The 200,761-nt window shown below is 71.1% G+C and carries 182 protein-coding genes, 4 tRNA genes, 7 pseudogenes and 2 riboswitches (1 of these 195 running past the window's edge); of the genes and pseudogenes, 121 read left to right on the plus strand and 72 right to left on the minus strand.

What is annotated here, in order from left to right:
• On the minus strand, positions 1 to 363 hold the 5' end (the start) of the coding sequence (locus ACIBHX_RS25505) for a hypothetical protein (protein ID WP_397069742.1). It extends 435 nt beyond the left edge of the window; 363 of the gene's 798 nt are visible here — the first part of the coding sequence; its start codon is at positions 361 to 363; its stop codon lies off the left edge, out of view.
• A 603-nt stretch (positions 364 to 966) separates the two neighbouring features.
• Here ACIBHX_RS25505 and ACIBHX_RS25510 point away from each other — a divergent pair.
• Positions 967 to 1,310 (plus strand): annotated as a pseudogene (locus ACIBHX_RS25510) (transposase family protein); the annotation flags it as partial.
• On the opposite strand, the gene ACIBHX_RS25515 reads toward ACIBHX_RS25510, so the two are convergent.
• Positions 1,259 to 1,492 (minus strand): hypothetical protein, encoded by a 234-nt coding sequence (locus ACIBHX_RS25515; RefSeq protein WP_397069933.1) that lies wholly within the window; start codon positions 1,490 to 1,492, stop codon positions 1,259 to 1,261. The pseudogene ACIBHX_RS25510 and the gene ACIBHX_RS25515 sit on opposite strands and share 52 nt — an antisense overlap.
• A gap of 317 nt (positions 1,493 to 1,809) precedes the next feature.
• Here ACIBHX_RS25515 and ACIBHX_RS25520 point away from each other — a divergent pair, with 317 nt between their 5' ends.
• The 5 genes and pseudogenes from ACIBHX_RS25520 (at position 1,810) to ACIBHX_RS25540 (ending at position 4,844) form a co-directional block, all read left to right on the plus strand.
• Complete coding sequence (locus tag ACIBHX_RS25520) at positions 1,810 to 2,310, plus strand: AAA family ATPase (RefSeq protein ID WP_397069744.1); 501 nt, start codon at positions 1,810 to 1,812, stop codon at positions 2,308 to 2,310.
• The gene (xerC, locus tag ACIBHX_RS25525) at positions 2,307 to 2,933 is read left to right on the plus strand and encodes a tyrosine recombinase XerC (RefSeq protein WP_397069746.1); all 627 of its coding nucleotides are present in this window, start codon (positions 2,307 to 2,309) and stop codon (positions 2,931 to 2,933) included. The genes ACIBHX_RS25520 and xerC overlap by 4 nt, the downstream gene beginning before the upstream one ends.
• 262 nt (positions 2,934 to 3,195) lie before the next feature.
• Positions 3,196 to 3,930 (plus strand): hypothetical protein, encoded by a 735-nt coding sequence (locus ACIBHX_RS25530; RefSeq protein WP_397069747.1) that lies wholly within the window; start codon positions 3,196 to 3,198, stop codon positions 3,928 to 3,930.
• A 336-nt stretch (positions 3,931 to 4,266) separates the two neighbouring features.
• Positions 4,267 to 4,407, plus strand: a pseudogene (locus ACIBHX_RS25535) (SAM-dependent methyltransferase); the annotation flags it as partial.
• Positions 4,408 to 4,478: 71 nt separating this feature from the next.
• Complete coding sequence (locus tag ACIBHX_RS25540) at positions 4,479 to 4,844, plus strand: SdpI family protein (RefSeq protein WP_397069925.1); 366 nt, start codon at positions 4,479 to 4,481, stop codon at positions 4,842 to 4,844.
• 246 nt (positions 4,845 to 5,090) lie between these two features.
• Here ACIBHX_RS25540 and ACIBHX_RS25545 read toward each other — a convergent pair whose 3' ends face one another.
• The 8 genes from ACIBHX_RS25545 to ACIBHX_RS25580 all read right to left on the minus strand — a co-directional run bounded on the left by ACIBHX_RS25545 (position 5,091) and on the right by ACIBHX_RS25580 (position 13,085).
• Complete coding sequence (locus ACIBHX_RS25545; protein WP_397069749.1) at positions 5,091 to 5,885, minus strand: chitosanase; 795 nt, start codon at positions 5,883 to 5,885, stop codon at positions 5,091 to 5,093.
• 95 nt (positions 5,886 to 5,980) lie between these two features.
• Positions 5,981 to 6,571 carry an FMN reductase gene (locus ACIBHX_RS25550; protein WP_397069750.1) on the minus strand — a complete coding sequence of 197 codons (591 nt, stop codon included), beginning with the start codon at positions 6,569 to 6,571 and terminating at the stop codon, positions 5,981 to 5,983.
• Entirely contained in the window at positions 6,568 to 7,641 is a 1,074-nt protein-coding gene (locus ACIBHX_RS25555; protein ID WP_397069751.1) for an LLM class flavin-dependent oxidoreductase, read from the minus strand. Before ACIBHX_RS25555 ends, ACIBHX_RS25550 begins: the two co-directional genes overlap by 4 nt.
• 111 nt (positions 7,642 to 7,752) lie before the next feature.
• A complete protein-coding gene (gene rodA / locus ACIBHX_RS25560; RefSeq protein ID WP_397069752.1) occupies positions 7,753 to 8,949 on the minus strand; it encodes a rod shape-determining protein RodA in 1,197 nt (398 codons plus the stop codon).
• Positions 8,946 to 10,685: a peptidoglycan D,D-transpeptidase FtsI family protein gene (locus tag ACIBHX_RS25565; RefSeq protein ID WP_397069753.1), complete on the minus strand. Its 1,740-nt coding sequence runs from the start codon at positions 10,683 to 10,685 to the stop codon at positions 8,946 to 8,948. Before ACIBHX_RS25565 ends, rodA begins: the two co-directional genes overlap by 4 nt.
• Positions 10,678 to 11,208, minus strand: coding sequence for a rod shape-determining protein MreD (locus ACIBHX_RS25570; RefSeq protein ID WP_397069754.1), 531 nt, complete (start codon positions 11,206 to 11,208; stop codon positions 10,678 to 10,680). The genes ACIBHX_RS25565 and ACIBHX_RS25570 overlap by 8 nt, the downstream gene beginning before the upstream one ends.
• A gap of 3 nt (positions 11,209 to 11,211) precedes the next feature.
• Positions 11,212 to 11,922, minus strand: coding sequence for a rod shape-determining protein MreC (gene mreC, locus ACIBHX_RS25575; protein WP_397069755.1), 711 nt, complete (start codon positions 11,920 to 11,922; stop codon positions 11,212 to 11,214).
• A complete protein-coding gene (locus tag ACIBHX_RS25580) occupies positions 11,919 to 13,085 on the minus strand; it encodes a rod shape-determining protein (RefSeq protein WP_397069756.1) in 1,167 nt (388 codons plus the stop codon). Before ACIBHX_RS25580 ends, mreC begins: the two co-directional genes overlap by 4 nt.
• A 143-nt stretch (positions 13,086 to 13,228) precedes the next feature.
• On the opposite strand from ACIBHX_RS25580, the gene ACIBHX_RS25585 reads away from it, so the two are divergent.
• From ACIBHX_RS25585 to ACIBHX_RS25640, 12 genes are all read left to right on the plus strand, one after another.
• The gene (locus tag ACIBHX_RS25585) at positions 13,229 to 13,843 is read left to right on the plus strand and encodes a TetR/AcrR family transcriptional regulator (protein ID WP_397069757.1); all 615 of its coding nucleotides are present in this window, start codon (positions 13,229 to 13,231) and stop codon (positions 13,841 to 13,843) included.
• Positions 13,840 to 15,153: an MFS transporter gene (locus ACIBHX_RS25590; protein WP_397069758.1), complete on the plus strand. Its 1,314-nt coding sequence runs from the start codon at positions 13,840 to 13,842 to the stop codon at positions 15,151 to 15,153. The genes ACIBHX_RS25585 and ACIBHX_RS25590 overlap by 4 nt, the downstream gene beginning before the upstream one ends.
• Entirely contained in the window at positions 15,140 to 16,546 is a 1,407-nt protein-coding gene (locus ACIBHX_RS25595) for a pyridoxal phosphate-dependent decarboxylase family protein (protein WP_397069759.1), read from the plus strand. The genes ACIBHX_RS25590 and ACIBHX_RS25595 overlap by 14 nt, the downstream gene beginning before the upstream one ends.
• Before the next feature lie 23 nt (positions 16,547 to 16,569).
• Positions 16,570 to 17,025 (plus strand): hypothetical protein, encoded by a 456-nt coding sequence (locus ACIBHX_RS25600; protein ID WP_397069760.1) that lies wholly within the window; start codon positions 16,570 to 16,572, stop codon positions 17,023 to 17,025.
• Between the two features lie 33 nt (positions 17,026 to 17,058).
• Positions 17,059 to 17,736, plus strand: a complete 678-nt coding sequence (locus ACIBHX_RS25605; protein WP_397069761.1) for an ASCH domain-containing protein — start codon at positions 17,059 to 17,061, stop codon at positions 17,734 to 17,736.
• Positions 17,737 to 17,865: 129 nt separating this feature from the next.
• On the plus strand, positions 17,866 to 19,233 hold the full coding sequence (locus ACIBHX_RS25610) for a serine hydrolase domain-containing protein (RefSeq protein ID WP_397069762.1): 1,368 nt from the start codon (positions 17,866 to 17,868) through the stop codon (positions 19,231 to 19,233).
• Between the two features lie 190 nt (positions 19,234 to 19,423).
• The gene (locus tag ACIBHX_RS25615; RefSeq protein ID WP_397069763.1) at positions 19,424 to 20,464 is read left to right on the plus strand and encodes a Glu/Leu/Phe/Val dehydrogenase dimerization domain-containing protein; all 1,041 of its coding nucleotides are present in this window, start codon (positions 19,424 to 19,426) and stop codon (positions 20,462 to 20,464) included.
• Positions 20,461 to 22,602 (plus strand): serine hydrolase, encoded by a 2,142-nt coding sequence (locus ACIBHX_RS25620; protein WP_397069764.1) that lies wholly within the window; start codon positions 20,461 to 20,463, stop codon positions 22,600 to 22,602. The genes ACIBHX_RS25615 and ACIBHX_RS25620 overlap by 4 nt, the downstream gene beginning before the upstream one ends.
• Positions 22,599 to 24,086, plus strand: coding sequence for an ABC transporter substrate-binding protein (locus tag ACIBHX_RS25625; RefSeq protein WP_397069765.1), 1,488 nt, complete (start codon positions 22,599 to 22,601; stop codon positions 24,084 to 24,086). The genes ACIBHX_RS25620 and ACIBHX_RS25625 overlap by 4 nt, the downstream gene beginning before the upstream one ends.
• 1 nt (position 24,087) lies before the next feature.
• A complete protein-coding gene (locus ACIBHX_RS25630; protein ID WP_397069766.1) occupies positions 24,088 to 25,008 on the plus strand; it encodes an ABC transporter permease in 921 nt (306 codons plus the stop codon).
• Positions 25,005 to 26,870 carry a dipeptide/oligopeptide/nickel ABC transporter permease/ATP-binding protein gene (locus ACIBHX_RS25635; RefSeq protein WP_397069767.1) on the plus strand — a complete coding sequence of 622 codons (1,866 nt, stop codon included), beginning with the start codon at positions 25,005 to 25,007 and terminating at the stop codon, positions 26,868 to 26,870. The genes ACIBHX_RS25630 and ACIBHX_RS25635 overlap by 4 nt, the downstream gene beginning before the upstream one ends.
• Entirely contained in the window at positions 26,857 to 27,780 is a 924-nt protein-coding gene (locus ACIBHX_RS25640; protein WP_397069768.1) for an ABC transporter ATP-binding protein, read from the plus strand. Before ACIBHX_RS25635 ends, ACIBHX_RS25640 begins: the two co-directional genes overlap by 14 nt.
• Here ACIBHX_RS25640 and ACIBHX_RS25645 read toward each other — a convergent pair.
• The 6 genes from ACIBHX_RS25645 to cobF form a co-directional block, all read right to left on the minus strand.
• The gene (locus ACIBHX_RS25645; protein ID WP_397069769.1) at positions 27,768 to 28,832 is read right to left on the minus strand and encodes an alanine racemase; all 1,065 of its coding nucleotides are present in this window, start codon (positions 28,830 to 28,832) and stop codon (positions 27,768 to 27,770) included. The two genes, ACIBHX_RS25640 and ACIBHX_RS25645, sit on opposite strands and share 13 nt — an antisense overlap.
• On the minus strand, positions 28,829 to 30,166 hold the full coding sequence (locus ACIBHX_RS25650) for a tryptophanase (RefSeq protein ID WP_397069770.1): 1,338 nt from the start codon (positions 30,164 to 30,166) through the stop codon (positions 28,829 to 28,831). The genes ACIBHX_RS25645 and ACIBHX_RS25650 overlap by 4 nt, the downstream gene beginning before the upstream one ends.
• A gap of 117 nt (positions 30,167 to 30,283) precedes the next feature.
• Positions 30,284 to 31,876, minus strand: a complete 1,593-nt coding sequence (locus tag ACIBHX_RS25655) for a PucR family transcriptional regulator (RefSeq protein WP_397069771.1) — start codon at positions 31,874 to 31,876, stop codon at positions 30,284 to 30,286.
• A gap of 113 nt (positions 31,877 to 31,989) precedes the next feature.
• Positions 31,990 to 32,403 carry a hypothetical protein gene (locus ACIBHX_RS25660; RefSeq protein WP_397069772.1) on the minus strand — a complete coding sequence of 138 codons (414 nt, stop codon included), beginning with the start codon at positions 32,401 to 32,403 and terminating at the stop codon, positions 31,990 to 31,992.
• A 64-nt stretch (positions 32,404 to 32,467) separates the two neighbouring features.
• The gene (locus ACIBHX_RS25665; protein ID WP_397069773.1) at positions 32,468 to 34,270 is read right to left on the minus strand and encodes a glycosyltransferase; all 1,803 of its coding nucleotides are present in this window, start codon (positions 34,268 to 34,270) and stop codon (positions 32,468 to 32,470) included.
• A gap of 63 nt (positions 34,271 to 34,333) precedes the next feature.
• Positions 34,334 to 35,092 (minus strand): precorrin-6A synthase (deacetylating), encoded by a 759-nt coding sequence (cobF, locus tag ACIBHX_RS25670; protein WP_397069774.1) that lies wholly within the window; start codon positions 35,090 to 35,092, stop codon positions 34,334 to 34,336.
• Positions 35,093 to 35,155: 63 nt separating this feature from the next.
• On the opposite strand from cobF, the gene ACIBHX_RS25675 reads away from it, so the two are divergent.
• The 4 genes from ACIBHX_RS25675 to ACIBHX_RS25690 are packed head-to-tail and all read left to right on the plus strand — an operon-like array spanning position 35,156 to position 38,218.
• Positions 35,156 to 35,542, plus strand: a complete 387-nt coding sequence (locus tag ACIBHX_RS25675) for a pyridoxamine 5'-phosphate oxidase family protein (protein WP_397069775.1) — start codon at positions 35,156 to 35,158, stop codon at positions 35,540 to 35,542.
• A complete protein-coding gene (cbiE, locus tag ACIBHX_RS25680; RefSeq protein ID WP_397069776.1) occupies positions 35,539 to 36,756 on the plus strand; it encodes a precorrin-6y C5,15-methyltransferase (decarboxylating) subunit CbiE in 1,218 nt (405 codons plus the stop codon). Before ACIBHX_RS25675 ends, cbiE begins: the two co-directional genes overlap by 4 nt.
• Complete coding sequence (cobM, locus tag ACIBHX_RS25685) at positions 36,753 to 37,508, plus strand: precorrin-4 C(11)-methyltransferase (protein WP_397069777.1); 756 nt, start codon at positions 36,753 to 36,755, stop codon at positions 37,506 to 37,508. The genes cbiE and cobM overlap by 4 nt, the downstream gene beginning before the upstream one ends.
• Entirely contained in the window at positions 37,493 to 38,218 is a 726-nt protein-coding gene (locus ACIBHX_RS25690) for a cobalt-precorrin-6A reductase (RefSeq protein WP_397069778.1), read from the plus strand. Before cobM ends, ACIBHX_RS25690 begins: the two co-directional genes overlap by 16 nt.
• Here the strand turns inward: ACIBHX_RS25690 and cobJ are convergent.
• Genes cobJ through cobG form a run of 3 tightly spaced genes read right to left on the minus strand, consistent with a single transcriptional unit; the run spans position 38,209 to position 41,434 of the window.
• Entirely contained in the window at positions 38,209 to 39,687 is a 1,479-nt protein-coding gene (gene cobJ, locus ACIBHX_RS25695; protein WP_397069927.1) for a precorrin-3B C(17)-methyltransferase, read from the minus strand. The genes ACIBHX_RS25690 and cobJ overlap by 10 nt on opposite strands.
• A 5-nt stretch (positions 39,688 to 39,692) precedes the next feature.
• Positions 39,693 to 40,313 carry a precorrin-8X methylmutase gene (locus ACIBHX_RS25700; RefSeq protein ID WP_397069779.1) on the minus strand — a complete coding sequence of 207 codons (621 nt, stop codon included), beginning with the start codon at positions 40,311 to 40,313 and terminating at the stop codon, positions 39,693 to 39,695.
• Positions 40,310 to 41,434: a precorrin-3B synthase gene (gene cobG, locus ACIBHX_RS25705; RefSeq protein WP_397069780.1), complete on the minus strand. Its 1,125-nt coding sequence runs from the start codon at positions 41,432 to 41,434 to the stop codon at positions 40,310 to 40,312. Before cobG ends, ACIBHX_RS25700 begins: the two co-directional genes overlap by 4 nt.
• 11 nt (positions 41,435 to 41,445) lie before the next feature.
• Positions 41,446 to 41,633, plus strand: a riboswitch (cobalamin riboswitch).
• Positions 41,634 to 41,667: 34 nt separating this feature from the next.
• On the opposite strand from cobG, the gene cobN reads away from it, so the two are divergent.
• Positions 41,668 to 45,366, plus strand: coding sequence for a cobaltochelatase subunit CobN (gene cobN / locus ACIBHX_RS25710; protein ID WP_397069782.1), 3,699 nt, complete (start codon positions 41,668 to 41,670; stop codon positions 45,364 to 45,366).
• Here the strand turns inward: cobN and ACIBHX_RS25715 are convergent.
• The 14 genes from ACIBHX_RS25715 to ACIBHX_RS25780 form a co-directional block, all read right to left on the minus strand.
• Positions 45,321 to 46,646 carry a cobyrinate a,c-diamide synthase gene (locus ACIBHX_RS25715; protein ID WP_397069783.1) on the minus strand — a complete coding sequence of 442 codons (1,326 nt, stop codon included), beginning with the start codon at positions 46,644 to 46,646 and terminating at the stop codon, positions 45,321 to 45,323. The genes cobN and ACIBHX_RS25715 overlap by 46 nt on opposite strands.
• Complete coding sequence (gene cobO, locus ACIBHX_RS25720; protein WP_397069784.1) at positions 46,640 to 47,242, minus strand: cob(I)yrinic acid a,c-diamide adenosyltransferase; 603 nt, start codon at positions 47,240 to 47,242, stop codon at positions 46,640 to 46,642. Before cobO ends, ACIBHX_RS25715 begins: the two co-directional genes overlap by 7 nt.
• Positions 47,243 to 47,244: 2 nt before the next feature.
• Positions 47,245 to 49,407, minus strand: a complete 2,163-nt coding sequence (locus ACIBHX_RS25725; protein ID WP_397069928.1) for a VWA domain-containing protein — start codon at positions 49,405 to 49,407, stop codon at positions 47,245 to 47,247.
• A complete protein-coding gene (locus tag ACIBHX_RS25730; RefSeq protein ID WP_397069929.1) occupies positions 49,407 to 49,949 on the minus strand; it encodes a histidine phosphatase family protein in 543 nt (180 codons plus the stop codon). Before ACIBHX_RS25730 ends, ACIBHX_RS25725 begins: the two co-directional genes overlap by 1 nt.
• A gap of 41 nt (positions 49,950 to 49,990) precedes the next feature.
• Positions 49,991 to 50,719 carry a CbtA family protein gene (locus ACIBHX_RS25735; RefSeq protein WP_397069785.1) on the minus strand — a complete coding sequence of 243 codons (729 nt, stop codon included), beginning with the start codon at positions 50,717 to 50,719 and terminating at the stop codon, positions 49,991 to 49,993.
• 8 nt (positions 50,720 to 50,727) lie between these two features.
• The gene (locus ACIBHX_RS25740; RefSeq protein WP_397069786.1) at positions 50,728 to 50,916 is read right to left on the minus strand and encodes a CbtB-domain containing protein; all 189 of its coding nucleotides are present in this window, start codon (positions 50,914 to 50,916) and stop codon (positions 50,728 to 50,730) included.
• A 33-nt stretch (positions 50,917 to 50,949) separates the two neighbouring features.
• A riboswitch (cobalamin riboswitch) is annotated at positions 50,950 to 51,096 on the minus strand.
• A gap of 10 nt (positions 51,097 to 51,106) precedes the next feature.
• Positions 51,107 to 53,587: an FtsX-like permease family protein gene (locus ACIBHX_RS25745; RefSeq protein ID WP_397069787.1), complete on the minus strand. Its 2,481-nt coding sequence runs from the start codon at positions 53,585 to 53,587 to the stop codon at positions 51,107 to 51,109.
• Positions 53,581 to 54,336, minus strand: coding sequence for an ABC transporter ATP-binding protein (locus tag ACIBHX_RS25750; RefSeq protein WP_397069788.1), 756 nt, complete (start codon positions 54,334 to 54,336; stop codon positions 53,581 to 53,583). Before ACIBHX_RS25750 ends, ACIBHX_RS25745 begins: the two co-directional genes overlap by 7 nt.
• A 173-nt stretch (positions 54,337 to 54,509) precedes the next feature.
• On the minus strand, positions 54,510 to 55,163 hold the full coding sequence (locus ACIBHX_RS25755; protein ID WP_397069790.1) for a restriction endonuclease: 654 nt from the start codon (positions 55,161 to 55,163) through the stop codon (positions 54,510 to 54,512).
• A 71-nt stretch (positions 55,164 to 55,234) separates the two neighbouring features.
• Positions 55,235 to 56,473 (minus strand): restriction endonuclease, encoded by a 1,239-nt coding sequence (locus ACIBHX_RS25760; protein ID WP_397069930.1) that lies wholly within the window; start codon positions 56,471 to 56,473, stop codon positions 55,235 to 55,237.
• 151 nt (positions 56,474 to 56,624) lie between these two features.
• A tRNA-Val gene (locus ACIBHX_RS25765) sits at positions 56,625 to 56,699 on the minus strand.
• A 3-nt stretch (positions 56,700 to 56,702) separates the two neighbouring features.
• A tRNA-Cys gene (locus tag ACIBHX_RS25770) sits at positions 56,703 to 56,773 on the minus strand.
• A 15-nt stretch (positions 56,774 to 56,788) separates the two neighbouring features.
• Positions 56,789 to 56,860, minus strand: a tRNA-Gly gene (locus ACIBHX_RS25775).
• A gap of 34 nt (positions 56,861 to 56,894) precedes the next feature.
• On the minus strand, positions 56,895 to 57,365 hold the full coding sequence (locus ACIBHX_RS25780) for a hypothetical protein (protein ID WP_397069791.1): 471 nt from the start codon (positions 57,363 to 57,365) through the stop codon (positions 56,895 to 56,897).
• A 117-nt stretch (positions 57,366 to 57,482) separates the two neighbouring features.
• Here ACIBHX_RS25780 and ACIBHX_RS25785 point away from each other — a divergent pair, with 117 nt between their 5' ends.
• Positions 57,483 to 58,187 carry a siderophore-interacting protein gene (locus ACIBHX_RS25785; RefSeq protein ID WP_397069792.1) on the plus strand — a complete coding sequence of 235 codons (705 nt, stop codon included), beginning with the start codon at positions 57,483 to 57,485 and terminating at the stop codon, positions 58,185 to 58,187.
• 439 nt (positions 58,188 to 58,626) lie between these two features.
• Here the strand turns inward: ACIBHX_RS25785 and ACIBHX_RS25790 are convergent, their stop codons facing one another.
• Positions 58,627 to 58,794, minus strand: coding sequence for a tyrosine-type recombinase/integrase (locus tag ACIBHX_RS25790; RefSeq protein WP_397069793.1), 168 nt, complete (start codon positions 58,792 to 58,794; stop codon positions 58,627 to 58,629).
• A 55-nt stretch (positions 58,795 to 58,849) separates the two neighbouring features.
• Here ACIBHX_RS25790 and ACIBHX_RS25795 point away from each other — a divergent pair, with 55 nt between their 5' ends.
• Entirely contained in the window at positions 58,850 to 59,437 is a 588-nt protein-coding gene (locus tag ACIBHX_RS25795) for a helix-turn-helix domain-containing protein (RefSeq protein WP_397069794.1), read from the plus strand.
• 20 nt (positions 59,438 to 59,457) lie between these two features.
• A complete protein-coding gene (locus tag ACIBHX_RS25800; protein WP_397069795.1) occupies positions 59,458 to 59,673 on the plus strand; it encodes a hypothetical protein in 216 nt (71 codons plus the stop codon).
• Between the two features lie 118 nt (positions 59,674 to 59,791).
• Here ACIBHX_RS25800 and ACIBHX_RS25805 read toward each other — a convergent pair whose 3' ends face one another.
• Positions 59,792 to 60,367 carry a CGNR zinc finger domain-containing protein gene (locus ACIBHX_RS25805; RefSeq protein WP_397069796.1) on the minus strand — a complete coding sequence of 192 codons (576 nt, stop codon included), beginning with the start codon at positions 60,365 to 60,367 and terminating at the stop codon, positions 59,792 to 59,794.
• 70 nt (positions 60,368 to 60,437) lie between these two features.
• Between ACIBHX_RS25805 and ACIBHX_RS25810 the strand changes: the two genes are divergently transcribed.
• From ACIBHX_RS25810 to hutH, 3 genes are all read left to right on the plus strand, one after another.
• A complete protein-coding gene (locus tag ACIBHX_RS25810) occupies positions 60,438 to 61,190 on the plus strand; it encodes a class I SAM-dependent methyltransferase (RefSeq protein ID WP_397069797.1) in 753 nt (250 codons plus the stop codon).
• An 85-nt stretch (positions 61,191 to 61,275) separates the two neighbouring features.
• Positions 61,276 to 61,989, plus strand: coding sequence for an ArsR/SmtB family transcription factor (locus ACIBHX_RS25815; protein WP_397069798.1), 714 nt, complete (start codon positions 61,276 to 61,278; stop codon positions 61,987 to 61,989).
• Between the two features lie 16 nt (positions 61,990 to 62,005).
• The gene (gene hutH / locus ACIBHX_RS25820) at positions 62,006 to 63,556 is read left to right on the plus strand and encodes a histidine ammonia-lyase (protein ID WP_397069799.1); all 1,551 of its coding nucleotides are present in this window, start codon (positions 62,006 to 62,008) and stop codon (positions 63,554 to 63,556) included.
• A 14-nt stretch (positions 63,557 to 63,570) separates the two neighbouring features.
• Here the strand turns inward: hutH and ACIBHX_RS25825 are convergent, their stop codons facing one another.
• Positions 63,571 to 63,906 (minus strand): hypothetical protein, encoded by a 336-nt coding sequence (locus ACIBHX_RS25825; RefSeq protein WP_397069800.1) that lies wholly within the window; start codon positions 63,904 to 63,906, stop codon positions 63,571 to 63,573.
• 241 nt (positions 63,907 to 64,147) lie between these two features.
• Here ACIBHX_RS25825 and ACIBHX_RS25830 point away from each other — a divergent pair, with 241 nt between their 5' ends.
• Together ACIBHX_RS25830 and ACIBHX_RS25835 are read left to right on the plus strand one after the other, a co-directional pair.
• Entirely contained in the window at positions 64,148 to 64,774 is a 627-nt protein-coding gene (locus ACIBHX_RS25830) for a GNAT family N-acetyltransferase (RefSeq protein ID WP_397069801.1), read from the plus strand.
• Positions 64,775 to 64,954: 180 nt separating this feature from the next.
• Positions 64,955 to 65,629 carry a hypothetical protein gene (locus ACIBHX_RS25835; protein ID WP_397069802.1) on the plus strand — a complete coding sequence of 225 codons (675 nt, stop codon included), beginning with the start codon at positions 64,955 to 64,957 and terminating at the stop codon, positions 65,627 to 65,629.
• A gap of 114 nt (positions 65,630 to 65,743) precedes the next feature.
• On the opposite strand, the gene ACIBHX_RS25840 is transcribed toward ACIBHX_RS25835, so the two are convergent.
• Complete coding sequence (locus ACIBHX_RS25840) at positions 65,744 to 66,901, minus strand: NAD(P)-binding domain-containing protein (RefSeq protein ID WP_397069803.1); 1,158 nt, start codon at positions 66,899 to 66,901, stop codon at positions 65,744 to 65,746.
• A 57-nt stretch (positions 66,902 to 66,958) separates the two neighbouring features.
• Between ACIBHX_RS25840 and ACIBHX_RS25845 the strand changes: the two genes are divergently transcribed.
• The 5 genes from ACIBHX_RS25845 to ACIBHX_RS25865 all read left to right on the plus strand — a co-directional run bounded on the left by ACIBHX_RS25845 (position 66,959) and on the right by ACIBHX_RS25865 (position 70,891).
• Positions 66,959 to 67,867: a LysR family transcriptional regulator gene (locus ACIBHX_RS25845; protein ID WP_397069804.1), complete on the plus strand. Its 909-nt coding sequence runs from the start codon at positions 66,959 to 66,961 to the stop codon at positions 67,865 to 67,867.
• On the plus strand, positions 67,834 to 68,838 hold the full coding sequence (locus ACIBHX_RS25850) for a chorismate-binding protein (protein WP_397069805.1): 1,005 nt from the start codon (positions 67,834 to 67,836) through the stop codon (positions 68,836 to 68,838). The genes ACIBHX_RS25845 and ACIBHX_RS25850 overlap by 34 nt, the downstream gene beginning before the upstream one ends.
• Complete coding sequence (locus ACIBHX_RS25855) at positions 68,835 to 69,665, plus strand: aminotransferase class IV (RefSeq protein ID WP_397069806.1); 831 nt, start codon at positions 68,835 to 68,837, stop codon at positions 69,663 to 69,665. Before ACIBHX_RS25850 ends, ACIBHX_RS25855 begins: the two co-directional genes overlap by 4 nt.
• A gap of 142 nt (positions 69,666 to 69,807) precedes the next feature.
• Complete coding sequence (locus tag ACIBHX_RS25860) at positions 69,808 to 70,365, plus strand: hypothetical protein (protein WP_397069807.1); 558 nt, start codon at positions 69,808 to 69,810, stop codon at positions 70,363 to 70,365.
• Positions 70,366 to 70,381: 16 nt separating this feature from the next.
• Complete coding sequence (locus ACIBHX_RS25865) at positions 70,382 to 70,891, plus strand: GNAT family N-acetyltransferase (protein WP_397069808.1); 510 nt, start codon at positions 70,382 to 70,384, stop codon at positions 70,889 to 70,891.
• A 13-nt stretch (positions 70,892 to 70,904) separates the two neighbouring features.
• On the opposite strand, the gene ACIBHX_RS25870 is transcribed toward ACIBHX_RS25865, so the two are convergent.
• Positions 70,905 to 72,257, minus strand: coding sequence for an LVIVD repeat-containing protein (locus tag ACIBHX_RS25870; RefSeq protein WP_397069809.1), 1,353 nt, complete (start codon positions 72,255 to 72,257; stop codon positions 70,905 to 70,907).
• Positions 72,258 to 72,294: 37 nt separating this feature from the next.
• Between ACIBHX_RS25870 and ACIBHX_RS25875 the strand changes: the two genes are divergently transcribed.
• Positions 72,295 to 72,924, plus strand: a complete 630-nt coding sequence (locus ACIBHX_RS25875) for a DUF305 domain-containing protein (protein ID WP_397069810.1) — start codon at positions 72,295 to 72,297, stop codon at positions 72,922 to 72,924.
• Positions 72,925 to 73,082: 158 nt separating this feature from the next.
• On the opposite strand, the gene ACIBHX_RS25880 is transcribed toward ACIBHX_RS25875, so the two are convergent.
• Positions 73,083 to 73,499: an SsgA family sporulation/cell division regulator gene (locus ACIBHX_RS25880; protein WP_020547189.1), complete on the minus strand. Its 417-nt coding sequence runs from the start codon at positions 73,497 to 73,499 to the stop codon at positions 73,083 to 73,085.
• Positions 73,500 to 73,939: 440 nt separating this feature from the next.
• On the opposite strand from ACIBHX_RS25880, the gene ACIBHX_RS25885 reads away from it, so the two are divergent.
• A tRNA-Val gene (locus ACIBHX_RS25885) sits at positions 73,940 to 74,014 on the plus strand.
• Between the two features lie 679 nt (positions 74,015 to 74,693).
• Entirely contained in the window at positions 74,694 to 75,299 is a 606-nt protein-coding gene (locus ACIBHX_RS25890; protein WP_397069811.1) for a DUF1326 domain-containing protein, read from the plus strand.
• Positions 75,300 to 75,325: 26 nt separating this feature from the next.
• Here the strand turns inward: ACIBHX_RS25890 and ACIBHX_RS25895 are convergent, their stop codons facing one another.
• The 3 genes from ACIBHX_RS25895 to ACIBHX_RS25905 form a co-directional block, all read right to left on the minus strand.
• Positions 75,326 to 75,739 (minus strand): ATP-binding protein, encoded by a 414-nt coding sequence (locus ACIBHX_RS25895; protein WP_397069812.1) that lies wholly within the window; start codon positions 75,737 to 75,739, stop codon positions 75,326 to 75,328.
• 101 nt (positions 75,740 to 75,840) lie between these two features.
• Positions 75,841 to 78,732, minus strand: coding sequence for a BTAD domain-containing putative transcriptional regulator (locus ACIBHX_RS25900; protein WP_397069813.1), 2,892 nt, complete (start codon positions 78,730 to 78,732; stop codon positions 75,841 to 75,843).
• Positions 78,733 to 78,788: 56 nt separating this feature from the next.
• Positions 78,789 to 79,898, minus strand: a complete 1,110-nt coding sequence (locus ACIBHX_RS25905) for an ROK family protein (protein ID WP_397069814.1) — start codon at positions 79,896 to 79,898, stop codon at positions 78,789 to 78,791.
• Between the two features lie 95 nt (positions 79,899 to 79,993).
• Between ACIBHX_RS25905 and ACIBHX_RS25910 the strand changes: the two genes are divergently transcribed.
• The 8 genes from ACIBHX_RS25910 to ACIBHX_RS25945 all read left to right on the plus strand — a co-directional run bounded on the left by ACIBHX_RS25910 (position 79,994) and on the right by ACIBHX_RS25945 (position 86,985).
• Positions 79,994 to 81,256, plus strand: coding sequence for an ABC transporter substrate-binding protein (locus ACIBHX_RS25910; RefSeq protein ID WP_397069815.1), 1,263 nt, complete (start codon positions 79,994 to 79,996; stop codon positions 81,254 to 81,256).
• Entirely contained in the window at positions 81,253 to 82,095 is an 843-nt protein-coding gene (locus ACIBHX_RS25915; protein ID WP_397069816.1) for a carbohydrate ABC transporter permease, read from the plus strand. The genes ACIBHX_RS25910 and ACIBHX_RS25915 overlap by 4 nt, the downstream gene beginning before the upstream one ends.
• Positions 82,085 to 82,903 (plus strand): carbohydrate ABC transporter permease, encoded by an 819-nt coding sequence (locus ACIBHX_RS25920; protein ID WP_397069817.1) that lies wholly within the window; start codon positions 82,085 to 82,087, stop codon positions 82,901 to 82,903. Before ACIBHX_RS25915 ends, ACIBHX_RS25920 begins: the two co-directional genes overlap by 11 nt.
• 9 nt (positions 82,904 to 82,912) lie before the next feature.
• On the plus strand, positions 82,913 to 84,229 hold the full coding sequence (locus tag ACIBHX_RS25925; protein ID WP_397069818.1) for an alpha-L-fucosidase: 1,317 nt from the start codon (positions 82,913 to 82,915) through the stop codon (positions 84,227 to 84,229).
• A gap of 195 nt (positions 84,230 to 84,424) precedes the next feature.
• Positions 84,425 to 84,688, plus strand: coding sequence for a hypothetical protein (locus tag ACIBHX_RS25930; RefSeq protein ID WP_397069819.1), 264 nt, complete (start codon positions 84,425 to 84,427; stop codon positions 84,686 to 84,688).
• A gap of 101 nt (positions 84,689 to 84,789) precedes the next feature.
• Entirely contained in the window at positions 84,790 to 85,959 is a 1,170-nt protein-coding gene (locus tag ACIBHX_RS25935; RefSeq protein ID WP_397069820.1) for a cytochrome P450, read from the plus strand.
• A gap of 19 nt (positions 85,960 to 85,978) precedes the next feature.
• Positions 85,979 to 86,725 (plus strand): HAD family hydrolase, encoded by a 747-nt coding sequence (locus tag ACIBHX_RS25940; protein WP_397069821.1) that lies wholly within the window; start codon positions 85,979 to 85,981, stop codon positions 86,723 to 86,725.
• The gene (locus tag ACIBHX_RS25945) at positions 86,722 to 86,985 is read left to right on the plus strand and encodes a DUF4031 domain-containing protein (protein ID WP_397069822.1); all 264 of its coding nucleotides are present in this window, start codon (positions 86,722 to 86,724) and stop codon (positions 86,983 to 86,985) included. The genes ACIBHX_RS25940 and ACIBHX_RS25945 overlap by 4 nt, the downstream gene beginning before the upstream one ends.
• Here the strand turns inward: ACIBHX_RS25945 and ACIBHX_RS25950 are convergent.
• On the minus strand, positions 86,956 to 87,570 hold the full coding sequence (locus ACIBHX_RS25950; protein WP_397069823.1) for a metal-dependent phosphohydrolase: 615 nt from the start codon (positions 87,568 to 87,570) through the stop codon (positions 86,956 to 86,958). The two genes, ACIBHX_RS25945 and ACIBHX_RS25950, sit on opposite strands and share 30 nt — an antisense overlap.
• Positions 87,571 to 87,711: 141 nt before the next feature.
• Between ACIBHX_RS25950 and ACIBHX_RS25955 the strand changes: the two genes are divergently transcribed.
• Entirely contained in the window at positions 87,712 to 88,950 is a 1,239-nt protein-coding gene (locus ACIBHX_RS25955) for a hypothetical protein (RefSeq protein ID WP_397069824.1), read from the plus strand.
• 14 nt (positions 88,951 to 88,964) lie between these two features.
• Complete coding sequence (locus tag ACIBHX_RS25960) at positions 88,965 to 89,663, plus strand: DUF2786 domain-containing protein (protein WP_397069825.1); 699 nt, start codon at positions 88,965 to 88,967, stop codon at positions 89,661 to 89,663.
• Here the strand turns inward: ACIBHX_RS25960 and ACIBHX_RS25965 are convergent.
• On the minus strand, positions 89,652 to 90,494 hold the full coding sequence (locus ACIBHX_RS25965) for an LLM class flavin-dependent oxidoreductase (protein WP_397069826.1): 843 nt from the start codon (positions 90,492 to 90,494) through the stop codon (positions 89,652 to 89,654). The two genes, ACIBHX_RS25960 and ACIBHX_RS25965, sit on opposite strands and share 12 nt — an antisense overlap.
• Before the next feature lie 92 nt (positions 90,495 to 90,586).
• Complete coding sequence (locus ACIBHX_RS25970; RefSeq protein ID WP_397069827.1) at positions 90,587 to 93,310, minus strand: BTAD domain-containing putative transcriptional regulator; 2,724 nt, start codon at positions 93,308 to 93,310, stop codon at positions 90,587 to 90,589.
• 209 nt (positions 93,311 to 93,519) lie between these two features.
• Here ACIBHX_RS25970 and ACIBHX_RS25975 point away from each other — a divergent pair, with 209 nt between their 5' ends.
• On the plus strand, positions 93,520 to 94,878 hold the full coding sequence (locus ACIBHX_RS25975; protein WP_397069828.1) for a hypothetical protein: 1,359 nt from the start codon (positions 93,520 to 93,522) through the stop codon (positions 94,876 to 94,878).
• Between the two features lie 2 nt (positions 94,879 to 94,880).
• Here the strand turns inward: ACIBHX_RS25975 and pgm are convergent, their stop codons facing one another.
• The gene (gene pgm, locus ACIBHX_RS25980; protein WP_397069829.1) at positions 94,881 to 96,491 is read right to left on the minus strand and encodes a phosphoglucomutase (alpha-D-glucose-1,6-bisphosphate-dependent); all 1,611 of its coding nucleotides are present in this window, start codon (positions 96,489 to 96,491) and stop codon (positions 94,881 to 94,883) included.
• 171 nt (positions 96,492 to 96,662) lie between these two features.
• On the opposite strand from pgm, the gene ACIBHX_RS25985 reads away from it, so the two are divergent.
• Genes ACIBHX_RS25985 through thrS form a run of 4 tightly spaced genes read left to right on the plus strand, consistent with a single transcriptional unit; the run spans position 96,663 to position 100,392 of the window.
• On the plus strand, positions 96,663 to 97,556 hold the full coding sequence (locus tag ACIBHX_RS25985; protein ID WP_397069830.1) for a TIGR03564 family F420-dependent LLM class oxidoreductase: 894 nt from the start codon (positions 96,663 to 96,665) through the stop codon (positions 97,554 to 97,556).
• The gene (locus tag ACIBHX_RS25990; RefSeq protein ID WP_397069831.1) at positions 97,553 to 97,741 is read left to right on the plus strand and encodes a hypothetical protein; all 189 of its coding nucleotides are present in this window, start codon (positions 97,553 to 97,555) and stop codon (positions 97,739 to 97,741) included. Before ACIBHX_RS25985 ends, ACIBHX_RS25990 begins: the two co-directional genes overlap by 4 nt.
• A 60-nt stretch (positions 97,742 to 97,801) precedes the next feature.
• Entirely contained in the window at positions 97,802 to 98,398 is a 597-nt protein-coding gene (locus tag ACIBHX_RS25995; protein WP_397069832.1) for a glycoside hydrolase family 25 protein, read from the plus strand.
• Between the two features lie 35 nt (positions 98,399 to 98,433).
• On the plus strand, positions 98,434 to 100,392 hold the full coding sequence (thrS, locus tag ACIBHX_RS26000; protein WP_397069833.1) for a threonine--tRNA ligase: 1,959 nt from the start codon (positions 98,434 to 98,436) through the stop codon (positions 100,390 to 100,392).
• Between the two features lie 72 nt (positions 100,393 to 100,464).
• On the opposite strand, the gene ACIBHX_RS26005 is transcribed toward thrS, so the two are convergent.
• Both ACIBHX_RS26005 and ACIBHX_RS26010 read right to left on the minus strand, forming a co-directional pair.
• Entirely contained in the window at positions 100,465 to 101,187 is a 723-nt protein-coding gene (locus ACIBHX_RS26005; RefSeq protein ID WP_397069834.1) for a PIG-L deacetylase family protein, read from the minus strand.
• Positions 101,188 to 101,647: 460 nt separating this feature from the next.
• Entirely contained in the window at positions 101,648 to 102,436 is a 789-nt protein-coding gene (locus tag ACIBHX_RS26010) for a class I SAM-dependent methyltransferase (protein WP_397069835.1), read from the minus strand.
• A 695-nt stretch (positions 102,437 to 103,131) separates the two neighbouring features.
• Between ACIBHX_RS26010 and ACIBHX_RS26015 the strand changes: the two genes are divergently transcribed.
• Positions 103,132 to 103,737 carry a YdcF family protein gene (locus ACIBHX_RS26015; protein WP_397069836.1) on the plus strand — a complete coding sequence of 202 codons (606 nt, stop codon included), beginning with the start codon at positions 103,132 to 103,134 and terminating at the stop codon, positions 103,735 to 103,737.
• A 243-nt stretch (positions 103,738 to 103,980) separates the two neighbouring features.
• The gene (locus ACIBHX_RS26020; RefSeq protein WP_397069837.1) at positions 103,981 to 104,499 is read left to right on the plus strand and encodes an HIT family protein; all 519 of its coding nucleotides are present in this window, start codon (positions 103,981 to 103,983) and stop codon (positions 104,497 to 104,499) included.
• Here the strand turns inward: ACIBHX_RS26020 and ACIBHX_RS26025 are convergent.
• Complete coding sequence (locus tag ACIBHX_RS26025; RefSeq protein ID WP_397069838.1) at positions 104,496 to 106,556, minus strand: hypothetical protein; 2,061 nt, start codon at positions 106,554 to 106,556, stop codon at positions 104,496 to 104,498. The two genes, ACIBHX_RS26020 and ACIBHX_RS26025, sit on opposite strands and share 4 nt — an antisense overlap.
• A 533-nt stretch (positions 106,557 to 107,089) precedes the next feature.
• A complete protein-coding gene (locus ACIBHX_RS26030) occupies positions 107,090 to 107,986 on the minus strand; it encodes a branched-chain amino acid transaminase (RefSeq protein ID WP_397069839.1) in 897 nt (298 codons plus the stop codon).
• A gap of 66 nt (positions 107,987 to 108,052) precedes the next feature.
• Between ACIBHX_RS26030 and ACIBHX_RS26035 the strand changes: the two genes are divergently transcribed.
• Positions 108,053 to 109,351, plus strand: a complete 1,299-nt coding sequence (locus ACIBHX_RS26035) for a PLP-dependent aminotransferase family protein (protein WP_397069840.1) — start codon at positions 108,053 to 108,055, stop codon at positions 109,349 to 109,351.
• A 135-nt stretch (positions 109,352 to 109,486) separates the two neighbouring features.
• Here the strand turns inward: ACIBHX_RS26035 and ACIBHX_RS26040 are convergent, their stop codons facing one another.
• On the minus strand, positions 109,487 to 111,046 hold the full coding sequence (locus ACIBHX_RS26040; RefSeq protein ID WP_397069841.1) for a glycoside hydrolase family 10 protein: 1,560 nt from the start codon (positions 111,044 to 111,046) through the stop codon (positions 109,487 to 109,489).
• A gap of 123 nt (positions 111,047 to 111,169) precedes the next feature.
• Positions 111,170 to 113,308: an elongation factor G-like protein EF-G2 gene (locus tag ACIBHX_RS26045; RefSeq protein WP_397069842.1), complete on the minus strand. Its 2,139-nt coding sequence runs from the start codon at positions 113,306 to 113,308 to the stop codon at positions 111,170 to 111,172.
• A gap of 227 nt (positions 113,309 to 113,535) precedes the next feature.
• On the opposite strand from ACIBHX_RS26045, the gene pgsA reads away from it, so the two are divergent.
• The 6 genes from pgsA (at position 113,536) to pdxS (ending at position 118,803) form a co-directional block, all read left to right on the plus strand.
• On the plus strand, positions 113,536 to 114,153 hold the full coding sequence (gene pgsA, locus ACIBHX_RS26050) for a phosphatidylinositol phosphate synthase (RefSeq protein ID WP_397069843.1): 618 nt from the start codon (positions 113,536 to 113,538) through the stop codon (positions 114,151 to 114,153).
• A complete protein-coding gene (locus ACIBHX_RS26055) occupies positions 114,150 to 115,055 on the plus strand; it encodes a phosphatidylinositol mannoside acyltransferase (RefSeq protein ID WP_397069844.1) in 906 nt (301 codons plus the stop codon). Before pgsA ends, ACIBHX_RS26055 begins: the two co-directional genes overlap by 4 nt.
• Complete coding sequence (locus tag ACIBHX_RS26060) at positions 115,052 to 116,161, plus strand: glycosyltransferase family 4 protein (RefSeq protein ID WP_397069845.1); 1,110 nt, start codon at positions 115,052 to 115,054, stop codon at positions 116,159 to 116,161. Before ACIBHX_RS26055 ends, ACIBHX_RS26060 begins: the two co-directional genes overlap by 4 nt.
• Entirely contained in the window at positions 116,158 to 116,700 is a 543-nt protein-coding gene (locus tag ACIBHX_RS26065) for a hypothetical protein (protein ID WP_397069846.1), read from the plus strand. The genes ACIBHX_RS26060 and ACIBHX_RS26065 overlap by 4 nt, the downstream gene beginning before the upstream one ends.
• 85 nt (positions 116,701 to 116,785) lie before the next feature.
• Positions 116,786 to 117,787 (plus strand): DUF3048 domain-containing protein, encoded by a 1,002-nt coding sequence (locus ACIBHX_RS26070; RefSeq protein WP_397069847.1) that lies wholly within the window; start codon positions 116,786 to 116,788, stop codon positions 117,785 to 117,787.
• A 101-nt stretch (positions 117,788 to 117,888) separates the two neighbouring features.
• Positions 117,889 to 118,803 carry a pyridoxal 5'-phosphate synthase lyase subunit PdxS gene (gene pdxS, locus ACIBHX_RS26075; protein ID WP_397069848.1) on the plus strand — a complete coding sequence of 305 codons (915 nt, stop codon included), beginning with the start codon at positions 117,889 to 117,891 and terminating at the stop codon, positions 118,801 to 118,803.
• A gap of 179 nt (positions 118,804 to 118,982) precedes the next feature.
• Here the strand turns inward: pdxS and ACIBHX_RS26080 are convergent.
• The 3 genes and pseudogenes from ACIBHX_RS26080 to ACIBHX_RS26090 all read right to left on the minus strand — a co-directional run.
• A pseudogene (locus ACIBHX_RS26080) lies at positions 118,983 to 119,350 on the minus strand (hypothetical protein); the annotation flags it as partial.
• Positions 119,351 to 119,894: 544 nt separating this feature from the next.
• Positions 119,895 to 120,410 (minus strand): hypothetical protein, encoded by a 516-nt coding sequence (locus ACIBHX_RS26085; RefSeq protein ID WP_397069849.1) that lies wholly within the window; start codon positions 120,408 to 120,410, stop codon positions 119,895 to 119,897.
• A gap of 18 nt (positions 120,411 to 120,428) precedes the next feature.
• Positions 120,429 to 120,971, minus strand: coding sequence for a fascin domain-containing protein (locus ACIBHX_RS26090; protein ID WP_397069850.1), 543 nt, complete (start codon positions 120,969 to 120,971; stop codon positions 120,429 to 120,431).
• Between the two features lie 225 nt (positions 120,972 to 121,196).
• On the opposite strand from ACIBHX_RS26090, the gene ACIBHX_RS26095 reads away from it, so the two are divergent.
• From ACIBHX_RS26095 to ACIBHX_RS26120, 6 genes are all read left to right on the plus strand, one after another.
• Positions 121,197 to 122,870 (plus strand): alkaline phosphatase D family protein, encoded by a 1,674-nt coding sequence (locus ACIBHX_RS26095; RefSeq protein WP_397069851.1) that lies wholly within the window; start codon positions 121,197 to 121,199, stop codon positions 122,868 to 122,870.
• Positions 122,871 to 122,955: 85 nt separating this feature from the next.
• Positions 122,956 to 123,381 carry a MarR family winged helix-turn-helix transcriptional regulator gene (locus ACIBHX_RS26100; RefSeq protein ID WP_397069852.1) on the plus strand — a complete coding sequence of 142 codons (426 nt, stop codon included), beginning with the start codon at positions 122,956 to 122,958 and terminating at the stop codon, positions 123,379 to 123,381.
• An 8-nt stretch (positions 123,382 to 123,389) separates the two neighbouring features.
• Positions 123,390 to 124,595, plus strand: a complete 1,206-nt coding sequence (locus tag ACIBHX_RS26105) for an MFS transporter (RefSeq protein ID WP_397069853.1) — start codon at positions 123,390 to 123,392, stop codon at positions 124,593 to 124,595.
• A 246-nt stretch (positions 124,596 to 124,841) separates the two neighbouring features.
• Positions 124,842 to 125,426: a pyridoxal 5'-phosphate synthase glutaminase subunit PdxT gene (gene pdxT / locus ACIBHX_RS26110; RefSeq protein WP_397069854.1), complete on the plus strand. Its 585-nt coding sequence runs from the start codon at positions 124,842 to 124,844 to the stop codon at positions 125,424 to 125,426.
• On the plus strand, positions 125,426 to 126,178 hold the full coding sequence (locus ACIBHX_RS26115) for a YebC/PmpR family DNA-binding transcriptional regulator (RefSeq protein ID WP_397069855.1): 753 nt from the start codon (positions 125,426 to 125,428) through the stop codon (positions 126,176 to 126,178). Before pdxT ends, ACIBHX_RS26115 begins: the two co-directional genes overlap by 1 nt.
• A 75-nt stretch (positions 126,179 to 126,253) precedes the next feature.
• Positions 126,254 to 128,119: a hypothetical protein gene (locus tag ACIBHX_RS26120; RefSeq protein WP_397069856.1), complete on the plus strand. Its 1,866-nt coding sequence runs from the start codon at positions 126,254 to 126,256 to the stop codon at positions 128,117 to 128,119.
• Positions 128,120 to 128,395: 276 nt separating this feature from the next.
• Here the strand turns inward: ACIBHX_RS26120 and ACIBHX_RS26125 are convergent, their stop codons facing one another.
• On the minus strand, positions 128,396 to 128,734 hold the full coding sequence (locus ACIBHX_RS26125; protein WP_397069857.1) for a hypothetical protein: 339 nt from the start codon (positions 128,732 to 128,734) through the stop codon (positions 128,396 to 128,398).
• Between the two features lie 608 nt (positions 128,735 to 129,342).
• Between ACIBHX_RS26125 and ACIBHX_RS26130 the strand changes: the two genes are divergently transcribed.
• The 10 genes and pseudogenes from ACIBHX_RS26130 to ACIBHX_RS26175 all read left to right on the plus strand — a co-directional run bounded on the left by ACIBHX_RS26130 (position 129,343) and on the right by ACIBHX_RS26175 (position 140,560).
• Positions 129,343 to 129,858 (plus strand): hypothetical protein, encoded by a 516-nt coding sequence (locus ACIBHX_RS26130; protein WP_397069858.1) that lies wholly within the window; start codon positions 129,343 to 129,345, stop codon positions 129,856 to 129,858.
• 268 nt (positions 129,859 to 130,126) lie between these two features.
• Entirely contained in the window at positions 130,127 to 131,275 is a 1,149-nt protein-coding gene (eis, locus tag ACIBHX_RS26135; protein ID WP_397069859.1) for an enhanced intracellular survival protein Eis, read from the plus strand.
• A gap of 195 nt (positions 131,276 to 131,470) precedes the next feature.
• A pseudogene (gene ruvC / locus ACIBHX_RS26140) lies at positions 131,471 to 132,004 on the plus strand (crossover junction endodeoxyribonuclease RuvC); the annotation flags it as partial.
• Positions 132,005 to 132,322: 318 nt separating this feature from the next.
• Positions 132,323 to 132,925, plus strand: coding sequence for a Holliday junction branch migration protein RuvA (gene ruvA / locus ACIBHX_RS26145; RefSeq protein ID WP_397069860.1), 603 nt, complete (start codon positions 132,323 to 132,325; stop codon positions 132,923 to 132,925).
• Between the two features lie 244 nt (positions 132,926 to 133,169).
• Positions 133,170 to 134,201 carry a Holliday junction branch migration DNA helicase RuvB gene (gene ruvB / locus ACIBHX_RS26150; RefSeq protein ID WP_397069861.1) on the plus strand — a complete coding sequence of 344 codons (1,032 nt, stop codon included), beginning with the start codon at positions 133,170 to 133,172 and terminating at the stop codon, positions 134,199 to 134,201.
• A 212-nt stretch (positions 134,202 to 134,413) separates the two neighbouring features.
• Positions 134,414 to 134,812: a preprotein translocase subunit YajC gene (gene yajC / locus ACIBHX_RS26155; RefSeq protein ID WP_397069862.1), complete on the plus strand. Its 399-nt coding sequence runs from the start codon at positions 134,414 to 134,416 to the stop codon at positions 134,810 to 134,812.
• 42 nt (positions 134,813 to 134,854) lie between these two features.
• Positions 134,855 to 136,621, plus strand: coding sequence for a protein translocase subunit SecD (gene secD, locus ACIBHX_RS26160; RefSeq protein ID WP_397069863.1), 1,767 nt, complete (start codon positions 134,855 to 134,857; stop codon positions 136,619 to 136,621).
• Position 136,622: 1 nt separating this feature from the next.
• Complete coding sequence (gene secF / locus ACIBHX_RS26165; RefSeq protein WP_397069864.1) at positions 136,623 to 137,609, plus strand: protein translocase subunit SecF; 987 nt, start codon at positions 136,623 to 136,625, stop codon at positions 137,607 to 137,609.
• A gap of 67 nt (positions 137,610 to 137,676) precedes the next feature.
• Positions 137,677 to 138,195, plus strand: a complete 519-nt coding sequence (locus ACIBHX_RS26170) for an adenine phosphoribosyltransferase (protein WP_397069865.1) — start codon at positions 137,677 to 137,679, stop codon at positions 138,193 to 138,195.
• A gap of 175 nt (positions 138,196 to 138,370) precedes the next feature.
• Entirely contained in the window at positions 138,371 to 140,560 is a 2,190-nt protein-coding gene (locus ACIBHX_RS26175; RefSeq protein ID WP_397069866.1) for a RelA/SpoT family protein, read from the plus strand.
• Between the two features lie 187 nt (positions 140,561 to 140,747).
• Here the strand turns inward: ACIBHX_RS26175 and ACIBHX_RS26180 are convergent, their stop codons facing one another.
• From ACIBHX_RS26180 to ACIBHX_RS26200, 5 genes are read right to left on the minus strand one after another with little or no spacing between them, the layout of a single operon-like run.
• On the minus strand, positions 140,748 to 140,981 hold the full coding sequence (locus ACIBHX_RS26180) for a hypothetical protein (protein ID WP_397069868.1): 234 nt from the start codon (positions 140,979 to 140,981) through the stop codon (positions 140,748 to 140,750).
• Complete coding sequence (locus ACIBHX_RS26185) at positions 140,921 to 141,124, minus strand: hypothetical protein (RefSeq protein WP_397069869.1); 204 nt, start codon at positions 141,122 to 141,124, stop codon at positions 140,921 to 140,923. The genes ACIBHX_RS26180 and ACIBHX_RS26185 overlap by 61 nt, the downstream gene beginning before the upstream one ends.
• Before the next feature lie 24 nt (positions 141,125 to 141,148).
• Positions 141,149 to 142,222: a cupin domain-containing protein gene (locus ACIBHX_RS26190; RefSeq protein ID WP_397069870.1), complete on the minus strand. Its 1,074-nt coding sequence runs from the start codon at positions 142,220 to 142,222 to the stop codon at positions 141,149 to 141,151.
• Position 142,223: 1 nt separating this feature from the next.
• Complete coding sequence (locus ACIBHX_RS26195; RefSeq protein ID WP_397069871.1) at positions 142,224 to 143,453, minus strand: DUF349 domain-containing protein; 1,230 nt, start codon at positions 143,451 to 143,453, stop codon at positions 142,224 to 142,226.
• Between the two features lie 60 nt (positions 143,454 to 143,513).
• Positions 143,514 to 144,380, minus strand: coding sequence for a peptidylprolyl isomerase (locus ACIBHX_RS26200; protein ID WP_397069872.1), 867 nt, complete (start codon positions 144,378 to 144,380; stop codon positions 143,514 to 143,516).
• A 138-nt stretch (positions 144,381 to 144,518) separates the two neighbouring features.
• On the opposite strand from ACIBHX_RS26200, the gene ACIBHX_RS26205 reads away from it, so the two are divergent.
• The 3 genes from ACIBHX_RS26205 to aspS are packed head-to-tail and all read left to right on the plus strand — an operon-like array spanning position 144,519 to position 148,219.
• Positions 144,519 to 145,190, plus strand: a complete 672-nt coding sequence (locus tag ACIBHX_RS26205; protein ID WP_397069873.1) for an MBL fold metallo-hydrolase — start codon at positions 144,519 to 144,521, stop codon at positions 145,188 to 145,190.
• 21 nt (positions 145,191 to 145,211) lie between these two features.
• Positions 145,212 to 146,477, plus strand: coding sequence for a histidine--tRNA ligase (hisS, locus tag ACIBHX_RS26210; RefSeq protein ID WP_397069874.1), 1,266 nt, complete (start codon positions 145,212 to 145,214; stop codon positions 146,475 to 146,477).
• Positions 146,474 to 148,219, plus strand: a complete 1,746-nt coding sequence (gene aspS, locus ACIBHX_RS26215; protein WP_397069875.1) for an aspartate--tRNA ligase — start codon at positions 146,474 to 146,476, stop codon at positions 148,217 to 148,219. Before hisS ends, aspS begins: the two co-directional genes overlap by 4 nt.
• A 54-nt stretch (positions 148,220 to 148,273) precedes the next feature.
• Here the strand turns inward: aspS and ACIBHX_RS26220 are convergent, their stop codons facing one another.
• Together ACIBHX_RS26220 and ACIBHX_RS26225 are read right to left on the minus strand one after the other, a co-directional pair.
• Positions 148,274 to 149,473, minus strand: coding sequence for a cytochrome P450 (locus ACIBHX_RS26220; protein WP_397069876.1), 1,200 nt, complete (start codon positions 149,471 to 149,473; stop codon positions 148,274 to 148,276).
• Between the two features lie 74 nt (positions 149,474 to 149,547).
• Positions 149,548 to 150,438: a peptidylprolyl isomerase gene (locus ACIBHX_RS26225; protein ID WP_397069877.1), complete on the minus strand. Its 891-nt coding sequence runs from the start codon at positions 150,436 to 150,438 to the stop codon at positions 149,548 to 149,550.
• Between the two features lie 172 nt (positions 150,439 to 150,610).
• Between ACIBHX_RS26225 and ACIBHX_RS26230 the strand changes: the two genes are divergently transcribed.
• The 19 genes from ACIBHX_RS26230 to ACIBHX_RS26320 all read left to right on the plus strand — a co-directional run bounded on the left by ACIBHX_RS26230 (position 150,611) and on the right by ACIBHX_RS26320 (position 170,326).
• On the plus strand, positions 150,611 to 151,090 hold the full coding sequence (locus ACIBHX_RS26230; RefSeq protein ID WP_397069878.1) for a DUF2231 domain-containing protein: 480 nt from the start codon (positions 150,611 to 150,613) through the stop codon (positions 151,088 to 151,090).
• Positions 151,091 to 151,099: 9 nt separating this feature from the next.
• A complete protein-coding gene (locus ACIBHX_RS26235; protein ID WP_397069879.1) occupies positions 151,100 to 152,404 on the plus strand; it encodes a replication-associated recombination protein A in 1,305 nt (434 codons plus the stop codon).
• Positions 152,401 to 153,078 (plus strand): hypothetical protein, encoded by a 678-nt coding sequence (locus ACIBHX_RS26240; RefSeq protein ID WP_397069880.1) that lies wholly within the window; start codon positions 152,401 to 152,403, stop codon positions 153,076 to 153,078. The genes ACIBHX_RS26235 and ACIBHX_RS26240 overlap by 4 nt, the downstream gene beginning before the upstream one ends.
• 68 nt (positions 153,079 to 153,146) lie before the next feature.
• Complete coding sequence (locus tag ACIBHX_RS26245; protein ID WP_397069881.1) at positions 153,147 to 154,964, plus strand: S41 family peptidase; 1,818 nt, start codon at positions 153,147 to 153,149, stop codon at positions 154,962 to 154,964.
• 68 nt (positions 154,965 to 155,032) lie between these two features.
• Complete coding sequence (locus ACIBHX_RS26250) at positions 155,033 to 155,407, plus strand: DUF948 domain-containing protein (protein WP_397069882.1); 375 nt, start codon at positions 155,033 to 155,035, stop codon at positions 155,405 to 155,407.
• Positions 155,404 to 155,634, plus strand: a complete 231-nt coding sequence (locus ACIBHX_RS26255; RefSeq protein WP_397069883.1) for a hypothetical protein — start codon at positions 155,404 to 155,406, stop codon at positions 155,632 to 155,634. The genes ACIBHX_RS26250 and ACIBHX_RS26255 overlap by 4 nt, the downstream gene beginning before the upstream one ends.
• A gap of 17 nt (positions 155,635 to 155,651) precedes the next feature.
• A complete protein-coding gene (gene alaS, locus ACIBHX_RS26260) occupies positions 155,652 to 158,333 on the plus strand; it encodes an alanine--tRNA ligase (protein ID WP_397069884.1) in 2,682 nt (893 codons plus the stop codon).
• Between the two features lies 1 nt (position 158,334).
• Positions 158,335 to 158,817, plus strand: coding sequence for a Holliday junction resolvase RuvX (gene ruvX / locus ACIBHX_RS26265; protein ID WP_397069885.1), 483 nt, complete (start codon positions 158,335 to 158,337; stop codon positions 158,815 to 158,817).
• Positions 158,814 to 160,088, plus strand: coding sequence for an endolytic transglycosylase MltG (mltG, locus tag ACIBHX_RS26270; RefSeq protein WP_397069886.1), 1,275 nt, complete (start codon positions 158,814 to 158,816; stop codon positions 160,086 to 160,088). Before ruvX ends, mltG (ACIBHX_RS26270) begins: the two co-directional genes overlap by 4 nt.
• 205 nt (positions 160,089 to 160,293) lie before the next feature.
• The gene (gene mltG, locus ACIBHX_RS26275) at positions 160,294 to 161,442 is read left to right on the plus strand and encodes an endolytic transglycosylase MltG (protein WP_397069887.1); all 1,149 of its coding nucleotides are present in this window, start codon (positions 160,294 to 160,296) and stop codon (positions 161,440 to 161,442) included.
• Between the two features lie 414 nt (positions 161,443 to 161,856).
• On the plus strand, positions 161,857 to 162,669 hold the full coding sequence (locus ACIBHX_RS26280) for a shikimate dehydrogenase (protein ID WP_397069888.1): 813 nt from the start codon (positions 161,857 to 161,859) through the stop codon (positions 162,667 to 162,669).
• Between the two features lie 266 nt (positions 162,670 to 162,935).
• Positions 162,936 to 163,538, plus strand: a complete 603-nt coding sequence (infC, locus tag ACIBHX_RS26285; protein WP_397069931.1) for a translation initiation factor IF-3 — start codon at positions 162,936 to 162,938, stop codon at positions 163,536 to 163,538.
• 122 nt (positions 163,539 to 163,660) lie between these two features.
• Positions 163,661 to 163,855 (plus strand): 50S ribosomal protein L35, encoded by a 195-nt coding sequence (gene rpmI / locus ACIBHX_RS26290; RefSeq protein ID WP_157253330.1) that lies wholly within the window; start codon positions 163,661 to 163,663, stop codon positions 163,853 to 163,855.
• A gap of 24 nt (positions 163,856 to 163,879) precedes the next feature.
• Entirely contained in the window at positions 163,880 to 164,263 is a 384-nt protein-coding gene (gene rplT / locus ACIBHX_RS26295; protein ID WP_397069889.1) for a 50S ribosomal protein L20, read from the plus strand.
• 109 nt (positions 164,264 to 164,372) lie between these two features.
• Positions 164,373 to 165,176, plus strand: coding sequence for a TrmH family RNA methyltransferase (locus ACIBHX_RS26300; RefSeq protein WP_397069890.1), 804 nt, complete (start codon positions 164,373 to 164,375; stop codon positions 165,174 to 165,176).
• Between the two features lie 50 nt (positions 165,177 to 165,226).
• Positions 165,227 to 166,309, plus strand: a complete 1,083-nt coding sequence (locus ACIBHX_RS26305) for an ATP-binding protein (RefSeq protein WP_397069891.1) — start codon at positions 165,227 to 165,229, stop codon at positions 166,307 to 166,309.
• Between the two features lie 113 nt (positions 166,310 to 166,422).
• Positions 166,423 to 167,484: a phenylalanine--tRNA ligase subunit alpha gene (gene pheS / locus ACIBHX_RS26310; protein ID WP_397069932.1), complete on the plus strand. Its 1,062-nt coding sequence runs from the start codon at positions 166,423 to 166,425 to the stop codon at positions 167,482 to 167,484.
• Positions 167,484 to 170,036: a phenylalanine--tRNA ligase subunit beta gene (locus ACIBHX_RS26315; RefSeq protein WP_397069892.1), complete on the plus strand. Its 2,553-nt coding sequence runs from the start codon at positions 167,484 to 167,486 to the stop codon at positions 170,034 to 170,036. Before pheS ends, ACIBHX_RS26315 begins: the two co-directional genes overlap by 1 nt.
• A gap of 65 nt (positions 170,037 to 170,101) precedes the next feature.
• A complete protein-coding gene (locus ACIBHX_RS26320; RefSeq protein WP_397069893.1) occupies positions 170,102 to 170,326 on the plus strand; it encodes a hypothetical protein in 225 nt (74 codons plus the stop codon).
• A 16-nt stretch (positions 170,327 to 170,342) separates the two neighbouring features.
• Here ACIBHX_RS26320 and ACIBHX_RS26325 read toward each other — a convergent pair whose 3' ends face one another.
• From ACIBHX_RS26325 to ACIBHX_RS26340, 4 genes are all read right to left on the minus strand, one after another.
• Positions 170,343 to 171,662: an MFS transporter gene (locus ACIBHX_RS26325; RefSeq protein ID WP_397069894.1), complete on the minus strand. Its 1,320-nt coding sequence runs from the start codon at positions 171,660 to 171,662 to the stop codon at positions 170,343 to 170,345.
• Between the two features lie 101 nt (positions 171,663 to 171,763).
• Positions 171,764 to 172,117, minus strand: coding sequence for a nuclear transport factor 2 family protein (locus tag ACIBHX_RS26330; protein ID WP_397069895.1), 354 nt, complete (start codon positions 172,115 to 172,117; stop codon positions 171,764 to 171,766).
• A gap of 57 nt (positions 172,118 to 172,174) precedes the next feature.
• A complete protein-coding gene (locus ACIBHX_RS26335; RefSeq protein ID WP_397069896.1) occupies positions 172,175 to 172,576 on the minus strand; it encodes a hypothetical protein in 402 nt (133 codons plus the stop codon).
• A 233-nt stretch (positions 172,577 to 172,809) separates the two neighbouring features.
• Positions 172,810 to 174,261: an MFS transporter gene (locus ACIBHX_RS26340; protein WP_397069897.1), complete on the minus strand. Its 1,452-nt coding sequence runs from the start codon at positions 174,259 to 174,261 to the stop codon at positions 172,810 to 172,812.
• Between the two features lie 175 nt (positions 174,262 to 174,436).
• On the opposite strand from ACIBHX_RS26340, the gene ACIBHX_RS26345 reads away from it, so the two are divergent.
• The 8 genes from ACIBHX_RS26345 to ACIBHX_RS26380 all read left to right on the plus strand — a co-directional run bounded on the left by ACIBHX_RS26345 (position 174,437) and on the right by ACIBHX_RS26380 (position 184,075).
• On the plus strand, positions 174,437 to 174,904 hold the full coding sequence (locus ACIBHX_RS26345; RefSeq protein WP_397069898.1) for an NADH-quinone oxidoreductase subunit B family protein: 468 nt from the start codon (positions 174,437 to 174,439) through the stop codon (positions 174,902 to 174,904).
• On the plus strand, positions 174,901 to 176,886 hold the full coding sequence (locus tag ACIBHX_RS26350) for a proton-conducting transporter membrane subunit (RefSeq protein WP_397069899.1): 1,986 nt from the start codon (positions 174,901 to 174,903) through the stop codon (positions 176,884 to 176,886). Before ACIBHX_RS26345 ends, ACIBHX_RS26350 begins: the two co-directional genes overlap by 4 nt.
• Positions 176,883 to 177,824, plus strand: coding sequence for a respiratory chain complex I subunit 1 family protein (locus ACIBHX_RS26355; RefSeq protein ID WP_397069900.1), 942 nt, complete (start codon positions 176,883 to 176,885; stop codon positions 177,822 to 177,824). The genes ACIBHX_RS26350 and ACIBHX_RS26355 overlap by 4 nt, the downstream gene beginning before the upstream one ends.
• A gap of 7 nt (positions 177,825 to 177,831) precedes the next feature.
• Complete coding sequence (locus tag ACIBHX_RS26360; RefSeq protein WP_397069901.1) at positions 177,832 to 178,479, plus strand: hypothetical protein; 648 nt, start codon at positions 177,832 to 177,834, stop codon at positions 178,477 to 178,479.
• Positions 178,479 to 179,969 carry a proton-conducting transporter membrane subunit gene (locus ACIBHX_RS26365; RefSeq protein WP_397069902.1) on the plus strand — a complete coding sequence of 497 codons (1,491 nt, stop codon included), beginning with the start codon at positions 178,479 to 178,481 and terminating at the stop codon, positions 179,967 to 179,969. The genes ACIBHX_RS26360 and ACIBHX_RS26365 overlap by 1 nt, the downstream gene beginning before the upstream one ends.
• Entirely contained in the window at positions 179,966 to 181,411 is a 1,446-nt protein-coding gene (locus ACIBHX_RS26370) for an NADH-quinone oxidoreductase subunit C (RefSeq protein WP_397069903.1), read from the plus strand. The genes ACIBHX_RS26365 and ACIBHX_RS26370 overlap by 4 nt, the downstream gene beginning before the upstream one ends.
• A 68-nt stretch (positions 181,412 to 181,479) precedes the next feature.
• A complete protein-coding gene (locus ACIBHX_RS26375; protein ID WP_397069904.1) occupies positions 181,480 to 182,652 on the plus strand; it encodes an MFS transporter in 1,173 nt (390 codons plus the stop codon).
• Between the two features lie 310 nt (positions 182,653 to 182,962).
• Complete coding sequence (locus tag ACIBHX_RS26380) at positions 182,963 to 184,075, plus strand: hypothetical protein (protein WP_397069905.1); 1,113 nt, start codon at positions 182,963 to 182,965, stop codon at positions 184,073 to 184,075.
• 371 nt (positions 184,076 to 184,446) lie between these two features.
• Here ACIBHX_RS26380 and ACIBHX_RS26385 read toward each other — a convergent pair.
• Both ACIBHX_RS26385 and ACIBHX_RS26390 read right to left on the minus strand, forming a co-directional pair.
• Positions 184,447 to 185,004, minus strand: a pseudogene (locus ACIBHX_RS26385) (transposase); the annotation flags it as partial.
• Positions 185,005 to 185,148: 144 nt separating this feature from the next.
• Positions 185,149 to 185,376: pseudogene (locus ACIBHX_RS26390) on the minus strand (Clp protease N-terminal domain-containing protein); the annotation flags it as partial.
• Positions 185,377 to 185,696: 320 nt separating this feature from the next.
• Between ACIBHX_RS26390 and ACIBHX_RS26395 the strand changes: the two are divergent.
• Positions 185,697 to 186,074 carry a hypothetical protein gene (locus ACIBHX_RS26395; protein ID WP_397069906.1) on the plus strand — a complete coding sequence of 126 codons (378 nt, stop codon included), beginning with the start codon at positions 185,697 to 185,699 and terminating at the stop codon, positions 186,072 to 186,074.
• A 258-nt stretch (positions 186,075 to 186,332) separates the two neighbouring features.
• On the plus strand, positions 186,333 to 186,638 hold the full coding sequence (locus tag ACIBHX_RS26400) for a hypothetical protein (protein WP_397069907.1): 306 nt from the start codon (positions 186,333 to 186,335) through the stop codon (positions 186,636 to 186,638).
• Here ACIBHX_RS26400 and ACIBHX_RS26405 read toward each other — a convergent pair.
• Together ACIBHX_RS26405 and ACIBHX_RS26410 are read right to left on the minus strand one after the other, a co-directional pair.
• Positions 186,635 to 187,614, minus strand: a pseudogene (locus tag ACIBHX_RS26405) (IS5 family transposase). The gene ACIBHX_RS26400 and the pseudogene ACIBHX_RS26405 sit on opposite strands and share 4 nt — an antisense overlap.
• A 68-nt stretch (positions 187,615 to 187,682) precedes the next feature.
• Positions 187,683 to 189,347 carry a class I adenylate-forming enzyme family protein gene (locus ACIBHX_RS26410; protein WP_397069908.1) on the minus strand — a complete coding sequence of 555 codons (1,665 nt, stop codon included), beginning with the start codon at positions 189,345 to 189,347 and terminating at the stop codon, positions 187,683 to 187,685.
• A 207-nt stretch (positions 189,348 to 189,554) separates the two neighbouring features.
• Between ACIBHX_RS26410 and argC the strand changes: the two genes are divergently transcribed.
• The 9 genes from argC to ACIBHX_RS26455 all read left to right on the plus strand — a co-directional run bounded on the left by argC (position 189,555) and on the right by ACIBHX_RS26455 (position 198,634).
• Positions 189,555 to 190,577 carry an N-acetyl-gamma-glutamyl-phosphate reductase gene (gene argC / locus ACIBHX_RS26415; protein WP_397069909.1) on the plus strand — a complete coding sequence of 341 codons (1,023 nt, stop codon included), beginning with the start codon at positions 189,555 to 189,557 and terminating at the stop codon, positions 190,575 to 190,577.
• Positions 190,574 to 191,725 carry a bifunctional glutamate N-acetyltransferase/amino-acid acetyltransferase ArgJ gene (gene argJ / locus ACIBHX_RS26420; RefSeq protein ID WP_397069910.1) on the plus strand — a complete coding sequence of 384 codons (1,152 nt, stop codon included), beginning with the start codon at positions 190,574 to 190,576 and terminating at the stop codon, positions 191,723 to 191,725. Before argC ends, argJ begins: the two co-directional genes overlap by 4 nt.
• Positions 191,722 to 192,597 (plus strand): acetylglutamate kinase, encoded by an 876-nt coding sequence (gene argB, locus ACIBHX_RS26425; RefSeq protein WP_397069911.1) that lies wholly within the window; start codon positions 191,722 to 191,724, stop codon positions 192,595 to 192,597. Before argJ ends, argB begins: the two co-directional genes overlap by 4 nt.
• Positions 192,594 to 193,754, plus strand: coding sequence for an acetylornithine transaminase (locus ACIBHX_RS26430; RefSeq protein WP_397069912.1), 1,161 nt, complete (start codon positions 192,594 to 192,596; stop codon positions 193,752 to 193,754). The genes argB and ACIBHX_RS26430 overlap by 4 nt, the downstream gene beginning before the upstream one ends.
• Positions 193,747 to 194,694, plus strand: coding sequence for an ornithine carbamoyltransferase (gene argF / locus ACIBHX_RS26435; protein WP_397069914.1), 948 nt, complete (start codon positions 193,747 to 193,749; stop codon positions 194,692 to 194,694). Before ACIBHX_RS26430 ends, argF begins: the two co-directional genes overlap by 8 nt.
• The gene (locus tag ACIBHX_RS26440) at positions 194,691 to 195,197 is read left to right on the plus strand and encodes an arginine repressor (protein WP_397069915.1); all 507 of its coding nucleotides are present in this window, start codon (positions 194,691 to 194,693) and stop codon (positions 195,195 to 195,197) included. The genes argF and ACIBHX_RS26440 overlap by 4 nt, the downstream gene beginning before the upstream one ends.
• A 62-nt stretch (positions 195,198 to 195,259) precedes the next feature.
• A complete protein-coding gene (locus tag ACIBHX_RS26445) occupies positions 195,260 to 196,459 on the plus strand; it encodes an argininosuccinate synthase (RefSeq protein ID WP_397069916.1) in 1,200 nt (399 codons plus the stop codon).
• Between the two features lie 7 nt (positions 196,460 to 196,466).
• The gene (argH, locus tag ACIBHX_RS26450; protein WP_397069917.1) at positions 196,467 to 197,924 is read left to right on the plus strand and encodes an argininosuccinate lyase; all 1,458 of its coding nucleotides are present in this window, start codon (positions 196,467 to 196,469) and stop codon (positions 197,922 to 197,924) included.
• Positions 197,906 to 198,634, plus strand: coding sequence for a DNA-3-methyladenine glycosylase (locus tag ACIBHX_RS26455; protein WP_397069918.1), 729 nt, complete (start codon positions 197,906 to 197,908; stop codon positions 198,632 to 198,634). Before argH ends, ACIBHX_RS26455 begins: the two co-directional genes overlap by 19 nt.
• Here ACIBHX_RS26455 and ACIBHX_RS26460 read toward each other — a convergent pair.
• Complete coding sequence (locus ACIBHX_RS26460) at positions 198,571 to 198,975, minus strand: PH domain-containing protein (RefSeq protein WP_397069919.1); 405 nt, start codon at positions 198,973 to 198,975, stop codon at positions 198,571 to 198,573. The two genes, ACIBHX_RS26455 and ACIBHX_RS26460, sit on opposite strands and share 64 nt — an antisense overlap.
• A gap of 86 nt (positions 198,976 to 199,061) precedes the next feature.
• Here ACIBHX_RS26460 and tyrS point away from each other — a divergent pair, with 86 nt between their 5' ends.
• A complete protein-coding gene (gene tyrS, locus ACIBHX_RS26465; RefSeq protein ID WP_397069920.1) occupies positions 199,062 to 200,330 on the plus strand; it encodes a tyrosine--tRNA ligase in 1,269 nt (422 codons plus the stop codon).
• The last annotated feature ends 431 nt before the right edge of the window (positions 200,331 to 200,761 follow it).

The raw sequence follows: 200,761 nt of genomic DNA on the forward strand, positions 1-200,761 counted from the left end.
GCTCTCCCAGGTGATGGTCGGGTGCAGGGTCTTGAGGACGGCTCCCGTGCCGTTGACCATCATCACGTGGGCGCGATGGTTCAGATCGCGGTGCAAGCGGCGCCGGATGTCCGGCCAGTCGTCGGACATGCAGGACTTGAACACGTCGCGAACGACCTGAACCATACGGCGCAGGCTGCGGCTCTGGCCGTCGAGCAACTCCTGGGCGACGCGCGGCAACGACCCGCCGGCGCCCGAGCGTGGCAGTAGCTCGGCGCGGATCCGGTCGAGCGGCGTCGCGGCGAGCAGGTCCAGCTCGTCGTCCAGGGTGGGTTCGAACCTCGGCTGCTCCGCCGGGGACGAGGGCAGCAGGAACGCGGGCACCGAGCGGCCTCCCAGGTTGACAAGCTCGACCAGCGACCGCCCGTTGGCCGGAACCGCGCGCCGGGCCGTGCTCCACCATCGCTGGCGCCGTTGCGAGCTCCGCGAACAAGGGCCGTTGTGCATCCCGTGTACCAGATGGCCGATGGGCGATATCGCGAAACGGGTGCGCGTCAGATCTTCGGCCCCATAAGGCAGCACCTGTACCATTTCAATCCACCTCTCCCTGTTCGTTCAGTGCCCGATCGTGATCGCCTTGTCCCGATCACGGGCGCGTTCGGGATCTCGTCGGCGACGAGCAGTCCGCTGGAGGTCAGCGCGTCGCTGAGCAGGAGGAGCGTTTCCTCGTTCACGCCCGGAGGAATCTTGCAGACGTGCCACTCCCGTGCGCGTATTGCGTAAGTCAAAAACGAACCTACGTTCGCATCACCTGCTGCTGCCTGGGCTGCCGTTATGTATCCGCCAGGGTCCGTCACGCCGTGCTCCCGCACGGAAGAACGGCTGCAACACTGGGGGCTGATCGAGGTCTCTGGTACGGCGGTGATCAACTAACAAATGTTGCAGCCTCTCGCGCGAAGCGCAGAAAGGCGTGCGTAGCACCGTGAACCTTTCCGGCGGGTCAAGGCCGACCGGCCTGACTTCTCCGGCGAGCATCAGGTCCCACCGCATGAACGTGCAGGTCATCGCCTCACCGGACGGAACGATCGTGTGGACCTCCGGAGCGCTGCCCGGGCAAAGCCCACCTGAGCGCGGCCTGCATCTGGGGCATCCCGCGCGCACTGGAGAACGCGGGCATCATCACCCTCGCCGACAAGGCATATCAGGGCGCCGAACGCACGGTCCTCACCCTGTACAAGGGCAAGCACAAACCCGAATCCCAAAAGCAGGCCAACCGCGCTCACGCCAAGCTTCGCGGCCCCGGCGAACGCGCGAACGCCCAATGGTCCACCCAGTTGGCATCGGCGTGGTACACCCAAGAGGCACCACAGTAGACGGCGGCCACGTCGCAACGGTTCATCGGCCAACCGTCGGCGTGCGCAGCCGGCGCGATCATCAGCAGCCCGCCGGTCGCGGTGACCGTCGCGGCCAGAGCCGCCAGCTTTCTTCTCGATCTGTTCTGCTTCATCTTCACAGTGCGGATTCCTCTCGGTGCAGGTAGGCGGTGCGGATGCTTTCGACGTACCGTTCGGCGCGGCACTCGCGGCCGGGCCGGCCGAAAGGATGCGGCTGCGTCCGCCGGGAGGGAGTCGGCCGGCGCACATCTCCCTCGGTCTCTTCGGGTCGATGGCTGCCCCGGACGCGCCCAGGGGCCATGCGCTTCAGGCCCTTCACGCGCTAACCCTCCTTCGTCACGCCCTTGTGTTCGACTGACAACGGCCCTGCCACAGACAAGGCTGCGGCAAGGGCGGCGGAAGCGGCGAGAAATCCGTACAGTTCCGTACACCGGCAATGGGTTGTCACGAGCCTGGCCCGGTGCTCTACCTGGCGTTGGAAGACACGCCGCGCCGTCTCCAGTCCGGGATGCGCAAGATCCTTGGCGGGCAGGCGGCGCCTCGTGACCTGACCCCGGCCACGAGCTGCCCCACCCTTCCACAGGGTGGGGATGAGGCCATTGCGCGTTGGCTCGAACGCCACCCCGGCGCGCGCATGGTCGTCATCGACGTGTTCGCCAAGGTGCGCGGAACGACCGCGCCCGGGCTGTCGGCCTACGACGCCGACTATGCCGCGATGGGTCGTGCCAAGCGCCTGACCGACGCCCACGGCGTGGCCGTCGTCTTGGTCCATCACGTCCGCAAGATCCACGTGATCCCGGCGCTCGGGAAGCGGAAGCTTCGCGACCTGTCGGTGGAGGACGTAGACAAGTGGCTGGCCGCCAAGGCGAAGCACCTGAGCACCTGGACGCTCAAGCTCATCCACTCCGTCCTGAACCGCTCGACCAAAACGCCATGATCCGGGACAAGGTCAAGCGCAACGTGGTGGACCTCTGCGAGATCCCGGAGGGTCGGCCCGGCCGCCCCTCACATGCCATGACCCTTGCGCAGGCGGAAGCCGTGGTGAACACCGCAGAGAAGTCACCCGTTCGGATCCGGGCGTACATCCTGCTGTCGCTGCTCACCGGGGCGCGAACGGAGGAGGTTCGCGCGCTGACCTGGCCGCACGTCGTGGCGTTCGACGAGGAACGCAAGGCGTGGCTTCGGGCTGTGAAGGCTCTGCGCCAGCTCAGGGAGGCACAGAACGAGGTCCGGGCCGACGCAGGAGACGAGTGGACTGGTGGGCTGGTCTTCTCTACCAAGAGCGGGAAGCCGCTCACGGCCCATAACGTGCGCCGGGACTTCCGCAAGGTGCTCGACAGGGCAGGCTTGGTCGGCAGGGAGTGGTCACCGCGCGAGATGCGGCACAGCTTCGTCTCGGTGCTCTCGGACCCAGGGGTTCCGATAGAGGACATCTCCCGCTTGGTCGGCCACGCCAACACGGTGGTCACGGAGACGGTCTACCGCTTCCAGCTACGACCGGTCCTCTTGGAGGGTGCCAAGGCGATGGACAGCCTTTTCCCGGACGCGGGGGAGGCTTAGTTACTCAGTTAGATACTCACCCCCGTCAGCGCACCGCTGACGGGGGTGTCTTTGTGCTGGTGGAGCCTAGGAGATTCGAACTCCTGACCCCCTGCATGCAAGGCGAACGCTCATGACGCCAGTTTGATCGCCACCAATTCCACTGATAACCCCGCACACAATGTATTCGCCGCTCAGTCGAATAGCTGGACGTGGCGATCTTCCCGGTTGACGCTGCCGATCAGCTAGCCAGCTGATAACGCCGATGAGTGGGGAGGTTCGCATGGCAGTTCAGGCGATTGACGGGTCGCGGATCACCGTCGATCTCAGCCGGGAGGAACAGGCCGCGCTGCGGGACTGGACCGCCCATATCCGCTACATCCCCAAGTACGGCCGCAGGTCGCCGACCTACGACGGCTGGGGTCTTGAGATCGCCCCGAGCAGCGCTCTGAGCGCGGTGGTCGAATCGCGCGGCTACACCAACCCGCAGCGGTTCTCGATGGGCGGCGGCGACGTCGTCATCTACGACTGCGCGACTCCCGAGGGCGCGCGCTGGGCGGCTTGGGCCGGGCCCTGGCATATGGCCCACGGCTTCTTCTACGCCCCCCGCTGGGAGGCGGCGGACGTCATCGACACGCTCACCCGCCTGCGCTGTGTCGACACGCCCGACGGCTTGCTGGGGGATCCAGGCGATCGGTTCACCCTGGAATGGGCGGCCTATATGGTCCCTGTGGTCGGTGTCGGTATCCTCCAGGTCGTGGCCAAGGCGAAGGCCCAGGCGGGGCTGCCGACGTGGCGGGGAATGGCCGCACAGGCGGGCGAGGTCTACCGCAACCCTCCTGCCACCCCCGGTTCCGGCGAGACGCTGATGCTGGTGGGGTCCAACGCCGTCGTCACCCTCGACCCCTGGGACGTGCCCGACCGCGCCGGTCGGACGTCGTTGCGGGCCGGGTCGGGGACGATGGAGGCGGGCCTGGACTTCCTCACCAGGATCAAGCGCGTGGACTGGTCGGCCTGACCATGGATCCCCTCGTCGCCGCGATGATCATCCTGGCCGCGTTCACGCTCCTCCTCGCCGCTGCGGGAGCCGGGCTCTACCGGCGCCTCCGGGAGCTGGAGCCGGCCTCCGTCTGATCGCGAGGTGACCGTGCTGACCATGATCAGGTACGGGCTCGCGCTCGTGCTGTTGTACGCCGTCGCGGCCAAGGCGCGGCGGTCGCTCCTGGTCACGCGCCGCCGTGATGCTGGCCGCCAGCCTCGTCCTCGCCGCCGGGGGGACGTAATTTCTGCGTGGAGGCGTTCGGGTTCCCGGTGGCCCTCCCGGTTCTCAAACCGATGATGCCGAGAATCTCGGATGCGGCCGTACGCGTACTGCCCGCTCGGGGAGAAGGACAACTTCGCCGCCGATCGTGAAGCGGTGGAGAAGTTGTTTCAGTTCGCGCCCGAGAACGAGGACGTGCTACGTGCCAACCGGCACTTCCTGCGGCGGGCCGTCAGGTGGTGGGTTCTGCCGTCTGCGGGCTACTCGTCCCGTACAGCGCGTGCCACACGACCTATGATCGAAAGATGGAGATCATCCTGCCCCTCGTACTCGTGCTCGGAGGGCTCGCGCTGGGTGTCGTCGGTTACCTTGGCTTGGCCGGACGGCTGCCACGCAACAACGTTGCCGGGGTGCGGACCGCCGCCACGATGCGCAGCGACACGGCCTTTCGAGTCGCCAACAAGGTAGCGGGCGTGCCCGCGCTGGCCGGTGGCGGTGTCGGGCTGGCCGGTGCGGTGACGGCGTGGCTCCTGCCGACCGACGAAGGCGTGTTCCTGGCAGTCATCGTGGCCGTCGCCGGCATGCTGGCGCTGACGGTCACCGGCGCGGTGATGGGCGTCCGTGCCGCGACGGCGGTGACCGACCAGGAGCCGGAACCACCCACCAGGTAAGAGGTCCTCCGAGCCGGCTAGGACTGTGGTGCGTGTTCGTGGTCACCGCACCGGTCGTTGGTCTTGCGCTCTACCCGCCCGGGGAGCCGTGCCCGGCGGGCGGGTGGAGGTCAGGCCGGTGGAGGGGGGTGCCCCTGGGCGCGGTGCGGGTCCAGGGGCTGCGCGTGGCGGGTGTGGAGGTGGCCGCCGAGGTGGACCGATCGGGCAAGGCCACGGTCGACGGCCTCCCGCCGGGGTTGATGGTCGCTAGTTCTTGATCGTGTAGGAGTCGCCGTAGACCTTCCACTTCAGCGGCGGGTCCAGGTCGAGGTTGCCGTTCTTGAGGAAGACGCGCTGCTCGGTGTCGACCCGGCTGGTGTCGGCGTGCGCCTCTTCCTGCTTCATCACCTTCTTGCGCGCGTCCAGGAAGGCGTTGAGGAAGGTGACCTCGTCGCCGCCCTGCGCCGGGGTCTTGGCCTTGTTCAGCGCGGCCTTCCTGATGCCGCCGAAGCTGCTGCTGTCGCTGCCCGGGCCGTGCATGACGATGGCGTCGTAGTAGATGAACTGGCCCAGCGCCCGCAGGCCGTCCTGCTTGGCCTGCTGGACCGCCGGGTTGAAGTAGACGCGGTCGCGCTCGTCGTTCTGGGCCTGCTGGAAGGCCGTGTCCTTGGCGGCCGTGGCCCAGTCCTTGGTGAAGTTCGGGTCCAGGCCCTTGTGCGAGTCGGAGCCGTTCACCTTGCGCAGCGCCGGCAGGTACTTGGCCAGCACGTTGCCCGGCTTGCGCTGGGCGTAGAGCTCGACCAGGTCCAGCATGTCGCCGGTGCCGGAGCAGAAGCCGATGATGCCCGCCGTGTAGCCGCGGCCGTCGTCGATGTCCTCGATGTACTTGTACTGTGCTTTCCAGTTGAGCGAGGAGTTCTCCGCGCTGGACACCAGCTGCATGGCGATGTCCTTCTTGTGCGGGTCTGTGAGGTCGACCGCCGCGCGGGCCGTCCCGCCCAGCGCGAGCGCGGGGGCCAGGGCCGTGACGGTGACCAGGACGGCTCGTAACGAGTTCCGCACGTGCTCTCCCGAGGGGGTTCGTTAGGAAAGATTCCTAACGAACCATACTCGCGAGAGTCAACTATTGGGGCCAATGTTGCAAAAGTTGGGCCCCCTTACGGGCGGAGCCCCGCCAGCAGGTCCTCGAACGGCGTGATCTCCTCCTCGGCCTGTACGGCCGGCCGCAGGATCCCGGCCAGCTCGCCCGCGGCCCGGTCGATGCGCTCGGACAGCCCGTCGGTGAACTCGTCACCGCCGCCGCCCCAGTCCTCCGACGCCGCGTACACCGCGGTCGGCACGACCACAGCCCGCAGGTAGCTGAACATCGGCCGCACGGCGTGATCCAGCGCCAGCGAGTGCCGCGCCGTGCCGCCCGTGGCCGCGATCAGCACGGGCTTGCCCGCCAGCGCGGCGTTGTCGATCACGTCGAAGAACGACTTGAACAACCCGCTGTAGGACCCGGTGAAGATCGGCGTGACCGCGATCAGCCCGTCGGCCGCGGAAACCGCGTCCAGCGCGACCCGCAGCCGGGTCCCCGGGAAGCCGGTGACGAAGGCGTTGGCGATGTCGACGGCCAGGTCGCGCAGCTCGACCACCTCGACCTCGAGCCCGTCCACCCGGCGGCCGACCGCCTCGGCCAGGCGGTCGCCCAGCAGCCGGGTCGACGACGGCTGGGTGAGCCCGGCGGTGACAACGACGATCTTCATGACTGTACGGCCTGCCTCACGGTGTGCGTGGGCGCGTCCGGCACCTCGGCCGGGCGCCCGATGGCGAACTCCTTGCGCAGCACGGGCACGACCTCTTCGCCGAGGATGTCCAGCTGCTCGAGCACGGTCTTCAGCGGAAGCCCGGCGTGGTCCATCAGGAACAGCTGCCGCTGGTAGTCGCCGAACGACGCGCGGAAGGCCAGCGTCCTGTCGATGACCTCCTGCGGGCTGCCCACGGCCAGCGGCGTCTCGGCCATGAACTCCTCCAGCGACGGCCCGTGCCCGTAGACCGGGGCGTTGTCGAAGTAGGGCCGGAACTCGCGGATGGCGTCCTGGGAGTTCTTGCGGATGAACACCTGACCACCCAGCCCGACGACTGCCTGCTCGGGAGTGCCGTGCCCGTAGTGGGCGTAGCGCTGCCTGTACAGGTCGATCAGGCGCTGGAAGTGCTCCTTGGGCCAGAAGATGTTGTTGGCGAAGAACCCGTCGCCGTAGTAGGCGGCCTGCTCGGCGATCTCCGGGCTGCGGATCGAGCCGTGCCACACGAACGGCGGCACGCCGTCCAGCGGCCGCGGCGTCGAGGTGAACCCCTGCAGCGGCGTGCGGAAGCGGCCCTCCCAGTCGACCACGTCCTCGCGCCACAGCCGGTGCAGCAGCGCGTAGTTCTCGATGGCCAGCGGGATCCCCTGGCGGATGTCCTGGCCGAACCACGGGTAGACAGGACCGGTGTTGCCGCGGCCCAGCACGACGTCGACCCGCCCGTCGGCCAGGTGCTGCAGCATCGCGAAGTCCTCGGCGATCTTGACCGGGTCGTTCGTCGTGATCAGCGTGGTCGCGGTCGACAGCACCAGCCGCGAGGTCTTCGCGGCGATGTAGCCGAGCATGGTCGTGGGCGACGACGGCACGAACGGCGGGTTGTGGTGCTCGCCGGTCGCGAACACGTCCAGCCCGACCTCCTCGGCCTTGAGCGCGATGGCCACCATCGCCTTGATTCGCTCGTGCTCGGTCGGTGTCCTGCCCGTGGTCGGGTCCATGGTCACGTCGCCGACGCTGAAGATCCCGAACTGCATTTCGGTCACCAATCTTGACTGTTGAAAGTTTAACCCCCTAAGCATGAGAGGCCCCGCGGTTATTCCGCGCCAGGGAAGTCAGCCGGGGAGGTGGACGGTCATGACGGGACCTTACGCCCTTCCTGTGCGGTGGATCGCCTGCAACAGCCCGACCGCCACCAGCCCGGTCACCGTCGCCGACCCGCCGTAGGAGACGAAGGGCAGCGGCACCCCGATCACCGGCACCAGCCCCACGGTCATGCCGACGTTCACGAACGTCTGGAAGGCGAGCCAGCACACCACCGCGCCCGCCACCACCGTCCCGTACGGCGAGCCGCTGCGCCGCCCGATCGCCAGCCCCCGCCACAGCAGCACGCAGATCAACGCCAGGATGGCCACCGCGCCCAGGAAGCCGAGCTCCTCGCCCGCCACGGTGAAGACGAAGTCGGTGTGCTGCTCAGGCACGAAGTGCCCGGCGGTCTGCTCGCCGTGGAACAGCCCCTTGCCCAGCAGCCCGCCCGACCCGATCGCGATGCGGGCCTGCGCGGCCGTGTAGCCCGCCCCGGCCGGGTCGGCACCCGGATCGGCCAGCACCAGCAGCCGCCGCAGCTGGTAGGGACGGACCAGCCCGAGCTGCCAGGCCGCCGCGCCCGCCGCCACTCCGGCCGCCACCAGCGCCAGTAGCCACCGCTTGGGCGCGCCCGACACCAGCAGCGCGCCCAGCACCATGGCGCAGAAGATCAGCATCGTGCCCAGGTCGGGCTGCAGCAGGATCAGCCCCATCGGTACCGCCGCCAGCACCAGCGCGAGCACCACGCCGCCGAAGCCGGGCCGCCGCTCGCCCTCGCGCAGCTCGCCGAGCGGCACGGCGAAGGCCAGCGCCAGCGCCAGCTTGGCCGGCTCGGACGGCTGCAGCCGCACCCCGGCGATCAGCGGGATCCACGAGTGCGCGCCGTTGACCCGCACGCCCAGCGGCGTCAGCACGGCCGCGAGTAGGACCACGGCGAGCACGTAGGCCACCGGCACGTAGGCGCGCAGCACCCGCAGGTCGCAGCGTGAGACCAGCCACATCAGCGCCAGCCCCACCGCCACGCTGCCGGCCTGCCGCAGCAGCAGTGACCGGTCCTGCTCCAGTCGCGTCGCCGACCACACCAGCACCAGTCCCACCCCGGACAGCGACACGGCCACCCCGGCCAGCACCCAGTCCGGCGCCCCGAGCACGGGCGTCCACGACAACCGCCGCCCCGCCTGCTGCCGGACGCTCGGCGGGCTCGCGGCCCGCCGCAGGGGTTCCGCGGACCGGGGCCAGGTGTCCGTCGTCCGCGTCATCGGGTCTCCCTGAGGCCGTCGATGCCCTCCCAGATCTGCCTGGCGGCCGGTGCCGCCCCCTGGGCGCCGCGCCCGCCCTCCGACAGCACCACGACCACGGTGTAGGCGGGATCGGGGGCGAAGGAGGCGAACCAGGAGGTGTCCCGGTGCCCGGCGGACTCCGCCGTGCCCGTCTTGCCCGCCACCGCGATCCGCCCGAAAGGGAACCCCTTGAAGGCGGCGGAAGCCGTACCCGAGCGGGGGACGTCTGACAGCGCGCCCCGGATGAAGGCGAGCGTGGCGGCCGAGGCGGGAAGGCGGCCCGTGACGGGCGGCACGATCGAGCGGACCGTCGTCCCGTCGGGCCGCACGACGCGTTCGCCGACGCGCGGCGCGTACAGCGTGCCGCCGTTGGCCAGCGCCGCGTACGCGCGCGCCAGCTGCAGCGGTGTCACCAGCACGCCGCCCTGCCCGATGGCGAAGTTGGCCGCGTCGCCCGGCCGCGCGCTCGCCGCCGGCACCGCGCCGACCGCCTCGCCCGGCAGGTCGATCCCGGTGCGCGCGCCGAACCCGAAGCCCGTCGCGGTCCTGCGCGGCACGTCCGAGCCCCGCCGCCACAGTTCGTCCGCGATCCGGTAGAAGACCGTGTCGCACGACTTCACCAGCGCCCCGCGCATCGTCATGGTGCCCAGGTCGGCCGAGCCGAAGTTGCGGAAGAGCCGGTCGCCCACGGTGTAGCCGCTCGGGCAGCCGTAGCGGGCGTCGAGCCGGTATCCGGCGTTCGCGGCCGCCGCCACGGAAGCGACCTTCCAGGTGGAGCCGGGCGCCCACTGGCCCTGCACGGCCCGCGACAGCAGCTGCAGCCCGGCGTACTGCCCGGCCGTCACTCCGCCCGTCCACACCGACGGGTCGTAACCCGGGTACCCGGCCAGCGCCGCCACCCGGCCGGTGGCCGACTCGAGCACAACGGCCGCGCCCGAGGTGCCGCCCGTGCGGGCCAGCGCCGTGGCCAGCGCCCGCTCGGCGATCACCTGGATACGCGCGTCGAGGCTGGTCACCAGGGAGTTCCCGGCGGTCGCCGGATCCTGCCCGACCACCCGGGTGACGTTTCCCGCGTTGTCCACGGCCACCACGCGGCGGCCCGGCCTTCCCGCCAGGTCGCGGTCGTAGACGGCCTCCAGCCCGTCGCGGCCCACGCCCGCCTGCAAGTACCCCAGTGTGTGCCCGGCCGCCCGGCCGTAGGGGTAGACCCGGATCGGGCGCAGCTCTGTGGTGACACCGGGGAAGTCGGCCTGCCGTTCGGTGATCTGCAGCGCGACCTGCACAGGCACCGCGTCGGCGACGGGGATCGGCTCGTACGGCGAGCCCGGCCAGCACGGGCGCGCCACCCCGGGACCGCACATCCTGATCTTCCCCGCCAGCCTCCCGTACGGCTGCCGCAGCGCCGCCGCCAGCCGCCCGAGCACGGCCCGGCCCCCGTCGGCCTGGTGCGCCAGCGCCACCCCGTCCACCGACACGACCGGCACGGTCCTGTTGGCCACCAGCGGCCTTCCCGCGGCGTCCAGGATCTGCCCGCGCAACGGAGCCAGCGCCACCGTCCGCACCGACACCCCGGCCGCCGCCCGCACGTACCGATCCCCGCTGACGACCTGCAGGAACCACAGCCGCCCGACCAGCGTGACCATCAACCCGACCACCACGACCCGCAGCACCCCCACCCCCCGCCCCGTCCGGGCGCCGCCCTCCCGCCTACGCACGGCGCGCCCCCACCGCGCGCCGGTACTCGCGCCAGGCGGTTCCCCGCGCATGCCAGGCGGGGTCGCGCCAGGCCGGGTCGCGCCAGGCCGGAGTATGGCGGCGGAGGCGGAGCGCGGCGCTCATCAGCGCGGCTCCGGCCACCGTCCAGGCCGACACCCAGGGCAGCCAGACACCGACCTCCGCCCAGGAGGCTTCACCGAGGAGCAGGGCGGCGCCCGCCTGGAGGACGAGCCCGGCGCACGCCCCCACAACAGGGACCAGCGCCGCGAAGCGTCCCGACCGTCCGGCGAGCAACCCCACGACGGCCAGCACGAGCGCGTCCCGCCCCACCGTGTGGTCCGCGGGCGGCACGAGGTCCACGGCCAGCCCGGCGACGAAACCGCCAGCGCACCCCCACAGCGCCCCGCGCGACAGCGCGACCCAGAGCACCCCGAGCAGGACCAGGTCGGGCCCACCCCACGGCAGCCCGTTGACCAGCATCACCTGGACCAGCGGCAGCACGGCCAGCACCACCAGCGCCATGGCTCACCCCACCACGGTCACCAGGTCCAGCGCCGACACCCGCGCCGCCGGACGCACCACCGCCTCGAGCACCGCCCCCGCCGGGTCCGAGGAGACCTCGACGACGCTGCCGATGAGCACCCCGGCACGGTACGGCCGGCCGCCCTCGGACCCGAGCGTCACCACCCGGTCCCCGGCCTTGACGGGCGCGTCGGGGCTGAACAGCCGCAGCCGCAGCCGCCCCTGGCCGGGCATCCCGTTCACCAGCCCAAGCTCGCCCGAGCCCGCCACCCGCGCGCCGACCGAGGAGCTGGCGTCGGTGATCAGCGCCACGGTCGCGCTCGACGGCCCGGCCCAGGTCACCTTCCCGACCAGCCCGTCGGCGTTCACCACGGTGACGTCCCGCGTGACCCCCTGGGCGGCGCCGGCGTCGATCGTCAGGCTCTGCCCCTGCCCGAATCCCACCACGTGGGCGGCGATCCCGGCGACCTTGCCGGTGGTCACGGGAGCCGAGGCGGTCAGCAGGCTCGCGCGCAGCCCGGCGTTCTCGCGCTCCAGCGCGTCCACGCGGTCGGTGCCCGTCCACAGGCGGGCCACGGAGCCGAGAGCGCGCTCGGCCGTGCCGTACACCAGGGAGCCGGCCGTGCGCAGCGGGGTGAGCGGCACCCAGTAGCGGTCCACGCCCACCAGCGCCGCCGCCAGCACCACCAGCACGAACGACAGCCAGGCCCTCATCGCCGCGACCACTCGGGCAGCAGCACGTCCTTCATCGCCTGGAAGCGCTCCACGCAGCGGCCCGCGCCCAGCGCCACCGAGTACAGCGGCCTGTCCACCACCCTGATCGGCATGCCGGTGGCCTCGCCCATCCGCTCGGCCAGCCCGCGCAGCAGCGCGCCGCCTCCGGTCAGCACGATGCCGTTGTCCAGCAGGTCACCCGCCAGCTCCGCCGGGCACTGGTCGAGCGTCGCCTGCACCGCGTCGATGATCGTCTGGACCGTGTCCTCGATGCCCTCGCTGATCTCCGCCACCGTGATCGTCGCGGTCTTCGGCAGCCCCGTCACCAGGTCGCGACCCCTGACGGACGCCGTCTCCGCGGGGTCCAGCGGCTCGGGCCGCGCGTCCCGCTTCGACTCGGCCTTCGGCCTGGCGCGGAAGGGGTTCCAGGAACGCGGGGCGGGATCGGGCTCGCACCCGTCGGCCAGGTCGACGTTCGCCGTGAGGACGATCCGGTGACGGCCGCGCGGCTCGGACTCCGATGCGGGCGCGGCCGGCTTGGCCATACCCAGGCCGATCTTGATCCGCTCCGCCGTACGCTCGCCGAGCAGCAGCGCGTGCTCCTTCTTGACGTAGGAGATGATCGCCTCGTCCAGCTCGTCGCCGCCGACCCGCAGCGACTTGGAGACCACCACGCCGCTCAGCGAGACGATCGCCACCTCGGTGGTGCCGCCGCCGATGTCGACGACCATGTTGCCGGACGCCTCGCCCACCTTCAGCCCGGCGCCGATCGCCGCCGCCATCGGCTCCTCGACGATGTGCACCCGCCGGGCGCCCGCCTCGTAGGCGGCCTCCTTGACGGCCCGCTGCTCGATCGAGGTGGTCCCGCTCGGCACCGCGACGACGATCCGCGGCTTGGCCAGGAAGCGGTGCGGGTGCGCCCGCTGGATGAAGATCCGCAGCATCCGCTCGGCCGCCTCCAGATCGGCGATCACGCCGTCCTTGAGCGGGCGGATGGTCGCGATGTGCGGGGGAGTGCGGCCCATCATCCGCTTGGCGGCCTTGCCGACGGCCACCACGTGGTTCCTGGGCAGGTTGATCGCGATCACGGAGGGCTCGTTCAGCACGATGCCCTTCCTGCGTACGTACACGAGCGTGTTCGCGGTCCCTAAGTCGACCGCCATGTCATGACCGAGGAGGAGTCCCATCGCCGCCGCCCTTCGAAGAGCCCGCCTCCGCGCTGCCCTCAGGACGCGGTCGCAAACGTACGCAGGTATTTCCCGCTAAGCCTCTTCCATCAAGCGATTGATTGGATAGCGTGTCCCGCATGACCCAGGTCGAGGTGATCCTCAAGGCCGCGACCCAGCTGTTCGCGGCGCTCGGCTACGACGGGACCTCCACCCGGCAGATCGCCGACGCCGCGGGGCTGAACATCGCGACCGTCAGCTACCACGTAGGCGGCAAGCGCGAGCTCTACCTCGCCGTGATCGAACGCGCGCACCAGGCCGAGCGGGCCGCGCTCGAGGCGTCGCTGGTCCGCTTCCCCGGTGCGGAGCCGGCCGTGGCGATCCACCGGCTGATCGACGACTACCTGGACTTCTGCGTGGAGCGCCCCGAGGTGCCCGCGCTGTGGATGCACCGGTGGCTGTCGGACGCCGGCGATCTGACCGAGCTGGAGAAGGAGTACGTCCAGCCGCTCGTGGCGGCCGTCGCGACCGCACTCGAGCCCGCGGTCGGGGCCGGGGCGTTCGACCCGGACGTGGACCTGGAGTACGCGATCTGGACCGTCATCTGGTGCGTGCACGGCTTCACCAAGGGTGGCGTGCTCGACGCCGAGGGCCGCCGCAGGGCCGGGGGAGACCGGGCGGCGCTGCGCCGCTTCCGCGCCCACCTGCACCTGACCATGCACCGCGCGCTCGGACTGCCCGGCCAGGCGCCATGAACGCCGGACGGCTGCTGGGCTACGGGATCGGTTCCGTCGGCACCGGGGTGTTCTCCGCCGTGCCCGGGCTGCTGCTGCTGTACTACCTGACCGACACGCTGGGCGTGCCCGCGGCGCTGGCGGGCGGGGTGCTGGTGGCGCCGAAGATCTGGGACGTGCTGGTCAACCCGTTGGTGGGCGCCGCCAGCGACCGCGAGGCCGTCAGGACAGGGCGGCGGACCCGGCTGCTGCTCGCCGGATCCCTGACCCTGCCCGTGGGGTTCGCGCTGATGTTCGCCGTGCCCGGTGAGGTGCCCGGGGCGGTGTGGGCCGGGGGCGCGTTCCTGGCGGCGGCGACGGCCTTCGCCTGCTTCCAGGTGCCCTATGTCGCCTTACCTGCGGAGATGTCGTCCAGCGGCGACGAGCGGACCCGGATCATGTCGTGGCGGGTCGTCTGCCTGACCGTCGGCATCCTCGTCGCGGGCGGCCTGGCGCCGTTCGTGGTGCGGTCGGCCGGCGGCGGCAGGCCCGGATACGCCGTGATGGGCGTGACGATCGGCGCTGTCATGGCCGCCGCGCTGCTGACCGCCACGCTGGCCACCCGATGGGTGCGCTCCAGCCCGGGGCCGCACCAGCTCGGGCCGGTCGCCGCCTTCCGGCTGGCGCGTGGCAACCGCCCGTTCTTCGCGCTGCTCGCCGCCTTCGTCACGCAGGCGCTCGGGGTGGCCGTCATGCTGGCCGGCGCGCCGTACATCGCCTCCTACCGGCTCGGCGACTACGGGCTGACCTCGGTGATGTTCGTCTGCCTGGTCGGGCCCAGCATGCTCGCGGTGCCCGGGTGGGCGCGCCTGGCACGCGCCTACGGCCACGTGCGCTGCTACCTGGTCGGCACCGCCGGGTTCGGGCTGGTGGCGCTCGGCCTGGTGCCCGCGATCGCGGCCGGATCCCTGGCCGCCACGCTCACGCTCACCGCGCTGGCCGGGGTCTGCTACGCCGCGCTGCAGCTGCTGCCCCTGGCCCTGCTGCCCGACACCGTGCACGCCGACACGCCGCGCACCGGCCACGCCCAGGCGGGCGCCTTCACCGGGCTGTGGACCGCGGGCGAGACGGCCGGACTGGCGCTCGGGCCAGGCCTGTTCGCGCTGGTGCTGGCCGTTTCCGGCTTCGCCTCCGCGCCGGTCGAGTCGCCCGTCGCCCAGCCGCCCTCCGCACTGACCGGCCTGCTGCTCGGCTTCACCGTCCTGCCCGCGCTGCTCATGCTGCTCAGCCTCCCGCTCATCACCTGGTACGGCAGGCTCGCCGTACGGAAGGAGACCCGTGAACCTGCCTGAGACCGGACGCAGCGTCGAGGAACTGCTGGCCGAGGTCACCCGGCTCAAGGAGCACGACCTGCCGGTACGCGGCGGCAAGGTCACCGCCTACGTCTACGACACGGGACGGGCCGCGGTGCACGAGGCGGCCGCCCGGGTCTACCTGGAGATGCTGGAGGTCAACAGCCTCGACCCGACCGCGTTCCCGAGCATCGTGGAGATGGAACGGCAGGTCGTCGGCGCCGTCGCGGATCAGCTCGGCGGCGGGCACGGCATCTTCACCAGCGGCGGCACCGAGTCGATCATGCTGGCCGTGAAGGCGGCCCGCGACCTGATGGGGCGCTCCCGGCCGAACATGGTGCTGCCGGTGACCGCCCATCCCGCCTTCCACAAGGCCGCGCACTACCTAGGCGTCGAGGTGCGGCCCGTGCCCGTGGACCTGGAGACGTTCCGCGCCACGGCCGGCGGGCTGCCGATCGACCAGGACACGGTGCTGGTCGTGGCGTCCGCGCCCTCCTACCCGCAGGGCGTGGTCGACCCGGTCGAGGAGATCGCCGCCGTGGCCGCGGCGGCGGGCGTGCCGTGCCACGTCGACGCGTGCGTGGGCGGCTGGCTGCTGCCCTGGCTGCGGGAGGCGGGCGCCAAGGTGCCCGCCTTCGACCTGTCCGTGCCCGGGGTGACCTCGATCTCGTGCGATCTGCACAAGTACGGCTACGCGCCCAAGGGGGCCTCGGTCGTGCTGTTCAAGGACCCGGCCATGCGCCGCAGGGCGTACTTCGCCTCGGCCGCGTGGCCCGGATACACGGTGATCAACACGACCGTGCAGAGCTCGCGCTCGGCCGGGCCCCTGGGCGGGGCCTGGGCGACACTTCAGGCCCTGGGCCGTGACGGGTATCTGGAGCTGGGGCGGACCACGTGGGAGGCGGTCAAGCGGCTCAGGTCCGGCATTTCCGAAATTTCGGGACTGCGGGTGCTCGGGGAGCCGGAGTCGGCTCTGGTGGCCTTCACCGGCGAGGACGTGTTCACGCTGGCCGACGAGGCGCGGGCGCGGGGCTGGTTCCTGCAGCCCCAGCTGTCCTTCGCCGGGATCCCCGCCAACCTGCACATCACGGTCACCGGGGTGACTCTGGCCGGGGTCGAGGCCATGCTCGAGGTCATCGCCGAGTCCGCGGCGGCGGCCCGGCGGCGCGGCCCCGCCGTACTGCCGGAAGGGCTGGTCGAGCTCGTGGTGGGGATGGATCTCGAGGCGCTGGACGACGCCGCGTTCGCCGAGCTGGCCGCGGCGGTCGGCGCCGACCTGCGGCCGGGAGCGGGGCAGCCCGAGCTGGCCGTGGTCAACGCCATCCTGGACGCGCTGCCCGTGGCTCACCGGGAGGCCGTGCTGGTGCGGTTCCTGTCGCTCATCTACGCGTGAGGGCGGCGTGGTTGACTGGGCGCATGGCGGCCACCCACGAACTGCTGCGCAGGCTCGATCCGCTCGTCGGCAACTGGGAGATGGTGCCGGCCGTCGACGGGGAGGCCAGCGGGCGCGGCTGGACCAGGTTCGACTGGATCGAGGACGGGGCGTTCCTGCGGCAGACCGCCGACGCCGACCTGTCGAGTGCGCCGCCCGGATGGGCGGCGAACTCGCCGTTCCCCACCATCTCGATCATCGGCGTGGACGACTCGTTCGGGAACTACCGGTTCCTGTACTCCGACGCCCGCGGCGTCTTCCGGGTGTATGACATGACCCTCGACGAGGGCGTGTGGACGCTGCGCCGCGGCGCGCCCGGCTTCTTCCAGCGCTTCACAGCCACGGTCGAGCCCACCACGATCACCGGCCGCTGGGAGCGGGCCACCGACGGCACCGACTGGGCCTACGACTTCGACATCCGCTACACCAAGATCACCTGACCCGGCGCGCCGTACTCAGGGAGAATCTTCGGCATGACCGGATATGACGTTGGGCAGCGTGCCCTGGTGGTGAACGTCCCCGATGCGGTGGTACTGCGGCGCGAGGCCGGCGGGGTGGGTGAGCTGCGCGAGACGCTCGCCGGATGGCGACCGTTCGACCTGGCGGAGGGCCGGTTGCGGGAGCTGGCCGAGGCCGTGGGCGGCGAGCTCACCGAGGCGCCGCCCACCGCGAAGTGGCTGGTGTCGGGGGTGATCCTGGCGACCTTCGACGGCGGGGGATGGCGGGCGGAGGAGTTCCTCCCGCTGGGCGAGCCGCCCGCCGCCGAGTTCGCCTTCCCGGGGCCGCTGCGCGACCAGCTGGTCGCGGCGATACTCAGCGGCGAGAAGACCACGACCACCGGGCTGCTGGCCGACTACGAGTACGCCGGCGACCCGCTCCCGGTGCCGGGCAGGTGGGGCGCGGTCGTCGACTCCGGCGAGCGCCCGGTCGCGCTGATCGAGACGGTCGAGGTGCGTGTCGTGCCGGTCAAGGAGATCGATCGGGAGTTCGCCATCGCGGAGGGCGAGGGCTACACCACGGTCGCCGAGTGGCGGGCCACCCATGAGCGCTTCTGGCACAGCCCCGAGATGATCGCCGCGCTCGGCGGCCAGGACCCCGTGATCGACGACGACACCCTGGTCGTCGCGGAACGCTTCCGCCTCCTGCGCTGAACCCGCGGCGGTAGGTCAGCGGGGACGACTCTGGCCGGCGATTCTCTCGCGACGCCACGAGGAACCGGCCGCCTCCCCGGTGGAGGCTCCTGCCATCGAAATCGATCGATGACGACGGAAGGAGCCTCCATGTCCCTCGACGAACGGTACTGGCAGGAACGGCTCGACCACCTGGCGGCCGAGCACGGCGTGCCCGGCGCCGCGCTGGCCGTGCACCACCGCGGGCAGGCGCTGTCCGTCGCGACCGGCGTCCTGCACCTGGACACCGGCGTGACGGCGACCCCCGACTCGGTCTTCCAGCTGGGCTCGGTGGGCAAGGCGTACACCGCGGCCCTCATCCTGCGGCTGGCCGACCAGGGTCTGCTCGATCTCGACGAGCCCGTGCTGTCCTACCTGCCCGGCCTCCACCTGGCCGACCCGGACGTGACCGAGCGGTTGACGCTGCGCCACCTGCTGAGCCACACCTCGGGCATCGACGGCGACCACTTCCTGGACACCGGCAGGGGCGACGAGGCGCTCGAGCGGTACGTGGCGTCCTGCGCCGGCCTGCGGCAGACCCAGCCGATGGGGGCGATCATGTCGTACTGCAACAGCGGCTACTCCATCGCCGGCCGGGTGGCGGAAGCGGTCACCGGCGCCACGTTCGACGCCGCCCTCAAGCGACTCCTGTTCGATCCGCTGGGCGTCGAGCACACGGCGAGCCTGCCGGAGGACGTGCTGCGCCACCGGGCCGCCTACGGTCACGTCCCCGGGCCGGACGGCATCGCGGTCCCCGCGCCGCGCTGGGAGCACCGGCGCTCGATGACTCCGGCAGGCGGCCTGGCCGCCAGCGCGCCGGACGTGGTCACCTTCGCCAGGATGCTGTCGGCCGACGGCATGTCGCCGCTGACGGGCGAGCGGATCCTGTCCGCGGACAGCGCGCGCCTGATGCGCACGCCCCAGGTCGCCGTGCCCGACACCTCGCTGGCCCACCACTGGGGCCTGGGGCTGATGCTGGCCGATTGGGACGGCCTGGCCGTGGCCGGCCACGACGGCAGCAACGTCGGCCAGGGCAGCATGATGCGCTTCGCCCCGGACGCCGACCTCGCCGTGGCGCTCGTGGCCAATGGCGGCCACTTCGGCAAGGTCGGCGACACCCTGCTCGCCGAGCTGTTCTCCCAGCTGGCGGGCGTCAGCGCCCCGGCGGGACCGCGGCCGTCCGGCGGTCCGCTGCCCGCCGGCGCGCACGAGTGGCTCGGCAGATACGACAGCGCCAACGTGGCCATGATCGTGGAACCCGGCGACGACCGGCGGTTCAGCCTCACCCTGGACCTGGGCAGCCTGGCCGCGGAGAACCTGGGCGGGACGACCTTCACCGGGCCCCTGCTCCACTCGGCGGGCGACGTCTACGTCGCCGACCACCTCGGCGCGGGCGACTGGCAGGCGGTCGTGTTCGTCCGGCTCGCCGACGGCAGCCGGTACCTGCACTGCAACGGGCGGGCCCTGCGCGCCGGATGACACCAGGCGCCGCAGCAGGAAGGGCCGCTCACCAGAGCTGGCTCGCGCACGGTCATGAGCAGGCAGTCTTCGCGCCCGGCCGGGAACGGCACCTCGTGCGCGCCGACGAATCCGCCCGCCGAGCTTCGTACCGCCGGGACAGGATTCGCCGCACGCCCGCCGTCCAGGCTGGCCCGCGGAGGTGAGGCCGGTGACAGCACTGGAACACGAGCGGGTGGTCGCCGCGACAGGGCCACGATCGGGCGTGACGATCATCGTGGCGGTTCACTCGACCGCGCTCGGGACGGCCGCCGGCGGGTGCAGGCTGTGGCACTACCCGGACTGGCGTGCGGGCATGGAGGACGCGCTGCGACTGTCGCGGGCGATGACCTGGAAGGCGGCGCTGGCGGGGCTCGACCTCGGCGGCGGCAAGGCCGTCATCGCCCTCACCGAGGGCCAGGAGCTCACGCCCGAGGCCCGGCGCGCGGCGCTGCTCGACCTGGGCGACGTCGTGGAGTCGCTCGGCGGCCGCTATCGGACGGGCGAGGACGCCGGGACCACGGCCGAGGACATGCTCGTGGTCAGGGAACGCACCCGCCACGTCTTCTGCCTGCCCGCCTCGCACGGCGGCAGCGGGGAACCGGCCGGACCCACGGCCGCCGGCGCGCACGCCGCCATCCGCGTGACGCTCGAAAGGCTGTACGGCACGCCTGCCCCGGCCGGCCGCCGCATCGTGATCCTGGGCCTCGGCCAGGTCGGCGGCAGGCTCGCCGACCGGCTCGCAGCCGAGGGCGCCTCCCTGGTGGTCAGCGACGTCGACCCCGCCAAACGCGAGCCGGCGCGCGATCTCGGCGCCCACTGGGCGGAACCCGGCGACGCCCTAACCACCGAGGCGGACCTCCTCGTGCCCGCCGCCGTCGGCACCCTGGTCACCAGGGACAACCTGACGTCGCTGCGGTGCGCGGCCATCGTCGGACCCGCCAACGACCAGCTCGCCGGCGACGACGTGGCCGGCCTGCTCGCCGCGCGCGGGATCGTCTGGGCGCCCGACTTCCTGGTCGGGGCGGGCGGCCTCATCCACGCGGCGATGGCGGATCTGATGGGCGCCGCACGCGATCAGGTGATGGACCGCGTCCTCGGCATCGGCGACCGGCTGCGTGAGGTCTACGCCACCGCCGACGCGCACGGCCTCACCCCGCTGGCCGCCGCACGGCAAATCGCCGGACACCGCCTCGACGGAGTGATCTCGTGACCGCCATCAGCGAACCCCAGCCCGCGCCCGGCGGGCGGATCGCCGCCTACGTCGCCGACCTCGGCGAATACCGCACGGCCATCTGGCTGATCGACACCGGGACCGGCGAGCGGCGCCCGCTCACGGCCGGACCGGACGACACCGACCCGTGCTGGTCACCCGACGGGAGCAGGGTGGCCTTCCTCCGCGAGGGCCGGCTCCACGTCGTCCCGGCCGCCGGGGGCCTGGCACAGCCGCTCGCCGCCCTCGCGGGCGACCTCGTCCCGCTGGACTGGTCGCCGGACGGCGAGTGGGTGGCCGTACTGGCGGGAGAGGACGGCACCGACGAACAGCACCTGTTCCTGATGCCCGCCTCGGGAGGTCCGGTACGCCAGCTGACCGCGGGCGGCTTCCGCGTCCACTCCGCGGCGTGGTCGCCCGGCGGCGACGAGCTGGTCTACTCGGTCGCCGGGCAGGCCTTCGCCGTGCCCGCCTCGGGAGGCCCGCCGTACGGGCGCGGCCCCGACGGCACGCTGACCCGCCGCTGGGTCTGGCACGGCAAGCGGCGGGGACCGCTCCTGGTGGACGTCCACGACGGCCCGCGCGACCCCGTCCCGCGCCCCTACCAGCGGGCGCTGCTCGCGGCGGGATGGACGGTGCTGCTCGTCGGATCCGGCGAGCCGGACGTCCGCTCCGCGGTCGACGCGCTGGTCGAGGAAGAGCCCGGGACAGTCTTCGTGCACGGCCGCGCACCCGGCTATCCGGGCGCCGCACGGTTCACCCCCGGCAAGGACGCGCCGCGCCTCGAGGAGTGGGCCAGGCGACGCGCCCGGCCGCTGCCAGGGCTGACGTCCTACCTCCGGCACCTGACAGCCCAGTACGGCGTGCCGGGCGTGAGCGTCGGCGTGCTCCACGACGACGAGATCACCACCTACGTCGCGGGGGTCGCGAACCTGGACACCGGAATCGAGGTCACCGACGACACCGTCTTCCAGATCGGCTCCAACACCAAGCTCCTCACCGCCGAGCTGATCATGCAGCTGGCCGGCGAGGGACGCCTCGAGCTCGACGAGCCCGTCACCCGCCACCTGCCGGAGTTCCGGCTGCGCGACGCGGACGCCGGCACGGTGACCATCCGGCACCTGCTGTGCCACCGGGGCGGCTTCCTCGGCGACTTCCCCGGCGAGGGCGATCTCGGCTGGGGAGAGGACAACCTCGCCCGCTACGTCGCCCAGCTCGCCGGCGTCGCGCAGCTCCACCCGGTGGGCGAGCTGTGGTCGTACTCCAACAGCGGCATGGTCGTGCTCGGCCACGTCGTCGAACACCTCACCGGCCTGCCGTACGACAGGGCCGTCAGGGAGCGGATCGCCGAGCCGATCGGCGCGGCGAGCATCCTGTTCCGCCCCGAGGAGATCATCAAGCGGCGCGCGGCCGTCGGACACGTGCCCGATCCGGACACGGGCCGGATCGGCGTCGCGCGCCACTACCTGGAGCAGCCGTGGTGCGCGCCGTCCGGCTCGATCACCGTCTCGACGGCCGAGGACGTGCTGCGGTTCGTCCGCCACCATCTCGGCGACCCGGAACGGGCCGCGCTGATGCACGAGCAGCAGGTGGCCATCCCGCCCATGGCCGGCACCCACGGCTGGGGCCTGGGCTGGGCGCTGCGCACGCTCACCGACGGCCGCGCCGCCGTCGGGCACGGCGGCGCCACGATCGGCCAGCTGTCGGCCCTGGACGTGGTGCCCGAGGCGGGCGTGGCCGTGGTGGTGCTGACCAACGCGCCCGGCGGCGCCGCGCTCGGTCAGCGCGTGACCGACCACGTGCTGCGAGAGCTGACAGGCGCCGCCGTGGCCGACCCCGTCACCAGGCCGGGGGAGCCTCCCCGCCTGGATCTGACCCGCTACGCGGGCCGCTACGACGGCGTCCTCCACACGCTGGAGGTGACCGCGGACGGCGACGGGCTGGCCGCCACGCTCCAGACAGACCTGAGCGAGGACCCGCCGCCGCCACCGCGGCCCCTGCGACTGATCCCGGTCAGCGAAAGGACGTTCACCGTGTCCGGCACCACCCAGTACGTGCACTTCCTCGAGCCAGGCCAGGACGGGCGGCCCGCCTACGCCTCGGTGCTCGGCCGCATCCTTCCCAGGAGCGCGCGATGAGGCGCCACCTGGCCGCGGTCGCGGTCGTCTCGCTGGCCGCCGCCTGCGGCACCGCGGGCGGACCCACCAGCACCAGCACCTTCACCATGGCCATCGCCGCCGACCCCGACAGCCTGCACCCGCTGGCCAGCGCCTCGGCCTACACCCACGCCATCGGCCGCTTCCTGTACGACCCGCTCGTCCACCTTCGGTCAGATGGGACGATCACCTCAGGACTGGCCACCGCGTGGAAGCAGCACCGCGACGGCGTGACGTTCACCCTCGCTCCGGGGATCACCTGCGCGGACGGGACACCGCTGAAGGCCTCCGACGCCGCCGCGAGCTTCGCCTTCGTCACCGATCCGGGCAACGGCTCCCAACTGCTCGGCGGCACCGTTCCCGCCGGGCTGAAGGCCACCGCCGACGACGCGAAGAACACCCTCACGCTCACGGTCGCCAAGCCGGACCCGTTCCTGCTCCGCAAGACCACCGACGTCCTCATCGTCTGCCCGCGCGGTCTGCGCGACCCCGCCGCGCTCAAACGCCAGGCCGACGGCACCGGCCCCTACCGGCTCACAGAAGCGGTCGCCGACGACCACTACACCCTGGTCAAACGCACCGGCTACCGCTGGGGACCCGGCGGGACGACGGGCGCCCAACCCGACATGGTCGTGCTCAAGGTCGTCAAGAACGAGACCACCGCCGCGAGCCTCCTGCTCGGCGGGCAGGTCAACGCCGCCACGGTCAGGGGCGCGGACCGTCAGCGGCTGTCCTCGGCGAAGCTGTTCACCAGGCAGGCACGAGCGGTCGTGGGCGAACTGTTCTTCAACCAGGCCGCCGGGCGGCCGGGTGCGGACGAGCGGGTCAGGCGCGCCCTGGTCGCCGCCCTCGACCTGCCCGAGCTGGCCAAGGCACTCACCGGCGGCACAGGCCTGCCCTCGCGGAGCCTGGTGACGGTGGAGCCCAAGGCGTGCTCGGGCGACAGCGTCACGGGCAACCTGCCCGCGCACGACACAGGTCCAGCCGAACAGCTCGGCCGGCCGTTGAAGCTCACCCTCGTCTACACCTCCGAGCTGGGTCCCAGGGCCACCGCGACGGCCGAGCTGATGGCGCAGCGGCTGCGGCCCTTCGGCGTCGAGCTGGCGGTGAAGCAGGTGGTGCGCGGCGAGTTCGCGCAGATCGTGTTCGGCACCGGCGAGTGGGACCTGACCCTGCTGCCGCTGGGGGCGTCGCTGCCCAGCGACCTCGTCCCGTTCGTGTCGGGGCCGACGCCGCCCAAGGGTTCCAACTTCGCGCACATCGCCAACCCCACCTACGACGCGAACGTCGCCAGGGCCGCCGCCGCAGGCTGCCCCGCCTGGCTGGCCGCCGAGAGCGCGCTCGTCAAGCGGCTCGACGTGGTGCCGTTCGCCGACGACACCATCCCGATCTTCGCCAACGGCGCCACGTTCGACGTGGTCGCCGGCGAGGTGCTCCCGCAGTCCATCCGCATGACCGGCAGGTAGCGTGACCAGACTCCTCCTCCGCTTCGCGATCTCCATGGCGATCCTCGTGACCGCCTCGTTCGCGCTCATCCACCTCGTGCCGGGCGACCCCGTGCGGGCCGCCCTGGGCACGACCGCGCCCGCCGACCTGGTGGAGGCACGCCGCGCCGCCCTCGGCCTGGACCGCCCGCCGGCCGAGCAGTTCCTGCGCTACGCGCGCGGGCTGCTCAGCGGCGACCTCGGCCGTTCCATCGGCTCCGACGTGCCCGTCTCCACCATCATCGCCGAGCGGCTTCCCGCCACGCTGCGCCTGTCGCTGCTCGCCTCGGGGGTCACCCTCGTCGTCGCCATCCCGCTCGGCCTCACGATGGCGGTCCTCACGTACGGCGGGCGGCGGCGCGCCGTGGAACTCGCCTTCACCGGCGTGACCGGCGTGTTCGCCGCGATCCCCGAGTTCCTGCTCGCCGTCGGGCTGGTCTTCGCCTTCGCCGTCTGGCTCAAGTGGCTGCCCGTCGCGGGCCGGGCGGGCCCGGACTCCTACGTCCTGCCGGTGCTCGCCCTCGCGCTCGGCCCGATCGCCGGACTGTCCAGGGTCGTGCGCGTGGACGCACTGAACGTGCTCGACCAGGACTACATGCGGACCGCCCGCGCCAAACGGCTGCCCGCCCGGCTGCTCTACCTGCGCCACGCGCTGCCGAACGTGCTCACCTCCGCGCTGACCATCGCCGGCATGCTGCTCGTCGGCCTGATCGCCGGCACCGTGCTGGTGGAGACGGTGTTCGCCTGGCCGGGCCTGGGCTCCACGATCGCGCAGTCCATCCAGCAGAAGGACTACCCGCTCGTGCAGGGCATCGTGCTCGTCTACGGCAGCGCGGCGCTGCTGGCCAACCTGCTGGTCGACACCACGCTCGCCGCGCTCGGCCGCCCGGGAGGGCTGAGATGAGAACCGTACTCGGCGCCGCCGCCGTGACCGCCGTCGCCCTGCTCGCCGCCGTGGCCGTGCTCGGCCCCGCGGTGTGGGGCGGCGTGGCCGCCCACGTCGACATGGACGCCGCGCTCCAGCCGATCGGCGCCGGCCACCTGCTCGGCACCGACGACCTGGGCAGGGACGTCCTGGCCCGCGTCGTGGTCGCCACCCGGCTCTCGGCCGGGCTGGCCCTGTCCGCCACGCTCATCAGCCTCGCGCTCGGGCTCGTCGCGGGCGGCCTGCCGTCCGTGCTCGGTGTGCGCGGCGGGCGGTTGGTCACCGCTTCCATCGATCTGGCCATGACCTTCCCCGGGCTGCTGCTGGTGCTCGCGCTGGCCGTCATCTTCGGCGCCGGGGCCACCGGCGCCGTGCTCGCCATCGGGGTGGCCGGCGCGCCCTCGTTCGCCAGGCTCACCAAGAACCTGGCCGCGACCGTCGCCACCCAGGACTACGTCTCGGCAGCCCGCCTGTTCGGCGTGGGGCGGGCGCGGCTGCTCGTGCGCCACGTGCTGCCGAACATCGCGCAACCGCTCGTCGTCAACGCCGCCATCGGCGCGGGACAGGCGCTGCTCGCCTTCGCCGGCCTGTCGTTCCTGGGGCTCGGCGTGCAGTCACCCGCCTACGACTGGGGCAGGCTGCTCGACGAGGGGCTGCCCAACATCTACGGCAACCCCGCCGCCGCGCTCGGCCCGGCCGCGGCCATCGTCCTGGCCGGCGTCGCGTTCTCGCTGGCCGGCGAGGCACTGGCCCAGACCTTCGGCGTACGGCGCAGCCGCCACCCCGGCCCATCCACGCCCGCCCCGACGCCGCCCGCCGTAGGGCCCGGCATCCCGTCGGCAGAGCTGTCTGCGGGGGAGTCCGTCGTGCGGGTGGCGGGGTTGACGGTGTCCGTGCCCGCCGAATCGGGATATGTCGCCGTTGTCGATGGTGTCTCCTTCGAGATCGAGCCAGGTGAGCGCGTCGGGCTGGTGGGGGAGTCCGGCTCCGGCAAGAGCCTGACCGCGCTCGCCCTCGCCGGCCTGACCCCGGCCGACGTGCGGGCGAGCCGCCTCCAGGTCGCCGGGACCGACCTGCTCGCCACCACGGGCCGCAGGCGGCGGCGCTCGCTCGGCGCCTCGCTGTCCATGGTGTTCCAGGACCCGATGACCTCGCTGAACCCCGCGCTGCGCGTCGGACGGCAGCTCGCGGAGGTCTCACAGGTGCACCACGGGCTGTCGCGCCCCGCCGCGCTCGCCCGCGCCGTGGACCGCCTGCGGGGCGTCCACATCCCCGCACCGCGCCACCGCGCCCGCCAGTACCCGCACGAGCTGTCCGGCGGCATGCGGCAACGCGTCATGATCGCCATGGGGCTGATGGGCGAGCCCCGGCTCGTCATCGCCGACGAGCCCACGACCGCGCTCGACGTGAGCGTCCAGCGCCGAATCCTGCGCCTGCTGCGCGACCTGAGCCGCGAATCCGGCGCCGCCCTGCTGCTCATCTCCCACGACATCGCCGTCATCGAGCGCACCTGCGCCCGCGTCCTGGTCATGTACTGCGGCACCGTGGTCGAGGACCTCCCGGTCGAACGGCTGGCCAAGGGCGCGCTGCATCCCTACACGCGCGCCCTGCTGGCCGCGGTGCCCGCCATGACGACCGACCGCGCGCTGCCCCTGGCCACCATCCCCGGCAGGCAGCCACCGCCGGGACAGCGTCCCGAGGGCTGCCCCTTCGCCGCGCGCTGCGCGCACGCCGACGAGCGGTGCCTGCGCGAGCGCCCCCCGATGACCCGCCACGACGGCTCCCACTCGGTGGCCTGCTGGCATCCGCGTATCCCGGAGGTAGCGCATGAGCACGCTTGAGTTCCGCCGCCTGTCCGTGCGCGTCGGCAGAGGACGCCACGCCTTCACCGCGGTCAGCGAGGTCGACCTGCTGGTGCCGGACGGCCAGGTCCTCGGGCTGGTCGGCGAGTCCGGCTCGGGAAAGTCCACCCTGGCGCGCGCCGCGGTCGGCCTTCTCCCCGCGGACGCGGGCGCGATCCTCATCGGCGGCGGGGGCAGGGCCCAGCTCGTCTTCCAGGATCCCTACTCCTCACTCGATCCCCGGATGACCGTCGGCGCCTCCATCGCCGAGGCCCTGCCTTCGGTCGGCCGTACCGGCAGAGCAGACCGGGCGCACCCGCCGGCCGGGCGAGTCGGCAGAGCGGAGCGGGAGCGGGAGGTGCGGCGGGTGCTGGAGCTGGTGGATCTGGAGCTGGGGCTGGCGGCGGCACGGCCAGGGGAGCTGTCCGGCGGACAGCGTCAGCGGGTCGCGCTGGCGCGGGCGCTGGCGGCGCGGCCGGACGTGCTCGTCGCCGACGAGATCACCTCCGCACTGGACGCCTCCGTGCAGGGGACGGTGCTGAACACGGTCCGCCGCCTGCAGCGGGACCTGCGGCTGAGCATGCTGTTCATCTCCCACGACCTGGCCGTCGTGCGCTACGTCAGCGACCTGGTCGCGGTCATGCACCTGGGCAGGATCGTCGAATGCGCGCCCACGGACGAGCTGATGGAACGCCCCCGGCACCCCTACACCAGGATGTTGCTCGAGTCGGGCACGGCGCTGGACGCGGACGAACCCGACGAGGTGGAACCCCCCGATCCGCGCGACCCGCCCGCCGGATGCCGCTTCCACACCCGCTGCCCTCTCGCGCGGGAGCTGTGCGGGCAGGCCGACCCGCATGAGAGCGCGCACGCACGCCCGCACCGGGTGGCCTGCCACTACGCCGGCTGACGGTGATTGACCACCGGCTCGATCCGCCCCCGGCCTCCGGCGCCGATCACGTACATGCGCTCGAACTGGGCGACGGCCGTGTCCACATGCCGGGGCACCAGCCGCAGCAGGGTGCCGACCGCGGGCGCGGGACCCTCGACCTCCAGGTGTTCCTGTGACGGCCGCCCGACGCGCAGCTCGGGGTGACCCGCCACGGCCGCATGGGGACGTCCCGCGTCGACGCCGATCGCGGTCAGGCCCGCGTCCAGGGTGAACCGGTCCGCGCTCGGCCGGCTCACCACCCGGGCGAGCACGCTGACGGCGGGCGTGAACGTGTCGCCCAGCCGCTCGACGGTCAGCAGATCGCTGTAGACGACCGTGCCGGGCCCCAGCGTCAGCAGCCGCGCCCAGCGCCCCGGCAGCGGATGCCGCAGCACCGCCTGGAACGTCGCGGTGCTGCCCGCCACCACCTCCCCTACTGGGTGCCCCGCACGCTCCAGCGCCTCGGTCAACGCGAGCAGCTCGCGCATGCCCTGCTCAACCCGGCCGTCCGGCGCGCCGGACAGATGGCCGTCGTAGGTGTGCACGCCCCGCAGCTCGATGCCGCGTCCGGCGAGGGCGCCGGCCACGCCGAGCGCCCGCGCGTGATCGCCCACCGGGACGCCGGTGCGCACCATCCCCAGGTCCACGTCAAGGAACGCGCCCAGCGGCCCGCCGGTCCACCCCTCCAGCGCCTCGACGGTGTCGACCAGGACAGAAACCCGCGCCGCCGGGTACGCCGCGGCCAGCTCGGCCGCCCGCCGCCGGGCCGGGCCCAGGGCGGGGAAGGCGAGCAGCACGTCGGGCACCCCCACGGCCAGCGCGGCGGCCACCTCGGCGGTCGTCGAGGCTTTCATCCTGGTCAGTCCGCGCTCCCGCAGCCGCGCGATCGCCCACGCCGAGCGGGCCGTCTTGACGTGCGCCCGCCACCGGCCGGGCGAGCCGATCAGCTCGATCGCGCGATCGACGTTCCGCTCCATCACGCTCTCGTCCACGACCAGCGCGGGCGTGGGGACCGCCGCCCAGCACGTCATGCCGGGACGAGCTCGGCCGTGAAGTGCCGCAGCGACTGGGGCGCCCGCGTGATCCGGTAACCGGAGATCGACCCGGCCCGGGCGGCGATGGCCGCGGCGCTGCGCACCACGTGCTCCAGGTGGCCGCGGGTGTAGACGCGGCGCGGCAGCGCCAGCCGGAGCAGCTCGTACGGCGCGGGCCCGTCCGGCCCGCCGAAGCTCAGCGTACCCACCTCGAAGCCGCGGATCCCGCCCTCCACGTACAGCTCGCAGGCCAGAGCCTGCGCGGGGAACCGCTCCGGCGGGACGTGCGGGAGCACCCGGCGCGCGTCGACGTACACCGCGTGACAGCCCGCCGGGCGCACGCACGGGAATCCGGCCGCCTCCAGCTCGGCGGCGAACCAGGCGGCGGTGTCCGCCCGGTGGCGCAGGTAGGCCGGGTCCGTCACCTCGACCAGCCCGCGGGCCAGCACCTCCAGGTCGCGGCCCGCCAGCCCGCCGTAGGTGGGGAAGCCCTCGGTCGCGATCAGCAGCTCCCTGCAGCGGTCGGCCAGTTCCTGCGACCGCAGCGTGATGAGGCCGCCGATGTTGGCGATGCCGTCCTTCTTGAGGCTGGCGACGCAGCCGTCGGCCAGCGCGAACATCTCCTCGGCGACCTGGCGGGGCGTGTGCGCGGCGTAGCCGGGCTCCCGCTGGGTGATCAGGTAGGCGTTCTCCGCGAAGCGGGCCGCGTCCAGGAAGAACGGCACGCCGTACCTGTCGCAGATCTCGCGGACCGCGCGGAGGTTGGCCATCGACACAGGCTGCCCGCCGCCGGCGTTGTTGGTGACCGTCACGATCACGCAGCCGACGTAGGCGCCGCCCGCCAGCAGCGACTCCAGCGCGGCCGCGTCGAGGTCCCCCTTGAACGGCTCCTTGCCGTCCAGGTCGGCGGCGGCCTCACAGGGCAGGTCGATCGCCCGTCCGCCGGCCAGCTCGACGTTGGCGCGCGTGGTGTCGAAATGCGTGTTGCTCACGCTGGCCTGGCCGGGGCGCAGCAGGCTGGAGAACAGGATGCGCTCGGCGGCCCGGCCCTGATGGGTGGGCAGCACGTGCGGGTGCCCGGTCAGGTCGCGCACCACCCGCTCGAAGCGGAAGAACGAGCGCGCGCCGGCGTACGACTCGTCGCCCAGCATCAGCGCCGCCCACTGCTCGGCGGACATCGCCCCGGTGCCCGAGTCGGTGAACAGGTCGATCGTCACCTGGTCCGCGCGCAGGCGGAACAGGTTGTAGTCGGCCGAACGCAGCGCCTCGGAGCGCTGCTCGCGGGTCAGCATGGGCAGCGGCTCTATCATCTTGATCTTGTACGGTTCCACACGGGCTCCTTCGAGGCGGGCGACGGGTTGGCCGGTCGCCCCGCGAGCGTAGGAATCCCTGCCGGGGCGGGGATTCGTACCCGCCGACGAAGAATGCGGCGCCCGGTCGTCCCCCGCTCACGAACGCCGCTCGTACAAGCGCAGGAACAGCATCGCGGCGAAGCGCTGGTCCGGATCGGCCAGGTCGATGCCGCCGATCTCGGTCAGCCGCCGCAGCCGGTAGCGGAACGTGTTGGGGTGGACGTGCACGGCCGCCGACGCGGCGGGAACGTCGCCGAAGCTGTCCAGCCACGACCGCAGGGTGGGCACCAGCCGGCCGCCGTGCGCGGCGTCGTAGGCCCGCAGCCGGTCCACCGGCCCGTCCAGGCGGTGCCCCCACGAGCCCAGCTGCTGCCACGACTCCGACAGCAGCACCTCGACGCACAGGTCGCCGATCCACCCCACCGGGCCTGAGCCGGGATCGGCGCGCAGCACGCCCACCACCCGGTCGGCGTCGGCACGCGAAGCAGGCAGCGCCGACCCGTCGCCGGCGAGGGAGCCGACGCCGATCACCCCGCGGCCGCGCTCGCCGATCCGTTCCAGGAACTCGGCGGCGATCCGCCTGGCCCGCAACGTGCCGTCCTCGGCGCGCGCGGGCAGGATGCCGTAGGCCACCTCGCCGATCAGCGCGCACGCCGAGCCGGGATGCACCGTGGACAGGTGCACCGCGAACGCGTCGGCGGCCCGGCGCCTGGCCGCCTCCCCGTCCGCGGCCCCGCCCGCGTCCCACCGCGATGTCAGCGCGTAGGCCATGACGACCGACGGCCGGTAACGGAGCCCGAGCCGGTCCAGGGCCCGGACCGCGTCGGGTCCGCCGTCCAGCGCGGCGGCCACCAGGTCGGATCGCAGCGCGCGCCCCGCGTCGCCGGTGGCCCTGTGGTGCAGCATGTGCAGCGCCACCAGCCTGCCCACCTCGGCGAAGGCCCGCAGCCGCGCCGAGGTCAGCGGGCCGTGCACGCTGGCCCAGATCGAGCCCAGGATCTCGTCCCCCGCCCGTACGGCGAGCGCCGCCCGCGCGAGCAGGCCGGGCACGCGCAGGTCGAAGTAGACGGGTCCGTCGCTGCCATAAAGCTCGGCGAACACGCCGCGCTCCTCCAGCAGCCGCAGGTACCGCTCGGGCATCTGCCGTCCCAGGATCGTCTCCACGCGGCTCTCGTCGGCCTCGTCCTGCCGCTCGGAGAAGGCCAGCACCCGCAGGCCGCGGTCCTCGATCGTCACCGGCGCGTCGAGCAGCGCGCTCACCGCGTTGGCCACGGCGAACAGATCGCCCGCCCGCACCCCGATCTCCTGCGCGCGCTCCGGCGGCGCGACCCGCGTCAGCACGGCGTGCGCCAGCGTGGCCAGCTGGATCCACGACACGCCGCGCGTCAGGCCGAGCAGCGACACCCCGCTCTCCTCCACCGCGGCCCGCACCTCCGGCGTCACGCGGATGGGAGCGCGCAGGACCAGTGCGCACGCTCGGGCCGGCGCCAGCCTTCTGAGCAGGTCGGCGGCCCTGCCGGGGCTGCGCACGCCGACGCCGAGCACCAGCGCGCCATGGGCGGGGACGAGGTCGTCGTGGGGATCCAGGACGGTGACGCCGGTGACCTCGCCGGCGGACGGCGGGTCGCCCGCCACCGGATCGAGCACCGTGGCCCCGAGTTCGTCGAGCATCCGATCAAGCGAGATCATGGCTGCCTCCAATGCGCGGGAGGCTATCCCCGGCCGGGCGTCCCCACGATCCCGCCAGCGGGTGACGCGGGGTACAGCCTGCTATACCTCGACCGGCCCAGGGGGTCCGCCCGTCAGCAGCCGCGCTCGACCTTCCACGCCTTCAGCATGGCCCGCGGCACCTTCTCCAGGCAGCCGCCTGTGTCGCCGCGGTAGACCCAGTGGCCCTTACCGACCTTGCGCCACACGTGGGGCCCGTCCTGGTAGCTGACCGGGTTGCCCTTGATCCCGATGCCGCCGATGGCCCAGTACACGTTGCCGAGCCGGCCGTAGCGGACCTGGGTGGGGCCGTCGACCTTGCTCCGTTTGAAGTCGGTCGAGTGGTTCCAGAACGCGTCGGCGAGCTGGTGGCGCACCGTCGGGGTGGCCTTGAGCACGACGGCCTCGGGCGTCTGCGCCGAGGCCGCCGCCCCGGTGACCGCGGCCAGGCCGGAGGCGAGTGTCACGCTGCTGATGGCCACGACTGCGGCCTTCCTCATCAAGCTCATGCACCGTGAGAGTGCGCACCCCACACGATTGTTGAGCTGCCCCGGGTGTGATCTGCATCACCATTCACGGGCCCTGGTAGTCGTCTGCGCCTACGAGGAGAGGCGCGGCCTGTATGACGGCCAGCAGCCGCTCCCACTCGGCGGCGATGGGCTCGGGGTCGTAGAGCCGCGAGGTCTGCCGCGCCCGGTCGCCCATCCGCCGCCGGAGGGCCGGGTCGTCCATCAGCGTGCCCAGCCCGGCGGCCAGCGCTTCGACGTCGCGCGGCGGGACGAGCAGCCCGTCGTGACCGTGGGTGAGGATCTCGCCGGGGCCGTAGGGGCAGTCGAACGACACCACCGGCACGCCCTTGCTCAGCGACTCCAGGATCGTCATCGGAAACCCCTCGTGCAGCGAGCTGAGCACGAAGATCGAGGCCCGGTCGAACTCGGCGCCGATGTCACGCGACGCCCCGGCCAGCGTGACCGTGTCACCGAGTCCGAGCTCGTCGATCAGCGCGGCCAGCGTGGCCCGCTGGGGGCCCGAGCCCACGATCCGCAGGCTCCACCCCTGATGCTCCGCCACGGTCCACGCCCACGCGCGCAGCAGCAGGTCGAAGCCCTTGACCTTGCTGAGCCGCCCGATCGCGACCACGGTCGGCCCGGTCAGCGGCGACGGCCCGCCGGACAGCGGCGGCGTCGCGTTGGGGATGCGTGCCAGGTGCCCGGGCGTCCGCGTTCCGAGCGCGACCTGGTAGTCCTTGAGGTCGGCCTCGGTCAGCGTCACCAGCGCGCTGAGCCTGCCGTACCTCCTGTTGATCAGCTTCTGTACGGCGCGCCGCTGCGTGCCGTAGCCGACGTGCTCCTGTGCGACCGTGAGCACGCCGGGCGGCGCGAGCAGCGCGGCGGCGAGGTTCAGTCCTGGACGAGTGGTGATCAGCACGCCGCCGCGCAGCCCGCGCAGGAACCGCACGAGTGCCACGTCGGTGCGCAGGTCGAACTTGTCGTAGGCCGCCTCGTCGGGCGGGATGAGGCGGCTGCGTCCGAGCGGCGAGCTTGCCGTCCGGTCGACGAGGTAGGAGACGCGGACGCCGGCGGGCAGCGGGAAGAAGGGCTGCGGCCTGGTCCTGAGCACGCTGACGATCTCCACGTCGTGCTCGGCGGCCAGGCCGCCCGCGAGGTTGAAGACGGTCCTGATGGTGCCGCCCATGCCGTTGGCGGACAGCAACAGGATCTTGACGTGGCGCGTGTCGGGCGGAACCCCTGCCCTGAGCCGGTTGTCCGCGCGCAGCAGGAACAGGCCGAGCGAGGGCAGGCGCAGCGCCAGGTAGATGGCGGCCGGGGTCACCAGGAGCGAGCCGACCGTGTCGGTGGGGTAGTGGGCGCCCAGGTAGACCCTGGCCAGCATCTGGGCCAGGACCAGCACGGCTCCCAGCGCCAGGATCAGGCGCCACCTGCTCCTGAGCAGCAAGGCGAGCGCGATCACCAGCGACAGGGTCAGGCAGACGTGGCCGCTGGGGAAGCTGTCCGCGCCCAGCTCCTGGACCAGCGCGTGTGTGGCGGGCGGCCGGGGGCGGGCCACGACCGTCTTGATGATCGAGCTCACGCCCCAGCCGGCCAGCACCACGACTCCCGCCAGCACCGCCCTGCCCGGCTTCCGCGCCAGAGCCAGACTCGCCACCAGGAGCACGACCAGGAACGTTCCCACGACGGTGCCGAAGCCGACGTTCAGCACCTGCGCCACCCCGGTCAGCCAGGGGGTGCGGGCCGACTCGACGGCGGCGGCGAGGTCACCGTCGATCGCGGTCCAGCCGGGCGTGCGCGCGGCCAGGCCCACGGCGACTGCCGTGACCAGGAGTGCCAGGGAGAGCCAGAACCTGCCGCGCCTCATGTGAGCACGGTAGGAAGTGCCCGGCAAACGCAGGCTGAGCAGCCGGTTAGCGCGGGTTTACCTTCAGCCGTCGCCGTCCTTGTCCGGGCGGCGTAGCAGGTAGGTGTCCATGATCCAGCCCTTGCGGGCGCGGGCCTCGGCGCGCAGTTCGCGGATGCGGTCGCCGACCTCGGCGACGGGCCCCGACACCAGGATCTCGTCCGGCGTGCCCAGGTAGGCGCCCCAGTAGATGTGGTGGCCGGGCAGCGCCGCGAACGAGCAGTGCGCGTCCAGCATCACCACCATGTCGTCCGCGGTTGCCCCTTGCTCGGCCAACCGCCGCCCGGTGGTCAGGTGGACCGGCCGCCCGACCCGGGTCAGTCCGATGCGGTGACGGGCGGTCAGCGCGGCCACGCTGCTGATCCCCGGGATGACCTCGTACTCGAAGGTGACGTTCGCGCGCCGCAGGATCTCCTCGACGATGGCCAGCGTGCTGTCGTAAACGCCCGGATCGCCCCAGACCAGGAACGCCCCGGTCTCGTCGTCGCCCAGCTTCCGGATGAGCGCCTCGCAGGCCACCGCCCGGCGCGCGCGCCAGTCCGCCACGGCCTCGGTGTAGGCGGCGGCGCTCCTGTCCCGCTCGGGGTCGCGCGCCTCGGCGATCCGGTACGGCGCGCGGCCGTGCTCGTGGATCAGGTCCTGCCGCAGCTGGACCAGCTCCTGCTTGACCTCGCCCTTGTCCACGACGAGGAACACGTCCGTGGCGGCGATCGCCTTGACCGCCTGGAGGGTGAGGTGATCGGGGTCCCCGGCGCCGATGCCGATGATGAGTAGCCGCTTCACCGAACAGAGTGTGCCAGAGTGCGCGCTATACGATATCGCTGCCCAAACCACCCAAGGAGGACCGTGAACCTGGCCGAGCTGGGCGAGGGATTCGCCGCGTTCTGGCAGGAGCGTCACCTGTGCACGCTCGCCACCGCCCGTCCCGGCCTGCCGCCGCACGTGGTGCCGGTGGGCGCGACCCTCGACCTGGACACCGCCACGGCCCGGGTGATCACGTCGGGGACGTCGGCCAAGGCGCGGCTCATCGGCGAGGCGGGCGCGCTGGTCGCGCTCAGCCAGGTGGACGGGCGCCGCTGGTCCACGCTGGAGGGCAGGGCGATCGTGCGCGCCGAGCCTGAGCAGGTCGCCGACGCCGAGCGACGCTACGCCGCCCGCTACAAGCCGCCCAGGGCCAACCCGAGGCGAGTGGTGGTGGAGATCCAGGTGACCCGTGTGCTGGGCAACGTGTGATCACGGTCGTCGGCATCGGCGCTGACGGCTGGGACGGCCTCCCTGAAGCGTCCCGCCAGGCCCTGCGCACCGCCGAGGTCGTCATGGGCGCCTCCCGGCAGCTGGACCTGCTGCCCGCCGAGGCGTACGCGCCGTCTGAGCGGGTGGTGTGGCCGTCGCCGTTGCTGCCGGAGCTGCCCGGGCTCCTCGAGCGGTATGCGGGGCGGGCGACCTGCGTGCTGGCCAGCGGGGATCCGATGTTCTACGGGATCGGCGCCACGCTGGTGCGCCTGCTGGGGGCCGAGCGGGTCCGGGTGTTGCCGCATGTGTCGTCGCTGTCGCTGGCCTGCGCCAGGCTCGGCTGGCCGGTCGAGCAGGTGGACGTGGTGAGCCTGGTGGGGCGCCCGCTGTCCGCGCTGAACGCGGCCGTGCTGCCGGGGCGGCGGCTCGTGGTGCTCGGCGCGGGCCTCGACGCGCCCGCACGAGTCGCCGGGCTGCTGGCGGAGCGCGGATACGGTCCGAGCGTCATGACCGTGCTCGGCGACCTCGGCTCGGCCACCGAGTCCGCGCTGCGGGGGACCGCGGGCGAGTGGTCCGGGCCCGCGCCCTCAGCCCTGCACGTGATCGCCGTCGAGTGCGCCGCCGCGCCGGATACCCGGCCGCGTGCCCGCGTTCCCGGCCTGCCCGACGACGCCTTCGAGCACGACGGCCAGCTCACCAAGCGGGAGGTGCGCGCGGTGAGCCTGTCACGGCTCGCGCCGCTGCCCGGCGAGCTGCTGTGGGACGTGGGCGCGGGTGCGGGCAGCATCGCCATCGAATGGATGCGCAGCCACCCGGCGTGCGCCGCCGTCGCCGTAGAGAGCCACACCGACCGTGCCGCGGCCATCCGCCGCAATGCCGACACACTCGGGGTGCCCGGGCTGCGGGTCGTCGAGGGCAGGGCACCAATCGCGCTGGACGGCCTGCCCACGCCCGACGCCGTCTTCGTCGGCGGCGGCCTGACGGCCGACGGGCTGCTCGAACGCTGCTGGTCCGCGCTGAGGCCCGGCGGCCGCCTGGTGGCCAACGCCGTGACCCTGGAGTCCGAGGCGCTCATCACCTCCTGGTACGGCAGGCTCGGCGGAGACCTGGTCCGCGTGGCCGTCCAGCGGGCCTCGCCCGTCGGCTCGTTCACCGCCTGGCGCCCCGCGATGCCGGTCACCGTATGGACCCTCACGAAGGAGACAACGCTGTGACCGTGTACTTCATCGGGGCGGGGCCCGGGGCCGCGGACCTGATCACGCTGCGCGGGCTGGAGCGGCTGCGCTCCTCGCCGGTGTGCCTGTACGCGGGCTCGCTGGTGCCGGTCGAGCTGCTGGAGTCCTGCCCGCCCGGCGCCAGGCTGGTGGACACCGCGAACCTGACGCTCGACCAGATCGTTGCGGAGCTGGCCGCCGCCTACCGTGCGGGGCTGGACGTGGCACGGCTGCACTCCGGTGACCCGTCGGTGTTCAGCGCGGTGGCCGAGCAGCTGCGCCGCCTGGACGCGCTGGGCGTGCCGTACGAGATCGTCCCGGGAGTGCCCGCCTTCGCGGCGGCGGCGGCCTCGCTGGGCAGGGAGCTGACCGTGCCGGGCGTCGGCCAGACGGTCATCCTGACGCGTACGTCGGCGCGGGCGACGCCGATGCCCGAGGGCGAGGACCTGACGACGCTGGGCGCGAGCGGGGCGACGATGGTGCTGCACCTGGCCGTGCAGCGGATCGACGCGGTGGTGGCGGAGCTGCTGCCGTCCTACGGCGCGGACTGCCCGGTGGCCGTGGTGGCCCGGGCGAGCAGGGCCGACGAGGTGATCCTGCGCGGAACCCTGGCCGGCATCGCGGCCAAGGTGCACGAGGCAGAGATCAGGCGCACCGCCGTGATCGTGGTCGGCCGGGTGCTGGCGGCCGGGGAGTTCCCCGACAGCCACCTCTACAGCGCGCACCGGGACAGGTCGTGCGGCGCGTCCTGATCCTGGGCGGCACCGCGGAGGCCAGAGCGCTGGCGGCCGAGCTGCTCGGACACTGTCACGTGGTGTCGTCGCTGGCGGGGAGGGTGACCAACCCGCGGCTGCCGGTCGGGGAGGTGCGCGAGGGCGGCTTCGGCGGCCCGGACGGCCTGGCCGCGTGGCTGGCGGCCGAGCGGATCGACGCGATGGTGGACGCCACGCACCCGTTCGCCGCCCGGATGTCCGCCTCGGCGGCCGAGGCGTCGGCGACGAACGGTGTGCCGCTGCTGACGCTGCGGCGGCCCGGCTGGCGGGAGGGGCCGGGCGACGCCTGGGAGCGGGTCGGGTCCCTGCGGGCCGCCGCGGACCTGCTCGGTCACGGCGACCGGGTGTTCCTCACCACCGGGCGGCGCAGCCTGCCGGTGTTCACCGTCCTGCCCGGGGTGTGGCTGCTGGCCAGGTCGGTCGATCCGCCCGATCCGCCCGTCCCCGGCAACGTGCACGTGCTGCTGGACCGCGGGCCGTACACCCTGGAAGGCGAGCTGGCGCTCATCCGCGAGCACCGGCTGGACGTGCTGGTCACCAAGGACAGCGGCGGCTCGATGACGACCGCCAAGCTGTTGGCGGCCCGTGAGCTGGGGCTGCGGGTGATCATGGTCGACCGGCCGCCGCCGCCCGCCGGCGTCCGGCTGGTGGAGAGCGTGGCGGAGGCGGCGGTCTGGGCTCAGGGGTAGCGGCGCGGCGTGTAGACCTGGCCGGTGCCGGTCACCCGGGTGGTCGAGGAGCCGATGATCAGCAGGCAGCGCATGTCCACCTGGGCGGGGTCGAGCTCGCCCAGGGTGGTGACGGTGAGGCTCTCCTCGGGGCCGCCCACGTCGCGGCCGACGACCACCGGTGTGTCCGGGTCGCGGTGTTCGAGCAGCAGGTCACGGGTGGCGGCCAGCTGCCAGGTGCGGCTCTTCGAGGCCGGGTTGTAGATCGCCAGCACCAGGTCGGCCCGGGCGGCGGCGGCGATCCGGTCGGCCACCACCTCCCACGGCTTGAGCAGGTCCGACAGCGACAGCACGCAGTAGTCGTGGCCGAGCGGCGCGCCGATCCTGCTCGCCACCGCCTGCGCGGCTGTCAGCCCGGGGACGATCCGCACCGGTACGTCGGGGAAGTCCGCCGCGGCCTCCAGCACCGCGCTGGCCATGGCGAACACGCCGGGGTCGCCCGACGACACCACCGCGACCCTCGCCCCCTCGCGCGCCAGCTCAAGCGCGTGCCTGGCGCGCTCGGCCTCGACCCGGTTGTCCGTACGGTGGCGGCGCTGGCGCGGGTTCGGCGCCACCCTGTCCACGTAAGGGCCGTATCCGACCAGGTCGGTGGCCGCCGCTAGCGCCTCCTGCGCCTCGGGCGTGAGCCACGGCCGCCCGGCAGGCCCCAGCCCCACCACGGCGACCTCGCCCGTGCTGCTTGAAGCCTGAGGTGACGGCACGAACGTGCGCTCTGCCGGGCTGGCCAGCAGCGCCAGCGAAAAGTACGGCACGCCCTCGGCGTCCACGTCCTTCAGCGGCGCCACCCGCTCGGCGCCCATCGTGGCCCGCTCGACGTACCAGGCGTCGTCCAGCCGGCCCGCCTCGGCCAGCGCGTCGCGCACCTTGCCGAACGTGCGGCCCAGCTTGAGCACCGCCGCCGAGTCGGTGCCGCGCAGCCGCTCGGCCAGCACCTCGCCCGGCAGCGTCCCCGGCAGTACGGTGAGCACCTCGTCCCGCTCGACCAGCGGCCGTCCCAGCACAGCCGAGGCGGCGCTGACCGACGTGACGCCGGGCACCACCTCGGTCGGATACCGGTGCGCCAGCCGCTTGTGCAGATGCATGTAGGAGCCGTAGAACAGCGGGTCGCCCTCGCTCAGCACCACCACGGTCCGCCCCGCGTCCAGGTGCGCGGCCAGCCGCTCGGCGCAGTCGGCGTAGAAGTCGTCCAGCGCCCCCTGGTAGCCGCCCGGATGGTCGGTCGTCTCCGTCGTCAGCGGGTAGAGCAGCAGCTCCTCGACCTGCCCCGCTTTCATGTACGGCAGCGCGATGGAGCGGGCGATGCTGCGCCCGTGCCTGGCGGCGTGATAGGCGATCACGTCGGCCTCGCCGATCAGCCGGGCCGTCTTCACCGTGACCAGCTCGGGATCGCCGGGGCCGAGCCCGACGCCGTACAGCCGTCCCGTCAACGCCATCACTCCGTCTCGCTGGCGATGGCGTTGACCGCCGCCGCCGTCATGGCACTGCCGCCGCGACGGCCGTGCACCACCAGATACTCCAGATCGCTGTCCGCGAGCGCCCGCTTGGACTCGGCCGCGCCGATGAAGCCCACCGGCACGCCCAGCACCGCGGCGGGCCGTCCCGCGCCCTCGGCGACCAGCTCCAGCAGCCGGAACAGCGCCGTCGGCGCGTTGCCGATCGCCACCACCGCGCCCTCCAGCCGGTCGCGCCACAGCTCGAGCGCCGCCGCGCTGCGCGTCGTCCCCAGCTGTACGGCGAGCTCGGCCACCCCGGGGTCGCCCAGCGTGCACACCACGTCGTTGTCCGCGGGCAGCCTGCGCCTGGTGACGCCGGAGGCGACCATCATGGCGTCGCACAGCACGGGCGCGCCGGCGTCCAGCGCCTGCCTGGCGCGGGCGACCACGCCCGGCGACCAGTCCAGGTCGCCGACCAGGTCGGTCATGCCGCATGCGTGGATCATCCTGACCGCGACGCGCGCCACGTCGGGCGGCATCCCGGTCAGGTCGGTCTCGGCGCGGATCGTGGCGAAGGAACGCCGGTAGATCTCGGCGCCATCGCGGATGTAGTCGGTCACCTGTATCCGTTCTCGGTGGCCACCCGCTGGGTGACCGTTCCTCGGGGAAGCCCGCAGCGCCGCTCGCACCCGGACCAGTGCAGGCGGGTCTCCTGGGCCCGCTGCTGGGTGCCCACCCATGCGCGGGCATCGGCTTGCACGTCGGCCAGCGCCTTGGCACACCCCGGCCGCCCGGTGCACGCCGTCACACCGACCCACGGGGATCCGGAGTCGGTCACCAGCCCAGCGGCTTCCAGTGCCTGCGTCACCTGCCCGACGTCGTCGAGGTCGAGCAGCATCACGGTCCGCCACGGCGTCAGCCGTACCGCGACATCGGCGGCGCCCAGCGCACGGGCCTGATCAGGGGACAGCCGCCCGAGCGGCGCCACCACCTCCAGCGCCGCCCGCCCGTCCCGCTGAGCGATGCCACCCGCACGCGGCGGCGATGCCTGAGTGTTCTCCGGGCCGGCACGCAGATCCGGCGGCCACACCGTGAGCCCCATGCGGGCGGCGACCGTGGCGGCCCCACCGGGCACCTCCGCGATCCGCCACGCATCCCCGCGCACGTCCAGAAACGCCTCAGCCGCCGCGATCATCACCGCCACCGCCCCGGCGATCGCAGCGGTGCCGCAGGTCATACCTGCCAGAAGGAGTTGTCCTGATGCGTAGGTGACGTCGGCGGTGAGGGACGTGACGTCGTTCGTGCCGTCGTCCACCGCGAACAGGAAGCGGCCCGGAAGCCCGGCCAGTCGGGGAGTCGCGCATAGGGCCCGGTCCAGCGATTCCACCAGCGGCTGCGGATCCAGCGCACCGGAGGGACCGCGGCCGCCTAACGGGGAGGCCACGATGTTGCGGACCCGCTCGTGTGAGGCCGACGGCAGCAGCCCCGCCGCGGCCATCCGTGAGGCGAACACCTCGGGGGAGCGCAGCCCGCGGACCTGGACGTTGGCCCGGGAGGTGAGCTCGATCACGCCCGAGCCGAGCTCATCCGCGCAGGTGGCCAGCTCGAGCAGTTGCCCCGCCGAGATCGCCCCGCCCGGCACGCGGACCCGGGCCATCGGCCCGTCTGCCGCCTGGTGCACCTGGAGCGCCCCCGGACAGGCGTCAGGACCTAAACGTCCGGAAAAGTCGGCTATGGACACGAAGGGGATCGTAACGCCACTTCGCTGTAGGCTCCTCCGTAGGCGATGGCAAGGGAGGAAGCCGGTGAGAAACCGGCGCGGTCCCGCCACTGTGACCGGGAAGCGAACCCCACCGCAGGCCACTGCCCGGAAACGGGCGGGAAGGCCGGGGTGAGCGTTGATCCGGGAGCCAGGAGACTCCTGCCGTCGCGACACCCGCGAACGGGGCGAGGACCCCGAGGGAGGACCCTGCCGTGCCTGGCGTGCTGCTGCTCTCCACCTCTGACACCGATCTGTTAAGCGCCCGCGCCGGCGGCGCCGACTACCGCCTGGGCAACCCCGCCAGGCTGGCCGCAGGTGATCTGCCAGAACTGCTCGAAGGCATCGACCTGGTCGTGGTCCGCCTGCTGGGCGGCAGGCGGGCCTGGGAGGAGGGGCTCGACGCGCTGCTGGCCGGGCCGCGCCCGGTGGTGGTGCTGGGTGGCGAGCAGGCGCCGGACGCCGAGCTGATGGAGCTGTCCACGGTCAGCGGGGGCGTCTGCGCCGAGGCGCACGCCTACCTGGCCCACGGCGGTCCCGCCAACCTGGCCGAGCTGCACGCCTTCCTGTCCGACACCGTCCTGCTGACCGGCCGCGGCTTCGCCCCACCCGCCCCCGCCCCCTCCTGGGGTGTGCTGCAACGCGAGCCACACCGCAAGGACCCGGTGACCGGCGAGCCGGAGGGCGAGTCGCGCAGTGAGGGCTCGCTGATCGGCGTGCTGGGGGGCGAGTCGCGCGGTGAGGGGCCGGTGGTCGGGGTGCTTTACTACCGGGCGCACCATATGGCGGGCAACACCGCCTTCGTCGAGGCGCTTTGCCGGGCGATCGAGGAGGCGGGCGGACGGGCGCTGCCGGTCTTCTGCTCCTCTCTGCGCACCGCCGAGCCGGGACTCCTCGACACCCTGCGCGCCGCGGATGCGCTCGTGGTGACCGTACTGGCGGCAGGAGGCACCCGCCCGGCGACGGCCGGAGCGGGCGGCGACGACGAGGCGTGGGACGTCGGCGCGCTGGCCGAGCTGGACGTGCCGATCCTGCAGGGACTCTGCCTGACCACCAGCAGGCAGGCCTGGGAGGCCAACGATGACGGCCTGTCGCCGCTGGACGCGGCCTCGCAGGTGGCGATCCCCGAGTTCGACGGCCGGATCATCACGGTGCCGTTCTCGTTCAAGGAGATCGACCGGGACGGGCTGACGGTCTACGTCGCCGATCCCGAGCGGGCGGCCAGGGTGGCGGGCATCGCCGTACGGCACGGCCTGCTCAGGCACACCCCGCCCGCCGAGCGGCGCCTGGTCGTGATGCTGTCGGCGTACCCGACCAAGCACTCGAGGATCGGCAACGCGGTCGGGCTGGACACCCCGGCCAGCACGGTCAGGCTCCTGGCCAGGCTCGAGGAAGCGGGCTACGACCTGGGGCCGGGGGGTGGGTCCCTCGGAGAGGGGGGCGGGAGAAACACAGTGTTCCCCGAGGACGGCGACGCGCTGATCCACGCGCTGATCGCGGCGGGCGGGCAGGACCAGGACTGGCTGACCGAGGAGCAGCTCGCGGCCAACCCGGTGCGCATCCCGGCCGCCGCCTACGAGCAGTGGTACCGCACGCTGCCCGCCGACCTGCGCGAGGGGATCGAGCGGCACTGGGGGCCGCCGCCCGGCGAGCTGTTCGTGCACGATGGCGACATCGTGCTGGCCGCGCTCCGCGCCGGGAACGTCGTGGTGATGGTGCAGCCGCCGCGCGGCTTCGGCGAGAACCCGATCGCCGTCTACCACGACCCCGACCTGCCGCCCAGCCACCACTACCTGGCCGCCTACCGCTGGCTGTCGTCGGGGGGCGGGGAAAGCACAGGTTTCGGCGCGCATGCGATGATCCACGTCGGCAAGCACGGCAACCTGGAGTGGCTGCCCGGCAAGTCCGCGGGCCTGTCGGCCTCGTGCGCCGCCGACGCCGCGATCGGGGACCTGCCGCTGGTCTACCCGTTCCTGGTCAACGACCCGGGCGAGGGCACCCAGGCCAAGCGGCGCGCGCACGCCGTGCTCGTGGACCACCTGGTGCCGCCGATGGCCAGGGCCGAGACCTACGGCGACATCGCCAGGCTCGAGCAGCTGCTGGACGAGCACGCCTCCATCGCCGCCATGGACCCGGCCAAGCTGCCGGCGATCCGGGCGCAGATCTGGACCCTCATCCAGGCCGCCCGCCTCGACCATGATCTCGGGCTGGCCGATCGGCCGCACGACGCCGAGTTCGACGAGCTCATCCTGCACGTGGACGGCTGGCTGTGCGAGGTGAAGGACGCCCAGATCCGCGACGGCCTGCACGTGCTCGGCCAGGCGCCTTCCGGCCCGGCGCGGGTCGACCTGGTGCTGGCGATGCTGCGCGCCCGTCAGATGTGGGCGGGCCGTACGGCGTTGCCGGGCCTGCGCGAGGCGCTCGGCCTCAGGGAGGACGGCGGCGCGGCGCTGAAGGACGTGGACCGGGTGGAGGCGACATCCCGCGCACTAGTGGAGGCGATGGAGGCACGAGCCTGGAACCCGGCCGCCGCCCCCGAGGTGGCGGCCATGGTCCTGGATGGTGGCCCCGAGTCGCGGGAGCTCGTGGCGGAAATCCTGAGGTTCGCCGCCACGGAGGTGGTTCCGCGGCTTGACCGGACCACCGACGAGCTCGACCACGTGCTGCACGCGCTCGACGGCGGCTACGTGCCCGCCGGCCCGAGCGGCTCGCCGCTGCGCGGCCTGGTCAACGTGCTGCCGACCGGCCGCAACTTCTACTCCGTCGACCCGCGCGCCGTACCCTCCCGGCTGGCCTGGGAGACCGGCCAGGCCATGGCCGACTCGCTGCTCGAGCGCTACCGCGCCGACCACGGCGACTGGCCCCGCTCGGTCGGCCTGTCGGTGTGGGGCACGAGCGCGATGCGCACGGCAGGCGACGACGTGGCCGAGGTGCTGGCCCTGCTGGGCATCCGTCCCGAGTGGGACGAGGCGTCGAGAAGGGTCACAGGCCTGCGCCCCATCCCGCCGGCCGAGCTGGGCCGCCCCAGGATCGACGTGACGGTCCGCATCAGCGGCTTCTTCCGCGACGCCTTCCCGCACGTGGTGGTCATGCTCGACGACGCTGTACGGCTGGCCGCCGCGCAGCCCGAGCCCGACGCGGACAACTACGTGCGCGCCCACGTCAACGAGCCGGGAGGCTCCGCGATGCGCATCTTCGGGTCGGCCCCGGGCGCGTACGGAGCCGGGCTGCTGCCGCTGATCGACAGCCGCAACTGGCGCGACGACGCGGACCTAGCCGAGGTCTACGCCGTGTGGGGCGGCTACGCCTATGGCCGCGACCTGGACGGCGTGGCCGCCCGCCCGCAGATGGAGGACGCCTACCGCAGGATCGCGGTGGCCGCCAAGAACGTCGACACCCGCGAGCACGACATCGCCGACTCCGACGACTACTTCCAGTACCACGGCGGCATGATCGCCACCGTGCGGGCGCTGACCGGCAGGTCCCCGGCCGCCTACGTGGGCGACAGCACCCGCCCCGACGCGGTAAGGACCAGGACGCTGTCGGAGGAGACCTCGCGGATCTTCCGTGCCCGGGTGGTCAACCCGCGCTGGCTGGCCGCGATGCGCAGGCACGGCTACAAGGGCGCCTTCGAGCTGGCCGCGACGGTGGACTACCTGTTCGGCTACGACGCCACTACAGGCGTCATGGCCGACTGGATGTACGACAAGCTCACCGAGGCGTACGTGCTCGACCCGGAGAACCAGGCGTTCATGGCCCAGTCGAATCCGTGGGCGCTGCACGGCATCGCCGAGCGGCTGCTCGAGGCGGCCGATCGCGGCATGTGGCAGCACCCCGATCCGGAGGTCCTGCGCGGGCTGCGGGAGGTCTACCTCAAGACGGAGGGCGACCTGGAGGACGACACCAGCCGCTGAGCCGCCCAGGGCGTGCCCGCCCAGTGCAGGTGCAGGTAGGACGCGGTGACCCGCGGGTCACCGTGCCCGTCCGATCCGCCCTCCCAGGCGAACAGCGGCTCCGCGGCGAGCCGCACCGCGGTGCGGTGGAACTCGTGGCCGCGGTAGCGCTCGCCGCGCCGGGTCAGCGGCGAGTCCTTGAGCGCCACGGCGTCCCGGTAGCCGAGCGTGAGCCGGTCCGTCATGCGCGCCCTGCCAGGCACCCTGCCGCACATCCGCCGGCCGTCCAGCTCCTGGCACAGGTAGAGCAGCCCGGCGCACTCGGCGGCGATCGAGCCGGGGAAGGCGGCGATCTCCTGGCGCAGCGGCTCGTTGGCGGCCAGCTCGGCCGCGTACACCTCGGGGAAGCCGCCGCCGATCACCAGCGCGGCGGTCCCCTCGGGGAGGCGCTCGTGCCTGAGCGGATCGAACACCGCCACGTCAGCCCCGGCGGCGCGCAGCAGCTCGACGTGCTCGGCGTACCCGAACGTGAACGCGGCCCCGCCCGCCACCGCCACCACGGTCCGGCCCTCAGCCGGCGGCCCGGGGCTCCACGGTTCGACCGGGAGCGCGGGGGCCGAGGCGGCCAGCCGTACCAGGGCGTCCAGGTCGCACGAGCGGGACACCAGCGCCGCGAGCCGGTCGACGGCCCGCACCGCCTCGGACTCGCGCTCGGCGGCGGGGACGAGCCCCAGGTGGCGAGAGGGCGTGGCGACCGCGTCGTCGCGGCGGATCGCGCCCAGCACCGGCACACCTGCCTCGGCCAGCGCCGCCCGGCACAGCTCCTCGTGCCTGTCGGAGCCCACCCGGTTGAGCACCACCCCGCCCACCGTGACGCGCGGGTCGAAGGTGGCGAAACCATGCACCACCGCCGCCACGGACCGGCTCTGCCTGGCCGCGTCCACGACCAGCACCACCGGGGCCTCGAGCAGCCTGGCCACGTGCGCGGTCGAGGCGAAGTCCGTCTCGCCCCGGCCGTCGAACAGGCCCATCACGCCCTCGACCACCGCCACGTCGCAGCCCGCCGCGCCGTACCCGAACAGCGGGGCGACCAGGTCCTCACCGACGAGCCACGGGTCCAGGTTGCGGCCGGGACGGCCGGTGGCCAGCGCGTGGTAGCCGGGATCGATGTAGTCGGGGCCCACCTTGTGCGGCGAGACCCGCAGCCCGCGCGCCCGCAGCGCGGCCATCAGGCCGGTCGCCACGGTCGTCTTGCCGCTGCCCGAGGACGGCGCGGCGATCACGAGCCGGGGTACTACCACTCGATGCCCTTCTGCCCCTTCTGCCCGGCGTCCATGGGGTGGCGTACCTTGGCCATCTCCGTCACCAAGTCGGAGGCCTCGACCAGCCGCTCGGGCGCGTCCCTGCCGGTGATCACCACGTGCTGGTTGCCCGGCCGCCCGGACAGCGTCTCAAGCACGTCGTCCAGGTCCAGCCAGCCCCACTTCAGCGGGTAGGTGAACTCGTCGAGCACGTAGAACCGGTACGTCTCGGCCGCCAGGTCCCGCTTGATCTGCTCCCAGCCCTCGCGGGCGTCGGCCGCGTGGTCCTCCTCGGTGCCGGGCCGCTGGATCCACGACCAGCCCTCGCCCATCTTGTGCCAGGTCACCGGGCCGCCCTCGCCCGTCTCGCCGAGCACCCGCAGCGCCCGCTCCTCGCCGATGCGCCACTTGGCCGACTTCACGAACTGGAACACGCCGATCGGCCAGCCCTGGTTCCACGCCCGCAGCGCCATCCCGAAGGCGGCCGTGGACTTGCCCTTGCCCGGGCCGGTGTGCACGATCAGCAGCGGCCGCGCGCGGCGCTGCCGGGTGGTGAGGCCGTCTTCCGGCACGACGGCCGGCTTGCCCTGCGGCATCCTCAGCCTGCCTTCCTGTAGTTGGGCTGGTCGGTTCTGTGGTCGCGGACGACCGAGCCGAGGTCGGTCAGCGCGTCGAGGGGGAGGAGCCTGGCGCCCATCCGGGCCGCCAGCCCGGCCGCGAGGCCGAGCCGGACCGGGCCGCTCTCGCAGTCGACGACGACGCTCGCCGTACCCGCCAGCAGCGCGGCCGCCCGCTCCGCGTCGCCGCCGTGCGTGGCCCGCCCGTCGGTCACCAGCACCACCAGCGGACGGCGAGCCGGATCCCGCAGCCGCTCCACCCGCAGCACCTGCGCAGCCCGCGTCAGCCCCGCCGCCAGCGGGGTCCGCCCGCCCGTCGGCAGCGACCGCAGCCGCGCCGCGCCCGCCTCCACCGACGACGTCGGCGGCAGCGCCACCTCCGCCGACGTGCCGCGGAACGTCACCAGCCCCACCTTGTCGCGCCGCTGGTAGGCGTCCAGCAGCAGGCTGAGCACCGCCGCCTTCACCGCCCCCATCCGCCGGCGCGCCGCCATCGAGCCGCTCGCGTCCACCACGAACAGCACGAGATTCCCCTCCCGGCCCTCGCGCCGCACCTCCCGCAGATCGCCCGCCCGCAGCTCCAGCCCTCGGCCGCCGCGCCCTCTGTCCTTCTGGTACGGCGCGGCCGCCAGCACCGTGGCCGCCACGTGCACGTCGGTGACCTTCGCCCCCGGCCGCCGCGAACCCACGGCCCGCCCTCCGGCGCCCTTCGACCGGGACCGCCGCCCCGCCGCCCCCTCGCCCACCCCGGGCACCTCCAGCAACGGCACCCGATGCGTCGCCCCGGCCACGACCACCGTCCCGGGCACGTTCATCTCCGGATCACCCTGGTCGCGGCCGGTGCCGCCATCCGCCCGCATGCCCGCTTCGGGATTCTCGCCCTGGCCGCTGCCCGGCTCCGTCCCCGCACCGCGGTCCGCCTCCCCGCCGCGCGGCTGGTCGGGCGCGGGGTCCGCCTGCCCGTCGCGCGGCGCCTGGCCGGGCCCGCGGTCCGTCACCCCTTCCTGATGCCCGTCGTCGGGGGCCTGGTCGTGGGCTCGGTCGTCTCCCGCCGAACCGGGGGAGGTATCGTCTCCCGGGCCGGGGGGCGGGGAGCCGTCCGGGCCGGGCGGCGGGTCGTCGGGGTCGTCGTCTCCTGAGGTGCGGTCGAGCAGTTCGTCGAGCAGCGCCTCGTCCAGCCCCGGCGCGTCGAACGGGTCGCGCCGCCGCCGGTGCGGCAGCGACAGCCTGGCCGCCGCCCGTACGTCCGCCACCGTGACCGCGTCCCGCCCCAGCCAGGCGGCATGCGCGATGGCGGCGTTGGCGGTCACCAGGTCCGCCCGCAGGCCGTCCACCTCGAACGCGGCGCACACCGCCGCGATCTGCCGCAGCCGCGCATCGGGCAGCCGCACGTCCGGCACCCGGACCCTGGCCTGCACGATCCTGGCCGCCAGCGCCGACTCCTCGCCCGCCCACCGGTCCGCGAATCCCTCGGGATCGGCGTCGAAGGCCAGCCGCCGCCTGACCACCTCGGCCCGCTCCCCGGGATCCCGGGACGCCCGCACCTCGACCGTCAGCCCGAACCGGTCGAGCAGCTGCGGCCGCAGCTCGCCTTCCTCCGGGTTCATGGTCCCCACCAGCAGGAACCGGGCGGCATGCCGTACCGACACCGAGTCGCGCTCGACGTAGCAGATGCCCAGGGCGGCCGCGTCGAGCAGCAGGTCGACGAGATGGTCGTGAAGCAGGTTGACCTCGTCCACGTAGAGCACCCCGCGGTGGGCGGCCGCCAGCAGCCCCGGCTCGAACGCCTTCACGCCCTCGGTCAGGGCCCGTTCCACGTCCAGCGATCCGGACAGCCGATCCTCGGTCGCCCCCACCGGTAACTCGACGAGCGCCGCCGGACGGGTCAGCCCGGCACCGCCGGGCTCGTGCGGCCCGTCGGGGCAGCGCGGATCGGGCGCCGCGGGATCACACGCGAACCGGCAGCCCGGCACCACCTCCACGGCGGGCAGCTGGGCGGCCAGTGCGCGGACGACCGTGGACTTCGCGGTCCCCTTCTCGCCCCGCACCAGGACGCCGCCCACCCGCGGCGACACGGCGTTCAGCAGCAGGGCCAGCTTCAGGTCCGCGAGCCCGACGACCGCGCTGAAGGGATAGGTGACGATCACGGGACGAGCCTCCGGTTGACATGGGCGACCCGCCAGCCGTCACGCGAGACGGCCAGCCCGGTCGTGGACAGCGGCGCGACATCGAACCGCCCGGCCCGCACCGGATCCAGCCCCAGCGCACGCCCGATCGCCGCACGGACGACTCCCGCATCACACACCACCACCCCACCACCGGAGCCCTCCACGTCGCGCACCCCGTCGAGCCAGTCCGCCACCCGCGCCGCGAGGGACCCCAGGCTCTCGCCGCCGTGCGGCGCCGCGTCCGGATCGCTCAACCACCGCGCCAGGGCCTCCGGCTCCTGCTCGGCGACCTTCGCGTACGGCAGGCCGGTCCACCGCCCGAAATCCGCCTCGCCCAGCGCGGGAACCACGCACGGCTCGAACCCCAGCGCGACCGCGGTCTGCCCGGCCGCCCGCCCGGGTCCGACCCATGCCATCCCATCCGAAGCCCCTGTCAGGGCCCCGGCCCGAGCGGCAGCACGGGCCAGGCTCGCGGGATCGGCTTCCGAGTCCGGGTCAGGGAAGCAGGCCGCCCGCATACCGGGCGTGCCGGCCTGCCGTACGAACAGCACCACCCGGCTCAGACCGGAACGGCCGCGCGACGGCGCACGGCCCGGTCGCAGAGCCAGCCGAACAGCACGCCGAAAGCCGTCCAGAACACCAGCTGCGTCCCCAGCGAGGCGACCCTGAACTGCCACAGCAGCGTCGCAGGGAAGTCCGCGGGCACCTCGTTGACCGCAGGCAGCAGCTGCCACGCGGCGATCACCGGCACCAGGAACGCCGCCACACCGGCCGCCCAGCGCGCCCACGGCCCGGCGGTGACGCGCCGGGCCGTGGCCACCGCGATCGCCGTCGCCGCCAGCCCGACCAGCACCATCACCACGTAGAGCAGCGTCCGGCCGTTGATCGTGTCCGGATCGCCGACCGCCGGGGGATTGGCCGGATACTTCACGAACGGAACAAGGATGATCGCCACGAAGGCCATCCCGGCGGCGGCGAGCGCCAGCCCGCCCTCCGAGCGGGGCCCCACCCGGCCGCGCAGACCGGCGTACACCAGGGCGAAGATCCCGCCCACCGCCAGCCCGTACAGCCCGGTGGCCAGGAACAGCCCCGCCTTCTGCCCGGGCCGGCTCACGAGCTCCTCCTCGCCGTGGTCGTGCCCGGCGGGAGCCTCGTGAGCGGCGTGCGCCTCCTCCAGGGCGATCGCGCTGTCGACGCGCGGCTCACCGAAGACGAAGGCGAACCCGCCCGCGACGAGTCCGGCCAGCAGGCCCACGAGCAGGCCCCTGACCAGCAGGGTGCGAATCATGCCCGCGCCTAGTGGCAGGGCACGCCGAGCAGGTGCCGCCCGTCGTGCATGAGCTCGTGCAGATAGGACCCGGCCTGCGAGACGGCGCCGTTGTCCATCAGGACGAGATAGGCGACCAGCAGCAGCACCGGCACGGTGAGCAGCCAGAGGCCCAGACGGGGAAGGGGAACAGCGGAAGGAGTGGACAGCCCACTCATACTTGCCTCCTCAGGGATGACGCGTCCCGACCGGTGAGGTCACGATCGCCAAGCGACCTGGCTCCCGGGATCTGCGTCCCGGATACAGTGGCGCGTCCGCACCGGCATCTCACCGGATTTCTCTTGGACGATCGTGAAATCTCCCGGAATGTATCCCGTGCCCGGTTTCACGTCAACAGAGACCCCGCCGTCACCCAAGGATCCGCTCGGCTGGTCTGCCCCGCAGAGCCAGGCGGGCGGGAAGCAGCGTCGCGGCGAACGCCAGACCGATCGTGGCGCAGGCCATCGCCGCGTAGACGGCGGGCGGCACGTAGGGGAGCGGCGACCCTGTCACGGCGGTACTGAGCGCCATCAGCGTCGGCGCCGCGATCGCCGTGCCTGTCATGACCGCGATGCCGCCGACCAGGAGCGCCTCCCAGCGGATCATGCCGAGCACCTGCCGCCGGGTGCCGCCGACGAGGCGGAGCAGGGCGAACTCCCTGACCCGCGAGCCGGTGGCCATCACCAGCGTGTTCACCACCGAGATCGCGATGAACACGATGATCAGCCCGAGCGCGAGCATGTTGCCCCAGTCGTTCAGCTCCCGCGCCGTGTCGCGGACGGTGGCGGCGTCCGAGCGGTCCAGCACCGTCAGCCCCGGCGCCAGCCCGGCCAGTCGCGCCTTCGAGCCGCCGACTACGAACAGCCGCGCGCTCATGCCAGAACCGGAGTGATCACGCACCACCTCGTACGGCAGGGCGACGTCGCCGAAGCCGAGCCCCCGCTCGTAGACGGCCACGACCGTCCGCGTAACCGGAGTGCCGTCGCCGAGCCGCAGCCGCACCCTGTCACCGACCTCGGCCCCGTAGGAGCCGGCGGCGAACGTGCTCAGCGCCACCCCGTCGCCGCGCAGCCGATCCAGCGAACCGGCGCGGACACCGAGGTCGACGCCGTGCACCGGCGCCGCGAGCCCGACGGCGCCGAGCGAGGTCAGCGTGCGCTCGCCCAGCTGCTCGTACTCGCCGACCACCCGCGTGCCGAGCGCCTCCGTCACCCCGCGCACGCCGGGCAGCGCGCGGGCGGCCCTGGCCGCCTCGGGGGGAAGGCCCGGCCACGCGGACTCCAGCACGAAGTCGGCGCGATTGCCCTCCGCGGCCTGCCGGGAGGCCGCGTGGCCCATGGTCGACTGGGCGAAGACCGTGGTCGCGGCGAACGCGATCATCAGCACGAGCGGGCTCACCACGGACGCCAGCCGCCTGGCCCCCGTCGCGGTGTTCGCCACCGCCAGGTATCCGCCCACCCGCGAGGCCCGCCGGAGCACGCCGCCCACCAGCCCGGCCGCCAGCCGGACCAGCCACGGCCCGAGCAGCGCGACGGCCGTGACCAGGAAGAGCACGATCGCGCCGGCGGTGGCGGCGACCGTCTCACCCATCGCGGACATCGACAGCCCGGCGGCGCCCAACCCGAGGGCGAGGAAGACCAGACCGGCGATCACGCGTCCCCGGCCCAGTTCGCGCCGCTCCACCGCGGCCTCGCCCAGCGCCTCGGCCGGGCGGATCCGCGTCGCCCGCCGTACCGACCCTCTGGCCGCCAGCCAGGCGGCGGCGAGCCCCACCGCGACGGCGGCGAGCACCGGGATCGGCCCCGCGATCGGTTCGAACGCCTCGGGCAGCATCCCGCGCGTGACGAGCTGCCCGAGCAGCCAGCCGCCCACCACGATCCCCAGCGGCGCGCCGGCAGCGGCCGCCACGATCCCGACCAGCAGCGACTCCCGGCCGATCATCATGCGAACCTGCCTCGGGGTGGCCCCGATCGCCCGCAGCAGCGCGATCTCCCGCTCACGCTGCCGCATGGCCGGCCCGAAGGTGCCGGCGATCACGAAGACCGCCACCATCACCACGACACCGGCCAGGCCGCCGCTGAGCGCGACGAGCATCTCCCTGCTGTCCAGCATCCGCAGGTCCTCCGCGAACCCCCGCTGGTCGCCCGCGTAGGCGGCCGCGCCGGGCAGCGCGGAAGCGATGCGCTCCTTCAGCCGCTCGGGGTCGCCCGGCCCTGACACGCCGAACGCCGACACCCGGCCCGGGCGGGCGAACAGCTCCCCGGCCCGTTCCGCGGTGAAGAAGACCGACGACTGCCCGGCCAGAGCCGTCGCGGCGATCCCGGTCACGGTGTAGTCCCGCACGCCGTCCCTGCCGAGGACGCGTGCCTTCCCGCCGACCTCGAGCCGCGCCCGCGCGGCCAGCCCGGCGTCGACGACGACCTCACCGGAGGCGGCGGGCGCCCGGCCCGCGCGCAGGGAGTACGGCGTGAGCGCGGCGGACTGCCAGGCGTGCCCGTAGGTCCGGCCACCCGCACCGGGGACGCCGGCCAGCCCGACGGGGAAGGTGAGCTCGGGGACGACCCCGGTCACCCCCGGGACCCCGCGGAGCTTCTCTGCCAGGGCCGCCGGGAGGGTGACGGGCTCGGCCAGCTGCACGTTCTCCGCGTTGTCGGTCGCGGAGATCGACTGCTTCCCCGTCACCACGACCGGGGACGCGCCGTACCGCTCCGGAGGGTTGTGCGCCCGCAGGGCGCTCTCCATGAGCAGACCGCACGAGGTGACCATGGCGACCGCGAACAGCAGCGCCAGGAACGAGCCGACCAGCGGGCCCGGCCGCCCGCGCAGCATGGCGAAGGAGAGCCTCAGCACGGCACGGCCTCCTGCCGGCCGTGCCCGCCCAGCGTGGCCATGCGGCGCTGGATCGTGTCGGCCGAGGCCGACCTGACCTCGTCGACCAGGGCGCCCCCTGCCAGGAACAGCACGCTGTCGGCGTAGGAGGCGGCCACCGGATCGTGGGTCACCATCACCACCGTCTGGCCGGTCGCGTCCACCACCTGGCGCAGCAACCCAAGCACCTCGGCCGCGGTCCGCATGTCCAGAGCGCCGGTCGGCTCGTCGGCGAAGACCACCTCGGGCCGCGTCACCAGCGCCCGCGCGATCGCCACCCGCTGCTGCTGGCCGCCGGACAGCTGGGACGGGCGATGGTGCATGCGATCCGCGAGCCCCACCCGCGTGATCACCTCGCCCAGCCAGGCACGGTCCGGGCGCGTCCCCGCCAGCCGCAGCGGCAGGGTGACGTTGTCCGCCACGGTGAGCGCCGGGATCAGGTTGAAGGCCTGGAAGATGAAGCCCACCTTCTCCCTGCGCATCTCGGTCAGCTGGGTCTCACTCATCCGTGACAGCTCCGCCTCGCCGAGGTGGACCGATCCCGAGTCCGGCGTGTCCAGCCCCGCCGCGCACTGCAGGAACGTGCTCTTCCCCGATCCCGACGGCCCCATCACCGCGGTGAGCCCGCCCCGCGGCAGGTCCACCGTGACCCCGCGCAGCGCGTGCACCGCGCCCGCCCCGCTCCCGTACCTCTTCGTCACCGCGTCCAAGCGCACCGCGTGCCTGCTCACTGGGCCCCCGTCCTATCTCCGTCTTCTTGCCCGGCAACCGTATTGACCTGGGCATTTCGGGGACCATCCGGCAAACCGCCGTCTCGGGGTACGGCTAGCGGTACCGAACCACGGCTTCGCGGCGCCTGGGGGAGGTGGCTTGCCGTACAAAACGCCGAAGGCTCGATCCTGATCTACGCGGGTTCGCCTTCGACGAGCAGATCCGGCGGGCTGGACGGCAGCAGAGTGACCGTCCCGAGCAGCCAGTCGGCGAGCTGGTCGCGTTCGATGACGATGAGCGGCTGGCGGGCGGCGAGCGCTTCGGCCTTGGCCTGCCTGGTCAGCCTGCCGGAGGTGACCAGGACGCCGGTGCATCCGACGAAGGCGTTGGCCAGCGCCCCGAGAAAGTTGCGCACCTCAGGGGCGCCGACGGTGTTGCGGTAGCGCTTGCACTGGAAGGCGTACCGGCCGTGGCCGGGGGCGAGTGCGGTGATGTCGACGCCGAGGTCGCCGCTGCCGCCGCGCTTGTTCACCTGCCGGAACCCGTCGGCGCGCAGCCGTTCGACGATCAGGCGCTCGAACTGGTCGCCGGTCAGCTGGTCGACCTTGGCCAGCTCGAGGTTGGCGGCCAGGAACCGTCGCCGTTCCGCCTCGATCATGCGGTGCCGCAGGTACAGCACGCCGCAGAGCCCGGCCAACAGCAGAGCCACGACGATCAAGATCACCACCGCATTCGTAGTGACGAACCGGATCATCGCAGGCACCGCCACCAGACCGATGGGCACCACCAGGATCCAGATCCCGCCGCTGCCCCGTCTCCGCCGCCTGCTGCGCCCTCGCCTCGCCATGTGATCCTCCCGGGTGAATGGCGTCGAGAGCGAGTGTGAACACCGTGACCGACAAAATGCCGTCGATCAGGTCACCGGCGCCGCGAGGGTGGCGGCTTGGGCAGGCTTATAAGCACGTCCAGATCAAGGTGTTCCTTGCACAGGTACTTCAGCTCTTCGCACTCAATGAGCTGAATGCGACCGTGACGGGCGGCGAAATCGCGGCTCTCCTTTCCGACCCAGGAGGTGGTAACCAAAATGCCCTTGGTCGCGTGTTTGTCCTCCATCACTCCGGCGAGGGCGCGGACGCTCTCGATCCCCACGGCCTTGCTGTAGCGCTTGGCTTGGATGATGCAGAGTCCGCCGAAGACTGGGTCCTCATTTACGGCGACCGCGTCGACACCGTCGTCCTTGGAGGATTGCGTCACCCAGGATTTCATGCCCATTGCCTCGAAGAGTTGGCGGACGAAATGCTCGAACTCCGCTGGAGTCATCTGCAGAAGGTCGCGTCGACTGTCCAACCCGGCGACGGCGTCCATCCCGTCAACGAACTTGTACTGCGACAGGAGCGCCTCGAAGTCCACGACGGGCCGGACCGGCTCAAGGTCGTATGGGTGCGGGGAGACCAGCGCGTTGAGCCGCTTGAGGCACGCCACGGGATCGAGGGCCTCGATGACGAAGGTGGAGAAGACCTCTCGGGTCGCGCTGACGCTGATCAAACAGGGACGGATCGGCTGTCCCGTTGCCTTGTCCTTGGTCGAGACATGACCGTTGAACGTGGCGATCGCCACGACCTCGCCAGGATCGCCGGCGAAGACCTCGTGCAGTGTCCGGACCGCGGTCTGCGCGGTGAGACGCGCGTATCTGTCCTTGATCTCCTTGAGTTCTTGGGTCGGGCGCTTGGCGGAAACGATCTCGTCGCGGCTTGCCACGTACTTGTACTCCCGCTCGGCAGGTACAACTGACTGCGGCGGCAACTCGAACTCGACTACCAGCTCTTTCGCCTCGGGACGGTAGAGCGCTCGTGTCTTGTGTGGGAAGCCTTCCGGGTAGCGCGAGCTGTCGAGGACAAGCGTGAAGAACTCCGCCACGGCCTCAGACGCGCCGGCCAGCACCTCCTGCTCGAATGCATCGACCTGTTGGTTGTGTCGATTGGCCTCCTCTGTCGCACGGGCCACGAGCTCGTCGTGGGCTCGGCGACGCTCATCCAACCGTCGCTGGCGTTCTGTCTCGGCGGCAGCATGCCTGGCACGAGCCGCGTCGTAGGCCTCGCGCTGCGCGGCCTCTTCTCGTTCGTAACGGGAGGTGGCGCCGAAGAGGGGCGCCACCATCGCGCTCAACTAGACCACTGCTCTCGGCTTGGACTTCCCGGGATCATCTCTGGTCTTGATCTTGTGGAGCAGTCTGCTCCCGATTTGCTCCCGAAACCATGATCCATGATCTGGGAAACAGAAAACCCCAGGCGGTGACCTGGGGTTTCTCTGGTGGACGATACTGGGATTGAACCAGTGACCTCTTCCGTGTCAGGGAAGCGCTCTCCCGCTGAGCTAATCGTCCGTGAGGTGGAGACGGGATTTGAACCCGTGTAGACGGCTTTGCAGGCCGCTGCCTCGCCTCTCGGCCACTCCACCGAGACGGAAGCTCCGAGCGGAAGACGGGATTCGAACCCGCGACCCTCACCTTGGCAAGGTGATGCTCTACCACTGAGCCACTTCCGCGTCGTCGCCGCTTGCCGCGGTGACGTAGAGAACTCTAGCGAATCCCCGCCGACTCCCCAAACCGGAGCTCGCCCACCTGCTCGGCGTACCAGGTGATTTCGGCGACGTGCTCGGCGATCTCGCGCAACGTCCAGTTGGGCGTGCGCGGCGTGTCCCACTCGTCCGGGACCGTGGAGTACCGGTCCACGTACGAGCGGCCCAGGCGGATCCAGCGCGAGCGCGCCTCGGCCAGGTCGAGCTCGGTGAAGCGGGCCCAGTCCCGCTCCAGCGTGACCGCGCGGCCGTGCCAGGGGTCGGGCACCGTCGGCGCCCCGGCGACCAGCGCCTCCACCTCGGCCAGGTGGTCGATCAGATGGTCCTCGATGCGGCGGGCGGCCTTGGCGGGGGTCCAGATGTTGTCGCCGTCCGTGACGATGGCGCGCCCGTCCCAGGCCAGCCAGGTGGCGGCCAGTGCGAGGCAGCGGTCCACGGCGTCTGCTATGAGCTGTGCGGGGTTGTCCGTCATGCGGCTCATAGTGGGCCAGGAATGTTTGGCCCGCCGTCGAAGTATGGATTCTCACGATATATCGCGCTAGGCTCGCGAGCTGTTCGATATATCGTGATGTATCTGGAGGGTATCGAGATGGCTTCCCTCGGCCGTGCGTTGCGTGACCGGCTGTTCGTGGTGGGCGAGATCGTGGAGGTCGAGCAGGTCGCGCCCCGCATGCGGCGCATCAGGATCGGCGGCCCGGCGATCGCCGGCCTGACCTGGACCCCCGGCCAGCACGTGCGCGTCCAGGTGGGCCGCGGCGTGCTGCTCAGGACGTACTCCATCTGGCACCTCGACCCCACCTGGGAGACCCTCGACCTGATCGGCTACGACCACGGCGGCGACGCGCCCGGCGCCGCCTGGGTCCGCACCGCGCGCGCCGGCAACGAGGTCGCCTTCACCCACCCTGACGGCAAGCTCGTGGTACGGCCGGCTGCCTACCACCTCTTCGCCGGGGAGGAGACGGCGTCGGTGGCCTTCGGTGCGATGCTGCGCGCCCTACGCCCCGCCGACCAGGCCTTCGGCGTGGTCGAGGCCGAGAGCCCCCACGACCACCTCGACCTCCCACGCCCCCTCAACCGCATCTCCCGCCAAGGCCCCCACACCACCCCCTCCAAACCCTTGCTCGAAGCCGTGGCCGACCTCCCCCTGCCGGGCGCCTCCGGCATCGCCTACCTGGCCGGCGAAGCCCGCACCATCCAGGCCATCCGCACCCACCTCGTCAAGGACCGCGGCTGGCCCCGCCGCTCCATCCTCACCAAGCCCTTCTGGGCCCCCGGCCGCCGCGGCCTCGACTAACTCCACCCCCACGCCCTGTACGGCGGGTGACTGGGACCTGGTACGGCGGGTCACTGGGCACGGTGAGGTGGGTCAACCGAGACCTGGTCGGGAGTGGTCTCGCGCTCGAGGCGCTTTCAGGCGCCGGGTCGGCGGGACGGCGTATGGCGAAGGTCGGCGCCTTGTGCGGCGCGACGCCGGGGCCTGGTGCGGCGGGTCAGGGGGAGCGTGTTCGTACGGCGGGCAGGCGGGGGCCGTGGTGTCTGGGCAGGGTGGGGTGTTGCGGTGGGGTGTGGGGAGCTGGAGGAGCGTCTCCCTGGACGGGGGCCGGCCGGAGTGCGGCGGTTGGCGGTGGCGGCGGCCCGCCGTATCGAGAGGTCGCGCCGTACAGAGTGAGGGCGGCGCGGACGAGCGGATGGGTGCGGTCTCACCGGTATTCGAGCATCCACTGCATCAGCGGTCACTCGGAAAGCGTCGCGACCGCGGCCTCGAGGTCGGGGTCGGTGGGCAGGGTGTACAGCCGCGTCATGTCGAGCCGCGCGTGACCCAGGACCTGGGCCACGACGACGAGGCCGACACCGCTGCGCAGCAGGTTGGTGCCGAAGGTGTGACGTATCCAGCGGTCCACAAACAAATTGCGCAAATTTATTGCGCAATTCTTTTTTCGCTTCTACCTTGGACGCATGGCCCGGAGAAACGTGCGTCGCATCAGGGACCTCGAAACGCTCAAGGCGCTGGGGCATCCGCTGCGGACGCAGCTTTACCGTGCGCTCAGGGTGGCCCACCGCGCCACCGCCTCACAGCTCGCCGACCAGGTCGACGAGGCGGTCTCGCTGGTCAGCTACCACCTGCGCAAGCTGGCAGCGCACGGACTGATCGAGGAAGCCGAGCAAGGCGGCAAGGACGGCCGCGAGCGCTGGTGGCAGATGGCGGTCGGCGGCATCAGCACCGAAGACGAGGACTTCAGAGAGACCCCGGAGAGCGAAGGCGCCTACATCGCGCTGTCACGGCTGGTGGCTCGGCAGCGCGCCGAAATGTATCAGAGCTACCTCGACACCAAGTCCGCCTGGCCGGACGACTGGCGCGACGCCTCCTTCAGCTCCGAATACCTGATGTCGCTCACCCCGGAGGAGTTCGGCCGCCTCAGGGAAGAGATGAAAGAGCTCCTCAAGAAATGGGAGGCGCACAGCGACGCCGCCCGCGAGGCAGGCGACCGCGAGGGCCGCGAGCACGTCACCGTGCACACGATCGGCTTCCCGTTCCGACCGTGACGACCATCCAGGAGACCACGATGCATCCAGACTTATATCTGTTCGTGGAACGCGTGCGAGCCAGTGAACTGCGGGAGGAGGCAGGCCGGCAGCGTAAAGCCCGCCTGATCGCCCCCGCGTCGATCATCAGCGCCTTCGGCGAGCGACTCGGCTGGGCCCTGGTGAGGACGGGCCTGCGGCTCGTGGACCGCCACGCCTGCAGGCCGCAGTGGTCGCCGTCCGTGCCGCCCCGGTGATTGACGGCCTCGACACGATTCCCAGGCAGGACCTAGCGCTCATCATGGCCTGAGGCGGGGAGTGTCACAGCGGTCCCAACGTCACAATGTCATAAGAGAATGCCGCGCCGTACAGGAGTTATGGGGTCGCGTCGCGGGTGCGGGCGCGGAAGGCGGCGGTTTTGACGCGGCCCTGGCAGGCCGTCGAGCAGAAGCGGCGCGTCCCGTTGCGGGAGACGTCCACGTAGACCCGGTCGCAGTGCGGAGCCGTGCACACCCCGAGCCGGTCGTGGAACTCCCCGCCCAGCACGATCGCCAGAGCCGTCGCGCAGGACGCCGCCCAGTCGCCGGGCATGCTGCCGGCGGGCCCGTGGAAGTGCAGGTGCCAGGGCTCCCCGTCGTGCCGGGACAGGCGCGGCCGCGCGTCGGTCTCGTCCAGGAGCCCGTTGACCTCGCCCGCGGCCCCGTCCAGGTCGCCCGCGGCCACCGCGTCGAAGACTCCGCGCAGCCGCGAGGCCAGAGAGGCCAGCGAAGCCGCCTCGCCGGGGGAGGGCTCCCGGTGCGCGGGATGGCCCGTACGCAGCCCCTCGGTGGCGGCCTCCACCAGGTCGGCGGGCGGCTCGTAGGGCCGGCCGCGCCGTTCGCCGGGCGTCAGCGCGTTGATCAGGCCCACGGTCGTGCGGACCACACCATCGGTGTGACTGTTGAAGTTCACTTGACCGGTTACACCTCTACGTTCTAGCGTGTGACTACCCAAAGCTTAAACGACGGTTACGGGAGGACTTGTGCTCACCAACGATGCCGCACTTGAGTGGATCGCGCGCTGGGATCGGCAGCAGGAGGGCTATCTGCCCGATCGTGAGGAGCGTTTCACCGCGCTGATCGACGCCGTGGAGGCCGCGGCGGGGCCCGCGCCGGTGGTCGTGGACCTGGGGTGCGGACCGGGCTCGCTGTCGGCGCGCCTGCTCGAGCGGCTGCCGGAGGCCACGGTCGTGTCCGTCGACGCCGACCCGCTGTTGATCGGCCTGGGCAAGGCCGCCTACCCGCGGCTGAACTTCGTCTCCCTCGACCTGCGAACCCCCGGCTGGAGTGCCGGGCTCCGCCTCGACCGTCAGGTCGACGTCGCCGTCAGCACCACCGCGCTGCACTGGATCTCCAGCCCCGAGCTGGAAGTCGTGTACGGCGAGCTGGCCTCGATCCTCAAGCCAGGCGGCCTGCTGCTCAACGGCGACCACCTCGACGGCGACGACACCTCGCCCGCGATCGCGCGCCTGGAGCGGGCGGTGCACGACAGGGAGACGGCCCGCCGCTTCGCCGACAGCCCGCCGGAGGACTGGCGCCAGTGGTGGGACGCCATCACCGCCGACCCCGCCCTCGCCGAGCTCAACGACGCCAGGTCCACCGCCGGCGCCGACCACAGCGGCTCGGAGTCGCACCTGCTGTCCACCCACCTCCAGGCGCTCAAAGCGGCCGGATTCACCGAGACAGGGACCCTCTGGCAGCGCGGCAACAACCGCCTGCTCTGCGCCGTCCGCTGATCCCCTCTGTACGGCAGGCCGCCCGGGCAGGGATCGGGGCACACTTCGATCGGGGTCGAAACATGGTTGGGCTAACGTCGGGACTATGGCAGTGGAACACGTGGCAGGCGACGCCGACATCGCTCCCGTCGCCGCGCTCATCGCCGACCCGACCAGGGCCGCCATCCTGACCGCGCTGCTCGGCGGCAAGGCGCTGGCCGCGGGCGAGCTGGCCAGGCTGTCCGGGGTGAGCCCGGCCACGGCCAGCGCCCACCTGGCCAAGCTCCTCGACGGCCACCTGGTGAACGTCGTCAAGCAGGGCAGGCACCGCTACTACCGGCTGTCCGGCCACGAGATCGCCGAGGTGCTGGAGGTGCTGGCCAGGATCAGCGTGCGGCCGGCCGTACAGTCGCTGCGGCAGTCGCGGCAGGCGCGGCAGCTCGAGGAGGCCCGCACCTGCTACGACCACCTGGCGGGACGGGCGGGCGTGGCGCTGCTCGACCAGCTCAGGGAGGGCGGCTACCTGGACGGGGTGGATCCCACAGAAACAGGAGAAACCCTGCTGAGAAGCCTCGGGGTCGACGTGGCAGGAGCCAGGAGGGCGCGCAGGCGGTTCGCTGCGGAATGCCTGGACTGGACCGAACGCCGCGCCCACCTGGGCGGCGCGCTCGGCGCGGCCATCACGGGCGTGCTGCTGGAGCGCGGGTGGTACGTGCGAGGCAAGATCCCGCGCGCGGTGACGCTCACCGACGAGGGCAGGCAGGGCCTCGAGGCGATGTTCTCCGGTAAGGAGCTAACATCGCATACGCCGGTTACCTAAGCGAGAGAGTTGCAATATGCGCGACAACGGAGTCGTGAACGTCGGTCCGGAGCCACTGACCTTCGACGACGTCATCCGAGTGGCCCGACACGGCGCCGCCGTACAGCTCACCGACGATGCGATCGCGGCTATCTCCGCGGCGCGGCAGCGTGTGGACGAGCTGGCCGAGAGTCCCGTGCCGGCCTATGGGGTCTCGACCGGGTTCGGCGCCCTGGCGACCCGGCACATCGACCCGGCGCTGCGCGCCCAGCTGCAGCGCTCGCTGGTGCGCTCGCACGCGGCCGGCAGCGGGCCCGAGGTGGAGACCGAGGTGGTGCGCGCGCTCATGCTGCTGCGCCTGCACACGCTGGCCACCGGCCACACCGGCATCCGCCCGACGACGGCCAAGACCCTCGGCGCGTTGATCAGCGCGGGGATCACCCCGGTCGTGCACGAGTACGGCTCGCTCGGCTGCTCCGGCGACCTGGCGCCGCTGGCTCACGTGGCCCTCACGCTCATGGGCGAGGGCGTCGTGCGGGACAGGGCGGGGAACCTCACCTCGGCCGCCGAGGCGCTCAAGCAGGCCGGCATCGAGCCCGTGGAGCTGGCCGCCAAGGAGGGCCTGGCCCTCATCAACGGCACCGATGGCATGCTGGGCATGCTCATCCTGGCCATCGACGACCTGACCGGGCTGCTCAAGACCGCCGACGTGAGCGCGGCGATGTCCGTGGAGGCCCTGCTGGGCACCGACGCGGTGTTCGCCCCCGAGCTGCAGGCCCTGCGCCCGCAGCCCGGCCAGGCACTGGCCGCCGCCAACATGCGCAAGGTATTGGCCGCCTCCGGCATCATGGCCAGCCACCGCGACCCGAACGCCTGCACCCGCGTCCAGGACGCCTACTCGCTGCGCTGCGCCCCGCAGGTGGCCGGCGCCGCCCGCGACACGGTCGCGCATGCGACCAACGTGGCCACCTGGGAGCTGGCCAGCGCCGTCGACAACCCGGCGGTGCTCGACGACGGGCGGGTGGAGTCCAACGGCAACTTCCACGGCGCGCCCGTCGCCTACGTGCTGGACTTCCTGGCGATCGTGGCCGCCGACGTCGCGTCCATGTCCGAGCGGCGCACCGACCGCTTCCTGGACGTGGCGCGCAACCACGGCCTGCCCGCGTTCCTGGCCGACGACCCGGGTGTCGACTCGGGCCACATGATCGCCCAGTACACGCAGGCCGCCATCGTGTCGGAGATGAAGCGGCTGGCCGTGCCCGCCAGCGTCGACTCCATCCCGAGCTCGGCCATGCAGGAGGACCACGTCTCGATGGGCTGGTCCGCGGCCCGCAAGCTGCGCAGGGCCGTCGACGGCCTGACCCGGGTGCTGGCCGTCGAGGTCCTCACCGCCGCCCGGGCCATCGACCTGCGCGCCCCGCTCGAGCCCGCCCCCGCCACCGGCGCCGTGGTCGCCGCGCTCAGGGAGAGCGTGCCCGGCCCCGGCTCCGACCGGTTCCTGGCGCCGGAGATCGAGAGCGTGGTCCGCCTGGTCGCCGACGGCACGGTCGTCACCGCCGCGGAAGCAGTGACAGGCCCCCTCGCCTAGCGGGGCGGAGGCGGTCAGCTGTAGAAGCGGTAGACCGCCTCCGCCACGCAAGCCGGCCTGCCGGCGCCCTCGATCTCGACCGTGAAGGCCATGGTGACCTGCGCGCCGCCCTCGACCTCGGTGACGTCGGCGACCTTGCCCGCGAGCCTGATGCGGGAGCCGACGGGCACGGGAGCGGGGAAGCGCAGCTTGTTGAGCCCGTAGTTGACCTTCATACCGATGCCGTGGACCTCGAGCAGCTCGTTGAACAGCGGGATCAGTACGGTGAACACCACCGCGCGCTTGACCTCATCGAGGTCGTCTAGCAGCCCGGTGCCGCTGGTCTCGCGGGTGACGGCGACCGCCACCACGGTCGGCAGAATTGCTTCGGCTGAAGAGAATATGCCATACATCGCGGGACCCAGGTGATGGTTCGTCACCCGCGTGGGCAGCCAGGATCGGATGCTTCTTCAAACCTGTACATCCGGATCTAGGGCGTTGACCTGGGGCTTTGTGACCTGTCGATGAGGCGACCGGCTGGTCGAAGTCTGTTGCCCACCTGATACCCGGTTGCGATGTGATGGGCGCTACCGCGCCCTACCGTGGCGGATCATGATGCGGGTCGCCTGTTCGAAAAAGCTTCATGTGATAGAGACCGACGAGGTCGTGATAAGGACGACTGGTTACTGGTCCCTGAGGGCCGCCGAGGCGGCCGGCACCGATGAAGATGCGCAGCGATGGCTAGGTTGGCCTTCCGACATGGTGCGAGGCTACGAAAGCTCGCGGGACGAGCTGCTGAACCTCGAACTGGATGATGAGCCGGACCCCGTCGGCTCTGGTTGGTTCGCGCTCATCAACAGGCGTAATCATCGGATTATGGGCACTGTAAAGATTACCTCGTCGCGATCGACCCGGCCTGAGATCGGCGGGTATCTGGCGCCGCAATACCGAGGTCAAGGGCTAGGGGCGCAACTGTTCACGCTGGGCCGTATCCTGGCACACGCACACCTCGGACTGCCGGAGATATACGCGGGTACCGAGGTTGGAAACGTAGCCTGCCGGCAATCTCTGCTGAAGGCCGGATTCACGCCGACGGACGGCACCGCTCATCACACCCTGCCGGACGGGCGGGAGGTTCGCGGCGGGTGGTTCAGGAGTGCCATGACGTGCGACGTCATTTGCGGATATCGACGATCCAGGCCACGGTGGTGGCGCCTTGGGATCGGAAAACGGTCCTAATGATGGTTGGTCATGTAAAACTCTGAGCGATCAGGCCAGTCTGGTCAGACGGCCCAGAGACGAGACCAAGAAGAAGCCAGGTTCAAGGCGGGCTGTAGGCCAGGCTGGATCCAGTGACCTGCACCAAAGCTGCACAACAGCATCACCACCTTCTTCACATCGGTACGGCAGCATCGCATCGTGCGCCTTCTGTCTAAGATCGCGATTGCGACATTACTCATCCCCACGGTTGGCTGCGGAACTGTCATCGAAGCCAACCCGCCCGAGGAGACACGCCGCATCACGATGGACGACCTTCTACTTCCGGACGAACAGCTTCCGGCGAAACCGGCCAATGGAGCATGGAAGGTATCGCACGAAGACGTAAATCCGGAGACTGATGATCTCGACCTTGCCGGCAAGCCTCAAGGCAAGTCGGCTCTGTTCTTCGGAGATCAAGAAGAGCGGCTGAGGACGCGGGATGGACTGGTTCAACGAATTCATCGGCTGGACAGCTCGTCTGCCGCCGAGGCTGAACAGAGAGACGCACCTTATGGAAGGAACATCGTTGACGCGGAGAACCCCTACGGGCCCATCGTCCCGATGCCCCTCACGGCAGCGTCGCTCCATGGCGATTCGCCAGCTCTAATGTGCGCAGGCGAGGGAAAAGATCTTGAGAGGTCATGCCCCTATTGGCAGTTTCGCGAAAGATTTGGCGCGTACCTGGTCGATGTAGATTACTCAAGTAACTACGACCCTCAGCGCCGACTGATTCCGAAGGAAGAGTTCCTCGCTGTCGTGCAGGCCGTTGACCGCCACGTCAACGAAATGCTCAAGGACCGAGTAGAACCCTCCTCGAATCCCAGCGAGAGCTAACTGGATCGGGACCGCGGACAAGCCAGTCGTCGATCTTCACGTACAGGGCGGTGAGAAGGGTGTTGAGGTCTTTCGTCACCGATCGATCTTCAACACCCTTCGTCATTCCCGCAGCTAGGGGAGGGCGACGATGAGGTCCACCTCCAGCACCACGCCCTCCATGAACAGCCGCGACACCTCCACCGTCGTGCTGGCCGGCGGCGTGCCGGTCAGGTAGCGCGTGCGCACCGCGCCCAGCTCCAGCCGCTGGTCCATGTCCGTCAGGTACGTCCGGATGAACGCGATGTCCTCGAAGCCGGCGCCCTGGTCCGCGAGGATCCTGGCGATGTTCTGGAAGACGAACTCCGCCTGGGCGGTCATGTCGCCGGGCGCCACGACCTTGCCGTCGTCGTCGAAGGCGGCCTGACCGCTGATGTAGAGCGTGTCACCCGCCCGTACGGCATGCGAGTAGTAGCCGTTGGTGGGCGGGATGCTCGTCACGTTGACCGGCACGGCCCTCGGCGTCTTGCCCTTGAGCGCGACGAACCGGGCGATGGCCGTCAGGTCACGGTCACCGAGCCCGGCGGACTCCGCCTCCTGCAGCCACTCGCGTGCCCTGGCCACCGTGGGCGCGCCCGGCCAGGCCGCCAGCCGCAGGTCCTTGGCCGCCAGCCCGAGCGCGTAACGGGTCTCGGCCGACGGGGCGGCCACCCGCTCCGCCAGCCCGCCGAGCGGTGTCCGCGACAGCACGTCGACCAGCTGGGCCCGGTCCACGCCGTGCGCCTCGCCGTACGCCAGCGTCTCGGCGAGCACCACCTGGGCGGGCACGAGCGCGCTCATCACGGCCAGCTTCATCGCCGCGCCCGCACCCAGCGGCCCGCAGGCGCGCACCGTGCCGAAGACGTCCAGCACCTCGCGCACCTCGCCGAGCTCGCCGCCGGCCAGCACGACCAGCGTGCCGTCGGCGGCCGGGCCGACGCTGCCCAGCACCGGCGCGTCCACCAGCCAGACCTCGCGCGGCAGCAGCTCCCTCAGCTCCGCGACGGCTTCCGGCCCGATCGTGGACATCTCCACCACCGTCGCGCCCGGCCGCAGCCCCGGCACCGCCGCCGTCAGCACCTCCCGCACCGCGTCGGGGTCGCTGAGCATGGTGATCACCAGGTCCGCGTCCGCGACCGCCTCGGCGACCGTCACGCCCGTGCCCCGCCGCCACGTCGTCACCTTGTGCCCGGCCTCGCTCAGCCGGCGCGCCATGGGGACGCCCATGCGTCCCTGTCCAAGAAAAGTAATCATGCGAACATTCAACCTAGATGCGAGGCATTCCACCACCGACTAGATTGCATGGCAGCCATGCTTGATGAGAATGCCTTTGACGCTGCCACGCTCCGCCTCTTCGACGAGGTCGCCACGAGCGGGTCCTTCACGGCCGCCGCCGAGCTGCTGGGCTACACCCAGTCCGCGGTCTCGCGCCGCATCGCCGCGCTCGAGCGCGCCTGCGGCGGCCCCCTGTTCGAGCGCCTGGCCAGAGGGGTACGGCTGACGCCGGCCGGAGTCGCGCTGCACCGCCACGCCGTCGCCGTCCTCGACCGGCTGGCGCGGGCCAAGGAGGAGCTGGCCGCCATCCACGCCGGCAGCGGCGGCACGCTGCGCGTCGGGGCGTTCGCCACGGCCAACGTCGACATGGTGCCCGCCACGATGAAGGCCTTCGCGGCCCGGCACCCGCGGGTCGAGCTGCGGATGGTCGAGGGGCTGAGCGCGAGGCTGCTCGAGCGGCTGCACGCCGGCAGGCTGGACGTGGCCGTCGTCAGCGACTACCCCGACGGGCTTCCCGTCGACGGGCGGCTGCTGCTGGAGGACCGGCTGCTGGTCGCGCTGCCGCGCACGCATCGGCTCGCCGTACAGGACGCCGTCGACCTGCGCGACCTGGCCGAGGAGAGGTGGATCGAGGCGGCGCCGCGCGGCCAGCCGACGCAGCTGCTGGCGGCCTGCGCCGCGGCCGGGTTCACGCCGCGCAGCGGCCTGCGGGTGGCCGAATGGACGGGAAAGTTCGGATTCGTCGCCGCCGGGCTCGGCGTGACGCTGGTGCCCGAGCTCGCGGCGCGCGCCGTACCCGCTGATCTGGTGCTGCGTCCGCTGCTCGAGCACGCCCCCACCCGCGGGGTGTACGTGGCGCTGCCGGACGAGCCGCTGCCCGCCGCGCTGGAGTTCGCCGGATTGCTGGGAGAATGGGACGTGTGCACGACGCTTTCGCCCATCTGAACGGTCTCCTGGCGACAGGGCTGCGCGACCTGACGTCCGACCTGGGCGCGCTCGACGGGTCCGGCTGGTGGGCGGTCGTGGTGGATTTCGAGGGCAAGGTGACGTGCGCCCGCTTCGACGCGGTACGGCCGGCCCCGCTGCCCCCGGCCGGGCCGTGGATCGGGCCTGTGGAGTGGCGCAGCTCCCTCGACCAGGCCGGGTACGAGCGCGGCGTCCAGGCCATCCGGGGCTACATCGCCGAGGGCGAGGTCTACCAGGCGAACCTGTGCCGGGTGCTGTCGGCGCCGCTTCCCCCGTCGGCCGATCCGCTGGCGCTGGCGGCCAGGCTCTCCTCCGGAAATCCGGCGAACTACGCGGGGGTCATCCACGTGCCCGGCTTGAGCGTGGTGACCGCCTCGCCCGAGCTGTACCTGTCGCGCGACGGCGCCGTGATCGAGTCGCGGCCGATCAAGGGCACCGGTGTGACCAGGGACGACCTGCTGGAGAAGGACTACGCCGAGAACGTCATGATCGTCGACCTGGTCCGCAACGACCTGGGGATCGTGGCCGCCGTCGGCTCGGTCAGCGTGCCCTCGCTGTGCACCGTCGAGGACTACCCGGGCTCGGTGCACCTCGTCTCCACGGTCCGCGCCCGGCTCGCGCCGGGCTTCGGCTGGCCGGAACTGTTCGCCGCCACGTTCCCGCCCGGCTCGGTGACAGGGGCGCCCAAATCATCCGCGCTGCGCATCATCAATGAACTCGAACCGGAACCCCGCGGGCCGTACTGTGGGGCGATCGGCTGGGTGGACGCCGACCGAGGCACCGCGGCGCTGGCCGTCGGGATCCGCACGTTCTGGATGACCGGCGGCGAGATCCGCTTCGGCACCGGGGCCGGCATCACCTGGGGCAGCGACCCCCGGCGAGAGTGGCAGGAAACCGAGCTCAAGGCGTCCAGGCTGATCGCACTGGCATCCTCAGGAGGCAATAGATGACCATCCCCGTCTGGGTCAACGGCGAGCTGATCGATCCCGCCCGGGCAACCGTATCCGTCTTCGACCACGGCCTGATGGTCGGCGACGGCGTGTTCGAGACCATCAAGATCGTGAACGGCAAGGCGTTCGCGCTCACCCGCCACCTCGACCGGCTCACCCTGTCCGCCCAGCGCATGGACCTGCCGGACCCCGACGTGTCGGCCATCGCCGACGGCATCGGCAAGTGCCTGGCCGAGGCCCCCGCCTGGCCGCTCGGCCGCATCCGCGTCACCTACACCAGCGGCCCGGGCCCGCTCGGCTCCGACCGCGGCGACCAGGGCACCACCTCGGTCGTCATCGTCGACGAGCAGAAGCCGTTCCCCGCCACGGCCAAGGTGGTGGTCGTCCCCTGGCCCCGCAACGAGCGCGGCGCCCTGGCGGGCGTCAAGTCCACCTCCTACGGCGACAACGCCAAGGCCCTGGCCTACGCCAAGGCCCGCGGCGGCGGCGAGGCCGTCTTCGGCAACCTGGCCGGCAACCTCTGCGAGGGCACCGGCTCCAACCTCTTCCTGGTGTACGGCGGGCGGCTCGTCACCCCCACCCTCGAGTCGGGCTGCCTCGCGGGCGTCACCCGGGCCCTCACCCTGGAGTGGTGCGGCGGTGTCGAGGAGGACGTCCCCCTCTCGGCCCTCTACGAGGCGGAGGAGGCCTTCCTCACCTCGACCACCCGCGACATCCAGCCGATCAAGCTCGTCGACGACACGGAGCTCGCGGTGGCTCCCGGCCCGGTCACGGCCGAAGCCATGAAGATCTTCGCCGACCGCTCCGCCACCGACCTCAACCCCTGACGCCCCAGGTGGGGGCGCACCCCGCCCCCACCCCGGATGCGGGCTCGCCGTACGGCATTCGCCAGGAGGGCCCGCCGACCCACTAGGGTGTCGGACACGGTCGGGGGACCAGGGGAAGCGTATCGGGGCACGGGGGTGCTGCATGTCCGATCCACGTTCACGTATATCCGCCCGCCCGCCGGGGACTCTGGGGCGCGGTACGGCACGGCAGGTGGCGGCCGTGGCCGGCAGGACGCGCCGGGGCGTCACGGTCGGACCGCTGATCACGGTGGCGGTCGTGGCGGCGCACACGGCGCTGACCGCCAACTGGTGGGCCCTGGCGGTCCTCGTGGGCGGCGCCGCCCTGCTGCCGCCGGGCGACCTGCTGCTGCGGAAGCTGACGGTGGCGAGGATGCGGGTCGGCACGGGCGAGTTCGCCGTCAGGCTCCAGCGGCAGGAGGGGATACACCAGCGGCAGGTCTCGTACACGGCCGTCCTGGCGGTCCATCCCGACCGGCTGGCGTTCGGGCGGTTCGGGTCCGAGATCCGGCTGGACGAGATCCGCGACATCGTGATCGAACGCCCTCACCTGTTCAGGCCGCGCCCGGCCGTCTACGTGGGCCTGACGGACGGCGTGGTGATCGGCTTCTCGGTCCTGGACGGCGCTGCCAGGCTCGCCACGGCCCTGCGCACCCTCGGGATCCCCGTCGAGGAGATCTGACGATACGGTTGCCCGCATGCGCCTGGAACGGCTGTCCGGGGATGAGGCCCTGGCCCGCACGCCCGCCTTCGTCGAGCTCTACCGGTCCGCCTTCGCGGAGCCGCCATGGAACGAGTACCCCGCCGAGGCCGACGCCTTCGCCAAGCGCCTGGAAACCGACGTGCGCCGTCCCGGCTTCAGTGCCGTCCTGGCCTCCGATGAGGGCCGTCCCGCGGGCTTCGGTACGGCCTGGCCGACTCAGCCCCCGTTCCCCGCTAACCGCGCCTACGGCCGCGTCCGCGCCGAACTGGGCGACCAGGTGGACACCCGCCTCGTGGGCGCCCTCGAGGTCGACGAGCTCGCCGTCAGCCCGCACGCCCGGGGCCAGGGCCTGGCCGGCCGCCTCCTCGACCTCCTGTGCGCCGACGCCCCCCGCGCCTGGCTCCTCACCTCACCTCAGGCCGCGGACGCCATCCGCCTCTACGAACGCCTCGGCTGGCACCGCCTCACGGCCCCCCAAGCCGCCATCGTGGTCTTCACCCGCTAGCCGCTCGCACTCGTCACTGCCCGCCGTACGACTTCTGGGTCTGGACGTTGAAGTCGGGCATCTTGCTCTTCTCGGCCGGGTCCGTCAGCGGGTCCGAGATGGCGATGACGTCCAGGCCCATGCGGATGTCGCTGGAGTAGATGTAGCCGTTGTAGTAGTACGCCGACCACGACCCCGCCACGCCTCCCGCGCTGTCCGGAGGGTACGGCCCGCGTTCGAAGTAGCCGATCTCCTTGGGCTGCGTCGAGTCCGTGAAGTCCCAGATCGACACGCCGCCCTGATACCAGGCCTGGACCATGATGTCCCGCCCCTTGACGGGCAGGAGCGAGCCGTTGTGCGCCACGCAGTTCTCGTCCGGCTGCTGCTCGCGCGGGATCTTGAAGTAGCCGCGCCGCTCGAGGCTGCCGCCGACGATGTCGTAGATCGCGTCCGCGCCCTTGGTACTGGGCGTGTGGCTGTCGCACGTCGGAGCCGAGCCGCCGCCCAGCTCGTCGCTGAAGACGACCTTGGTGGCGTCGTTGTTGAACGTCGCCGAGTGCCAGATCTGGAAGTTCTCCGTGTCGCGGACCTGCTGCAGCACCTTGGGGTTGACCGGGTCGGCGATGTCGAGCAGGAACCCCTCGCCGAAGCAGGCCGCCGCTGCCAGATGCTTCTCCGGGTAGGCGGTGATGTCGTGGCACCCGCTCATGGAGTCCTGCTGCCCGGGCAGGATGTTGGGCTTCGCCACGACCTGAGCCGACTTGGGGTCGTTGACGGGGATCTCCACGACCTGGATGAGCTCGTGCGGCGCCGGGCACGTCTTCGAGTTGGGCTGCGGCCCCGGCGAGGACACGTACACGAAGAGCTTGTCGCCGTCGGGGATCATCGTGTGCGTGTGCGACCCGCAGTCGGTGGCCACCGACGCGACGTACCTGGGGCTGGCCTTGTCGCTGATGTCGAAGATCCGCAGTCCCTCCCAGTTGCGGTCGTTCGTGGTGGAGGCGCACGTCTCGTCGCTGCGCGGCTCGTCCACCGACAGGATCAGCAGGTCGCCGTAGACGGAAACGTCGTTCTGCTGGGCGGGACAGGCAACCTGGCTGACGGTCCTGGGCTTGGCGGGGTCGCTGATGTCGTAGATCGCGAAGCCGCCGAAGTTGCCGACGAAGGCGTAGTCGCCCTGGAAGGCCAGGTCGGTGTTCCAGTCCATGGGCCCGTTGAGCGGCGCCGTCCGCGGCACGTTGGCCACCAGCTTGACGTTCTTGCTCGTCATCACGTCGTCCGAGGCTGCTGCACGCCGCGACGGCTCCTGAGCGGGCGCGGGTGAGCAGGCGGCGAGCAGGATCGCCACCGCGCACGCCACCACCCCTCGAAACCTGGCAGTGTGCACGCGCGCTCCCTAGATCTCGTGGTCCAGTATGGAAGCTATGTCATCTCACCGGCGCGCGCTGACCGTCACGGCTGTGACGATCCTCGCGCTGGCGGGCTGCTCCGCCGCCCCCGGCGGTCCCTCGCCCATCGGCTCGGGCGCCCCGGTGATCGTCCCCCAGGGTCCCGGTACGGCAGGCCGTACGGCAAGCCCCGGAGAGCGCCTGGGACAGACGGGCACGCCCGTGGAGGCGGACGTCCGCTTCGCGGAGTCGATGATCCCGCACCACGAGCAGGCGCTGGAGATGACGAGCCTGGTGGCGGAACGCACCACGAACCCGCAGATACGGCGCATCGCCGACCAGATCACGCTCGCGCAGGGACCGGAGATCAAGCTGCTGTCATCCTGGCTCGCCGACCAGGGACGCCCCGCTCCGGCAGGGCACGGGCACGGGCCCACGTCGTACGGCATGGCCGCAGCGTCCGAGCTGACCGCCCTGGACGCCGCCAGGGGCGCGGAGTTCGACCGGATGTTCCTGCGGCTCATGATCAGGCACCACACGGGCGCGCTGAAGATGGCGGAGGAGGAGCTGGCGCGGGGGCAGGACCAGCGGATGCGGCTGATGGCCCGCGACGTCTACGCGGGGCAGAGCATCGAGATCGCCAGGATGAAGGAAACCGCCCGGTAACGCTGGGTAGCCGTCGGGTGGCTCATCTGGCGTCGTGACGGCGAGAGGCCGATTCACCCATGCGCACCGGCCGCTGCGGGACGTGCGGGCACGTCGGCGGGTGGCGGTGGGCTCGGCTTGCCGTACAGGAGTCGTGGGGGCTGGGGGTTGGGGATTCTTTAAGAGGGCCAGAGCATGTTGGTCAGCTCGGCGTCCAGGTCCATGAAATCGGTCTCCCGGCCTGCGGGCACCTTCTCGTAGGTGCGATGCAGGAACTCGGTGAGAGGAGCCAGCGGGACTTCGAAGAGCGCCTGTCCGAACGGTGACGTCAGGCTGATGTGCAGGGTGCGTTCGCCGTCGGCACGCGCAGGCCAGACCTGCACGTCGCCGTCGCCGACGCGTCTCACGATGCCCACGGTCAGCAATTCGCGGGCGAAGATCCACTCGACCGGTTCGTCGTTCCCTACGTGGAAGGCCATGCGGATGGCATACGGATCGTCGGCTGTGTAACTCAGTCCGGCGAGCAGGGGGACGGTTGTACGGTCGGGGACCACAAGCCGAAGGCCAAGCTCGGCGGAGACGGTGGTGCTGTTCATCGTCAGCCAAACCTTTTCGTCGTAGGTCCCCTCTACGGGGCTTTCACTGCTCACACGGACTTCGTCCTGAGCTATGACGCGGAACGAAGAAACCTGTAGGAAAGATTCCGCTCCTGGGGCCTTCTGTAACGCACATCACAGCAGGACATTTAGGCATCTACCTGGCTAAACGACATCAATCGGTCCCTGTTTACAAGGGTTTTGCGTGTTGCGGAGCCTGTCCCGGCGTGCCCACCGGAACCTTTCACTGCAAAGGATCACGATCGGCACGTTACGGAACAGGACGATGGTATGCCACGAGCCCACCCCGCTGATGGCCAACCACCGCGTTTCCCCCGAATCGTCTCCCAGCGGCGTCGACGCCCCGCGCCGATGCGCCAGGAGGTCCGGGAGTGCGGTATGGTTTTCCCCGTCGGCGCCACACGGAGCCGGCACAGGGCGGGCGATTAGCTCAGCGGGAGAGCGCTTCGTTCACACCGAAGAGGTCACTGGTTCGATCCCAGTATCGCCCACCACGTCAGAGGCCACTTCCCAACGCGGGAAGTGGCCTTCTTGATCTTCCGGATACTTACGGATCCTCGGCGTCCTGGCCAGGGAAGATCCGATCCATGATCACTGTCCCCTCCCGCATCACGGGACGGATTTTCTGACGGTAGATCTTCTCCGTGACCGCTGAACCGCCGACATCTGTTCGATGGGCACACCGTCAGCGGAGAGCAGCGAGACGAAGCCGTGTCTCATCTCGCGAGGGGTCCAGTCCTTGGCGATCAATACACCCATGGCAATTCACGAACCTCCTCGGTACGGAGCCCGACGAGGTGCGAAACGAGGATGTCCGCACGCAGCCACGGTTTAGTCGTCTCGTTCGCCTCCAGAACTGCCGTGGCCTGCTCCAAGGTAAGAGCCCTGTGGCCCCCTGGCCCTGGGTGGGTGTTGTTGAGGGCTCGTGCGCGCCCCCGGTTCGTGGCTGACCGCCAAGGCGTCGAATTGCTTCAAGAGCAAGGCGCCGGGGTCGTCGAACGGCCACCGCCGTCGGCATGCCAATGGGCCGGTAGCGAATGTGACCTGTGAGAACCGGATCCCGCCTTGCGCCGAGGGTGTGGATCTTGGGATGACGGGCGATCTTGCTCGGGCGTTGACATGGGGGTTGACCTGGGGAGATGTTGATGAGAGGTGTGGTGAGGGGAGGCACTGATGCCTTGGCACCTGGAAGGAACCTATTTCGAGAACTGCAACTGCGACATGATCTGCCCGTGTTCGACTTCTGGGCTGACGGCACCGGCCGACAACGAACGGTGCCGTGTGGCGCTCGCTTTCCACATCGACTCCGGGCAGGTCGACGGGGTCGAGGTGGGAGGTCTCACGGTCGCGATCGTGGCCGACACGCCATCGCTCATGGGGCAAGGCGACTGGCGCGCGGGAGTGTACATGGACGCGGCGGCCTCGCAGGAGCAGGCGGAGGCGCTCGGAGCGATCTTCTCCGGCCAGCGGGGCGGGCCGATGGAGGCCCTCGCGCCGCTGATCGGCGAGATGCTGGGAATGGAGGTCGCCCCGATCGACTATGTCGACGACGGCCGTCTGCATCGGGTACGGATCGGGGATGCGGTGCGTATGGAGGTCGAGGACTTCGTCTCTCCACTCGATTCGACCGGGCAAGGCGTCCGCGTCAGCGGCATCGGCTTCCCTGCCGACACGCTGGCCGCCGGGCGAGCGCTGACGGCGGAGGTCAACGCCTTCGGGCTGGAATGGTCGAATGAGGGGAAGAACGCGTTCTCGGCGCCCTTCTCCTGGTCGGCTTAGGGATCAACACCAGACCCCAGCGGAGATCAGGCGGGTTTGGGGACGGGCATCAAGTGGAACGTGATGCGGACGCGGGTGCCGGCGGGCCCCGTGTCGATGGCGGTGGCGTCGCTGAGGAGGCGGACCAGCCAGAGGCCCCGGCCGCCGAAGTGATCCAGCGGGGGCATCGGCGAGTCGAGGGTGCCGTCCGGTATGCCGGGGCCGGAGTCCGAGATCTCGCAGTGCAGCTGGGCGTCGCTCCGCCAGAGGCGGAGCAGGCCACGGCCGCCGGCGTGGTCGACGACGTTGGTGACCGCCTCGTGGACCGCCAGGACGAAGTTTTCGTGGCGGGCGCCGCTCAGCCCTGATCGGCGCGCGTGATCGCCGACGGAGTGCCGCAGGTCGGTGACCTGACGCCGGGTGAAAGCGGTGGCCATGATCGGGAGCTCGTGGCCGCTCATCTCGGACCTCTCGCCGGTTGTCCCCTGCGACGGTGCGGGCGCACCCAACCGCCGACCAGGGTCTCTCGACACCGCCGCCGGGTCAACGCTCTCCTGCCAGATCACGGACGAACACCGGCACGGCTCACGGGGGTGCCGAGCGGCAGCTCGTTCAGGCTGTCGCGCAGGCGCGCCGTCCACAGCGGGATGTCCAGCCGCCGGCACAGCTCCATCGCCTCGTCCAGGCAGACGCGCGCCTCCTCCGTCGCGGACTGGGCCAGGTAGGCGCGGGCCAGCGCGTGCAGGGAGCGCACCTGCATGAGCGGGTCGCGCAGCTCCCGCGACATCTCCAGCGCCACCACGAGCCGGTCGCGGGCGGGCTCAGGCTCGCCCCTGGCCGAGTGCAGCAGCCCGCGGGCGTAGTGCACGTACGCGAACGCCGCGGTGCCGCCGATGGCGTGGGCGAACTCCTCGATCACCTCGAAGGCCCGCTCGGCCTCGGCCGGCCGGCCGAGCGCCAGGTAAGCCTCGCCCAGCCAGTAGGAGCTCTGCGTCCTGATCAGCACCGCCCCGGCCTGCTGGGCCTGCTCCACCGCCTGATGCAGGACCGCGACCGCGGTCTCGAGTGAGCCGTTCTCGACGTGCACGATGCCGATCTGGTGCAGCGCGTCGGCCGCCGCGCTGCCGTCGCCCAGCTCCTCCAGCAGGTCGTAGGCCTGGCGCGCCAGCTCGACCGAGCGGGCGGCGTTGCCGGCGATGCGCTCGTAGACGGCCAGGTGCCGCAGCACGATCGCGGTGCCGTGCCGGTCGCCGATCTCCTGGAACAGCCGCAGGGCCCGGTCGTGGGCGCCGCCCGCCTCGGCGTAGCGGCGCCGCCAGGCGTGCAGCGACCCCAGCAGGTGCCACATCGCGGCCTCGCCCCGCCGGTTGCCCGCCGCCTGGCAGGCGGCCAGCGCCCGCTGCTGCACCTGCAGCCACTCGTCGACGTAGTAGCCCTGCTGAAAGGCCGGCATCGCGCCGAGCGCCAGCTCCCAGCACAGCTCGTCCATCCCCAGCGACGCGCACTGCTCCACCGCCCGCACCAGCGCCGTCCGCTCGGCCAGCATCAGCGCGACGGGCCTGTCCGCCACCCGCAGCCCAGCGGTGGCGATCTCGGGCCGCCAGCGCGGCGTCTCGCCCACGTACACCCCGGCCCCGGCGGCCCGGTGCGCGGCGTCGGTCAGCGCCAGCCACCCGCCGAAGGCCCGCCGCAGCGCCTCCTGGTCGCCGGGCTCGTCGAGCTCGCGGGCGAAGACCCGGATCAGGTCGTGGAAGCGGTAGCGGGCCGGCCCGGTGCCGTCCAGCAGCCGCGCCTCGACCAGCTCGTCGAGCAGCTCGTCGGCCTCCTTCAGCGAGGTGTCGAGTACGGCTGCCGCCACCCAGGACGGCAGGTCAGGCGCGTCGAGCCGCCCCAGCAGCCGGAACAGCAGCCGAGCCCGGGGCGGCAGCGCGTGGTAGCCCAGCGCGAAGCTGGCCCGCACGGTCTGGTCACCGTGGCGCAGCCGGTCGAGCCGGTCGCGCTCGTCGCCGAGCTGGTCGACCAGGTCGGCCACCCGCCAGTGCGGCCTGGCCACCAGCCGGGCCCCGGCGATCCGCAGCGCCAGCGGCAGCCCCGCGCACAGCCGCAGCAACCGGGAGGCGGCGGCCCACTCGGCGCCGACGCGCCGCCGCCCGGTGATCGCCGCCAGCAGGCGCAGGCCCTCGGTGTCCGACAGGCCCTCCAGGTCGATCGAGCGCGTGCACGCCAGTCCGCCCAGCCGCGGCCGGCTGGTGACGATCACTCCGCAGGTGCCGCTGCCCGGCAGCAGCGGCCGCACCTGCCCCTCGTCGCCCACGTTGTCGAGGACGACCAGCACCCGCCGTCCGGCCAGCACGCTGCGGTAGAGCGAGGCGCGCTCGTCGCCGTCCTCGGGCACGTGGGCGTCGGCCACGCCCAGCGCCCGCAGGAACCGGCCGAGCACCTCCAGCGGGTCCGCGCGGGTGTGCAGGTCGGCGAAGAGCTGGCCGTCGGGGTAGGCGGAGGAGACGCGGTGGGCGGCGTGCACGGCGAACGTGGTCTTGCCGATGCCGCCGCGCCCCGACACGGTCACCACCGGCACCGGGGCGTCGGGGTCGCGCTCACCGCTGAGCGTCTCCCGCAGCACCGCCAGCTCCTCGGCACGCCCGGTGAAGTCGGCCAGGTCGCCTGGCAGCGTGTGCGGCCGCAAGGGGGAGCGGCCGCCCGGCAGGTCGAGCGCCGGGTCGGAGGTGAGGATGGCCCGCTGCAGCGCCTGCAGCTCGGGCCCGGGGTCGAGGCCGGTCTCCTCGGCCAGCACGCGCCTGACCTCGCTGAAGGCCTCCAGCGCCTCGGCCTTGCGCCCGCACCGGTACAGCGCGGTCATCAGCCGCGCCCACAGCCGCTCGCGCAGCGGGTTGCGGCCGGTCAGCGCCACCAGCTCGGGCACCAGCTCGGCGTGCCTGCCCAGCTGGAGGTCGGCGTCGATGCGGTGCCGCACGGCCACCACCCGCGACTCGGCCAGGCGCCTGGCCTCGGAGCGGACCAGCGGGATGTCCTGGATGTCGGCGAAGGCGTCCTCGCCCCGCCACAGCTCCAGCGCCGTGCGCAGCACGCGGGCGGCGCGCGCCGGGTCGGTCTCGGCCGCGCCCTGGGCGGCCAGCTCGGCGAAGCGGCGCTCGTCCAGCTCGCCGGGAGCGACGACGACCAGGTAGCCGGGCTCGCGCCGGACGATCCGCTCGGGATCGCCCAGCGCCCGCCGTAACGTGTGCACGTAGAGCTGGATGTTCTTGGCCGCCGATTTCGGGGGCGCCTCGCCCCACAGCTCATTGATCAGCGTCTGCACCGCGATCGGCTTGCCGGGGTCGCACAGCAGCAGCGCGAGCAGCCCGCGGGCCTTGGGCGGCCCCAGATCGATCTGCTCGCCGTCCGCCGTGACCAGGAGGGGTCCGAGGACCGCGAACTCCAGGCGAGGGATCATGATACGGCGACTTTACCAAGGATTGTCAGACCGCCACGATCTGTGAGCTTCGAGGCTCAGGACACGACGCTCGCGGCCAGCACGAGGCTGGCGGCGCCGAGGGCGTGCCCGCTGTCGTCCCAGGGGCGGACCGCGATGTCCAGGCCTGGCAGGATGCCGTCGTCGGACACGGAGTGGAAACCGGGCGCCAGGTAGGGCCACAGCACGTGGCTCTCACCGATCACCGTCATGGCGCGTACGGCCAGCACGTTGGCGACCCCGGCCACCGCCCTGCCGAGGATGGCGCCGGTCTCCGCGAGCAGGTCCCTGATGCCCGGGGCGTCCTCGGCGGCCAGCCGTACCAGGTCGGGGACCTGCGTGGAGGTCAGGCCGCGGGCGCGGGCCTCGGCGGCCAGGGCGTAGTCGGCGACGTAGGCGTCCAGGCAGCCGCGCCGCCCGCACACGCAGGTGGGACCGCCGGGCCCGATGGGGACGTGGCCGAACTCGCCGGCCACGCCGTCGGGGCCGCGGTGCACGCGGCGGCCCAGCACGATGCCCATGCCGACGCCGTCGCCGATGGCCAGCACCAGGAAGTCGTCGTGCTCGCGCCCGGCGCCGAACAGCAACTCGGCCGTGGTCGAGGCGCGCGTGTCGTTGTCGATCAGCACGGGCACCGGCAGCCGGGCGGCGAGCAGGGGCAGCAGCGGCAGGTCGGTCCAGCCGAGCCGGGGCGAGAGCCGTACGGTCCCGGCGAAGGGGTCGATGAGACCGGGGAGGGCCAGGCCGACCGCGCGCACCCGGGAGTCCTCCAGGACGGGCTCGCAGGCCGAGGCGAGCTGGTCGACCGGGTCGTCGGCGGGGGAGAACGGCAGCTTGAAGCGCCGCACCTCGCTGCCGTCGAGCCGCATCACCACCCCCACCAGGTGGTCGGGGTGGACGCGCAGGCCCAGCGTGTGGGCGGCGTCGGCGACCACCTCCAGCGGCACGCGCGGCCTGCCGGGGCCGCTGACCTGCGGCGGCAGCTCGCGCATGAAGCCCAGCTCGATCAGGCGCCGGGTGTGGTCGCTGACCGTGGCCGCGCCTAAGCCGAGCCGGGCGGCGATCTGTGAGCGGTTGAGCGGTTGCGACCCGGCCAGAGCGAGAATCTCCGCGCGGACCAGATCCTCCCGATACCGAGGCTGGGGCATGTGGTCATTCTTCCTCTCTTGACGCCCGGCTCCTACCGCGCCTAGGGTCGCCAACCATAATAAATTCGTCACCGAAAATACTAGGGGCGAGGCTCATGCGACACAGCGGCAGGGTCCTGCTGGCGACCGGATTAGTGGCGGCGCTGACCGCCGGATGCGGCGGCGGAGGATCGAGTACGGCCGGCGGCACGAAGGACTCGGCGGGCGCGGTCACGCTCGACTGGGAGATGTGGGCGGGCAGCGAGGACGAGAAGGTCCAGCTGGATCATCTCGCCCAGCTCGTCACCCAGCAGGACCCGAAGATCAAGATCAAGTTGCGCACGGCGCCGTTCAACGACTATTTCACCAAGCTGCAGACCGAGTTCGCCGCCGGCAAGCAGGCCTGCGTGGTGTCCCTGCAGAGCCTGCGGCTGGGCGCCTACGCCGACCTGATGGAGCCGCTCACGCCCGGCGACGGCTTCGCGCCCGCCGCGCTGGAGGCGCTGAAGATGGGCGGCAAGCAGCTCGCCCTGCCCTTCGACCTGGCCTCGATGCTGCTGTACTACAACGCCGACGCCTTCGCCAAGGCCGGTCTGCCCGAGCCGAAGGCCGGCTGGACGATCGCCGACTTCGAAAAGGCCGCCAAGGCGCTGTCGACCGGCGGCAAGAGCGGCTTCGGCATGTCGTTCTCCGACCTGCACACGCTGTCGCTGCTGCTGTCCTACAACGGCGCCCGCCCGGTCACCGACGACCTCAAGCTGCAGATGGATGCCCAGCCCATGGTCGACGCGCTCACCTGGTACGCCGGCCTGGCCAAGAGCAAGGCGGGTAGCGTCCCTGCCAGCTCCTCCGACGGCGGCTGGGGCGAGACCCAGTTCGTCAACGGCAACGCCATGATGGCCGTCGACGGCTCCTGGGACGTCGGCTCCACACTGAAGGACGCCAAGTTCAAGGTCGGCCTCGCGCCACTGCCCGCCGGGCCGAACGGGTCGAAGACCTACGTCGCCAACTCCGGCTTCGGCGTGGCCAAGTCGTGCCCGTACAAGGAGCAGGCGATCAAGGCGGTGTCGATCCTGGCCGGGGCCGAGGCGCAGGGGTATCTCGCCGGAGCGGGGCGTGGCTTCCCGGCCCGTACGGCGCAGCAGGCCGACTACGAGCAGTTCCTGGTCAAGGCGAATCCGGACAACGCCGAGGGCGTGCAGCAGGCGATGGCCGCGATCAAGGACGGTCTCGCCGGCGGAGTGCCGCTGTTCACGACGAAGAACTGGGACACGGTCAACAAGACCATGGCGCAGTACCTCCTGCAGGCCTACACCGGGGCGCAGAGCCCCAAGGACGCGCTGTCGGCCATCCAGCAGCAGGGCGCGCGGGGCCAGTGAGGCTCAGCCGCGCCGAGCAGTGGAGCGCGCTCGGCTTCGCCACGCCGAGCGTGCTCGGGCTCGGACTGTTCACGCTGTTCCCTGTCGGCATGGCGGTCGTCATGAGCTTCTTCCAGTGGCCCATGCTGGGCACCCAGGAGTTCATCGGGCTCGACAACTTCCGCTACCTGTTCGGTGAGGATCCCAACTTCCTCGCGGCGCTGCGCAACACGTTCGTCTTCACCGGGCTGTACGTGCCGCTGAACCTCGTGGTCGCGCTCGGGCTGGCGTTCTGGATCAGCCACTCGCGCTGGAAGAACCTGTGGCGGGTGCTGTTCTTCATCCCGGCGATCACGCCGATGGTGGCCAACGCGGTGATCTGGAAACTGCTGTTCCAGCAGATCGGCAGGGAGCCCAACCTGCTGGCCGACGGGCACACCGCGCTGCTGTCGGTGGTGGCGATGAGTGTCTGGCAGGGCTTCGGCTACAACCTGATCGTCTTCTCCGCGGCCATCAACGAGATGCCCAAGCCGGTGCTGGAGGCCGCCGCGATCGACGGGGCGACCGGCTGGCGCAGGCTCCTGCGGGTGCAGCTGCCGCTGATCTCACCGGCGCTGTTCTTCGCCACGATCATGACGGTGATCAGCGCGCTGCAGGTGTTCACCCAGCCCTACATCCTGACCGCGGGCGGCCCGGGCAACGCCACCGAGACCCTGGTCATGGACATCTACCAGGCCGGGTTCCAGGCGCGCGACCTCGGGCTTGCGGCGGCGGGCGCGTGGGTGCTGTTCGCGATCATCCTGCTGGTGACCGGCGTGCAGTTCCTCGGCCAGCAGCGGTGGGTGCACTATGAGAGCTAGAAGCGTGATCTCCCATGTGCTGCTGGCCGGGGTGGCGCTGGCGTTCCTGTATCCGCTGATCTTCGCGGTCGCCACGGCGCTGAAGCCGCCGGGGGAGACGTTCGGCTCGGCCTCGCTGGTCGGCTCCTCGCTGCGCTGGCAGAACTTCTCCGACGTCTTCGCCTACGTGCCGTTCCAGCGCTACATCCTGAACGGCGTGCTGGTCGCCGGCGCGGGGACGGTGGTCGTGCTGTGCGCCTCGGCGCTGTCGGCCTACGCCTTCGCCGCGCTGCGCTGGCGCGGCAGGGACGGGGTGTTCCTGCTGTTCCTGGCCACGCTGATGGTGCCGCAGGAGGTGCTGGTCGTGCCGATGTTCCTGCTCATGCAGGCCTTCGGCTGGGTCGACAGCTACCAGTCGCTGATCTTCCCGTGGGCCTTCACCGCGTTCGGCACGTTCCTGCTGCGGCAGTTCTTCCGCAGCGTGCCCGGCGAGCTGCGGGAGGCCGCGCGCATCGACAGCGCGGGTGAGCTGCGCATCTTCGTGCGCATCATGCTCCCGCTTGCCAGGCCCGCGCTGGGCGTTCTGGCCGTGTTCACCTTCATCACCTACTGGAACAGCTTCCTCTGGCCGCTCATCATGATCAACGACGTGACCGCGCGCGGCACCGTGCCCCTCGGACTACAGCTGTTCTTCGGCCAGAACGGCAACCAGTGGCACCTGGTCATGGCCGCCTCGATCATCTCCATCCTGCCCACCCTGCTGCTGCTCATCGCGCTGCAGAAGCACCTGGTCAAGGGCATCGCCACCGCCGGGCTCGCCGGACGCTGAAAGGACTCCATGTTCGCTTTCGATCGACGTACCGGGCCCGACCTCGGTGTGGACTACCCCTCCAGGGATGTGCCCGGGTGGTACCGGGACGCCAAGTTCGGCGTGTTCGTGCACTGGGGGCTGTACTCGGTGCCCGGCTGGGCCTATCCGGGGCCCGACGTGCCCGTCGAGCTGGACTACAGCCACCACCAGTACGCCGAGTGGTACGCCAACACCGTCCGCATCCCCGGCTCGCCGACCGCCGAACACCACGAGCGGAACTTCGGCGTCGGCACCTCCTACGAGGACCTGGCCGACCAGTGGCAGCCCAAGGCGCCTGAGGGCTGGATGGCGCTGTTCGCCGAGTGCGGCGCCCGCTACGTGATCCCGACCGCCAAGCACCACGACGGGTTCTGCCTGTGGGACACCGCCACGACCCGCTTCGGCAGCCTGCATCGCGGGCCACGCAGGGACGTGGTGGCCGAGCTGGCCGCCGCCGCCCGGGCCGAGGGGCTGCGCTTCGGCTGCTACTACTCGGGGGCGCTGGACTGGCACGTCTCGCACTTCCCGCCCATCCGCTCCTCGACCGACCTGTTCACCTTCCGCCGCAACGACGAGGCCTTCGCCCGCTACTGCTTCGACCAGGTCGCCGAGCTGATCGACCGGCACGCGCCCGACGTGCTGTGGAACGACATCGACTGGCCCGACTCGGCCAAGGCGGCCGGGCCGTACAGCCTCAAGTCCCTCTTCGAGCGCTACTACGCCGCGGTGCCCGACGGCGTGGTCAACGACCGGTGGGGCGTGCCGCACCTGGGCTTCCGCACCCGCGAGTACACCACGGAGGGGCGGACGACGCCGTGGGTGTGGGAGGCCACCCGGGGGCTGGGCCGCTCGTTCGGCTACAACAGGGCCGAGGACGACCGGCACCTGATCGGGCCCGCCCAGCTGGTGCACCTGCTGGCCGACACCGTGGCCAAGAACGGCAACCTGCTGCTCAACATCGGCCCGCGCGGCGACGGGACGCTGCCGGAGAACCAGGTGGAGCGGCTGCGGTACCTGGGGGCGTGGCTGCGCGACCACGCCGGCGCGATCTACGGCACGCGGCCGTGGCGGCGGCACGCCGAGCCGGTGGGGGTGCCGGTCCGCTACACGGTACGGCCGGACGGCACGCTCAACGTGATCGTGCTCGACCCTTCCGCGGGCCGGTTCCGCCTGCCCGACGACTTGACCGGAAATTTCATGACCTGGGGGGATGGGCCCGCCGAGGTAATAGACGGATATGTCACCATCCCAGAGCAGATGCGCGAACTACCCGCCGCCGTACTCCTGGTGCCAGGACAAGCCTGACCCACGCCCACAGGCGCGCGTTGCGGCGAGCAACCCCGTGAGCCTTCCCGGCCGGCCAGGACAGAGGCCGGCCACTTACGGCGCGTGCGCGGAAGTGCGGCGGTAGCCGTACAAGAGCAGGCGTACAAGAAGAGCATTTAGGGGTGTTGCGGCGGCGCACGAGACACGGGGCGGAAAGTCGCGCACAATGGCCGGGTGAGCAAGCGATCGCGCAGGCGCCGCGCACTCACCAGTGGCGCACCGAGCTGGAAACCAGGCTACGGCCCGGGCGAGCCGCACGGCCCGGATGACGACGACCTCCCCGGCGACCCGATGGGAGGCGACGGCGGGGTCAGGGAGCCGCGCAGGCCCAAACCCGCGCCGCCGTCGCTCTCGGCGCGGGCACCGCTGCCAGGGCCGCCGGAGGCGGAACGGATCCTGACCGGGGATGAGACGAACGCAACCCTGGTTCATCCCTGATCTGGCAGCATCCTGGCCAGATCCCGTCCTCGCGGATGGGACCATCTATGGAGGGTTTTGTCCCAACATCATCTGATGTATCCCCAGCAGGACGGATTTAGATGTCGGATAACGAGTTCCCCCTCGTCCAGTTCATGCGTGAGGGGTTCGACCCCGTGGCCGAGCTCGCGCGCATCCGGACGGAGCAGGCGGTCTTCCCCATGGAGATCCCGGGCGGCCAGATGGTGTACCTGGTCACCCGCTATGAGGACGTGCGAGCCGTGCTCGGCGACCACGAGCGCTTCAGCAATGATTTCGGCAATGTGATCGGACTGGGCTCCAACCAGGAGGACCCGGGCGGGCTCGGCTTCCGCGACCCGCCCGAGCACACCAGGCTGCGCAAGTTCCTGACGCCCGAGTTCACCATGCGCCGCCTGCGCAGGCTGGAGCCGCGGGTGGAGGACATCGTCAACGAGCACCTCGACCGCATCGAGGCCTCCGACAAGCCGGTTGACCTGGTGGAGGCCTTCGCGCTGCCGATCCCGTCGCTTGTGGTGTGCGAGCTGCTCGGTGTGCCCTACGACGAGCGGTCCGACTTCCTGAAGATCAGCAAGGACCGTTTCGACTTCACCGCCGGGCCCGAGGCGTCGCTGCAGGCGATCAACGACGCGATGACGTTCCTGACCGACCTGGTGGGGCGCGAGCGGGAGAAGCCCGGCGAGGGCCTGCTCGGCCAGCTGATCCGCGATCACGGCGACGAGCTGGACGATCGCACGCTGGCCTCGATGGCCGACGGCCTGCTGGTCGGCGGCCACGACACCAGCACCAGCATGCTGGCCTTGGGCACCCTGTGGCTGCTGGAGAACCCCGACGTGGCCGCCCGCGTCCGCGACGAGGACGGCTACGTGGTCCAGGTCGTGGAGGAACTGCTGCGCTACATGACCGTGGTGCAGGTCGCCTTCCCCCGCTTCGCCCGTGAGGACCTGGACCTGTTCGGCACGCCGATCAAGAAGGGCGAGATGGTCCTCTGCTCGCTCGCCGCCGCCAACCGCGACCCCAAGCTGGGTGAGGGCATCGAGCAGGTCCTGCCCGACCGCGAGGTGGCCGGCTCCCACCTGGCCTTCGGCCACGGCATCCACCGGTGTGTCGGCGCGCCGCTGGCCCAGATGGAGATGCGCATCGCCTATCCCGCGCTGCTGCGGCGGTTTCCGACGCTGCGCGTGGACGGCGAGGTCCCCTTCCGCAAGCTGGCGATCGTCTACGGCGTGGAGAAGCTACCCGTCTCCTGGTAAAGCGCGTACGTTCACGTATGTGGAGGGTATTGATCTGACTGCGGTCCGCGCCGTCGTCTTCGACACTGACGGCGTGGTCACCGACACCGCCCGGGTGCATGCGGCCGCCTGGAAGCACGCCTTCGACGCGTTCCTACGCGGCCGCTCCGAGCCCTTCGACATCCGCGCCGACTACCTGCGCCACGTCGACGGGCGTCCTCGGCTGGACGGCGTGCGCACGTTCCTGGCCTCGCGCGGCATCGAACTGCCCGAGGGGGCGCCGGACGACGAGCCGGGCGCGCCGACCGTGCACGGGCTCGGGCTGGCCAAGGACCGCTACTTCATGCAACAGGTGGAAAAGTACGGCGTGGCCGCCTTCCCGTCCACGGTCGCGCTGCTGCACGAGCTGCGCAGGCGCGGCGCCCGCACCGCGGCGGTCTCGGCCAGCCTGCACGGGCGCAAGATGGTGACGTCCGCGGGCGTCATGTACCTGTTCGACCTGCTGGTCGACGGCAATGACGCGGCGCTGATGAACCTGCCGGGCAAGCCCGATCCCGCGCTGTTCCTCGAGGCCGCCCGCCGTCTGGACCTGCCCGCCGCCAAGGTGGCCGTGGTCGACTCCGCCCTGCCCGGCCTGCAGGCGGGCCGCAAGGGCGGCTTCGGTCTGGTCATCGCGGTGGACCGGCTCGGCCAGGGCGCCGAGCTCGGCGAGCAGGACGCCGACCTGGTCGTCGCAGACCTCGGCGAGGTGACCGTTCAGGGCAGGGTCCTACCCTTGACCACGTGAGCGTGCTCATCGATCCCCCGATCTGGCCGGGCCCCCGCGGCCTCATGTGGTCCCATCTGGTCAGCGACAGCTCCCTGGACGAGCTGCACGACTTCGCGGTGCTGCTCGGCGTGCCCAACCGCGCCTTCGACCGCGACCACTACGACGTGCCCGAGACGGCCCACGCGCGCGCCGTCGAACTGGGCGCCGAGTTCGTCAGCTCCCAGGAGCTGCTGCGCCGCCTCATCGCCTCAGGCCTGCGCCGCCGCAAGCGCCGCTAGCTCGGCGCTCATGTTCTCCCGCGCGCGGGCCTCCCACAGCTCCCGCGCGCGCGGCGTCCGATACAGCCGCGGTACGGCCAGCAGCCTGCGCAGCACCTCGGAGCGGCCCGCGGTGAACAGCTCGTCGGGCACGTGGCGGTACTCCTGCCTGATCTGCCGGGTGTAGGCCTCGTAGCCGTCGCGCCCCAGCACCGACAGGTCGGCGTCGCACAGCACGGCCCCGTCGGCGTCGCCCTCCCGCAGGGTGTCGTGCGCGGCGGTGAGCCGGACCAGCCGGGCCACCTCGCCGATCCTGTCCGCGCCGATCCCGCAGCGCGGCAGCCGTGCCTGGGCCAGCTCGGCGCTGCGCTCCTCGTCCCAGCCCGGCCGCCCGTCGTAGACGGCGTCGTGGAACCAGGCCGCCAGCCGTACCGCGTCGACATCGGCGGCCTCGGCGGCCAGCAGGTCGACCGCCTCGAGCACCGCGCGCAGGTGATCGAGGGTGTGGTAGCGGCGATGCGGCTCGGACCAGCGCGCGATCAGCTCCGCGCCCACCGATGCCGCGGCGGGGGAGTCGCCCGCGACCGCGAGCCAGCGTTCCAGCACGGTAAAGATCTTACGCCGTGTTCCGTGAGGGAAAACTGGGGCAAATGGGGCAGTGGGCTGCGTTTGCCGTACAGGAAGCCGACATTCTGCAATGATCTCGCTGTTATACGGCCCGAGTTTGAACCTCACGGATAGTGACTGATGCCCACATTCGAGGAAATAGCTGCCTTCGTCTCGGACAAGCCCGTCGCCACCGCCGTCATCGCCGTTCTCGGCCTGGTAGGGCTGGCCCTGTTGTACTTCGCCGTCAGGATCGTCTGGCGCGGCTCCGTGTGGCTGATCGCCCGCTATGTCGCGGTGCGTCCCATCGAGGACATCCTCACGATCGTGGCCGCCTCGATCGCGACGGGCGTGTCCGCGCAGGGCATGTGGCGCTTCTCGGGCGACGTGCTGGGGCTGAACGGGCCGCTGCGGTTTCTGCTGTTCGCCTTCATCGAGGTCGCCATCATCACCAGCGCCGTGCGGGCCAGGCGCAACATGCGGGAGAACTTCTCCGCCGGTATCGACGGCATCGCCGTGTGGGCGCTGACCTGCCTGACCGCGGTGCTGTCCAGCATGGACGCGCGCAGCCTCCCCGAGGCGGTCTTCCGCCTGGCCGCGCCGCTGGTGGCGGCCTGGCTGTGGGAGCGCGGCATGGCCATCGAGCGTCACCGCATCCGCGGCACCGGCCGCATCAACTGGCGGCTCACCCCCGAGCGGCTGCTGGTCCGCGTCGGCCTGGCCGAGGTGAGCGACCGTACGGCCAGCGAGGTCGACGCCCACCGCAGGCTCACCCGCGTCGCCCTGGCCGCCAAGAAGGCCAAGGCGCTGCGCGAGGGCGGCGCGCCTGAGCGCAAGGTCCGCGCCGCGCTCGCCAGGCTCGACAAGGCCATGGACCAGGCCGTCGAGCACACCGGGCTGGCCGTCGACCAGGGGCGCCAGGAAGCGCTCCTGGCCCAGATCGCCGCGCTCTACAACACCTCCGCCCTGATCGACGCCGACCCGCGCGTGCCGTGGGAGCGCGACGCCGAGCAGGAACCGGTTCCCGCCCGCCCGGCTCTCCCTCCGGCCCTGGTCGAGCTGGTCAAGGACGAGGACGAGGACATCGAGGTCTTCGACACCACCCCGCAGGTGGTCAGCACCGCCGAGCGCGCCGCGTTGATGCGGTCGGCGCGGGTCTACTGGGACCGGCAGATCGCCAAGGGCATCGTGCCGCGGACGGTCGACATCGCCCAGGAGATCGGCGTCTCGCTGGCCTCCGCGCGCGAGTATCGTGCCCTGTGGAAGCTGGAGCCGCAGGCGCACGCCCTGATCGAGGCCCTCTACCAGCAGCACGGCATAGTCGACACCGGCGCCTTCCCCGCCATCTCCGACGACGGGCGGGTGCTGACCAAGTCCTGAAGGCGGGGAGCCGGTTGAGGGAGCGCACGCTCGATCGCGTCAGGAAGCTGCTGGCCAAGGCCGAACGGACCGACAACGAGCACGAGCGCGCCACCTTCATGGCGGCCGCCTCCGCGCTGATGGCCAAGTACGGCATCGAGTCCCTGGCTCCTGGCGAGGTCAGGAGCAGCCCCGCCGACCGGGTCGTCACCCTGCCCAACCCGTGGGCGCGCGAGAAGGCCCGCCTGGTCTCGCTCGTCGCCCAGGCCGTCCGCTGCCGTCCGCTGCTCATCGGACGCGGCGACGGCGGACACCGGGTGCACATCTTCGGCTTCGCCGCCGACCTGGAGCGCGCCGACCTGCTGGCCACCTCGCTGCTGCTGCAGATGGCCTCCGGCCTTTCCCGGGTACGGCCATCGCCCACCGTGACCGCGGTGCGCGCCTACCGGCGGTCGTGGCTGCTCGGCTTCACCGACGAGGTCTATCGGCTGCTGCGCGTGGCGGAGTCCGCCGCCGTCGCCGACGCCTCACCCGGCACGGCCCTGGTGCTGGCCGACCGGGGCGCCGAGGTGGATCGGGCAGTGGCCGAGCGGTATCCGCGCATCCGGGTCAGCATTCCGCGCACCAGCGGCACCGGCTACCGCGACGGCGTCGAGGCGGGCCGCCACGCCGACCTCGGCCGTACCGGCGTCGGGCAGGTTTTCGCGCCGGCTCTCGGTTCGTCAGGCGGGTAGCGCTTCGGCCAGCCGTTCTATCTGGTCCAGCCCCGGCGATGCCGGGTAGAGCACCACGTCCGTGGCGCCTGCCTCCTCCAGCCGCGCCAGCTCGGCTCCGAGCTCCTCGGCCGTGGTGAGCGTGTCGGCCCTGACCATCGGGAAGTAGGAGTCGCCGTAGTAGTGGCGGAGGTACGCGTCCGGGTCCTCCCCGAGGGCGAAGTACCGCCCGGTCACGATCCGCGGCTGCCCGTCCCTGCCGGCGTGCGCCCAGGCCCGCCGTACCGCCGTGACGCCCTCCTGCAGGAGCCGCAGCCCGGACAGCGGCGCCACCCACCCCTGCCCGTGCGCGGCCGCCCGCCGGAACGCCGCAGGCACCATCCCGCCGAACAGCAGGCTCGGCCGCCCCTCGGGCAGTACGGTCATCGGCCCGCCCTGGCCGCTGACCTTCCCTGACCACACCTCGCGCATCGTCCGCAACGTCGAATCCCACAGCGCGTGACGCGGGCGGGGAGCGTGGCTGACCACGAAGTCCTCCGGCCACCCGCCCAGCCCCAGCCCCGCCGTCAGCCGCCCCCCGGAGATCAGTTCCACGGACGCCAGCTGCTTGGCCAGCAGCACCGCGTTGTTCCGCCACCCGATGTTCAGCACGGTCGTGACGAGCTCGACCCGCTCGGTGCACGCCGCCGCCGCGGCCAGCGCGGTCAACGGCTCCACGTTGTCGTAGACCAGCCGATCGATCACTCCGACCGACTCGAACCCGGCCCGCTCGCTCTCGGCCGCCCACCGCCCCAGCAGGCTCATGTCGGCACCCGGCACGGCCGCCGGCAGCCCGATCCCGATCCGGCTCATACCCCGAACGCTACCTGCGGTCTTGTGCGAACCCGGGGCCGCCATGCCCGTGGGCGATCATCCACCTGCCGGAACGCTGATCGACGACAGCTTCAGTCCTTGGGGAGGAGTTTGGCGCGGATGCCGGCCGCGGCCGGGTGGTCGAGGTCGTGGAGGATGTCGAGGGCCTGGCGCCAGGCTCGGTGCGCGGCGGGCGCGTCTCCCGCCGCGTGGTGGGTGTCGCCGAGGTGGGTGAGCGTGTCGGCCTCGTTGTAGCGGTCGCCGCCTTCGCGGAAGAGGTCGAGGGCCTGCTCGTAGCAGGTGACGGCCCGCCGGTGCGCGCCGAGGTGGTGGTGGGCGTACCCCAGGCTGTCCCACGTCGTGGCCTGCCCGTGCCTGTCGCCGGTCTCCTCGTGCAGCGCGAGGGCCGCCTGGCAGTGCTCGAGGGCCTGCGCGTGGTCGCCGAGCAGGGCGTGCTGCCAGCCGACGGCGTTGAGCGCCCTGGCCTGACCCGCCGTGTGCCCGGCGGCTCGGTACAGCTCGAGCGCCGCCTGGGCCTGGCCGAGCGCCTCGCGCGGGCGGCCCTGCCGTTCCAGTACGCCCGAAAGGTTGCCGTGGGTGTGGGCCTTGCCCGTGTGGTCGCCGAGCTCGCCGTACAGCTCCAGGGCGAGCCGGAGGTGGGCGTGGGCGTCGGCGTGGCGGTCGAGCCGCGTGTAGGTCCAGCCGAGGCTGCGGTGGGTGTGCGCCTGCCCGGCCAGGTCGCCCTCCTGCAGCACGGCGGCCAGGGTGGTCTTCTGGACGGCGATCTGCTCGTGCCAGCGCCCGCGCCGGTCCAGGTACGGCGAGACCGCCCAGACCAGCTGCCAGGCGTGGGTGGCGTGCCCGGTGTCGGCCGCCTGCGTGATGGTGGCGAGCAGGACGGCGTCCTCGGCGGCGAACCAGGACAGCGCCCACCGGTGGTCGGCGGGCTCGTCCAGGGCGACGTACGGTGCAGAGGGGGCGAGCGGGAAGGGTTCCCGGTGCGGGCTCAGCAGCCTGGCGGCGGCGCAGGCCGTATGGAGGTAGTGGTCGAACAGGCGGCGGAGCGCGGCCTGGCGCTCGGCGAGCGGGTCGTGGGCGTGGACCAGTTCGGTGGCGTAGGCGCGCAGCAGATCGTGGAAGCTGTAGCGGCCGGGCACGTGCTCGAGGACGAGGTGGGCGCGCGTCAGCTCGGCCAGGAGCAGCCGGGCCTGCCGCGGCGGCACTCCGGCCAGGCCGGCCGCCGCTGTCAGGCCCAGATCGGGCCCCGGGTGCACGGCGAACAGCCGGAACAGCCGCGCGGCGCCCGCACCCAGAGCCCGATAGGACCAGGAGAACACCGCCCGCACCTGGGTGGCCACGTCCTCGCCGTCGAAGGCGTCCAGCAGGCCGGCGGTCGCGCGCAGTTCGGCCGCGAGCGCGGCCAGCGGGAGGCCGGGCCGGCCGGCGGCGCGGGCGGCGATGACCGCCAGCGCCAGCGGCAGCCGCGCGCACCTGGCGATGATCTCCTCCACCGCGTCCGGCTCGGCCTGGACGCGAGCCTGTCCCAGGCGGCGGGCGAGCAGCTCGCGGGACTCGGCGACCGGCAGCAGGTCGAGCGACAGCGGGTGCGCGCCCTGCGCCGCTACCAGTCCGGGCATCCGGTTGCGGCTGGTCACCACCGCCATGCAGCCGGGCGAGCCGGGAAGCAGCGGCCTGACCTGCTCGGCGTCGCGGGCGTTGTCGAGGACGACCAGCACCCGGCGATCGGCGAGCAGGCTGCGATACAGCGCGGTCCGCGCTTCCAGGGTGGCCGGCATCCGCTCGGCGGGCACGCCCAAGGTCTCCAGGACGCCGCGCACGGCGTCGGCCGGCGCCATGACCGAGCAGGTCGCGTCGAAGCCGCGCAGGTCCACGTACAGCTGCCCGTCGGGGAAGCGGGCCTGAGCCCGGTGCGCCCAGTGCACCGCCAGCGTGGTCTTGCCCACGCCGGCCCCGCCGTCGATCACCGCGATGACCACGGCCGAGGACTCCTGGCTCAGCCGGTCGAGCCTGGCCAGCGCCGAGTCCCTGCCGGTGATGTGACCGGCGGCGGGCGGCAGCTGCCTGGGAACCCAGGTCGCGCGCGGGCCGGAAAGCAGGCGGGCGTGCAACTCCTGGAGCTCGGGGCCGGGTTCGACGCCGAGCTCGTCGGCCAGGACGGCGCCGGCCCGGGCGTAGGCGGCCAGCGAGTCGCCCCGCCGGCCGGCCTGGTGCAGGGCGCGCATCAGCAACGCCCACAGACGCTCGCGCAGCGGATGTTCGACGACCTGGGCGCGCAGCTCGGGAAGGAGCTCGTCGTGCCCTCCCGAGGCCAGCCTGGCCTCGAACCAGTCCTCCAGTACGGCGAGGCGGCGTTCGCCGAGCCGGCCGGCCGCCGAGGTGAAGATCGGGTGAGGCGGGAGGTCCTGCAGCGGCTCGCCCCGCCACACCGCCAGCGCCTGCCCGAGCAGGCCCGGTTCCCCTTCCTGCTGTGCCCGGGCCACGAGGTCGGTGAAGACGTCGAGATCGAGTTCCCCGGGCAGGAGCTCGATCCGGTAGCCGCGCCCCGGTTGCCCGGAGATCCTCGACGACTCGGGCCCCAGCATCCGGCGTAACGCGGTCACGTGCTGGCGCAGGTTGGGCACCGCCGAGGCGGGCGGCTCCTCCCCCCAGATCGCGTCCACCAGCCGGTCGACCGTGACGAGCCGGTTGGGGGAGAGCAGCAGCGCCGCGAGCAGCGCCCGCGGCCGAGGACCGGGGATGGGCACGGCCCGGCCGTCGACGTGGACCTCGACCGGTCCGAGCACGCGGAACTCCATCTGCACCTCCAGCGAGGCAGATGTTACAGATCACCTATGCGCCCGTTATGCGGTGGTAGGGGAGCCTTGCGCGGTGTTGCGTCTCGGCCCCGACCCGGTGCGTGCGGTCGTGGATCACTCGGCTAGCCTTCACGTCGTTCGAGTGCAGCCGTAGATCGCCACCGCATGACTCGCTGCCCGACCATCAGCGTCCTTGGAGGAAGTTCTACGTGCTGACACGCCGTCGTGCCCTGTTCACGCTCACCGGATCGGTGTTCCTGCTGAGCGGGTGCCGCCTGCCCGGCCGGCTGACCGGGGGGGAGAAGACACGCGACGCCACGGACATGCAGGCCGACGTCAAGCGCTTCATCGACCGCCGCAACGCCGCGCTGCGCTCCGGTGACGAGAATGCCTGGCTGGCGGGGGTCGACACGTCCAACGCCGCGCTGGTGGCGGTCCAGAAACTGCAGTTCGCGAACCTGCGCAAGTTCCAGTGGGAGACGCTGCAGCTGTCCAGCGGCCCTTCCGACGGCCCGCTGGTCGCCAAGGCACAGCGCTACGCCAGGACGCTGCCGCAGGACGCCGACGGCTTCAAGGTGCGCCTGGTGTCCAAGCTGGCCGGCGTCGACAGGGACAGCAGCGCCAGCGACTACATCTACCTGTTCGCGATGGTGAACGGGCAGTACACGATGGTCGACGTCGGGCCCGTCACCGACGACTACGGGCTGACCTTCGACGCCCCGTGGGAGCTGACCCGGCTGACCGTCGCCAAGAAGGGCGACGTGGTGCTGGCCACCGACGGGTCGGTCCCCGACTTCGACGCCTACGCCAAGGTCGCCGCCAGGGCCAGCGCCGAGGTGCGCCGCGACTGGATGGGCAACGCGGCGCCCGCCGGCTTCGCCCTGTTCCTGACCGGCAGGCCCGCCAGCTACAAGAAGTGGTTCGGCGCGGGCACGCCCACCTGGTCGGAGGGCGTGGAGATCCCCCTGCTGGGCGCCAACGCCGACAAGGTCACCGTCACGGGCCACTACGCGGGCTCCCGCATGGTGGTCAACATGAAGTCCGCCCTCAAGTCGGACAACCCGCTGCTGGTGATGAAGCACGAGATGACTCACGCGATCTCCACGGCGGTGCAGGAGGTCGACATCGAGCTGGGCCCGGTGAACGGGGACAAGAGCAAGTCCCTGAGCCTGTCCGCGCCCCGCTGGGCCGTCGAGGGATTCGCCCGCTACATCGAGGTCCGCGGGACCCCGGCCGCCGGCGACCGGTGGGTGATCCGTGATGGCCTGGCCAAGGGCCTGCTTCGCGCGGACCTGCCCAACAACGAGCACTTCTACGATGAGAAGTACCGCTCGTTCAACTACTCGCTCGGCTGGTCGCTGTTCCAGTTCATCGCCGAGGCCAAGGGCCACGCGACCGCGGTCAAGGTCTACGTGGGCCTGGTGACGAGGCCGAGCTTCGGCAACATGCAGGGCAGCGACGCGCTCTTCGACACGCTGTACCGGCTCAAGCTGCAGCGGGAGCCGTTCGTCAGCACGAGCGGCTCCCTGTTCTGGCAGCAGTGGACCGCCTACCTGCGCAGGATGTGACGTCAGGAGAGGGCGGCGTTGACCACGGCCCTGGCCTCCTGCTGGACCTGGGCCAGATGCTCGGGCCCCTTGAAGGACTCGGCGTAGATCTTGTAGACGTCCTCCGTGCCCGAGGGGCGGGCGGCGAACCAGGCGTGAGCGGTGGAGACCTTGACGCCGCCCAGCGGGGCGCCGTTGCCGGGGGCCGAGGTCTGGACGTCGGTGATCGGGTCACCCGCCAGGGCCGACGCGGTGATCTGCGAGGCGGACAGCTTGGCCAGGACGGCCTTCTGCTCGCGGGTCGCGGGGGCGTCCACCCGGGCGTAGGCGGGGGCGCCGAAGCGGGCCGTCAGGTCCCGGTAGTGCTCGCTGGGGGACTTGCCGGTGACGGCGAGGATCTCCGAGGCCAGCAGCGCGAGAATGATGCCGTCCTTGTCCGTGGACCAGGGCGAGCCGTCGCGGCGCAGGAACGAGGCGCCGGCGCTCTCCTCGCCGCCGAAGCCGAGCGAGCCGTCAAGCAGGCCGGCCACGAACCACTTGAAGCCCACCGGCACCTCGTAGAGCTCCCGCCCGAGTGAGGCCGCGACCCGGTCGATGATGCCGCTGGAGACCATGGTCTTGCCGACCCCGGCGCCCGCCGGCCACGCGGGACGGTTGGCGTACAGGTAGGAGATCGCCACGGCCAGGTAGTGGTTCGGGTTCATCAGCCCGTCACGCGTGACGATGCCGTGCCTGTCGGCATCCGCATCGTTCCCGGTGGAGATGTCATAGACGTCCCGCTGGGCGATCACCCCGGCCATCGCGTGAGGCGACGAGCAGTCCATCCGGATCTTGCCGTCCCAGTCCAGCGTCATGAACCGCCACGTGGGGTCCACCAGGGGATTGACCACCGTGAGGTCCAGCCGGTGCCGCGTGGCGATCTCCTGCCAGTAGGCCACGCTGGCGCCGCCGAGCGGATCGGCCCCGATGCGCACCCCGGCGGACCTGATCGCGTCGACGTCGATGACCGAGGGCAGGTCGGAGACGTACGCGTCCAGGAAGTCGTACCGCCCCGCCGTACCCAGGGCCCGCGAGTACGGCACGCGCCGCACCCCCTTGAGGCCGTCGGCGAGCAGCTGGTTGGCCCGCTCCTGGATGCGCGAGGTGACGTCCGTGTCGGCGGGACCGCCGTTGGGCGGGTTGTACTTGAAGCCCCCGTCGGAGGGCGGGTTGTGCGACGGCGTGATCACCACGCCGTCCGAACCCGGGTGGGTGAGGATCGCGTGGGACACCGAAGGTGTCGGCGTGTAGCCGTCGCGCGAGTCGATCAGCACGGGCACGTCGTTGGCCGCGAAGACCTCGAGCGCCGAGACCCGGGCCGGCTCCGACAGCGCGTGCGGGTCGATGCCCAGGAAGAGCGGCCCGTCGATGCCCTGCGCGGAGCGGTACTCGCAGATGGCCTGGCTGGTGGCCACGATGTGGTCCTCGTTGAAGGCCGTGTCGAAGGACGACCCCCGATGCCCGGAGGTCCCGAAGGACACCCGCTGGGCGACCGAGCCGGGGTCCGGATGAAGCGCGTAGTACGCGGTCACCAGCCTGGCGACGTCGACCAGGTCAGACGGTTGGGCGGGCTGTCCCGCGCGCTCGTGGCTCATGAGCCAAGCTTACAAATCCGCCTGGAAGGCGGTTCTGCCGGAGATCGCCAAGCTTTATTGGCACGAGTGTAAGGGGGATGCGACCGGGAGGCGCTGAAGTAGGTCGGGATGGACTCTGCGAGCCACCGAGACCCCCATTAGACTGCGCTCATCGACCAGAATGGAGTTCGGATGCGCGTCGGTCTCTTCCTCGAGGTCCCCCCAGGGGACGATCCCATCGGCGCGCTGCGCGAGCAGCTCGCCGCCGCCGCTGCCGACGGGTTCGCCTCGGCGTGGCTGTCCAACATCTTCCACCTCGACGCCCTCACCGCGCTGGCCGCCGCGGGCACGCAGATCTCCGGCATGGAGTACGGCACGGCCGTCGTCCCCACCTACCCGCGCCACCCGGCCGCGCTCGCCCAGCAGGCGATGACCGCCAACGCCGCGCTCGGTGGGCGGCTCGCGCTCGGCATCGGCCTGTCCCACAAGATCGTCATCGAGCACATGTTCGGCTACAGCTTCGACCGCCCAGCCCGGCACATGAAGGAGTACCTGGAGATCCTGCTGCCGCTGGTACGCGGGGAGAAGGTCAAGTTCGAGGGCGAGACGCTCAAGGCCGACATCGCGCTCACCACCCCGGGAGCCGGGATGCCCGTGCTGATCGCCGCGCTCGCGCCCCGCATGCTGAAGCTGGCCGGCGCCATGGCCGACGGCACCGTGCTGTGGATGACCGGCCCCAAGACGGTCGCCGGGCACGTGGCGCCCACGATCCGCGAGGCCGCCAAGGAGGCCGGCCGCCCGGAGCCGCGCGTGGTCTGCGGGCTGCCGATCTGCCTCACCGACGACCCCGCCGCCGCGCGCGCCCGCGCCAACGAGGTCTTCCATGGGTACGGCCGGCTGCCCTCCTACCGGGCGATGCTCGACAAGGAGGGCGCCGAGGGCCCCGGCGACGTGGCCATCGTGGGCGACGAGGACTACGTGCGGGCCCAGCTGGACGAGCTGGCCGAGGCCGGCGTCACCGACTTCATCGGCTCGATCTACTCCAAGGCCGACCGGACCAGGGAATTCCTCAAGGAGCTGACGTGAGGACCGCCCTGGCGATCGTCGGCGTGGTGCTCGTGCTCGTCGGCGGTCTGTGGGTGCTGCAGGGGCTCGGCTACGTGGGCGGCAGCTTCATGAGCGGGGCACGCCAGTGGTTCTGGATCGGGCTGGGAGTCGCCGCGGTGGGCCTCGTGCTGGCCGTACTGGGCGTGAAGGGCAGAAGGGGCTGATTCGGCGCGGCGCGGGGCCGGTGGAAGGCTCCTCTCCTAAAATCCGGCAAGGTGAAGCGCGTGCTGCATGGCATTGACGTGTCCAACTGGCAGGGCACGGTCGACTGGTCGGACCATGCCGACGCCGGGGTGAGCTTCGGCTTCGCCAAGGCCACCGAGGGCGGCCACTGGACCGACAAGTACTTCCCCCGCAACTGGCAGGGCATGCGGGAGAGCTGGCTGGTCTGCGGCGCCTACCACTTCGCCAGGCCCAAGGGCGATCCGCACGAGCACGCGCGCCACTTCCTGAGCACGATCAGGTCGGCGGGCGGGCTGCGCCGCGGCGACCTAGTGGCGCTCGACCTGGAGCGCAACGACGGGCTGCCGCCCGAGCGGGTCGCCCGCTACGCCCGCCGCTGGTGCCGCCACATCGAGCGCCAGGCCGGTGTGCGGCCCTTCGTCTACACCTTCGAAGCGTTCGCCAGGGCGGGCAACTGCGCGGGACTGAGCGAGTACCCGCTGTGGATCGCCGCCCCCCACAGGCCGCGCGGCGAGCCCGTGGTGCCCACCCCGTGGCGTGACTGGACCATCCACCAGTACTCCCACAGCCCTCTCGATCGCAACATCTTCCACGGCAGCCGGGAGGACCTGACAAAGCTGGGCTTTCACCCGCGATAGCATCGGTGTCCACCGACTATTCAAGGGAGAGCACCGTGTCTGCCGAGCTACACATCACCCTCGCCGGAGCCGAGCGTGTGGTGGCGGCCGGCACGACGGCCGGCGAGGCGCTCGAGGCCGACGGGCGCACGGTCATCGCCGCCCGGGTCAACGGCGAGCCCCGCGACCTGGCCCACGTGCTGGGCGAGGGCGACGAGGTCGAGCCGATCGAGATCTCCAGCCAGGACGGGCGGGCCATCGTCCGCCACTCCACCGCCCACGTCATGGCGCAGGCGGTGCAGGAGCTGTTCCCCGAGGCCAAGCTGGGCATCGGCCCGCCCGTGGAGAACGGCTTCTACTACGACTTCGACGTCCCGCAGGCCTTTCACCCCGACGACCTCAAGCGCGTCGAGAAGCGCATGCGGGAGATCGTCAAGCAGGGCCAGCTGTTCTCCCGGCGCCCCGTCTCGGACGAGGAGGCGCGGGAGGAGCTGGCGGCCGAGCCGTACAAGCTCGAACTGATCGGGCTGAAGGGCGGCGCCGACCAGGAGGAGTCCGTCGAGGTCGGCGCCGGTCAGCTGACCATCTACGACAACCTCGACGCCAAGAGCGGCTCGGTCGAGTGGAAGGACCTGTGCCGCGGGCCGCACGTGCCCTCGACCCGGTCCATCCCCGCCTTCAAGCTGATGCGCACCGGCGGCGCCTACTGGCGGGGCAGCGAGAAGAACCCGCAGCTGCAGCGCATCTACGGCACCGCGTGGGAGTCGCGCGACAAGCAGGACGAGTACCTCCACCTGCTGGAGGAGGCCGAGAAGCGCGACCACCGCAAGCTCGGCGCCGAGCTCGACCTGTTCAGCTTCCCGCCGGAGCTGGGCAGCGGGCTGCCGGTCTTCCATCCCAAGGGCGGGATCATCCGCAAGGAGATGGAAGACTACATGCGCAGGCGGCAGGGGGAGGCGGGCTACGAGTTCGTCAACACGCCGCACCTGACCAAGTCGTCGCTGTTCGAGACCTCGGGCCACCTGCCGTGGTACGCCGACGACATGTTCCCGGCCTTCGAGCTGGACGGCATCGACTACCGCGTCAAGCCGATGAACTGCCCGATGCACAACCTGATCTTCCGGGCGCGCGGGCGCTCCTACCGTGAGCTGCCGCTGCGGATGTGCGAGTTCGGCACCGTCTACCGCTACGAGAAGTCGGGCGTCGTCCACGGGCTCACTCGCGTGCGCGGCATGACGCAGGACGACTCGCACATCTACTGCACCAAGGAGCAGATGGGCGGCGAGATCAAGTCGCTGCTGTCCTTCGTGCTCAGCGTGCTGCGCGACTTCGGGCTGTCGGAGTTCTACCTGGAGCTGTCCACCCGCGACGAGTCCGACAAGTTCATCGGCGACCCCGCTGACTGGGACGAGGCCACCGAGGCGCTGCGCCAGGCGGCCGAGGAGTCCGGGCTGCACCTGGTCGACGACCCGGGCGGCGCGGCCTTCTACGGGCCGAAGATCTCCGTCCAGGCCAAGGACGCCATCGGGCGCACCTGGCAGCTGTCGACCATCCAGCTCGACTTCAACCAGCCCAAGCGGTTCGAGCTCGAATACCAGGCGGCCGACGGCACGCGGCAGACCCCCGTCATGATCCACCGGGCGCTGTTCGGCTCGATCGAGCGCTTCCTGGGCGTGCTGGTCGAGCACTACGCCGGCGCGTTCCCCGCCTGGCTGTCGCCGGTGCAGGTGGTGGGCATTCCGATCGCCGACGCGCACGCGCCCTACCTGCAGGACGTGGCCAAGAGGCTGCGTGAGCAGGGCATCAGGGTCGAGGTCGACGCGGCCGACGACCGGATGCAGAAGAAGATCCGCAACGCGCAGAAGGCCAAGGTGCCGTACATGCTGCTCGCGGGCGACGACGACATCGCCAACGGGGCTGTGTCGTTCCGCTACCGCAACGGCGAGCAGAAGAACGGCGTGCCGATCGACGAGGCGATCTCCGAGATCGTCAACGCGGTCGAGCAGCGACTCTGAGCCGGGTACCCCGGCCGCGCCCCTGGTGGCGCGGCCGGGCCTTCACGATCTTGCCGACGTGTTCGGTGCATGTCACATGCTGAACAGGCGGAATGTCACCGCCGGGCGGCCGCCGAAACGCGGGGCGGCGCCGCCGGTGAAGCGCTCGATCAGGCCCCTCGCATAGACCTCGGGAGCCTCGTCGGTCAGCGCCTCGATGTAGGCCCTGTGCTCCACCAGGGACTGGACGCCTAAGTCCAGGCCGTCGGTGACGTCCACGGCGTGCGTCGGCTCCGAGGAACCGGCCACGGCCACCCATCGCACGCCCTGCCATGCCGGTGCCTCGGTGTCGGGGAAGATCCACCGGTTTCCCGCGTCCGCGGCGGCGTCCAGTACGGCCCGCCCTACCGCCCGGTGGTCGGGGGTGTTCCAGGACACGCCGCCCCAGGTGTCCTCCGGGTTCAGCGTGATCACCAGGTCCGGCTTGTGCCTTCGGATGACGGCGGCGATGTCCCTGCGCAGCGGCACGCCGTACTCGATCACGCCATCGGGATGATCGAGGAACTCGACCGCGGACACGCCCACCACGGCGGCGCTCGCGCGCTCCTCCTGCTCGCGCACCTGCGCGGACTTCGCGGGCTCCAGCGTGTCGATGCCGGCCTCGCCCCTGGTGGCGATCACGTAGACGACCTCGCGCCCCTGCGCCGTCCAGACGGCCACCGCTGACGCGCAGCCGTACTCCAGATCGTCGGGGTGCGCCACGATCGCCAGCGCCCGCTGCCAGTCTTCCGGCATGGGCTGCAGCTGCTCCGTCATGCGCCCCACCTTAACCCCGCCGATCACCCCCCGCGCAGCCCCAATTCCCACACTTCCCCGCCTCTCGTACGGCCGGCCCCAGCCACCGGCAGCCCCCGCCCGGCGGCCTCGCCTCCCTCGGCGCCAGGTAGCGCGATGCCGTCCAGTGCCCCATGTACGGCGGCGACACCTTCCCTGGTCCATGCGGCCGGAGCTCTTGGCGCTGGGGCGGCGGGCGTCGGCGTGCCCTTGTTGGGCGGCGACGCCTTCCCTGGCTCTTGCGGTTGGGATTCTTGGCGCTGGGGCGGTGGGGTGTTGGGCGGCGGTCGTCGGCGCCTCTGTATGGCGGCTGTACGGCTTCAGGGACGCGGAGCCCGAACCGTGCGAGCTCCACCCGGCGGCCCGGGTCACGATGAGCCGGATGGGCGGGCACAGCGAGGCGGCCCGAGAGAGGCGCATGAGCGAGCGGGACGGACGGGCGCTATGAGCGGGTGGGGCGGGCGAGGATGTAGCGGAAGACGTTCTGGTCGTGGATCGAGCCGTCCGGACGCGCCTTGGGGCCGATCACCGCGCGGAGGGTCTCGCGGGCGGCATCCTCACCGGCCACGTCGATCACCCGCTGGAACGGACCGGCCGACGAGTGCCCGATCCAGGCCGCCTCCAGGTCGGGATACGAGAGGGTGATCATCACCTCGCCGCCGCCCACCGGCTCCAACCCCGCACCCGCCAGGTACGCCTCCAACTGCCCCGCCCCACTCAGCGCCAGCGGCGCCGGCGACCCAGGCGGCAGCGGAGCCAGCGCGCGCAATGCCTGGAAGAGCACCTCGGTCTCGCACCGCGAAGGATCGCCCCAGTTCCCCACGGCGACCAGCCCATCGGGCCTGACCACCCGCGCCAGCTCCTCCACCGCCCCCTCGACGTCCTGCGCGTACTGCAGCGAATTGAAAGCCGTCACCCGGTCGAACCGATCCGCCTCGAACGGCAAGCTCTCCAGATCCCCCTCGCGCAACTCGGCCCCCGGCGCCGCCACCCTGGCCTGCTCCAGCAACCCCTCCGACGCGTCCACCCCCGAGGTCCGCGCCCCTCGCTCAGCCGCGATCGCCAGCGCAAGCCCCGCCCCACACCCGACGTCGAGCAACTCCATCCCGTCAAGGGGCTCCAGCGCGTCAAGCACCGCCTCGTACAGCGGCCGCGACTGCGCCTCCTGCCACCGAGCCCACGCACCCGGCGCCCGCCCCCACAATTCCCCCTGAACCGCCCCCGATCCCATGCCCCCCTCCTTCCCCCCACCCCTCCCCCCACCCCCACGTTGAACCAACCCTTACCCTCCCCACCGCTCTCCCGCCGCAGCGGGCCCGTGCGGTGTCTTTGATCATGGCGAGGGCGCACTCACTTCGTTCGCCTTCCAGGTGACCTCCGGTCATGCCGCCGGCCCGCACGCTCCCAACCTGATACCAATCCACGCCAAGCTCGCCTCTCAAGAGATGCGCGCGGTGGCGATGATCGGTGACGCCGGCCGTATGACACGCGCCCGGCGTCACGCCGCCCCGGCGATAACGGCGCTGCCCTCCCACACTCCAGTGACCGGCGTCTATTCCATCGCTCTCGCTGAGGATCCGCCGTACACCGCGACATCCTTGCTCCTCGTGGGCCGCTTCAAAGAAGCTGTGTCCGCCGCCAACCGCGTGATCCAAACCGTCTATCAATCAGAGACGCGCCAACGGGGCGAGCATCCGTCTGGTTACGCGCGATCCTTGCTGATTCAGGGTCTCGCCCAAGCCGGGACTGGACGCCTGGTCACGCCGCCCTGGCCGGGAGCCGTCCAGCGTCGCCCACCATGGTCCTTGCGAACAAGCTCGATCGGGTCCTGGCACAGGACTTCGCCGATGCTTGCCAACTGCGGATTACCATGTGCGCTACCTGGAAGCGACGGCTGCAACCATCTGACCCCGTTGAGGATCGTGGATGACTGACGAAGACATCAGCGCCGAGCAACTGGCTGCCATCACTGCCTTCGTAGATACCGAAGCGCCTCCACCCGACGCTCAACCGACCGCTCACATCATCTTCGGGACCAACCAGGCCCAGCCCATCGAGATCGTGGCCAAGCGATACCACCATGGACTCGCGCCACTGATCATCGCTACAGGCGGGGTCAATCGTCACAACGGCATCATCGAAGGCCGCGTGTTCCACCGCCTCCTCCTTGAGCGCGGAGTACCCGACGAAGCGATCCGCTACGAGGATCAATCCATCAATACCTGGCAGAACGTCGAACTCGCTCTGCCATTCCTTCGCGAAGCACTGGAGGCCGGACTGACCATCACGGCCGTTTGCAAGTGGTATCACCGCCGAGCGGTTCACGTCCTGAAGACCCTCATGCCCGACATCGGTCCATTGCACGTCATCACATGGGATCCCATCTATGAGGACCAGCCTGTCGCCCGAGCCGAATGGCCGCTCATTCCGGCGGGCAGACGCCGAGTAATCCGCGAGTGGGAAGAGGTAACCCGCCGCGTAGCCGAAGGCAGCTTCAGAGACACAACGCTCGCCGACGGTGCGTGGCGCTGAGCATCAGCGTGATGATCCCGTCCGCTCCCCGAGACAGGCTGGCGGACTGCCATCAGCACTGTTTCCACAGGTCAAACACAGGACAACCGCTCGACGCACAACGCCCCGATGTTTTTCCCGGGAGACGCTCCGCCAGGCGACGTACGGCTGACCGCCGCGTGGGCGGCGGCGGATCTGGGGTGTGGTGGGCGGGGATGTGAAGGTGGGGTGGTGAGGGGGTGGGGCGGCCCTATGCTGCTAGATATGCACGATCAGGCAGGGGACAACTTTCAGCGGCTGTGGACTCCGCACCGGATGGCCTACATCAAGGGCGAGAACAAGCCGACCTCCTCCGAGGCGGGCGACGGGTGCCCGTTCTGCGCGATTCCGAAGATGAGCGACGAGGAGGGCCTGATCGTCGCCAGGGGCGAGGTCGTCTACGCCGTGTTGAACCTCTACCCGTACAACTCGGGACACCTGATGGTCGTGCCGTATCGTCACGTGTCCGACTACGACGAGCTCGATGAGAACGAGCTGTCGGAGCTGGCCCACTTCACGCAGCGGTCGTTGCGGGCGCTGCGCAAGGCGAGCGGCGCCCAGGGCTTCAACGTCGGCATGAACCTCGGCGAGGTCGCCGGCGCGGGCATCGCCGCGCACCTGCACCAACACGTGGTGCCACGGTGGGGCGGCGACACGAACTTCATGCCGGTCGTGGGCCACACCAAGGTCCTGCCGCAGCTCCTGCGCGACACCCGCCAGTTGCTCGCCGACGCCTGGGGTTAGGCCCGGCTGGGTAGTGGCTCCTTGGGGTTGGGGGCCGGCTGCTCCTCCTCGCGCGGCAGCGCCGCGATGCCGACCGACAGCAGCAGTGGTACGGCCAGCGCCAGCGCCATCGACAGGATCGCCGCCCCCGAGTCGTTGACCAGCATGCCCACGACGCCGCTGACCAGCGTGCCGATCAGGCCGGCCTTCAGCGCGGGGGAGTGGCGGAACGCGGCGGGCACCGCGCCCGCCGAGGCCTGCTCGGGACGCATGATCGCGTAGACGAGGAAGGCGGTGGCGGCGATGACGACCGGCATCAGGTTCGGGCTGAGCAGGGTGTGCAGCATCGCCATCAGCTTGCGGAAGATCACGTCGAACGCCTCGCCGCTGAGCACCTGCCCGACGAACCTGCCCAGGTGCGTCTGCTCCTCCGGCGGCTTCAGGTAGTTGACGACGGCGAACCCGCTCACGATCACCGCGCCCGCCAGCCCGGCCAGGGCCAGCTTGATCAGGGAGATCCGTTTGCCGGCGATCAGCAGTGCGGTCACCGCGATCCCGGGCACGAACGCGATCACGCCGCCGAAGTCGCTGCCGACGCCTGACCCGTCCAGGAACATGGCGAACAGCCCGAGCCCGGCCACCACCGCGACGCCGACCTTGCCGGGGAAGCGGTGGGCGATGACCGTGGCGATCAGCAGCGTGCCGGTGGCCAGCAGCGCGAACGGGATGTTGCCCATCCCGTAGTAGCGGGCGCCCACCTCGGCGGTGTAGCCCATCACGCTGTTGAGCTGCAGCGTCGTGCCCGTCAGCAGGTCGCCGGCCAGCGTGAGCGCGGTCGCGCCCGCCACCACGGCCAGCGGGCCGAGCGGCCTGCGCCGCCACGGCCCGGCGAAGGCCACCGCGGTGATCACGGCCGTCCAGCCGAGCGCTCCGGCCAGCAGGCCGGTCACCGACGACCACGGCAGCAGGTTGACCAGGTAGCTGGCCACCGGGAGGGAGGCCAGGGCCACCGCGGCCAGCCGTACCCAGGAAAGGCCCTTGCGGCGGCGCAGCAGCAGGAACGCGATCAGGTAGAACAGGACCTGCAGGATGGCGACGACAGTGAAGTAGATGCCCTTGATCGAGCGGATGGCCTGCGCGGTCGCGTCGGCCCGCTGCAGCCGGTCGAACGTCGCCCCGTGGTCGCCCGCCTGCAGAGGCACGCCCACCACGGTCGCCGGCACCGCGACGCCCAGGTCGGTCAGCGCGGTCGTGGTCAGGTCCGGGATGATCGAGATGTCCTCGCGGTGCGTGGACTCGGCGCCGAGCAGCCGCCCCTGCACGCCAGGCTGGCGCATCATCGCGACCCGCAGATGCGGCACGGAACCGTGGTCGGACAGGCCCGCGAGCAGCACCGTCGTGTCGGCGGGCAGCACCGACAGCAGGGCGCCCGCCTTGGCGTCGGCCAGCCGGAGCGCGTCACGCCGCTGGGCGGCGCTGAGCCTCTCGGGCACGCGCGGCATCGTGCCGCCGGCCAGGTAGGGGCGGATCAGGTCGTCGACGTCCATCGCCACCATCGAGCAGGCGGCCACGTCCTCGGCGCGCACCTGCAGCGGCGAGGCGTGGTAGCGCGGCACGGCACCGCTCCGGTCGGCCAGCGCCACGGCGGCACCGGGGCCGATCGCGATCGAGCAGGTGCCGGCGCTCTTGAGCGCCTCGCCCAGGGTGCCCGCGCCCTTGGCCTCGGGCAGGTTCGTGTAGCCGGGGACGACGGCGCCCTCGCCCCGCTGCTCGGGGATCGGCGGGGCGCCGCAGCTGCCGCCCGAGGCGGACCTCATGCCCGCGGCCACGGTCAGCCAGCCGTCGTAGGGGCAGGTCACGCCGCCCACCGTCCGCACGGACAGCGACCCGATCGCGCTCGAGCGGGCGAGCTCCCACAGGTTCGGGGTGTCGGCCTGGGTGATGTCGTTCCAGTGGAGCCCCGGCACACCGATGAGCGCGACGCGCCCCTTGCCAGCCTCCACCCCGTCGGCCTGCGCCACCCCAGCGAGCAGCACCTGACCGATCAGGACGGCCAGCACGACCAGCGCCCGCCTCACGGCATGACCTCCCGGGCTCGACATCCGTGGCAGGCCATCGTCTCATCTCCCCAGCACCCGGCGTGCCACACTTGGCGCTCGCGCGGGGCCTTCTTTCCCGTGCTTCGTCCCGTGCGGGTGTTCTCTCCCGTACGGCGAGCCGTGCGGCTGTTCTCCCCCGTACGGCGATCCGTGCAGGAGTTATCTCCCGTACGGCGAGCCTACGTGACCGCCGCCCGCCGTCGTGGGCTTGCGTCCGCAGTTCAACGCCAGGCAGCCGGACGTGGTGACGACCATAACGTCTCGCCCGATCCCGGGCACGATGCCCCACCTCGCTCACCGCACGCCTTGCGCCGACCCTCCCCGCACCCCTGCTCGCCGCCCCGGTGCCGGGGCTGGCCGCCGCACGCGTCGCGCCTTCTCGCCGAGCGGGCTGGTGGGTGGCCCGCCGTGCGTGTTGCGCCGGGCTTGGCCGTACGTCTTCTCGCCGACGCGGCGCTTGGGGATCCGGTGCGGGCGGCGATCGGGGTTGGGCCGTACAGGTGGCGGTGAGGTCAGGCGACGTGGGTGAGCCAGTCGTTGGGGGTGGGGAGGTGGCCGGTGGTGGTGGCGGTGTAGGCGTCGGCGAGCTTGGTGGTGAGGGGGCCCGGCGTGTCCAGGGTGCGGGTGTCGATGGAGGTGACGGGGACGATGCCGGCGGCGGTGCCGCACACGAAGACCTCGTCGGCCGTGTAGAGGTCGTGGCGCTGCAGGTCACGGCGGGCCGTGGGGATGCCGAGGTCGGCGGCGAGCCGTTCGACCGTGTCCTGGGTGATGCCCTCCAGGGCGCCCGCGCTGAACGGAGGCGTGGTCAGGACGCCGCCGGAGACCATGAAGAGGTTGGCGCCGGTGCACTCGCTGACGTAGCCCTGGCCGTTGAGCAGGACCGCCTCGTCGTAGCCCGCGTCCAGCGCCTCGGCCTTGGCCAGCACCGAGTTGAGGTAGGGCCCGGTTGCCTTGGCGGCAGTGGGGACCACGTTGGGGTCGTTGCGCTTCCACGAGCTGGTCATCAGCCGGACGCCGGAGCCGAGCATCGGCTCCCACTCCCACGTCGCGATCGACACCGACGTCGGGCAGCCGCGCGCGGCGATGCCCATCTGGCCGTACCCCCAGTGGGCCAGGTGGCGGATGTAGCAGGCGCGGTGCCCGTTGGCGGCGACCGTCTCCAGGGTGGCGGCGCGCAGCTCGGCGGGGGAGTACGGCAGGCTCATCCCGATGATCTTGGCGGAACGGTAGAGCCGGTCCAGGTGGTCGTCGAGGCGGAACACGGCAGGCCCGTCGGGAGTCTCGTACACCCGGGTACCCTCGAGCACGCCCGTGCCGTAGTGCAGCCCGTGGCTGAGCACGTGAACTCGCGCCTCCGCCCAGGGCACCAGGCCGCCGTCCATCCAGATGTACGCGGACTCCCGCATCGTGAACCTCCTCAAGTGGCTACTAAACGATGACTTAATCGACCCACTTCGTCAATAATTGGTCTCATGGATGACCAGTTGGCGATCCTCGTCCGTGACCGCTACCGGCTGCGGCAGGGCAGGGAAGCGCCCAGCCGACGCCTGGCGGGAGCACTCATCGACCTGGCGCAGACCGGCGCGCTGGCGGGGCGCCTGCCGTCCGAGCGCGACCTCGCCCAGACGGTCGGGCTCAGCCGTGGCACGGTGGCGGCCGCGTTCAACCACCTGTGCGCCGGCGGCCTGGCGGAGCGCCGCCACGGCAGCGGCACCTACCTGCTGGACAAGCCGACCTTCACCGGCCTGCTGCAGGCGGGACCGGTCGTGGCCGACCTGTCGACCTCGGTGGTGCCCGACCCGTCGCACCTGGCCGTGCCCGCGCTCGACCCCGACGACCTGGTGCGCACCCCCAGCGGCCACGGCTACGACCCGCTCGGCGACCCGCGCCTGCGCGCCCTGCTCTCCGGCACGCCCGACGTGCTGGTGACCGCGGGGGCGCAACAGGCCCTCGACCTGGCGGTCCGCGTCCTGGCACGGCCGGGCGACCGGGTCGTGGTGGGGGATCCGACCTACGGCGGCATGCTGGCGATCCTGCGCAGGGCCGGCGCCCACACCGTCGCCGTGGACCTCACCGACCCCGCGGCCGTGGCGGAGTCCCTCGACCGCCACCGGCCCGCCCTCGTCTACGCGGTGAGTGTCGACAACCCGACCGGCGCGGTCCCCGGCCTGCGGCATGTCGCCGAGCTGGCCAGGTCGAGCGACGTCACCCTCGTCGAGGACAGGACCCTGGCCCGGCTCGTCCACGACGTCGCCCCGCCCGAGCCGCTCGCCGCGCTGCACCCGCACGGGACGATCACGGTCGGTTCTCTGTCCAAGGTGCTGTGGGGCGGTCTGCGCATCGGCTGGCTCGAGGCGCCCGAGCCGCTGCTGGCGCGCCTCGTCGAGGCCAAGCTCGACGCCGACCTGGCCACCAGCGCCGTCTCGCAGCGCCTGGCCACACTGCTGCTGGACACCAACCCGCTCGAACCGTGGCGGGCCGAGTTGGCCGCCCGGCGCGCCCACTTCACCGCCGCGCTGTCGGCCCACCTTCCCACGTGGACCTGGACGATGCCCGCCGGCGGCCTGTCGGTGTGGACCCGGCTGCCCGGCACCGACGCCGAACGCTTCGCCAGGATCGCCCGCGATCACGGCGTCGCCGTCGCGCCCGGAACGCTCTTCTCGCCCGACGGGCGGCACCGCGACCGGCTGCGCCTCAGCTTCGCGCTCCCACCCGCCCTCCTCGACCAGGCGATCGCCAGCCTCACCCGGGCCTGGGCCGAGGTGTCCTGACTTCTTCTCGTACGGCAGGCCGTCCCACCGCCGAACGCCGCACGGGGTTGCGGGCCTCCAGGGAGACGGCCGCTGACCGGGTGCCGGTCGGCCGCCGCTACGACGCTCAGGGACCCGGCCCTACAGGACAGGAGGTCAGACGGGGATGACCTTGATGGTGGCGGGCTTGCTCTCGTTCTGGAGGCGGTCCAGGGACGTGATGAGGTACGTGCCGGGCGCGGGCGCCGTGTAGGCGGGGGAGGTGACGACCGCCACCAGGCTCCGGGCGTCGACCGGCTGGCAGGTGGAGCCCTTCTTCGGGACCTGGTAGACGGCGTAGGAGCGGGCGCCCTGGATGGGCTTCCAGGAGATCGTCATGCCCGTGGACCTGGTCGCGGCGGGCTTGGCGGGGGCGTTGTGGTCCCGGTTCTTGAGGAGCGGGAGCAGGGCGGGCCGTGGGTACTGGTTCCTGGCCAGGCGGTCCATGACGCCCAGCGGGTTGGTCAGCAGCTGCTTGCCGCTGAAGTAGACGTCGCCGTCCACCTGCTCATAGGAGCGGTTGAACGTCAGGTGCGCGGGCAGCTCGCCCGGCTTGGTCCAGGCCTTGTCGTCCTTGGTGCCGACCCGGTAGAGCGCCTGCCCGATGTAGAGGTCGACGCCCGTGCCCTTGACCTCGTCGGCCCACCACGGCACCAGCGCCTTGTAGTCGGCCGCCTTGAAGCCGCGCGGCCAGTACAGCTGCGGCATCACGTAGTCGACCGTGCCCGCCTTGATCCACGCCCGTGCATCCGCATAAATCGAGTCATAGGCGGACATGCCGGCAGTCTTCGAGCCCGTCGGATCATCGGACTTGTTGCGCCAGATCCCGAACGGGCTGATGCCGAACTTCACGTATCGCTTGATGTCGTGGACGGCCTTGTCGACCTGTGCGACGAGCTGGTTGACGTTGGCCCGCCGCCAGTCGCCCAGCTTCCTGCCGTTACCGTACTTTGTAAAGGCGGCCGCGTCGTCGAACTTCCCGCCCCCGCCCGGATATGGGTAGAAGTAGTCGTCGAAGTGCACCCCGTCGACGTCGTAGCGCCTGACCACGTCCGTGATGACCTTGACCACGTGGTCGCGCACCGCGGGCAGCCCGGGGTTGTAGTAGAGCTTGCCGTCGTACTTGACGACCCAGTCCGGGTGCTGCCGCGCCGGATGCCCGGGGGGCAGCTGCTTCACCTTGGTGTCGTAGCCGGCCCGGTACGGGTTGAACCACGCGTGGAACTCCAGCCCCCGCTTGTGCGCCTCGTCGATCAGGAACGGCAGCGGGTCCCAGCCGGGGTCCTTGCCCGCCGTACCCGTCAGATACATCGACCAGGGCTCGTACGGCGAGCGGTAGATCGCGTCAGAGGCGGGACGGACCTGGACGAACACCGCGTTGAGCCGGCGCTTGACGGCGGCGTCGAGCAGCGTGGCGTACTCGGCCTTCTGCCGGTCGATCGACAGGCCCGTCCGCGAGGGCCAGTCGAGGTTGTGCACCGTCGCGATCCACACGCCGCGCAGCTGCCGCTTGGGAAAGCGCACGTCGGCCGTGCACGACTCGCGCACCGTCGCGGCAGTGGTGGCGGAGCCCTTGGGGGCCGGGTTCGCGTGCGATCCGGGGCCGAAGGCGTAGGCGGTGCCTGTGGTGAGGACGGCTAGGGCGGCTGCTGCGAGCAGGGGACGTCCAGGGCGCATGGTTCCTCAGTGTGACATCGCCCCCGTCGTGGTTCGGCCCAAAAAAAGAAATCGATTCGTGATGTTCGTGTGACGAAAGTAACGGTTGAGCCGGGTGGGACCCGGCTCAACCATCACGTCACGTCACTCCGTGGCCGCCACCTTGTCGGCCAGGTGCGGCGGCAGCGGCTCGTACCGCAGGAACGCGCGCTGGAAGGTGCCCGTGCCGTGCGACATCGACCGCAGGTCGATGGCGTAGCGGGTGATCTCCAGCTCGGGCACCTCCGCCTTGACCAGCGTGCGTCCGGTGCCCACGGGCTCGGTGCCGAGCACCCGCCCGCGCCGCGAGGACAGGTCGGACATCACCGAGCCCACGTGCTCGTCGGCCACCAGCACCGACAGCTCGTCGACCGGCTCGAGCAGCAGGGTCGACACCTTCGACGCGGCCTCCTTCAGTGCCAGCTGCCCGGCTATCTGGAAGGCCATGTCGGAGGAGTCGACCGAGTGCGCCTTGCCGTCGTAGAGCGTGACACGCACGTCCACCATCGGGTAGCCGGCGACCACGCCGCGCTCCATCTGGGCCCGCACGCCCTTCTCCACCGAGGGGATGAACTGCCGGGGCACGACGCCGCCCACGATCTTGTCCACGAACTCGAAACCCCCGCCGGAGGGCAGGGGCTCGACTTCCAGGTGGCAGATGGCGTACTGGCCGTGACCGCCGGTCTGCTTGACGTTCCTGCCCATGGCCTGGCACTTTCCGCCGAACGTCTCGCGCAGCGGCACCCGCAGGTCGATCCGCTCGACCTCCACGCCGTGCCGGTTGGCCAGCCGGTCGAGCAGGACGTCGGTGTGCGCCTCGCCCATGCACCACAGCACCAGCTGCCGGGTCTCGGCGTTGTTCTCCAGGCGCAGCGTCGGATCCTCGGCCACCAGCCTGCCCAGCGCCTGCGACAGCTTGTCCTCGTCGGCCTTGGACCTGGCCCTGATCGCGACCGGCAGCAGCGGGTCGGGCATCGACCAGGCCGTCATCAGCAGCGGGCGGTCCACCTCCGACAGCGTGTCGCCGGTCTCGGCCCGCGACAGCTTGGCCACGGCCACGATGTCGCCGGCCACGCCCTTGCCGATGGGGCGCTGCTGCTTGCCCAGGGGGCTGGTCAGCGTGCCGATGCGCTCGTCGACGTCGTGGTCCTCGTGCCCGCGGTCGGCCAGGCCGTGCCCGGAGACGTGCACGGTCATGTCGGGGCGCAGCGTGCCGGAGAACACACGTACCAGGCTGATCCGGCCCACGTAGGGGTCGCTGGTGGTCTTGACGACTTCGGCCACCAGGGGGCCGTCGGGGTCGCAGGCGTTGACCTTGACGGGCTTGCCGTCCAGGTCGGTGATCTCGGGAAGCGGGTGTTCGAGCGGCGAGGGGAAGCCTTGGGTGACCAGTTCGAGCAACTCCACCGAGCCCACGCCCAGGCCGGTGCAGAGCACGGGGAAGAAGCTGCCGCGGGCGACGGCCTTCTCCAGGTCCTCGATGAGGACCTTGGTGTCGATCGGCTCACCCTCCAGGTAGCGGTCCATGAGGGACTCGTCTTCGCTCTCCTGGATGATGCCCTCGATCAGGACGCCCCGGTGTTCCTCGATGCGCGCCTCGTACTCGGGTCCCGGCTCGTTCTCCGTGCGGCTGCCGGTCGCGTAGTTGAAGAACTTCTGCGACAGCAGCCCGATCAGGCCGTTGACGTGCCCGTTGGTGATCACCGGCAGGTAGAGGGGGGCGACGCCGTCGCCGAAGACGTCCTGGCAGGTGGTCAGCACCTCGTCGAAGTCGGCACGGTGATGGTCGATCTTCGTGATCACCACGGCCCTGGGCATGCCGACCTGGGCGCACTCCTCCCACAGCATCTGGGTGAGCCCGTCGATGCCTTCCGAGGCCGACACCACGAACAGCGCGGCGTCCGCGGCGCGCAAACCGGCGCGCAGGTCGCCGACGAAGTCGGCGTATCCGGGGGTGTCCAGGAGGTTGATCTTGATGCCGTTGTGCACCAGTGGCGCCAGTGCCAGGTTGACCGATCGCTGCTGGCGTACCTCGACCTCGTCGAAGTCGCTGACCGTGTTGCCGTCCTCCACGCGCCCGGCCCGCTGGATCGTGCCCGTCGCCGTCAGCAGCTGCTCTATCAGGGTCGTCTTGCCCGCTCCGGAGTGGCCGACCAGTACGACATTGCGTATCGCATCCGCCCTGTCGGCCGCTGGTGCCCTGCCCGCGGCTCCCGCGGCCCCGCCGGGGTTCCTTTCCGCCACAATTCCTCCGTCTCCATGGGGCGAGCCGGCCTCGCCTGGCACCCTGAGGTCCACGCGACGGCTACCTCTCCCTGCCGTCGGTTGAGGTCCAACACCGCGCCCGCGCGGAAGGTGATGGAAACCACATGGACGCGGTGTGTTCACCAAATACCCGTGTGGCGGATATCACAAGAGGGGTGAGGCAAAGAAAGTCGTCGGCCCCGCGATGGCCTACGATCGGGAGCGCGATGCTCAAACTCCTGCGCCCGGCCATGACCCGGATACTCACCCCGCTGGGCAGGGCTCTCGTCCGCCGCGGGATCGGCCCGAACGCCGTCACGGCGATCGGCACCCTCGGCACCGTGATCTCCGCCCTGCTGCTGTTCCCCCTGGGATACCTGACGGCGGGCGCCCTGCTGATCACGCTGTTCGTGCTGTTCGACCTGCTCGACGGCGTGGTCGCGCGGCTCGGCGGGGGAGGGGGCAGCACCTGGGGCGCCTTCCTGGACTCCACGCTCGACCGGGTCGCCGACGCGGCCGTGTTCGCCGGGCTGATCATGTACTTCATCTCCAGGAAAGACACCCTGATGGCCGCGGTGACGCTGGCCTGCCTGGTGCTCGGCGGGCTGGTCTCCTACGCCAAGGCCAGGGCCGAGGGGCTCGGGCTGACGTGTGACGTCGGCCTCGCCGAACGCCCTGAACGGCTCGTCGTGGCGCTGGTGGCGGCCTTCTTGTCCGGGCTCGGCGTGCCGTACATCCTGCCCGTGGGGATGTGGCTGCTGGCCGTGGCCAGCGCCGTCACTGTGGTGCAGCGCGTCGTGCACGTCCACAAGCAGACTGGTGGCAAGCAGCCGGGGGAGCGATGAGCGAGCCGTCCATCACCGATCGTTTCGTGGCCGCGGGCTTCGCGGCCGGGTGGAAGCTCGTCCCGTTGCTGCCCCAGCGGCCGACCGCGGCGGTGTTCGCGTTGCTGGCCGACCGGGTGTGGCGCAAGCGCGGCAAGTCGGTGAGCCGGCTGGAGACCAACCTGGCCCGCGTCACCGGGCTCGACCCCGACAGCCCGCAGCTGCGCGAGCTGAGCAGGCGCGGCATGCGGTCCTACTTCCGCTACTTCCACGAGGTCTTCCGCCTGCCGTCCATGCCGGTCGACGAGATCGTCCGCCGTACCCACGTCACCGGCGCCGAGCACGTCCACGACACCGTCGCCGCAGGGCGCGGCGTGGTGCTGGCGCTGCCGCACATGGGCAACTGGGACCAGGCCGGCGCCTGGCTGGTCGGCGTCGGGCACCCCTTCACGACCGTGGCCGAGCGGCTCAAGCCCGAGTCGCTGTTCCGCCGGTACGTGGCCTTCCGCGAGGGGCTGGGCATGGAGGTGCTGCCGCTCACCGGGGGTGACGGTCACAACTTCGGCACGCTTGCCACCCGGGTGCGGCGGGGCGGCGTGGTGTGCCTGCCCGCCGAGCGCGACCTGACCAAGAGCGGCGTGGAGGTGCGTTTCTTCGGCGCGACCACCAAGGTCCCCGCGGGTCCGCCGCTGCTGGCCGTACAGACCGGGGCGGCGCTGCTGCCGGCGATCGTGTACTTCGACGGCGACGACTGGGGGATCGACATCCACCCCGAGGTGCCCGTGCCCGAGGAGGGGACGCGGCAGGAGAAGGTCGCCGCGGTGGCGCAGGGGCTGGCCGACGTGTTCGAAAAGGGGATCGCGCAGCATCCCGAGGACTGGCACATGCTGCAGCGGTTGTGGCTGGAGGACCTGCCACGATGAAGGTCGGCATCGTCTGCCCGTATTCCTGGGACATGCCCGGCGGGGTCAAGCAGCACATCGACGACCTCGCGCAGGCGCTCATCGCGCAGGGCCACGACGTCTCGGTCATCGCGCCCACCGGCGACGACGCCGACCTGCCCGCGTACGTGACGGGGGCGGGCCGGGCGATTCCGGTGCCCTACAACGGGTCGGTGGCGCGCATGTCGTTCGGGTTCATCTCGGCGGCGCGGGTGCGGCGCTGGGTGCGCGACGGCTCCTTCGACGTGCTGCACATCCACGAGCCGCTGATCCCCTCGCTCGGGGTGCTGGCCTGCTGGGCCGCCAGGGGGCCGATCGTGGCCACCTTCCACGCCTCCTTCTCCCGCTCGCGGGCGATCGCGGTGGCCGAGCCGCTGCTGCGCAGCGCGCTGGAGAAGCTGACCGGCCGCATCGCCGTCTCCGACGCGGCCCGCAAGAGCCTGGTCGAGCAGTTCGGCGGCGACACCGTGCTGATCCCCAACGGCGTCACCGTCGCCCGCTACGCCGAGGCCGAGCCGCTCGACGACTGGGGGCCCGACGGCAGGACCCTCGGCTTCCTGGGGCGGCTCGACGAGGAGCGCAAGGGCTTCCCGATCCTGATCGAGGCCATGAAGCTGCTGCCCGCCGACGTCAAGCTCCTGGTCGCCGGGCCCGGCGAGGCGAAGATCCCCAAGTCGCTGCGCGATCGCGTGACCCTGCTCGGAATGGTCAGCGAGCAGGACAAGATCCGCGCCTACCACTCGGTCGACGTCTTCTGCGCGCCCAACACCCGCGGCGAGAGCTTCGGCATCGTGCTGGCCGAGGCCATGGCCTCCGGCGCGACCGTGCTGGCCAGCGACATCCCCGCCTTCCGCAGGGTGCTGGGGGAGGGCCAGGCGGGCGCGATGTTCGCCAACGGCGACCCCGAGTCGCTGGCCCGTGAGGCCACCGCGCTGCTCGAGGCTCCTGAACGGCGGGCCAAGCTGGCCGCCGAGGCGCTGGTGGCGGTGCGCAAGTACGACTGGTCCACGGTGGCGCGCGACGTCGTGCGCGTCTACGAGACGGTCACCGCGAGCGGCGCCGGCCGGGTGGAGGAGGACCTGCTGTGACGTCCACCCTGATCGTGCTGATCGTCGGGATCGTGGTGGTGCTGGCCGCCGTGTACGTCTCCTGGCGCGCGGGCCGGCTCGACCGGCTGCACATCCGGCTCGAGCTGGCCAAGGAGGCGCTGGATGCCGCCCTGATGCGGCGCAGGGCCGTGGTGCTCGAGCTGGCCGGTTCCCGCCTGCTGGATCCGGCCACGTCGCTGGTGCTGGCCGCGGCCGCGCACGAGGCGCGCATGGCCGGTCCCGACGAGCGCGAGCACGCCGAGAGCGACCTGTCACGGGCCCTGCGGGCCGCCGTCGACCAGGAGCGCTTCAGGGAGAAGCTGTCCGAGGCGCCCGGCGGTCAGGACCTGCTGGAGGAGCTCGACGCGGCGGTGACCAAGGTGGTCTACTCGCGCCGTTTCTACAACAACGCCGTCGGCGTCACCCGTACGGCACAGCGGCGCTGGCTGGCCAGGACGCTGCGGCTGGCGGGGCACACCGAGTTCCCGCGATTCTTCGAGATCGATGACAATCCGCCGGAAGCTATGGCAACTGAATGACCTAATTTGGGGAGCGCCGGTAAGCTTCTCCCGTTTTCTTGCCTTTTTGCTGGAGCGGAGGAGTTCACAGGTGCGGCTACCCCGGATGATCACGGTATCTCTGGCCGGAGCGGCCGTCCTGCTGCCCGTTGCGGCCTGCTCCTCGGACAAGCCGGCGCCGGGCACGGTGCCCCAGGCCGCCACGGCCGCGCCCTCCGCCTCGCCGACGGAGACGGGCGAGGGGCACCCCTTCACCGGAGAGCCCGGGCAGGACCTCAAGCCGGTGCTGGCGGTGAAGATCGAGAACACCGCCGCGGGCAAGCCGCAGATGGGGCTGAAGAGCGCGGACATCGTCTACATCGAGCAGGTCGAGGGCGGCCTGACCCGGCTGATGGCGATCTTCTCGTCGAAGATCCCGGCCAAGGTCGGCCCCGTCCGCTCCGCCCGCATCTCGGACCTGCACATCGTGCCGCAGTTCGGCAAGCCCGCCTTCGCCTACTCCGGCGTCCAGACCAAGATGCTGCCCTTCATGGCCAAGGCCTCGCTCTTCGATGTGGGCGACACCAGGAATCCCGGCGCCTACTTCCGCCAGCCGGGCCGCGTCGCGCCGTACAACCTGTTCGCCAGCACCAAGAAGCTGCTGGCCAAGGCGCCGGACGCGGACAAGGCCAAGGACATCGGCTTCACCTTCGGCGATGCGCCCGCCGCCGGCGGCGTGGACAAGAAGTCCTGGACCGTACGGTGGCCCGCGGCGCACTTCACCTTCGACTGGTCCGACGCCAAGAAGCAGTGGATGATCTCCCAGGACGGCAAGAAGGACATGGCCGCGGAGGGCGGGCAGCAGAGCGCGCCCACGGTCGTCATCCAGTACGTGCAGACGGTCCGCTCGCAGTTCCACGACTTCCACCAGAGCTACACGCCGCTGGTGAAGACCATCGGCAAGGGCAAGGCGATCGTGCTGCGCGACGGCAAGGCCTACAAGGCCAACTGGTCGCGGCCCGACGAGGAGCACGGCACGACCTACACCACCGAGGACGGCCAGCCGATGAACTTCACGCAGGGGCCGGTGTGGGTCGCGCTGGCCAGCAAGAAGCCCGTCTCGCCTTGATGTACAAAACAGCCCATAAATCCTGACAGGGTGGCCTGTCCGGGGAGGTAGGCCTCAGGACCTACCATGGGTTTGATAACTTACCGATCGCCCTTGTGAGGATGACCGTGTCCACCAGCACGCCCGAAAACACCCCTGCCACCGGAACCGCCCGCGTCAAGCGAGGCATGGCCGAGATGCTCAAGGGCGGCGTCATCATGGACGTCGTCACCTCCGAGCAGGCCAAGATCGCCGAGGACGCCGGCGCCGTCGCCGTGATGGCCCTGGAGCGCGTGCCTGCCGACATCCGCGCGCAGGGCGGTGTGTCCAGGATGAGCGACCCCGACATGATCGAGGGCATCATCTCCGCCGTGTCGATCCCCGTCATGGCCAAGGCCCGCATCGGCCACTTCGTCGAGGCGCAGGTGCTCCAGTCGCTCGGAGTCGACTACATCGACGAGTCGGAGGTGCTCACGCCCGCCGACTACGCCAACCACATCGACAAGTTCCGCTTCACCGTGCCGTTCGTGTGCGGCGCCACCAACCTCGGCGAGGCGCTGCGCCGCATCACCGAGGGCGCGGCGATGATCCGCTCCAAGGGCGAGGCGGGCACCGGTGACGTCTCCAACGCCGTCACCCACATGCGCACGATCCGGGGCGAGCTCAAGCGCCTGTCCACGCTTCCCGAGGACGAGCTGTACGTCGCGGCCAAGGAGCTGCAGGCGCCGTACGAGCTCGTCGCCGAGGTCGCCAAGGCGGGCAAGCTCCCGGTCGTCCTGTTCACCGCCGGCGGCATCGCCACCCCCGCGGACGCGGCCATGATGATGCAGCTCGGCGCCGAGGGTGTCTTCGTCGGCTCCGGCATCTTCAAGTCCGGCGACCCCGCCAAGCGGGCGGCGGCCATCGTCAAGGCCACCACCTTCTACGACGACCCGGACGTCATCGCCAAGGTCTCGCGCGGCCTCGGCGAGGCCATGGTCGGCATCAACGTCGACGAGATCCCCCAGCCCCACCGCCTCGCCGAGCGCGGCTGGTAACAACCCCCTCCCCACGGGCTGGTTTTCCGTGTGCCCCGGGACGCCTTCGGCGGCGCCCCTGGGAGCCATGGTCCTTGCCTTGGTCAGCGCTATCGCGCGAATCAGTTCTTCGTGGGGGGCCCAGCCCCCCACGAAGCCTGGCAGGGGAGCGCCCCTGCACCCGCGCCCTCCTCGCTTCGGATGACGGCCCAGTCGCAGCAGCGGTGCCCCTTGGCGCCGGCCCCGGCCGACAGGTTCTGCCAGGCCCGCTTGGGCACCCGCGCGGAACCTCCCGGCACCGGTGGTGACTTCGGCTGAGCAGGCCACCGCGAGCACGTAGCCGACCTGGCGCTCTTCCAGCGCGGACCGCAGCTTCGCGTTGCCGCCGTAGACCTCGTCCCCCGCGACCAAGCCCACACGGTGCCCGGCGTCGAGGAACCGGCCGATCATCCGCGCGGCCCGAGCCTGTGGAGATCTTCCAGATCTGCCTGCGCGTGCTGCGCGGCGCCCCTCGCAGTTCCGGCTTGGTCGCGAAGACGGTGTTCCCGTCCAAGCCCGCGGCCCGGCAGCAGCCCGAGTACCAAGTCCCGCACCCGGCGCCGAGGTTCAACCCGCGCGAACCGGCCCACTATCCGGCACATCAGAACCTCGAACGCCTCCTGCCAGCGGGCAGGACCCGCGGCCACCATAAGATCGTCAGTCAACAAACCGATGATCAGCGGTTGGCCGCAACTCCCCCGCAAGACCAGGGCCCATAACGATCTACGGCTGGTACTAGGACCGAGGCGGATCGCGCCGCGCGGACCGGCCGCGGGTGGTGGGTTCGTGCCGCTCTAGCGGGCGGCGACCCCCTCGATCTCCAGGAGCCACGACTCGTCGTAGATCCCCGCGATGACCACCGTGAGCGCCGGTGCGTGCTCGCCGAGGACCTCGCGCCGGATCGCCGAGTAGTGTCACCGGGCCCAGGGGCACGGGCACGGCCAGCAGGGCCAGTGCCAGCCCGCCCAGCGCGAGTCCCAGCGCCGCGCCCACGGCGAGGTCGCGGACGAACCCGCCGCTTGACCGGCGCGGGGCTGCTCGGACGAGGTAGCAGATCCGCGGCAGCGCCGCGATCAGCAGTCCGCCAGCAGGCGGTGGGCCAGGCCCAGCAGCTCGGTCGACTTGCCCGCGCCGGGCGCGCCGAGGATCAGCAGGCTGCGGTCCATCAGCTCCCAGGCGTGCCGGATGTCGCCGCCGCGCACCTCGACGGGTTCCGGCGGGCGCAGCAGCAGGTCCGCGGGCGGGACGACGGCGTCGGGGCGGGGTTCGAGGTCGAGCGCGATGGACGGCAGGGCGGGGGCCGCCTCCCAGCGGGCCGCCAGGAGCTCGAGCACCCGGCGCCGCTGCTGGTCCTGGTGGTAGGCGCCGTAGCTGCGGCGGGCGCCGGTCAGGACCCGGTCGAGGGCGAGCCGCCACAGCGGCACCACCACCATCGCCAGCCCGAGCAGGGCCACGGCCGGCCAGGCCAGACCCCGATAGGGCTCCAAGAGCGAGGGCAGGGTGCCGCCGGTGGCGACGTTGATCATGATGGCCAGCAGGGTCGTCAGCACGGCCTCGATGGCCACCAGTAGGGGGATGCGGCCGCGCATGGCGGCCATTATCCGGTGTCAGATGCCGCAGGTGAAGCGGAACATCTCCCACGTGCCGATCCGGGTGGCGTCGGAGTGGATCGTGTCGGTGGTGCGGCCGCCGCCGCCGACCGCCGTCAGGTAGTGGCCGTCGATCGTCTGGATCGCGTCATAGCCGTTGCCCAGCGAGACCACCGACAGCTTCTCCCAGGCCTGCAGATGGGTCGCGTCCGAGTGGATGACGTCGGTGGTACGGCCGCCGCCGCCCACGGCCGTCAGGTAGTGGCCGTTGGTGGTCAGGAAGCCGTAGTGGATGTTGGGGCTGCCGTCGCCGGAGTCGATGAGCATGAAGCGCTCCCACGAGCCGATGCGCGTGGCGTCGGTGTGGATGACGTCGGTCGTGCGCCCGCCGCCGCCTACCGCCGTGACGTAGTTGCCGGTGTTCCTGGTCTGGATGGCGCACGTGATCGGCCCGTTGATCGGCGCGCTGGCCGAGGCCGCGACCGGCAGGCCCAGCCCGAGTACCCCGACGGCGACCGCCGCCATGCCCGCCGCCTTGGTGAGCGCGTTCTTGATACGCATGAGCTGTCTCCTTGTCGATGATCTCCCGGTCCGGATGTACGGCATGCCGCATCCGGACCCTCGACGGAGAAGGCGTTCCTGGCCGTTCCGCCCCGTTCCATGTGGTGAAAATCGTCACTCAAAGTGGCAGATGTGAAGAATGTCGCCTTGTGTTCACCAAGGAGTCATGATCTTCAGTCAGGCTTCGAGGCGTTCCGAACGCTTGATCGTCCCAGGAGTGCCCCCGTGCCCCAGCTCAACCGCCGCCACTTCCTCGTCACCGGGTTAGCGGCCGCCGCCGCGATCCCCGCCGGGCCCGCGTTCGCCGACCCCGACCCCTCGGCGGAAACCGCGCAGACCCTCGCCTCGCGCGGGCTCAGGACCGACCCGTTCACGCTGGGCGTGGCCAGCGGCGATCCCGATCACAGCGGTTTCGTGCTGTGGACCCGCCTGGCGCAGCAGCCGCTGGCCGAGGACGGGATGGGCGGGATGCCGCTGCGGCCCTTCCCGGTGCTCTGGCAGGTCTACGCCGACGAGCAGTGCAAGCGTGTGGTGCGTGCGGGCGTGGCCGTGGCCGCCCCCGAGTGGGGTCACAGCGTGCACGTCGAGGTGGACGACCTCGGCTCCGACCGCGAGTACTGGTACCGCTTCCGCGTCGGCCCGTACGTCTCGCCGGTCGGCCGCGCCAAGACCGCGCCGCACCCTCTGTCGTACGGCGGGCCGCTGTCGATGGCGTTCGTCTCCTGCGCCCAGTACGAGCACGGCTACTTCACCTCGTACCGCAGGCTGGCCGAGGAGCACCCGGACCTGATCCTGCACCTGGGCGACTACCAGTACGAGTACACCAAGAACACCTACACCATCCCCGGCGGCAACGTCCGCGACCACGAGGGGCCCGAGACGGTCACGCTGGCCGGCTACCGCCAGCGGCACGCCCAGTACAAGGCCGACCAGGACCTGCAGGCGGCGCACGCCGCCGCGCCGTGGCTGGTCGTGTTCGACGACCACGAGGTCGACAACAACTGGGCCGACGAGATGCCCGAGCATCCGGAGGAGGCGCCGACCTTCCCCGAACGGCGGGCGGCGGCCTTCCGCGCCTACTACGAGAACATGCCGCTGCGCCGTACCTCCATCCCCCGAGGTGTGGACATGCAGCTCTACCGGCGCATCCGATGGGGGAGGCTGGCCACCTTCCACATGCTCGACACCCGGCAGTACCGCGACGACCAGGGCTGCGGCGACGGCTACAAGGACTGCCCCGCCTCCGTCGACCCGAGCAGGTCGATCACCGGGGCCGAGCAGGAGCAGTGGCTGATCGACGGGTTCCACCACTCGCGGGCGCAATGGGACATCCTGGGCCAGCAGGTGTTCTTCGCCCAGCGCGACAACAACGCCGGACCGGCCAAGGTGACCAGCCAGGACGCCTGGGACGGCTACGTCGCCTCGCGGCAGCGCATCACCCAGGGCTGGGTGGACGCCAAGGTGCGCAACGCGGTCGTGCTCACCGGCGACGTGCACGCGCACTGGGCCGGCGACCTCAAGCTCGACTACGACGACCCGACGGGACCGTCGGTGGGCTCGGAGCTGGTGGCCACCTCGATCAGCACCGGGGGTGACGGCGCCGACTCAGACCCGGCCAAGCACCCGTACCTGAAGATCAACCCGCACCTGAAGTTCTACAACAACCAGCGCGGCTACGTGATCTCCAGGATCGAGCAGGACCTGATCACGGCCGACTTCAAGGTGGTCCCGCAGCTGCGCCAGCCCGGCGCCGAGGTGTACACCAGGGCCACCTTCGTGGTCGAGGACCGGGTGCCCGGCGTGCAGCAGACCTACCTGCGCCCGCTGCCGCCCTCGATCGCCGCCGAGCGCGAGATCACCGTCGACGAGACGGTCCGCTTGGAGACCGAACGCCCGTAACCGCTGGGTAAGGCGGCACCCGCGCGCCGGGTGCCGCCTTTTATACGCTTGATTACTTAGTCTGGCTAAGTTAGCCTGGCTAAGTATGAGCGACGATCCCGGTGAGCTGGCGGAGCAGGTCTCTGCCGTGCTGCGGCACCTGGTCCTGCTGCTGCGCCGCACGACGGCCGGGCAGCCGGTCACCAGCCAGCAGTACTCGGTGCTCGGTTCCCTCGAGCGCGGCCCGCGCAGGATGACCGAGCTGGCCGAGGAGCACGCCGTCCAGCTGCCGACCATGACCGTGCAGATCAACCGGCTCGAGGACGCCGGACTGGTCGCCCGCGGCTCCGACCCGGCCGACGCGCGCGTCAGGACGGTCGAGCTCACCGTCGAGGGCCGCCTGCGGCTGCTCGCCGTACGGCAGGCCAGGGTCGCCCACCTCAGCCGGGAGCTCGCGGCGCTCACCGCGCAGGAGCGCGCGGTCCTCCGAAGCGCGCTGCCCGTCCTGGCCAAGCTCGGAAACCCGCGATAAGGAGTCTCATGTCATCCGGTGGCGGAATTCTGCGCCAGCCGACGTCCGTCTGGGCCACCGCGTTCGCCGCGGTCGTCGCCTTCATGGGCATCGGTCTGGTCGATCCGATCCTCCCCTCCATCGCCCAGGGGCTGAAGGCCACGCCCAGCCAGGTATCGCTGCTGTTCACCAGTTACTTCATGGTGACGGCGGTGGCCATGCTGATCACCGGCTGGGTCTCCAGCAGGATCGGCGGCAAGCGCACCCTGCTGCTGGGCCTGGCCCTGGTGATCGTCTTCGCCGCGCTGGCAGGGACCTCAACCAGCGTCGGCGAGCTGGTCGGATTCCGCGCCGGGTGGGGCCTGGGCAACGCGCTGTTCGTGGCCACCGCGCTGGCCGTCATCGTCGGCTCGGCCAGCGGCGGGGCCGAGTCGGCCATCATCCTCTACGAGGCGGCGCTCGGCCTGGGCATCTCGATGGGCCCGCTGGTCGGCGCGCTGCTCGGCGACTGGAACTGGCGGGCGCCGTTCTTCGGCACCGCCACGCTGATGGCCGTCGGATTCGTGCTCATCACCACGCTGCTCAAGGCCACCCCCAAACCAGACGTCAAGACCAAGCTCAGCGCCCCCATCAGAGCCCTGGCCCACGGCGGGCTGTCGACCACCGCCTTCACCGCGCTGTTCTACAACTTCGCCTTCTTCACCGTGCTGGCCTTCACCCCGTTCATCCTGCACATGACGCCCTACGGCATCGGCGCCGTCTTCTTCGGCTGGGGCGTGTGCGTGGCGCTCTCCTCGGTGTTCGCCGCGCCGCCGCTGCAGCGCAGGATCGGCTCGGTCAACGTGCTGCACCTGGCGCTGGCGCTGCTGGCGCTCTTCCAGGTCGGCATCGCGCTGTCGGGGCACGCCGGGATCATCGTGTTCACCATCCTGTCGGGCATCCCGATCGGGCTGAACAACACGGTCTTCACCGAGTCGGCCATGGAGGTCTCCGACGCGCCCAGGCCCGTCGCCTCGGCCGGCTACAACTTCGTGCGCTGGATGGGCGGCGCGCTGGCCCCCTTCATCGCCACCAAGCTCGGCGAGGAGATCTCCCCGGCCCTGCCGTACTACGTCGGCGCCCTCTGCTGCGCCGTCGGCATGGCCATCCTGTACGGCAGGCGGCACCACCTGCGGTCGCTGGCCCGCGTCGACATCGATCACGCCTTCCAGGACGCGCCCGCCCCCGCCGGATGACATGATCGAGGCGTGGCCCCGCCTACCGCTCCTACCAGGAGTGCGACGCGCGGCGCAGGCCCACCCACGGGGTCAGGAAACTCGCCTACCTCTTCACCGCGACAGGCGGGATCCGCGCGTGCCGGGTCGACGTGACGGCAGCCTCCGACCATCACGCCCTGTACGCCGAAGTGGGCCGGTAGGAAGACGCCGGGCGCTCCTGGTGTTGAATTAGCTGAACCCGGACCCCTGGCGAAAGGATGAGGCGTGCCCACGATCGGTGTCCTCGCTCTCCAAGGAGACGTGCGCGAGCACCTGCGCATGCTCAACGAGGCGGGCGCGACGGCGACAGCCGTACGCAGGCCCGGCGAGCTGGAGGCGGTCGACGCCCTGGTGATCCCCGGCGGCGAGTCCACCACGATGTGGAAGCTCGCCGAGATCTTCGACCTGCTCGAGCCGCTGCGCATGCGGATCAAGGACGGCATGCCCGCCTACGGCTCGTGCGCCGGCATGATCATGCTGGCCGACCAGATCGAGGGCGGCATCGACGGACAGCAGACCGTCGGCGGCATCGACATGGTCGTGCGGCGCAACGCCTTCGGCCGCCAGGTCGACTCCTTCGAGGAAGATCTCGACTTCGCGGGCCAGACGATCAGAGCGGTTTTCATCCGCGCACCCTGGGTGGAATCCGTCGGCCCGGATGTCGAAGTGCTGGGCCTGGCCGAACCGGGGGATAGGATCGTCGCCGTCCGTCAGGGGCCGTTGCTCGCGACATCGTTCCACCCGGAGCTCACGGGTGACACGAGCGTGCACGCCTACTTCGTAGACATGGTGAGAGGGAGCTCTAGGTAATGTCCGGCCACTCCAAATGGGCGACGACGAAGCACAAGAAGGCCGCGCTCGACGCCAAGCGCGGCAAGCTTTTCGCCAAGCTCATCAAGAACATCGAGGTGGCGGCGCGGACCGGTGGCCCTGATCCCGAAGGCAACCCCACCCTCTACGACGCCATCTTCAAGGCCAAGAAGCAGTCGGTACCCAACGAGAACATCGATCGGGCCCGCAAGCGCGGCGGCGGCCTGGAGGCCGGCGGCGCCGACTGGCAGACCATCATGTACGAGGGATACGCGCCCGGCGGCGTGGCGGTCCTCATCGAGTGCCTCACCGACAACCGCAACCGCGCCGCCTCCGAGGTGCGCGTGGCGCTGACCCGCAACGGCGGCTCGCTGGCCGACCCCGGCTCGGTGTCGTACATGTTCAACCGCAAGGGCGTCGTCATCGTCCCCAAGAACGGCCTGTCGGAGGACGACGTCCTGATGGCAGTCCTCGAGGCGGGCGCCGAGGAGGTCAACGACCTGGGCGACTCCTTCGAGATCGTCTCCGAGGCCGGCGACCTGGTCCCGGTCCGCAAGGCGCTGCAGGAAGCCGGCATCGACTACGACTCGGCCGAGAGCAGCTTCCTGCCGACGATGAGCGTGCCGCTGGACGAGGAGGGCGCCAAGAAGGTGTTCCGCCTCATCGACGCGCTCGACGACAGCGACGACGTGCAGAACGTGTGGGCCAACTTCGACGTCTCCGACGAGATCATGGAGAAGCTCGAGGCCTAAAGGTGGCCGGATCCGGACATCTCCCGTGATCTATTGATTTCTTAGAGCGATGCTTCCTCTGGAGGTATCGCGCTCATGAAGAGATTAGCCACCCTCACTTTCGCCTTGACGTTAGGCATCACCTCTCTGGTGGCCGCCACGCCCGCCTGGGCGGCCACCAGGGAGATCCCCGCCTCGGGGACCACCACCTTCCACCCGGCGCCCAGCGTCGACGGCGGCATCCAGGACCCGGAGATCCGCGGCTCCGAGCCCGAGGGGGACGCCAGGACCCTCACCAGACCGCGGCAGCCGTGGGACCGCAGCCAGTCGCAGGGGCGCCACCAGGGGCCCGGCGTGCTCGGGTCGGTGCTCGGCTCGCACCCCAAGGTCGACGTCAGCTTCAACGGGCTCAACTTCCGCGACCAGCGCACTGCCAACGGCGGCAACCAGTTCTCCGTCGAACCGCCCGACCAGGGCATGTGCGCCGGCAACGGGTTCGTGCTCGAATCGCTCAACGACGTGCTGCGCGTCTACGACACCAAGGGCAACGCCCTGATCGGCACGACCGACCTCAACACCTTCTACGGCTACCCGCCCGCCATCGACCGCACCACCGGCGTCGTCGGGCCGGAGATCACCGACCCCACCTGCTACTACGACAACGACACCCGGCGCTGGTTCCAGGTGGTGCTCACGCTCGACGTCGACGCCGACGGGAACCTCACCGGCCACAACCACCTCGACCTGGCCGTCAGCAAGACCGCGAGCCCGCTCGGCCAGTGGACGATCTACAAGGTCGACGCCACCGACGACGGCACCAACGGCACCCCCGCGCACCCGCACTGCCCGTGCATCGGCGACTACCCGCACATCGGCGCCGACCTGAGCGGCTTCTACATCACCACGAACGAGTACTCCTTCTTCGGGCCCGAGTACAACAGCGCCCAGATCTACGCCTTCCCCAAGCGCAAGCTGGCTCAGAGCGCCGCCTCGGTGCCGGTGCAGCAGTACGACACGACAGGGCTGGTGAACGGCAAGCCCGGCTTCACCATCTGGCCCGCCCAGGCCCCCTCGTCGCTGTACTCGCTGGAAGGCGGCGGGACCGAGTACTTCCTGTCGTCCAACGCCGCCGAGGAGGCGCAGGGCACCGGATCCAGCACCGACCTCATCGTCTGGAAGCTCTCCGGGACCCTGGGGCTCGACGCGGGGCGCACCCCCGTGCTGAGCGACCGGGTGACGCAGGTCGGGCAGTACTCCTTACCGCCCAAGGCCGACCAGAAGGCCGGATCGGTGCCGCTGGCCGACTGCATCAACGACACGACCACCGTCACACCCGCGGGCACCGGCTGCTGGCGCCTGCTTTCGGACGTCGAACCCGGCCACGACGAGGTCGAGTCGGTGCTCGACGCCAACGACACCCGCATGCAGCAGACCGTCTACGCGCTCGGCCTCGTCTGGGGCGCCCTCGACACCGCGGTCACGGTCGGCGGCCAGACCAAGGCGGGCGTGGAGTACTTCGCGGTCAACCCGCGCAACGGCAAGGTCGTCAAGCAGGGCTATCTCGCGGTGCCCGGCAACAACCTCACCTACCCGGCGGTCGGGGTGGACTCGCTCGGGCGCGGCGTCATCGCGATGACGCTCGTCGGGGCCGACCACTATCCCAGCGCCGCGTACGCGCCCGTCGACGTCTTCAACGGCGCGGGGACCGTGCAGGTCGTCGCGGAGGGCGCCGGGCCGCAGGACGGCTTCAGCGGCTACAAGCTCTTCGGTGACCCGCCGCGGCCCCGCTGGGGTGACTACGGCGCCGCCGCGATGGACGGCCGCAGCATCTGGATCGCCTCGGAGTACATCGCGCAGACGTGCACGCTGCAGCAGTGGCTGGCCGGCCCGATCGGCAGTTGCGGCGGCACCCGTGCCGCCTTCGGCAACTGGGCCACCCGCATCTCCCGCCTTACTCTCTGACGCCCCGGGGCTGCCGGGACCCGGCAGCCCTCAGGCTGTTGAGCTTCCTGAGGTCGCCGGTTCGTGTCGGGGCGGCTTGGTAGTGTCGGGCGACGTGATCCCCCCGACGCCGACTACGACAATCGCCCCGCCGCCCCGCGCCCTGGGATGGCTGCTCGCCGTACCCGCTCTGCTGGGAACGGTCCTGACCCTGGTCATGCCCACGATCCAGACGGTCTCGATGAGCTTCGAGACCGGCGACTTCATGCGCCCGAGCCGCTTCGTGGGCATGAAGAACTACAGCAGCCTCCTCGGCGACCAGGTCTTCTGGACATCCGCCGGCTTCACGCTGTCGCTGGTGGTGGTGCCGCTGCTGGTGTCCGTCGTGGTGGCGCCGCTGCTGGCGCTCGGCCTCGCGTTCGGCGGTTCCTGGGTACGGCGCGCCGGGATGACCCTGCTGACGCTGGCCCTGGTGACGTTCTCGCCGGTGGCCGTGGCCGCCGCCTGGATCCAAGGGCTGACGCCGGACTCGTCGGGAATCGTCGCGCTCGCGACCGGCCTGCGCGAGCCCGCCACGGCGCCCGGCGCCATGCGCCTCGTCATCGCCGCGGCCACGTTCGGCGCGGTGTGCGCCATCGCCGTGATGGCCTACCTGCCCGCCCTTCGCGGCGACACCCCAGGCGTTGCGGCCGTCGCCGTCGGCGCCCTCGTCGCGCTGGCCGCCGTCGCGGCGGCCTTCCAGACGTTCGCCTTCGCCTTCGCCCTCACGCAGGGCGGTCCCAACCACACCACGACCACGCTGGCGATCCTCCAGTACGAGGGCGCCTTCCAACGCGCCCAGCTCGGGTACGGCGCGGCCGTCGCCACCATCCTCGGCCTGCTGCTCGGCGTCCTCGGCCTCGCGGCCACCCTGGTGGCCGTCCTCACCCGCCTCCGCCTCACCGTCAACCACGCCCGTCCCACCCCGGCCCCCGGCGACGCCGCGTCCCCGGGCGCTCCGGAGTTCGCCGGATCGCGTGGGCCTTCGGGGCGTGGCGGGCAGGCGTCCGGGGCTGGGATCGCCGTCGGTGTGGGCGCGGTCGTGATGGTGGCCGCTGTGGTGGTGTTGTGCTCGGGGCCGGCGCTGGGGAGCCTGTTCTCGCCGTCCGCGCGGGCGGGCGACTACGGCGTGCAGGTCACCACCTGGTGGCCGGCCATCGCGGGCGCCGTCGTTTCCGTGGGCGTCGGCCCTGGGCATCGGCGGCATGCGACCCCTCGGCAAGGGGAGCGAGTGGCTGCTGCTGGCGTTCGCGCCGTGGCTGTTCGTCGGCATGGGCCCGCTGAGCATCGCCAACTGGAAGCTCATGAGGAACCTGGGCCTGCTCGACCGTGCCCCCGCGCTCATCCCGCCGATCCTGGTGAGCATCCCCGCCCTGTTCGTCCTCACGCTGCTGTGCAAGGGTCTCGCGGAACGCGGTTCCGGCGACTTCCTGCGCGGCGTCCTGCTCCCGTCGCTGCCGATGGCCGCCGTGCTCACCGGGGCCATCGCCCTGATGAACGCCCAGGAACTCCTCTGGCCCCTCCTGGCCGAACAGGACCCGGGCCTGGCGACAGCCCCCGTCGAACTCGTCAAGGAACTCGGCCGGTTCCTCCGCCCCGAGGCCGGCCTCGGACCCGCCCCCATCGCGATCGTCGTCCTCACCGCCCTCGTGGCGGTCGCGGCCCAGCTCCTCTACCTCGACCGCCTGAGAATCACCGCCGGCCGTACCAGCGACACCTGACGCTCTTGTGAATCGCCCCCGGCCGTAGCAGCGACACCTGGCGCTCTTGTAGGGCGAGCCCGCACGCCGCGCGCTCGGCCCGCCGTACAACCGACATCTGATGCCCTTGTACGGCGAGCCCGCACACGGCCCGCCGTACAACCGACACCTGATGCTCTTGCGTGGAGAGTTCGCACGCCGCACGCTCGGGCCGCCGTGCAACCGAGGCCTGGTGCTCTTGTACGCGGGGGCGAAGTTGTGTCGGTGGGGGCGGGTAGGTTGTCGTAGCGTGGAGATTCGCTACCTGACGCCTGATGACCTCGACGCCGTGCTCGACGTCCGTCGGCGGTCCTTCGGCCCGATGCCCGCCGCAGACGTGGAGCGCTGGCGTGGCCTGGTGGCGCCGATTCTGGACGAGGGGCGCTACCTGGGCGCCTACGACGGCACGCGGCTGGCCGCGGCCGCCAGGCTGCGCCCTTTCACCCAGTGGTGGTACGGCAGGCCCCAGACCATGGCAGGCGTGGCGGGCGTCACGGTCAACCCGGAAGACCGGGGGCGCGGCGTCGGGTCGCTCATCATGCGGGCGATCATCGACCGGGCCGTCGAGCTGGGCGATGCCGTCTCCGCCCTCTTTCCTGCGACCACACCGATCTACCGGTCGCTCGGGTTCGAGCACGTGGGCGCGCAGCACGCGGTGACGCTGCCCGCCGAGGCGTTGCGCACGATCCGCCCGGCCGGTCAGGTCAAGCTGCGCCGCATGGGGCCGGACGACGCCTCCGACGTGATGGCCGTCCTCGACCGGGTCCACCGCGCCACCCGTGCCAGCGGGCCGATCTCCGGCGACGAGGCGGCCTGGCGCCGGCGGCTGGAAGAGCCCGACGACTTCCTCTACCTGGCCGACGACGGCTACGTCATCTACCGCTGGAGCGGCCACGACATGGAGGTCGACAGCCTGGTGGCGGGCTCGGAGGAGACCGCCAAGGCGCTGTGGTCGCTGGTCGGCTCGTCGTCGTCGGTCGCCAAGACCGTCACCGCGTACGTGGCGCCCGACGACCCCGTGCTCTGGCTGCTGCGCGAGCGCTCCAAGGATCAGGTGCGGCAGACCCGCTGGATGTTCCGCGTCCTGGCCGTGCCCGCGGCCGTCGCGCGGCGCGGCTACCCGGCGGGCGTCACGCTCGACGCAGTCGTCGAGGTGTCCGACCCGGTGCGCGAGTCCAACGCGACCGCGTGGCGGCTGGAGGTCTCCGGCGGCACCGGCGCCGCGATCCGCAGCCTGGACGTAGGGCCCAAGCTGACGATCAACGGCTTCTCCGCGCTCTACGCGGGCATTCCCACGGCCACCCTGCGCCTGGCGGGCCTCATGTCCGGAGATACCCGATACGACGAGGCCCTCGACACCGCCTTCGCCGCCCGGCCGTACATGCTCGACTACTTCTGACGCGCGTTTCCCGATGCACACGCACGTCGGCCGGGGTAAAGTCACGTGCCGAACAGATGTTCGGCGATCGCGGTCCGGCGCGCCGGGCGCCCGGCAACCGAGTCGCGAAAGGCGGGCCATGCACCTGCAGCCACCACATCCGCCCATCTCGGCAACGGGCCGGCGGGATGGCCGGTGGATCAGGGAGGGGTTCGCGTGCGCGTGATGGGGGTCGACCCGGGGCTGACCCGGTGCGGGCTCGGTGCCGTCGAGGGGCGGCCCGGGGCACCGTTGTCGCTGGTCGCCGTCGGGGTGGTGCGCACGTCGGCCGATGACGAGCTGGGCACTCGGCTCGTCGGCATCGAGGCGGGGATCGAGGAGTGGCTCGACGAGGTACGGCCCGACGCCGTCGCCGTGGAGCGCGTCTTCAGCCAGCACAACGTCCGCACCGTCATGGGCACCGCGCAGGCCGCCGGCATCGCCGTCCTCTGCGCGGCCCGGCGCGGCATCCCGGTCGCGCTGCACACGCCTTCGGAGGTCAAGGCCGCCATCACCGGCAGCGGCACGGCCGACAAGAAGCAGATCGGCACCATGGTGACCCGCCTGCTGCGGCTCTCGGAGATGCCCAAGCCCGCCGACGCCGCCGACGCCCTCGCCCTGGCCATCTGCCACATCTGGCGCGGCGCCGCCCAGAACCGCCTCACCCAGGCCCTGGCCCAAGCCCGCCGCCCCTCCCCGACCACCCGCCGCGCCCCGCGGACCATCCCACCCCGCGCAACCACCCCGCCCCCAGATGCCATGCGAGGCGCGGCTCCCCAAGGAGTCTCGTCAGGGGAGGCTGCGGTGCCGGATCGCGGGACGGCGCAGGGGCCGGGTGAGTCCTTGCGGGAGACCGCCGCGGATTCGTGGGAGCCCGGGGAAGCAGGAACACCCGCAGTGCCGCGTGGCGAAGCAGGAACGTCCGGAGGGCGGCGTGATGAAGCAGGGAACACCCCGAGGGCGGCGTGGTGAGGCAGGAACACCCGAGGGTGGCGTGGTGAAGCAGGCACGGACGACAAGGAGAGCACCGTGATCGCGTCAGTGACGGGACGGGTGGCCGCCATCGCCCCTGACGGGGCCGTGATCGAGGTGGGCGGCGTGGGCATCCTCACCCACTGCACCCCCGGCACCCTGGCCACCCTTCGCGTCGGCGAGGAGGCCCGGCTGTCCACGTCGCTGGTCGTGCGCGAGGAGTCCCTGACCCTGTATGGCTTCGCCACCGACGACGAGCGGGCCGTCTTCGAACTGCTCCAGACGGCCAGCGGCGTGGGACCGAAGCTGGCTCTGGCGATGCTCGCCGTACACACGCCGAACGCGCTGCGCGTCGCGGTGGCCGGCGCGGACCTCAAGGCGCTCACCCAGGTGCCGGGCATCGGGCAGAAGGGCGCGCAGCGCATCGTCCTCGAACTCAAGGACCGCCTCGGCACCCCCGAGGAGATCGTCGACGCCGCGCTCAACGGCTCCCGGCGCGTGGCGTTCTGGCGCGACCAGGTCCACTCGGGGCTTGTCGGGCTCGGATACTCGAGCAAGGACGCCGACGACGCCATCTCCGCCATCGAGCCCGACGCCGGAGAAACGCCCAACGTGGCCGTCCTCCTCAAGGCCGCCCTCCGCACCCTGAGCGTCCGATGACCCCACCCGTCGCGCACATTCCGAGCCCCTACGCCCGCCGTCCGGCGCTGGACTGTGTCCCAGGCCCAACCCATTCCATCGCCCTGGCATCCGGGCAGACCGAGTCACACCGGTCGGCCGTCACACATGGCGCAGCGTCGCGGCGACGTGGTGCACGGATTGGGGTGGTTGTCCGGGGCCCGGGGTTGGGTTGGGCGTGGGTGGGAGGCTTGGCGGTGCCGTACCAGGTGTGTGAGGGGGGAGCGTGAGTTTTGAGCGGGAGCTCGTGTCGCCCGATGCCGGGGGAGACGAGCTGCAGGTCGAGGCGGCGCTGCGGCCGAAGCGGCTGAGCGAGTTCATCGGGCAGGCGCGCGTGCGCGAGCAGCTGTCGCTGGTGCTCGAGAGCGCGCTGCGCAGGGCGAGGCCGCCGGACCACGTGTTGATGAACGGCTCGCCGGGCCTGGGCAAGACGACGCTGGCGATGATCATAGCGGCGGAGCTGAGCGCCCCGCTCAGGATCACCTCCGGCCCCGCGCTCGAGCGCGCGGGTGACCTGGCGGCGATCCTGTCGACGCTGGCCGAGGGCGAGGTGCTGTTCATCGACGAGATCCACCGGATGGCCAGGCCCGCCGAGGAGATGCTGTACCTGGCCATGGAGGACTTCAGGGTCGACATCGTGGTCGGCAAGGGGCCGGGCGCGACCGCGATCCCGCTGGACATCGCGCCGTTCACGCTGGTCGGGGCGACCACCAGGGCGGGGCTGCTGCCCGCGCCGCTGCGCGACAGGTTCGGCTTCACCGCGCACATGGACTTCTACGACGTGGGAGAACTCGAGCAAGTCCTCTACCGCTCGGCCAGGCTGCTGGACGTCACGCTGCCCACCGATGGCGCGCACGAGATCGCCAGGCGCTCGCGCGGCACGCCCCGCATCGCCAACCGGCTGCTGCGCCGCGTGCGCGACTTCGCCGACGTGCGAGCGGAAGGCGTGATAAATCGTGACATCGCGTCGGCTGCGCTGAACCTGTACGAGGTGGACCCGGAAGGCCTCGACCGCCTCGACCGGGCCGTTCTCGGCGTGCTGCTGCGCAAGTTCGGCGGCGGCCCCGTCGGTCTGTCGACCTTGGCCGTGGCCGTGGGGGAGGAGCCGGAGACCGTAGAAGTGGTGGCCGAGCCGTTCCTGGTGCGTCAGGGGCTGCTCGCCAGAACTCCTCGCGGTAGGGTCGCCACGGCGGCGGCCTGGGTCCATCTGGGCATGACCCCACCCCCCGATGCGTTCGGAGCCACGCTCTTCGACTGATCACAGAACGGTTGCAACCGTTTCGAATTGGGAACTTCCCCGCGCGCCGGAACGCTGCCTCGTTGCCGCGTTTCGCAACAACCGCCTACACTCCGTGGCTTGGCTGGCTGTGTAGGCTGATGGGCTGAGCGGCGCGGCCCCACGCAACGCACGGAATTTCCGGCGCAGTGCCGGTGTCAACTTCTTGTACGACAATGGAAGGTCGCCCCGCTATGAACATGGGACAACTGGGAAGCATCCTGCCGCTGATTCTTCTGGTGGTGGTGTTCTACTTCCTGCTGATCCGCCCGCAGCGCAAGCGTCAGCAGGAGTCGGCCAAGATGCAGAACTCCCTTACTCCGGGCGCGCGCGTCATGACCACGACCGGCCTGTTCGGCACCGTCGTGGCGGTGGACAATGAGGACGTGATCCTCGAGGTGGCCCCTGGCATCGAGACCCGTTGGGTCAAGGCCGCGATCGGCCGCGTCGTCACCCCCGGTGACGAGCCCGTCGCCGACGAGCCTGCCGACGCGGACGAGGCCAGCGAGACCGACGCCAAGACGGAGACGGACACCAAGCAGGAAACGGAGCCCAGCAACGGCGAGCAGGACACGAGTACCAACAAGTCCTGACTAAGCTCTGCATAGACCCCTAACCGAAAGAACTGACGACCAGTGGCCCGACCGACCAGCCGCCACAGCTATCCGGGGCGCACGCTCCTGGTGCTTCTGGCGCTCATCCTCGCCCTGGGCGGGACGATGCTCCTGCAGAAGGCGTTCACGCCGAAGCTGGGACTCGACCTCGCCGGCGGCACCACGGTGACCCTGACCCCCAAGCCTCCGAACGGCGGCTCGCCTCCGCAGGAGATCCTCGATCGCGCGGTCAGCATCATCCGTGAGCGAGTCAACGGCACGGGAATCTCCGACGCGGAGGTCGCCAAGTCCGGCGACAACATCGTGATCTCCGTCCCGGGTGTGGGCCAGGACGAGGTCATCAAGCTGGTCGGCACCACGGCGGAGCTGCGCTTCCGCCAGGTGCTCGCGGAGCAGGCGACCCAGGTTCCGCAGAATCTGCCCACCGAGGCGCCCAAGCCGAGCACCACCCCGAGCGGCACCCAGTCGGGCAAGCCGTCCACCAAGCCGTCGGAGAAGCCCTCGGACAAGAAGCCGACGGCCACGCCGACAGGCAAGGCGCTGTCGTCGGCCCTGACGGCGCCCACGCCGACGCCCTCGGCGCAGAACACCAAGAAGGGCAAGGACGCCAAGGCGACCCCCACGCCGTCGGCCACGCCGAGCGCGCAGCCCAGCACGCAGCCCAACCAGGACCAGAACGCGGGCATCAACACCCAGGGCGTCGACCCGGCGGTGCTCAAGCAGTTCCAGGCGCTCAACTGCGCCGACCCGAAGAAGCGCGGCCAGGGCGTGCAGGACGACCCGAGCAAGCAGCTCGCGGCCTGTGACAAGGACGGCCAGGCCAAGTACATCCTGGACGTGGCCAAGGTCGTCGGCACCGACATCGACTCGGCCGGCGCCGGCATCCGCCAGGGCACCACCGAGTGGCTGGTCCAGCTCGACTTCAAGAGCAAGGGCGCCGCCGAGTGGAGCAAGCTCACCTCGGTCGCCTACAACAGCCAGGAGCCGCGCAACCGGGTGGCCGTCGTCCTGGACGGCGTCGTCATCACCGCGCCCAACATCCTCGGCCCGATCCCCGGTGGCCGCGCCGAGATCACCGGCGGCTTCACCCAGAAGACCGCCAACGACCTGGCCGAGCAGCTCAAGTACGGCGCGCTGCCGCTGAAGTTCGAGCGCAGCTCGATCGAGACCGTGTCCTCGACGCTGGGCCAGGACCAGTTGCAGGGCGGCCTCATCGCCGGCGCCATCGGCCTCGGCCTGGTGCTCATCTACTCGCTGCTGTACTACCGCGGCCTGGGCATCGTGGCGGTCCTGAGCCTCGTGGTGGCCTCGATCATCACCTATTCGGCGGTGGTCGTGCTGGGACACAACGCGGGCTTCCGGCTGTCGCTGCCGCACATCATCGGCCTGGTGGTCTCGATCGGTATCACAGCCGACTCCTTCATCGTCTACTTCGAACGCATACGTGACGAGATGAAGGAAGGCAGACGGACGCTGCGTGCGGCCGTCGAGGTGGCCTGGGTCCGCGCCCGGCGCACGATCCTGATCGCCGACGCCGTCATGTTCATCGCCGCGGTCGTGCTGTACGTGCTGGCCGTCGGCGGCGTGGCCGGCTTCGCCTACGCGATGGGCCTGACCACGCTGATCGACGTCATCGTGGTGTTCCTGTTCACGAAGCCGTTCATCGCCCTGCTGGCGAGGCTGAAGTTCTTCGCCAAGGGCCACCCGCTGTCCGGCCTCGACGCCGAGCGCATGAGCACCGCGCCGGACACCTCCACCGGCCGCCCGACCACCCCGCAGGAGGCCTGAGATGGGACTCGCGCGTCGCCTCTACCGCGGCGAGATCAACGTCGACTTCGTCGGCCGCTGGAAGCTGTGGTACAGCCTGTCCGGGTTCCTCCTGATCGTGTCCCTGGCGGGCCTCCTGATCAACGGGCTCAACCTGGGCGTGGAGTTCAGGGGAGGGACGGTCTTCACCTTCCCCAGCACCACCCAGAGCCACAGCATCGAGGAAGTCCGCACCACCTTCCGCGACGAGGGCGTGCACCAGCCGATCGTGCAGTCCACCAAGAACAGCTGGCGGGTCACCACCGAGGTGCTGCCCGAGAGCGAGCTGACCAAGGTGCAGAACGCGGTGGCCAAGGACTTCAGCGTCTCCGTGAACCAGGTCAGCGTGCAGGCGATCGGTGCCACCTGGGGCGGTGAGGTCTCCAACAAGGCCTGGATCGGCCTGGGCGTCTTCATGCTGGCGATCATCCTGTACCTGTCGATGGCGTTCGAGCCCAAGATGGCCCTGGCCGCCATCGTGGCGCTCATCCACGACCTGGTCATCACCGCCGGCGTCTACGCCTGGTCCGGGTTCGAGGTCACGCCCGCCACGATGCTGGGCTTCCTGACGATCCTGGGCTATTCGCTGTACGACGCGGTCGTGGTGTTCGACATGATCAAGGAGGTCACGGCCAAGCTGGGCTCGGCCTCCAAGCAGACGTACTCCATGGCGGCTAACAACGCCCTGAACCACACGCTGATCCGGTCGCTGAACACCTCGCTGGTCGCGATCCTGCCGGTGGCGGCGATCCTGTTCATCGGCACCACGCTGCTCGGCGCGGGCACGCTGAAGGACCTGTCGCTGGCCCTGTTCGTCGGCATGATCGTCGGCACCTACTCCTCGCTGTGCGTGGCGACGCCGCTGCTGGTCACCTTGAAGGAGCGGGAGCCGAAGTACCAGGCCATCGCCCGCAGGGTGCTCGCCACCGGTGGCAAAGGTTCCAAAAGGGCCGCGGTAGCCAAGGGCTAGGCACGAACCAATCGCCGGCGCCTCCTCCTGACCCAAGGGGGAGGCGTCGCCATGAAGGAGCGCGGTGATGAGCGACCTGACCGACCTGATCCTGACGCACATCAGGGACGTGCCGGACTACCCCCAGCCCGGCGTGCTGTTCAAGGACATCACGCCGCTGCTCGCCGACGCGGAGGCGTTCACCGCCGTGGTGGACGAGCTGTCCGGCCTGTTCCAGGTCGACAAGATCGTCGGAATCGAGGCGCGCGGCTTCATTCTGGCCGCTCCGGTCGCCCTCCGGGCGGGCGCGGGATTCGTCCCGGTCAGGAAGAAGGGCAAACTGCCCGCCGAGACGATCGAGGAGTCCTACGATCTGGAGTACGGCTCCGCCACCATCGAGGTGCACAAGGACGCCTTCACGCCGGGTGACCGGGTTCTCATCGTCGATGACGTGCTGGCCACAGGGGGTACCGCGGAGGCGGCCGTGGAGCTGGTGAGGCGGGCGGGCGGCGAGGTCGCCGGGCTTGCCGTACTCATGGAGCTTGGTTTTCTCAAGGGCCGTGAGCGCCTCGCGGGAGTGGATTTGCGCTCCCTCGTGATCGTCTGAGCCGGACCCGCGGCAGGCCAGGTTGGACACCTGGATACACTAAGGGGCCTGGACTCGAACGTGAGGAGTCTGTGTGCCCCGTGATGTGGTCGTGCCCGACGTAACGGACGCCGGGAATGCCGAGACGGCACCCGGCGCTGCGCCCGCACGTCGAAGGCGATTTGGGGGTGGGGCCATGAATCCGGTGCTGGAGCCGCTGTTCAGGACGGTCCGTGCCACCCATCCCAAGGCCGACCTGCGCCTGATCGAGCGCGCCTACGACATGGCCGCCTACCACCACCGCGACCAGAAGCGGAAGTCGGGCGACCCGTACATCACGCACCCGCTGGCCGTGGCGACGATCCTGGCCGAGCTGGGCACCGACGACGAGACGCTGTGCGCGGCGCTGCTGCACGACACCGTCGAGGACACCGCCTACGGCCTGGAAGAGCTGCGCGGCGACTTCGGCGAGACGATCGCCTCGCTCGTCGACGGCGTGACCAAGCTGGACAAGGTGAAGTTCGGCGACGCCGCGCAGGCCGAGACCGTGCGCAAGATGGTCGTGGCGATGTCGCGCGACATCCGGGTACTGATCATCAAGCTGGCCGACCGGCTGCACAACATGCGCACCATGCGCTACCTGCCCGAGCACAAGCGCCACCAGAAGTCGCGCGAGACGCTGGAGATCTTCGCCCCGCTGGCCCATCGCCTGGGCATGAACACGATCAAGTGGGAGCTGGAAGACCTCGCCTTCGCCATGCTCTACCCCAAGCGCTACGACGAGATCGCGCGCATGGTGTCGGAGCGGGCGCCGCGGCGCGACCTGTTCCTGCAGGAAGTCATCGAGAAGGTGTCCGGCGACCTGCGCGAGGCCAAGATGCGCGCGGTGGTCAAGGGCCGGCCCAAGCACTACTACTCGGTCTACCAGAAGATGATCGCCAGGGATGTCGCCTTCGACGACATCTACGACCTGGTGGGCATCCGCGTCCTGGTCGACACGGTCCGCGACTGTTACGCGGCGCTCGGAACGATCCACGCCAGGTGGAATCCGGTGCCCGGCCGGTTCAAGGACTACATCGCGATGCCCAAGTTCAACATGTACCAGTCGCTGCACACCACGGTGATAGGTCCCGAGGGCAAGCCGGTCGAGCTGCAGATCCGCACGCACAAGATGCACCACAAGGCCGAGTACGGCGTGGCGGCGCACTGGAAGTACAAGGAGGAGGTCGGCAGCGGCGGGCCGCCGGGCAAGGTCAAGCCGGGCAGCGACATGGCCTGGCTGCGCCAGCTGCTCGACTGGCAGAAGGAGACCTCCGACCCGGGCGAGTTCCTCGAGTCGCTCCGCTTCGACCTGTCGGTCTCCGAGGTCTACGTCTTCACCCCGCGCGGCCAGGTGGTGTCACTGCCGGAGGGCGCCACGCCCGTCGACTTCGCCTACGCCGTGCACACCGAGGTGGGACACCGCTGCATCGGCGCCCGGGTCAACGGGCGGCTGGTGCCGCTGGAGTCCAGGCTCGGCAACGGCGACACGGTGGAGATCTTCACCTCGAAGTCGCCGGACGCCGGGCCGTCGCGCGACTGGCTGAAGTTCGTCAAGTCGGGCCGCGCCCGCAACAAGATCAGGCAGTGGTTCTCCAAGGAGCGCCGCGAGACCGCGATCGAGGCGGGCAAGGAGGCCATCGGCCGCGCGATGCGCAAGCAGGGCCTGCCGTTGCAGCGCCTGATGTCAGGTGAGTCTTTGCTGGCGCTGGCTCGCGACCTGCGCTACCCGGACGTGTCGGCGCTGTACGCGGCGGTCGGCGAGGGGCACGTGGCCGCGCAGGCGGTCGTGCAGAAGCTCGTGGCCTCCATAGGCGGCGTCGAGAGCGCCGAGGAGGACATCGCCGAGACCGCGCTCCCCACGCGCCTCAGGGGCCGTCCCAGGGGCGGCGGCGCCGGTGTGGTGGTCGCCGGCGACGCCGACGTCTGGGTACGCCTGTCCAAGTGCTGCACGCCCGTCCCCGGTGACGAGATCGTCGGCTTCGTCACCCGCGGGCACGGCGTGTCGGTCCACCGCGCCGACTGCACCAACGTGCAGCAGCTCAAGGAGCAGCCCGACCGGCTGGTGGAGGTCAGCTGGTCGCCGAGCGACGACTCGGTGTTCCTGGTCGCGATCCAGGTGGAGGCGCTCGACCGGCCGCGCCTGCTGTCGGACGTCACACGGACGCTGTCGGACCAGCACGTCAACATCCTCAGCGCCTCGGTCACGACCTCGCGCGACAGGGTCGCGGTCAGCCGCTTCACCTTTGAGATGGGCGACCCGAAGCACCTCGGCCACGTCCTCAAGGCCGTCCGCAGCATCCAGGGCGTCTTCGACGTCTACCGCGTCAGCGGCGCCAGCGGGTGACTTCTTCGCTCCTGTACGGCGAGCCGCCGCCACCCGCCACCCGCCGCCCGCCGCCACGGGCTCGCGCCGCGCACGCGGCGTGTCCCTCACAGGTAGCCCCTTCCCCGCCGCCACGGCGCCCCATAACCGTGGCCCCACGGCCCCCACACCCCACCGCCCAGGGCGCCGACCTCGGCCGTCCCCCGTCTCACCGACGCGGCGCCTGTGGGGGCTGGTGCTGGGGTGCCCGGCTTGCGGCCGTACAGGGCGCCGGGCTCCCGCGCGAGTCGATCAGTGAGAAGGCCTGACCGAGCAACCGCCTGGCCGTGGACAGCAGCGGAGCCGTCTGGTCGGTGGCCTGCGCGATCGTGTGGGACCTGGTCACCCGCGCGAAGTCCTCGAAGCGCAGGCGCGGCCGTTCATCGCGGTTCGGACACCGCACGCCTTGGCCTCGTAGCTGGCCGCCAGCACCACGCCGGAGCCGACGATGACGGGCCGCCCGCGCAGGGAGCGATGGTCGCGCTGCTCGACCGAGGCGTAGAACGCGTCGAGGTCGGCATGCAGGATCGTCGCTTCACCTACCACGAACACATGTTCGCATAGAACAGGCTAGCCCGCGAGTGACGGCAGGTTGACGACGATGGCTTCCTGGGTGTTGCGGGCGATGACGACCACCGCCTCCTGCGACGGATCCGGATTCTCCTCCCGATGGGGGACGTAGGGCGGCACGAAGACGTAGTCGCCGGGCCCGGCGTCGATCCGGATCTCGTCGCCGTCCTCGAGGAAGACGAACGACGGCCGCCCGCTGACGACGTAGATGGCGGTCTCGGAGGCCCCGTGGTGGTGGTCGGCCGAGCGGGTCAGCGGTGCCACGTGCGTCTGCCCCATCCAGAGGTTGCTCGAGCCCACGGTACCGCCGCTGATCGCCGCCAGCCGGTGCATGCCCGAGCTCTGCGCCGTCTCCGAGCTCAGCGAGCCCGGCGTCACGTGCCCGAGCCGCAGGTGGAAGGCGTCCCCGGAAACCTTGTACCCCTCCCACAGGCGCCCTCCGGCCCGCTCCAGCACCGAGGCGGCCAGGGCGGCCAGCCGTACCGGATCCTCGCGAGCGGCCAGCAGGTCGGCGGCCAGCGCCGGGTCGTGCGCGCGCAGCTCGCGCAGCAGCCATTTGCCCGAGCCCCGCCAGTGGGAGTCGACGTCCAGCGCCAGCCGAGCCGTCTCCTCGACGACCCTCCACCGGATGAACGCCTGCTCACCGGGGTCTGTGGCTCCCGCCAGGTCGTCGAGCAGGTCCGACAGCACATACCGTCCCCGATCCAGGGACACGGAACCGGGACCCGCGGCCACCCGAGCCCGCATGGCCTCCTGTACGGCGGGCGCGCGCCCCACCCGATCGACGAGGATCACCCCGTCGGCGCACATCCGCGGCAGAGTGGGCACCCGCCTGGCCAGGTCGCGGTCCGCCCACCCGATCAGGCTCAGCTCGTTGTGCACGGCCAGTTCGACCGGCCACTCGCGCCACCGCAGCGTGTCCCGGTACGGACGTGTATCCGGGAGCACGACCACGATGTCGAGGTCCGACGTGGGCGTCCGCCGTGACGTCAGCACGCTGCCGCCCAGGAAGGCGTAGAGCGCGTCGGGAAAGCGCGACGAGACCAGGGCGCGCGCGTCGGCTACCGGGTCCATGTCAGCTGAACTCGGCCAGCGTCCGCTCGGCCTCCTCCAGCCACGAGCGGCGGGCGATCAGCGCCTCCTCGGCCTCCTTGACGTCCTTGGCCCGGCCGGCGGCCTGCGCCTTGGACAGCCGCTTCTCCAGCTGCTCGATCGAGGAGCGCAGCTGGTCGACCGTGCTCTGCGCGCGGGCGCGGGCCTCGGGGTTGGAACGCTTCCACTCCGCGTCCTCGGCCTTGCGCACGGCGTCGTCCACCTTGCGCAGCCCGCCCTCGAGCCGGTCGCGCTGCTCGCGCGGCACGGGGCCGACCGCCTCCCAGCGCTCCAGGATCGAGCGCAGCGCCGCCCTGGCCGGCCGTACGTCGGTGACGGGCAGGATCTTCTCGGCCTCGCCGAGCAGCACCTCCTTGGCCTCCGCGTTGGCCGCCAGGGAGGCGTCACGCTCGGCGAAGACCGCCGAGCGCGCCTGGAAGAACTGGTCCTGGGCGGCCTTGAAACGCGCCCACAGCTCGTCCTCCGCCTCCCGGGAGGCCCGGCCCGCGGTCTTCCACTGCTGCATCAGCTCGCGGTAGACGGCGGCCGTCTGGCCCCAGTCGGTGGAGTCGGCGATGGCCTCGGCCTCGGCCACGATGCGCTCCTTGGTGGCGCGCACCCCCTCGCGCTGCTCGTCGAGCCCGGCGAAGTAGGTCTTGCGCCGCTTGGCGAAGGCCGTGCGCGCGGCCGACAGCCGCTTCCACAGCGCCGCCTCGGTGACCCTGTCGATGCGGTCGGCGGCCTTCCACTCCTCGACCAGCTGGCGCAGCCGCTCACCGCCCGACTTCCAGTGGGTGGTCTCGTCGGCGATCCGCTCGGCCTCGTCGACGATGCGTTCCTTGACGTGCCTGGCCTCGGCGCGCGCGTGCTCGCGGGCGACCTTGACCTCTTCCCGGCGCTGGGCGACCAGCTCGGTCAGGTGGTCGAGCCGGGCCGTCAGCGCGGCCAGGTCGCCGATGGCGTGCGCGTCCGCGACGGCTTCGCGCAGCTTGACGATGCTGGCCTCGGCCTGCGCCGGAGCCAGGTCCGTGCCGCGCACCCGCTGCTCGAGCAGCTGCACCTGGCCGGCCAGTTCGTCGTACTTGCGATGGAAGTAGGCCAGCGCTTCCTCGGGCTCACCGGCCTGCCAGGACCCGACGGCTCGCTCTCCCTCAGCCGTACGCACGTAGACGGTGCCGTCGTCGTCTACCCGGCCCCACGGGTCGGTGCTCACCGTGTCCTCCCGCACTTTCCATCAGACCCTTCGGGACTACCCGTCCCTGGTTGTATTACGTCAGCTCTTGCCAGAGATTGTCACGTCTTTGATTTCGACGGTTTGCTTGGGCGCCCCGGTGCCATCACCCATGTCGGCCATGACGCCCGCCTTGTTGACCTTGTCCAGAATGTCCAGGCCCTTGGTGATCGTACCCACCGGCGTGTAATCCGGGGACAGGCTCAGGTCACCGTAAACCAGGAAGAACTGGCTGCCGGTGGTGCCGGGCGCCTGCGTCTTGGCCATCGCCATCGTGCCGCGCTTGTAGGTGGCGCCCGTCAGGTTCTCCTCGGCCATGACGTAGCCGGGGGTGCCGGTGCCGTCGTTCTTGTTCTTGCCGTCGGCCTTGGCAGTCGGGTCGCCGCACTGCAGCATCGGGAACTTGTCGCTGCCGAGCCGGTGGCACTTGCTGCCGTCGTAGTACTTCTTCTTGGCCAGGAACTCCAGCGAGTTGACCGTGCAGGGAGCCTTGGCGTTGTTCAGCTCGACCACGATGTCGCCCTGGTTCGTCTTGAACGTCATCGTCTTGGTCGCCGGCGTGGCCGTCGCCTTGGTCGGAGGCAGGCCCACGCTCTTGACCTTGCCGTTGGTGTCCTTGACGTAGTCGCAGGTGCCGGTCGCGGCGTTGTAGGGCTTGGGGCCCGTGGACGGCGGCGCGGAGGTCTCCGGCGCCGAGGCCGAGGGCGTCGCCGCCGCCTGGGTCTTGGTGTCGCCCCCGTTGAGCAGCGTCACGGCTGCCACGATGCCGCCGACCACGACGACCACGCCCACGCTTGAGCCGATGATGGCGTTGCGCTTGGTCCGCTGCTCGCGCTCGATACGGCGCTGCAGCTGCCGCTCGTGGTGCTCGCGCGCCAGTTGCTTCTGCCGGTCCTTCCCCGTGGCCACCGCTTTGCCTCCCATAGTCAATCAACTGAGGTGGGCGAATCGTATCGGCCAACGGGTAATGATTCGCAGCCCGGCGACCCGCACCGGTACCCTTCAGTTACATTCCCATTGGCTTATTGACGAGATCACCTGAGGCAGATGCTCATCGCAGGCTTCCCCGCAGGGGCGTTCCAGACCAATTGTTACGCCGTCGCGCCCGCCGCGGGCGAGGAATGCGTGATCGTCGACCCAGGTCAGGACGCCGTCGAGGGTGTGGACGAGCTGCTGCGCGAGCACCGGCTCAAGCCCGTGGCCGTCATGCTCACGCACGGTCACCTCGATCACGTGTGGTCCGTCGCCCCGGTCTGCGGCGCGCGCGACATCCCCGCGTGGATCCACCCCGACGACCGTGAGATGCTCAGCGACCCCACCAAGGGCATCGGCGCGCCGATCTTCGGCGACCTCAAGCTGACCGAGCCCGACGACGTGCGGGAGCTGTCCGACGGCGCCGTGCTGGAGCTGGCCGGGCTGGAGTTCGTGGTCGACCACACTCCGGGCCATACCAGGGGGTCGGTGAGCTTCCGGCTGCCCGCAGACGAGATCATGTTCTCGGGTGACCTGCTGTTCGCCGGCTCCATCGGCCGCACGGACCTGCCCGGGGGCGACTACCGGACGATCCTGCGCAGCCTGGCCACCAAGTGCCTGCCGCTGCCGGACGAGACGGTGGTCCTGCCGGGCCACGGACCACAGACCACGATCGGCCGCGAGCGCGCCACGAACCCGTACCTGAAAGAGGCCGCGCCGCACGCCGGTCCCACACGAGGGATCTGATGACGTGAGCGAGCGAAGCGAGTGAACAACCAAAGCTTTCAAGCACCCAAGGGCGTCAAGGAGTACGTGCCGCCGCAGGCGGCCACCTTCTTCGCCATCCGCCGGGCCTTCGCCGACGCGGCCGGCCGGGCGGGATACGCCTACCTGGAGACCGCCGTCTTCGAGGACACCCAGCTGTTCGCCCGCGGCGTCGGCGAGTCCACCGACGTCGTCAGCAAGGAGATGTACACCTTCACCGACCGCGGCGGCCGCTCGCTGACGCTGCGCCCGGAGTTCACCGCAGGCGTCCTGCGCGCGGTGCTTGAGTACGGCCTGCACCGCGGCCAGCTGCCGGTCAAGGTGTGGACCGACGGACCCGTCTTCCGCGCCGAGGCGCCCCAGGAGGGCCGCTACCGCCAGTTCTACCAGCTGGACCTGGAGGCCATCGGCAGCGAGGACCCGGCCGTCGACGTCGAGACGATCGCGCTGGCCTGGCGCTGGTACGAGGAGCTCGGCCTGACCCGGGTGCGGCTGCTGCTCAACTCGCTGGGCTGCAAGGAGTGCCGCCCCATCTACCGCGCCCGGCTGCAGGAGTTCCTGCGCGGCCTCGACCTCGACGCCGCCACCAGGGAGCGCATCGAGATCAACCCGCTGCGGGTGCTCGACGACAAGCGGCCCGAGGTGCGCGCGCAGCTGGAGGGCGCGCCGCTGATCGCCGACCACCTGTGCGCCGACTGCAAGACCTACCACGACACGGTCAAGCAGCTGCTCGCCGACCTGTCGATCCCCTGGGAGGACGCGCCCAGGCTGGTGCGCGGGCTCGACTACTACACCCGCACCACCTTCGAGTTCGACCACCCGATGCTGGGCGCGCAGTCGGGCATCGGCGGCGGCGGGCGCTACGACGGCCTGTCGGAGGCCATCGGCGGGCCCCCGCTGCCCGGCATCGGCTTCGGGCTCGGGCTCGACCGCACCGTCATCGCGCTGGAGCGCGAAGGCGTTCAGGCCGCCACGGCCGCGCGCGTCGAGGTGTACGGTGTCCCGCTGGGTGACGACGCGCGCCGCCGGATGTTCCTGCTCGTGGACGAGCTCCGCCGGGCCGGGGTCAGCGCCGACATGTCCTTCGGCGGCAAGGGGCTGAAGGGCGCGATGAAGGGCGCCGACCGTTCCGGCGCCCGGTTCGCACTGATCCTGGGCGAGCGTGACCTGGCGGCGCGAGCCGTACAGCTGAAGGACCTGACCACCGCTGAGCAGACCGAGGTGCCGCTGGACTCGGTCGTGGACGTTTTGAAAGGGAAAGTGCAGTGATTCGCACGCACAACGCCGGCGAGCTCCGCGAGGAGCACGCCGGCCAGCAGGTGACGCTCGCGGGATGGGTGGCCAGGCGCCGTGACCACGGCGGCGTCGTCTTCATCGACCTGCGCGACGCCTCCGGCTCGGCGCAGGTCGTCTTCCGCGAGGAGGACGACGCGCACGGCCTGCGCAGCGAGTACTGCGTGAAGGTGGTCGGCCAGGTCAGGCGCAGGCCCGAGGGCAACGAGAACCCCGAGCTGCCCACCGGCGCGATCGAGGTCGTGGCCGACCAGGTCGAGGTGCTCAGCGAGTCGGCGCCGCTGCCGTTCCCGATCGAGGGCAACGTAGGCGTGTCGGAGGAGGCTCGCCTCAAGTACCGCTACCTGGACATCCGCCGCCAGCAGGTGGCCAACGCCATGCGGGTGCGCTCCAAGGCGACCTACCTGGCCAACGAGGTGATGCACGAGCTCGGCTTCGTCTACGTCGAGACGCCGACGCTGACCCGCTCCACGCCCGAGGGCGCGCGCGACTTCCTGGTGCCGGTGCGGCTGCAGCCGGGCAACTGGTACGCGCTGCCGCAGTCGCCGCAGCTGTTCAAGCAGCTGCTGCAGGTGGCCGGGCTCGAGCGCTACTACCAGCTGGCCAAGTGCTACCGCGACGAGGACCTGCGGGCCGACCGCCAGCCGGAGTTCACCCAGATCGACATCGAGATGTCCTTCGTCGACCAGGAGGACGTCATCGCCGTCGGCGAGAAGCTGATCGGCCGCATCTGGAAGGACGTGCTCGGCTACGAGATCGCCACGCCGCTGCCGCGCATGACCTACGCCGACGCGATGGCCCGCTTCGGCTCCGACAAGCCGGACCTGCGCTTCGGCCAGGAGCTGGTCGAGATGACCGACTACTTCGCCCAGACGAGCTTCCGCGTCTTCCAGGCCGAGTACGTCGGCGCGGTCGTCATGCCGGGCGGCGGCTCGCAGACCCGCAAGGAGCTCGACGGCTGGCAGGAGTGGGCGCGTTCGCGCGGCGCGCGCGGCCTGGCGTACGTGCTGGTCCAGGAGGACGGCACGCTCGGCGGACCGGTGGCCAAGAACCTGTCGGAGACGGAGCTGTCCGGCCTGGCCGACAAGGTCGGCGCCAAGCCGGGCGACGCGATCTTCTTCGCCGCCGGGCTCCCGCACGCCTCCCGCGAGCTGCTCGGCGCGGCCCGCCTGGAGATCGGCCACCGCTGCGGCCTGATCGACGAGTCGAGGTGGGAGTTCCTCTGGGTGGTCGACGCGCCCATGTTCGAGCCCGTGCACGACGACGTCGGCCGCGCGATCGGCTGGACGGCCGTCCACCACCCCTTCACCGGCCCCAAGCCGGAGTTCGCCGACAGCTTCCAGGACCACCCGGGCGAGGCGCTGGCCTACGCCTACGACATGGTCTGCAACGGCATGGAGATCGGCGGCGGCTCGATCCGTATCCACCGCGCCGAGATGCAGCAGCGGGTCTTCGACGTGCTGGGCATCTCCAAGGGGGAGGCCGAGTCCAAGTTCGGCTTCCTGCTCGAGGCGTTCAAGTACGGCCCGCCCCCGCACGGCGGCATCGCCTACGGCTGGGACCGGATCTGCATGCTGCTGTCCGGCGGCGACTCGATCCGCGACGTGATCGCCTTCCCGAAGACCGCCTCCGGCTTCGACCCGCTGACGGGCGCGCCCACGCCGATCACGGTCGAGCAGCGCAAGGAAGCCGGCGTCGACGCCAAGCCCAAGGAGTAGCACTTCTCGATGTACGGCAAGCGGGCAAGGTTCCCGCTTGCCGTACATCCATGCTCAGAAGCGGACGGGCAGGGCGGACAGTGAGCGCACGATCGCGCCGCTGAAGCGCCAGCTGAGCTCCGTCACGTCGCAGGCCAGCTCGATGCCCGGCAGCCGCTCGAGCAGTGTGGTGAAGGCGATCTGGCCCTCCATGCGGGCCAGCGGCGCGCCCAGGCAGAAGTGGATGCCGTGGCCGAAGGCCACGTGCCGGTTGTCGGACCGGGTGATGTCGAGTTTTTCCGGCCCGTCGAAGGCCTGCGGGTCGCGCCCGGCGGCGCCGATGGACACGTTCACGAACGACCCCTTCGGGATCAGCGTGCCGCTGATCTCCAGGTCCTCGACCGCGACGCGGAACGTGGCACGCTCGACCGGCGCGTCATAGCGCAGGAACTCCTCCACCGCGCTCTGCACCAGCTCGGGACGCTGCTTCAGCAGCTCGAGCTGGTCGGGGTTGCGCAGCAGCGCCAGGGTGCCGTTGCCGATGAGGTTCACGGTCGTCTCGTGCCCGGCGATCAGCAGCAGCACCAGCGTCGACAGCAGCTCCTTCTCGCTCAGCTCGGGGCTGGCCACCAGCACGCCGACCAGGTCGTCCTTGGGCTGGGCGCGGCGCTCGGCGATGAGCGCGCCGAAGTACTCGCGCAGGGCCTGGGTGGCCCGCTCGCGGACCGCGACGGCCTCCTCGTCGAGCGCGGGCACCAGCAGCGCGCCTGACCAGTCCCTGAACAGGTCGCGGTCCTCGGCGCGGATGCCGAGCAGCTCGCAGATCACGATGATCGGCAGCGGGAAAGCGAAGTCGGCGATCAGGTCCGCCTCGCCCTTGTCCGCCAGGCCGTCGACGAGCTCGGCGGTGATCTGTTCCACCCGGGGACGCAGCTCCTCGACGCGGCGCGGCGTGAACGCCTTGGAGATGACCTTCCGCAGCCTGGTGTGGTCGGGTGGGTCGGTCATCAGCATGTTGTCGGCCAGCACCGCGTCGTTCTTGAGCATCATGTCGCGGAACCAGTCGGGCCCGCTGGCCAGGCTCTTCGACAGCCGCGGATCGTTCAGCGCCGCCCTGCCGTGCTCGTAGTCCACGATCACGTATGAGCTGGCGCCCGGCGGGAAGTCGATCGCGTGCACCGGGCCCTTGGCGCGCAGATCCTCGTAGAGCGCGTAGGGGTCGGTGCTGAACTCGGGAGAGAAGAAGAACTCGAAAGGCAGGGTCTCAGCAGGCATCGGCCGCTCCTCGTCATGGGTTCACAACCCACTCTGTCCCCGGGGAGCGGCCGATCAGCCGAGTGTGACGTGAATCACTTGAAGGTCATCGACGTGATGATCACGGGCTTGCGCGGCGCGGTGGAGCCGCCGTCGTTCATCAGGTCCTGCTTGTTGACGATCAGGTCGGCCTCGGTGGGCGCCAGGTTGAGCAGGATGTCCATGCCCTTGCTGACCATGCCGACCACGTTGAACGGGCCCTGGATCTGGGTGTTCTGGTCCGACATGGAGAAGGCGAAGTTGCTGTTGCTCAGGTTCTTGTCCTCGCCCGGCTGGGTGAGGAACACCACGCCCTTGCCGAGCGGGATGTCGCCGTTCTCGTCGGGGAAGGTGTAGCCGGAGGTTCCCGTGCCGTCCTCGGTGTTCGCGCCGTCGGCCTTGGCCAGCGGGTCACCGCACTGCAGCAGGTGCACGGGCGAGACGGCCGGGGTGACCAGGCGGTAGCACTTCTGCTTGTCGTAGAAGTGCTTGCTGTTGAGGAAGGCCAGGGAGTTGATCGAGCACGGAGCCGCGTCGGACATCAGGTCGACGACGATGGTGCCGCGGTTGGTGTTGATCGTCCACTTCTTGAACTTGACGTGGGCCTTCTTCGGCGGCATGCCGACGAACTTCTGCCGGCTGTCCTTGTCTCGCACGTAGGTGCAGCTCACCGGGCCCGTCTTCTTGGGCGGTTCGGTGGGCAGGTCCGTGGGGGAGGCAGAAGCCGAGGGCGAGGCCGACGGTGTGCTCTCGGCCGCCGTCTTCTGCGCGTCGTCCTTCTTGGTCATCGTCGTGGCCGCGAAGATGCCGGCGGCCACGACCACGACGGCCACGCCCGCCCCGATGAAGGTGTTGCGCCGCCCCTTGGCGTTCTGCTCCGCGGCGCGCTGCTCCTGCCGCGCCTTGTGCTCACGCGCCAGCTCGCTCTGGCGGTCGTCGCCGCTCACCGGTATGTCCTCCATGTTTGCCGACATATGACCAAACAACTTCCGGAATGCTACCGGCCCTCCATATGTGTCGGACGTAAGTGACGGAATCGGCCCACTGGGACGGTGCTTGATCGCGAACCTTCTCGTGCTGAGATTCGTAGTTGAAATGAGAACTTCGTAGGAGTGCGCCATGTTCGACCAGATCCTGGGCCTGCCGGCCCACCCTTTGATCATCCACTTCGCCGTCGTGCTGGTCCCGTTGCTGGCGGCGGTGGACGTGGCGTACGCCCTGTTCCCGCGCTGGCGGGCCTTCCTGGCCTGGGCCGTGGTGGCCCTGTCGGTGGTCGCGCCGGGCGCGGTCTTCATGGCCAAGGAGAGCGGCGAGCACCTCAAGCAGGCCCGCTTCGCCTCGGCGGACGGCTCGCTGGCCACCAAGGTCGCCACCCACGAGAGCTTCGCCAACCCGCTGCTGCTGTCGGCCCTCGGCCTCGGCATGGCCGGCCTGGTGCTGGTGGTCGCCACCAAGCCGTCGCGCGGCTCGCTGGACGACCGCTTCGGCAGACCGGTCACGCTGGCGCTTTCGGCCGTCACGATGGTGCTGGCCGCGGTCGTCGGCTACTACTGTTTCCGCGCCGGCGACTCGGGAGCGAGGGCCGTATGGGGCGTGTAATCTCGCGTTGTGGAGAGTCTGTTCGATTCGGCGGCTGAGGAGGCCACCCCGCAGCCTCTGGCCGTCAGGATGCGACCGCGCACCCTGGACGAGGTGATCGGCCAGCGGCACCTGCTCGGGCCGGGCACGCCGCTGCGCAGGCTCGTGGAGAGCGAGGCCCCCATGTCGCTGTTCCTGTGGGGGCCGCCCGGCACCGGCAAGACCACGCTGGCCTACGTGGTCTCCAACGTGACCAAGCGCCGTTTCGTCGAGATCTCCGCGGTCTCGGCCGGGGTCAAGGACGTGCGCGCCGCCATCGACAACGCCCGCCGTGAGCTGGGCATGACCGGCCGCCAGACCGTGCTGTTCGTCGACGAGGTGCACCGCTTCAACAAGGCGCAGCAGGACGCGCTGCTGCCCGCCGTGGAGAACCGCTGGGTCACCTTCATCGGCGCCACCACGGAAAACCCGTTCTTCTCGGTGATCTCGCCGCTGCTGTCGCGCTCGCTGCTGCTGACGCTGGAGTCGCTCACCGACGACGACATCCGCGCCGTGCTCACCCGCGCCGTCACCTCCGACCGCGGGCTCGACGGCCGGGCCGCCGTCTCCGACGAGGCCCTCGACCACCTGGTACGGCTGGCCGGCGGCGACGCCCGCCGCTCGCTCACCTACCTGGAGGCCGCCGCCCTGCTGGCCGACGACATCACCGTCGAGGTGGTGGCGAAGGCCGTCGACAAGGCCGCGGTCCGTTACGACCGGCAGGGCGACCAGCACTACGACGTGATCAGCGCGTTCATCAAGTCGATGCGCGGCTCCGACGCGGACGCCGCGCTGCACTACCTGGCGCGCATGATCGAGGCGGGGGAGGATCCGCGCTTCATCGCCCGCCGGATCGTCATCTTCGCCTCCGAGGACGTCGGCATGGCCGACCCCACCTGCCTGCAGACGGCCGTGGCCACGGCTCAGGCCGTCCAGCTCATCGGCCTGCCGGAGGGGCAGATCAACCTGGCGCACGCCGTCATCCACTGCGCGCTGGCCCCCAAGTCCAACGCCGTGGTCAAGGCCATCGGCGCCGCGATCGGCGACGTGCGCCAGGGCCTGATCGGCCAGGTGCCAGGCCACCTGCGCGACGCCCACTACCCTGGCGCGGCCAAGCTCGGCCACGGCGAGGGCTACAAGTACCCGCACGACTACGATCACGGCCTCGTCCGCCAGGAGTACGCGCCCGAGCAGGTGCGCCAGCGCCGCTACTACGAGCCGACCACGCACGGCGCCGAGGCGCCGGTCGCCGAGCGCTGGGCCAAGATCCGCGACTTCCTGCGGGGCGACGGGTGACCGACTACCGCGCCTCGTTCGATGCCGTGATCACCTTCTCCAACGGCGGCGACCTGAGCGTGCACGGCTTCCGCGTCGACCTGCCCTCGGCGCGGGCGAACCGGGAGGAGATCGCCGCGCTGTTCGTGGCCTCGCTCGGGCTGCTGATGACCGACGAGGTCGTGCTGTCCAACGTGGAGGTCTTCGCCGAGCCGCACAAGGGCACCCGCGGCGGCCCTTCCGACGCCAAGGAAGCGGCGGTCGCCGACGGTGGCCGGCTGGTCGACCTCACCACGGCCGCCACCCGCATCCACCTGCCCGCCGGCGGGCTCGACCTGGCCCGCACCGTGGACCTTCCCGCGGTGGTCGTCCGCCTGGCCGGCGCCCGCGGCGCGGAGATCGGCGTGGGCGCGCTGGCCGCCTTCGACGTGCGGGGGAAGGCGGTGCTGCTGGAGGCCGGAGGACGGGCACTCACGGCCGAGGCGCAGGCCTGGCTGGCCGGCCAAGGGGCGGCCCTGGTGGGCGCCGATGCGTCTTTCGCCGGCTCCGCACTGACCGCCGCGGGAATCCCGGCGGTCGAGGCGCTGACGGCGCTGGACGACCTGCCGCCGCTCGGCGCCACGTTCACCGCCGTGCCGCCGGCGGGCGACCTCGCCGGGCCTGTGGTGGTGCGCGCTTTCGCCCGCCTGCCGTAACCAAGCCCTGCCCTCATGAGTAGGGGGTTACTCTTGCCGCCCCGCCGGGACAGGCCAACCGTGAGGGCATGACCGAACCCACACAGGACCGGCCGCTCGCCGACTTCCTGGCCAGGACACAGGACGTGCTCAGCCTCGCCGAGCGCAGGCTCATCGTCGGACAGGCCCTGCTCATGCTGGAGCAGAACTACGTCCACCTCCCGCTCAAGGCCGCCATGCACGGCATCAACCCGCTGCAGCGGCTGCGCGTGATGCTCGCGCGGATGAGCACCCAGGCCATGGTCTCCGAGCGGGACTTCCACGCCGAGCTGCTGGAGATCTTCCACTCGCTGCGCGACCTGCACACCAACTACCTCGTCCCGAGCCCGTACGGCGGGCTGACCGCCTACCTGCCGTTCCTCATCGAGGAGTGCTTCCAGCAGGAGGACGTGCACTACCTGGTGACCGCCCTGGCCAAGGGCTACACGCCGCCGGAGGGCTTCGGGCCGGGCGTGGAGGTCACCCACTGGAACGACATCCCCATCGAGCGGGCCATCCGCCTCAACGCCGCCAAGTACGCGGGCAGCAACGCCGCCGCCCGCTACGCCCGCGGGCTGGAGACCCTCACCCTCAGGCCGCTGATGAGGCACCTGCCGCCCGACGAGGAGGTCGTCACCCTCCGCTACCACACCCGCGACGGGCACACGCGGACGGTGAGCGAGGTCTGGCGGGTATCGCAGAACCCGCCGCTGCCCGACCCCGACATCCTCGACGAGGCGGCCCTCACCCTCGCCTACGACCTGCACGGCGCCGTCCTGGGAGCCGTCAAGGCCGACCTGTTCGCCGGCGAGGACGCCACGGGGATCGAGGTCATACCCGAGTTCAGGACCTTCTTCAGGGCCAGGAGCGTCACCACGGCCGCGGGCGAGTTCGGGCACCTGCGCATCTGGAGCTTCCTCACCCCCAACGCGCCCGGCTTCGTCGACGAGTTCGCCCGCCTCATCCGGCTGCTGCCGCAGACCGGGCTCATCGTCGACGTGCGCGGCAACGGCGGCGGCTCGGGGCCCGGAGCCGAATCGCTGCTGCAGATGCTCACCCCGCGCCGCATCGAACCGGAACCCATCCAGTTCATCAACACCCCGCTCAACAAGCTCATCTGCGACAGGGTGCGCGGCCTCGAGCCGTGGCGGCCGTCCATGCGGCAGGCGCTGGAGACCGGCAGCACCTTCTCGGCCGCCTTCCCGCTCACCGACCCGGAGATGGCCAACGACCGCGGCCAGATCTACCACGGGCCCGTCGTCCTGATCACCGACGCCCGCTGCTACTCGGCCACCGACATCTTCGCCGCCGGCTTCCAGGACCACGGCATCGGCCCGGTCCTCGGCACCGACGACGTCACCGGCGCCGGCGGCGCCAACGTCTGGACCCACCAGCTGCTCACCTCGCTGATGGACCCCGAGCCCGGCGAGGAGTCGCCCTACCGGTCGCTGCCCGGCGGGGCGGGCATGCGCGTGGCCATCCGCCGCACGCTGCGCGTCGGCCCGTCGTCCGGCACCCCGGTCGAGGACCTGGGCATCCACGCCGACGAGCGGCACCTGCTCACCCCGCGCGACGTGATCGGCGGCAACGCCGACCTGATCGAGCGGGCGGGCCGCATCCTGGCCGGCCTCGAAGGGCGCCGGCTCGACCTCGACTCGGTCGCCGGCGGGACGGCCACGCTCACGGTCGCCGGGCTCGACAGGCTCGACGTGTACGCCGACGGCCGCCCGCAGGCCTCGAAGGACGTGGCCGACGGGCAGGTCACCATCCAGGTACCCGCCGCAGGGACGCTGCTCCTCGAGGGATACAGGAAGGGGGAGCTGGTCGCCGCCCGCCGCGTGGATTTGACGCGCGCCACCACGGGATGAGCATCGGCGCGGGCCGGACGCGATAGGGTTCTTGGCGTTCCGGCCCAGCGTACGAGGGAGATGAGCGGATGCTTACCGGTGGAGAGGTCGCCGGGCTGATCGCGGCCACCGGCTGGGTGGTTCTGGTGTGCGTTCTCGTCATGGTGCTCGTCAAACTCGCCAGGCTGCTCACCGAGACCACCAAGGCGGTCTCCGAGCTGGCCGAGCGCATGGTGCCGCTGCTCGACGACGTGAGCGTCACGGTCACCGAGACCAACAGGCAGCTCGTCACCGTCGAGGCCATCGCCAAGGACGTCAAGCAGGTCAGCGGCCACGCCGCCAAGCTCAGCGGGGTCACCCAGACGATCTTCACCGGCCCGCTGATCAAGGTCTCGTCCCTCGGATACGGCGTGCGCCGCGCCATCGAGGCCCGCCGCCCCCGCAAGGCCAGGCGCAGGCCATGATCCGCCGGCTGTTCTACATTTCGCTCGGGGCAGCGCTGACGCTGTGGGTGGTGCGCCGGTTGCAGGCGCTCCACCCCAACCATGTGGCCCGCCGTACCGTGCAGAAGGCATCGGGCGTGCTGGCACAGGTGAGAGACTTTACCTCTGACGCGCTCGGCGAAGCCGCCGACCGCGAAATCGAGTTGCGGACCCGCTTCGGGCTCGACAACGCTGACCACAACAACTAACGCAAAGGATGGCCACCATGGAGTCGGCAGAGATCGCCCGCCGCTTCCTGCGCTTCTTCGAGGAGCGTGGGCACAAGATCGTGCCCTCGGCCAGCCTGATCGCAGAGGACCCAACGCTACTCCTGGTCAACGCGGGTATGGTGCCCTTCAAGCCGTACTTCCTGGGGCAGCGCAAGCCTCCGGCGGCCCGGCTGGCAAGCGTGCAGAAGTGCGTCAGGACCCCCGACATCGAAGAGGTCGGCAAGACCACTCGGCACGCCACCTTCTTCCAGATGCTCGGCAACTTCTCCATCGGCGACTACTTCAAGGAGTCGGCGATCCCGTTCGCCTGGGAGCTGCTGACCAGGTCGGAGTCCGACGGCGGGTTCGGCTTCCCCGAGGAGAAGCTGTGGGTGACGGTCTACCTCGACGACGACGAGGCGATCGACATCTGGCGTAAGGTCGGCGTCCCCGCCGATCGCATCCAGCGCCGCGGCCTCGAGGACAACTACTGGCACATGGGCGTGGCCGGTCCCGGCGGGCCCTGTTCCGAGATCTACTACGACCGCGGCCCCGAGTACGGCAGGGACGGCGGACCTGTCGCCGACGAGGACCGCTACCTCGAGGTCTGGAACAACGTCTTCATGCAGTACCAGCTCAGCGCGGTGCGCTCGAAGGTCGACTTCGACGTGGCGGGCGAACTGCCCGCCAAGAACATCGACACCGGCATGGGCCTGGAGCGCATGGCGACGATCCTGCAGGGCGTCGACAACCTCTACGAGATCGACACCACCTACAAGATCCTCGACAAGGCGGCCGAGCTCACCAAGACCCGCTACGGCCGTGAGCACCGCGCCGACGTCAGCCTCCGGGTGATCGCCGACCACGTCCGCACCGGCACCATGCTGGTCGCCGACGGCGTCGCGCCCAGCAACGAGGGCCGCGGCTACGTCCTGCGCCGCATCCTGCGCCGCTCCATCCGCAACCTGCGCCTGCTCGGCTCCGGCGACGAGCGCTACATGCACGAGCTCACCGCGACCACCATCGACGCGATGGGCGAGACCTACCCCGAGCTGAAGACCGACGCGCCGCAGATCCACGCGGTCATCGACGCGGAGGAGGCCTCCTTCCTCGGCACGCTCCGCACCGGCACCGCGATCTTCGACGTGGCCGTCGAGGAGACCAAGCGCAAGTCCGGCACCACGCTCTCCGGCGACCAGGCCTTCCAGCTCCACGACACCTACGGCTTCCCCATCGACCTCACCCTGGAGATGGCGGCCGAGCAGGGGCTCAAGGTCGACGAAGAAGGCTTCCGCCGCCTGATGAAGGAGCAGCGGGAGCGCGCCAAGGCCGACGCGGTGGCCAAGAAGACCGGCAACCTCGACATCTCCGTCTTCGGCGAGTTGCTCGAGCGGGCGGGCAAGGTCGACTTCCTCGGCTACGACACCACGACCGCCGACTCCAGCGTGATCGGCATCCTGGTCGACGGTGTCTCCGTCCCGGCGGCGGGCGCGGGCGCCACGGTCGAGGTCGTGCTCGGACGTACGCCCTTCTACGCCGAGGGCGGTGGCCAGCTGGCCGACCAGGGCGTGCTGCGCACCTCCGGCGCCGAGATCGACGTCCTCGACGTCCAGACGCCGCTCAAGGGCCTGATCGTGCACCGCGGCAAGGTCCGCACCGGCGAGCTCAAGGTCGGCGACGAGGTGCAGGCCGAGGTCGACATCGAGCGGCGCCGCGCGATCTCGCGCAGCCACAGCGCCACCCACCTGGTCCACCGCGGCTTCAAGAACGCGCTGGGCGAGACCGCGGCGCAGGCCGGCTCGGAGAACTCGCCCGGCCGCTTCCGCTTCGACTTCACCGCTGCCGGCGCGGTCCCGCCGAGCGTGCTGCGCGACGTCGAGGACGAGGTCAACGCCGTCCTGATCAACGACATGAAGGTCAACGCGTTCTACACCTCGCAGGCCGAGGCGCGCGCGATGGGCGCGCTGGCCATGTTCGGCGAGAAGTACGGCGACGAGGTCCGCGTGGTCGAGATCGGCGACTACTCCCGCGAGCTGTGCGGCGGCACGCACGTGCACAGCTCTGGCCAGCTCGGCCTGGTCAAGGTGCTCGGCGAGCAGTCGGTCGGCGCCGGTGTGCGCCGCGTCGAGGCGCTGGTCGGGCTGGACGCCTTCCGCTTCCTGGCGCGCGAGTCGCTGCTGGTCGCCCAGGTGTCCGAGCAGCTCAAGGCGCGCCGCGAGGAGCTGCCCGAGCGCATCGACGGCATCGTCACCCGGCTGCGCACCGCGGAGAAGGAGCTGGAGAAGCTGCGTTCCGCGCAGGTGCTCCAGATCGCCGGCGAGCTCGCCACGCAGGCGCGTGACCTGCAGGGAGTCTCCCTGGTGACACACCGCGCGCCTGATGGCACCGGAGCCGACGACCTGCGTAAGCTCGCGCTTGACGTGCGTGGCAGGTTCCCGGCCGACCGTCCGGCGGTGATCGTCATCGCCGGAGTCCCCTCCGACCGGCCCGTGGTCGTTGCCGCGGTGAACGAGGCGGGGCGCGAGCGGGGGCTCAAGGCCGGGAAACTGGTCGGCGTCGCCGCCAAGGCGCTTGGGGGTGGCGGTGGCGGCAAGGACGATGTGGCCCAGGGCGGCGGCACGCGGCCGGAGTCGGTCGACGACGCGTTGCGGCAGGTCGAGCAGGCCACCGCTGAGCAGATCACTGGGCAGCTCGGCTGACATGAGGTTCGGCTCACGCCTCGGCGTGGACGTCGGCTCCGTCCGCATCGGCGTGGCCCGCAGCGACCCATCGGGGCTGCTGGCCACGCCGGTCGAGACGGTCCGGCGCGGCAAGGGCGACCTCGACCGCATCGCCGAGATCGCCCAGGAGCACGAGGCCATCGAGGTGATCGTGGGGCTGCCCACGTCGCTGTCCGGCCGCGAGGGCCAGGCCGCCGCGATCGCCCGCGCCTTCGCCCATGATCTCGCGGTACGGCTGGCGCCGACGCCGGTGCGCATGTTCGACGAACGGCTCACCACCGTGGCCGCCCAGCAGGGGCTGCGGGCCAGCGGCGTCAAGGCCAAGAAGCAACGCGGCGTCGTCGACCAGGCGGCGGCCGTGGTGCTGCTGCAGGACGCACTCGACGCCGAACGCGCCACCGACAGACCACCAGGCAGGCCCGTCGATCCGCCCCCTGGGGCGGACGGCGGGCCCGCCTCATGACCAGGGAACACGACGACGACTCGCTCGGCGACCTGATCCCCTTCCCCGTCAGCCCGCCCGACCACGACGAGGACCCGCCCGGCCCTGACACGCCGGACGACGACACCCCTGCCGCGTCGGCCGACGGTGACCCTTCCGGCCCGCACGACGATCGCGCGGAGGGCCATGCGGGGCAGGGTGCCGAAAGCCTGGCCGGCGATGGCCAGGGGGCGGACGACGGCGGCCCGCCCGAGCAGAAGCGGTCCGCGGTCCGCAAGGCCGGAATCCTGGCAGCGGGGGCCGCCGCGTCGGCGATCGTGCTCGGCGGGGGCGCCTACGTGATGCTCAAGCCGATGCTGAGCCCCGACGACTTCCAGGGCCCCGGCACGGAGACCGTGACCGTCAAGATCAATCCAGGGGCCAGCGCGGGCGACATCGGTTCCCTCCTGGCCAAGGCCGGGGTCGTGGCCAGCGCCCGCTCCTTCGTCAACGTCACCGAGAACCGCTCGGTCGCCGACAGGCTGAGGCCCGGCAGCTACCGCCTCCGCAAGGGCATGGCCGCAGGCATGGCCCTGGACCTGCTGCTGTCGCCCGCCGCCAGGGTCGTCAGCAGGGTCACCGTGCCCGAGGGCCTGCGCCTGGTCGAGACGCTGCAGCGCCTGGCCAAGCAGACCGGCCTGCCGCTGAAGGACCTGCAGGCCGTCGACAAGGGCCTGGTAGGACTGCCCGAGTACGCTCCCGGGCTGGAGGGCTTCCTCTTCCCCGCCACCTACGAGGTCGAGCCGGGTGAGAAGCCCGCGGACCTGCTGGCCGCCATGGTCGAGCGGTTCGACGCCGCCGCGAGCCAGGTCGACCTCGTCAAGCGCGCCGCCGCGGTGCACCTCACACCGCTCGAGGCGGTCACCGTCGCCAGCATCCTCCAGGCCGAGGGCGGCAAGGACGAGGACTATCCGAAGATCGCCCGCGTCATCTACAACCGGCTCAGCCGCGACATGCCGCTCGAGATAGACAGCACCGTCCTGTACGCGCTGGGCAAGCACACGCTGAAGGTCTCGGAGCGTGACACCCATGTCCGCTCGCCGTACAACACCTACCGCCGCAGAGGGCTGCCGCCGGGGCCGATCTCCAATCCGGGGGAGAAGGCGCTGATGGCGGCCCTGCACCCAGCCAAGGGGGATTGGACCTGGTTTGTCACGACGGATCCGGCGCATAGAATCACCAAATTCACCGACAAAGAGAGCGAGTTCGTGAGATACCGGGAAGAGTTGAACGCCAACCTCGGGAAAGATTGATGCTCGCCGGGACACCCCCCGCGCGATGCTCCCGTGAAGGGGCACGCGCACTCTTCCCGTCGCCTAGCATGGCTACCCAGAGTGATTGCCGCTGGTCGTCCGCATATGACCGGTGGATCCCCCCGTTCCGCTCGGTAACCCCCTCCGGTTCGGTACAACCGCTTGACGGCGGACCGGTCATACCGGGAGATTGGCCAGCGCAGCTATGAACGATCTCGACATGGACTTCCTGCTCGGCGCCGAGGACGATGAGGGTCGTTCCGGGCGCCGCTCCAAGGGATCCGTCAAACGTGGCCGCAGGCGCCGTCGCAGGCGCAACCGCGGCGGATTCCTGGCCCCGCTGCTCGCCTTCATCGTGCTGGCGGGCATCCTCGGCGGTGGCGGCTACTACGGCTACCTGTGGATCAGCGACGCGCTGGTGCCCAAGGACTTCTCCGGCGAGGGCTCCGGCGAGGTGATGATCGAGATCAAGGACGGCCAGAACGCCGTCGACGTGGCCGAGGAGCTGGAGCGGCAGGGGGTCGTAGCCAGCGCCAAGGCCTTCACCAACGCCATCACCAACGCCGGCAAGAGCGGCAGCCTGCAGCCCGGCACCTACACGCTGCGCAAGGGCATGTCCGCCGCGGCCGCGGTGGCGATGCTCGGCTCCGACAACCGGATGCTGGTCAAGGTCACCATCCCCGAGGGCAAGCGGCTGTCCGACACGATCACGCTGCTGGCCAAGCAGACGGGCAAGCCGGAGAAGGCGTTCCAGGCCGCCGCCAAGGACACCAAGGGCCTCGAGCTGCCCTCCTACGCCAAGAGCCTGGAGGGATACGCCTTCCCCTCCACCTACGAGTTCCAGCCCAAGACCACCCCGGCCGAGATGCTGGGCCAGATGGTCGAGCGCTACAAGCAGACCGCCGACCAGTACGGCCTCAAGGGCCCCACCAAGCACGGCGGCTACACCCCGGCGCAGATCATCACGATCGCCAGCATCGTCCAGGCCGAGGCCGGACGGTCCGAGGACATGCCCAAGATCGCGCGCGTCATCTACAACCGGCTCTCCTCGCAGCCGCCGAGGAAGCTCGAGATGGACAGCACGGTCATGTACGCGCTGAACAAGTACGGCACCAAGGCCTCCCACGCGGACCTGAACACCACATCGAAGTACAACACCTACAAGTACCTCGGCCTGCCGCCCAGCCCCATCGCCAACCCCGGCGAGCACGCCATCGACGCCGCCCTCAACCCGGAAAAGGGCAACTGGCTCTGGTTCGTGGCCACCGACCCCAAGAGCAAGGTCACCAAGTTCGCCTCCACCGAGGCCGAGTTCCAGGCCCTCCTGACCGAGTACCGCGCCAACGGGGGCTGATCAGCTCAAGTTACGGCGAGCCGCCGTTTCCGGCCGCCCGCCGCACTCCAGCTTCGGGCCCGATCTTCAGGGTGTTCTTGTACGGCGGGCCGCCGCCACCGGCCGCCCGCCGCACTCCGGTTAAGGGCCCGCGACCGGCGCTGCCGGCGAGTCGGTGACGCTTGCTCGCCGTCACGGCGCCCGGGAACCGCTTTCCCCGGAACCTGGATACCGTGTGCCGCTTTGGCGAACGGTCGACGGCGGAACCGCCAAGCTGGCGACCGCCGCGAGACCTGGTCGTGTGGGTCGCGGCGGGGTCGTGGTTGACGCGGATTGGGCGGGTGGCTCGGGGCTGGTGGGGAAGCTGGTTGGATGGGTTCGGTTGGCTTGCCGTACAAGGGTTCGGTTGGCTTGCCGTACTGAGGGAGGGTGAAGATGCGGGCAGCGGTCTTGGGGTCGCCGATCGGCCACTCCCTTTCGCCGTGTCTCCATCGCGCCGCCTACCGGGCGATGGGCCTGGACGGCTGGAGCTACGAGGCGATCGAGTGCGACGAGGCCCGCCTGCCCGAGGTCATCGGCGGGATGGGCCCAGAATGGGCGGGGCTGTCGCTGACGATGCCGCTCAAGCGGGCCGTGCTCCCCCTGCTCGACACCGTGGCGCCGCTGGCCGTGGAGGTGGGCGGAGCCAACACGGTGATCTTCCGCGAGGGGGCCAGGCACGGCGAGAACACCGACGTGTACGGCATCACCCAGGCCCTGGCCGAGGCGGGCGTGCACCCCGCGTCGGCGCTGGTCCTGGGCGGGGGTGCGACCGCCGCTTCCGCGCTGGGCGCGCTGCGCGCCCTCGGGCTCGGCGCGGCGACACTGGCCGTGCGGGACCCGGCGCGGGCGGGGGAGACAGCGCAGGTGGCCGAGCGGCTCGGCGTGGCGCTGCGTGTGGAGACGTTCGACAAGCTCGACGCCCTGCTGGACGTGGACCTGGTGATCTCCACGCTGCCCGGCGAGGCGGGTGACCGCTTCGCCCCGCTGCTGGCAGGCGTGCCGGCCCTGTTCGACGTCGTCTACGCGCCCTGGCCCACCAGGGCCGCGAGCACGGTCGAGGCGGCGGGCGGGCGCGTGGTCAGCGGCTTCGCGATGCTGCTGCACCAGGCGGTCAAGCAGGTGGAGCTGATGACCGGCAGGACGGACGTCCCGGTCGAGGACATGCGCGCGGCGGGCGAGGCGGAACTCCGCCGGCGGGCGGGATGATTCTGAGCTCGCTCGTGGTTGTGGTAAAGTGGCTCCCTGATCGGTCCGGCATGCCTTGCTGGACGCGCAAGCGGAGGTCTCCCTCCCACCTGAGTCGCCAAGAGGCGGCCGGGTCCAGGATCACGCCGGACTTACTCCGGGGAGCTTACGGCTACTGATGCCGACGAGCTCAGTGGCCCCGCATGCGCGACGTGCGGGGCTTTTTCGCGTATAAGAGAGAGCTCCCGGCACGACGAGCACGTAGGGATCGCAACCTAGGAGGCCCCATCAGCACTGAGCCCCGCATCAACGAGCGTATTCGAGTTCCTGAGGTTCGCCTCGTGGGCCCGAACGGCGAGCAGGTCGGGATCGTCTCGATTCACGACGCACTGAAGCTCGCCCAGGAGTCCGACCTCGACCTGGTCGAGGTCGCGGCAACGGCTCGACCGCCCGTGTGCAAGCTCATGGACTACGGCAAATTCAAGTACGAGTCCGCGATGAAGGCGCGCGAGGCGCGCAAGAATCAGGCGCACACGATCATCAAGGAGATCAAGCTCCGGCCGAAGATCGACCCGCACGACTACGAGACCAAGAAGGGTCACGTGGTGCGGTTCCTCAAGGCGGGAGACAAGGTCAAAGTCACGATCATGTTCCGTGGCCGCGAGCAGTCGCGCCCGGAGCTGGGCTTCCGGCTCCTGCAGCGGCTCGCCGAGGACGTGACGGAGCTCGGCTTCGTCGAGTCGCAGCCCAAGCAGGACGGGCGCAACATGATCATGGTGATCGGTCCGCACAAGAAGAAGGCTGAGGCCAAGGCCGAAAGGGCAGCGGCCAAGGCACAGCGTGGCGGCGAGGAGCCCTCCGTAGAGGAACCTTCCGTAGAGGAAGGGTGACCCGCGGCTCGGGTTAGCCTTACACGGCACCCCGAGCAAGCCACCGCATGACGAAGACGCTGTAACCGGGCCGGCCAGCACCGGCCCGGTATGCGGCACGGACGAATGGGAGAGACGGCGACATGCCGAAGATGAAGACGCACAGCGGTGCGAAGAAGCGGTTCCGGCTCACCGGCACCGGCAAGGTCAAGCGCCGTCGTGCCGCCCGCGCGCACTACAACGAGTGGAAGTCGTCCACGCTGACGCGCCGTCTCAAGAACGAGGTCGTCGTCTCCGACAACGACGTGAAGAAGATCAAGAAGCTGCTCGCCAAGTAGCGCGAACCCCCGGGGAGATACAACATGGCACGCGTGAAGCGGGCGCTCAACGCCAAGAAGAAGCGCAAGGTCGTCCTCGAGCGGGCCGCGGGTTACCGTGGTCAGCGCTCTCGCCTGTACCGCAAGGCGAAGGAGCAGATGCTCCACTCGATGACCTACGCCTACCGTGACCGCAAGGACCGCAAGGGCGCTTTCCGCCGCCTGTGGATCCAGCGGATCAACGCCGCGGCACGGCTGAACGGCATCACCTACAACCGCCTCATCCAGGGCCTGCGTCTGGCCAACATCGAGGTGGACCGCAAGATCCTGGCCGATCTCGCGGTGAACGACGCCCAGACTTTCGCCACGCTCGTCGAGTCCGCCAAGAAGGCGCTGCCGGCGAACGTGAACGCTCCGGCCGCGAGCTGAGGCGCATCTGACTGGAGGGCCCACCTGACGGTGGGCCCTTTGTCGCGTGTACGGCCCGCGCGGCCTTCCACGGGAAGGCGGGGCGGGCGAACCAGGGGGAAAGACGAGCATGGCGGGATCCGAGCTGACCAACGTCAAGTCGCCGCGGGTGAAGGCCGCTCGCAGGCTGACCAAGCGCTCCTTCCGTGAGCAGGACCGCAGGTTCCTGGCCGAGGGCCCGCAGGCCGTGCGCGAGGCGCTCAAGCTCGACGGCGTGGTGGTGGAGCTGTTCGCCACCGCCGATGCCGAGCTGCGCCACGCGGAGATCGTCGCCGAGGCCCGCACACAGGGCATCCCGGTGCACCTGGCCAGCGGCGAGGTCATGGCCGAGCTGTCGCAGACCGTCACCCCGCAGGGCTTGCTGGCCGTGTGCGGCCTGGTCCACGTGCCACTGGAGGAGGGCGTGCCCGCCGACGCCCGCCTGGTCGCCGTGCTCGCGCACGTGCGCGACCCGGGCAACGCCGGCACCGTGCTGCGCGCGGCCGACGCCGCCGGCGCGGACTCCGTGCTGTTCACCGACGCCTCTGTCGACCCTTACAACGGCAAGTGCGTGCGCGCCAGCGCGGGAAGCCTGTTCCACCTGCCCGTCGTCACCGGGGCTCCGGTGGCGCATGCCGTACGGGCACTGAAGGAGCGCGGCATGCGCGTGCTGGCCGCCGACGGGGCGGGCCAGAAGACGCTGGACGACGTCGACCTGTCGGGCCCGACCGCGTGGATCTTCGGCAACGAGGCGTGGGGACTGCCCGACGACGTGCTCGCCCTCGCCGACGACGTGGTCAGGGTTCCCATCTACGGCAAGGCGGAAAGTCTCAACCTCGCCACGGCCGCCGCGGTGTGCCTTTACGCATCCGCCCGCTCTCAGCGGGTGCCCTAGGCGGCGGGAAACCCGCTATTGTCGGCGATGTAGGCGGAGGAGGCGAGGTCGTGCACGGCTCGGACACCGAAGGGCGGGTGGGCGCCTCCGTGTGCACGATCGCGATCGACGACCTGCCTGACGGGTTGATCGTCGCGGACAGGTTCGGCCGGGTGCTGGCCGTCAATCGCGCCGCCGCCCGGCTCACCGGTGTCACGCCCGAGCGGGCCGCCGGCAAGGACATGAACGAGATCTTCCCCTTCCGCGACCACGACGGCCGCGAGTGGTGGAAGGCGCTCGACCCCGAGGGCGGGCTGCGCACCCGATCCAGGGTCCCGGAGAAGCCGCTGCATCTGCCCGGCGGCCAGGAGCTGTATGTCGCGGCCCGGCTGGTGCGCGAGCCCGAACGCGGTGGCGACGTCGTCAAGGTCGCGATCACGCTGCGCGACGGCGGCGCCCGCGCCCGCCTCGAACGCAGCCGCGCCGACCTGGTCTCCACCGTCGCCCACGAGCTGCGCTCCCCGCTGACCAGCGTCAAGGGGTTCACCGCCACGCTGCTGGCCAAGTGGACCCGCTTCACCGACGAGCAGAAGCGGGTCATGCTCGAGACCGTCAACAACGACGCTGACCGCGTCACCCGCCTCATCACCGAGCTGCTCGACGTCTCGCGCATCGAGTCGGGCCGCCTGGAGGTGCACAGGCAGGTCGTCGACGTGCCCGCCAGGGCCAGGCGCATCATCGCCGGCCGCGTCGCGGCGGGTGAGCCGGAGGACCGCTTCCGGCTCGCCGTGACCGACGACCTGCCCGAGACCTGGCTTGACCAGGACAAGGTTGACCAGATCCTCGCTAACCTGGTGGAAAACGGGCTGCGGCACGGACGCGGTACCGTGACAATAGACATCGAATCCGTCGGATGGGGAGTTGCCGTGTCGGTGCGCGACCAGGGCGAGGGCATCGAGCCCGAGCTGGCTCCGCGCGTCTTCCGGCAGTTCTGGCGGGGCAACAGCCGCCGCCGCGGCGGCACCGGGCTGGGCCTGTTCATCGTCAAGGGTCTGGTCGAGGCGCACGGCGGCACGATCACCGTGCAGCGCGCGCCCGAGGGCGGGGCGGAGTTCCGATTTACCGTGCCCACCGGCACACCCGACTTCGCGTAGGGGACTTCCGGTGGGCTCCCACCGTTAGACTTTTCCCGCTCAAGCCCTGGATACGGAGCTCACTCTTGTCTGACTACGACCCCGTCGAGGTCACACCGTTGCATGCCGACGAGATGTCGCGCATGGAGGCCGACGCCCTCGCGGCGATCAAGGCGGCCGACTCCCTCGACGCACTCAAGCAGGTACGGCTCGCGCACGCCGGAGACCGCTCGCCCATCGCGCTGGCCAACCGGGAGATCGGCGCCCTGCCCCCGGCCGCCCGCGCAGAGGCGGGCAAGCGCGTCGGCGGCGCCCGCAAGGCGATCAACGAGGCGCTGGCCGCACGGCAGGCCGAGTTGGAGGCCGAGCGCGACGCGCGGGTGCTCGTCGAGGAGACCGTCGACGTCTCCCTGCCCTGGGACCGGCGCCCGCAGGGCGCCCGCCACCCGCTGACCACCATGCAGGAGCGCATCGCCGACACCTTCGTCGCGATGGGCTACGAGGTGGCCGAGGGGCCCGAGCTGGAGGGCGAGTGGTTCAACTTCGACGCGCTCAACATCTCCAAGGACCACCCGGCCCGCTCCGACCACGACACGTTCTTCGTCGAGGATCCCCACGGTGGGACCGAGTCCGGCATGGTGCTCAGGACCCAGACGAGCCCGGTGCAGATCCGCGCGCTGCTGAGCCGTGAGCTGCCGGTCTACGTGGTCGCGCCGGGCAAGACGTTCCGCACCGACGAGCTCGACGCCACCCACACCCCCGTCTTCCACCAGGTCGAGGGCCTGGCCGTCGACGAGGGCCTGACGATGGCCCACCTGAAGGGCACCCTCGACCGCTTCGCCGAGGTGACGTTCGGAGAGGGCATCACGACCCGGTTCAGGCCGCACTACTTCCCCTTCACCGAGCCGTCGGCCGAGGTGGACCTGAAGTGCTTCGTCTGCCGCGGCACCTCCGCCGTCCCCGGCAACCCGCCCTGCCGCACCTGCAAGAGCGAGGGGTGGATCGAGTGGGGCGGCTGCGGCATGGTCAACCCGCGCGTGCTCATCGCCTGCGGCGTCGACCCGGCCCGCTACTCCGGGTTCGCCTTCGGCATGGGCATCGAGCGGTCGCTGATGTTCCGCCACAACGTCGAGGACATGCGTGACATGGTCGAGGGCGACGTGCGCTTCTCGCTTCCGTTCGGAATGGAGATCTGATGAAGGCCCCGCTTTCCTGGCTGCGGGAGTACGTCGATCTTCCGCCGGTGACCGCGCAGGAGGTAGCCGACAGGCTCACCGCCGCAGGGCTCACGCTCGAGCGGATCATCCCCTACGGCCACGACGTCAAGAACGTCGTGGTCGGCGAGGTGCTCGAGGTCGAGGAGCTGGCCGGCTTCAAGAAGCCGATCCGCCACTGCAAGGTCGAGGTCGGCGAGGCGACGCCGCGCGAGATCGTCTGCGGCGCCACCAACTTCGTGGCCGGTGACCGCGTGCCCGTGGTCCTGCCCGGCGGCGTGCTGCCCGGCGGGTTCGAGGTCGGCGCACGCAAGACGTACGGCCGCATGTCCGAGGGCATGATCTGCTCCGAGCGCGAGCTCGGCCTCGGCGACGACCACGACGGCATCATGGTGCTGCCCGCCGACACCCCGATCGGCACCGACGTGGTCGAGCTGCTCGGGCTGCGCGACGACGTCATCGAGATGGAGATCTCGCCCGACATCAGCTACGCGCTGTCCATGCGCGGCGTGGCACGCGAGGTCGCGATCGCCTTCGACGTGCCGTTCCACGACCCCGCCGGGCTGGAGCCGCCGACCGCGCAGGGATCGGCCTGGCCCGCCAGGATCGCCGACCCCACCGCGTGCGACCGGTTCGTGCTGCGCGAGGCGCACGGCTTCGACCCGGAGGCCACCAGCCCGCTGTGGATGCGCGTGCGGCTCAACCGCGCCGGGGTGCGGCCGGTGTCGCTGGCCGTCGACATCACCAACTACGTGATGCTGGAGATGGGCCAGCCGCTGCACGCCTTCGACCGGGCCAAGCTCACCGGCGAGATCGTCGTACGGCGGGCCGAGCCGGGCGAGACGCTGGAGACCCTCGACCACGTGGTGCGCACCCTGCACCCGGGCGAGGACATCCTGATCACCGACGAGTCGGGCCCGATCTCGATGGCCGGCACCATGGGCGGCCTGGCCACCGAGATCTCCGACGACACCGTCGACATCGTGATCGAGGCGGCGCACTTCTCCGCGCCCGGCATCTCCCGCGAGTCGCGCAAGCACAAGCTGATCTCGGAGTCGTCCAAGCGGTTCGAGCGCGGCGTCGACCGCGAGCTGCCGCTCGTCGCCTCGTGGCGGGCGGTCCGGCTGCTGGCCGAGCTCGGCGGCGCCACCGCCCAGCCCGGCGTCACCCACGCCGAGGTCGAGGTCAGCCCGGCCAGGATCGCCATCCCCGCCGACTACCCCGGGCGGGTGGCCGGCGCGCCGTACTCCAAGGAGACGGTGGTGCGGCGGCTGGAGCAGCTCGGCTGCACGGTGGCCGACGGCAGCGACCCGGCCGTGCGGACGGGCGGGGTCGAGCCGACCGCGGTCATCACCGGCGGCGAGGTGGCCAGCAAGCTGGCCGTGGACGGCGACGACATGATCACCGTGACGCCGCCGTCCTGGCGCACCGACCTGACCGACCCCAACGACCTGGCCGAGGAGGTCATCAGGCTCGAGGGGTACGCCGAGCTGCCGTCGGTGCTGCCCAAGGCGCCCGCGGGCGCCGGGCTGACCGAGGAGCAGCGGCTGCGCCGCCGGGTCGGCCGCGCGCTGGCCGGGGCCGGCTACGTCGAGGTGCTGTCCTACCCGTTCATCGGGCAGGCCGACCTGGACAACCTGCAGCTGCCCGCCGACGACCCGCGCCGCCACGCGATGCGTCTGGCCAACCCGTTGTCCGACGACGAGCCGCTGATGCGCACGACGCTGCTGCCGGGGCTGCTGAAGACCCTGGTGCGCAACGTCGGGCGCGGCTTCTCCGACGTGGCGCTGTTCGAGACCGGCCTGGTCTTCCGTCCGCGCGAGGGCGCGCCGGCCACCGCTCCGGTGCTGGGTGTCGAGCGCAGGCCGACCGAGGAGGAGCTGGCCTCGATCGCGGCCGCGCTGCCCGACCAGCCGCAGCGGGTCGCCGCCGTGCTGGCGGGCGAGTTCGACCGGTCCGGCTGGTGGGGGTCCGGACGGCAGGCGTCGTGGGCCGACGCCGTGCAGGCCGCCCGCCAGGTGGCCGCCGAAGCGGGCATCGAGCTGTCGGTGGTCGCCGACCAGCACGAGCCGTGGCACCCGGGCCGCTGCGCCGCGCTGTACGTCGGCGACACGCTCGTCGGCCACGCCGGTGAGCTGCACCCGCGCGTCATCGAGGCCTATGGCCTGCCGCCGCGCACCGGCGCCATGGAGCTGGAGCTGTCGCGGCTCCCGCTCGACGGCCCGGTCCAGGCGCCGGATGTGCCGGCCTACCCGGTCGCCACCCAGGACGTCGCGCTCATCGTGCCCGACTTCACGCCCGAGGCGGACGTCGCGGCGGCGCTGCGCGACGGGGCGGGCGAGCTGCTGGAGTCGATCCGGCTGTTCGACGTCTACACCGGGTCGCAGGCGGGCGAGGGGCACAAGTCGCTGGCCTACACGCTGCGGTTCCGCGCCCACGACCGGACGCTGACCGTCGAGGAGACCACGGCCGCCCGCGACGCCGCCGTCGCGGTCGCCGCCGACCGCGTGGGCGCCCAGCTGCGCGGCGCCTGAGGTTTGTTCGCCGAGCAGGGCTGGTACGGCACGCCGTACCAGCCCTGCGTCGTTGGGGAGGTGGGATGACGCAGCTGCTGGTGTTCCCCGAGCGGGACGACGCCGAAGAGGTGGCGCGGAGGCTGGGTGAGCGGTATCCGGAGCTCGGCGCGCCCCGGGTGGTGCGCGAGACGCTCGCGGGGGAGGACGACGCCGAGGACGCGCAGTGGGTGGTCGAGGCCGACGGGTTCGACCCCGCTGTGGTGGAGGCGCTGGCCTGGGAGCACGACGGGTGGGTCGAGACCGGATGAGCCGCGTGCTGCGGGCTTACTCCGACGCTGAGGCGCTGGCCGTGTTCTCCAAGGACGCCTGAGCTCGGCGCGCCTTCTCGGCCAGCGCGTGCTCGTCGGTGCGCGCGTCGTAGCGCCGGAAGCGCGGCAGCAGCAGGCCGAGCCCGGCCACCGCGCCGACGCACAGCGCCCCGCCCAGCCCCAGCGAGAAGCGCGCCCCGCCGAGCTGGGCCATCAGGCCCGCCCGCGCGTTGCCCAGCATCGGGCCGCTGGCGTAGGACAGCAGCTCGATGCCGGCCAGCCTGCCGCGCAGCTCGTTCGGGATCGTCTGGTTCCACATCGTCGAGCGGAAGATCCCGCTGATCATGTCCGCCGCGCCGGCCAGCGCCAGGCAGGCGAACACCGCCCACACGTTCGGGATCGCCGCGGCCAGCGCCACCGCGACCCCCCAGATCGCCGCGGCCAGGATCACGCCGAGCCCGTGGTGGTGCACGCGCGAGGTCCAGCCGCCGGTCAGCGAGGCGATCAGCGAGCCCACCGAGCTGGCCGAATACAGCAGACCCAGGGCTCCCGGCGCGCCCAGCTCGTCGGCCAGGAACGGGAACAGCGCCGTCGACATCGCGAACACCATCGCCGCGATGTCGACCAGGTAGGTGCCCACCAGGTCGCTGCGCCGTACCGCGTAGCGCACGCCCTCCACCATTGACCGCAGCGAGGCGGGCTCGGCGTCCTCGGCGGCCGGGGCCGAGGCGATCCGCCACAGCAGCACCAGCGACAGCACGAAGCTGACCGCGTCGATCGCGTAGGCGGTGGCCGCGCCGAACGCCGTCACCAGGAGCCCGCCCACGGCCGGGGCCACGATCGCGCCGAAGTTCCACCGCAGGCTCGTCAGCACCGCCGCCGCGCCCAGCTGGTCGTGCCGCACCACCTGCGGGATCAGCGCCTCCATGCTGGGGCGCTGCAGGCAGGCGATGCCGGTCGAGATCGCGCCCACCACGTACAGCACCCAGGCCTGCGGGTGCGGCAGCAGCGCGTTGACCATCAGCAGGGACGAGGTGACCAGCAGCCCGAGCTCGCTGAGCAGGATGACCTTGCGCCGGTCGAGCGCGTCGGCGATCGCGCCGCCCCACAGCCCGCAGATCACCATCGGCACGAACTCCGCCAGGCTCACCAGGCCGACGGCCAGGTAGGAGCCGGTCAGCTGCTTCATCTGGTACGGCACGGCCACCATCGTGATGAACGTGCCGAACATGGTGATCACGCCGGAGGCCATCAGCAGCCGGAAATCGCGCGATGCGCGCAGCGGCCCGAGGTCGAGCGCGAGATGACGGAGCAGGCGTCGTAGCTGATCGGACACGAAGCCACATTGTGCGGTGCGGTCGCGGGGCCGGGCAAATGATTTTCCGCGCAACAGCAAGCCCCCCGGGACGGTGTCCCGGGGGGCTGTCATACCAGGGTTCAGGCGGCGGGCACCTTGTCCAGGAACCCGAGCACCCTGCGGATCCTGCCGTCCTCGGCCAGCTGCACCACGTCGAAGCCGACCACCACCGGCTCCTGCCCCTCGGGGCCCAGGTGCCAGGTGAAGCGGGCGACGTCGTGGTGGGCGTCGTAGACCTCACCCGCGCTGAAGACGAAGCCCTGGAACATGCCCTGCGCTCCCTCGATCACCGCCGCGATCGCCTCGTGCCCTGCGACGTCGGCCAGCGGGTCGGTGTAGGTGCCGTCCTCGGTCCACAGCTCGGCCACGGCCTTGGCGCGGGCGTCGGCGTCGGTCTCGTTCCAGGCGGCGATGTAGCGCTCAACGATGGTCATGATGTGTCCTCTCAGTGATATTGCGGGTTTAGGTACAGGGGCCCTTCCGGGCCGTGGCTAGCGGGTCCTGCGCAGGCCCATGATCTGGATCTCGGCGAAGACCCCGACCACCAGCGCCTGGGCGATGGCCCAGATCGCGCCCAGCGTCGTGAGGTCCAGCGCCCCGGCGATCACGGCGGCGACGCTGGCCAGGGTCCAGACGATGTTGAGGCCGATGACGGCCTTGATTCCCGCCGGGCTGATCGTGGCGCGGGTGGCCAGGAAGCCGACGGCCGCGCCGTACACCAGCAGGAAGACGCCGATCTCGCGCAGCACCGCCGGCGCCGGGCCGAGCAGGTCGCCCACGGGGCCCGCGGCCACGAGGTAGACCAGCCCGTTGACGCCGGTGACGACGGCGTCGAGGGCCAGCGCGATGCGCAGGAACTTGGTGCGGTCGGCGGTGGCGGTCAGGAAGGTCATCTCGGGCTCCTCGTTGCGTTCTTGCGGACATGAGAACCGTGTCATTCACCGCATAGGCGGCGCGATTACGCGCCAGGTAATGCGACCCGCTATGTCCGCCGTGACCTGCAAGAACAAAAACCTCAAAAGACTCAACCCCAGGGCGGAGTGGGTGCCAAAAGACCCAACCCCAGGGCGGAGTTGGGTGCGAAAAGACCCGCCCCCGGGGTGGGGGCGGGTCGTGGGAGGGTGGGTCAGCCGCGCGCCTTCCGAGGCAGGAGGAAGCCGATCGCGAAGGCCAGCGCCGTCAGCGCGAGCGTGATCAGGATGGTCACCTGGGCGGCGTGCACCGCGACCAGGGGAGCGGTGCCGGGAGCGTGCGCCCCGATCCGGCCGAAGAAGACCGTGCCCAGAACCGCCACGCCCAGGGAGGCGCCGAGCTGCTGGATGCTCTCCAGCGCCCCGGCCGCGGAGCCCACCTCGTGGTCCTCGACCTCGCCCATGATGATGTCGAACAGCGGCACGAAGATCATGCCCATCCCCGCGCCGAAGGCGAACATCGGGACGATCAGGTGCCACGCCGCCACCCCGGAGCCGGCCAGCTGGAACACCGCGTACAGCGCGACCAGCCCCACCGCCATCAGGGCCAGGCCCACGTGCAGGATCCGGCGGCCGAGCTTCGCGGTCTTGGTGGCCGCGAAGCCCGTGCCGAGGAAGGCGCCGACCGCCCAGCTCGACATCGTCAGCGTCGCGCGCAGCGCCGAGTAGCCCAGCCCGAGCTGCAGGAACATCCCGGTGGCCAGCGAGAACCCGCACACCGCGCCGAAGAAGACGATCACGAAGAGCACGCCGGAGGTGTAGGAGCGCTTGGCGAACACGCTCGGCTCGACCAGGGTGTCGGCACCGGCCCGCTTGCGGCGCAGCTGGTGGACGCCGAAGGCGGCGAACAGCGGGACCGAGGCGCCCATCATCGCCAGCGTCCAGGCCGGCCAGCCCAGCTCGCGACCCTGCACCAGCGGGAAGATCAGCAGCATCATCGCGGCGCCCGCCAGCACCACACCGGCCAGGTCGAGCCGGGTCGAGCGGGCGGCGGAGGGTACGGACGGCAGCACCTTGGCCCCGGTGGCCAGCGCGAACGCGCCGAGCGGCAGGTTGATCAGGAAGATCATCCTCCAGCCGGTGCCCAGCAGGTCGGCGTCCACGAGCACCCCGGCGACGATCGGGCCGAGGATCGTGGCCAGCCCGATCACCGGGCCGAACGCGCCGAAGGCCTTGCCCAGTTCGTTCGGCGGGAACATGTCGCGGATCAGGCCGAAGCCCTGCGGGATCAGCATCGCGCCGAAGAGCCCTTGCACCACGCGCGCCGCGATGAGCACCTCGGGCGTGGGGGCCAGCGCGCAGGCCAGCGAGGTGAGCACGAAGCCGGCCGTGCCGATCATCATCATCCGCTTGCGGCCGAACATGTCGCCGAACCGCCCGCCGGTCAGCAGCCCGACGGCCAGGGCGAGGGTGTAACCGGCGGCGATCCACTGCAGGCTGGCGTATCCGCCGCCCAGGTCGGCGCGGATGGCGGGGCCGCCCACGTTGACCACGGTCGAGTCGAGCAGGTTCATCAGCGTCGCCGACAGCACGGCGAACAGGCCCAGCCAGCGGCGCTTGTCCGGGGCTGCTACGGGGGCGGCGGGCGCCTCGAGGATCGCGGTCACTGGACTTCCTTCCTTGGAACGGATTGCTCTGTTCTAAGTTCAGATTATCGGAACGGAATGATTTATTCCATACATGAGAGCAAAGTAATCGTCTGAACTCGCTGCGTGACGATGACGGGAGCGGCATAGTTAGGCACTGCCGTTTTCGCAGGTCACGTGCGGAGGAGAGGCATACGTGGGGTTGTTGCGCAGGATCAGGAAGGCGGGCCGCCTGGCCGAGCCGCCGCTGGAACGTGCCGAAGGCCCCGGCGAGTTCGCCGGGTCGGTACAGATCCGGCACGTGGACGCGGGCTCGTGCAACGGCTGCGAGGTCGAGATCGCCTCGGCCTTCGGCCCGGTCTACGACGCCGAGCGGTACGGCGCGCGGCTGGTGGCCTCGCCCCGCCACGCCGACGTGCTGCTGGTGACCGGCCCGGTGACGCGCAACATGGAGGTGGCGCTGCGCCGCACCTACGAGGCCGTGCCCGAGCCTCGCCGGGTCATCGCGCTGGGCGACTGCGCGCGCGACTGCGGGGTGTTCGCGGGAGCGTACGGCGTGGCGGGCTCGGTGTCCGACGTGCTGCCGGTCGACGTCGAGGTCCGCGGCTGCCCGCCACGGCCCGAGGCCATCATCGACGCGCTGCGCGGGATGACCGGCCGATGACGGTCTACGCGTGGGCGCTGGGCCTGTGCCTGGCCTCGGCCCTGCTCGGCCTCGTCCGCGGCCCGGGCGCCTTCGGGCGGGCCGCAGCAGGCGTGGTGCTGGCCGCGGCGGGCGGCTGCGCGGCCGTCGCAGGCTGCCAGGCCATGCTGGGTCATGGCTGGTCGGCCTGGCTGCCATGGTTGCTGCCACTGTCAGGGGTACGGCTGGCCCTCGACCCCGTGGGCGGGCTGTTCACCGCCATCACGGGCGCGGTCACCCTCTGCGCGGCCGTCTACGGCATCGGCCACAGACCGGGCCGCGGCCGGGCCGTGGTCCCGCTCTTCGTGGCCGCCATGCTGCTGGTGCCCGCGGCCGCCGGCGTGAGCACGTTCCTGGCGTGCTGGGAGCTGATGGCCGTCACCTCGCTCATCCTCGTCCTGGCCGAGCACCGCGAACGACCCGAGGTCGCCAGGGCCGGCCTCTGGTACGGCGTGATGACCCAGCTCGGCCTGGTCGGCATCCTGTGCGGCCTGTGCTACCTGGCCGCCGAAGCCGGGGGAGAGTCCTTCGACCAGCTGCGCGCCGCGACCCTCAGCCCCGCCGAGCGTAACGTGATCTTCCTGGCGACCCTGCTGGGCTTCGCGTCGAAGGCCGGGATCGTCCCCCTGCACGTCTGGCTCCCCAGGGCCTACCCCGAAGCCCCGAGCCCGGCCGCCACTCTCATGAGCGGCGCCATGGTCAACCTCGGCGTCTACGGCATCGTCCGGGTCGGGCTCGACCTGCTGCGCGGCGGGCCCGGCTGGTGGTGGTGGATCGTGCTCGCCCTCGGCGCCCTGTCCGCGCTGTACGGCGTGCTGCAGGCCGCCATGGCCACCGATGTGAAACGCCTGCTCGGCTACTCCTCGACCGAGAACATGGGCCTGGTCCTCATCGGCGTCGGAGCCGCCGGGTTCTTCGCCGCCGACGGCGCCACCCTGCTGGCCGGGCTCGCGCTCACCGCGGGGCTGCTGCACGTGGTCAACCACGCCGCGTTCAAGACGCTGCTGTTCCAGGCCGCCGGCTCGGTCCAGCAGGCCACCGGCACCCGCGACCTGGACGCCCTCGGCGGGCTCCGGACGAGCATGCCGTACACCACCATGCTGTTCGCGGTCGGGGCGATCTGCGCGTCGGCGCTGCCGCCGGGCAACGGGTTCGTCAGCGAGTGGCTGCTGCTGCAGAGCCTCATCCACGCGCTGCCGTCCTCGGGCGTGGCGGGCGCGGTCACGATGCCGCTGGCCGTGGGCGCGATCGCGCTGTCGGCGGGGCTGGCGGTGGCCACGTTCGTGAAGGCGTTCGGCGTCGGGTTCCTGGCCAGGCCGCGCGGCGCCGGGGCCGAGCGGGCCGTGGAGAGCCCGCGGCCGATGGTGTGGGGGATGGCGCTGGCCGCCGCGGCGTGCCTGTTCCTCGCGCTCAACCCGACGCTGGTCGCGCCCGCGCTGGCCGGAGCCGTCGGGCGGGTGATCCCGGAGGAGGGCGCCGTCGCCGGCGAGGTGACGATGCGGCTGACCAGGATCACCGCGTCGATCTCGCCGCTGCTCATCGCCTTCACGCTGTGCTGCTCGGTGGCCGTGCTGGCGCTGCTGGTCCGCCTGGTGGCGGGGCGCAGGCAGCGCCGCACGGCCCGGATGTGGGACTGCGGCGCCGGCCCGATGTCGGCCCGCACCGAATACACCGCCACCTCCTTCGCCGAGCCGCTGCAGCGGGTCTTCGTCGACGCGCTGCAGCCCGAGAGCGCCATCGACGTGGTCGCCGTCGAGGAGTCCGGCTACCTCGTCGAGCACGTCGACTTCCGCTCCCGCGTGCCCGACCGGGTCGAGCGGCGGCTGTACGAGCCGGTGCTGGCCGCCGTGACCGCGCTCGGGCAGCGGGCGCGCCGCCTGGCCGACGGCAGTGTCCACCGTTATCTGTCCTACGGCTTCTACGCGCTGACCGGGGCGCTGATCGTGCTGGCGGTGATCTCGTGAACTGGACCGGCATGATCATCCAGCTCGTCCTCGTCGCGGGCGGCGCGCCGCTGCTGGTCGGCGTGATGCGGCAGATCCGCGCCCGGCTCGAGGGCCGCGCCGGGGCCGGGATCCTGCAACCCTGGCGCGACCTGCGCAAACTCACCCGTAAGCAGGCCATCACCCCTGACGGCACCGGCTGGGTGTTCAGGTCCGCGCCGCTTTTGCTGGCGGGGACGGCCCTGGTCGTGGCCGCCGTCGTGCCGCTGGTCACCGCCGGCTCGCCGCTGGACGACATGGCCGACCTGTTCGCCGTCACCGCCCTGCTCGCGCTCGGCTCGGTTGCGCTCGCGCTGGGCGGCATCGACACGGGCACCGCCTTCGGCGGCATGGGCGCCAGCCGCGAGATGACCGTGCTCGCCCTGGTCGAGCCCACGATCCTGCTGTCGGTGTTCGCCCTGTCCGTACGCGTCGGCACGACCAACCTGGGGGCCATCGTCACCGCCACCGCCGGCAGCCCGCTGTCGGTGATCTCCCCGGTGAGCCTGTTGGCCGCCGTCGCGCTCGGCGTGGTCACCCTCGCCGAGGCGGGCCGCATCCCGGTCGACAACCCCTCGACCCACCTCGAGCTCACCATGATCCACGAGGCGATGATCCTCGAATACTCCGGTCCCGACCTGGCGCTCATCGAATGGGCCTCGGCGATGCGGCTCACCGTCATGCTCGGGCTGCTGGCCAGCCTGTTCGCGCCGCTGGGCATCGCCACCGCCGGCGCGGGGCCCGCGGCGCTGGCCGTGGCGAGCGCCGCGTTCGCCGGCAAGGTCACCGTGCTGGGCGGGGCGCTGGCCGCAGGAGAGGTGTTCATGGCCAAGATCCGCCTGTTCCGCGTCCCCGAACTGCTCGCCGGGTCGTTCCTCATGGCCCTGCTGGCGGTCGCCGCCTCCTTCTTCCTGGCGTGAGGTGACCATGTACGTCAAGGCTCTCGACCTGGCCTGCGGGGCCTTCCTGCTCACCGGCGTGCTCGTGCTGTGGCGGCGCGACCTGTCGGCCATCGTGTGGCTGTTCGGACTCCAGGGTGTCGCGCTCGGGGCGATCATCGTGATCCGCGGCCTGCACGAAGGAACGCTCGAGCTGCTGGCGCTCGGCGTGGGCGTCGGGCTGCTGCGGGCGCTGGTGCTGCCGTTCCTGATGCGCCGCGCCCTGGCCGCCGGCGAGGAGCGGCTGGAGACGCGCCCGCTGGTCGGCGTCGGCACCTCGCTGCTGGTGGCGGCCGTGCTGACCATGCTCGCCTACGCCGTCTCCCAGCCGCTGGTACGGCTGTCGCCCACGCCCGCCACCCAGGCCGTGCCGATCGCGCTGACCGTGCTGCTGGTGGGCTTCTTCGTGCTGGTGACCCGGCGGCGGGCCCTGTCGCAGGTCGTCGGGTTCCTGCTGATGGACAACGCGATCACGGCGGCGGCGTTCCTGACGACCAGCGGGGTTCCGCTCGTGGTGGAGCTCGGGGTCTCGCTCGACGTGCTGCTCGCCGTACTGGTGCTGAAGGTGCTGACCACCCGGATGCGGGCCGCGTTCGGCGGCACCGACCTGGACGAGCTGCGGGAGCTGCACGACTGATGAACCTGCTGGTGATCGCCCCGGTGGGGCTGCCGCTGCTGGCGGCGCTCGGATACGCGCTGCTCGGCTGGAACCGGGTGACCGCCTGGCTCGGCGCGCTGGCCGCCGCCGGCGTGCTCGGCGCGGCGCTGGCCCTGGCCCGCTCCGGGACCGGTGAGGCGCTGTGGGGGCTGGCGCGGGTGGATCCGCTCAGCGCGTTCATGCTGATCGTGATCGGGGTCGTGGCGCTGCTCGCGATGCTGGCCAGCCCCGCCTACCTGGCCGCCGAGCTCGCCGCGGGGCACACCGGGCACCGGGCGGCCCGGCGGTACGGGGTGTTCACGCAGTGCTTCGTGGCGGCCATGGCCACGGCCGTGCTCGCCGCCAGCCTCGGCGTGCTGTGGGTGGCGGTCGAGGCCACCACGATCCTGACCGCCTTCCTGGTCGGCCACCGGCGCACCCGCAAGGCGACGGAGGCCGCGTGGAAGTACGTGGTGATCTGCTCCGTCGGGATCGCGCTCGCGCTGTTCGGGCTGGTGATCGTGCACTACGCCGCCGTGCACGCCGGGCTGTCGTCGCCGGCCGGGCTCGACTGGCGGTCGCTGGCCGGGCACGCCTCCGCGCTCGACCCCGGGGCCACGCGGATCGCGGTGGTGCTGCTGGTGCTCGGGTTCGGGACCAAGGCCGGGCTGGCGCCCATGCACGCCTGGCTGCCCGACGCGCACAGCCAGGCGCCCGCGCCGGTCTCCGCACTGATGTCCGGGGTGCTGCTGTCGGTGGCCTTCTACGCCGTCCTGCGGGTCAAGGTGATCTCCGACGGGGCGCTGGGTCCGGGGTTCGCCCGGATGCTGCTGGTCGTGGTGGCGCTCGCCTCGCTGCTCGTGGCGGCGGCCCTGCTGATCGGGCAGCGCGACTACAAGCGGCTGCTGGCCTACTCCAGCATCGAGCACATGGGCGTGATCGCGCTCGGCGCCGCCGTGGGCAACCCGCTGGCGCTGGCCGCGGTGCTACTGCACATGCTGGGACACGGGCTCGGCAAGTCGGTGCTGTTCATCGGGGCCGGGCACATCCAGCAGGCCTCGGGCAGCAGCGACATCGCCGCCGTGCGCGGGCTGGCTCGCCGGGCGCCGGTGCTCGCCGGGGTGTTCGGGGCCGGGGCGCTGGCACTGCTCGGGTTCCCGCCGTTCAGCCTGTTCTCCAGCGAGCTGGGGATCGCCAGGGCCGGGTTCGGTGCGGGGCTGGGGTGGGTGGTGGCGGTCGCGCTGGCGCTCATGCTCGTGGTCCTGGCGGGGATCGGAGGGGGAGTGGGGCGCATGCTCCTGGGCGGATCTGCTCGACGGTCTTCTTCTGGCGGCGTCCCTGGTGCTTTCGGCGGGATGACAAGGCGGCTGCGGTTGCGGAGCGTGGGGGTGCCGCTGGTCGCGGGGCTGCTGGCGTGCGCGGCGCTGGGGGTCGCGCTCGGGCCGCTTCGGGACGTGCTGAGCGCCGCCGCCGGGGTGGTGGCCAGGTGATCGTCGACCTGGGGCCCGGCGAGCTGCCCGACGTGGCGGCCGACCTGTTCGGGCAGGGATACCGCATCGCGCTGGTCTCCGCGGCCGTGGCCGGCGCCGGTTACCGGCTCGTCTACCTCTTCACGGCCGCCGATCCTGCCCGCCGTACCGAACTGCACGTGCACCTGGACAGCCCTGCGGTGCCCAGCCTGGCCGCGCTGTCGTTCCCCACGGGGCGCTTCGAGCGCGAGATCCGCGACCTGTACGGCATCACGCCCGAGGGCCACCCGCTGCCGCGGCGGCTGGTCAGGCACCACCACTGGCCGCGCGGCTGGTATCCGATGCTGCCCGACGCGGGACCGCCGCCGGGCTTCGGCGACCCAGAGGGGCCCTACCCGTTCGGCGAGGTGGAGGGCGACGGCGTCTACGAGATCCCCGTCGGCCCCGTGCACGCAGGGATGATCGAGCCCGGACACTTCCGCTTCTCGGTGGTGGGGGAGACGATACTCAAGCTCAAGGCCCGCCTCTGGTTCGTGCACAAGGGCGTCGAGCAGCTCTTCGAGGGCCGCCGCCCGGAGGAGGCGCTGCCGCTGGCCGAACGCGTCAGCGGCGACACGTCCGTCGGGCACGCCCTGGCGTACTGCCTGGCCGTCGAGGAGGCCACCGCCACGCCCGTCGATCCCGACGCGCAGCGCGGCAGGGCGATCCTGCTGGAGCTCGAACGCCTCTACAACCACGTCACCGACCTGGGCGCGCTCTGCAACGACGTCGCCCACAGCGTGCTGCAGTCACACTGCGGCAGCGTCCGCGAGCAGCTGCTGCGGATCAACGCCGAGGTCACAGGGCACAGACTGCTGCGCGGCGGCGTCCGGCTCGGCGGCGCCCACCTGCGCTGCCTGCCCGACCCCGGACGCCTGGCCGCGCTGGGCGCGGAGCTGGAGGAGATCGTCGGGCTGGCGCTCGGCCACGGCGTCGTCTCCGACCGCTTCACCGGCACCGCCGTCCTCACCCGGCAGGCGGCCACGGACCTCGGCACGCTCGGCTACGTCGCCCGCGCCAGCGGCCTCGACCAGGACGCCCGCCGCGATCACCCCTTCGTCGACCTGGGGCCCTTTCCCGTCGCCCGCCGCGCCACCGGCGACGTGCTCGCCCGCTTCCAGGTCAGAGCCGACGAGATCGCCACCTCGATCGACCTCATCACCCGCCTCACCTCGGCCACTCCGGAATGGCGGCTGCACGACGGCCCCCGCGGCTCGGGTGTCGGGATCGTGGAAGGCTGGCGCGGCACCATCGTCCACCGCGTCGAGCTGGCGTCCGGCGGCACGATCACCCGCGCCAAGCTCGTCGACCCGTCGTTCTTCAACTGGCCCGCCCTCCCGGTCGCCTTGGGCGGCGCCATCGTCCCCGACTTCCCCCTGGTCAACAAGAGCTTCAACCTCTCCTACGCCGGCAACGACCTCTAACGGCGGGCATGCCTTCCGCAGGGTGAGACGCGCGACCAGCAGATGAGACGTGCGGATATTGTGGCGATATGTCGCTCAAGTCCGTGCGGGTCGCGGCCGTCTACGCGGGCGGGTTGCTCGGCCCGCTCGGGGGTGGCGTGGTCGCACCGATGCTCCCCCTGGTCGCCGGATCCCTGCGGACCACCACGGGAGCCGTGGCCACCGCCCTGACCGCGTACTTCATCCCGTTCGCCGTGCTCCAGCTCGTCTCCGGGACGCTGGGTGAGCGGTGGGGGCGGCGCCGGAGCGTGCGGATCGCCTACCTCGTCTACGCCCTGGCCTCGCTGGCGTGCGCGCTCGCGCCGGGCCTGCTGCCGTTCCTGGCCGCCAGGGCGGCGCAGGGCGCGGCCAACGCGTTCACCTCGCCGCTGCTGCTTGCGGGACTCGCCGGGATGGTGCCCAGAGAGCGGCTCGGCCGGGCCGTCGGCCGGTACTCCAGCTGCCAGGCCGCGGGCCAGTCGTTCGCGCCGCTGGTGGGCGGGCTGGCGGCGGCCGTCGAGTGGCGGATCGGGTTCGCCGTCGTGGCCGTCACCGCGGTGCTGCTCTCCCTGGCGCCGCCGCCCGGCGATCCGCGTCCCGGTGCCGCCTCGCCGCCGTGGCGGCCGCTGGCCGGACGGCGGGTGGTGCTGCTGTCGCTGTCGGCCATGCTGACGTACGCGGGCTCGGCCGGGCTGGCGTTCCTGGTCGCCATCTACGCCGCCGACCGGCTGCGGCTGCCGTCGGAGGCCGTCGGGCTGGTGCTGGTCGGCTTCGGGGTGGCCGGGCTGGTGCTGGGCTCGGTCTGGGGTGCCGTGTCCGAACGCTTCGGCGACCGGCGCTGTGCGGTGCTGGCCACCGTACTGACAGCGCTGCTCATCGCCCTCGTCGGCTGGACCGGGGCGTCCGGCTGGCTGGCCGCCTGCTGGACGCTCGCGGGGGCCGCGGCGTCGCTGCTCATCGTCGCCCTGCAGACGCTCGCGGCCCGTGCCGTCCCCGGCAACACGGGCGGGGCGCTGTCGGTGGTCGCGGCCTTCCGCTTCGGCGGTGGCGCGCTCGCGCCGCTGGCCTGGCTTCCGCTCTATGCCGTCGCCCCGCCGCTGGCTTTCGCCGGCGCCGCGGTCACGACCCTGCTCGCCGTACCTCTCCTCGCGGCCCTGCCCGGCCCCTCCACCGGTACGGCCGACACCACCAAGCCCCACTCCGCCACCACCTGTCCGTCCTGATTTCCGCCACGGCCTGTCCGTCCTGATTTCGCCTCGTGGCCTGTACGGCAAGCCGCCGCCACCGGCCGCCCGCCGTACTTCGGCTCATGGCCTGTGGCCGGCGCTACCGGCGAGTCGATGCCACTTGCCCGCCGAAACGGCGTCACGTGGCCGTGGCTCCCCGGTCGCGGGGTTCCGGCCGCACGCCCGTTGAGCGTCGGCGGCACTGGTCGTGCGCCCTGAACGCCGGGAGTTCGGTGGAAGCGGGCGCGAAGTGTCGGTAGCGGCCGTTAGTGTCGCCATGCAGTCGAACCGCTACGAGGAGTGAGCGATGGATCTGCTTGAGCGCGCCTGCGAGCTGAAGCCCGAGCTGGTGCACTACGCGACGTCCGGCCGTTTCGCCAGGGAGCTGAGCGTCGTGCTCGACCGGTTCTACGCCGACGGCGCGGCGCCCGACGAGGCGGCGGCGTTCCTGCCGGTCGACTTCTTCGTCCACCAGCACCGCCTGCCCGGTGGCGACACGGTCATCGACCGCTTCCTCGACGACCATCCCGGGCTCGACGACGTCTCCCGCGATCTGCTGCTGAGCTGGAAGGACGTGGTGGAGGGCGTCTTCGAGGTACGCGGCCACGACCACGACACCGCCACGCTGCACAACCTCGTCGACGAGCTCACCTACCAGGCCCGCTCCAACCTCGGCGCGGGCGCGTTCGAGCCGCTCAGTCCCGGCATGTTCGTCGTCGGCCGGCTGATCCCGCTGGGGGAGGAGTGGCTGATCAGCGGCACCCCGGCCGTCCACCCCGCCGATGCCCGGCAGACGCTGGTGAGCGTGGCCGCCCACGTCGCCCTCGCCAACCCCGCCTACGTCTTCCGCAACCCCGAGGCGCTGGCCACGGCCAGGCGGCTGCAGAGCGAGCAACGCCGCTGCTTCGTCGCGTACTTCGGCACCGACCAGGTGGTGTGCCCGGGTTCCGAGGTCGAGGAGCGCATGCGCGGCTACCTGGCCTACCAGTCGGACAGGATCCCGTCCGCGGGCACGCAGCCGGTCTTCGAGGTCCCCGGGCACGTGCGGTCGTCCGACACCGTGGCCCTGATCTTCGACGAGACCCACGGCTTCGCCTACTACCGCGACTTCGGACGCCTCGAGGAGATCTTCGCCGATCCCCGCCTCCTCGACCGCCGGCCGTACCGCGACCTGCTCAGCGGCTATCTGCGCGGCGACGAGGTCTCACCCGTGCCTCTCGTACGGCTGGCCGAACGCGACCCCGCCCGCGCCGACGCCGTCTTCGCCAAGCTCCTGGGCCGGTCGGGCTTCCGCTGGGACCGCAGCGGCGAAGCCCTCCTCCGCACCCACAAACCCGCCCACTACACCGCCCCCCACCTCCCCAATCTCACCCCCACCACCCAAGCCATCACCGACCACCTCACCCTCCCCACCACATAACCCACCCAGCGCGCCGCCCCGCCCGCCCCCTCCCCGCCGTCGGGCGCCGGGGTGCTTGGACGTCGGCGCGTGGATGAGGGCCGCGCGCTTGTGAGCAGTCGCGAGTTGCGGTGCGTGGTGGCCGTAGCGGTGCGGCGGCGTCGTGGTGGGCGGAGGCCGTAGTGGTGCAGCGGGGTCGTGGTGGGCGGCAGCCGTGGCGCGCGGCAGGTGCGCTGGGGCATGCCGCATCACGATGGGCTCGGGCGGCGACGATGGCGCGGGGTGGTGTCCGGGTGCGTGACCCGCGCGGTGGTGAGTGGGGTGTTCGGGGTATGAAGGGTGGGCCGCCCGGGGACGGCTTGGGGGCTAGGGCCTGTACGGACTTCTGATCTTTAGACGGGTTGGAGGCTTCGGATCCACAAGATGGCTCCGCGGAGATGAAGGCCGGCCAGGTAGCTTGCGGGAGTCTTGTCGAAGCGGAAGGCCAGCCCGCGCCACTCCTTGATCCGGTTGATGCAGCGTTCGGCCGTGTTGCGCTGCTTGTAGAGGTCGGGATCATGGCTGATCGGACGGCCGCCGCGGGAGCCGCGCTTCTTGCGGTGGGCCGCCTGGTCGGCCTTCTCCGGGATGACCGCCTTGATGCCGCGTCGGCGCAGATACGTGCGATTACCTCGGGAGGAGTACGCCTTATCGGCAGCCACTGCGCCCGGCCGGGTGCGGGGGCGTCCGACGGGCAACCGGATCTTGATGCGCTCCAGCACGGGGCGGAACTGCGGACTGTCTCCCGCCTGGCCCGCAGTCAGGACGAAGGACAGCGGACGGCATCGCCGCTCGGCCGACAGATGGACCGGCGACGGCCGCGGCACGGACGCATACACGTTGATCATGTTGGCGCGGCTGAGCCGGGCCCCGCCCCGCCGCTGCTCGACGCCGAACCGCTCCTGCAGGCCGCGGTTCCAGTCGGCGACCCGCTCATCGGTCCACACCAGCGCCTTGGGACGTTCGGCGTTGGGAAGTTCGACCACCGCCGCCGGGTTGAAGTCGATCACCCGATCCTGCTTGATCGCAATATTGAGCGCGTGCCGGAGGGTGGCCCGGATGCGGTGCGGCGTGGCCCCCTGCTGTTTGAGCAGCTCGGCCGCCTGACCGCCGTCGGTGGCCAGGCCAACCAGCAGGTGCTCGGTGAAGACGTAGTCGTCCTCGAGCCGCTTGGCCCGCTGCGCCGCCGTGTTGATCACGGTCAGCAGCTGCCGCAGGCTCGACGGCGCGCTGACCGTGGGCCCCTGTGCCTTCGGCAGCGCCGCGAGCAGCTCCTCCGTCATACGCGTCCTGGCGGCGGGGGCGATGGCGTTGACTGTGACCCCGTAGCGGCCGAGCTCGGCGGCGGCGACCGCGGTGAGGGCCGGCCTCGTCCGGGCAGCCTCGGCCAGTCCAACTAATCCGCAGCCAAGGCCGGCATCCCTCGCTCGCGGCGGCCGGACCGTCGCCTGCCGCCGGCGATGCACATCCAGCACCAGGACGAGCTCGTCGTGTACGGAATTGTCCGGAGTTCTGGAATCGGTCGACAGCCGCGCCGGATGCTGGAGGCACCGGGGCGACCTCAGGCGCCGCTCGCGATCGCATCGAGCACGAAAGGCCGACAATGCGCAAGAAGATCATCGGAGTTGCGAGTCCAGCCTTGGCTCTCGTCAGTATCATGGCGTTCTCAGCGCCCAGCGCGCATGCCAGCACCAGCAGCTATGTCCAGACATCAGAGTGCTCTGCCGTGGTCAATCCGGAGCCTGACGCGCCTCACTGGGGATATGGGTCGGAAGGCCATAACGACGCCGCATGTCGCATCAGCCTCGGGCAGCTCAACACCCATACCTGGGGACAGCAGTGGACGCCTTACACCGTGCATGACTGGGACCCGGCAGGCCCCCTCTACTACGCCGATGGCGTCCACGAACTCGCGGTGTGCATCTGGGACACCACCACCGGGGAGACCAACTGCGGCGACTGGGTGTGGTCCGGGTCCTGATCACGGACGCCTCGTCAGCTGAGTAACAGGGAGCTCCCGAACCGTGGTTCGGGAGCTTCGCGCGGTTCCTCGTGGAGATCTCGGACGATGGGCTCGCCGATGTCCTCACTGGGCGGGTGTCGATCACCCTGGCGTCCACCGGGGTCCCGGATTTGTGGCAGGAACGCCAATGCGCCACGGCATGCCGTAAGGGCAGGAAATGGCCCTTGAGGTGGACGCGGATGACGTCGTCCCACTCCTGTTCCGACATGGACACCAGTGCTCAAGCGCCAAGCCGAAACCGATTGGCTCCCCAGCGAGATCAAGCTCATCCACGGCCGACTCCCCGAGCGCTACCGAGCCCCGATCCAAGACGATCTTCTCCAACGCCTCGGCCCCAACCCTCAGGCCGAGGACCGCGCCAAGGGGGTACCGAACCCCGAACGCCCACACCGCATGATCCTCATCACCACACAAGTGCTCGAACAGTCCCTTGACATCGACGTGGACTTCATGATCACTGACCTTGCGCCCGTCGACCTGATCATCCAACGCCTAGGGCCTGTACGGACTTCTGATCTTTAGACGGGTTGGAGGCTTCGGATCCACAAGATGGCTCCGCGGAGATGAAGGCCGGCCAGGTAGCTTGCGGGAGTCTTGTCGAAGCGGAAGGCCAGCCCGCGCCACTCCTTGATCCGGTTGATGCAGCGTTCGGCCGTGTTGCGCTGCTTGTAGAGGTCGGGATCATGGCTGATCGGACGGCCGCCGCGGGAGCCGCGCTTCTTGCGGTGGGCCGCCTGGTCGGCCTTCTCCGGGATGACCGCCTTGATGCCGCGTCGGCGCAGATACGTGCGATTACCTCGGGAGGAGTACGCCTTATCGGCAGCCACTGCGCCCGGCCGGGTGCGGGGGCGTCCGACGGGCAACCGGATCTTGATGCGCTCCAGCACGGGGCGGAACTGCGGACTGTCTCCCGCCTGGCCCGCAGTCAGGACGAAGGACAGCGGACGGCATCGCCGCTCGGCCGACAGATGGACCTTGCTGGTCAGCCCGCCCCGCGAGCGGCCCAGCGCGGCGGCCTTCAGCTGGAAACTGCGCTGTCGTCGTAACCGTCGTCGTCCGTCTCCGTCTTCGCCGGGGCCGCCGTTGTGGGGGTTTTGCCCCTTTGACGTAGCCCCTTTTCCTGCTCGGCGACCTCTTCCAGCGCCTGGGCCAGCTCGCCGTCCAAGACCATCCCCGCGGCGTGGTGGTGGGCGCGGGCCGTGGTGGAGTCCACGCTGACCAGGTCGAGATCGGCCTGCCCGCGGGCCGCGGCCTCGGCGATCATCGCCTGCATCAGCTGCTCGAAGACACCCGCCATCGCCCAGGACCGGAACCGGTCATAGACGGTGGACCACGGCCCGTACTCCGCGGGTAGATCCCGCCACGGAGTGCCGGTACGAAAGCGCCACATCACCGCGTTGAACTGCTGCCGCAGGTCCGGAATCGGGCCCCGCTCGCCTAACGGCAGGTGAGGCTCGATCAAGGACCATTCCTCATCGGTGAGCTCTCCACGCGCCATGGCGATGGCCTACCAGGATCGCAGGCCAGAGCGCAGGCAATCCCGCTGATCTCAACTCCGTACAGGCCCTAGAGGGAGGCGAGGACTTCTTGGCGGAGGCGGGTTTTGAGGATCTTGCCGCCGGGGTTGCGGGGGAGTTCGCCCTCGCGGAACCAGACATGCACCGGGATCTTGAACTTGGCGATGCTGTCGGCGAGGAACTTCTGGAGCTCTGCGGCCGTCACCGAGGCTCCGGGGGCGAGCTTGATGACCGCCCCGACCTCCTCACCCAGCTCGTCATGCGGCACCCCGATGACCGCGGCGTCGTCCACCGCCGGGTGTTCGAAGAGGGCGGCCTCGACCTCGGCGCAGTACACGTTCTCCCCGCCCCGGATCACCATGTCCTTGGCCCTGTCGACGATGTACACGAAGCCCTCGGAGTCGATCTTGGCGAGGTCCCCGGTGTGCACCCACCCGTCGATGAACGTCTGCGCCGTGGCCTCCGGCTTGTTCCAGTAGCCCAGGATCACGTTCGGCCCGCGCAGGCACAGCTCGCCCACCTCCCCGGGCGGCAGCGTCCCGCCCATCGGGTCCACCACGCGCACGTCGACGACGGCCGAGGGCAGGCCGATGCTGTCGGGCCTGGCCAGATAGTCGGGCCCGCCGTTGCCGATGGCCAGCGCGGTCGTCTCCGTCATGCCGTACCCGTTGGACGGCGCCCGGTCGGGCAGGTTCTCGGTGATCCGCTCCAGCAGCTTGGGCGGCGCGGGAGCCCCGCCGTACCCGAGAGTCGTGAGGGACGAAAGGTCATATTTCCTGAAATCGGGGTGGGACATGAGCTGCCACGCGTTGGTGGGAACCCCGAGCATCGTCGTGGCCTTCTCCCGCTCGATCACCTTGAGCGCCTCCAGCGGATCCCACTTGTACATCAGGATCAGCCCGCCCCCCAGGAACAGCGTGGACGTGAGCCCGGAGAAGCACCCGGTGACGTGGAAGAGCGGCACGGTCAGCAGCGTCACCCGCCGCACCGACGAGGCCGCGGCGGGATCCTTGCCGGCCAGCGCGACCGCCCGGAGGAACCCGTAGGCCAGCGTCATCGGCGACTGCCCGAGGTTGCGGTGGCTGCCCAGAGCCCCCTTGGGCCGCCCGGTGGTGCCCGAGGTGTAGAAGATCGTGGCCGGGTCGTCGGGCGACGGCTCCACGGCAGGAAGCGTGACGTCCGCGGAGACCTCGCCCATGACCTCGGCCAGCGACCGCGCCCCGTCAGGCACGTCGCCGCGCGCCACGATCAGCGGCACCCCGGTGGAGGCCAGCCGCGCGGCCCGCTCGCCGTCCGCGATCAGCACCTTGGCCCCGGAGTCGCTCACCCCGTAGGCCAGCTCCGCCTCCGTCCACCAGGCGTTCAGCGGTACGGCTATCGCCCCGGCGGCCAGCGTCGCCGAGAAGGCGACGACCCATTCGGGGTAGTTGCGCATGGCGATCGCCACCCGGTCGCCCTTGGCCACGCCGTACTCCGTGACGAGCCGGCCGGCCAGCGTCGCCGCCCGCCTGAAGTGCTCTTCGAAGGTGATGTGCTCGTCCTCGTAGACCAGGAACACCTTCTCGCCGTGGAAGCGGCTCATCTCCAGCAGTGCGCGGAAGTGCTGGGGCGCGTGTTTCCACGTGCGCACCGCGGTGTCCCCGATCTCCTCCATCTCGAAGAGCTGTCCCGGCCCGGTGAGCTGGGCCTCGACCTCGGCGTGCGAAAGAGACATACGCAGAACTCCCGCAGTGACGGCTATCCCGGATAAATCACAGTACCGACCGGTAGGTACGTCGCGCTAGAGCGTCATTCTGTGAGTGGTTATGCACTAAATGACCGTTTTGTCGACATAAGCGGGCTTGCATATCCATCCCGTCCAGTGCATCATCTTCAGAAAGCAAGACCATGAGGCAGAGTGCATGAACATGCAGGAGGTCGGATGAGAGCGGCGATCGCGGGAGCCAGCGGCTACGCGGGAGGCGAGCTCCTGCGCCTGCTGCTGGCCCATCCCGAGCTCGAGATCGGCGCGCTCACCGCGGCTTCGAGCGCGGGCGGCAAGCTCGGCGCGCACCAGCCGCACCTGCCGCAGCTGGCCGACCGGACCATCCAGGAGACCACCCCGCAGACGCTGCAGGGCCACGACGTGGTCTTCCTGGCCCTTCCGCATGGTCATTCGGCCGAGGTGGCCGCCGCCATCGGCCAGGAGGCCATCGTGGTCGACTGCGGCGCCGACCACCGCCTGACCGCCGAGCAAGCCTGGCAGGAGTTCTACGGCGGGCCGCACGCGGGCAGCTGGCCCTACGGCCTGCCCGAGCTCCCGGGCCAGCGCGAGATCCTCGCCGAGGCCCGGCGCATCGCCGTCCCCGGCTGCTATCCGACCGCGGTCGCCCTGGCGCTCTTCCCCGCCTTCCAGTACGGCCTGGCCGAGCCGGACGTCGTGGTCGTGGCCGCCAGCGGCACCAGCGGCGCCGGCAAGTCGCTCAAGCCGAACCTGCTCGGCAGCGAGGTCATGGGCTCGGTCAGCGCCTACGGCGTCGGCGGCGTCCACCGCCACACCCCCGAGATGGAGCAGTCCCTCGGCGCGGTCTCGGGCGGACCCGTCCGGGTGTCGTTCACCCCGACGCTGGCTCCGATGAGCCGCGGCATCCTGGCCACCTGCACGGCCCCCGCAGCCCCCGGCATCACCAGGAACACGGTCAGGGAGGCCTACGAGGCGGCCTTCGCGAAGGAGCCCTTCGTCAGACTCCTGCCGGAAGGCGCCTGGCCCGCCACCGCGATGACCTACGGCGCCAACACCGCCGCCCTCCAGGTGACGCTCGACGAGCGCGCGGGCCGCCTCGTCGCCGTCATCGCCATCGACAACCTCACCAAGGGCACGGCCGGAGGCGCCATCCAGAGCGTCAACCTCGCCCTCGGCCTGCCGGAAGAGACCGGACTTCCCCTGACAGGAGTCGCACCGTGAGCGTAACCGCCCCTCTCGGCTTCAAGGCCGTGGGTATCGCCGCAGGCATCAAAGCCAGCGGCGCCCGCGACCTCGCCCTCGTCGTGAACGAGGGCCCCAGCCGCGCCGCCGCGGGGGTCTTCACCGCCAATCGCGTGAAGGCCGCCCCCGTGCTCTGGTCGCAGCAGGTGCTGAAGGGCGGCCGAGTCCGAGCGGTGGTGCTGAACTCCGGCGGCGCCAACGCCTGCACGGGCCCCGAGGGCTTCCAGGACACCCACGCCACCGCGGAGAAGGTGGCCGAGGCGCTGCAGGACTCCGCCGGCGAGATCGCGGTGTGCTCCACCGGCCTGATCGGCGAGCGGCTGCCCATGGAGGCTCTGCTCGGCGGCGTCGAGACCGCCGCCACCCAGCTGTCGCGCGACGGCGGCCTGGCCGCGGCCGACGCCATCCGCACCACCGACACGGTGTCGAAGATCTCCTTCAAGCGCGGCGACGGCTACATGGTCGGCGGCATGGCCAAGGGCGCGGGCATGCTCGCCCCGGCGCTGGCCACCATGCTGTGCGTCATCACCACCGACGCCGACGTGACCTCGGAGGAGCTCGACGCGGTGCTGCGCGGGGCCACCGCCAGGACCTTCGACCGGCTCGACGCCGACGGCTGCATGTCCACCAACGACACGGTCCTGCTGCTGGCCAGCGGCGCCTCCGGGGTGAAGCCGGACCTGGCCGAGTTCGGGCAGAAGGTGACCGAGGTCTGCGCGGACCTGGCCAGGCAGCTGCTGGTGGACGCGGAGGGCGCTTCCAAGGCCATCGCCATCGAGGTCGTCGGCGCCGCCTCGGAAGCCGACGCCGTCACCGTGGGCCGCACGGTCTCCCGCTCCAACCTGCTCAAGTGCGCCATCCACGGCGAGGACCCCAACTGGGGCCGCGTGCTGTCAGCCGTCGGCACCACCGACGCCGTCTTCGAGCCGGACCGGCTGAACGTGGCCATCAACGGCATCTGGATCTGCCGCGGCGGCGCCGTCGGCGACGACCGCTCCAAGGTGGACATGCGCCCCAGGGACGTCACGATCACCGTCGACCTGTCGGCCGGCCCCTACTCGGCCACGATCCACACCACCGACCTCACGGCCGACTACGTCCACGAGAATTCGGCGTACTCGTCATGAGAGCCAACGAGGCGCACGCCAAGGCCGAGGCCCTGATCGAGGCCCTGCCCTGGCTGGCCAGGTTCCACGGCGCGACCGTCGTCATCAAGTACGGCGGCAACGCGATGACCGACGAGGCGCTCAAGGAGGGCTTCGCGGAGGACGTCGTCTTCCTGCGGTACGCGGGCCTGCGCCCGGTCGTGGTGCACGGCGGCGGCCCCCAGATCAGCGAGCACCTGGACAGGCTGGGCATCGAGTCCACCTTCACCGCCGGCCTGCGGGTCACCACGCCCGAGGCCATGCAGGTGGTCAGGATGGTCCTGGTCGGCCAGGTCAACCGCGAGGTCGTCGGCCTGGTCAACCGCCACGGCCCGTTCGCCGTCGGCATGTCGGGCGAGGACGCCCACCTGTTCACCGCCGAGCGCAAGCACGCCGTACTGGACGGTGTGAAGGTGGACATCGGGCAGGTCGGCGAGATCGTCAAGGTGGACCCCGGCACGATCGAGGCGCTGCTCGACAACGGCCGCATCCCGGTCGTCTCCAGCGTGGCCAGGGGCGAGGACGGGCAGATCTACAACGTGAACGCCGACACAGCGGCCGCCGCGCTGGCCGTGGCACTCAAGGCGCAGAAGCTCATCGTCCTGACCGACGTGGAGGGCCTGTACGCCAACTGGCCCGAGGACACCGACGTGATCGACAAGCTCGGCTCCGAGGAGCTGCGCGCGATGCTGCCCACGCTGTCCAGTGGCATGGTGCCGAAGATGGAGGCGTGCCTGACGGCCGTCGACGGCGGCGTGCCGCACGCGCACGTCCTGGACGGCCGCGTACCGCATGCGCTACTGCTGGAGATCTTCACCAACCAAGGAATCGGAACCATGGTGACGCCCTCATGACGTTGTTTGACAGGTTCGAGAAAGCGTTCATGCCGAACTACGGCGTGCCGCCCGTCGCGCTGGCCCGCGGTGAGGGCACGCGCGTCTGGGACGTCGACGGCAAGGAGTACCTCGACTTCATCGGCGGCATCGCGGTCAGCTCGCTCGGCCACGCCCACCCCGCCCTGGTCGAGGCCGTCTCCAAGCAGGTGGCCACGATCGCCCACACCAGCAACCTGTTCCTGCACGAGCCCGAGGTCCTGCTCGCCGAGAGGCTCCTGGCGCTGCTGAACGCCCCCGGCCGCATCTTCTTCGCCAACTCCGGCACCGAGGCCAACGAGGCCGCCTACAAGCTGGCCCTCAAGTACGGCAGGCAGGACGGCCGCAGCTACTTCGTGGCCGCCGAGAACGGCTTCCACGGCCGCACGATCGGCGCCCTTTCGCTGACGGGCAAGAAGTCCATCCGCGACCAGTTCGGCCCCTTCCCCATCGAGGTCAGGTTCGTCCCGTACGGCGACGCCGCGGCGTTGAAGGAGGCCGTGACCGGCGACTGCATCGCGGTGTTCCTGGAGCCGACGCAGGGCGAGGCCGGGGTCGTCCCGCCGCCCGACGGCTACCTGGAGGCGGCCAGGGAGGTGTGCGACTCCACCGGCGCCCTGCTGGTGGCCGACGAGATCCAGTCGGCGATCGGCAGGACCGGCCACTGGTTCGCCCACCAGGCGGAAGGCGTCACGCCCGACATCCTCACCCTGGCCAAGGGCCTGGGCGGCGGCCTGCCGATCGGCGCCTGCATCGGCTTCGGCGACACGGGCAAGCTGTTCGACAAGGGCGACCACGGCTCCACGTTCGGCGGCAACCCCGTGTCGTGCGCGGCGGCGCTCGCCGTACTGGACAATCTCGACCTCGACCACGTGAAGAAGGTCGCGGTCCAGCTCAGGAGCGGCCTGGAGGCGATCCAACACCCGCTGCTCAAGGGCGTGCGCGGCCGCGGACTGTGGCTGGCCACCGTGCTCAACGAGCCGGTCGCGCCGAAGGTGCAGCAGGCCGCCGCTGAGGCTGGCTTCCTGGTCAACGCGCTCCAGCCCGACGCGGTACGGCTCGCCCCGCCCCTCGTCGTGACCGAGGCAGAGATTCAGCAGTTCGTCGACGCGTTCCCGGGGGTTCTGTCCCATGCCTAGGCATCGCGCGGACTCGGCGCAAATCAGACACTTCCTGAGGGATGACGACCTCGCCCCGGCCGAGCAGGCCGAGGTGCTCCAGCTGGCCGCCGCCATGAAGAAGGACAGGTACGGCTACCGCCCCTTCGAGGGGCCCAAGACCGTGGCCGTGCTGTTCGACAAGCCGTCCACCAGGACCAGGATCTCCTTCTTCACCGGCATCGGCGAGCTGGGCGGGCTGCCGCTGGTCATCGACGGAGGCACCTCCCAGATGGGCCGCGGCGAGCCCGTCGAGGACACCGCCCGCGTACTGGAACGCCAGGTCGCCGCGATCGTCTGGCGCACCGCGGGCCAGGAACGCATCGAGGCCATGGCCAAGGGCACCACGGTCCCGGTGGTCAACGCGCTGACCGACGAGTTCCACCCGTGCCAGATCCTGGCCGACCTGCAGACGGTCGTCGAACGCTTCGGCACCACCAAGGGCCTGACGCTGACCTACCTCGGCGACGGCGCCAACAACATGGCGCACTCCTACCTGCTCGGCGGCGCCACCGCCGGCATGCACGTGCGGATCGGCGCCCCGGCCGGCTACCTGCCCGACGCGGTCATCCTCGACCGGGCGGCCGCCATCGCCGCCCGGACCGGCGGATCGGTGGTGGCCCTCTCCGACCCGGTCGCCGCCGTCCAGGGCGCGCACGTGATCGCCACCGACACCTGGGTCTCGATGGGCCAGGACGGCAAGGAGGAACGCGTCAAGGCGCTCATGCCGTACCAGGTCAACGGGGAGCTCCTGGAGCACACCGCCGACGACGTGATCGTGCTGCACTGCCTGCCCGCCTACCGCGGCTACGAGATCACCGCCGAGGTCCTCGACGGCCCCCGCAGCGCCGTCTGGGACCAGGCCGAGAACCGCCTCCACGCGCAGAAGGCGCTCCTACACTGGCTGGTGAATCGCCCATGATTCCGATGACGAAGGCGGCGCGGCAGGCGAAGATCACCGACCTGCTGCAGCGGCAGGCCGTACGGTCGCAGCCCGAGCTGGCCAAGCTGCTCGCCGAGAGCGGCGTGGAGGTCACCCAGGCCACGCTCAGCCGCGACCTGGACGAGCTGGGCGCGCTCAAGCTGCGCGCCGAGGACGGCTCGCTGGTCTACGCGCTGCCCGGTGAGGGCGGCGGCCGCATTCCGCTGGCCAGGCTGGGCGTCGGCGGCGAGACGCCGGCCGCCCGGCTGCTCCGGATCGCGGAGGAGCTCCTGGTCTCGGCCGAAGCCAGCGCCAACCTCGTCATCGTCAGGACCCCGCCGGGCGCGGCCCAGTTCCTCGCCTCGGCCATCGACCACGCCGACTGGGAGTCCATCCTGGGTACGGTCGCGGGAGACGACACCATCCTCGTCATCAGCCGCGACCCCCAGGGCGGGCCGGCGGTCGCGGAGTCGCTGCTCAAGGTCGCGGATCGACGTAGTTAGCCCGCTTCACGAAGCGGGCTCGCCGTACAAGATCCAGACTTTTCATGACAAAGAGGCAGCACATGAGTGAAAGAGTGGTACTCGCCTTCTCCGGCGGGCTCGACACCTCCGTGGCCATCCCGTTCCTGGCGGAGAAGATGAACGCCGAGGTGATCGCCATCGCCCTGGACCTGGGCCAGGGCGGCGAGCACATGGAGGTCGTCCAGAAACGGGCCCTCGACTGCGGCGCGGTCGAGTCCGTCGTGGTGGACGCCAAGGAGGAGTTCGCCGCCGACTTCTGCGTTCCCGCCCTGCAGGCCAACGCGCTCTACATGGACCGCTACCCGCTGCTGTCGTCGCTGTCGCGGCCGCTCATCGTCAAGCACCTGGTCAGCGCGGCCAAGCGGTTCGGCGGCACGGTCGTCTCCCACGGCTGCACCGGCAAGGGCAACGACCAGGTCCGCTTCGAGGCGGGGCTGGCCGCCCTCGCCCCCGAGCTGAAGGTCGTCGCCCCGGCCAGGGACTTCGCCTGGACCAGGGACAAGGCCATCGAGTTCGCCGAGTCCAAGGGCCTGCCGATCGAGACCAGCAAGAAGAACCCGTTCTCCATCGACCAGAACCTGTGGGGCAGGGCCGTCGAGACCGGCTTCCTGGAGGACATCTGGAACGGTCCGACCGAGGACGTCTACGCCTACACCGCCGACCCCGCCACGCCGCGCGAGCCCGACGAGGTCGTCATCACCTTCGACCAGGGCGTGCCCGTCAAGCTCGACGGCAGGACGCTCACGCCGTACCAGGTCATCGCCGAGCTCAACCGGCGGGCAGGCGCGCAGGGCGTCGGACGGATCGACATGGTCGAAGACCGGCTGGTGGGCATCAAGTCCCGCGAGGTGTACGAGGCGCCGGCCGCGATCGCGCTCATCACCGCGCACATGGAGCTGGAGAACGTCACCGTCGAGCGCGATCTGGCCCGCTTCAAGCGCGGCGTCGACCAGCGCTGGAGCGAGCTCGTCTACGACGGCCTGTGGTACTCGCCGCTCAAGCACGCGCTCGACGCGCTCATCGCCGACGCGCAGAGGTACGTTTCCGGCGACATCCGGATGACCCTGCACGCCGGCCAGGCCACCGTCACCGGGCGCCGCTCCGAGCAGTCGTTGTACGACTTCTCGCTGGCCACCTACGACACGGGCGACACGTTCGACCAGTCGCTCGCCAAGGGGTTCGTGCAGCTGTTCTCGCTTCCCGCGAAGATCGCCGCCGCCCGGGACACCAAGAACGGCTGAATGCACTATGGTCGCGGAGGACTTCGCTGTGGAGATTGAGGAGCTGACGGTGAGTGAAGGCAAGCCGATGCGGCTGTGGGGCGGGCGCTTCGAGGGTGGCCCGGCCGACGCGCTGACCCGGCTGTCGGTGAGTGTCCACTTCGACTGGCGGCTCGTGCCGTACGACCTGGCGGCGTCCCGCGCGCACGCCCGCGTCCTGCACCGGGCGGACCTGCTCAGCGAGGAGGAGCTCGAGCGCATGATCGGCGCGCTGGACGACCTCGAGCGCGCCTGCAAGGCGGGCGAGTTCCGCCCCACCGTCGCCGACGAGGACGTGCACACCGCCCTGGAGCGCGGACTGCTCGAGCGGCTCGGCTCGCTCGGCGGCAAGCTGCGCGCCGGACGCTCGCGCAACGACCAGATCGCCACCGACCTGCGGCTCTACCTCCGCGACCACGCCCGGCTCGTGGTCTCCCGGATCGTCGAGCTGGAGACCGCGCTGATGTCGCAGGCCGAGCAGCACGCCGAGACCCCGGCGCCCGGAATGACGCACCTGCAGCACGCCCAGCCGGTCTCCTTCGGCCACCAGCTGCTCGCGCACGTGCACGCCTTCGCCCGCGACATCGACCGCATCACCGACTGGGACAAGCGCGCCGCGATCTCCCCGCTGGGCTCGGGTGCGCTGGCCGGCTCGTCGCTGCCGCTCGACCCGGTCGCGGTCGCCGCCGAGCTGGGCTTCGACGCCGCCGCACCCAACTCGATGGACGCCGTCGCCGACCGCGACTTCGCCGCCGAGTTCCTCTTCGACGCCGCCATGATCGGGGTGCACCTGTCGCGGCTCGGCGAGGAGATCGTGCTCTGGGCCTCGCAGGAGTTCCGCTGGATCGAGATGGACGACGCCTACTCCACCGGCTCGTCGATCATGCCCCAGAAGAAGAACCCCGACGTCGCCGAGCTCGCCCGCGGCAAGTCGGGCCGCCTCATCGGCAACCTCATGTCGCTGCTGACGGTCTTGAAGGGGCTGCCCCTCACCTACAACCGCGACCTGCAGGAGGACAAGGAGCCGGTCTTCGACGCCGTCGACACGCTGCTGCTCGTCCTGCCCGCGGTGGCCGGCCTGGTGGCGACCATGCGGGTCAACACCGCGCGGCTCTCGTCGTCGGCCCCCGACGGGTTCGCCCTCGCCACCGACCTCGCGGAGCTGCTGGTACGGCGCGGCGTCCCCTTCCGCGAGGCGCACGAGGCGGTCGGCCACCTGGTCGTGTGGTGCCAGGTGCACGACAAGGACCTGGGCGAGCTGACCGATGACGAACTGGTCAAGGTCTCCCCGCACCTGACGCCCGACGTGCGCGACGTGCTCAACGTGCCCGGCGCGCTCGCGGCCCGCAAGGCCCACGGCGGCACCGCCCCCGACCGGGTCCGCGACCAGCTCGCCGCGCTGCGCGAGGCCGTCGACGCACAGGCGGCGTGGGCGAGCGGCAGCTGAGCATGGACGGCCTGCCGGCCACCGCGCCGCTCACGCGCGACTTCTTCGACCGGCCCTCTCCCGAGGTGGCGCCCGACCTGCTCGGGCGCGTCCTCGTGCACGGGCCGGTCGCCGTCCGCCTCACCGAGGTCGAGGCGTACGGCGGGCCGGGCGAGGACCCCGCGGCGCACACCTACCGCGGCATGACCCCGCGCAACGCCGTCATGTTCGGACCGCCCGGGTTCCTGTACGTGTACTTCACCTACGGCATGCACTTCTGCGCCAACCTGGTGTGCCTGCCGGAAGGATCAGGATCGGCGGTGCTCCTGCGCGCTGGAGAGGTGGTCGCGGGGGTCGACATCGCTCGCGCCCGGCGCGCCAACGGGGCTCCGCGTGTCGAGGGCGCGCGCCGGCATGTCGATCGCGACCTCGCACGCGGCCCTGCTCGCCTCGCGGTGGCGCTGGGGTTGCTGCGCGAGCACAACGGCATCGACGCCATCGACCCGGCTTACCCAGAAATTTCGGCATCTGGGGCTGCGATGCTCGAAGGCGCCCCCGCCGACCCGGCGACCATCCGGTCGGGCCCGAGGACCGGCATCTCGTCCGCCAAGGAAACCCCTTGGCGGTTCTGGATCGACGGCGATCCGACCGTGTCGCCCTACAAGGCTCACGTGCCGCGACGGCGCAGCGTGGCGGCCACCTCCGTGAGGGAGGCGCCGCCCAGCTCGTGACGGCTGAAGATGTGCAGACCGTCGCCGGTGTCGACCTCGAGCATCTCGCTCCGCAGGCCGTACCTCCGGCGCACGTCAACCCGGATGTCCTGGATGTCGTCCCAGGCGACGTGGTGGCGGCCGGCGAACCCGTGCGCCACGGTGATGCCGGTCTCGTCGACGGCCAGCCGTACGGGGACGAGCACGTCACGCAGCCCCATCCCGCCCACCAGCACAGCCGCGGGGACGGCGAGCACCAGGCCGCGCAGATCGCCCTGGAGGTACCACCAGACGGCGAGACCCGCGCACGCCAGACCCCCTAGGATCTTGAAAACGGCCAGCTCGCGACGGACCCTCCACATGGACACCGAGAGTATCCAAGTGGCGGTCATGTGTGCGGATCGGGCAGGCTGTAACCACTCGCCGTCTACCCGGAAAGTTTTGGGCCGTGACCGACATTCTCGATGAGCTCGAATGGCGCGACGTCCTCGCGCAGACCACCGACATCGACGCCCTGCGTGAGGCGCTGTCGAAGGGTCCGATCACGGTCTATGCGGGCTTCGACCCGACCGCCCCCTCGCTGCACGTCGGAAACCTGGCCACGCTGCTCATCCTGACCCGCTTCCAGCGGGCGGGACACAAGCCGATCGGGCTGGTCGGCGGCGCGACAGGGCTCATCGGCGACCCCAGCGGCCGCAGCACCGAGCGGGTGCTCAACACCTCGGAGGTCGTGGCCGAGTGGGTGGCGCGCATTCGCGTGCAGGTGGAGAGATTTCTGGACTTCTCAGCTGAGGCGAACGCCGCCACGCTGGTCAGCAACCTCGACTGGACCGCTGAGATGTCGGCCATCGACTTCCTGCGCGACGTCGGCAAGCACTTCCCGATCAACCGGATGCTGGCCCGCGAGTCCGTGGCCGCTCGGCTCGGCGGCGACGGGCTCAGCTACACCGAGTTCAGCTACCAGCTCCTGCAGTCCAACGACTACCTGGAGCTCTACCGGCGCAATGCCTGCACGCTGCAGATCGGCGGCAGCGACCAGTGGGGCAACATCACCGCGGGCGTCGACCTGATCCGCCGCGTCGAGGGCGCGCATGTGCACGCACTCACCGGCAAGCTGATCACCAAGGCCGACGGCACGAAGTTCGGCAAGACCGCGGGCGGCGCCGTGTGGCTCGACCCGGCGCTCACCTCGCCGTACGCGTTCTACCAGTACTGGCTCAACGCCGACGACCGCGACGTGATCCGCTTCCTGAAGGTCTTCACCTTCCGCACCCGCGAGGAGATCGACGAGCTGGAGAAGGCCGTGGCCGACCGGCCCTTCGCCCGCGAGGCGCAGCGGGCGCTGGCCGAGGACCTGACGACGCTGGTGCACGGCGCCGACGAGCTGGCCGCCGCCGTGGCGGCCTCCAAGGCGCTGTTCGGCCAAGGGGAGCTCGCGTCGTTGTCGGCTACCACGTTGGAGGCGGCGCTGCTCGAGGTGCCGCGCGCCACCGTGCCCGCGCTGGGGGCGCCGCTGGTCGACCTGATGGCCGAGAGCGGGCTGGTGGAGTCCAAGTCGGCGGCGCGGCGCGCGGTCAAGGAGGGCGGCGCGTACCTCAACAACGTCAAGATCACCGACGAGAACTACGTGCCGAGTCCCGACGACCTGCTGCACGGGCGCTTCCTGGTGCTGCGGCGGGGCAAGAAGTCCGTCGGCGGCGTGGAAGTCAGCGCCTGACCAGGCGCGACGCGGCCCGCGCCGGCGGGCCGCGTGCGTCGATTTGACGATCCGCGGATCGCGGCCTAGTCTTTTACTTCGCCCCGAGAGCGAGCCGGACGCCGAACACGGCGGACGGGCCCCAGGGGCAGGCCCCTTGAGAACCTTTCATCTCGGGCGCGTGTGATCCGCCGGAAAATCGGTTGATTCGACATGTCCTGAGTGAGACGGTACCTTACGGAGGTCGCCCAGAAATTCTAGAGCGATTTCGGTTGTCCGAAAGTCTTCGATTTGACTTTACGCCGATGAAACTCCTAGAATTAAAGGGTCGAAACGAACGAAAGCCTCCTGAAGTTTGGGAGTACGCGTCCGTTTCTTGAGAACTCAACAGTGTGTTAAAAGCCAGTGCATGAATTTTCATGCAACACCTCGTCTGTTTTAGACGGACATTT

This window comes from Nonomuraea sp. NPDC050536 (assembly GCF_044457685.1).
Classification (GTDB): Bacteria; Actinomycetota; Actinomycetes; order Streptosporangiales; family Streptosporangiaceae; genus Nonomuraea.

Bases quoted from the DNA above. Each gene is read 5' to 3' on its own strand.
- ACIBHX_RS25520 (WP_397069744.1), top strand. From the start codon at position 1,810: ATGGGTTGTCACGAGCCTGGCCCGGTGCTCTACCTGGCGTTGGAAGAC.
- xerC (WP_397069746.1), top strand. From the start codon at position 2,307: ATGATCCGGGACAAGGTCAAGCGCAACGTGGTGGACCTCTGCGAGATC.
- ACIBHX_RS25530 (WP_397069747.1), top strand. From the start codon at position 3,196: ATGGCAGTTCAGGCGATTGACGGGTCGCGGATCACCGTCGATCTCAGC.
- ACIBHX_RS25540 (WP_397069925.1), top strand. From the start codon at position 4,479: ATGGAGATCATCCTGCCCCTCGTACTCGTGCTCGGAGGGCTCGCGCTG.
- ACIBHX_RS25550 (WP_397069750.1), bottom strand. From the start codon at position 6,571: ATGAAGATCGTCGTTGTCACCGCCGGGCTCACCCAGCCGTCGTCGACC.
- ACIBHX_RS25555 (WP_397069751.1), bottom strand. From the start codon at position 7,641: ATGCAGTTCGGGATCTTCAGCGTCGGCGACGTGACCATGGACCCGACC.
- rodA (WP_397069752.1), bottom strand. From the start codon at position 8,949: ATGACGCGGACGACGGACACCTGGCCCCGGTCCGCGGAACCCCTGCGG.
- ACIBHX_RS25570 (WP_397069754.1), bottom strand. From the start codon at position 11,208: ATGGCGCTGGTGGTGCTGGCCGTGCTGCCGCTGGTCCAGGTGATGCTG.
- mreC (WP_397069755.1), bottom strand. From the start codon at position 11,922: ATGAGGGCCTGGCTGTCGTTCGTGCTGGTGGTGCTGGCGGCGGCGCTG.
- ACIBHX_RS25580 (WP_397069756.1), bottom strand. From the start codon at position 13,085: ATGGCGGTCGACTTAGGGACCGCGAACACGCTCGTGTACGTACGCAGG.
- ACIBHX_RS25585 (WP_397069757.1), top strand. From the start codon at position 13,229: ATGACCCAGGTCGAGGTGATCCTCAAGGCCGCGACCCAGCTGTTCGCG.
- ACIBHX_RS25590 (WP_397069758.1), top strand. From the start codon at position 13,840: ATGAACGCCGGACGGCTGCTGGGCTACGGGATCGGTTCCGTCGGCACC.
- ACIBHX_RS25600 (WP_397069760.1), top strand. From the start codon at position 16,570: ATGGCGGCCACCCACGAACTGCTGCGCAGGCTCGATCCGCTCGTCGGC.
- ACIBHX_RS25605 (WP_397069761.1), top strand. From the start codon at position 17,059: ATGACCGGATATGACGTTGGGCAGCGTGCCCTGGTGGTGAACGTCCCC.
- ACIBHX_RS25610 (WP_397069762.1), top strand. From the start codon at position 17,866: ATGTCCCTCGACGAACGGTACTGGCAGGAACGGCTCGACCACCTGGCG.
- ACIBHX_RS25625 (WP_397069765.1), top strand. From the start codon at position 22,599: ATGAGGCGCCACCTGGCCGCGGTCGCGGTCGTCTCGCTGGCCGCCGCC.
- ACIBHX_RS25635 (WP_397069767.1), top strand. From the start codon at position 25,005: ATGAGAACCGTACTCGGCGCCGCCGCCGTGACCGCCGTCGCCCTGCTC.
- ACIBHX_RS25640 (WP_397069768.1), top strand. From the start codon at position 26,857: ATGAGCACGCTTGAGTTCCGCCGCCTGTCCGTGCGCGTCGGCAGAGGA.
- ACIBHX_RS25645 (WP_397069769.1), bottom strand. From the start codon at position 28,832: ATGACGTGCTGGGCGGCGGTCCCCACGCCCGCGCTGGTCGTGGACGAG.
- ACIBHX_RS25655 (WP_397069771.1), bottom strand. From the start codon at position 31,876: ATGATCTCGCTTGATCGGATGCTCGACGAACTCGGGGCCACGGTGCTC.
- ACIBHX_RS25660 (WP_397069772.1), bottom strand. From the start codon at position 32,403: ATGAGCTTGATGAGGAAGGCCGCAGTCGTGGCCATCAGCAGCGTGACA.
- ACIBHX_RS25665 (WP_397069773.1), bottom strand. From the start codon at position 34,270: ATGAGGCGCGGCAGGTTCTGGCTCTCCCTGGCACTCCTGGTCACGGCA.
- cobO (WP_397069784.1), bottom strand. From the start codon at position 47,242: ATGCCGCAGGGCAAGCCGGCCGTCGTGCCGGAAGACGGCCTCACCACC.
- ACIBHX_RS25730 (WP_397069929.1), bottom strand. From the start codon at position 49,949: ATGCGGGCGGCCTGCTTCCCTGACCCGGACTCGGAAGCCGATCCCGCG.
- ACIBHX_RS25735 (WP_397069785.1), bottom strand. From the start codon at position 50,719: ATGATTCGCACCCTGCTGGTCAGGGGCCTGCTCGTGGGCCTGCTGGCC.
- ACIBHX_RS25740 (WP_397069786.1), bottom strand. From the start codon at position 50,916: ATGAGTGGGCTGTCCACTCCTTCCGCTGTTCCCCTTCCCCGTCTGGGC.
- ACIBHX_RS25755 (WP_397069790.1), bottom strand. From the start codon at position 55,163: ATGGCGAGGCGAGGGCGCAGCAGGCGGCGGAGACGGGGCAGCGGCGGG.
- ACIBHX_RS25760 (WP_397069930.1), bottom strand. From the start codon at position 56,473: ATGGTGGCGCCCCTCTTCGGCGCCACCTCCCGTTACGAACGAGAAGAG.
- ACIBHX_RS25780 (WP_397069791.1), bottom strand. From the start codon at position 57,365: ATGACGGACAACCCCGCACAGCTCATAGCAGACGCCGTGGACCGCTGC.
- ACIBHX_RS25785 (WP_397069792.1), top strand. From the start codon at position 57,483: ATGGCTTCCCTCGGCCGTGCGTTGCGTGACCGGCTGTTCGTGGTGGGC.
- ACIBHX_RS25795 (WP_397069794.1), top strand. From the start codon at position 58,850: ATGGCCCGGAGAAACGTGCGTCGCATCAGGGACCTCGAAACGCTCAAG.
- ACIBHX_RS25800 (WP_397069795.1), top strand. From the start codon at position 59,458: ATGCATCCAGACTTATATCTGTTCGTGGAACGCGTGCGAGCCAGTGAA.
- ACIBHX_RS25815 (WP_397069798.1), top strand. From the start codon at position 61,276: ATGGCAGTGGAACACGTGGCAGGCGACGCCGACATCGCTCCCGTCGCC.
- hutH (WP_397069799.1), top strand. From the start codon at position 62,006: ATGCGCGACAACGGAGTCGTGAACGTCGGTCCGGAGCCACTGACCTTC.
- ACIBHX_RS25830 (WP_397069801.1), top strand. From the start codon at position 64,148: ATGATGCGGGTCGCCTGTTCGAAAAAGCTTCATGTGATAGAGACCGAC.
- ACIBHX_RS25840 (WP_397069803.1), bottom strand. From the start codon at position 66,901: ATGATTACTTTTCTTGGACAGGGACGCATGGGCGTCCCCATGGCGCGC.
- ACIBHX_RS25845 (WP_397069804.1), top strand. From the start codon at position 66,959: ATGCTTGATGAGAATGCCTTTGACGCTGCCACGCTCCGCCTCTTCGAC.
- ACIBHX_RS25850 (WP_397069805.1), top strand. From the start codon at position 67,834: ATGGGACGTGTGCACGACGCTTTCGCCCATCTGAACGGTCTCCTGGCG.
- ACIBHX_RS25855 (WP_397069806.1), top strand. From the start codon at position 68,835: ATGACCATCCCCGTCTGGGTCAACGGCGAGCTGATCGATCCCGCCCGG.
- ACIBHX_RS25860 (WP_397069807.1), top strand. From the start codon at position 69,808: ATGTCCGATCCACGTTCACGTATATCCGCCCGCCCGCCGGGGACTCTG.
- ACIBHX_RS25865 (WP_397069808.1), top strand. From the start codon at position 70,382: ATGCGCCTGGAACGGCTGTCCGGGGATGAGGCCCTGGCCCGCACGCCC.
- ACIBHX_RS25875 (WP_397069810.1), top strand. From the start codon at position 72,295: ATGTCATCTCACCGGCGCGCGCTGACCGTCACGGCTGTGACGATCCTC.
- ACIBHX_RS25880 (WP_020547189.1), bottom strand. From the start codon at position 73,499: ATGAACAGCACCACCGTCTCCGCCGAGCTTGGCCTTCGGCTTGTGGTC.
- ACIBHX_RS25890 (WP_397069811.1), top strand. From the start codon at position 74,694: ATGCCTTGGCACCTGGAAGGAACCTATTTCGAGAACTGCAACTGCGAC.
- ACIBHX_RS25895 (WP_397069812.1), bottom strand. From the start codon at position 75,739: ATGAGCGGCCACGAGCTCCCGATCATGGCCACCGCTTTCACCCGGCGT.
- ACIBHX_RS25900 (WP_397069813.1), bottom strand. From the start codon at position 78,732: ATGATCCCTCGCCTGGAGTTCGCGGTCCTCGGACCCCTCCTGGTCACG.
- ACIBHX_RS25905 (WP_397069814.1), bottom strand. From the start codon at position 79,898: ATGCCCCAGCCTCGGTATCGGGAGGATCTGGTCCGCGCGGAGATTCTC.
- ACIBHX_RS25910 (WP_397069815.1), top strand. From the start codon at position 79,994: ATGCGACACAGCGGCAGGGTCCTGCTGGCGACCGGATTAGTGGCGGCG.
- ACIBHX_RS25920 (WP_397069817.1), top strand. From the start codon at position 82,085: ATGAGAGCTAGAAGCGTGATCTCCCATGTGCTGCTGGCCGGGGTGGCG.
- ACIBHX_RS25925 (WP_397069818.1), top strand. From the start codon at position 82,913: ATGTTCGCTTTCGATCGACGTACCGGGCCCGACCTCGGTGTGGACTAC.
- ACIBHX_RS25935 (WP_397069820.1), top strand. From the start codon at position 84,790: ATGTCGGATAACGAGTTCCCCCTCGTCCAGTTCATGCGTGAGGGGTTC.
- ACIBHX_RS25955 (WP_397069824.1), top strand. From the start codon at position 87,712: ATGCCCACATTCGAGGAAATAGCTGCCTTCGTCTCGGACAAGCCCGTC.
- ACIBHX_RS25965 (WP_397069826.1), bottom strand. From the start codon at position 90,494: ATGAGCCGGATCGGGATCGGGCTGCCGGCGGCCGTGCCGGGTGCCGAC.
- ACIBHX_RS25970 (WP_397069827.1), bottom strand. From the start codon at position 93,310: ATGGAGTTCCGCGTGCTCGGACCGGTCGAGGTCCACGTCGACGGCCGG.
- pgm (WP_397069829.1), bottom strand. From the start codon at position 96,491: ATGAGCCACGAGCGCGCGGGACAGCCCGCCCAACCGTCTGACCTGGTC.
- ACIBHX_RS25985 (WP_397069830.1), top strand. From the start codon at position 96,663: ATGCGCGTCGGTCTCTTCCTCGAGGTCCCCCCAGGGGACGATCCCATC.
- ACIBHX_RS26005 (WP_397069834.1), bottom strand. From the start codon at position 101,187: ATGACGGAGCAGCTGCAGCCCATGCCGGAAGACTGGCAGCGGGCGCTG.
- ACIBHX_RS26010 (WP_397069835.1), bottom strand. From the start codon at position 102,436: ATGGGATCGGGGGCGGTTCAGGGGGAATTGTGGGGGCGGGCGCCGGGT.
- ACIBHX_RS26015 (WP_397069836.1), top strand. From the start codon at position 103,132: ATGACTGACGAAGACATCAGCGCCGAGCAACTGGCTGCCATCACTGCC.
- ACIBHX_RS26020 (WP_397069837.1), top strand. From the start codon at position 103,981: ATGCACGATCAGGCAGGGGACAACTTTCAGCGGCTGTGGACTCCGCAC.
- ACIBHX_RS26030 (WP_397069839.1), bottom strand. From the start codon at position 107,986: ATGCGGGAGTCCGCGTACATCTGGATGGACGGCGGCCTGGTGCCCTGG.
- ACIBHX_RS26035 (WP_397069840.1), top strand. From the start codon at position 108,053: ATGGATGACCAGTTGGCGATCCTCGTCCGTGACCGCTACCGGCTGCGG.
- ACIBHX_RS26040 (WP_397069841.1), bottom strand. From the start codon at position 111,046: ATGCGCCCTGGACGTCCCCTGCTCGCAGCAGCCGCCCTAGCCGTCCTC.
- pgsA (WP_397069843.1), top strand. From the start codon at position 113,536: ATGCTCAAACTCCTGCGCCCGGCCATGACCCGGATACTCACCCCGCTG.
- ACIBHX_RS26055 (WP_397069844.1), top strand. From the start codon at position 114,150: ATGAGCGAGCCGTCCATCACCGATCGTTTCGTGGCCGCGGGCTTCGCG.
- ACIBHX_RS26060 (WP_397069845.1), top strand. From the start codon at position 115,052: ATGAAGGTCGGCATCGTCTGCCCGTATTCCTGGGACATGCCCGGCGGG.
- ACIBHX_RS26070 (WP_397069847.1), top strand. From the start codon at position 116,786: ATGATCACGGTATCTCTGGCCGGAGCGGCCGTCCTGCTGCCCGTTGCG.
- pdxS (WP_397069848.1), top strand. From the start codon at position 117,889: ATGACCGTGTCCACCAGCACGCCCGAAAACACCCCTGCCACCGGAACC.
- ACIBHX_RS26085 (WP_397069849.1), bottom strand. From the start codon at position 120,410: ATGCGCGGCCGCATCCCCCTACTGGTGGCCATCGAGGCCGTGCTGACG.
- ACIBHX_RS26090 (WP_397069850.1), bottom strand. From the start codon at position 120,971: ATGCGTATCAAGAACGCGCTCACCAAGGCGGCGGGCATGGCGGCGGTC.
- ACIBHX_RS26100 (WP_397069852.1), top strand. From the start codon at position 122,956: ATGAGCGACGATCCCGGTGAGCTGGCGGAGCAGGTCTCTGCCGTGCTG.
- ACIBHX_RS26105 (WP_397069853.1), top strand. From the start codon at position 123,390: ATGTCATCCGGTGGCGGAATTCTGCGCCAGCCGACGTCCGTCTGGGCC.
- ACIBHX_RS26115 (WP_397069855.1), top strand. From the start codon at position 125,426: ATGTCCGGCCACTCCAAATGGGCGACGACGAAGCACAAGAAGGCCGCG.
- ACIBHX_RS26120 (WP_397069856.1), top strand. From the start codon at position 126,254: ATGAAGAGATTAGCCACCCTCACTTTCGCCTTGACGTTAGGCATCACC.
- ACIBHX_RS26125 (WP_397069857.1), bottom strand. From the start codon at position 128,734: ATGGCGCACACCGCGCCGAACGTGGCCGCGGCGATGACGAGGCGCATG.
- ACIBHX_RS26130 (WP_397069858.1), top strand. From the start codon at position 129,343: ATGCGACCCCTCGGCAAGGGGAGCGAGTGGCTGCTGCTGGCGTTCGCG.
- yajC (WP_397069862.1), top strand. From the start codon at position 134,414: ATGAACATGGGACAACTGGGAAGCATCCTGCCGCTGATTCTTCTGGTG.
- secF (WP_397069864.1), top strand. From the start codon at position 136,623: ATGGGACTCGCGCGTCGCCTCTACCGCGGCGAGATCAACGTCGACTTC.
- ACIBHX_RS26170 (WP_397069865.1), top strand. From the start codon at position 137,677: ATGAGCGACCTGACCGACCTGATCCTGACGCACATCAGGGACGTGCCG.
- ACIBHX_RS26175 (WP_397069866.1), top strand. From the start codon at position 138,371: ATGAATCCGGTGCTGGAGCCGCTGTTCAGGACGGTCCGTGCCACCCAT.
- ACIBHX_RS26190 (WP_397069870.1), bottom strand. From the start codon at position 142,222: ATGGACCCGGTAGCCGACGCGCGCGCCCTGGTCTCGTCGCGCTTTCCC.
- ACIBHX_RS26205 (WP_397069873.1), top strand. From the start codon at position 144,519: ATGCTCATCGCAGGCTTCCCCGCAGGGGCGTTCCAGACCAATTGTTAC.
- ACIBHX_RS26220 (WP_397069876.1), bottom strand. From the start codon at position 149,473: ATGCCTGCTGAGACCCTGCCTTTCGAGTTCTTCTTCTCTCCCGAGTTC.
- ACIBHX_RS26230 (WP_397069878.1), top strand. From the start codon at position 150,611: ATGTTCGACCAGATCCTGGGCCTGCCGGCCCACCCTTTGATCATCCAC.
- ACIBHX_RS26245 (WP_397069881.1), top strand. From the start codon at position 153,147: ATGACCGAACCCACACAGGACCGGCCGCTCGCCGACTTCCTGGCCAGG.
- ACIBHX_RS26250 (WP_397069882.1), top strand. From the start codon at position 155,033: ATGCTTACCGGTGGAGAGGTCGCCGGGCTGATCGCGGCCACCGGCTGG.
- ACIBHX_RS26255 (WP_397069883.1), top strand. From the start codon at position 155,404: ATGATCCGCCGGCTGTTCTACATTTCGCTCGGGGCAGCGCTGACGCTG.
- alaS (WP_397069884.1), top strand. From the start codon at position 155,652: ATGGAGTCGGCAGAGATCGCCCGCCGCTTCCTGCGCTTCTTCGAGGAG.
- ruvX (WP_397069885.1), top strand. From the start codon at position 158,335: ATGAGGTTCGGCTCACGCCTCGGCGTGGACGTCGGCTCCGTCCGCATC.
- mltG (WP_397069886.1), top strand. From the start codon at position 158,814: ATGACCAGGGAACACGACGACGACTCGCTCGGCGACCTGATCCCCTTC.
- mltG (WP_397069887.1), top strand. From the start codon at position 160,294: ATGAACGATCTCGACATGGACTTCCTGCTCGGCGCCGAGGACGATGAG.
- ACIBHX_RS26280 (WP_397069888.1), top strand. From the start codon at position 161,857: ATGCGGGCAGCGGTCTTGGGGTCGCCGATCGGCCACTCCCTTTCGCCG.
- rpmI (WP_157253330.1), top strand. From the start codon at position 163,661: ATGCCGAAGATGAAGACGCACAGCGGTGCGAAGAAGCGGTTCCGGCTC.
- rplT (WP_397069889.1), top strand. From the start codon at position 163,880: ATGGCACGCGTGAAGCGGGCGCTCAACGCCAAGAAGAAGCGCAAGGTC.
- ACIBHX_RS26300 (WP_397069890.1), top strand. From the start codon at position 164,373: ATGGCGGGATCCGAGCTGACCAACGTCAAGTCGCCGCGGGTGAAGGCC.
- pheS (WP_397069932.1), top strand. From the start codon at position 166,423: ATGTCGCGCATGGAGGCCGACGCCCTCGCGGCGATCAAGGCGGCCGAC.
- ACIBHX_RS26315 (WP_397069892.1), top strand. From the start codon at position 167,484: ATGAAGGCCCCGCTTTCCTGGCTGCGGGAGTACGTCGATCTTCCGCCG.
- ACIBHX_RS26320 (WP_397069893.1), top strand. From the start codon at position 170,102: ATGACGCAGCTGCTGGTGTTCCCCGAGCGGGACGACGCCGAAGAGGTG.
- ACIBHX_RS26330 (WP_397069895.1), bottom strand. From the start codon at position 172,117: ATGACCATCGTTGAGCGCTACATCGCCGCCTGGAACGAGACCGACGCC.
- ACIBHX_RS26335 (WP_397069896.1), bottom strand. From the start codon at position 172,576: ATGACCTTCCTGACCGCCACCGCCGACCGCACCAAGTTCCTGCGCATC.
- ACIBHX_RS26350 (WP_397069899.1), top strand. From the start codon at position 174,901: ATGACGGTCTACGCGTGGGCGCTGGGCCTGTGCCTGGCCTCGGCCCTG.
- ACIBHX_RS26360 (WP_397069901.1), top strand. From the start codon at position 177,832: ATGTACGTCAAGGCTCTCGACCTGGCCTGCGGGGCCTTCCTGCTCACC.
- ACIBHX_RS26365 (WP_397069902.1), top strand. From the start codon at position 178,479: ATGAACCTGCTGGTGATCGCCCCGGTGGGGCTGCCGCTGCTGGCGGCG.
- ACIBHX_RS26375 (WP_397069904.1), top strand. From the start codon at position 181,480: ATGTCGCTCAAGTCCGTGCGGGTCGCGGCCGTCTACGCGGGCGGGTTG.
- ACIBHX_RS26380 (WP_397069905.1), top strand. From the start codon at position 182,963: ATGGATCTGCTTGAGCGCGCCTGCGAGCTGAAGCCCGAGCTGGTGCAC.
- ACIBHX_RS26395 (WP_397069906.1), top strand. From the start codon at position 185,697: ATGCGCAAGAAGATCATCGGAGTTGCGAGTCCAGCCTTGGCTCTCGTC.
- ACIBHX_RS26410 (WP_397069908.1), bottom strand. From the start codon at position 189,347: ATGTCTCTTTCGCACGCCGAGGTCGAGGCCCAGCTCACCGGGCCGGGA.
- argC (WP_397069909.1), top strand. From the start codon at position 189,555: ATGAGAGCGGCGATCGCGGGAGCCAGCGGCTACGCGGGAGGCGAGCTC.
- argB (WP_397069911.1), top strand. From the start codon at position 191,722: ATGAGAGCCAACGAGGCGCACGCCAAGGCCGAGGCCCTGATCGAGGCC.
- ACIBHX_RS26430 (WP_397069912.1), top strand. From the start codon at position 192,594: ATGACGTTGTTTGACAGGTTCGAGAAAGCGTTCATGCCGAACTACGGC.
- argF (WP_397069914.1), top strand. From the start codon at position 193,747: ATGCCTAGGCATCGCGCGGACTCGGCGCAAATCAGACACTTCCTGAGG.
- ACIBHX_RS26440 (WP_397069915.1), top strand. From the start codon at position 194,691: ATGATTCCGATGACGAAGGCGGCGCGGCAGGCGAAGATCACCGACCTG.
- ACIBHX_RS26445 (WP_397069916.1), top strand. From the start codon at position 195,260: ATGAGTGAAAGAGTGGTACTCGCCTTCTCCGGCGGGCTCGACACCTCC.
- argH (WP_397069917.1), top strand. From the start codon at position 196,467: ATGGTCGCGGAGGACTTCGCTGTGGAGATTGAGGAGCTGACGGTGAGT.
- ACIBHX_RS26460 (WP_397069919.1), bottom strand. From the start codon at position 198,975: ATGTGGAGGGTCCGTCGCGAGCTGGCCGTTTTCAAGATCCTAGGGGGT.